This window comes from Pseudomonas sp. PvP009, assembly GCF_017832995.1.
Lineage (GTDB): Bacteria > Pseudomonadota > Gammaproteobacteria > Pseudomonadales > Pseudomonadaceae > Aquipseudomonas > Aquipseudomonas syringae.
This window is the reverse complement of sequence record NZ_JAFIBG010000001.1, coordinates 4,460,336-4,689,211: the sequence shown is the minus strand read 5'-3', so window position 1 is coordinate 4,689,211 and position 228,876 is coordinate 4,460,336. Positions and strand designations below refer to the sequence as shown.

General features: G+C 58.7%; 211 protein-coding genes, 2 tRNA genes and 1 riboswitch (2 of these 214 only partly in view). Of the genes, 80 read left to right on the top strand and 133 right to left on the bottom strand.

The annotated features are described in order from the left end of the window. Nucleotides 1–392 carry the 5' portion of a DUF2384 domain-containing protein gene (locus JOE29_RS20250; RefSeq protein WP_003345986.1) on the bottom strand. It extends 58 nt beyond the left edge of the window, so only the first 392 of its 450 coding nucleotides appear in the window; the start codon lies at nt 390–392; its stop codon lies beyond the left edge, outside the window. A 265-nt stretch (nt 393–657) separates the two neighbouring features. Between JOE29_RS20250 and JOE29_RS20245 the strand changes: the two genes are divergently transcribed. From JOE29_RS20245 to JOE29_RS20235, 3 genes are all read left to right on the top strand, one after another. Next, nucleotides 658–1,662: a response regulator gene (locus JOE29_RS20245; RefSeq protein WP_004419200.1), complete on the top strand. Its 1,005-nt coding sequence runs from the start codon at nt 658–660 to the stop codon at nt 1,660–1,662. 3 nt (nt 1,663–1,665) lie between these two features. Next, nucleotides 1,666–2,148, top strand: coding sequence for a PAS domain-containing protein (locus tag JOE29_RS20240; protein ID WP_003345989.1), 483 nt, complete (start codon nt 1,666–1,668; stop codon nt 2,146–2,148). 96 nt (nt 2,149–2,244) lie between these two features. Then, on the top strand, nt 2,245–3,501 hold the full coding sequence (locus JOE29_RS20235) for a 3-phosphoshikimate 1-carboxyvinyltransferase (RefSeq protein WP_058445621.1): 1,257 nt from the start codon (nt 2,245–2,247) through the stop codon (nt 3,499–3,501). 22 nt (nt 3,502–3,523) lie between these two features. Here the strand turns inward: JOE29_RS20235 and JOE29_RS20230 are convergent, their stop codons facing one another. From JOE29_RS20230 to JOE29_RS20220, 3 genes are all read right to left on the bottom strand, one after another. Then, nucleotides 3,524–4,186 carry a ChrR family anti-sigma-E factor gene (locus tag JOE29_RS20230; protein WP_003408532.1) on the bottom strand — a complete coding sequence of 221 codons (663 nt, stop codon included), beginning with the start codon at nt 4,184–4,186 and terminating at the stop codon, nt 3,524–3,526. Further along, nucleotides 4,186–4,698: a sigma-70 family RNA polymerase sigma factor gene (locus JOE29_RS20225; protein ID WP_003345995.1), complete on the bottom strand. Its 513-nt coding sequence runs from the start codon at nt 4,696–4,698 to the stop codon at nt 4,186–4,188. Before JOE29_RS20225 ends, JOE29_RS20230 begins: the two co-directional genes overlap by 1 nt. A 235-nt stretch (nt 4,699–4,933) precedes the next feature. Beyond that, nucleotides 4,934–5,122 carry a hypothetical protein gene (locus JOE29_RS20220; protein ID WP_024663313.1) on the bottom strand — a complete coding sequence of 63 codons (189 nt, stop codon included), beginning with the start codon at nt 5,120–5,122 and terminating at the stop codon, nt 4,934–4,936. Between JOE29_RS20220 and JOE29_RS20215 the strand changes: the two genes are divergently transcribed. Beyond that, entirely contained in the window at nt 5,121–5,696 is a 576-nt protein-coding gene (locus JOE29_RS20215; protein WP_024663312.1) for a hypothetical protein, read from the top strand. The two genes, JOE29_RS20220 and JOE29_RS20215, sit on opposite strands and share 2 nt — an antisense overlap. A gap of 186 nt (nt 5,697–5,882) precedes the next feature. Here the strand turns inward: JOE29_RS20215 and vapC are convergent, their stop codons facing one another. From vapC to JOE29_RS25610, 11 genes are all read right to left on the bottom strand, one after another. Further along, entirely contained in the window at nt 5,883–6,287 is a 405-nt protein-coding gene (gene vapC / locus JOE29_RS20210) for a tRNA(fMet)-specific endonuclease VapC (RefSeq protein WP_003345997.1), read from the bottom strand. Next, a complete protein-coding gene (vapB, locus tag JOE29_RS20205) occupies nt 6,287–6,517 on the bottom strand; it encodes a type II toxin-antitoxin system VapB family antitoxin (protein ID WP_003345999.1) in 231 nt (76 codons plus the stop codon). The genes vapC and vapB overlap by 1 nt, the downstream gene beginning before the upstream one ends. Nucleotides 6,518–6,633: 116 nt before the next feature. Further along, nucleotides 6,634–7,515, bottom strand: coding sequence for an aldose 1-epimerase (locus JOE29_RS20200; protein WP_044311980.1), 882 nt, complete (start codon nt 7,513–7,515; stop codon nt 6,634–6,636). Then, nucleotides 7,490–8,461: an EamA family transporter gene (locus tag JOE29_RS20195; RefSeq protein WP_210079803.1), complete on the bottom strand. Its 972-nt coding sequence runs from the start codon at nt 8,459–8,461 to the stop codon at nt 7,490–7,492. Before JOE29_RS20195 ends, JOE29_RS20200 begins: the two co-directional genes overlap by 26 nt. Before the next feature lie 84 nt (nt 8,462–8,545). Beyond that, nucleotides 8,546–9,826 carry a TRAP transporter large permease gene (locus JOE29_RS20190; protein WP_003408543.1) on the bottom strand — a complete coding sequence of 427 codons (1,281 nt, stop codon included), beginning with the start codon at nt 9,824–9,826 and terminating at the stop codon, nt 8,546–8,548. Further along, a complete protein-coding gene (locus tag JOE29_RS20185; RefSeq protein ID WP_210079802.1) occupies nt 9,827–10,354 on the bottom strand; it encodes a TRAP transporter small permease in 528 nt (175 codons plus the stop codon). 63 nt (nt 10,355–10,417) lie between these two features. Continuing rightward, nucleotides 10,418–11,443, bottom strand: a complete 1,026-nt coding sequence (locus tag JOE29_RS20180; protein WP_010424887.1) for a TRAP transporter substrate-binding protein — start codon at nt 11,441–11,443, stop codon at nt 10,418–10,420. A gap of 57 nt (nt 11,444–11,500) precedes the next feature. Then, nucleotides 11,501–12,385: an SMP-30/gluconolactonase/LRE family protein gene (locus tag JOE29_RS20175; RefSeq protein ID WP_210079801.1), complete on the bottom strand. Its 885-nt coding sequence runs from the start codon at nt 12,383–12,385 to the stop codon at nt 11,501–11,503. Nucleotides 12,386–12,427: 42 nt separating this feature from the next. After that, nucleotides 12,428–13,255 (bottom strand): NAD(P)-dependent oxidoreductase, encoded by an 828-nt coding sequence (locus JOE29_RS20170; protein ID WP_003346007.1) that lies wholly within the window; start codon nt 13,253–13,255, stop codon nt 12,428–12,430. A gap of 179 nt (nt 13,256–13,434) precedes the next feature. Then, on the bottom strand, nt 13,435–14,703 hold the full coding sequence (locus tag JOE29_RS20165) for an OprD family porin (protein ID WP_004419176.1): 1,269 nt from the start codon (nt 14,701–14,703) through the stop codon (nt 13,435–13,437). Nucleotides 14,704–14,845: 142 nt separating this feature from the next. Then, a complete protein-coding gene (locus tag JOE29_RS25610) occupies nt 14,846–14,974 on the bottom strand; it encodes a hypothetical protein (protein WP_003346012.1) in 129 nt (42 codons plus the stop codon). A gap of 226 nt (nt 14,975–15,200) precedes the next feature. Between JOE29_RS25610 and JOE29_RS20160 the strand changes: the two genes are divergently transcribed. Then, entirely contained in the window at nt 15,201–15,965 is a 765-nt protein-coding gene (locus JOE29_RS20160) for an SDR family oxidoreductase (protein WP_004402570.1), read from the top strand. 63 nt (nt 15,966–16,028) lie between these two features. On the opposite strand, the gene JOE29_RS20155 is transcribed toward JOE29_RS20160, so the two are convergent. Then, on the bottom strand, nt 16,029–17,951 hold the full coding sequence (locus JOE29_RS20155) for a methyl-accepting chemotaxis protein (protein WP_103362999.1): 1,923 nt from the start codon (nt 17,949–17,951) through the stop codon (nt 16,029–16,031). Between the two features lie 379 nt (nt 17,952–18,330). On the opposite strand from JOE29_RS20155, the gene JOE29_RS20150 reads away from it, so the two are divergent. Further along, entirely contained in the window at nt 18,331–20,211 is a 1,881-nt protein-coding gene (locus JOE29_RS20150) for a methyl-accepting chemotaxis protein (protein ID WP_024664293.1), read from the top strand. Nucleotides 20,212–20,375: 164 nt separating this feature from the next. Here JOE29_RS20150 and JOE29_RS20145 read toward each other — a convergent pair whose 3' ends face one another. After that, nucleotides 20,376–20,639, bottom strand: coding sequence for a hypothetical protein (locus JOE29_RS20145; RefSeq protein ID WP_210079800.1), 264 nt, complete (start codon nt 20,637–20,639; stop codon nt 20,376–20,378). 131 nt (nt 20,640–20,770) lie between these two features. Beyond that, complete coding sequence (lldD, locus tag JOE29_RS20140) at nt 20,771–21,913, bottom strand: FMN-dependent L-lactate dehydrogenase LldD (RefSeq protein ID WP_210079799.1); 1,143 nt, start codon at nt 21,911–21,913, stop codon at nt 20,771–20,773. A gap of 130 nt (nt 21,914–22,043) precedes the next feature. On the opposite strand from lldD, the gene JOE29_RS20135 reads away from it, so the two are divergent. Then, nucleotides 22,044–22,940, top strand: a complete 897-nt coding sequence (locus JOE29_RS20135; protein WP_210079798.1) for a LysR family transcriptional regulator — start codon at nt 22,044–22,046, stop codon at nt 22,938–22,940. Nucleotides 22,941–23,093: 153 nt separating this feature from the next. Here the strand turns inward: JOE29_RS20135 and JOE29_RS20130 are convergent. Both JOE29_RS20130 and JOE29_RS20125 read right to left on the bottom strand, forming a co-directional pair. Next, nucleotides 23,094–23,170, bottom strand: a tRNA-Met gene (locus tag JOE29_RS20130). Between the two features lie 117 nt (nt 23,171–23,287). After that, nucleotides 23,288–24,409, bottom strand: a complete 1,122-nt coding sequence (locus JOE29_RS20125) for a J domain-containing protein (protein WP_210079797.1) — start codon at nt 24,407–24,409, stop codon at nt 23,288–23,290. Between the two features lie 338 nt (nt 24,410–24,747). Between JOE29_RS20125 and JOE29_RS20120 the strand changes: the two genes are divergently transcribed. Further along, nucleotides 24,748–26,805 (top strand): methyl-accepting chemotaxis protein, encoded by a 2,058-nt coding sequence (locus JOE29_RS20120; protein ID WP_210079796.1) that lies wholly within the window; start codon nt 24,748–24,750, stop codon nt 26,803–26,805. A 65-nt stretch (nt 26,806–26,870) separates the two neighbouring features. Here the strand turns inward: JOE29_RS20120 and JOE29_RS20115 are convergent, their stop codons facing one another. The 3 genes from JOE29_RS20115 to gmd all read right to left on the bottom strand — a co-directional run bounded on the left by JOE29_RS20115 (nt 26,871) and on the right by gmd (nt 30,026). After that, the gene (locus JOE29_RS20115) at nt 26,871–27,983 is read right to left on the bottom strand and encodes a glycosyltransferase family 4 protein (RefSeq protein ID WP_210079795.1); all 1,113 of its coding nucleotides are present in this window, start codon (nt 27,981–27,983) and stop codon (nt 26,871–26,873) included. 115 nt (nt 27,984–28,098) lie between these two features. Next, nucleotides 28,099–28,995, bottom strand: coding sequence for a GDP-mannose 4,6-dehydratase (locus JOE29_RS20110; protein WP_004389949.1), 897 nt, complete (start codon nt 28,993–28,995; stop codon nt 28,099–28,101). Next, nucleotides 28,995–30,026: a GDP-mannose 4,6-dehydratase gene (gmd, locus tag JOE29_RS20105; RefSeq protein ID WP_003414986.1), complete on the bottom strand. Its 1,032-nt coding sequence runs from the start codon at nt 30,024–30,026 to the stop codon at nt 28,995–28,997. Before gmd ends, JOE29_RS20110 begins: the two co-directional genes overlap by 1 nt. Nucleotides 30,027–30,537: 511 nt before the next feature. Here gmd and JOE29_RS20100 point away from each other — a divergent pair. The 7 genes from JOE29_RS20100 to JOE29_RS20070 all read left to right on the top strand — a co-directional run bounded on the left by JOE29_RS20100 (nt 30,538) and on the right by JOE29_RS20070 (nt 39,963). Further along, on the top strand, nt 30,538–31,332 hold the full coding sequence (locus tag JOE29_RS20100; protein WP_004419153.1) for an ABC transporter permease: 795 nt from the start codon (nt 30,538–30,540) through the stop codon (nt 31,330–31,332). Continuing rightward, nucleotides 31,329–32,546: an ABC transporter ATP-binding protein gene (locus JOE29_RS20095; RefSeq protein ID WP_116896061.1), complete on the top strand. Its 1,218-nt coding sequence runs from the start codon at nt 31,329–31,331 to the stop codon at nt 32,544–32,546. The genes JOE29_RS20100 and JOE29_RS20095 overlap by 4 nt, the downstream gene beginning before the upstream one ends. After that, nucleotides 32,543–34,387, top strand: coding sequence for a class I SAM-dependent methyltransferase (locus tag JOE29_RS20090; RefSeq protein ID WP_210079794.1), 1,845 nt, complete (start codon nt 32,543–32,545; stop codon nt 34,385–34,387). The genes JOE29_RS20095 and JOE29_RS20090 overlap by 4 nt, the downstream gene beginning before the upstream one ends. Next, nucleotides 34,387–36,882 carry a glycosyltransferase family 1 protein gene (locus JOE29_RS20085; RefSeq protein ID WP_116896060.1) on the top strand — a complete coding sequence of 832 codons (2,496 nt, stop codon included), beginning with the start codon at nt 34,387–34,389 and terminating at the stop codon, nt 36,880–36,882. Before JOE29_RS20090 ends, JOE29_RS20085 begins: the two co-directional genes overlap by 1 nt. 271 nt (nt 36,883–37,153) lie before the next feature. After that, a complete protein-coding gene (locus JOE29_RS20080) occupies nt 37,154–37,642 on the top strand; it encodes a GtrA family protein (protein ID WP_004419148.1) in 489 nt (162 codons plus the stop codon). A 9-nt stretch (nt 37,643–37,651) separates the two neighbouring features. After that, nucleotides 37,652–38,506 (top strand): polyprenol monophosphomannose synthase, encoded by an 855-nt coding sequence (locus JOE29_RS20075; protein WP_004419147.1) that lies wholly within the window; start codon nt 37,652–37,654, stop codon nt 38,504–38,506. Continuing rightward, entirely contained in the window at nt 38,503–39,963 is a 1,461-nt protein-coding gene (locus JOE29_RS20070; protein ID WP_044311971.1) for a hypothetical protein, read from the top strand. Before JOE29_RS20075 ends, JOE29_RS20070 begins: the two co-directional genes overlap by 4 nt. 109 nt (nt 39,964–40,072) lie before the next feature. Here the strand turns inward: JOE29_RS20070 and rfbA are convergent, their stop codons facing one another. From rfbA to JOE29_RS20015, 11 genes are all read right to left on the bottom strand, one after another. Further along, nucleotides 40,073–40,954, bottom strand: a complete 882-nt coding sequence (gene rfbA, locus JOE29_RS20065) for a glucose-1-phosphate thymidylyltransferase RfbA (protein WP_044311970.1) — start codon at nt 40,952–40,954, stop codon at nt 40,073–40,075. Nucleotides 40,955–40,962: 8 nt separating this feature from the next. Next, the gene (gene rfbD / locus JOE29_RS20060; RefSeq protein WP_032658953.1) at nt 40,963–41,868 is read right to left on the bottom strand and encodes a dTDP-4-dehydrorhamnose reductase; all 906 of its coding nucleotides are present in this window, start codon (nt 41,866–41,868) and stop codon (nt 40,963–40,965) included. Then, on the bottom strand, nt 41,865–42,965 hold the full coding sequence (gene rfbB / locus JOE29_RS20055) for a dTDP-glucose 4,6-dehydratase (RefSeq protein ID WP_032658950.1): 1,101 nt from the start codon (nt 42,963–42,965) through the stop codon (nt 41,865–41,867). The genes rfbD and rfbB overlap by 4 nt, the downstream gene beginning before the upstream one ends. A gap of 94 nt (nt 42,966–43,059) precedes the next feature. After that, nucleotides 43,060–44,436 (bottom strand): glycosyltransferase family 2 protein, encoded by a 1,377-nt coding sequence (locus JOE29_RS20050; protein ID WP_010424851.1) that lies wholly within the window; start codon nt 44,434–44,436, stop codon nt 43,060–43,062. A gap of 68 nt (nt 44,437–44,504) precedes the next feature. Then, nucleotides 44,505–46,829, bottom strand: a complete 2,325-nt coding sequence (locus tag JOE29_RS20045; protein WP_137983888.1) for a rhamnan synthesis F family protein — start codon at nt 46,827–46,829, stop codon at nt 44,505–44,507. A gap of 43 nt (nt 46,830–46,872) precedes the next feature. Beyond that, nucleotides 46,873–47,919, bottom strand: coding sequence for a hypothetical protein (locus tag JOE29_RS20040; RefSeq protein WP_016567243.1), 1,047 nt, complete (start codon nt 47,917–47,919; stop codon nt 46,873–46,875). Between the two features lie 103 nt (nt 47,920–48,022). Beyond that, nucleotides 48,023–49,189 (bottom strand): nucleotide sugar dehydrogenase, encoded by a 1,167-nt coding sequence (locus tag JOE29_RS20035; RefSeq protein ID WP_065088345.1) that lies wholly within the window; start codon nt 49,187–49,189, stop codon nt 48,023–48,025. Next, on the bottom strand, nt 49,189–51,639 hold the full coding sequence (locus tag JOE29_RS20030; RefSeq protein ID WP_210079793.1) for a glycosyltransferase family 2 protein: 2,451 nt from the start codon (nt 51,637–51,639) through the stop codon (nt 49,189–49,191). Before JOE29_RS20030 ends, JOE29_RS20035 begins: the two co-directional genes overlap by 1 nt. Then, the gene (locus tag JOE29_RS20025) at nt 51,636–54,083 is read right to left on the bottom strand and encodes a glycosyltransferase family 2 protein (RefSeq protein ID WP_210079792.1); all 2,448 of its coding nucleotides are present in this window, start codon (nt 54,081–54,083) and stop codon (nt 51,636–51,638) included. Before JOE29_RS20025 ends, JOE29_RS20030 begins: the two co-directional genes overlap by 4 nt. 146 nt (nt 54,084–54,229) lie before the next feature. Then, nucleotides 54,230–55,684, bottom strand: a complete 1,455-nt coding sequence (locus JOE29_RS20020; RefSeq protein ID WP_116896056.1) for a DUF4214 domain-containing protein — start codon at nt 55,682–55,684, stop codon at nt 54,230–54,232. A 17-nt stretch (nt 55,685–55,701) separates the two neighbouring features. Then, nucleotides 55,702–56,520, bottom strand: coding sequence for a hypothetical protein (locus JOE29_RS20015; RefSeq protein ID WP_010424838.1), 819 nt, complete (start codon nt 56,518–56,520; stop codon nt 55,702–55,704). Between the two features lie 784 nt (nt 56,521–57,304). On the opposite strand from JOE29_RS20015, the gene JOE29_RS20010 reads away from it, so the two are divergent. Genes JOE29_RS20010 through JOE29_RS20000 form a run of 3 tightly spaced genes read left to right on the top strand, consistent with a single transcriptional unit; the run spans nt 57,305 to nt 61,807 of the window. Continuing rightward, nucleotides 57,305–59,068: a type I secretion system permease/ATPase gene (locus JOE29_RS20010; protein ID WP_116896055.1), complete on the top strand. Its 1,764-nt coding sequence runs from the start codon at nt 57,305–57,307 to the stop codon at nt 59,066–59,068. Nucleotides 59,069–59,081: 13 nt separating this feature from the next. Beyond that, nucleotides 59,082–60,404, top strand: coding sequence for an HlyD family type I secretion periplasmic adaptor subunit (locus JOE29_RS20005; RefSeq protein ID WP_010424836.1), 1,323 nt, complete (start codon nt 59,082–59,084; stop codon nt 60,402–60,404). Continuing rightward, nucleotides 60,401–61,807: a TolC family outer membrane protein gene (locus JOE29_RS20000; protein ID WP_004402649.1), complete on the top strand. Its 1,407-nt coding sequence runs from the start codon at nt 60,401–60,403 to the stop codon at nt 61,805–61,807. Before JOE29_RS20005 ends, JOE29_RS20000 begins: the two co-directional genes overlap by 4 nt. Before the next feature lie 43 nt (nt 61,808–61,850). Here the strand turns inward: JOE29_RS20000 and JOE29_RS19995 are convergent, their stop codons facing one another. Further along, on the bottom strand, nt 61,851–62,999 hold the full coding sequence (locus JOE29_RS19995; RefSeq protein ID WP_210079791.1) for a glycosyltransferase family 1 protein: 1,149 nt from the start codon (nt 62,997–62,999) through the stop codon (nt 61,851–61,853). Between the two features lie 276 nt (nt 63,000–63,275). On the opposite strand from JOE29_RS19995, the gene JOE29_RS19990 reads away from it, so the two are divergent. Beyond that, on the top strand, nt 63,276–64,694 hold the full coding sequence (locus tag JOE29_RS19990) for a mannose-1-phosphate guanylyltransferase/mannose-6-phosphate isomerase (RefSeq protein ID WP_004419137.1): 1,419 nt from the start codon (nt 63,276–63,278) through the stop codon (nt 64,692–64,694). Nucleotides 64,695–64,947: 253 nt separating this feature from the next. Here the strand turns inward: JOE29_RS19990 and ptuB are convergent, their stop codons facing one another. The 10 genes from ptuB to JOE29_RS19940 form a co-directional block, all read right to left on the bottom strand. Further along, nucleotides 64,948–65,592: a retron Ec78 anti-phage system effector HNH endonuclease PtuB gene (ptuB, locus tag JOE29_RS19985; RefSeq protein WP_074907581.1), complete on the bottom strand. Its 645-nt coding sequence runs from the start codon at nt 65,590–65,592 to the stop codon at nt 64,948–64,950. Nucleotide 65,593: 1 nt separating this feature from the next. Beyond that, on the bottom strand, nt 65,594–67,051 hold the full coding sequence (locus JOE29_RS19980; RefSeq protein ID WP_044312040.1) for an AAA family ATPase: 1,458 nt from the start codon (nt 67,049–67,051) through the stop codon (nt 65,594–65,596). A gap of 380 nt (nt 67,052–67,431) precedes the next feature. Continuing rightward, a complete protein-coding gene (gene ychF, locus JOE29_RS19975) occupies nt 67,432–68,532 on the bottom strand; it encodes a redox-regulated ATPase YchF (RefSeq protein ID WP_003421685.1) in 1,101 nt (366 codons plus the stop codon). A 21-nt stretch (nt 68,533–68,553) separates the two neighbouring features. After that, nucleotides 68,554–69,138, bottom strand: coding sequence for an aminoacyl-tRNA hydrolase (gene pth, locus JOE29_RS19970; protein WP_003317127.1), 585 nt, complete (start codon nt 69,136–69,138; stop codon nt 68,554–68,556). 164 nt (nt 69,139–69,302) lie between these two features. Then, nucleotides 69,303–69,917, bottom strand: a complete 615-nt coding sequence (locus tag JOE29_RS19965) for a 50S ribosomal protein L25/general stress protein Ctc (protein WP_003317126.1) — start codon at nt 69,915–69,917, stop codon at nt 69,303–69,305. A 124-nt stretch (nt 69,918–70,041) separates the two neighbouring features. Further along, nucleotides 70,042–70,983 carry a ribose-phosphate pyrophosphokinase gene (locus tag JOE29_RS19960; RefSeq protein WP_003317125.1) on the bottom strand — a complete coding sequence of 314 codons (942 nt, stop codon included), beginning with the start codon at nt 70,981–70,983 and terminating at the stop codon, nt 70,042–70,044. A 45-nt stretch (nt 70,984–71,028) separates the two neighbouring features. Beyond that, a tRNA-Gln gene (locus JOE29_RS19955) sits at nt 71,029–71,103 on the bottom strand. A 37-nt stretch (nt 71,104–71,140) separates the two neighbouring features. Continuing rightward, complete coding sequence (gene ispE, locus JOE29_RS19950; RefSeq protein ID WP_058445657.1) at nt 71,141–71,989, bottom strand: 4-(cytidine 5'-diphospho)-2-C-methyl-D-erythritol kinase; 849 nt, start codon at nt 71,987–71,989, stop codon at nt 71,141–71,143. 2 nt (nt 71,990–71,991) lie between these two features. Next, nucleotides 71,992–72,609: a lipoprotein insertase outer membrane protein LolB gene (gene lolB / locus JOE29_RS19945; protein WP_003345270.1), complete on the bottom strand. Its 618-nt coding sequence runs from the start codon at nt 72,607–72,609 to the stop codon at nt 71,992–71,994. 4 nt (nt 72,610–72,613) lie between these two features. Then, a complete protein-coding gene (locus tag JOE29_RS19940) occupies nt 72,614–74,341 on the bottom strand; it encodes a tetratricopeptide repeat protein (RefSeq protein ID WP_074907579.1) in 1,728 nt (575 codons plus the stop codon). Between the two features lie 226 nt (nt 74,342–74,567). On the opposite strand from JOE29_RS19940, the gene hemA reads away from it, so the two are divergent. The 6 genes from hemA to JOE29_RS19910 all read left to right on the top strand — a co-directional run bounded on the left by hemA (nt 74,568) and on the right by JOE29_RS19910 (nt 79,967). After that, a complete protein-coding gene (hemA, locus tag JOE29_RS19935) occupies nt 74,568–75,845 on the top strand; it encodes a glutamyl-tRNA reductase (protein WP_003317121.1) in 1,278 nt (425 codons plus the stop codon). Next, entirely contained in the window at nt 75,842–76,924 is a 1,083-nt protein-coding gene (gene prfA, locus JOE29_RS19930; protein ID WP_003317120.1) for a peptide chain release factor 1, read from the top strand. The genes hemA and prfA overlap by 4 nt, the downstream gene beginning before the upstream one ends. Further along, the gene (gene prmC, locus JOE29_RS19925) at nt 76,925–77,758 is read left to right on the top strand and encodes a peptide chain release factor N(5)-glutamine methyltransferase (RefSeq protein WP_003415040.1); all 834 of its coding nucleotides are present in this window, start codon (nt 76,925–76,927) and stop codon (nt 77,756–77,758) included. It begins immediately after the preceding gene. After that, nucleotides 77,752–78,522 (top strand): molybdopterin-synthase adenylyltransferase MoeB, encoded by a 771-nt coding sequence (locus JOE29_RS19920; protein ID WP_162885441.1) that lies wholly within the window; start codon nt 77,752–77,754, stop codon nt 78,520–78,522. Before prmC ends, JOE29_RS19920 begins: the two co-directional genes overlap by 7 nt. Next, on the top strand, nt 78,515–79,330 hold the full coding sequence (murI, locus tag JOE29_RS19915; RefSeq protein ID WP_032658911.1) for a glutamate racemase: 816 nt from the start codon (nt 78,515–78,517) through the stop codon (nt 79,328–79,330). Before JOE29_RS19920 ends, murI begins: the two co-directional genes overlap by 8 nt. A 118-nt stretch (nt 79,331–79,448) precedes the next feature. Continuing rightward, the gene (locus JOE29_RS19910) at nt 79,449–79,967 is read left to right on the top strand and encodes an acyloxyacyl hydrolase (protein ID WP_002552154.1); all 519 of its coding nucleotides are present in this window, start codon (nt 79,449–79,451) and stop codon (nt 79,965–79,967) included. 306 nt (nt 79,968–80,273) lie between these two features. Here JOE29_RS19910 and JOE29_RS19905 read toward each other — a convergent pair whose 3' ends face one another. The 12 genes from JOE29_RS19905 to JOE29_RS19850 form a co-directional block, all read right to left on the bottom strand. Further along, nucleotides 80,274–80,633 (bottom strand): YkgJ family cysteine cluster protein, encoded by a 360-nt coding sequence (locus JOE29_RS19905; protein WP_044309893.1) that lies wholly within the window; start codon nt 80,631–80,633, stop codon nt 80,274–80,276. Further along, a complete protein-coding gene (locus tag JOE29_RS19900; protein WP_010424813.1) occupies nt 80,588–81,097 on the bottom strand; it encodes a DUF2878 domain-containing protein in 510 nt (169 codons plus the stop codon). The genes JOE29_RS19905 and JOE29_RS19900 overlap by 46 nt, the downstream gene beginning before the upstream one ends. After that, a complete protein-coding gene (locus tag JOE29_RS19895; RefSeq protein ID WP_032658908.1) occupies nt 81,090–82,358 on the bottom strand; it encodes a cyclopropane-fatty-acyl-phospholipid synthase family protein in 1,269 nt (422 codons plus the stop codon). Before JOE29_RS19895 ends, JOE29_RS19900 begins: the two co-directional genes overlap by 8 nt. Beyond that, nucleotides 82,345–83,145, bottom strand: coding sequence for a DUF1365 domain-containing protein (locus tag JOE29_RS19890; protein WP_210079790.1), 801 nt, complete (start codon nt 83,143–83,145; stop codon nt 82,345–82,347). The genes JOE29_RS19895 and JOE29_RS19890 overlap by 14 nt, the downstream gene beginning before the upstream one ends. After that, entirely contained in the window at nt 83,142–84,389 is a 1,248-nt protein-coding gene (locus JOE29_RS19885; RefSeq protein WP_210079789.1) for an FAD-dependent oxidoreductase, read from the bottom strand. Before JOE29_RS19885 ends, JOE29_RS19890 begins: the two co-directional genes overlap by 4 nt. Next, nucleotides 84,386–85,174: an SDR family NAD(P)-dependent oxidoreductase gene (locus JOE29_RS19880; protein ID WP_016567262.1), complete on the bottom strand. Its 789-nt coding sequence runs from the start codon at nt 85,172–85,174 to the stop codon at nt 84,386–84,388. The genes JOE29_RS19885 and JOE29_RS19880 overlap by 4 nt, the downstream gene beginning before the upstream one ends. After that, nucleotides 85,171–85,593: a nuclear transport factor 2 family protein gene (locus tag JOE29_RS19875; protein ID WP_024959473.1), complete on the bottom strand. Its 423-nt coding sequence runs from the start codon at nt 85,591–85,593 to the stop codon at nt 85,171–85,173. The genes JOE29_RS19880 and JOE29_RS19875 overlap by 4 nt, the downstream gene beginning before the upstream one ends. Beyond that, on the bottom strand, nt 85,586–87,034 hold the full coding sequence (gene phrB, locus JOE29_RS19870; RefSeq protein ID WP_003345245.1) for a deoxyribodipyrimidine photo-lyase: 1,449 nt from the start codon (nt 87,032–87,034) through the stop codon (nt 85,586–85,588). Before phrB ends, JOE29_RS19875 begins: the two co-directional genes overlap by 8 nt. Nucleotides 87,035–87,043: 9 nt before the next feature. Beyond that, nucleotides 87,044–87,946: a MerR family transcriptional regulator gene (locus JOE29_RS19865; RefSeq protein WP_003421700.1), complete on the bottom strand. Its 903-nt coding sequence runs from the start codon at nt 87,944–87,946 to the stop codon at nt 87,044–87,046. A 3-nt stretch (nt 87,947–87,949) separates the two neighbouring features. Next, nucleotides 87,950–88,912: a DUF523 and DUF1722 domain-containing protein gene (locus JOE29_RS19860; RefSeq protein WP_010424802.1), complete on the bottom strand. Its 963-nt coding sequence runs from the start codon at nt 88,910–88,912 to the stop codon at nt 87,950–87,952. A gap of 117 nt (nt 88,913–89,029) precedes the next feature. Beyond that, a complete protein-coding gene (locus tag JOE29_RS19855; protein ID WP_210079788.1) occupies nt 89,030–89,245 on the bottom strand; it encodes a TIGR02450 family Trp-rich protein in 216 nt (71 codons plus the stop codon). Then, nucleotides 89,242–90,228 carry an FAD-dependent oxidoreductase gene (locus JOE29_RS19850; RefSeq protein WP_198701386.1) on the bottom strand — a complete coding sequence of 329 codons (987 nt, stop codon included), beginning with the start codon at nt 90,226–90,228 and terminating at the stop codon, nt 89,242–89,244. Before JOE29_RS19850 ends, JOE29_RS19855 begins: the two co-directional genes overlap by 4 nt. 289 nt (nt 90,229–90,517) lie before the next feature. On the opposite strand from JOE29_RS19850, the gene JOE29_RS19845 reads away from it, so the two are divergent. Both JOE29_RS19845 and hemH read left to right on the top strand, forming a co-directional pair. Then, nucleotides 90,518–91,420: a TIGR01777 family oxidoreductase gene (locus JOE29_RS19845; protein WP_210079787.1), complete on the top strand. Its 903-nt coding sequence runs from the start codon at nt 90,518–90,520 to the stop codon at nt 91,418–91,420. Nucleotides 91,421–91,447: 27 nt separating this feature from the next. After that, nucleotides 91,448–92,470, top strand: a complete 1,023-nt coding sequence (gene hemH, locus JOE29_RS19840; protein ID WP_004402682.1) for a ferrochelatase — start codon at nt 91,448–91,450, stop codon at nt 92,468–92,470. 332 nt (nt 92,471–92,802) lie between these two features. Here hemH and JOE29_RS19835 read toward each other — a convergent pair whose 3' ends face one another. Further along, a complete protein-coding gene (locus JOE29_RS19835) occupies nt 92,803–94,080 on the bottom strand; it encodes a uracil-xanthine permease family protein (RefSeq protein WP_029571743.1) in 1,278 nt (425 codons plus the stop codon). 4 nt (nt 94,081–94,084) lie between these two features. Further along, nucleotides 94,085–94,723, bottom strand: coding sequence for a uracil phosphoribosyltransferase (gene upp / locus JOE29_RS19830; protein WP_003346127.1), 639 nt, complete (start codon nt 94,721–94,723; stop codon nt 94,085–94,087). Nucleotides 94,724–94,930: 207 nt separating this feature from the next. Here upp and JOE29_RS19825 point away from each other — a divergent pair, with 207 nt between their 5' ends. The 3 genes from JOE29_RS19825 to JOE29_RS19815 all read left to right on the top strand — a co-directional run bounded on the left by JOE29_RS19825 (nt 94,931) and on the right by JOE29_RS19815 (nt 96,412). Beyond that, nucleotides 94,931–95,488 carry a hypoxanthine-guanine phosphoribosyltransferase gene (locus JOE29_RS19825; RefSeq protein ID WP_003421702.1) on the top strand — a complete coding sequence of 186 codons (558 nt, stop codon included), beginning with the start codon at nt 94,931–94,933 and terminating at the stop codon, nt 95,486–95,488. A 66-nt stretch (nt 95,489–95,554) separates the two neighbouring features. After that, the gene (locus JOE29_RS19820) at nt 95,555–96,058 is read left to right on the top strand and encodes a hypothetical protein (protein WP_003318213.1); all 504 of its coding nucleotides are present in this window, start codon (nt 95,555–95,557) and stop codon (nt 96,056–96,058) included. Between the two features lie 66 nt (nt 96,059–96,124). Beyond that, the gene (locus tag JOE29_RS19815; RefSeq protein WP_003318212.1) at nt 96,125–96,412 is read left to right on the top strand and encodes a PA4642 family protein; all 288 of its coding nucleotides are present in this window, start codon (nt 96,125–96,127) and stop codon (nt 96,410–96,412) included. Nucleotides 96,413–96,722: 310 nt separating this feature from the next. Here JOE29_RS19815 and JOE29_RS19810 read toward each other — a convergent pair whose 3' ends face one another. Both JOE29_RS19810 and JOE29_RS19805 read right to left on the bottom strand, forming a co-directional pair. Then, nucleotides 96,723–97,556 (bottom strand): amino acid ABC transporter permease, encoded by an 834-nt coding sequence (locus JOE29_RS19810; RefSeq protein WP_003318211.1) that lies wholly within the window; start codon nt 97,554–97,556, stop codon nt 96,723–96,725. Continuing rightward, nucleotides 97,553–98,374, bottom strand: a complete 822-nt coding sequence (locus tag JOE29_RS19805) for an ABC transporter substrate-binding protein (RefSeq protein ID WP_210079786.1) — start codon at nt 98,372–98,374, stop codon at nt 97,553–97,555. The genes JOE29_RS19810 and JOE29_RS19805 overlap by 4 nt, the downstream gene beginning before the upstream one ends. 110 nt (nt 98,375–98,484) lie before the next feature. Between JOE29_RS19805 and JOE29_RS19800 the strand changes: the two genes are divergently transcribed. Then, on the top strand, nt 98,485–99,381 hold the full coding sequence (locus JOE29_RS19800) for a homocysteine S-methyltransferase family protein (protein WP_004402690.1): 897 nt from the start codon (nt 98,485–98,487) through the stop codon (nt 99,379–99,381). An 85-nt stretch (nt 99,382–99,466) separates the two neighbouring features. Here the strand turns inward: JOE29_RS19800 and mqo are convergent, their stop codons facing one another. Both mqo and JOE29_RS19790 read right to left on the bottom strand, forming a co-directional pair. Further along, nucleotides 99,467–100,975 (bottom strand): malate dehydrogenase (quinone), encoded by a 1,509-nt coding sequence (gene mqo / locus JOE29_RS19795; RefSeq protein WP_074952801.1) that lies wholly within the window; start codon nt 100,973–100,975, stop codon nt 99,467–99,469. A gap of 721 nt (nt 100,976–101,696) precedes the next feature. Next, nucleotides 101,697–101,930: a hypothetical protein gene (locus JOE29_RS19790; RefSeq protein WP_210079785.1), complete on the bottom strand. Its 234-nt coding sequence runs from the start codon at nt 101,928–101,930 to the stop codon at nt 101,697–101,699. 228 nt (nt 101,931–102,158) lie between these two features. On the opposite strand from JOE29_RS19790, the gene JOE29_RS19785 reads away from it, so the two are divergent. Then, a complete protein-coding gene (locus JOE29_RS19785) occupies nt 102,159–102,740 on the top strand; it encodes a YajG family lipoprotein (RefSeq protein WP_003346137.1) in 582 nt (193 codons plus the stop codon). A 66-nt stretch (nt 102,741–102,806) separates the two neighbouring features. On the opposite strand, the gene JOE29_RS19780 is transcribed toward JOE29_RS19785, so the two are convergent. Continuing rightward, entirely contained in the window at nt 102,807–103,013 is a 207-nt protein-coding gene (locus tag JOE29_RS19780; protein ID WP_003346138.1) for a hypothetical protein, read from the bottom strand. A 299-nt stretch (nt 103,014–103,312) separates the two neighbouring features. After that, a complete protein-coding gene (locus tag JOE29_RS19775; protein ID WP_024692321.1) occupies nt 103,313–104,479 on the bottom strand; it encodes a 1-acyl-sn-glycerol-3-phosphate acyltransferase in 1,167 nt (388 codons plus the stop codon). 103 nt (nt 104,480–104,582) lie between these two features. Between JOE29_RS19775 and JOE29_RS19770 the strand changes: the two genes are divergently transcribed. The 4 genes from JOE29_RS19770 to JOE29_RS19755 all read left to right on the top strand — a co-directional run bounded on the left by JOE29_RS19770 (nt 104,583) and on the right by JOE29_RS19755 (nt 106,685). Further along, on the top strand, nt 104,583–104,765 hold the full coding sequence (locus tag JOE29_RS19770; protein ID WP_003318204.1) for a CPXCG motif-containing cysteine-rich protein: 183 nt from the start codon (nt 104,583–104,585) through the stop codon (nt 104,763–104,765). Continuing rightward, on the top strand, nt 104,765–105,025 hold the full coding sequence (locus JOE29_RS19765) for a DUF2007 domain-containing protein (protein WP_003346143.1): 261 nt from the start codon (nt 104,765–104,767) through the stop codon (nt 105,023–105,025). Before JOE29_RS19770 ends, JOE29_RS19765 begins: the two co-directional genes overlap by 1 nt. 28 nt (nt 105,026–105,053) lie before the next feature. Beyond that, nucleotides 105,054–105,683, top strand: coding sequence for an SOS response-associated peptidase (locus JOE29_RS19760; protein ID WP_003365552.1), 630 nt, complete (start codon nt 105,054–105,056; stop codon nt 105,681–105,683). 183 nt (nt 105,684–105,866) lie between these two features. Further along, a complete protein-coding gene (locus tag JOE29_RS19755; protein WP_003346150.1) occupies nt 105,867–106,685 on the top strand; it encodes a M48 family metallopeptidase in 819 nt (272 codons plus the stop codon). A 54-nt stretch (nt 106,686–106,739) separates the two neighbouring features. Here JOE29_RS19755 and JOE29_RS19750 read toward each other — a convergent pair whose 3' ends face one another. Continuing rightward, on the bottom strand, nt 106,740–107,324 hold the full coding sequence (locus JOE29_RS19750) for a TMEM165/GDT1 family protein (protein ID WP_003408669.1): 585 nt from the start codon (nt 107,322–107,324) through the stop codon (nt 106,740–106,742). Between the two features lie 22 nt (nt 107,325–107,346). Further along, a riboswitch (yybP-ykoY riboswitch) is annotated at nt 107,347–107,531 on the bottom strand. A 39-nt stretch (nt 107,532–107,570) separates the two neighbouring features. Then, nucleotides 107,571–108,569 (bottom strand): class I SAM-dependent methyltransferase, encoded by a 999-nt coding sequence (locus tag JOE29_RS19745; RefSeq protein WP_210079784.1) that lies wholly within the window; start codon nt 108,567–108,569, stop codon nt 107,571–107,573. 237 nt (nt 108,570–108,806) lie between these two features. Between JOE29_RS19745 and JOE29_RS19740 the strand changes: the two genes are divergently transcribed. The 5 genes from JOE29_RS19740 to JOE29_RS19720 all read left to right on the top strand — a co-directional run bounded on the left by JOE29_RS19740 (nt 108,807) and on the right by JOE29_RS19720 (nt 117,857). Then, nucleotides 108,807–109,439 (top strand): LysE family transporter, encoded by a 633-nt coding sequence (locus tag JOE29_RS19740; protein ID WP_010424771.1) that lies wholly within the window; start codon nt 108,807–108,809, stop codon nt 109,437–109,439. Between the two features lie 157 nt (nt 109,440–109,596). Further along, complete coding sequence (locus tag JOE29_RS19735) at nt 109,597–111,279, top strand: fatty acid--CoA ligase (protein ID WP_024691953.1); 1,683 nt, start codon at nt 109,597–109,599, stop codon at nt 111,277–111,279. Between the two features lie 308 nt (nt 111,280–111,587). Then, nucleotides 111,588–113,525, top strand: coding sequence for a DUF1302 domain-containing protein (locus JOE29_RS19730; protein ID WP_004406890.1), 1,938 nt, complete (start codon nt 111,588–111,590; stop codon nt 113,523–113,525). A gap of 28 nt (nt 113,526–113,553) precedes the next feature. Beyond that, a complete protein-coding gene (locus tag JOE29_RS19725) occupies nt 113,554–114,918 on the top strand; it encodes a DUF1329 domain-containing protein (RefSeq protein WP_004402712.1) in 1,365 nt (454 codons plus the stop codon). A 209-nt stretch (nt 114,919–115,127) separates the two neighbouring features. Next, entirely contained in the window at nt 115,128–117,857 is a 2,730-nt protein-coding gene (locus tag JOE29_RS19720) for a LuxR C-terminal-related transcriptional regulator (RefSeq protein ID WP_058445680.1), read from the top strand. Between the two features lie 24 nt (nt 117,858–117,881). On the opposite strand, the gene JOE29_RS19715 is transcribed toward JOE29_RS19720, so the two are convergent. The 6 genes from JOE29_RS19715 to rutA all read right to left on the bottom strand — a co-directional run bounded on the left by JOE29_RS19715 (nt 117,882) and on the right by rutA (nt 122,896). Further along, nucleotides 117,882–119,069, bottom strand: coding sequence for an HD-GYP domain-containing protein (locus tag JOE29_RS19715; protein ID WP_210079783.1), 1,188 nt, complete (start codon nt 119,067–119,069; stop codon nt 117,882–117,884). A gap of 242 nt (nt 119,070–119,311) precedes the next feature. Further along, nucleotides 119,312–119,848, bottom strand: a complete 537-nt coding sequence (gene rutF, locus JOE29_RS19710; protein WP_003346162.1) for an NADH-dependent FMN reductase RutF — start codon at nt 119,846–119,848, stop codon at nt 119,312–119,314. A gap of 13 nt (nt 119,849–119,861) precedes the next feature. Further along, the gene (gene rutD, locus JOE29_RS19705) at nt 119,862–120,641 is read right to left on the bottom strand and encodes a pyrimidine utilization protein D (RefSeq protein ID WP_044311946.1); all 780 of its coding nucleotides are present in this window, start codon (nt 120,639–120,641) and stop codon (nt 119,862–119,864) included. Nucleotides 120,642–120,682: 41 nt separating this feature from the next. Next, nucleotides 120,683–121,066: a pyrimidine utilization protein C gene (rutC, locus tag JOE29_RS19700; protein ID WP_003317005.1), complete on the bottom strand. Its 384-nt coding sequence runs from the start codon at nt 121,064–121,066 to the stop codon at nt 120,683–120,685. 10 nt (nt 121,067–121,076) lie between these two features. Further along, on the bottom strand, nt 121,077–121,814 hold the full coding sequence (gene rutB / locus JOE29_RS19695) for a pyrimidine utilization protein B (RefSeq protein WP_010424756.1): 738 nt from the start codon (nt 121,812–121,814) through the stop codon (nt 121,077–121,079). Continuing rightward, nucleotides 121,814–122,896, bottom strand: coding sequence for a pyrimidine utilization protein A (gene rutA, locus JOE29_RS19690; protein WP_003421717.1), 1,083 nt, complete (start codon nt 122,894–122,896; stop codon nt 121,814–121,816). The genes rutB and rutA overlap by 1 nt, the downstream gene beginning before the upstream one ends. 293 nt (nt 122,897–123,189) lie before the next feature. Here rutA and rutR point away from each other — a divergent pair, with 293 nt between their 5' ends. From rutR to JOE29_RS19660, 6 genes are all read left to right on the top strand, one after another. Then, nucleotides 123,190–123,918 carry a pyrimidine utilization regulatory protein R gene (rutR, locus tag JOE29_RS19685; protein ID WP_004402729.1) on the top strand — a complete coding sequence of 243 codons (729 nt, stop codon included), beginning with the start codon at nt 123,190–123,192 and terminating at the stop codon, nt 123,916–123,918. 213 nt (nt 123,919–124,131) lie between these two features. Next, nucleotides 124,132–125,223, top strand: a complete 1,092-nt coding sequence (locus tag JOE29_RS19680) for a BMP family ABC transporter substrate-binding protein (RefSeq protein ID WP_057445613.1) — start codon at nt 124,132–124,134, stop codon at nt 125,221–125,223. Beyond that, complete coding sequence (locus tag JOE29_RS19675) at nt 125,220–126,731, top strand: ABC transporter ATP-binding protein (protein ID WP_210079782.1); 1,512 nt, start codon at nt 125,220–125,222, stop codon at nt 126,729–126,731. The genes JOE29_RS19680 and JOE29_RS19675 overlap by 4 nt, the downstream gene beginning before the upstream one ends. Further along, nucleotides 126,724–127,833 (top strand): ABC transporter permease, encoded by a 1,110-nt coding sequence (locus JOE29_RS19670; protein WP_024665525.1) that lies wholly within the window; start codon nt 126,724–126,726, stop codon nt 127,831–127,833. Before JOE29_RS19675 ends, JOE29_RS19670 begins: the two co-directional genes overlap by 8 nt. Next, entirely contained in the window at nt 127,833–128,759 is a 927-nt protein-coding gene (locus JOE29_RS19665) for an ABC transporter permease (protein ID WP_137982941.1), read from the top strand. The genes JOE29_RS19670 and JOE29_RS19665 overlap by 1 nt, the downstream gene beginning before the upstream one ends. Before the next feature lie 113 nt (nt 128,760–128,872). Beyond that, nucleotides 128,873–129,562, top strand: a complete 690-nt coding sequence (locus JOE29_RS19660; protein WP_003319364.1) for an OmpA family protein — start codon at nt 128,873–128,875, stop codon at nt 129,560–129,562. Between the two features lie 108 nt (nt 129,563–129,670). Here JOE29_RS19660 and JOE29_RS19655 read toward each other — a convergent pair whose 3' ends face one another. The 3 genes from JOE29_RS19655 to JOE29_RS19645 all read right to left on the bottom strand — a co-directional run bounded on the left by JOE29_RS19655 (nt 129,671) and on the right by JOE29_RS19645 (nt 133,114). Next, the gene (locus JOE29_RS19655; protein ID WP_017277825.1) at nt 129,671–130,576 is read right to left on the bottom strand and encodes an acyltransferase; all 906 of its coding nucleotides are present in this window, start codon (nt 130,574–130,576) and stop codon (nt 129,671–129,673) included. 63 nt (nt 130,577–130,639) lie between these two features. Continuing rightward, entirely contained in the window at nt 130,640–132,730 is a 2,091-nt protein-coding gene (gene pta / locus JOE29_RS19650) for a phosphate acetyltransferase (RefSeq protein WP_024683339.1), read from the bottom strand. Between the two features lie 78 nt (nt 132,731–132,808). Then, the gene (locus JOE29_RS19645; protein WP_003316996.1) at nt 132,809–133,114 is read right to left on the bottom strand and encodes a DUF3565 domain-containing protein; all 306 of its coding nucleotides are present in this window, start codon (nt 133,112–133,114) and stop codon (nt 132,809–132,811) included. Between the two features lie 14 nt (nt 133,115–133,128). Between JOE29_RS19645 and JOE29_RS19640 the strand changes: the two genes are divergently transcribed. The 3 genes from JOE29_RS19640 (at nt 133,129) to JOE29_RS19630 (ending at nt 135,495) form a co-directional block, all read left to right on the top strand. Beyond that, entirely contained in the window at nt 133,129–133,614 is a 486-nt protein-coding gene (locus tag JOE29_RS19640; RefSeq protein WP_003346185.1) for a peptidylprolyl isomerase, read from the top strand. A 131-nt stretch (nt 133,615–133,745) separates the two neighbouring features. Then, the gene (locus JOE29_RS19635; protein WP_003316994.1) at nt 133,746–134,234 is read left to right on the top strand and encodes a glutathione peroxidase; all 489 of its coding nucleotides are present in this window, start codon (nt 133,746–133,748) and stop codon (nt 134,232–134,234) included. 157 nt (nt 134,235–134,391) lie between these two features. Further along, entirely contained in the window at nt 134,392–135,495 is a 1,104-nt protein-coding gene (locus JOE29_RS19630) for an NADH:flavin oxidoreductase (RefSeq protein ID WP_016567282.1), read from the top strand. Here JOE29_RS19630 and JOE29_RS19625 read toward each other — a convergent pair. Beyond that, entirely contained in the window at nt 135,464–136,684 is a 1,221-nt protein-coding gene (locus JOE29_RS19625) for a glycosyltransferase family 1 protein (protein WP_057406441.1), read from the bottom strand. The two genes, JOE29_RS19630 and JOE29_RS19625, sit on opposite strands and share 32 nt — an antisense overlap. 369 nt (nt 136,685–137,053) lie before the next feature. Between JOE29_RS19625 and JOE29_RS19620 the strand changes: the two genes are divergently transcribed. Next, nucleotides 137,054–137,452 (top strand): flagellar protein FlhE, encoded by a 399-nt coding sequence (locus JOE29_RS19620; protein WP_210079781.1) that lies wholly within the window; start codon nt 137,054–137,056, stop codon nt 137,450–137,452. A 39-nt stretch (nt 137,453–137,491) separates the two neighbouring features. Here JOE29_RS19620 and JOE29_RS19615 read toward each other — a convergent pair whose 3' ends face one another. The 4 genes from JOE29_RS19615 to cysZ all read right to left on the bottom strand — a co-directional run bounded on the left by JOE29_RS19615 (nt 137,492) and on the right by cysZ (nt 139,915). Continuing rightward, on the bottom strand, nt 137,492–137,992 hold the full coding sequence (locus JOE29_RS19615) for a hypothetical protein (RefSeq protein WP_099315213.1): 501 nt from the start codon (nt 137,990–137,992) through the stop codon (nt 137,492–137,494). Further along, the gene (locus JOE29_RS19610; protein WP_044311939.1) at nt 137,989–138,285 is read right to left on the bottom strand and encodes a hypothetical protein; all 297 of its coding nucleotides are present in this window, start codon (nt 138,283–138,285) and stop codon (nt 137,989–137,991) included. Before JOE29_RS19610 ends, JOE29_RS19615 begins: the two co-directional genes overlap by 4 nt. 340 nt (nt 138,286–138,625) lie before the next feature. After that, nucleotides 138,626–138,970, bottom strand: coding sequence for a hypothetical protein (locus JOE29_RS19605; RefSeq protein ID WP_003346191.1), 345 nt, complete (start codon nt 138,968–138,970; stop codon nt 138,626–138,628). Between the two features lie 183 nt (nt 138,971–139,153). After that, a complete protein-coding gene (cysZ, locus tag JOE29_RS19600) occupies nt 139,154–139,915 on the bottom strand; it encodes a sulfate transporter CysZ (protein ID WP_210079780.1) in 762 nt (253 codons plus the stop codon). 375 nt (nt 139,916–140,290) lie between these two features. On the opposite strand from cysZ, the gene trxB reads away from it, so the two are divergent. Next, entirely contained in the window at nt 140,291–141,253 is a 963-nt protein-coding gene (gene trxB / locus JOE29_RS19595) for a thioredoxin-disulfide reductase (RefSeq protein ID WP_003316986.1), read from the top strand. Nucleotides 141,254–141,509: 256 nt separating this feature from the next. On the opposite strand, the gene JOE29_RS19590 is transcribed toward trxB, so the two are convergent. From JOE29_RS19590 to JOE29_RS19560, 7 genes are all read right to left on the bottom strand, one after another. Next, nucleotides 141,510–141,851, bottom strand: coding sequence for a HopJ type III effector protein (locus JOE29_RS19590; RefSeq protein WP_003316985.1), 342 nt, complete (start codon nt 141,849–141,851; stop codon nt 141,510–141,512). After that, nucleotides 141,844–142,143 (bottom strand): DUF1244 domain-containing protein, encoded by a 300-nt coding sequence (locus JOE29_RS19585; protein ID WP_024959501.1) that lies wholly within the window; start codon nt 142,141–142,143, stop codon nt 141,844–141,846. Before JOE29_RS19585 ends, JOE29_RS19590 begins: the two co-directional genes overlap by 8 nt. Nucleotides 142,144–142,186: 43 nt before the next feature. Then, complete coding sequence (folX, locus tag JOE29_RS19580) at nt 142,187–142,558, bottom strand: dihydroneopterin triphosphate 2'-epimerase (RefSeq protein WP_003316983.1); 372 nt, start codon at nt 142,556–142,558, stop codon at nt 142,187–142,189. Continuing rightward, nucleotides 142,558–143,121: a GTP cyclohydrolase I FolE gene (gene folE / locus JOE29_RS19575; RefSeq protein ID WP_210079779.1), complete on the bottom strand. Its 564-nt coding sequence runs from the start codon at nt 143,119–143,121 to the stop codon at nt 142,558–142,560. The genes folX and folE overlap by 1 nt, the downstream gene beginning before the upstream one ends. A 21-nt stretch (nt 143,122–143,142) precedes the next feature. Continuing rightward, a complete protein-coding gene (folM, locus tag JOE29_RS19570) occupies nt 143,143–143,853 on the bottom strand; it encodes a dihydromonapterin reductase (protein ID WP_057406436.1) in 711 nt (236 codons plus the stop codon). Nucleotides 143,854–144,086: 233 nt separating this feature from the next. Then, nucleotides 144,087–144,653 carry an antibiotic biosynthesis monooxygenase gene (locus JOE29_RS19565; protein WP_003346204.1) on the bottom strand — a complete coding sequence of 189 codons (567 nt, stop codon included), beginning with the start codon at nt 144,651–144,653 and terminating at the stop codon, nt 144,087–144,089. 151 nt (nt 144,654–144,804) lie between these two features. Continuing rightward, nucleotides 144,805–145,410: a hypothetical protein gene (locus JOE29_RS19560; RefSeq protein WP_003316979.1), complete on the bottom strand. Its 606-nt coding sequence runs from the start codon at nt 145,408–145,410 to the stop codon at nt 144,805–144,807. A 206-nt stretch (nt 145,411–145,616) separates the two neighbouring features. Between JOE29_RS19560 and JOE29_RS19555 the strand changes: the two genes are divergently transcribed. Together JOE29_RS19555 and JOE29_RS19550 are read left to right on the top strand one after the other, a co-directional pair. Then, the gene (locus JOE29_RS19555; protein WP_004402767.1) at nt 145,617–146,069 is read left to right on the top strand and encodes a flavodoxin; all 453 of its coding nucleotides are present in this window, start codon (nt 145,617–145,619) and stop codon (nt 146,067–146,069) included. A gap of 111 nt (nt 146,070–146,180) precedes the next feature. Next, complete coding sequence (locus JOE29_RS19550) at nt 146,181–147,092, top strand: SDR family oxidoreductase (protein WP_210079778.1); 912 nt, start codon at nt 146,181–146,183, stop codon at nt 147,090–147,092. A gap of 522 nt (nt 147,093–147,614) precedes the next feature. Here JOE29_RS19550 and JOE29_RS19545 read toward each other — a convergent pair. The 7 genes from JOE29_RS19545 to JOE29_RS19515 all read right to left on the bottom strand — a co-directional run bounded on the left by JOE29_RS19545 (nt 147,615) and on the right by JOE29_RS19515 (nt 158,099). Further along, nucleotides 147,615–148,418 carry a transglutaminase family protein gene (locus tag JOE29_RS19545; RefSeq protein ID WP_210079777.1) on the bottom strand — a complete coding sequence of 268 codons (804 nt, stop codon included), beginning with the start codon at nt 148,416–148,418 and terminating at the stop codon, nt 147,615–147,617. Nucleotides 148,419–148,499: 81 nt separating this feature from the next. Further along, nucleotides 148,500–149,372 (bottom strand): hypothetical protein, encoded by an 873-nt coding sequence (locus JOE29_RS19540; protein WP_210079776.1) that lies wholly within the window; start codon nt 149,370–149,372, stop codon nt 148,500–148,502. A gap of 31 nt (nt 149,373–149,403) precedes the next feature. Continuing rightward, nucleotides 149,404–151,368 (bottom strand): bacteriophage N4 adsorption protein A, encoded by a 1,965-nt coding sequence (locus JOE29_RS19535; RefSeq protein WP_103363022.1) that lies wholly within the window; start codon nt 151,366–151,368, stop codon nt 149,404–149,406. Beyond that, nucleotides 151,365–153,485 (bottom strand): glycosyl transferase family protein, encoded by a 2,121-nt coding sequence (locus JOE29_RS19530; protein WP_103363023.1) that lies wholly within the window; start codon nt 153,483–153,485, stop codon nt 151,365–151,367. The genes JOE29_RS19535 and JOE29_RS19530 overlap by 4 nt, the downstream gene beginning before the upstream one ends. 12 nt (nt 153,486–153,497) lie before the next feature. After that, on the bottom strand, nt 153,498–155,714 hold the full coding sequence (locus JOE29_RS19525) for a cellulose biosynthesis cyclic di-GMP-binding regulatory protein BcsB (protein WP_210079775.1): 2,217 nt from the start codon (nt 155,712–155,714) through the stop codon (nt 153,498–153,500). A gap of 166 nt (nt 155,715–155,880) precedes the next feature. After that, a complete protein-coding gene (gene wecB / locus JOE29_RS19520; protein WP_003421747.1) occupies nt 155,881–157,131 on the bottom strand; it encodes a UDP-N-acetylglucosamine 2-epimerase (non-hydrolyzing) in 1,251 nt (416 codons plus the stop codon). A 701-nt stretch (nt 157,132–157,832) separates the two neighbouring features. Next, nucleotides 157,833–158,099 (bottom strand): YebG family protein, encoded by a 267-nt coding sequence (locus JOE29_RS19515; RefSeq protein WP_003341670.1) that lies wholly within the window; start codon nt 158,097–158,099, stop codon nt 157,833–157,835. Between the two features lie 409 nt (nt 158,100–158,508). Between JOE29_RS19515 and JOE29_RS19510 the strand changes: the two genes are divergently transcribed. Next, nucleotides 158,509–158,997, top strand: coding sequence for a phosphate-starvation-inducible PsiE family protein (locus JOE29_RS19510; protein WP_003316964.1), 489 nt, complete (start codon nt 158,509–158,511; stop codon nt 158,995–158,997). Nucleotides 158,998–159,058: 61 nt separating this feature from the next. Here JOE29_RS19510 and JOE29_RS19505 read toward each other — a convergent pair whose 3' ends face one another. From JOE29_RS19505 to JOE29_RS19480, 6 genes are all read right to left on the bottom strand, one after another. Then, nucleotides 159,059–159,391 carry a YXWGXW repeat-containing protein gene (locus tag JOE29_RS19505; protein ID WP_003316963.1) on the bottom strand — a complete coding sequence of 111 codons (333 nt, stop codon included), beginning with the start codon at nt 159,389–159,391 and terminating at the stop codon, nt 159,059–159,061. A gap of 262 nt (nt 159,392–159,653) precedes the next feature. Beyond that, nucleotides 159,654–159,986, bottom strand: a complete 333-nt coding sequence (locus JOE29_RS19500; RefSeq protein ID WP_024650108.1) for a DUF3509 domain-containing protein — start codon at nt 159,984–159,986, stop codon at nt 159,654–159,656. Nucleotides 159,987–160,835: 849 nt separating this feature from the next. After that, on the bottom strand, nt 160,836–161,264 hold the full coding sequence (locus JOE29_RS19495) for an HPF/RaiA family ribosome-associated protein (protein ID WP_002552231.1): 429 nt from the start codon (nt 161,262–161,264) through the stop codon (nt 160,836–160,838). 273 nt (nt 161,265–161,537) lie between these two features. After that, entirely contained in the window at nt 161,538–163,886 is a 2,349-nt protein-coding gene (fecA, locus tag JOE29_RS19490) for a TonB-dependent Fe(3+) dicitrate receptor FecA (RefSeq protein ID WP_046719899.1), read from the bottom strand. A 270-nt stretch (nt 163,887–164,156) separates the two neighbouring features. Next, nucleotides 164,157–165,134, bottom strand: coding sequence for a FecR family protein (locus JOE29_RS19485; RefSeq protein ID WP_004402792.1), 978 nt, complete (start codon nt 165,132–165,134; stop codon nt 164,157–164,159). Next, nucleotides 165,131–165,634: a sigma-70 family RNA polymerase sigma factor gene (locus JOE29_RS19480; RefSeq protein WP_017277814.1), complete on the bottom strand. Its 504-nt coding sequence runs from the start codon at nt 165,632–165,634 to the stop codon at nt 165,131–165,133. Before JOE29_RS19480 ends, JOE29_RS19485 begins: the two co-directional genes overlap by 4 nt. A 200-nt stretch (nt 165,635–165,834) precedes the next feature. Between JOE29_RS19480 and JOE29_RS19475 the strand changes: the two genes are divergently transcribed. The 3 genes from JOE29_RS19475 to JOE29_RS19465 are packed head-to-tail and all read left to right on the top strand — an operon-like array spanning nt 165,835 to nt 168,073. Next, nucleotides 165,835–166,179 (top strand): DUF3649 domain-containing protein, encoded by a 345-nt coding sequence (locus JOE29_RS19475; RefSeq protein WP_003316960.1) that lies wholly within the window; start codon nt 165,835–165,837, stop codon nt 166,177–166,179. 20 nt (nt 166,180–166,199) lie between these two features. Beyond that, the gene (locus JOE29_RS19470) at nt 166,200–167,741 is read left to right on the top strand and encodes a PepSY-associated TM helix domain-containing protein (protein WP_210080026.1); all 1,542 of its coding nucleotides are present in this window, start codon (nt 166,200–166,202) and stop codon (nt 167,739–167,741) included. Then, nucleotides 167,741–168,073 carry a DUF3325 domain-containing protein gene (locus tag JOE29_RS19465; protein WP_017277812.1) on the top strand — a complete coding sequence of 111 codons (333 nt, stop codon included), beginning with the start codon at nt 167,741–167,743 and terminating at the stop codon, nt 168,071–168,073. The genes JOE29_RS19470 and JOE29_RS19465 overlap by 1 nt, the downstream gene beginning before the upstream one ends. On the opposite strand, the gene JOE29_RS19460 is transcribed toward JOE29_RS19465, so the two are convergent. Next, complete coding sequence (locus tag JOE29_RS19460) at nt 168,062–168,937, bottom strand: AraC family transcriptional regulator (protein WP_032658836.1); 876 nt, start codon at nt 168,935–168,937, stop codon at nt 168,062–168,064. The genes JOE29_RS19465 and JOE29_RS19460 overlap by 12 nt on opposite strands. 136 nt (nt 168,938–169,073) lie before the next feature. On the opposite strand from JOE29_RS19460, the gene JOE29_RS19455 reads away from it, so the two are divergent. After that, nucleotides 169,074–169,976 (top strand): DMT family transporter, encoded by a 903-nt coding sequence (locus tag JOE29_RS19455; protein WP_003421755.1) that lies wholly within the window; start codon nt 169,074–169,076, stop codon nt 169,974–169,976. 59 nt (nt 169,977–170,035) lie between these two features. Here the strand turns inward: JOE29_RS19455 and JOE29_RS19450 are convergent, their stop codons facing one another. Together JOE29_RS19450 and JOE29_RS19445 are read right to left on the bottom strand one after the other, a co-directional pair. Continuing rightward, nucleotides 170,036–171,010: a D-glycerate dehydrogenase gene (locus JOE29_RS19450; protein WP_003316953.1), complete on the bottom strand. Its 975-nt coding sequence runs from the start codon at nt 171,008–171,010 to the stop codon at nt 170,036–170,038. Between the two features lie 87 nt (nt 171,011–171,097). After that, entirely contained in the window at nt 171,098–172,045 is a 948-nt protein-coding gene (locus JOE29_RS19445) for a LysR family transcriptional regulator (RefSeq protein WP_002552240.1), read from the bottom strand. A gap of 183 nt (nt 172,046–172,228) precedes the next feature. On the opposite strand from JOE29_RS19445, the gene JOE29_RS19440 reads away from it, so the two are divergent. Genes JOE29_RS19440 through JOE29_RS19425 form a run of 4 tightly spaced genes read left to right on the top strand, consistent with a single transcriptional unit; the run spans nt 172,229 to nt 176,987 of the window. Then, nucleotides 172,229–173,725 (top strand): efflux transporter outer membrane subunit, encoded by a 1,497-nt coding sequence (locus JOE29_RS19440; protein WP_210079774.1) that lies wholly within the window; start codon nt 172,229–172,231, stop codon nt 173,723–173,725. Beyond that, nucleotides 173,722–175,911 (top strand): FUSC family protein, encoded by a 2,190-nt coding sequence (locus tag JOE29_RS19435; RefSeq protein WP_099315222.1) that lies wholly within the window; start codon nt 173,722–173,724, stop codon nt 175,909–175,911. The genes JOE29_RS19440 and JOE29_RS19435 overlap by 4 nt, the downstream gene beginning before the upstream one ends. After that, entirely contained in the window at nt 175,898–176,101 is a 204-nt protein-coding gene (locus tag JOE29_RS19430) for a DUF1656 domain-containing protein (RefSeq protein WP_003316949.1), read from the top strand. The genes JOE29_RS19435 and JOE29_RS19430 overlap by 14 nt, the downstream gene beginning before the upstream one ends. A gap of 25 nt (nt 176,102–176,126) precedes the next feature. Further along, a complete protein-coding gene (locus JOE29_RS19425) occupies nt 176,127–176,987 on the top strand; it encodes an HlyD family secretion protein (protein ID WP_057406426.1) in 861 nt (286 codons plus the stop codon). A gap of 74 nt (nt 176,988–177,061) precedes the next feature. On the opposite strand, the gene JOE29_RS19420 is transcribed toward JOE29_RS19425, so the two are convergent. The 16 genes from JOE29_RS19420 to yaaA all read right to left on the bottom strand — a co-directional run bounded on the left by JOE29_RS19420 (nt 177,062) and on the right by yaaA (nt 197,161). Then, the gene (locus JOE29_RS19420) at nt 177,062–177,880 is read right to left on the bottom strand and encodes an SDR family oxidoreductase (RefSeq protein ID WP_029571643.1); all 819 of its coding nucleotides are present in this window, start codon (nt 177,878–177,880) and stop codon (nt 177,062–177,064) included. Nucleotides 177,881–177,895: 15 nt separating this feature from the next. Beyond that, nucleotides 177,896–178,360, bottom strand: a complete 465-nt coding sequence (locus JOE29_RS19415; RefSeq protein ID WP_003415164.1) for a hypothetical protein — start codon at nt 178,358–178,360, stop codon at nt 177,896–177,898. 127 nt (nt 178,361–178,487) lie between these two features. Then, nucleotides 178,488–178,847, bottom strand: coding sequence for a hypothetical protein (locus tag JOE29_RS19410; RefSeq protein WP_044311918.1), 360 nt, complete (start codon nt 178,845–178,847; stop codon nt 178,488–178,490). Between the two features lie 298 nt (nt 178,848–179,145). Next, nucleotides 179,146–180,597 (bottom strand): mannose-1-phosphate guanylyltransferase/mannose-6-phosphate isomerase, encoded by a 1,452-nt coding sequence (locus tag JOE29_RS19405; protein WP_003341715.1) that lies wholly within the window; start codon nt 180,595–180,597, stop codon nt 179,146–179,148. 118 nt (nt 180,598–180,715) lie between these two features. Further along, a complete protein-coding gene (locus JOE29_RS19400) occupies nt 180,716–181,384 on the bottom strand; it encodes an alginate O-acetyltransferase AlgF (protein ID WP_003316943.1) in 669 nt (222 codons plus the stop codon). A 12-nt stretch (nt 181,385–181,396) separates the two neighbouring features. After that, the gene (locus JOE29_RS19395) at nt 181,397–182,572 is read right to left on the bottom strand and encodes an alginate O-acetyltransferase (RefSeq protein ID WP_210079773.1); all 1,176 of its coding nucleotides are present in this window, start codon (nt 182,570–182,572) and stop codon (nt 181,397–181,399) included. A gap of 10 nt (nt 182,573–182,582) precedes the next feature. Continuing rightward, nucleotides 182,583–184,139: an MBOAT family protein gene (locus tag JOE29_RS19390; protein ID WP_003316941.1), complete on the bottom strand. Its 1,557-nt coding sequence runs from the start codon at nt 184,137–184,139 to the stop codon at nt 182,583–182,585. Between the two features lie 183 nt (nt 184,140–184,322). Continuing rightward, nucleotides 184,323–185,459: a mannuronate-specific alginate lyase gene (locus JOE29_RS19385; protein WP_004402835.1), complete on the bottom strand. Its 1,137-nt coding sequence runs from the start codon at nt 185,457–185,459 to the stop codon at nt 184,323–184,325. 8 nt (nt 185,460–185,467) lie between these two features. Continuing rightward, nucleotides 185,468–186,907: an alginate biosynthesis protein AlgX gene (locus tag JOE29_RS19380; protein WP_003408874.1), complete on the bottom strand. Its 1,440-nt coding sequence runs from the start codon at nt 186,905–186,907 to the stop codon at nt 185,468–185,470. A 14-nt stretch (nt 186,908–186,921) separates the two neighbouring features. Then, nucleotides 186,922–188,532, bottom strand: a complete 1,611-nt coding sequence (algG, locus tag JOE29_RS19375; RefSeq protein ID WP_044311917.1) for a mannuronan 5-epimerase AlgG — start codon at nt 188,530–188,532, stop codon at nt 186,922–186,924. Nucleotides 188,533–188,558: 26 nt separating this feature from the next. After that, nucleotides 188,559–190,043, bottom strand: a complete 1,485-nt coding sequence (locus JOE29_RS19370; RefSeq protein ID WP_003316937.1) for an alginate export family protein — start codon at nt 190,041–190,043, stop codon at nt 188,559–188,561. Further along, nucleotides 190,040–191,452 (bottom strand): alginate biosynthesis TPR repeat lipoprotein AlgK, encoded by a 1,413-nt coding sequence (gene algK / locus JOE29_RS19365; protein WP_004419028.1) that lies wholly within the window; start codon nt 191,450–191,452, stop codon nt 190,040–190,042. Before algK ends, JOE29_RS19370 begins: the two co-directional genes overlap by 4 nt. Before the next feature lie 2 nt (nt 191,453–191,454). Then, entirely contained in the window at nt 191,455–192,627 is a 1,173-nt protein-coding gene (locus tag JOE29_RS19360) for an alginate biosynthesis protein Alg44 (protein ID WP_003316934.1), read from the bottom strand. 40 nt (nt 192,628–192,667) lie between these two features. Continuing rightward, nucleotides 192,668–194,152 carry a mannuronan synthase gene (gene alg8, locus JOE29_RS19355; protein WP_170846032.1) on the bottom strand — a complete coding sequence of 495 codons (1,485 nt, stop codon included), beginning with the start codon at nt 194,150–194,152 and terminating at the stop codon, nt 192,668–192,670. A gap of 97 nt (nt 194,153–194,249) precedes the next feature. Continuing rightward, nucleotides 194,250–195,566 carry a nucleotide sugar dehydrogenase gene (locus JOE29_RS19350; protein ID WP_003316933.1) on the bottom strand — a complete coding sequence of 439 codons (1,317 nt, stop codon included), beginning with the start codon at nt 195,564–195,566 and terminating at the stop codon, nt 194,250–194,252. Nucleotides 195,567–196,381: 815 nt separating this feature from the next. Continuing rightward, a complete protein-coding gene (gene yaaA / locus JOE29_RS19345) occupies nt 196,382–197,161 on the bottom strand; it encodes a peroxide stress protein YaaA (RefSeq protein WP_003408886.1) in 780 nt (259 codons plus the stop codon). Nucleotides 197,162–197,363: 202 nt separating this feature from the next. On the opposite strand from yaaA, the gene JOE29_RS19340 reads away from it, so the two are divergent. The 5 genes from JOE29_RS19340 to moaE all read left to right on the top strand — a co-directional run bounded on the left by JOE29_RS19340 (nt 197,364) and on the right by moaE (nt 201,752). Further along, on the top strand, nt 197,364–198,542 hold the full coding sequence (locus JOE29_RS19340) for a polysaccharide deacetylase family protein (protein WP_044311916.1): 1,179 nt from the start codon (nt 197,364–197,366) through the stop codon (nt 198,540–198,542). A 294-nt stretch (nt 198,543–198,836) separates the two neighbouring features. Beyond that, nucleotides 198,837–200,231, top strand: a complete 1,395-nt coding sequence (locus JOE29_RS19335) for a PhoH family protein (RefSeq protein ID WP_003341739.1) — start codon at nt 198,837–198,839, stop codon at nt 200,229–200,231. Nucleotides 200,232–200,572: 341 nt separating this feature from the next. Then, entirely contained in the window at nt 200,573–201,058 is a 486-nt protein-coding gene (gene moaC, locus JOE29_RS19330) for a cyclic pyranopterin monophosphate synthase MoaC (RefSeq protein WP_003341741.1), read from the top strand. After that, nucleotides 201,055–201,300, top strand: coding sequence for a molybdopterin converting factor subunit 1 (gene moaD, locus JOE29_RS19325; RefSeq protein WP_004402852.1), 246 nt, complete (start codon nt 201,055–201,057; stop codon nt 201,298–201,300). Before moaC ends, moaD begins: the two co-directional genes overlap by 4 nt. 2 nt (nt 201,301–201,302) lie before the next feature. Further along, nucleotides 201,303–201,752, top strand: coding sequence for a molybdopterin synthase catalytic subunit MoaE (moaE, locus tag JOE29_RS19320; RefSeq protein ID WP_003341745.1), 450 nt, complete (start codon nt 201,303–201,305; stop codon nt 201,750–201,752). A gap of 3 nt (nt 201,753–201,755) precedes the next feature. Here moaE and rhlB read toward each other — a convergent pair whose 3' ends face one another. Together rhlB and JOE29_RS19310 are read right to left on the bottom strand one after the other, a co-directional pair. Continuing rightward, the gene (gene rhlB / locus JOE29_RS19315; RefSeq protein WP_161420632.1) at nt 201,756–203,213 is read right to left on the bottom strand and encodes an ATP-dependent RNA helicase RhlB; all 1,458 of its coding nucleotides are present in this window, start codon (nt 203,211–203,213) and stop codon (nt 201,756–201,758) included. A 115-nt stretch (nt 203,214–203,328) separates the two neighbouring features. Then, nucleotides 203,329–203,988 carry an alpha/beta hydrolase gene (locus tag JOE29_RS19310; protein WP_010424562.1) on the bottom strand — a complete coding sequence of 220 codons (660 nt, stop codon included), beginning with the start codon at nt 203,986–203,988 and terminating at the stop codon, nt 203,329–203,331. A 485-nt stretch (nt 203,989–204,473) separates the two neighbouring features. Between JOE29_RS19310 and JOE29_RS19305 the strand changes: the two genes are divergently transcribed. The 5 genes from JOE29_RS19305 (at nt 204,474) to JOE29_RS19285 (ending at nt 210,034) form a co-directional block, all read left to right on the top strand. After that, nucleotides 204,474–205,502 (top strand): amino acid ABC transporter substrate-binding protein, encoded by a 1,029-nt coding sequence (locus tag JOE29_RS19305; protein ID WP_003421775.1) that lies wholly within the window; start codon nt 204,474–204,476, stop codon nt 205,500–205,502. Between the two features lie 70 nt (nt 205,503–205,572). Then, nucleotides 205,573–206,754, top strand: coding sequence for an amino acid ABC transporter permease (locus tag JOE29_RS19300; RefSeq protein WP_074996596.1), 1,182 nt, complete (start codon nt 205,573–205,575; stop codon nt 206,752–206,754). A gap of 10 nt (nt 206,755–206,764) precedes the next feature. Further along, nucleotides 206,765–207,862: an amino acid ABC transporter permease gene (locus JOE29_RS19295; RefSeq protein WP_004402865.1), complete on the top strand. Its 1,098-nt coding sequence runs from the start codon at nt 206,765–206,767 to the stop codon at nt 207,860–207,862. A gap of 10 nt (nt 207,863–207,872) precedes the next feature. After that, complete coding sequence (locus JOE29_RS19290) at nt 207,873–208,637, top strand: amino acid ABC transporter ATP-binding protein (protein WP_003408905.1); 765 nt, start codon at nt 207,873–207,875, stop codon at nt 208,635–208,637. Between the two features lie 167 nt (nt 208,638–208,804). Further along, nucleotides 208,805–210,034 carry a CynX/NimT family MFS transporter gene (locus JOE29_RS19285; protein ID WP_058445775.1) on the top strand — a complete coding sequence of 410 codons (1,230 nt, stop codon included), beginning with the start codon at nt 208,805–208,807 and terminating at the stop codon, nt 210,032–210,034. Nucleotides 210,035–210,076: 42 nt separating this feature from the next. On the opposite strand, the gene JOE29_RS19280 is transcribed toward JOE29_RS19285, so the two are convergent. Further along, nucleotides 210,077–211,015: an aromatic alcohol reductase gene (locus JOE29_RS19280; protein WP_057406422.1), complete on the bottom strand. Its 939-nt coding sequence runs from the start codon at nt 211,013–211,015 to the stop codon at nt 210,077–210,079. Nucleotides 211,016–211,063: 48 nt separating this feature from the next. Between JOE29_RS19280 and JOE29_RS19275 the strand changes: the two genes are divergently transcribed. From JOE29_RS19275 to JOE29_RS19260, 4 genes are all read left to right on the top strand, one after another. Next, entirely contained in the window at nt 211,064–211,507 is a 444-nt protein-coding gene (locus tag JOE29_RS19275) for a helix-turn-helix domain-containing protein (protein WP_003421782.1), read from the top strand. 88 nt (nt 211,508–211,595) lie between these two features. Next, nucleotides 211,596–212,087, top strand: a complete 492-nt coding sequence (locus JOE29_RS19270) for a nuclear transport factor 2 family protein (protein ID WP_057406421.1) — start codon at nt 211,596–211,598, stop codon at nt 212,085–212,087. Next, entirely contained in the window at nt 212,080–212,421 is a 342-nt protein-coding gene (locus JOE29_RS19265; protein WP_210079772.1) for a GIY-YIG nuclease family protein, read from the top strand. The genes JOE29_RS19270 and JOE29_RS19265 overlap by 8 nt, the downstream gene beginning before the upstream one ends. A gap of 64 nt (nt 212,422–212,485) precedes the next feature. Then, entirely contained in the window at nt 212,486–213,418 is a 933-nt protein-coding gene (locus JOE29_RS19260) for a glutathione S-transferase family protein (protein WP_044311913.1), read from the top strand. 61 nt (nt 213,419–213,479) lie between these two features. Here the strand turns inward: JOE29_RS19260 and JOE29_RS19255 are convergent, their stop codons facing one another. Together JOE29_RS19255 and yejK are read right to left on the bottom strand one after the other, a co-directional pair. Continuing rightward, complete coding sequence (locus tag JOE29_RS19255) at nt 213,480–213,830, bottom strand: glutaredoxin family protein (RefSeq protein WP_044311912.1); 351 nt, start codon at nt 213,828–213,830, stop codon at nt 213,480–213,482. 5 nt (nt 213,831–213,835) lie between these two features. Then, on the bottom strand, nt 213,836–214,837 hold the full coding sequence (gene yejK / locus JOE29_RS19250; RefSeq protein ID WP_024662369.1) for a nucleoid-associated protein YejK: 1,002 nt from the start codon (nt 214,835–214,837) through the stop codon (nt 213,836–213,838). A gap of 393 nt (nt 214,838–215,230) precedes the next feature. Between yejK and JOE29_RS19245 the strand changes: the two genes are divergently transcribed. Further along, entirely contained in the window at nt 215,231–215,512 is a 282-nt protein-coding gene (locus tag JOE29_RS19245; protein ID WP_002552279.1) for an HU family DNA-binding protein, read from the top strand. A 186-nt stretch (nt 215,513–215,698) separates the two neighbouring features. Here the strand turns inward: JOE29_RS19245 and rlmF are convergent, their stop codons facing one another. The 5 genes from rlmF to JOE29_RS19220 form a co-directional block, all read right to left on the bottom strand. Continuing rightward, the gene (rlmF, locus tag JOE29_RS19240) at nt 215,699–216,685 is read right to left on the bottom strand and encodes a 23S rRNA (adenine(1618)-N(6))-methyltransferase RlmF (protein ID WP_003421787.1); all 987 of its coding nucleotides are present in this window, start codon (nt 216,683–216,685) and stop codon (nt 215,699–215,701) included. 157 nt (nt 216,686–216,842) lie between these two features. Then, nucleotides 216,843–219,689, bottom strand: coding sequence for a valine--tRNA ligase (locus JOE29_RS19235; RefSeq protein WP_044311911.1), 2,847 nt, complete (start codon nt 219,687–219,689; stop codon nt 216,843–216,845). A 224-nt stretch (nt 219,690–219,913) separates the two neighbouring features. Further along, complete coding sequence (locus JOE29_RS19230) at nt 219,914–220,348, bottom strand: DNA polymerase III subunit chi (RefSeq protein WP_074996593.1); 435 nt, start codon at nt 220,346–220,348, stop codon at nt 219,914–219,916. Between the two features lie 7 nt (nt 220,349–220,355). Then, nucleotides 220,356–220,784: a DNA polymerase III subunit chi gene (locus JOE29_RS19225; RefSeq protein WP_002552284.1), complete on the bottom strand. Its 429-nt coding sequence runs from the start codon at nt 220,782–220,784 to the stop codon at nt 220,356–220,358. A gap of 57 nt (nt 220,785–220,841) precedes the next feature. Beyond that, nucleotides 220,842–222,332, bottom strand: a complete 1,491-nt coding sequence (locus tag JOE29_RS19220) for a leucyl aminopeptidase (RefSeq protein WP_003316900.1) — start codon at nt 222,330–222,332, stop codon at nt 220,842–220,844. A gap of 319 nt (nt 222,333–222,651) precedes the next feature. Between JOE29_RS19220 and lptF the strand changes: the two genes are divergently transcribed. Together lptF and lptG are read left to right on the top strand one after the other, a co-directional pair. Further along, nucleotides 222,652–223,779 (top strand): LPS export ABC transporter permease LptF, encoded by a 1,128-nt coding sequence (gene lptF, locus JOE29_RS19215; protein ID WP_003316899.1) that lies wholly within the window; start codon nt 222,652–222,654, stop codon nt 223,777–223,779. Further along, a complete protein-coding gene (gene lptG / locus JOE29_RS19210; RefSeq protein ID WP_003316898.1) occupies nt 223,766–224,827 on the top strand; it encodes an LPS export ABC transporter permease LptG in 1,062 nt (353 codons plus the stop codon). Before lptF ends, lptG begins: the two co-directional genes overlap by 14 nt. Nucleotides 224,828–224,966: 139 nt before the next feature. Here lptG and JOE29_RS19205 read toward each other — a convergent pair whose 3' ends face one another. The 3 genes from JOE29_RS19205 to gcvP form a co-directional block, all read right to left on the bottom strand. Next, complete coding sequence (locus tag JOE29_RS19205; RefSeq protein ID WP_003316897.1) at nt 224,967–225,179, bottom strand: cold-shock protein; 213 nt, start codon at nt 225,177–225,179, stop codon at nt 224,967–224,969. Between the two features lie 410 nt (nt 225,180–225,589). Continuing rightward, nucleotides 225,590–226,714: a glycine cleavage system aminomethyltransferase GcvT gene (gene gcvT / locus JOE29_RS19200; protein ID WP_103363032.1), complete on the bottom strand. Its 1,125-nt coding sequence runs from the start codon at nt 226,712–226,714 to the stop codon at nt 225,590–225,592. 82 nt (nt 226,715–226,796) lie between these two features. Continuing rightward, nucleotides 226,797–228,876, bottom strand: partial view of an aminomethyl-transferring glycine dehydrogenase gene (gene gcvP, locus JOE29_RS19195; protein WP_103363033.1) — the 3' portion only. 785 nt of this gene lie beyond the right edge of the window; the window shows 2,080 of its 2,865 coding nt (coding positions 786–2,865); the start codon falls outside the window, past its right edge; its stop codon occupies nt 226,797–226,799.

The following is a 228,876-nucleotide window of genomic DNA, read 5'->3' as shown; positions in this document are numbered from 1 at the left end:
GCCGAGGTCGCGAGCATTTCCAGCGGCCTGCGATTGCCCAGCCCATAGACCGGGTTGGCCAGCCACAGACGAGTCGCTTCGGCGTCGTTTTCGAACAGGTCCAGCGTCGCCTTGTACACCGCCGCCAGGCGGAACAGCCGATCGCTTTCCTCGGCATTGAAGCGGCGTACCTTGAGGCGTCGCTGCAAGGTCGCCGGAGCGATGCCCAGATGTTCGGCCAGGGTCGAGCGGTTCAGGTCGGTGTAATGCGCCAGACGTTCGAAGACTTCATAGGGCAAGCCGTCATGCAGCGCCGAGTACAGCCGCGCACCTCGTGCAGGGATTCCCAGGTGTTGCCAGAAATCGTCCTGCCGGGGCACGGCCGGATGGTAGTCGCTTATGGGCAAAGACATGGCACACCTGCCTATCGAGTGATTACTATTAAATCTATCACTTGATAATAGGCACGTTTCCGACGTCGCGACAGTGATTTACAGCAACGGACAGCGAATAAAACTACAGAAACTCCAAAAATCACCGACTTAGGCTATAGGTTTAGTTTGAATGTTACTGATCTCGCGTTATAGGCTCGATGCCAGTCGCTTCCGATGGTGCCGCTAAACGTATACGTGCTGTCCGCCGTGGTCAGCCTGATTTTCCTGCAGTGAGAACCACACGATGTCCACGCTTGCGCTATTGATATGCGATGACTCGAACATGGCGCGAAAGCAGCTGTTGCGCGCGCTACCTGAAGACTGGGATGTCTCGGTCACGCTGGCCACCCAAGGGCAGGAAGGCCTGGAAGCGATTCGTAAAGGTCAGGGCCAGGTGGTCCTGCTCGACCTGACCATGCCGGTGATGGACGGTTACCAGACGCTGACGGCGATTCGTGCCGAAAACCTCGACGCCAAGGTGATTGTGGTGTCGGGCGACGTGCAGGACGAAGCCGTGCGTCGGGTCATGGAGCTGGGCGCGCTGGCGTTTCTGAAAAAACCTGCCGACCCGGACGAACTGAAAAGCACACTGGAGCGCCTTGGCCTGCTGGGCAAGCCTGCGGCGTCACCGGTTGCACTGCCGGCTCTTAACAACAAGGGCGGGGTGATCAGCTTTCAGGATGCCTTCCGCGAAACCGTCAACGTCGCCATGGGCCGTGCAGCAGCGTTGCTGGCCAAGGTACTGGGTGTGTTCGTGCAGTTGCCGGTGCCCAACGTCAACATGCTTGAAGTTGGCGAGCTGCACATGGCGCTGGCCGATGCGCACAGCGATCAGCGCCTGACTGCGGTGTGTCAGGGCTACATCGGTGGCGGTATTGCAGGTGAGGCGTTGCTGATTTTCCACGACTCGGAAATCTCCGGAATCTCGCAGCTGATGGGCGGTGATCACTCCGACAGTTCCGACATGGAGATGCTGCTCGACCTGTCCACGATCCTGATCGGCGCCTGCCTGAGCGGCATTGCCGAACAGATCGACATTGCCTTTTCGCAGGGCCATCCACAGTTGCTGGGTGCGCAGGGCGGCATCGACGAGCTTATCCGCATCAATCAACAGCGCTGGAAAAAGACCCTGGCGGTCGAAATCAGTTACAGCGTGGAAGGCCACAATCTGCATTTCGATCTGCTGATGCTGTTCACCGAAGATTCGGTCGAGCTGCTTACCAAAAAACTCGCCTACATGATGAGCTGACCCATGAGCAACGCTATTGAAATCAACGAGCTTCATTGGTTGCTGGCCGTCACGCAGAACATTGACGTAGGCATCGTGGTGCTGGACCTGAACTACCGCGTGACGGTCTGGAATACCTTCATGGAAAACCGCTCCGGCGTGGTGCCCTACGTGGCAGTCGACAAGACCTTTTTCGAGATTTTTCCGGAGGTCAACGCGAAGTGGTTCAGCAAGAAAATCGACAATGTCGTGACCCTCGGCACGCCGGCGTTCACCATCTGGGAGCAGCGGCCGTATCTGGTGCGTTTCAAGAATTATCAGCCGATTACCGGGCAGGAGGAGTTCATGTATCAGAACACCACACTGTTCCCGCTGCGTTCGACCACCGGGGCGATCAGCCATGTGTGTCTGGTGATCTATGACGTCACCGACGTGGCGGCCAACCGCAATCAGTTGCTGGCGGCCAACGACAAGCTGCAGCAACTGTCGGGCTCAGCGAAAAGCTGACCCGCGCCCGGGCTTGGCGATGAATGAAACCGGCACTGCGGGCTTGATCCCGCTCGTGCTAGGATCGCGATTTTTCCGCTGACGCTCAGGGACATCATGCGACCTCAAGCCACCCTCACTGTTTTGCCTGTCGAGCGCCCGCTGGTCGGGCGTGTCAGCCCGCCGGGCTCCAAGTCGATCACCAACCGCGCATTGTTGCTGGCCGGGCTGGCCAAAGGCACCAGCCGCCTGACCGGCGCGCTGAAGAGTGACGACACGCGCGTGATGTCCGAAGCCTTGCGTCTGATGGGCGTGCAGGTCGACGAGCCGGATGACAGCACCTTCGTGGTCACCAGCAGCGGGCACTGGCAGGCGCCGCAGCAGGCGCTGTTCCTCGGCAATGCCGGGACTGCGACACGCTTTCTGACCGCGGCACTGGCCAACTTCGAAGGCGACTTCGTGGTCGATGGCGACGAATACATGCGCAAGCGCCCGATCGGGCCGCTGGTCGATGCCTTGCAGCGTATGGGCGTGGAGGTCAGCGCACCCAGCGGTTGCCCGCCGGTGGCGATCAAGGGCAAGGGCGGTCTTGAGGCCGGTCGTATCGAAATCGACGGCAACCTGTCCAGCCAGTACGTGTCGGCACTGCTGATGGCCGGCGCCTGTGGCAAGGGGCCTGTGGAAGTTGTATTGACAGGCAGCGAGATCGGCGCGCGTGGCTACCTCGACCTCACGCTGGCGGCCATGCAGGCGTTCGGTGCCGAGGTTCAGGCCATCGGCGACGCCGCCTGGAAAGTCTCGGCTAGCGGTTATCGCGCTACGGATTTCCACATCGAGCCGGATGCCTCGGCGGCCACTTACCTGTGGGCTGCGCAGGCCCTGACCGAGGGCGCTATCGATCTGGGCGTGGCCAGCGACGCGTTCACTCAGCCCGATGCGCTGGCCAGCCAGATCATCGCCAGCTTCCCGAACATGCCGGCCGTGATCGACGGTTCGCAGATGCAGGACGCGATTCCGACGCTGGCCGTACTGGCCGCCTTCAATCGTCAACCGGTGCGCTTTGTCGGCATCGCCAACCTGCGGGTCAAGGAGTGTGACCGCATCTCGGCACTGTCCCACGGCCTGTGCGCCATCGCACCCGGCCTGGCGGTCGAAGAGGGTGACGATCTGATCGTCAACGCCAACCCGGCGCTGGCAGGCACTACGGTCGATGCCTTGATCGACACCCACTCCGACCATCGTATCGCCATGTGCTTTGCGCTGGCGGGCCTGAAGATCGCCGGCATCCGCATTCTCGACCCTGATTGCGTCGGCAAGACCTACCCGGGCTACTGGGATGCGCTGGCCTCATTGGGCGTAACCGTTCAGCGCTGACCGCAGGTGCAGCAGCCGTTTTTCAAATCCCGAAAAACGGCTGCATCATCCGCGCCAGCAGTCCCTGAAAACGCAGCTTCGATTCAGTGGCCAGCACGCAAATGCATTCCCGGTCAGGGTAGGCGATGGGCTGGTGATGGATATGGCTGTCCAGATCGGCCACATCGTTGAGTCCGAACTCTCCCTGTACGTCGTAATACGCACCCTTGAGGACCATGGTCATCTCGCCGCTTTCGTGGCTGTGGACCGGCATGCTCACGCCGGGGGCGATCTTCAGCAGCATCAGGTTGCCCTGTTCGATGCCTTCGGCGCGTACTCGTTGTACGCCGGGGATCAGGGTCTTCCACTTCAACGTACTCAGGTGTCGACCAAAATGCGCCTGCATGCAGACCGGCATCAGGTCCGGGTCCTGATTGGCCGCCGGCATCGAGTGCAGGGCAGGCACAAGCCCCGCTTGCTGCTCGTCAAGCCGCGCCAGCATGGCCGATCTGCCCTTGAGCGGCACCACACTGCTGGTGTGCTGCTGCATCAACACACCGCCAATTGCCTCGGCCTGCCTGAGCCGCGCCCGGCACTCGGCGCAGCGCTCCAGATGCGCGGCAGTGACTAACGAGATGACCTGCGACAGCGCCCCTGCGGCATAACTGACCAGCGTGGCGTCGTCCGGATGATGTTGTGGACCCATCATGATTCCTCTATCCGCGAGCGCAATTTTTGAAACGCCAGGCGCAGGCAGGACTTCACCGTGCCGAGCGGCATACCCAGGCGTTCGGAAATCTCCCGGTGGCTGAGCGCTTCGAAATACGACATTCGCAACACTCGGGCCTGATCGGCGGGCAGGTTCTGGATGGCGATGTTGAGTTGTTGCTCCTGGCGCTGGCTGTAATCGAGTGTTCGATCTACCGGGGCCTCCAGACGCTCGAGTTGTTCCAGTGAGTTCTGCACCTGCACCCAGCCACGGTCCTTGCGCACACTGTCGATGTACAGGTTGCGTGCGATGCGAAACAACCATGTCCCCAGGCTGGCCTTGGCCGGGTCGAACGAATCGGCCTTGTGCCACAGTTTGAGCAGCACCTCCTGCACCAACTCTTCGGCCTGACCTTCTGGCACATTCAGCCCGGTGAGGTAGCGCAACAGGCGCGGAGCGAAGTGATCGTAAATGCGCATGAAGCTGTCGCGGTCCCTCTGGCGGGCCACGGCGGTGACTTCATCGATCCAAAGTCGGGTGATTGTCGATTCGCTGTGAGAGGGGGACAAGTGACAGAAGGTCCTGAGACTGGCAGTTATGCGCATGATCCACCTTCTGATCACCATTGTGTGGGTTTGGTTCGCTATGCAGAGGTGTTACGTAACGGGGTGGGGGGTGGATCATAGGATGTGACGAGCGGCGCATCCGTTCAGGTGCAAGAATCCTTGGACTTGGAAGGTGTGTTTAGCGAGTTGCTCGGTCATCCAGACGAAGACCATCAGTGCGCTGAAATTCTCGCAGGTTGTGGGTGGCAACGATCAGCCCAGGAGAACGGGCCTTACGACCATTAGCTGTCATTTCTGACAGTAGAGTGAAAAATGCTTTTTGCTTAATCTGACTTTTGGAGACCATCAACGTCAGGGAGACAATCATGGATACTCATGTCACGCACGCTTCGTTCTCGCAGGTCCGACTCGCCAGCCTGTTGTTATTGGTCATCGTTTGCACGGGGCTTTTTTTCGCGCCAGAGCGATCACAGGCTGAGGTTGCAAACCTGGCGACTTGTCCGGTAGGAACTCACACCGCAACTTGGTCGCCAGGAGTGACCAATACCGCCAAGACTACCGACGTGGTGACGACAAGCAATTGGGGACCGTGTGTTTTACCTTCATTTCCCCTGGTAGTCAGCGCTTCGTCCATACAAAGTTTTCAGGCCCCTTTATCCTGTCAGTCTTTACTGCTGCAAACGTCCAATGTGGTATGGATCATCACCTGGAGCGATGGGGTGACCAGCACTTACACGTTCAATACGAGTTTCAATACTGTGAACGGTCTGATTACAGCCGTTCTGGGTGTCGGGACAATTACAGATGGCCGTTTCAAGGACGCCACTGCGTTGAGTACATTTGAGCTTGTTAATTTTCAGGCCGCGTTGAATAACAGCTGCGGCACTACGACCGGTGTCACAGGTGTCAGCGGCCTTTCAACGCTGGTCATTACCCCGTAATGACAGACGCCAGGCTCGCACGCATGAGGCCTGCTACAAACTCTTGTCTTGCAGGCCGACCCCCAACCTCATCTACCCCCCATGCCTTAAAAAGGCTCAATCCCGGATGCCTCGACAGGTGATGGGCGTTCACCGGGTGGCTGACGGGCTCAAAACATAAGAGGCGTTGCAGTTATCGTGTTGAGGTCATTGGCTTACCCAGTCTTCTACCCTCAGCCCCTCGACGCGTCGGAATTCACGCTGATTATTAGTGATCACCACCAGGCCTAGAGAGCGGGCGTGTCCTGCAATCATTTGATCGTACGGGCCGATCGGTGTGCCCGATCTAGCCAGTTCGGCTCTGATCATGCCGGTATGAGCCGCAGCGTCGCTGTCGTAAGGGAGCACTTCAAGACGCGCTGTGAAACCCTCTACAACGGCAAGGTTTCTTTCGGGGCTCAAAGACTTTTCTGCGCCGTAGACAAGCTCCATCAACGTGATCGCGCTGATACATAGCTGTCCATGATGGAGGTTGAAGGCTTCACGCACCGAAGTTGGCTTGTTCTTTATAGTGAAAATGCAAATATTGGTGTCAAGCATGTACTTGAGCATCAGAGCGATTCGCGCTGCTGTTCGGCTGGTTGTTCACGCTCTGCCATGAAATCATCACTGACACTTTCACCATCGAACCAGCTGTTCCACATTTCACCGGCGGGGGAAATAATGCGGGTTCTGCCCACGGCTACGACATCGACACGTTTCACGTCGTCTGGCAAGGCGACCGCTTTTGGCAGTCGGACAGCCTGGCTTCGATTGCTTTTGAAGACTGTGGATTGTTCCATGAGTGCTTCATCCTTGGCTGATGTATCAGATGAATAAGAATATGTTTTTTTGGGGATATGTCAACGGGATATCCCGGCCTGTTCTGTAGCTTGAAATGAGTCAACAGGACACTTATTCATGACCCCCGCCTCAGGTCTTTGTAACGAAGACTGAACTCCAGCGTCACTGATTCCCTCTGCCGCAACAGCTTCAACCCCGGCCGTCCTGGCAAATGATGCGCGTTGACCGGGTGGCTGACCGGCTCGAAGCAAAAGAAATCCAGCCCCGGCGGGCAAAACACCAGAAAGTATTCGCTGCCGGTGGCCTGGCAGTGCAATTCGTAGCCCAGATCCGGCTGGCTGATGATGCTCTGGCCATCCCAGCCGGTGAAACCGTTGTCCAGACGTGTGTCGGGCAAAGCGTTGCCGTGACGGAAGTCCCACTCGGCGGGCAGGTCCTGCAAGGCGCGGGGCAAACCGGCTTCGTCGCACAGCCAGACCTGCGCAGCCTTGGCCTGCAAACGAGTGTGGGCGGTGCGCGGCAAGTACGGGTGCAGGCCCAGCCCGTGCCAGACGGCGCGGCTGTCCTGATGAGTGGTGGTCAGTTTGATGCTCAGCGTGCCCTCGCGCAGGGTGTAGCGCAGCTGTGCGCGGTAGGCGAACGGCGTCTGGCTGTCGAGTTGCAGGCAGACCTGCTCTGCGCTCTGTTCGATGACGGTCCATGCCTGCTGCCAGGCGCTGCCATGGATCGGCAGCGGGTCGTTGGCGCTGTTTGGCTCCAGGGCCAGCCAGCCGTCTGGTGTCTCGAAACCGCCGTTGCCGATCCGGTTCGACCACGGCGCCAGCGGGTAGCAGGCCAGCCGACGGGGCGTCCCGGCCGCCAGAGCCTGTTCGTCGCTGGCGCGCAGCAGCGGTTGCCCGCTGGCCAGGACGGTCCAGTTGACGATACTGCCGCCGATGTCGGGGGCCAGTGTCAGGCGGGTCAGGCCATCTTCAAGGGTCAGTACGTTCGTGGACATGCTTCAAAGCCTTTTTGGATGATTGAGAGTCAGGCGACTGGGCGCGCCGCCAGGTCAGCAGCACGATGCCGCTGACGACGATCAGCCCGCCGACCACCTGACCGCTGCTGAGCAATTGATCGAGAATCAGCCAGCCAAACAGCAGGCTCGCTACCGGCTCTATGTTCATCACTGGCGCGTTGCGGGCGATGTCCAGCCGTGCCATGCAGATGAACAGCAGCGAGAAACCCAGACCATACAAAACCACCAGACTGGCCAGTGCGGTCCAGCCGACAGAACTCGTCGGCAGACCCACGCCACCGCGCAGCACGCCGCTGCTGCCGGCGATGGCCGCGACGACGAACACCACGGCCATGGTCAGCATGCTGCGTACGCTGCCGCGCATGCCCGCCAGTTTGTTATCGGTAATCCACAGCGCAAAGGCGAACACCACCGCAGCAGTCGATGCGTAGGCGACACCTTCCAGCCATTGCGGCTCGCTGCTGCCGGAGTTCGACAGGCGCTGCGGCACGTCCAGCGCCAGCGTCAGGCCAAACAGAATCAGGCCCATCAGGCCTGCGGCGCGCCGCGTCGGCCGGGCACCGCCCAGTACCCAGGTCAGTAACGCCAGCAGGATCGGCGAGACATTGACCACCAGCAAGGCCAGAGCCACCGGAATACGCGCCACCGCCGAGTAGATGCAAAAGCTCTGAGTGGCGATCAGCAACCCCAGAAGCAGCTGCCAGCGCCAGGTGCTGGCGGGCAGACTGAGCCTTTCACGCTGCCAGAGCACCAGACTGGCCAGCACCAGCAAGGTCACACCGGAGCGACAGAGAATAGCCAGCAGCAGGCCGGTGTCATGATCGAAGGCAATGCGTGCCGCAATGTGGTTGCCGGCAAACGAACAGGCCAGCAGCGCGAGGATCAGCACGGCGATGTGGCGCGGAAACAGGGTAGGGGCGGACATACGCAAACCAGCCTCCTTGGCTGGATAACAGAGGTGCATGCCGGAGCGCTTTCAAGCGCTCCGGCAGCTTTGCAACGGGAGACGTCAGAGCACGACGCTCGGCAGCCACAACGAGATGGCAGGAATGTAGGTCACCAGCATCAGCACCAGGAACAGCGCGACATAGAACGGCACCAGTGCTTTTACTGTGGCTTCGATGGTGACTTTACCCACCGCGGCACCGACAAACAGCACCGCGCCCACTGGCGGGGTAATCAGCCCGATCCCCAGATTGACCAGCATGATCATGCCAAAGTGCACCGGATCGATACCGACGCCAACGATGACCGGCAACAGAATCGGGGTCAGGATCAGAATCAGCGGCGCCATGTCCATGACCGTGCCGAGCAGCAGCAACATCACGTTGATGCACATCAGGATCACGTAGCGGTTGTCCGACAGGGTCAGGAACGCGGTGGTGATCTTCATCGGGATCTCCATCAGCGTCAGGATGTAACCGAAGCTGGCGGCAAAACCGATCAGGATCATCACGATGGAAATGGTGCGTGCCGCCCGGTGCATCAGTTTGGGCAGGTCGCGCCATTTGTAATCGCGGTAGATGAACATGGTGACGAAGAACGACCAGAGCACGGCAATGGCTGCCGACTCGGTGGCCGTGAAAATCCCCGACAGAATGCCGCCGAGAATGATGACCATGGCCATCATGCCCCAAAGCGCTTCACCGGCAATTTTCAGTGCCTGGCGCAGCGGGATCACTTCACCCTTGGGGTAATTGCGCTTGCGCGCGAAGATCATGCACAGGCCCATCATCACTGCGCTGAGCAGCAGGCCCGGGAGGATGCCGGCCATGAACAGCGACGCGATCGACACCGTGCCGCCTGCCGCCAGCGAATAAAGCACCGAGTTATGGCTGGGCGGCGTCAGCAGCGCCTGCACCGAGCCGCTGACGGTCACTGCCGTCGAGAAGTCCCGCGGGTAGCCGTTGCGTTCCATTTCCGGGATCAGCACCGAGCCCACCGAGGCCGTGTCGGCCACCGAAGAACCCGAAATCGCGCCGAAGAAGGTCGAAGCCACGATATTGACCAGCGACAGGCCGCCACGCACGAAGCCCACTAGCACCGCGGCAAAGGCGACCAGGCGTCGCGACATGCCGCCTTCGGCCATGATCGCTCCGGCCAGCACGAAGAATGGAATCGCCAACAGCGAGAATTTGTTCACGCCACCCGCAATCTGGATCATCAGCGCATCGGCCGGGATGTCGATCCACCAGGCACCGATCAGGGCTGAAAGGCCCAGCGCGTAGGCCACCGGCATGCCGATCAGGATCAACGCGATAAAGCTGCCCAACAGTATAAAAGCGTCCATTTATGCGGCACCTTCGCTTTCTTCAATGACGTCGAAACGCATGACCGCGCGATGACTCTGGTCACCCAGCAATAACCTTTCCAGGACGAAGACCAGGGTTACGAGGCCGCCGAGGGGAATCGGCAGATAAGAGATCCCGACACGCAGAAACGGCAGTTCGCCGACGAATTGATTCCAGGTGGTGGCGCACAGCTTGAAGCCCTTGAAGATCATGAACAGGGCGACGATCGCCATCAGAATCTGCACCACCACACTGGCGAATCTGCGCACCTGCTGAGGCATGCGGTCCACGGCCATCGACACGGCCATGTGCGCACCGGCACGGTAACTGGCCGCTGCGCCGAAGAAGGTAAACACCACCATCAGCAGGATGGCGGTGGGTTCAGGCCAGCTGGAGCCGCTGCCGAGTATGTAGCGGGCAAAGATGCCCCAGGGGATGATCAGGGTCATGATCAACACCGACAGGCCGGCAATGCCGATGCAGACCCGGTAAAGCGTATCGTTGATGCGCAATAGCGTATTTTTCATAAGGCTCACCACTGCGGCGGCGAACGAGTTGGTGCTCGTTCCCGCTGCTTGATCGGGACAGGCTTATTGGGCCGCTTGGGGGGTGCTCGCCGCCAGTGCAGGATTGGTCTGGACCGCTTCGATGCGGCTGATCAGATCCTTGTAAGGCGCGCCGAATTTGTCGCGTACCGGCTGGGTCGCGTCGTAGAAGGCTTTCTTCTGCTCAGGCGTCAGCGTGATGAACTCCACGCCAGCAGCCTTGAGCTTGGTCTCGGCTTCGGCCGACGACTTGTCCCAGAGCACGCGTTCTTCCATCTGCGCTTCACGCGCCAGCTTTTTCACCAGCGCCTGCTGCTCGGGATTGAGCTTTTGCCACGTGGTTTTCGACATCACGATGGGCTCGGGCAGAATCAGGTGTTCGGTCATGGTGAAGAACTTGGCGTTCTGGTAGTGGTTGTGCTGGAAATACGTCGGCGGGTTGTTTTCCGCACCGTCAATGACGCCGGTCTGCAGGGCGCTGAAGATCTCGCCGGTGGCCATGGCGATGCCGTTGCCACCCATGTCGTTGATGGTTTCGATGAACACCGGGTTGCCCTGAACGCGGATTTTCATGCCTTTGAGGTCGGAAATCTGGCGTACCGGCTTCTTGGTGTACAGGTTTCGGGTGCCGCCATCCATCCAGGCCAGGGCGACCATGTTGAATTCGGAGTTGGTGATCTTGTCGAGGATTTCCTGACCGATCTCGCCATCGATGATGGTGCGCATGTGCGCCTGATCACGGAACACGAACGGCAGGTTGAAGACGTTGACGTCCGGCACTACCGGGCCGACGATGCCGAGGCTGACGCGGGTCATCTGCACGGCGCCGCTCTGCACCTGCTCAACGACTTCCTTCTCGGAGCCAAGCACACCGCCCGCGTACATCTTGAAACTGATCTCGCCTTTGGATTGATCTTCGAGTTTTTTGCCCATGTTCTGTTCTGCCACGACCGGCGCATAGCCAGCGGGATGAACCTCGGCGAATTTGATTTTGATGTCAGCGTGGGCCATGCCTGACACACAGAAGGCCAGCGGAAGAGCTGCGATGAGAAGCGTGCGTTTGAAATCCATGGATATCTCCGATTTTGTTATTTTTGGTCGAGCTACGGGATTTTCGGTAGGGCGCTGTCAGCCTTGAAATGTGGGTTCCTCCAGGCCCTGGACGCCAGGTCGCAGGGCGAACACGCCACCGGCCAGTGGCTGATCGCCAATATCGCCACCCGGGCGAATGGACGTCACGAACAGGGTGTCCAGGTTAGGGCCGCCAAAGGCGCACATGGCTGGCTTTTTCACCGGCACGACCAGAGAGTGGTCGAGTTTGCCGGCGGGGGTGAAGCGATGAACCAGGCCTTCGTCGTTGCCACAGATCCAGTAGCAGCCATCGGTGTCGATCGCCGCGCCGTCGGGACGACCCAGGTGTTGGTTCATGTCGACGAACAGGCGGCGATTGCGCGGCGTGCCGCTGTCAGTGTCGTAATCGAACGCCCAGATCTGCTGCACGCTGGGGTGCGAGTCGGACAGGTACATGATCTTGCCGTCGGGGCTGAACGCCAGGCCGTTGGGGACGATGAAGTCCTTGAGCTGTGCGTCCAGTGTCATCTGGCCGGCACTGTAGCGATATAACGCACCCACCCTCGCACCGGCGGCCATGTCCATGAACATGGTGCCCGCCCAGAAACGACCCTGTCGGTCGCAGCGGCCATCGTTGAAGCGCATGCCAGCCTGCGCGTGTTCGACGCTGGCCAGAAGCGTGCTGATCAGGCTGCCGTCTTCGCAGGGCTGCAAATGAAAGATTCCGTTCTCCATCCCCGCCACCCAGCCGCCCCGGCTATCGGCGGCGATACAGGCAAGCATTTGCGGCGCTTTCCAACTGCGTGTGCTGTTCTGCTTGAAATCCCAGCGATGCAACTCGCCCTTTGGAATATCCACCCAGTACAACGCTTGATCACGCACGCTCCAGACCGGGCTTTCGCCGGTGGCGTTCTGTGCATCGACAATCAGTTCGGCATCCATGACGGTTCGTGTCTCCAGAGTGCTGCGAGAGGAAAGCGCTGCTTATTGGTCGCCGAACGGTCCTGACGCCACAAAGGCTCCGCCCTGGTACAGCATTGCCGGGTCATCGGCTGCCGGCAGAGGCTGTGCTTCGACCTTCTCGCGAAAAACTTCCGAGCTGTCTTTCGGGGTGTAGTCCAGTTTGCTGGCCAGGCGGTTGTCCCACCAGACGGTCTTGTTGTCCGAGACGCCGTAGACCACGGTATGGCCCACGTCTGGCGTGTACAGCGAGCGCTCGATCAACTGGGTCAGGTCAGCAAAGCTCAGCCAGGTGCTCATCATTCGGCGGTTTTGCGGTTCGGCAAACGACGAGCCAATGCGGATGCTCACGGTTTCGATGCCGTAGCGATCGAAGTAGAAGCTGGCCATGTCTTCGCCGTAGGACTTGGACAGACCGTAGTAGCTGTCCGGGCGGCGAGGGGAGTGCGCGTCGATGGTCTCGGTCTGCTTATAGAAACCGATCACGTGGTTGGAGCTGGCGAAGATCACGCGTTTCACGCCGTGCCGGCGGGCGGCTTCGTAGATGTGGAACACGCCGCAGATATTGGCGCCGAGGATCTCCTCGAACGGTCGCTCGACCGATACACCGCCGAAATGCACGATCGCGTCGACGCCTTCTACCAACTGGTGTACGGCATCCTTGTCGGCCAGGTCGCAGACCTGAACTTCTTCACGGTCGTCGACAGCGGGCGCCATTTCGGCAATGTCGGAAAGCCGCAGCACGTTGGTGTAAGGGCGCAGTGTTTCGCGCAATACCTTGCCCAGGCCACCTGCCGCGCCGGTCAGCAGGAGGCGATTGAAGGGAGTTTGAGTGGTATGAGCCGATGCCATGAGAGAAGTCCCGATTGTTATTTTTGTCATCTGTTGTCGTATGACTTGCCGGATTATCGGCACCGCATACGCTGATTGTCAACGCGGCCAAGGTCTAAAAACGGGCTGGGCACGCACTTGGCCGGATACATTTGTAACAAGGCAAAACCTGCCGCTGCCGACAGGCTCTGCCACCGGTTTCAGAGCAACGAAATAGGGTAGCTGACGAACACGCGGTTCTCGTCGAATTCGTTGGTGCTGAAATCACGACGCAGGCTGGAGTTGCGCCATTTGACGTTCAGATTCTTCAGCGCACCGCTTTGTACGGTATAGGCCAGTTCAGACTCCCGACCCCACTCCTTGCCGTCAGTGATGTTGCCGGTGTGTACATTGTCGCCGCTGATGTAGCGGTTCATCAGGGTCAGACCGGGTACGCCCAGCGTCGCGAAGTTGTAGTCATGACGCAGCTGCCAGGATTTCTCTTTGGCGTTGTCGTAGCTGGAGTTGTAACTGTCGTTGGCCAGCGTACCGCCACTGGTGCCGTTGACGCGCATCCACGCCGTGTCGCCAGTCAGCTTCTGCAGACCGACATAGAAGGTGCTGCCGCCGTAGCGGGCAGAGAGCAGCGCGTAGGCCGTCTTGTTATCCAGATCGCCGGCCAGTTTGTTGCCGTCTTCCTTGCCGATGAAGTAACCCAGGTTCGCGCCCAGGGTCCAATCGCCGAGCGGCTGGCTGTGCAGCAGGTTGAAGAATTGCTGTTGGTAGATGTCCTGCAGCTCCGAGTACCAGACGCCTACCTGAGTGCGCTTGTCGTTGAAGACGTACTCGCCGCCGCCGAAGTTGAAGCGGTCCGAAGTGAATGCGCCTCGCCCGTTCAGCGACATGTCTTCCATGCTCGCATCGTTGCGCGGGCTGTTGCCGCGGAATTGCCCGCCGTACAGCGTCAGGCCGTCGATTTCCTTGGAGGTGACCTGGCCGCCGCGAAACGTCTGCGGCAACGAACGACCGTCATCGGAGCGCAGGATCGGCAGCACCGGCATCCACTCGCCGACCTTCAGTTCGGTCTTGGAAATCCGCGCCTTGCCCGCCACGCCCAGACGCCCGAAATCATCGGCCGGACGACCGTCGCTGTGGATCGGCAGCAACTGAGTGCCACCCGTACCCTTACCGCCATCGAGCTTGAGCGAATACAGGCCCAGCACGTCAACCCCGAAACCCACCACACCCTGGGTGAAGCCCGACTTGGCGTCGAGAATGAAGCTCTGCGTCCATTCCTCGGCCTTGTTCTGTGGGGCCGCACTGTTCGGGAAAGCCGGGTTGGTGAAGTTGCGGTTGAAGTAGGCATTACGCAGGTTGAGCGTGGCCTTGGTGTCGTCGACGAAACCCTCGGCCATGCCGAGCATCGGGAAAATCAGCGTCATGCCGCCGACGCCCAGCAGGATGCGTGAGCGGGTAGTGTGAGATGTCATTATTGTTGTGCTCCCTTGTTTAGTGAAACCGTCCCCTTTCCTGGCCGCGCGCGAGCGGCGGCCGACACCTTCGAGGATTACGTGATGCCTGTCGCCAGGCATGGCCTCGACCTGCAGGCGGCCGAGTACCGTTCGCTGTGTTTCAGCGAATGTTGTGAATCGAGAAGGGTGTCTGGTCGTGCGAGTTTTCAGTAAACGAGGCGTCACTGATCAAGGCTTCGATGATTGAGCCCTTGCTGATCGAGCGGGCAGGCGCGGCGTGAGTGTTCATGATGGACTGGCCTCGGTGTTGTTTTTATTTTTGGCGTTATAGGTTGTCGTACAACTGCGGGGATTATTTGCAGACCGTCGCCGCGTTGTCAACGCACCCATGGTCGAGGTTTAACGATTCACCGGCCATTTGAAGCGCCACTGATACCAAAATTAAATGCGAGTGAACGCTGCGGGCGGATGTGCAGTCCACCCGGTAATCCCGTTCATTTTTTGGAGACTGCCGAATGAATCGTTTCACCCAGAAAGTCATCGTCGTCACAGGTGCCGGTTCCGGAATCGGCGAAGCGACCGCCAAACGTTTTGCCGAGGAAGGCGCAAGTGTCGTGCTGGTCGGCCGTAATCGCGACAAGCTGGCCAAAGTAGCCGCCCAACTGAAGGGCGAAGGACACTTGATCAGAGCCACGGATGTGGCCGACCCGAGCGACGTGGAAGCGCTGTTCAAGGAAGTGGCGACCCGCTTTGGGCGCCTGGATGTGCTGGTCAACAATGCCGGCATCGTCAAGTCCGGCAAAGTGACCGAGCTGGGCATAGAGGACTGGAAAGAGCTGATGTCGGTGGACCTGGACGGCGTGTTCTATTGCACCCGCACCGCCATGCCGGCACTGATCGCCAGCAAAGGCAACATCATCAATGTCTCGTCGGTGTCCGGTCTGGGCGGCGACTGGGGCATGAGCTTCTATAACGCGGCCAAGGGCGCCATCACCAACTTCACCCGTTCGCTGGCCATGGACCATGGTGCTGACGGCGTGCGCGTGAATGCCGTCTGCCCCTCACTGACCCGAAGCGAGCTGACTGAAGATATGCTGGGTGACAAAGCATTGATGGCCAAATTCATGGAGCGCATCCCATTGGGTCGCCCGGGCGAAGCCGAAGACGTCGGCGACGTGATCGCCTTCCTGGCCAGCGATGACGCGCGCTTCGTGACCGGCGTCAACCTACCGGTAGACGGTGGCCTGTCGGCGTCCAACGGGCAGCCGCCACAGGCCTGATTGTCAGCGGTGCAGAAACAATCAAGCCCGGTAAAGACCGGGCTTGATGTCAACGCAGGGTGATCAGATCCGGAAGTGGCTGACCATCGTCTGCAACTGCCCGCCCAAGCGCGCCAGCTCGACGCTGGACGCGGCGGTTTCTTCGCTGGCCGAAGCGGTCTGCTCGGACACATCGCGCACGTTGACGATGCTGCGGCTGATTTCCTCAGCGACCGCGCTTTGCTCTTCAGCGGCGGCGGCAATCTGCTGGTTCATCGCCTGAATGCTCGACACCGTTTGCGTGATGCTGCCCAGTGACGTGCCAGCCTTACGGCTGAGCGTTACGCTGCTGACGGTCAGTTCACGGCTGTTGAGCATGATGCTGGACACCTGACGCGTACCGCTCTGCAACGCAGCGACCAGTGTTTCGATCTCCACGGTGGATTGCTGCGTACGTTGTGCCAGGCCGCGGACTTCGTCGGCAACCACGGCAAAACCACGTCCGGCTTCACCCGCACGGGCCGCTTCGATAGCAGCGTTGAGCGCCAGCAGGTTGGTCTGTTCGGCCACCGCCTTGATGACGTCCATGACCTTGCCGATCTTGTCGCTTTCCTGCTCCAGCTGAGTCATGGCATCGGCGGAGCGACCCACTTCGTTGGCCAGACGCTCGATCTGGGCGATCGCTTCACCTACCACCTTGTCACCGTCACGCGCTTCGCGGTCAGCGTTGGAGGCGGCCTGCGAGGCCTGTTCGGCGTTGCGCGCCACTTCTGCAACCGTCGCCGACATTTCGTGCATGGCGGTGGCGACCTGATCGGTTTCGACTTTCTGGCTGTTGACGCCAGCGCTGGTCTGTTCGGTAACCGCCGACAGCTCTTCGGCGGCACTGGCGATCTGTACGACGCTGTCGCGAATACCGCCAATCAGCTCGCGCAGGGTGGTGCCCATGCGCTGGATGCCTTGCTGCAGAACGCCGAGCTCATCGCGACGTGTCACGGCCAGGGTCTGGGTCAGGTCACCGGAGGCAATACGGTCGACCACCGCCAGGGTTTCCTGCAGCGGACGGGTAATCTGCCGTGTGATGATCACTGCGGCAATGATGCCCAGAATCATAGCCAGCAATGTGCAGGTGATCTGAGTGGTACGCGCCTGTGCGCTTTCCTGATCGCGGCGATCCAGTTGCAGCTTGTACATGTCCTCGCTGATCTTGACGATATCCTGCCCTTGCGTGGTCATTTCCTTGCGCGCCTGGACAATCGTGCCCGTGGCCGCCTTGAAGTTTTGCAAGGTCGTCCGGTACGCCATCAACGAGGTTTCCAGCTGCCTGAGCTGATCGGCCTGAGTGCCACTGAAGGTCGTCTTGAGCGCGTCCAGATCCTTGATGGCCGAATCCAGTTTCGAAACAGCTGTCTGCTCGGTCTCGGGCGTGGCATTGGTGGTGTAGCCGCGCACTTCATAGCGCGCGACTCTCAAGTCATCTTTGGCATCGGTGACGAGTCGGTACTGCTCGAATCGGTTGGCGTCAGCCGGGTCCATGTTTCTGACTTCAGTCACGAGCTGCTCGAACACCGCGAGGCTTTTGCTCGCGTGGGTGGTCAGTTCATCGCGTGCAGCGGTGCTGGCCTTATAGCCACTGCGCATGTTGTTGAGGGACTTCTGGTAGTCAGCGATCACGATGCCCAACTGATCGAGCATTTTCAGGTTTTCGGGACTTTTGAACGAGGCCCGCAGTTTTTCCTGATACGCCTTGAAGCTGTCCAGCGAGGTCTGCACGGTTTCGGCAACCTTCTCGTCGCCGTCGGCCACCATGTACTGCAGGCGCGTTACGCGCAGTTTGGTCAACTGTGCATTGAGTGAAGTGATGTCACTCATCCAGTTGCTGCGATTGATCAGCCCGCCCATGCTGGTCCAGCCAGTCAGTGCAAGAATGGCTGTAAAAACAAGTACCAGACCGAAGCCAAGAGCCAGTTTCATATTCACGCTGATGTTTGCAAACCAGCTACTCATTAAATTCTCCAACAACTGCCATTAAAACGGTTTTATCCCTGAAAGGCATGGCATACAGGTCAGGGTGAGGTGAGGTACACAGACACTATCGGCAGGGAATGGCCAAGCTGAAATAAAAAATAAAGAAAGTTCCTACACGCTCCGAATATTTTTCCCCGGGCATATCATTTGCGCCGGCACAGCGTTATAAAGCAACGCGTAAGTCATTGAATTAGAAACGCCGCATTCCAGGAGGAGCGGCACACTGTCGGCTGTGTTTGCGAGATTAAAACCCTATCCGTTGCAGGCTCATTGTGGGTGCAGGGCATGACATTTTTTGTGTCGTAACTTGCTTTGACATTCGAGCCTGCTTCCAGCAGTCCTGTTGAGATGCCTTGTCATGAATTTGAAGTTTCGTCATAAGATTCTGCTGGCCGCGGCCGGTGTAGTGGTGCTGGCGTTCGCCTTGTTCACCTTTTACAACGATTACCTGCAACGCAAGACCATCAACCAGAACCTCGAGTCTTCCGTGGGCCAAGCGGGTCAACTGACTGCCAGCAGCGTCCAGAACTGGCTCAGCGGGCGCATTCTGGTGCTGGAAAATCTCACCCAGAACGTAGCTTTTCAGGGCGTCAATTCCGACCTCAGCGGGCTGGTATCGCAGTCTGCGCTGGTATCGACCTTTCAGTTCACCTATGTCGGTGACAGCAAAGGCGCGTTCACCCAACGGCCCAATGTGGACATGCCTGCGGGTTACGACCCTCGCCAGCGGCCGTGGTACAAGTCCACCGTCGACGCAGGCAAGACCATTCTCAGCGCGCCGTATCTGGCTTCCGTGGGTGGCCTGGTGGTAACGATCGCCAGCCCGGTCAAGGCGGCAGGTCAAGTCACGGGTGTCGTCGGCGGCGACCTGAGCCTCGACACGCTGGTCAAGATCATCAACTCGGTCGAGTTCGGCGGCCTGGGTTACGCCTTTCTGGTCAGTGGCGACGGACAGATCATCGTCAGTCCGGACAAGGAACAGGTAATGAAAAACCTCAAGGACGTCTACCCTGGCCAGACCATTAGCCTGGACGCGCGCCTGCGTGAGGTGACCCTTAATGGTCAGCAAAGGCTGCTGTCATTCACCCCCATCACCGGGCTGCCCTCGGCTGACTGGTACATTGGTCTGTCGATCGACAAGGAAAAGGCCTATGCGCCGTTAAGCCAGTTTCGCAGCTCGGCGATGGTTGCCGTGCTGATTGCAGTCGCCGTGATTGCGTTGCTGTTGAGCCTGCTCATTCGTGCGCTGATGCGCCCGCTGACCGACATGGGCCGTGCGATGCAGGACATCGCCCAGGGCGAGGGTGATTTGACCCGGCGCCTGAGTATTCAGGGCAAGGACGAGTTTGCCGCACTGGGCGGTTCGTTCAATCAGTTCGTGGAGCGCGTGCACGCCTCCATCGTCGAAGTGTCCTCCGCGACGCTTCAGGTGCATGACCTGTCGCAACGGGTGGTCAACTCCTCCAACTCGTCCATCGTCGGTTTCGATGAGCAGAGTGCCCGAACCAACAACGTCGCTGCAGCGATCAACGAGCTGGGTGCTGCAACCCAGGAGATTGCCCGCAACGCATCGGACGCCTCGATCCAGGCCAGTGAGGCCCGCAACCAGGCAGAAGACGGTCAGGTAGTGGTCGAGAAAACGATCCACGCCATGAGCGCGCTGTCGGCCAAGATCAGTGATTCCTGCACGCAGATCGAGCAACTCAACGCCAGCACCGAAAACATCGGCCATATTCTGGATGTCATCAAAGGCATCTCGCAACAGACCAACCTGCTGGCCCTTAACGCCGCCATCGAAGCCGCCCGCGCGGGTGAGGCCGGACGCGGTTTTGCGGTAGTTGCCGACGAGGTACGCAACCTCGCGCATCGTACCCAGACCTCTGCCGACGAGATTCACAAGATGATTGGCGGCCTGCAGACCGGCTCTCAGCACGCCGTACTCAACATGAATGAAAGCCAGACGTCGAGCCAGGAAAGTGTCGAAGTTGCCAATCAGGCGGGCAGTCGGCTGCGCGAGGTAACACGGCGCATCGGCGATATCGATGGCATGAATCAATCGGTCGCCGCTGCGACAGAAGAGCAAACTGCTGTTGTGGAAACACTCAATATCGATATCAATCAGATCAACACGCTTAATCAACAAGGCGTGGCCAACCTTAATGAAACGCTCAAGGATTGTGCTGCGCTTTCGCAACAGGCCGGGCGTTTGAAACAACTGGTCGACAGTTTCAAAATCTGACCGTATATCCAGTAACAAAGGTCGGGCCACTGACACTTGGTAGTTGGCCCGGTCTTCAAAAGCGAAAGAGTAACAGCACCAGTGCGTGGATGTTTCAGCAGCCCTGCTGGACCGTCCAGCGCAATCCGCCCATGAAAAAGCCTGCTCGGTGGCAGGCTTTTTGATCAGAGATCCTTTTTAACCTCTTTATCGATGTGCTTGTCAGCCTTGTGACGCTCTTTGTCGTCATGCTTCGCACCTTTGTCGACTTCGTCGGCGTCGTGCTTCACGCCCTTGTCCACTTCCTTGGCGTCATGATCGACACCTTTATCCAGCTCACGGTTATCGTGCCGGACACCCTTTTCCAGTTCACTCTCTGCAAAGGCGACTGGCGCTACAGCACCTATCAGGAAGAGGGCGGCAGTCATTGAGAGTACAAGTTTACGCATGCTTTGCTCCGTCATGAGAAATGCTGGCTCGTCTTGAACCATCATTTTCGAGCATAGACCAGACATTCAAAGTGAAAAATGCAGTTCGTCGAAAGGCCGACTCAAGTCACGATCCAGTCCAGCCGCGGCTGTCAAACAGCTGATTTAACCAGAATGCTTTCGTCGATCTGTTCAATCGAAGTCACCCCGGTTAACGTCATCGCCACATGCATTTCCCTGGCGAAAATATCCAGCATATTCTCGACGCCACGCTGCCCATCGGCGCCCAGCGCATAGGCCATCGAACGTCCGAGCAATACGCCCTTGGCGCCGAGGGCGAGCATGCGCACCACATCAAGACCCGAGCGAATGCCGGAGTCGGCCAGCACCGTCAGGTCACTGCCGACCGCCTGAACAATCGGCGGCAAAGCCTTGGCGGTGGACAGCACGCCATCCAGCTGGCGCCCGCCGTGGTTGGATACCACAATGCCGTCCGCGCCAAAACTCAGCGCATCCCTGGCATCCTGCGGATCGAGAATGCCCTTGATGATCATCGGGCCTTGCCAGAACTCACGAATCCACTCCAGATCCTTCCAGCTGATGGAAGGGTCGAAGTTATTCGCCAGCCAGCCCACATAATCTTCCAGCGTGGTGGCCTTGCCCAGGTATCTGGAGATATTGCCCAGATCATGAGGGCGACCGAGCAGGCCGACATTCAGCGCCCAGTCCGGCTTGGTCATGGCTTGCAGAATGCGTCGAGGCGCGGCATAAGGCCCGGACATGCCCGAGTGCGCATCGCGATAACGCGCGCCGGGTGTTGGCATGTCGACGGTAAAGACCAGCGTCGTGACGCCCGCCGCCCTGGCACGCTCCAGAGCGTTTTTCATAAAGCCACGGTCTTTGAGCACGTAGAGCTGAAACCAGATCGCCTGCTTGCTCTGCGACGCTACCTCTTCAATCGAACACACCGACACCGTCGACAGGCAGAATGGAATCCGCTTGTTCGCCGCGGCCTTGGCTGCCTGCACTTCACCCCGGCGCGCATACATTCCGCTCAGGCCCACGGGGCTGAGGACAATCGGCATGGCCAGGGTTTCGCCAAACAGCCTGGTTTCAAGACTCACGTTATCGACATTTTTCAGGACGCGCTGGCGCAGGCTGATATCGGCCAGGTTCGAACCATTGGCACGCAGCGTGTGCTCTGCATACGCACCGCCGTCAATGTAATCAAACAGAAAACGCGGGAGTTTGCGTTTGGCCGCTGCACGGTAATCGGATGCCGAAGAAATAATCATGACGTTTTCCTGAGCGAATAAATCTACGAACCAAGGCCGCCAGGGGGGAGCGGCAGGTTCAGATTACGGAAAAACCGACTATGATAAAAACAACTAATATAACTTGAATTCAGTCGGAAATCGAATACTTGTGAACCTTCGAACATTACGCACTTTTGTCGAAGTGGTACGTCAGGGTAGCTTCTCCCAGGCCGCTGACGTGGTATCGCTCACCCAGTCCACCGTCAGCAAGGCCGTCAAGACCCTTGAAGACGAATTGGGCACGCCGCTGTTGAGCCGCATTGGCCACCGCAGCGAACTGACCGCCGCCGGCGAAATCGTCTACCGCCGCGCCTTGACCCTGTTGGCCGAGCGCAACGATCTGCTGACCGAGCTCAACGACCTGCGTGGTTTGAAGGACGGCGTGCTGCGCATCGGTCTGCCCCCCGTGGGCAGTGGTGCGCTTTTCGCCGCCATGTTCACTCAATACCGCGCCCGCTATCCGGATATCGATATTCAGCTCACCGAACACGGCGCGAGCAAACTGCATGAGTGCCTGGCTTCGGGAGAAGTAGAGCTGGCAGCACTGCTGAAGATGAACTCGTTCAGTGAAGAGTTTGATTACCAGGATGTGCGTATCGAGCCCGTGGTGGTGGTCATGGCAGCGAACCATCCATTGGCCAAGCGCAAACGAGTCGTCATTGAAGACCTGGCCGAAACGCCGTTTATCCTCTTCGAGGCGGGGTTTGCACTGAACACCATGATTAAACTGGCATGCGACCGCAAGGGCGTTACGCCCAAAGTGACTGCACGCAGTGGTCAGGTCGACTTTATTGTAGATCTGGTCTCGGCAGGGTTGGGTGTCGCATTCTTGCCGAGAATGCTGGCGCTGAAGCACTATCACGACGGGATTCGATTGGTTGCGCTGAACGAGCCGGATACGGATTGGCATATGGTGTTGGCATGGCGCAAGAACGCGCACTTGTCACCTGCGGCCGAGGCCTGGTTGACCCTCGCCAGGGAAACCCGTCTCCCGACGACGTCCTGAATTTGCGCGGATCATCCAGGAGGCGTGATTGAAGCATGCGCATGGGGGGCATAAGAGTGGTGACAAAACAGGAAGGCCAGAAACAAGAAAGCCCGCACGAGGCGGGCTTCTTGTTGATTCACAGTTATCAGAAGAAAACTGTGAATCGGTACTTGGTGGCTACACAGGGACTTGAACCCCGGACCCCAGCATTATGAATGCTATGCTCTAACCAACTGAGCTATGTAGCCAAGTGGCGCGCATTATTCTCGGAGAACGCATATGTGTCAAGCGTTGTTGTGAAAAATAATTGCGTGCGATCAACCGGTTAGGTCGAAGCCCGGGTTGGAGTCAGGTTTTTCGGGCTTTCAGCGCAACAGGGTCTCCAGCATTTCCAGGTCATCGAATTCTTCTACTCTCTCCAGCATCTCGGCCATCTCCCGTTGATCCCTGAGCCAGACTTTAAGGCTTTTCGGGTCGGTCAGTAACTGCAGTTCGTCCTGTTCCTCGTCGAGATGCTCCCGTATGGCGTTGACCTGCCTGGCACATTTTGTGTTGGCAGTCTTGGGTTTGAGGTCCTCGTACGGGTCCATCAGGAATTGTTCCCGGATCAGCATCTTGCGATCATGGATCTCGTCTTCCAGCTCTCTGAGCTGTTCGCTCAGGATCCGGTTGAAATGCTTGAGGCGCTTGTCGGAGATGCTGTCGATGTGGCTCTGATCGATTTGCTCGATCTCCATTTGCATCTGTAGCAGCGCCAGCAGGTTGTCATTTTCATAGGCCTCGTTGACCCGTTGCATGAGCGCCGTTTTTCGCTCGCGCTCATCGGCATCCTGTTCACGGTCCGGGTGCAGCGCGCTGGCCAGCTTGCGGTAAATTTCGCGCAGTGACTGGCTGCCTTCAGCCTCTTCCTGCTCACGACGCAGTTCGCTGGCCGTCGGCTTTTTCGGCTTCTGTGCGCCTTGCGCCTGCTCGGCCTGTTCTCTCAGCTTCTCTTCAACATGCCGAGTCACGTCTTCGAGGGAGTCCAGGTCGACATCGTCGTCCAGTTCCACGCCCAGATCTTCTTCCAGCGATGATTTGAACCGCTGTCTTTGCAGGCGCTCCTCCTCGTCGTAGTCGTTGCCGGTGTATTTGAAGTAGAGATGCTTCAGTTCTTCATCGTGTTCGCCGCCAATGAGCGATGTGGTCAGGTCGCAGATAATATCGAGCAGCGTGGCTCTGTCTTTTTTGGCCAGGCGGAACTGATCGAAAGCTACGTCAAGCAAGCGCAGCTTGTTCATCTCGTTCGCGGCCTGCTCACTGAGCATCGGAACCAGTTCTTCGATCCACAGCTTTTCGCAGGTGGCTGAAATCGAGAGCCACTGCTGCAAAAGCTTGCGCCTGGCTTCGAGCTTTTCCATCAGCGTGTTGAATTTCTTCTGACCGGCGCTCAATTGCGGCCTGGACGGTTGCGCGACGATACGTGGCGAGGCGGGTGGGGCGGTCATGAAGACCTCCTTGATGGCGAGAGCACTGCTGCGTGGTGGTCGATTGTCGTTCTCCAGTCTACTTTTTTAGACCTTTTTGCGGGATGAATAAATGGCTGCCGTAAAGCACTCTTTCGTCTGCCGAGCGGTCCGGTTCTTGCTTGGATGTGCCTGATAGCTCGTTTGAGAAGCTTTTTGACGCCAAAAACAATGAATGGCGACACTTTGCGTACCAATCTGAGGCGACGCGTATCGCCATTGAAACAAGAACATGGCATTTTGCTGTTAGTGTTTTTCCAACAAAAGGCATCGCCTCTGTTTTTGCAGATCTGGCAGGTGTTCACCGGGAGTCGCAGGACATGAACAGTCTTTTGTCACCAGGCATGCGCCTGATGGGACATTTTGGTTTTGCTCGCAAGTTTCAGGTCTTGTTCCTGCTGTTCATGTTGCCGCTGGCGGGCAGCGCATGGGTCATCACCAAGGAGTACAGCAACAAGCTCGATGTCATTTCCGGGGAGCAATCCGGCGTGCGTCAGTTGCTGGCGCTCGACGATCTGAACGTCGAGCTGTCCGCCCAACGCGATCATGCCGCACGCTGGAAAGCCGCCGACATCCTGCGCGAGCCGACTCCGGCTGCAAAGGCTGCCATGGCCAGCGTCGATGCAGGCATCCCTCGCATTGCCAAGGCGCTTGAGGGTGTTCAGGCGGTACTGGTCGAAGAAAAAGCACCTGCCGATACCATGAACCGTTTCAAGGCGCTTCAAGCCGCCGTCACCGGTCTGGACACGGCATCATTGCGCACGGTGGGCTGGTGGCCTGATGGCTACGACCGATTCACTACGGTGCTGAACCTGGTGCAGGCACTGCGCGAGCAGATCGCGATGGACAGCGGTTTGATTCTCGACCCCTGGCTTGAAACCTACATGCTCATGCAGCTCTCCACCCAGCAAGTGCCGGACCTGATCGAGCGTATCGGTCGTCTGTCGAGTGTGGGGCAGACGTCAGTGGCATCGGGTCAGTTCAGCTTGCAGAGCCGTCTGCAAATGCGCGACCTGCGTGGTCGCATCGATGACTCCAAGGACCAGATGCAAAAGGCTGCCGGCCTGCTGCTGTCCAAGCTTCCCGAGCAGTTGCAGCCGTGGGCCGACAAGTACGCTGCAGTAATGCAAGTGCTGGAAGCACAGCTTAAGGTGATTGATGACGGTGTTTTCGGCGGCAGTATCAAGCTCAAGCCGGAAGAGTTCGAGAAGAGCATCGACACCCTGACCGGCAGCACGACGGAGTTGCGCAGGCAGTCGCTTGAGGCGCTCAACGGACGCCTCGATTACTACCATGAGAGCTCCAACACGGAGTTCATCCCGATGGCGTTGGTCTTCTGTGTTCTGGTGATCATGGCGATCTATCTGTTCGCCTGTCTGCAATCCTCGATTCGCAACAGCGCTAGAGGCATCACCACGCTGGCTGAATCCCTGCGTGACGGCAATCTGTGTGTGGAAGTCGCTGTGCAAGGCCGTGACGAGCTGGCTGCCATCAGCCGCGCGCTGAACGTCGCAGTGATGCAACTGCGTACCAGCCTGCTGGGCGTCAATCAGGAAACGGTTCGCGTCGGCGATGCGGTGCTGACGCTAAATGCCCAGTCCAGTGGAACGCTGAGCGAGGTCGAAGACCAGCAACAACAGATCAGTCAGATCGCCGCCGCAGCCACCGAGCTGGCTGCCACTTCTCAGGGCGTGGCCAGAAGCTGTGAGCAGGCATCGGAAAGCGCCAGGCAGACCCGTCAGATTGCTCAGCAAAGCAGCCAGGACAGCCAGCGCACCACTGACAGCATTCAGCAGCTCAATCAGCGGCTGACCGAAACTGCCGCTGCGCTGGGCCGCGTCAGCGAGCAGGGCCAGCAGATCCAGTCGGTGGTGGATGCCATTCGCGGCATCGCCGAACAGACCAACCTGCTGGCCCTCAACGCAGCCATCGAGGCGGCGCGCGCCGGTGAGCAAGGCCGCGGGTTCGCGGTGGTTGCCGATGAAGTGCGCAGCCTGTCCCAGCGCACCCAGGCCTCGACCGCTCAGATCGCCGGCACGGTCGACAGCCTGCGCTCCACCGTGACGCAGGCGGTCAACCTGATGGAAGCGGCCTGTGGACAAGCCGTCAACGATGCGCAGTCGGTGACCGGTCTGGGCGTCCGCCTGGGCGAAATCGCCATAGCAGTGCAAGGTGTGACCGATACGCTGGCGCAGATATCGACCGCCGTGGAAGAACAGGCGACGACCGCCGATGAAGTGAGCAGCAACATCCAGCAGGTCGATCAGGCCGCAGGGCGTTTGCTGGAAGGTGCCCGTGCGGTCAATCAGGCGGCGGATACGCTGAGTCAGGGCAGTCGGGCGCTGAATGACAATACGGCGCGGTTTCGCTTGGGGTGATACGCCAGGTGTGGTCAGTAAAAAGCCCCAGTGATGGGGCTTTTTTATTCGTCGAGAGACGACATTCATTTCAGCAGGTCGTGATAAACCTGCACAGTCGACGCGCACATTCTTTCTGCGGTGAACACCTCGTGGAAACGTGCCAGCGCATTCTCGCCGAAGCGGGCCGCTTGCTCCGGGTCTTCCCACAAGCGGCGCATCGCTTCGCGCAACGCCAGCGGATTTTCCGGTGGTACTGCCAGACCGGTTTCTTCGTCGATATTCACGTAGGTAGTGCCGGTGCCGATCTCGCAGGAGATCATCGGCTTGCCATACATCGAGGCTTCAAGCAGCGAGATGCCGAACGCTTCCGAGCGTAGGTGGGAAGGGAAGACCAGGGCATAACACATCTGCAGCAGACACGCTTTGTCTTCATCGTCCAGTCGACCGAGAAACAGCACGTTGCGCAGTTGCAGTTTCTCAGCCTGCTCCTTCAACTCGGCCTCCTGAGGCCCGCCGCCGAGGATCACCACCGGGTAATCAACGCCCTCCAAGGCACTGAGCAGTGTGTGCAGGCCCTTGTAATAGCGCAGCACGCCGACGAACAGAAAGAACTTGCCCGGCACGCGCTGTTGCCATTCTGAGCGTTTCTGCGCCGGGACCACCGGATAGGCCGACTGATCCAGCCCGTAGGGCACGACTACGGTCCTGTCGGCGAAGGGTTTCAGGGTCTCGCTGGTCTGCAGGTAATTGGGCGAGGCCACCAGAATGCGGTCCATGCGTTTGAGAAACTGGTTCATCAACGGGCTGTACAGCTTCAGCAGTGTGCGCTGCTTGATGATGTCCGAGTGATAACTGAGCACCGTTGGCCGGCCATGGCGGGTGGCGAAATGCACCAGATCCATCAGCGGCCAGGGGAAATGAAAATGAACCAGATCGGCTTCTGCGGCCATCTCTCTGAACTGACTGAAAACGCTGGCAGAAAAGCCCGTGGACGCCAGATTGAAGTTTTCCTTCACGCGCGTGACCTGATGGTCGGCGACCTGCAGGCGAGCGGGTGAGGGGGATGGGCTCAGCGTCAGCACCTGGCTTTCTACATCCAGCGCACGGCAGCCCTGAGCGAGCTGGAAAATGACCTGCTCTATCCCGCCGGTGGTGTCCGGGTAGTAGGTTTTGAAGAAGTGAAGAACCTTGATCATCGTCTGCCTGATTCAGCCATGCGTGCTGAGTCGTTCACCACGGGCTTTAAGGGTGTTTAAAAAGGAAAGGCCTGTCTACCAGGTAGACAGGCCTTATTTTGTAACTGCCCACCAATCAAGCGGAGGGCAACATCCAGCTCAGGGTTTCCCGAAGCGGCGGGGTCTCCCAGTCGTGGACCAACGCGCGCAGGCGAGCGTTGTTGCCGCACAAGGTCTTGACCTCATTGGCCCGGACAAACGCAGGGTTCACCTGAACGTCGATATCCTGGCCCGTGATGTCCCGGCACATGTCGATCACTTCGCGCAGCGAGTGGGTCACGCCAGAGCTGACGTTGATCGTCTGCCCGACCGGGCGGGCTTCCAGCAGACCGCGGTAGGCGCTGACAACAGCGCGCACGTCACTGAAATCACGCCACACATCAAGGTTGCCCAGTTCGATGGTGCTGGCCTTGCGTGCGAAGTGCGAAACGATCTTGGGCAGCAGAAAGTTCTCTGCCTGCCCGACGCCGGTGTAGTTGAACGGCCTGGCGATGACGATGGGCAACCTGGCGTGCCAGAGGCTCGCCATGTATTCCATCGCCAGTTTGCTCACGGCATAGTCGTTGGCCGGTGCGGGCGGAGTCGTTTCATCCAGCATGCCGGATGAAGCATTGCCGTAGACATTGGCGCTGCTCGCCAGCAACACACAGTCAGGCACCTTGCCGCAGGCATCGATCGCCTCAAGCAGGTTGCGGGTGCCGATCAGGTTGACCTGATAGAAAGCATCCGCTGCTCCGTGCCCGACGAACGCCAATGCTGCGAGGTGCACGACGATATCCGGCTGAGTGTCTGCCAGCAGCTTGCGAAGACCTGCCACGTCTGCCAGATCCACCTGGTAGTAGCCGGGACTGTCCGAAGGCTGACTGCCGACGCCGAGGACTTCACAGCCCTGGGCGGCAAGCTCGTTCGCCATGAAACGGCCTGTAAAGCCGTTGATTCCGGTGATCAGTGCGCGCTTGCCAGCAATACTCATCAGAACGAAAAGCCTTTTTCATTACGACGCAGATCCGCTTCGACCATCATGCGGCACAGCTCTTCCAGATTGGTCTTCGGTTCCCAGCCCAGGACTTCCTTGGCTTTTGCAGGGTTACCGATCAGCAGCTCGACTTCGGTTGGGCGGTAGAATTTCGGATTGACCGAAACCAGTACCTTGCCAGTGTCTGCACAAATGCCTTTTTCCGACTCGGCTTCGCCTTCCCACTTGATGGTCACGCCAGTGGCCTTGAATGCCATGCTCACGAAGTCGCGTACGGTTTCGGTGCGGTTGGTGGCCAGGACAAAGGTGTCCGGCTCATCAGCCTGCAGCATGCGCCACATGCCTTCGACGTATTCCTTGGCGAAACCCCAGTCGCGCTTGGCGTCCATGTTGCCCAGTTCGAACGACTCGATCAGGCCCAGTTTGATCTTGGCAACCGAATCGGTGATCTTGCGGGTCACGAACTCACGGCCACGCAGTGGCGACTCGTGGTTGAACAGGATGCCGCTGGTGGCGAAGATGTCGTACGACTCACGGTAGTTGATGGTCATCCAGTGCGCGTAGAGCTTGGCGACGCCGTACGGGCTGCGCGGGTAGAACGGAGTGCTTTCTACTTGCGGGATGGCCTGGACCTTGCCGAACATCTCGGAAGTCGATGCCTGGTAGAAACGGATCTTGGTGTTGACGATGCGGATGGCTTCCAGCAGGTTGACTGCGCCGATGCCGGTGATTTCGGCAGTGGTCAACGGCTGTTCGAACGACACGCCCACGAAGCTTTGTGCCGCGAGGTTGTAGACCTCGGTAGCGCCAGTGGTTTGCAGCAAGCGAATGCTGGCAGACAGGTCAGTCAGGTCATACTCGACGAGATGCAGATTAGGGTTGTTCTGGATCCCGAGCTCTTCTATACGCCAGAAATTGACGGAGCTGGTACGGCGATAGGTGCCGTAAACGGTATAGCCTTTTTCGAGCAGCAGCTCAGCCAGGTAAGCGCCGTCTTGACCAGTAATGCCGGTAATGATTGCTTTCATGCTATGTCTTTTAACTCCATCGAAGAACGGGGCCCCGGATTATTATCGAGGCTTGTACTGTATGTCTGGTGTGCAATGATACAGGTTAGAAAGCCTATATACGACTGTTTCACCCATAGATCCTTAGCTTTCAAGAGTGAGTGATCCGCGATCCCGAGTGTCTGGTGGTGCAATCGCTATGGCCATGAGGCATCATTGGGAGTCTTCAATCTCCGTCATTTTTCAAACGGGCGCTGGCTTGCCAGAAAATAGCTGATTTTTCGATGTTTTCTACCGTCAGACCCGGCTGGGCTTCATGAACAATTCAACTATAAAGCGGGGATTTGTAGACTAGACGGTGACTATTCCAGCGAAGGCGATATAGTGCGCCCCCAGAAACCTTTTCTGCTTTTTACGTATCGCGGCTTCGTATGCCTCTCACACGGCGAGCCTCGACCGAGACCCTGAGTAACGTTGCGCGAAACGGAAACACTCAGGGTAAGCACGACTTCACCCTTTTCAGGAGTCATCAATGTTGGAGCTGTTCAGAAGCCTTTGGGGTTACCGGGGATTCGTCTTTTCATCTATACGCAATGAGTTTTCCGCACGATTCTCCCGCAGCCGCCTGGGTGGCCTGTGGATGATCATCAACCCACTGGCACAGGTTGCGATCTACGCGCTGGTTCTCTCCAACGTTCTGGCTGCCAAACTACCCGGCATCGACAACAAGTATGCGTACGCGGTCTACCTGATGGCCGGTATGCTGGCCTGGAGCTATTTTTCAGAGATCATTGGTCGTTGCCTGACACTGTTCATCGATCAGGGCAATCTTATGAAGAAGATGCGCTTTCCGCGCATTACACTGCCGGTGATTGTCGCGGGTTCATGCCTGCTCAACTACGTACTGTTGTTCGCAGCCATTTTGCTGGTCTTCGCTGCGTTGGGACAATGGCCACACTGGCAAATGTTGTGGCTGATCCCGCTGACTATCGTGATCACTGCGCTGGCCGTAGGGCTGGGGTTGATTCTGGGCGTCCTGAACGTATTCATACGCGACGTTGGTCAGGTCATTCCCATTCTGCTGCAGGTATGGTTCTGGTTTACCCCGATTGTCTACCCGCTCAACATCATCCCTGAACAATTCAAGAGTGTCATGGGCATCAATCCCATGTTCCCGATCGTCAGCGCCTATCACGATGTTCTGGTTTATGCGCGAGCGCCTGATCTGCAAAGTATGGCCGTCATCGCCGTTGTCGCTGCTGGGTTAATGCTGTTGGGTCTCTTCATGTTTCGCCGGGCGGCGCCGGAAATGGTGGATGTACTATGAGCCTGCTAAGTGTCAGTAATCTGGGAAAGGCGTATCGCGTCTATGCCTCTGAGTTTCAGCGTATCGCTCGCTGGTTTGGCATACCCACCAAGCCAAGTGAAGAGCACTGGGTGCTTAAGCACATCAGCTTCTCGATCGAGCCTGGTGAGGCAATAGGGATTGTCGGGCAAAACGGCGCGGGTAAGTCGACGCTGCTCAAGATGATAACCGGGACTTTGCAGCCTACTAAGGGGCATGTTCAGGTCAACGGTCGTATTGCCGCTATTCTCGAGCTGGGGATGGGCTTTACTCCCGACCTGACCGGGCGTCAGAACGTCTATCATGCCGCCGGCTTGATGGGGTTCAGTGCCGCACAGATCAACGGTGTCATTGATGAGGTCGAGGCATTCGCGGAAATTGGCGATTACTTCGACGAGCCAGTGAGGATGTATTCGAGTGGTATGCAGATGCGGGTTGCGTTCGCGGTTGCCACAGCGATCAGGCCTGAAATACTTATCGTTGACGAGGCGTTATCTGTTGGCGATAGCTACTTCCAGCATAAAAGCTTCGAGCGTATACGTCAGTTCCAGGCTCAGGGAACGACATTGCTTATCGTGTCTCACGACCGAGGTTCCATTCAGGCGCTTTGTAGCCGAGCAATATTGCTTGAAAAAGGTACGGTGATAAAAGACGGCAAGCCTGAAGAGGTCATGGATTTTTATAATGCATTGATTGCTGAAAAGGAAAACGCAACGGTTCAGGTCCGAGAGCTTGAGGATGGTTCGATGCAGACTCGCTCAGGCAGCGGAGAGGCCACTATCGGCTCCGTCAGCCTGCACAATGCTGCCGGCGAGCGTATTGAGTATGTGTCTGTCGGCGAGCCAGTGTCTTTGCGCATCAATGCTCAGGTCAATAGTGCAATTCCTGAGCTGGTCGTAGGCTATCTCATCAAAGATCGCCTGGGGCAGCCTGTCTACGGCACCAACACCCATCACATGGACTGCAAGGTCATTGATCTGCAGGGAGGAGAGTCGCTGGATTACTCCTTCAATTTTCCAGCTAACCTGGGGGTGGGCTCGTATTCGGTTGCGGTGGCACTCCACACAACGGACAGTCACTTGTCACGCAATTATGAATGGGTAGATCTGACGGTCGTGTTCAATGTAGTCAATATCTCGCAAAGCGAGTTTGTTGGGTTGGCATGGCTGCCGCCTGTTGTGGAGTGCAGTAGATGACCGTTCCTTTCTATCGTGCTTTTGAAGACCGTTATCGTGGCTCGCGTGAGTTGATCCATGAGCGTCAGCAGGTTTACATTCCTTTCCTGGAACCCTTAAAGCAGATTTATCCGGAATCTCAGGCACTGGACTTGGGGTGTGGCCGTGGTGAGTGGCTGGAAATTCTTATTCAAAACGGCTTTCAGGCGCTTGGTATCGATCTTGATGTGGGTATGCTTGAGGCCTGTACGGCGTTGGGATTGCCGGTCGAAAACATGGATGCGCTGGAAAAGCTGAGAAGCTTGCCAGATGAAAGCATGACAGTTATTTCTGGTTTTCATATCGCCGAGCATATCCCGTTTGGCGATCTTAAAGTGTTGGTTGCCGAGGCGCTGAGAGTACTAAAACCTGCCGGTCTGCTTATTCTGGAAACGCCCAACTCGGAAAATCTTGTGGTGGGCACGCAGACATTTTATCTGGACCCTACCCATACTTGCCCCATACCGCATTTGCTGTTGAGCTTTCTGACTGAATACGCTCGGTTTAGTCGCTCTCAGCTGCTGCGTCTTCAAGAGCCCGTCGCGCTGTCCGAAGGCGGAGCTGTCGATCTATTCAGCGTTCTGCACGGCGTCAGTCCGGATTACGCGATCGTCGCGCAAAAAGCGGCAGCTCCCGAACAGCTGGAGATATTCGACGCCGTTTTCGGTAAAGAGTACGGCATGTCGCTGGAGTCACTTTCGCGTCGCTATGACTCCCAAGTGGCAGGCTGGGTTGAAAAGAGTGACGCTACATGCGCTGAGCTGCGTGAGCAGTTGAATCAGGTTCAGCAACGCGGTCAGGAACTTGAGCAAATTGTGCGTGCGCTTGAAGAGTCAGGTACTGCGACCGAGACTGAACTGCGTGAGCAGTTGAACCAGGTTCAGCAACGCGGCCAGGAACTTGAGCAAATTGCGCGTACGCTGGAAGAATCGGGTGCTGCGACCCACGCTGAACTGCGTGATCAGCTCTCTCATGTTCAGGAGCAAGGCAAGCACCTCGAGAGCAGTGTGCATGCTCTGCAAAATAACGACGAAGTTGAAGCCAGGATACGTGAGGTGACACTGCGTGCCGAACTGGCTGAGTCGCGCGTTCATAGTTTTCAGCTGGGTCAAGAAGCTGCACAGTTGCGTATGAATGAATCGGAAGCGCGCTTGAGTGAAGCGTTTTCTTACCTGAAAGAGCTTCAGGCGCAGGTTACGCAACTGCAGCAGGATACCGGCGTTACTAAAGTGACAGACGCAGTCTCTGCGCAGGAGCGGGTCGATGAGCTCCAGGCCCGTCTCAAGGAATCGTTGGATAATGCGCATCACTGGTGGCTGAAAGCCAACGAGAACCAGGTCGAACAAGCGCAGATGCATGAGATTCAAGCCCGACTGGATCAATCGCTTAACAATGCGCATCATTGGTGGCTTACAGCGACCGCTTATGAGGCGCGTATTGCACAGTTTGAAAATAGTAGGTCATGGCGGATAACTCGGCCGCTTCGTACGTCGGCCAGTTTATCCAGCAAAGCGTCCAGAGTACCTTCGAGTCTCTTCAAGCGAGTGGTACGTTCTGTGTTGGCCCGCTCGATACGCTTTGTTTTGAATAGGCCGCGCCTACGCACGCGTCTTGTCAATAAAGCTCAGGCATATCCCAATTTTTTGAATAGCGTCAGGCAATTTGCCTTGCGTCACGGAATTATTCAGCCCCGGCCTCATGAAGTGACTCCTGTTACGGCTGCAACAGAGGCGACTGACGATGGTTTTCCGACAGCAAGCCCAAGGGTGGCGCGTATTTATTCCGATTTGAAGCTGGCTTTTGAGCGCAAGGAAAACCGTTAATGCGTATTGTCATTGATCTACAGGGCGCTCAGTCCGAAAGTCGTTTTCGCGGTATTGGTCGCTATTCTCTGTCATTGGCTCAGGCCATCGCACGAAATGCCGGGAGCCATGAGATATGGCTAGCCCTGAACAACTGCATGTCGGAAAGCATTCCTGACATAAGGGCTGCCTTTGCTGGTCTTATTCCTGAGAGCCGCATACGTATATTTGACGTGCCGGGTGATGCGAACCCGACTCCTTGGGTGGCGAGAGCATCTGAAGTCATCAGAGAGTCCTTTTTGTCCACGTTGAAACCCGATGCGGTAGTGGTCAGCAGTCTGTTTGAAGGCTATTGGGCCAACGCAGTGACGTCCGTTGGGGCTGTGCCGGCAACGCATCAAACCGCAGTAATCCTCTATGACCTGATTCCGTTCATGAACGAGGATGTCTATCTTCCTACTGCAGAGCTGAAAGACTATTACCACCGTAAAATAGACTGGTTGAAGAAAGCCGATACTTTGCTGGCCATTTCCGATTCCTCGCGTCAGGAAGCGGTGACTCACCTAGGCATTGACCAAGCAAAGATAGCCAATATTTCCGCGGCTATTGGTGAGCAGTTTATTCCCGATGATGTGAATCTGAGCAAGAGTTCGGCGATACTTGAGCGTCTGGGCGTGAAAAGCGAGTTCATTCTTTATGCGCCGGGCGGCTTCGACCCCAGGAAGAATTTCGCTCGCTTGCTTGAAGCCTATAGCACGTTGCCCAGCGCGCTTAAGGCCAGGCACCAGTTGGTAATCGCAAGCAAGCTGCATGCTCAGCAGCGAATGGAGCTGCTCGCCTTCGCAGAGCAATATGGCGTCAAGGCCTCCGAGTTGGTACTGACTGGTTACGTCAATGATGCAGACCTGATTGCCCTCTATTCGTTGACCAAGCTGTTTGTCTTCCCGTCGACCCATGAAGGCTTTGGTCTTCCGGTGCTGGAAGCCATGGCGTGCGGCGCTGCGGTTATCGGTTCTAACTGCAGCAGTGTTCCGGAAGTCATAGGGTTCGACGAAGCGCTGTTCGACCCGTTCTCAGTCGGCTCCATCGCTGCGAAAATGCTAGAGGGTCTAGAAAGCGATGGCTTCCGCTCAAGATTGCTTACCAATGCAGGGGAGCAGTGCAAGAAGTTTTCGTGGGATGAGTCTGCGAAAAAAGCCATAGAAGCTTTGGAGTCGAGGCATTCGTCGGTTGCTGCTGATCAGCCTGACCTGCCTGATCCTGGAGCTGCATTGCTGGAGCGACTGATTTCACTCTCGGACACTGCGCCTACTGACATCGAGCTTTTTCAGGTTGCGAAAAGTATCGCATTCGACTTTGCAGGTGCTGATCACAGGCAGTTGTTGCTTGATGTATCCAGCATCGTTCACAGTGATGCCAAATCAGGTATTCAACGCGTCGTACGCAGTCTGCTCCACGAGTTCTTGAATGACCAACCAGCAGGCCTGACTGTTCGTCCGATCTACTTCGCGGATGGCCAGTATTATTATGCTAATGCCTTTGCCTCCCGCATCTATGATCAGTTTTCCGAAACGACAGATGCAATTATCGACTTCGCCCAAGACGACATCTATCTGTCTCTGGACTTGAACATGCACTTGGCCAGTCAGCTCTATCCGCTGCACAGTCAGATGCGGCAGATGGGCGTACAGGTCAGTTACATCGTGTACGACTTGCTGCTGTTCCACCGCCCTGACTGGTGGGTGGCGCCGAATGCTGAGTTGTTCAACGACTGGCTGCAGAAAATCAGCATGGTAGCTAGCAGTCTGATTTGTATATCGGGTGCAGTTGCGGATGAATTGAAGCAGTGGCTTGCTGACAATGTGGACAAGTGCGCAGGCAACAAGCCAAGTGTAAAAAGCTTCCACCTGGGGGCCGATATCGACAACAGCCTGCCTTCTGCAGGTCTGCCCGATGATGCAGGGGAGCTGTTGGCACGTCTGGCGCAGAAGCCAAGCTTCCTGATGGTCAGTACCGTAGAACCGCGCAAAGGGCATGCGCAAACGCTCTCTGCTTTTGAAAGTCTCTGGGAGCAGGGGCAGGACATTAACCTTGTCATCGTCGGGAAACGGGGCTGGCTTGTCGACGAGCTGGTCGCACGCCTTGAAAACCATCCCGAGAAAGGCAATAGGCTTTTCTGGCTGGAAGGCATCAGTGATGAGTACCTCGAAAAGATTTACTCAGCATCTACCTGCTTGATCGCAGCATCCGAGGGCGAGGGGTTTGGCTTGCCACTGATTGAAGCTGCTCAGTACGGGCTGCCGATGATCGTTCGTGATCTTCCGGTTTTCAGAGAGATCGCACTTGATCATGCATTCTACTTTAGCGGTATGAACGATTCTGATATCAGCGCCGCGATCACGGCGTGGCTTGACCTTCACAAAGACGACAATCATCCGGGCTCCGGTGACATGCCTTGGCTGACTTGGGAGCAAAGTGCTGCGCAACTGAAAAAAGCACTGATGTTCAGCGTTTAGTACCCGTCCTGGAAAATACTGCCATACAGCCGATTTGAACCTGGGCGCCGCATCGCGCCCAGGACTGAGCCGCTTTCGGGGGCCAATGGCTGGTGCTGCAGCCGCAAATATCCCATCAGAGCGGCTATCTGACAGCCTTTAAATACCGCTACACGGTAGGCATGTAACGCCATGTTGCTTGCTTAAAGACGCTAAAAACTCTATCCTCCGCGTCTATTTTTGGGCGATTTCTGCGCGTTAATCAGCGCTTGTCAGCGTCAAAACCTTCAATATGGTAGTGAGCAGCGTGATACCTACATTAATACGAAGAATCGCCAACCTCGTTTACAGACTTACTCGAGGGATATTTCCCTTATCACTCATCTCCTTCCTGATCGTCGGATCACTTGGCGTTCTGGTACACATGAGCATTCTCAAGACACTCATGCTGACCTCGACGGACAGCTTCCGGTATGCCAACGCAGGCGCGATGATCGTTGCTGCCAGTTTCAATTATCTGATGAACAATAAGTCGACTTATCGTGAGACAAGTCTGGCAGGCAAGCGAATCATTGCCGGGTATTTGATCTATCTGACGATCACTTCTCTTGGGCTGGGTTTGAGCTTGCTGATTTCTGGAGAGGTTTACGACCGTATACAGATGCCTATGATTTCCGCGCTGTGTGGCATCGTGGTTGGTTCGCTCTGGAATTATTTCATGTCCTATAACTTCGTTTGGAAAATGCTGTCTCCAAAACCCAAACCAATTGAACAGAATTAAGCAAAAATAATGAAAAAATTGATTTTTTTTGCCACCTATAACGAGGCAGGCAACGTAACGTCCATGATCGAGCGGATCACCGCTGCCGCACCCGATGCGGATATCCTCGTGGTCGATGACAGCAGCAAGGACGGCACCCTCGATATTCTGGCCACGTTGGCCAGGCCGAGCCTGAAAGTGATCGTACGCCCAGGAAAACTGGGTTTGGGCACTGCGCATCTTTTGGCATGGAAGTATGCGATTTTTCATTCATACGACATTCTTGTCACTATGGATGGCGACCACTCCCACGATCCCGCCGACATCCCGAAGCTGATTGGCGCTCTGGATGCCACGACTGACCTTGTCATCGGCTCTCGTTACGCTGAAGGCGGAAAGTGTGATTACACAGGTTATCGTCTGCGTGTCAGTCAGGCGGCGAACAAAGCCGCCAGGCTGTTGCTGGGCATCAAACTGACCGAGTTTACTACCTCTTTTCGCGCGTTTCGCGTCAGCCGGTTGAATGCAATCGACTTCGACACGCTGGTCGTGGGTGGCTACTCATTCTTCCTCGCGGTGATTGTTCAGGCTTATCGACATGGCCTGAAGCTATCCGAGCGTCCAATCCATTTCCATGAGCGCAATGCAGGTGTGTCGAAGATCCCTCCACTGGAGATCTTCCGCGGTATCGCTAATTTGCTCAGGCTGACGGCAATCAGTCATTTCACCAAAGTTTCTCCTGCTGTGAGCAACGTGATAATGAAATGCGAAAAATGCCAATGTGAATTCTCGTTGATCAAAGCCGATCAGCCGGGTGCAACAGGCACCAAGGACGAAGTGTGTCTGAGCTGTGGGAATCGTCAGATCGGTGCGAAAGGCGCATGACGGTCGTATCAACCAGCGATAATCGTAGCCAGCTACTGCTAGGCGTTCTGCTTATTATTCTGTCGGGGATTGTTGCGGGTGCGGTACTCCCGCTAACCCAGGCGCTGGCAGGGTTTCAGGACGGAGACGGGATTCTTACGTCGCTTATTTCGACTCAGAAACTGACCTGGTATTTTTGGGGTCAGGATCGCTTGCTGAATGTCATACCTGCACTGGCCTCTCCATTTTCGGACGTGGACACCAATCTCAGGGTACAGGTTTTTTTTAGAAGCATGTTTGCGTACCTTTCTCCGTTGGGAATCTTGATCTTCTTTAACCGAAGCCCGAGGTTTCTGCTGGTCGCGATTGCAATCACCAATATCATCGTCCTCGCCTGCCTGAGCCAATATGGTAAGTTCAATTTCTACGTCCAGCACAATACATTTGGCACTTCGATGGTCATGCTGGCATTCGCTTATGCGCTGACCTATTCGCAACTGCCTAAGGCGGCCATTATGGTCATCGCCTTATTCGTATGCAGTGTTGCTTACGCTACAAACTACGCGTTACTGACCTACGCCATTCCGGTCATCTTTCTGTTGGGTGTCTTGCGCTGGCCTGACTGGAAACGATACCTTTCGTTCTTTGTTATCAACGGTTTGGCTATTCTGATTGCTCGTTACCACAGCCAGACATTTGGAGTGGCTTCTACAGACTTTGGTATGTTGATTTCGCTTCAGGGAATTATTGAGTCCCTGAATAGCATCTACCAGAATCTGAATTTAGGTGCGTTCCTTATCTTCTTGGCGATGACAGCTATCAGTTATCAGGTGTCGGCCGAAAAGAAATTTCTCGAACTGAGTGCTGTGGTTTGCGTTGGATTAGGAATTATTGTCCTTTTAGCCAACACCGTATGGCTGCAGATGAATCTTTATAACATTCGTTACTTCCTCACCAGCGAGCTTATTATCGCCAGTGTTATGGGGTTTGTTATAACGCGCATGCTGATGCTCGGTCAGTATAAATATGCGTTGATCATCCCAGGTCTTGGTTTGATCTATTGTGTATTTGTTTCTTCGCGTGGCTTCGGTGCAGACTATGACGAGCTGGTTGCTGCACCTTGGCGCTCTAACTCCGAGGCCGTAGCCAAGCGGGCTGTAGAAGAGAAAGCAGAGGTGATTACCGGAGGTTTCTGGGATGTCTGGCCTGCTCTGTTCGAAACCAAGCATCTGCAGCCTGATTTGCCGGTCTACGGCGCTGCGTTTCGTGGCGGAGTCCTCAGAGATGACTTCCTGGCAACGACAAAGGGCAAAGGCGAGTTTACGGCGCTTTGCTTCTTCGACACCACTGAGCTTTGCGTAAACGAGATCGTTGGTAACTTCGGTATCACAGGTGATAACCAACTGGTTGTCAAGAAGGCCGAACCTATCGTTGTAGGTGAGAAAAAACTGCTCAAGATGGTGCTTGAAGTCAACTGACTCCAGATGTAACTCCTGTCAGCAGCGCTAAACAGCGAAAGGGCGCGATACCGTTAAAAACGGTATCGCGCCCTTTATCGATCTGGCATCTCGAACCGCCAGACTCAGGTCAGAAGACCTTTTCCTTCAGCACATTCTTCAAGTACTGGCCGTAGCCATTCTTGATCAACGGCTGCGCAAGCTTTTCAAGCTGTGCGGCATCAATCCAGCCCGCGCGGTAGCAGATCTCTTCCGGGCAGGCGACTTTCAAGCCTTGGCGCCTTTCCAGCGTGGCAATGTACTGGCCGGCCTCTAGCAGGCTGTCATGCGTGCCGGTGTCCAGCCAGGCATAACCACGACCCATAATCTCGACGTGCAGCTGTTTCTGCTTCAGGTACAGCGTGTTGAGATCGGTGATCTCCAGCTCGCCGCGTGGGGAGGGCTTCAACTGGCGGGCCAGATCGACCACTTGGTTGTCGTAGAAATACAAACCAGTGACGGCGTAGTTCGACTTGGCAATCGTGGGCTTCTCTTCAAGCGACAGCACTCGGCCGCTGTCATCGAATTCGGCTACGCCATAACGCTCGGGGTCTTGCACGTGATACGCGAAGACCGAGGCACCCGACTCACGGTTGCTGGCATTGAGCAGCAGCGACTGGAAGTCATGCCCGTAGAAAATGTTGTCGCCCAATACCAGTGCCGATGCATCGTTGCCAATGAAGTCCGCGCCTATGGTGAACGCCTGAGCCAGCCCATCCGGGCTTGGCTGTACGGCGTAGGTCAGGTTCAGGCCCCATTGGCTGCCGTCGCCCAGCAACTGCGAGAAGCGCGGCGTGTCCTGCGGTGTGGAGATGATCAGAATGTCACGGATCCCGGCCAGCAACAGCGTGCACAGCGGGTAGTAGATCATCGGCTTGTCGTACACCGGCAACAACTGTTTGGAGACAGAGAGCGTGGCCGGGTGCAAACGGGTACCCGATCCACCAGCCAGAATGATTCCTTTACGAGCCATGAGAGTCCTTAGCGCTGGATTTCGTCCAGCATGCGTTGTGCGCCTTGTTGCCAAGACGGCATCTTCAATTGAAAAGCAGTTTCGAGTTTACTCAAAGCCAGCCGCGAATTGCGCGGGCGCGGTGCCGGCACTGGATACGCTTCTGTGGGGATGGCGCCGATCTGGTCGGGCGCGACCTTCAATGCCACGCCATTACGTGCGGCGTGTTCCAGAACGAACTGTGCAAAGCCGTGCCATGACGTCTCACCGGCAGCAGCCAGGTGATAGATACCTGCCAACGCTGCCGGGTTTTGATCTGCGCGTACTCGATACAGAATCTGCGCAGTGACGTCGGCGATCAGCTCGGCACCGGTGGGGGCGCCATATTGGTCCGCTACCACGTTCAACGAGTCGCGTTCGGTGGCCAGGCGCAGCATGGTCTTGGCAAAGTTATGGCCGCGCGCCGCATACACCCAACTGGTGCGCAGTATCAATGCCTTGGCACCACTGGCCTGAATCGCCTGCTCGCCCATCAGCTTGCTGCGGCCGTAGACCGACAACGGACTGGTTGGCGCGCTTTCCTGCCATTGTTCTTCACCACTGCCATCAAACACATAGTCAGTGGAGTAGTGAATCAGCCATGCGCCCAGTGCGGCAGCCTCTCTAGCCAAGACGCCCGGAGCTTCGCCGTTGATCAACATCGCCAGGTCCGGCTCGCTCTCTGCCTTGTCCACAGCTGTATAGGCCGCTGCGTTGACGATCACATCAGGCGCCAGCGCACGAACCGTGGCGGCCAGGCGTTCCAGATCGGCCAGATCACCACACAGGCCATCGGCACCCTGACGATCCAGCGCAATCACCTCGCCCAGCGGTGCCAGAGCGCGCTGCAGCTCCCAGCCAACCTGCCCATTCTTGCCCAGCAGCAAAATCTTCATGCGTCGCTGACCTCATACTGTTGCACGATCCAGTCACGGTAACTTCCGTCCATGACACCAGTCACCCATTTCTGATTGGCCAGATACCATTCCACGGTCTTGCGAATGCCGGTCTCAAAGGTTTCCGCAGGCTTCCAGCCCAGTTCGCGTTCTATCTTGCGCGCATCGATCGCGTAGCGGCGGTCATGGCCCGGGCGATCGGTTACATAAGTGATCAGCTCGGCGTAAGCGCTGACCGGCTGACCGGTCTTCTGATTGATGACCTGACGCGCGGCGGCGGGAGCCAGTTCATCGAGCAGGGTACACAGGGTCTGCACGATATCGATATTGGCCTTCTCGTTCCAGCCGCCAATGTTGTAAGTCTCGCCCAGCGCACCGGCTTCCAGAACACGGCGAATACCGGAGCAATGATCTTCGACGTACAACCAGTCGCGGATCTGCTGGCCATCACCGTAGACCGGCAGCGCCTTGCCAGCCAATGCGTTGACGATCATCAGCGGGATCAGCTTTTCCGGAAAGTGGAAAGGCCCATAGTTGTTCGAACAGTTGGTGGTCAGTACCGGCATGCCGTAGGTGTGATGGTAAGAACGCACCAGGTGATCACTGGCAGCCTTGCTGGCTGAATAGGGGCTGTTCGGCTGATACGGCGTGGTCTCGGTAAAAGCCGGATCGTTCGCGCCCAGCGTGCCATAGACCTCGTCTGTAGACACATGCAGGAAACGGAAGGCAGTTTTGTCAGCCGTCTCCAGACCGTTCCAGTACGCACGAGCCGCTTCAAGCAAACGGAACGTACCCATCACGTTGGTCTCGACGAATGCCTCGGGGCCGGTAATCGAACGGTCCACATGCGATTCCGCAGCGAAATGCACCACCGCGCGCGGACGATGCTCGGCGAACAGCCGCTCCAGCAATGCCGCATCACCGATATTGCCGTGAACGAAACGATGCTGCTCGTTGCCTTCCAGCGACTGCAGGTTGGCCAGATTGCCAGCGTAGGTCAGCGCATCGAGGTTCAATACCGGCTCGCCATTACGAGCGCACCACTGCAGAACGAAATTCGAGCCGATGAAGCCGGCTCCGCCTGTGACTAGGATCATTGGGAGTCTCTGGGTTGAGCAGTTCTAATACAGTGAAAACTGAAACCACACGCTTGAATGTGGTTCCAGATCAGATTTCTTATAGACAGGTGGATCACTCTGGATGAACCACAGTGATAGTTTTTCCTGTTTTTAACTCACAGCTAAAATGGCGATTTTTAGCATGGATCTTGAAGGGAAGTTCAGTAAGGTTAAGCGTGCCGAGCTCCGAGCTGTCAAGTGTTATAGATATTTTAAATCCACAGTCAAGGTGGGCGTCAGGATGAACATTCAAGACGTCCGGGCGCTCTACCATTTCTACGGAAACTTTATTGGAGGGATGGGTGATTACCTCGATCTGAATCCTGTCACTTGAAAGAGGATCATGAATCCAACCGCGTACATCCAAAACGTCCGTAAAAAGCTTTATAACATCAATGTGGTAGTAAGGAGATTCAGACTTTAAGCGAGTGTCTTCAAGCTTCTGAAGCTGCACGCCCCGCAGCTGTTGATCGTGGGTCCCTAGCAGTGACGGGTCCTGATCCAGCAAGTCGAGTACCCTGTTGCATTTCTCATATACAAAACGCTGCGCGTCCTTGAGTAGGGCGCGTAAATTGTTGCCGCTTAGGAAGTCCTCGTATTCCTTGTTATAGTCTTGAATATGGGACGCGGGAAAGTGGATTAAAAGCTGATCGTCATTGACGTATGGGGAGTAGCCAAAACGATTGAGTTTGAAGATATTAGTATCGTTTACATGCACTCGACCACGCATCAGAGACGCGACATACTCTGCTTGTGACTTATAGACTAAATGCAGTATGAAGAAGGGCTCGATGTTCTTTTTGGTTTCATTGAAGTACTCATTGGACACCTTCTGCTTGTGTTCCTGCTCTGGGTGCGTTTCAACGAGTTCGTCACCATTTCCCAAAAGAGTGATACCGCCATCCACAATGCTGTTGTGGATGAGGATTTTGGTTTTCTTGTCGGAAAATGCAATCAATGTTTTAACGTGACGGTCTTTTTGTAAAATATTCTCTTCCGACAAGATGGGCGTAAAGATATCTCTTTCGTAGTTCGGGATGTCGATAAGCCACTGGAAAGAAACCGTATCGAAATTTTTCTGGCGGGTGATAAAATCCTTTATCGATATGCTGGGGTCTAGGGAGATCCAGTACTCATCAAGGTCCAGAAAGAAAATGTGAGTAAACTCGCCTGACGCTTTGGTTTCAGCAAAAACTTTTGCATACGTTTCAATTTGAAAATTGACGCTGCGGGTTTTGCATTCTTCCAGCAAGCTGTCAGCATTTCTTACGACTAGCTTGCCAGGATTGTGAGCGCTGATCTCTTCTATGATCTTCAAAGAGTTATCAGTGGTCCCATTTATCCATATCTCTATTTGATCGAAACCAACCTTCAAGTGGTGAAAAATCCACTGTGGGATATAGGCTCCTTCATTTTTCGCAATAGCAGCCAATTTTATTTTGGGTTGCATTATCGTTGTCCTCGGTTCCAATCTTTGAATTCTTTAATTGATATTTTAATGTTTCAAGCATGAGGTCTTCATATAAACGGTAAGCGACCGACGGTGCTGACGAGCCTTCCCCATTTTTGTATTTCGTACTCGTTGAGTGTAGACGAGTTTTCTTTGAGTTTCGGAAAGCCCAAGGCCTGCCATTTGTCAGTCGGGTGCAGAATGTGCATGGTGGTCAAGCCAAAATCGCCAGGTATCTGGCAATCGGCGACTACGTTGTCTCCGATGTGGATATGGGTGGTCACTCCGTGGTGCTGAAGATCATTTTTTACCATGTGCCACATCGTGCCATTGTCCTTGCGCTTCTGCTCTTCGCTAGAGACTAGCAGACGATAGGCGCCTGTCACTCCAGCCTTGCGAAGCATGAGCCCTACTTGATCTCGACTGTAGTAGGTATCAGAGATTACCCATAGCACATGACCGTGACTGCCCAGTTCATTGAACAGGTCAACCATTTCATCTTTGGCGAGAATCATGCTCAGGTCTGTTTCGAATTCGCGACGCATCAGGTCTTGAGCTTCGTCGTCGGTAATTTTTAACGTCATGCCGATATTCGAATAAATATCACTTAAACGAACATCTCCTTGAAAGTTTGAGCGCTTGCGAAGTTCGTACTCCGCTTCGTTACGGAGGTTTACGAACCCCTGTGCGGACGCAATAAGACCTCCTGCCTCAAGCTTCTGGCCAAGTAGAAGTTTGGCATAATCTGCAACCGTATATTGGCGACGTACCAACGTGTCGAAAACGTCGAAACTGATGGTTGAAAAATTTCTCAGCTGATTTCGTACCTCTTCCATACGCTGACAATAACTGTGAGTTGTATAACTCTGGTCAATGGTGAACTGCCCTGAGGTAGGGAAATAGAAGAATTGCTTATAACCATTTTTTTCAGCAAGCAATCCGATAACCCGTTCCAACGCATGAAGCATTGACCCATCATTTGGCAGAGGTTCCTGCGGGAAGAAATCATAGTCATATTCTTTCTCCAGCATGTCTTTGAGCGCTTCAGGGCGAGCCCAGAACATCCCGCCGGCCGGGTAGCTTAAAAAACCGTCACAGGGGGCTATTTGCCACTCATTATGCCAAGCAGCCATAAAGCTTTTATTCATGGTGACATGATTAACCCAAGACGGCATCATCCAAAAAGTCGTAGGGTAATAGAGCCCCAGGTCTTTGTGATCGGCAAAAGCATTTAACAAACGTGTGATAATGTTAGCGTCGCGCAGCAGATACTCGGTCAGGTAATCTGCCCACTGGGTCTGCTCCCTTCCTGAGTACAAAGATTTTTTGGAGTGTAAATGGCAAAAAAGATCATAGGCCATCAAGTCTTTTGAAAACTCAACCAGCAAGGGGCCAAAATTTCTGCCGCGGTTAGGGACGCAACGAACTTTCAGGTTTTTTACACGAGGGTGCTTGCTAAAAACTGCGATTGTTTTTTTCTGGTGTTTTGCGTCAGCCAGGGTAATGAATACATCAACCTGTGTTGGGAAATTTGCCAGCGCATGTGAGAACTTCTCTATGTAATCCTCATAGAATATGTGTAGACAAACCGCTACATTGAGGCGAGCTGCTTCTGGCTTTAGAGTGGCCTGAACGTCCAGAACGCTGTTGGGCTGCCATTTTTTTATATTGGCGTGGTAGGTTCTACCCTCTTGACGACCCGAAATAAGATAGTGATATAAAGGGCTGATCTGCGCATGATAAACGTCGGTGTTCATGCGGTGGTAAGTTTCAGTATCAAAATAGTTTGACGGATTTACAGGGGAGAACCGAGACTTGTCAAGGTAGTCCGCAAAAGCATCCTCGCTGCTATTGAATTGTTTTCCATAGCGTTCGCTGTACCATTGGCTGTCAAACAGACCCAGCTCGATAGCCTGCTCAGAGAGGGTCCTGATATCCGACTCGCTCAAATGTTGAGACTTGATTACTGGCGGCGGCGCTACGACGTTTGAAGCCGGCTCGTGCTGGCCATATTTTTTGGTAAAGTGTTTAAATGGGTTGATACCGGTTTTTTCAATTTCAGGGTGTTGCTCTCTGTAGTGGCTAAGCGAAAAACCTTCTCGAGTGAACCTGTTTTCCTTATACCCATACATGACGAAATGTATAAATGGGTGAGCATTGACCTCTTGAACGTCTTTGTTGTTTTCAAAATAGAAATTGGTCACAAAGCAAGGATGCGGCTCCAAGCCGGTTTTACAGCCTTCCAAGAGATAGTGTTCAATAGGGTTCTTTGTTTTTTTTCCGGCGTTTTTAAGCTGGTAGGTATAATATTTCTTGTCGAAGGATCCACTGTTCTCAATAAGTTGAATGACAGCCTGTAATTTCTTGTTTGCAGTGGTTTGATTTGTGTTCATGTTTACTTCTCGTCAAATGAGTTTTTGGTCGTGGGGCCTGAATTCACAATCCAAATAATTGTGTCGGGTTGATAACCCCATTTCCTGAGAAGTCATCATCAATACTAAAAAGGTGGAATACTGCACTGGGTATGGCACTGGGTGAAAGAGCGAAGCCTGCATAGATCGCTTCTACTTCCTCCACGCTATATTCGATACCGTTACGAAAGGACTCCTCAACGCCATCAATAGCACCTTGCATCACTGTCTCAAGGTCTTGGTAGTAACGCTGAGGGGCCGCTGCACGGCCATAAAAAAAGTCGAGTTGATTGTCTGTACGCAACCTAATATCGACCACCTGTCCATGAGGTGCCGTCATTAAACTTTCCAGTAGAAGAGATCTTTCCAGCATTAAATAGCCCTGTGACCAGTCTACGTTCTCCTTAAAGACGCCCCTCATTCGAGCGGTCTTTTTTGAGATCACAGTATCGCCTGCTGCACTGGCAATGAAGTAAAGCCCTAAGGTATCTCGATCTATCATTTTCGTAATCAGCTTTTGAATAGTCCCCGCATAACCCAGATCAAGCATGATCGCAGTAGGACCATCGTCCAATAGCTGCTCCTGCTTAAAGTAGTGCTTCAGGGCGGTGCGAGTAGGGGACACATACTCCTGAAGTCTGGTTTTATGAGGTGTCAGCCATTGGATAACTTTTGCCTTGTCATCAGGCAGTGTCAGATTGAAATCCAAAAGCATCTGTGGAAGCAAACCGAATGCTTCGTGCAACTGTAATCCAAAGCGATTTTTCAGTAGGTCTAGGACAGACCCTTTGAATTTACTTTGCAATGCCATGTCCCAGGTATCCGGGTCCCCTAGATTGCTTCGAAAGAGCAGCGTTCGGGATACTTTTAAATAGACCGGTTTATGAGGGAGCTGGATTAGCCCTTTTGATTCTAATTGATTGAGCAGTTTGAAGAAAATCCAGCCTTCCCGTGCCAGGCAAACAGGGCGATGGGTCGTTGCGTATTTTTCTAACTGGCGAACGTAATGATTGAGCACAGGTGATAAAAAACTGTATCCGAAATCGTAGAGCGCTTGATAAGAACTTCTCATTGTATCAACCTTGTGTCTTTAAATTTAATGATGTTGTCAGCGCAGGGCATCCGGTCCAAGATGCCGGTCCTCCGCTGCGAACGCACCCATAAAAAGCCATATTCTAATCTTCGCCGTACAAATCGCGGGTGTACACCTTGTCACGCACGTTCATTATTTCTTCGGTGATTCTATTCGCGACGACCAGGTCAGATTTTTCTTTAAACTCTTCAAGGTTCTTCATGACACGTGCTTCAAAAAACACGTCTTCTTTTAGTACGGGTTCGTACAGGATGACTTCAATGCCCTGAGCTTGTAGTCGTTTCATAATGCCCTGAATCGAAGAGGCACGGTAATTGTCGGATCCAGACTTCATAATGAGTCTGTAGATTCCGACGGTAGTCGGGTTTTTCTTTAGTATGGATTCGGCGATAAAGTTCTTGCGTGTCGTATTGGAATCAACGATGGCGCGGATGATATCGTTTGGTACATTGGAGTAGTTTGCCAACAACTGCTTTGTATCTTTAGGTAAGCAATAGCCGCCGTAGCCAAAGGACGGATTGTTGTAGTGGTTGCCTATGCGTGGGTCCAGGCTGACCCCATCGATTATCTGTCGGGCGTCTAGTCCGAGATGCTCTGCGTAAGTATCGAGCTCGTTGAAGTACGCAACACGCATCGCAAGATAAGTGTTTGAAAATAGTTTTATTGCTTCTGCCTCTGTAGAGTCTGTCAATAAAACTTTTATGTTTTCTTTCGATGCGCCTTGGACTAGCAGATCTGCGAATGCCTGCCCGACGGCCGAGGTGTCGCCTACCACAATACGTGAAGGGTGCAAGTTATCATGAAGTGCACGTCCCTCTCGCAAAAACTCAGGAGCGAAAATCAGGTTTTTGCACTTGAATCTTTCACGCATTGTTTTGGTGAAACCCACCGGAACCGTCGAGCGAATAACGATCGTGGCAGCGGGTTGTATTTCCAGAATGTCTTGAATGACAGATTCAACTGATAATGTATTAAAGCAGTTCGTTTCTGAGTCGTAGTCAGTAGGCGTTGCAATGACTACGAACTCGGCACCGTCGTACGCTTCGTATTTAGACGTGGTGGCCAACAGGTTGAGTTTTTTCGTTTTGAGAAAATTCTCTATTTCCGGGTCGATAATGGTGGCCAGTCCCTGGTTGATGCGTTCAACTTTTTCTGGAAGTATATCCAGCGCAACAACCTTGTTGTGCTGAGCCAAAAGTACAGCGTTGGATAAGCCCACGTAACCTGTACCGACAACAGCAATTTTCATCAAAGCTTTTCCTTGAATGCAGGCGTACCATCAGGGTATTCCTGATAATGGCTATGTACTCTCTCCATGTGATTTCGAGGCGTTTCACTCCTTGGCGGCATCGCCAACCCCCCATAAGGCCCGCTCAAATAATCCAGGCTCAGCGCCGGGTGATAGTACGGGTCGCTTTGGCCAGATTGGGACCAGCGTTCGATAAAGCCTTGCTGTTCGCGCTGGCCGCGGGCTCGCTTTTCCGGAGTCTGGTCTTTGCCGCGGCTGGCCGATTCGGCGTGGATGAGTTCGGCGAATGGCGTCCATATGATGCTCAAGCCTTGTTGTCGAATACGCAGGCACAGATCCACGTCATTGAAGGCCACCGGGAAAGCCTGTTCATCCAGGCCTTGCAGCGTATCGAAGACCGATTTGCGCAGCAGCAGGCATGCCGCCGTAACTGCGCTTTGGCGTCTGGTGATCTGATTCATGCCCAGGTAGCCGGGGTCGCGTTGTTCCAGGTGGTTGCCAGTGTGCGCGGCCAGTCCATTGACACCGACCACCACGCCGCCGTGCTGTACCATGCGGTTGGGCCACAGCAGTTTGGCTCCCACTGCGCCGACGTTCGGGCGCAGCAGTTGGCTGACCATTTCCTTTAACCAGTCGGCCGCTATGATTTCGATGTCGTTGTTGACCAGCCCGATCAGTTCACCGGAGGCGTGGGTGGCGGCGTAATTGTTGATGGCCGAGTAATTGAAAGGGTGAGGGTAGGGTAGAACCTTCACACCGCGCCCAGACAACTGTTGCAGATAAACCAGGGTGTGCGGGTCGCTGGACTGGTTATCGACAACGATTATTTCCAGGTCAGGATAATCAGTCGCGGTCAGCAGGCCTTCGATACAGGTGCGCAGCAACCCGAGTTGGTCGCGGGTTGGAACGATCAGGCTGACGCGGGGCAGGGTGGCCGGCAAGGGCCACTGCGTACGCAACAGCGTCGGGAATTTCGGCAACTGCGTGACGATGGCACCTGATGCAAGGCTCTCGCTCAGCCAGGCAATCGCTTGCAGGCGTTGCGCAGAAGGTTCGGCTTGCTCCGGGCTGGCGGCTGCTAAATGGCTGCGGTGATAAAGCACGTGCGGCAAATGCGCGACGACGGCCTGGCTGGTCTCGGTGGCCAAGGCGATGGCCGCGCTCAACTGGTGCCAATCAAGAGTTCGCTGGCCATCAGTGGCGGGTATCAGCGCCAGTGCCTTGTCGATGATCGCAGCACTGAAGATGGCCCCGGGGGTGAAGATATCGGCCCCCATAAACAGGTCGATGTCCCATACCGGTTTCAACCACGGCAGGCTGCGCTCGCCTTGCGGACCATCTCGATCACAATCGGCATAACCCCACGCACAGCCATTGTCGAGCAGGGTGCTCAGGTGTTCCAGTGCGTGCATTCCCAGATGATCGCCGGCCATCAGCGGGACCACTGCATCGCAGCCGGCTTCAAGTAACTGCTTGAGTGCGGGCAGCAGGTGAGCGGCGTCTGCTTTGGCCAACTGATCAGGCGCTGTTCGCTGGGAGTTCAGGCTCGCGAGGCTGATGGCTTCGAGCGTGCTGTCGCCGTCACTGATCAACAGCAAACCGATCCTGCAGTGCTGCAGTTGATCGTCTTTTGGCGCAGCAGGACGGAAGCGTTCAAACCACTCGGCGTAATGATGAAAGCCTGCGCTTTTCGGCAGGCGCATTGCCTGGTCCGCTGCAATCCGGGTCAGCAATGTCAGATTTTGCTCGGTGGGCGTGCGCTCATGCTGCTTGAGCAGACCTTCCAGCCCGTCGTGCCAGCAGCACAGGGTTATCGGGCTGCCGGATAGCGTATGGCCGAGGTCATTTTCGATGTCCAGCGTATGTGGCTTACCATCGGCCAGTTCCCAGGGCAGATCAAAACTGAAGCCGTGATCGCTGGTGGCGCGATAGACCAGCGCCTGGTGATGAACATTGCACGTAGCTTGGCCCAGTACCCGACTGCCTTCACGCACGGTGATTTGCACATGCCGCTGCGGTGCATCCGGGTCCCAAGACCAGCCGCCGAGCCGCAGGCCACCGCTGTGCCATACCTGAGACGCGATGGGCGCCGGCTCTGCGCTGGGCGTGGTCGGTAATTGCAGGTCGCCCGCAAGCCAGCAGTCACTGTTGGCCACCCGGGCGCTGATGTGCTTTGCATTATCCAGCCAGCCTTGGCGTAGCTGTACACCAAAGCCATGGAATGGATCATCCGCACCGGCACGGGGATGAAACTGGTCGGCCCGCACCAGTGAAACGCAGGCGCCGTCGACGTAGACCTCGACAACCAGGCGTTCATCCACGTGCAGGGTATCGAGCGCCCAGCCTTGCAGCACATCGCCATACAGGCCGGTGATGGCACCATTGAAGCGGGTATTGCCGGGGGGCTGAGTGGTCGGGTCGGAGTTAACCAGTGGGTGTTCTGAGATCATGTCCGACTCAATGAAGTAAGCAGTGTGTTGATCGGTAATGCTCCGGCTTCCTGGGCGAGCGGCCCTGGCATGGCGTACAGCGGCAGACCCAGTTCGACGGCAAGGTCCGCAGCGCGCCAGGATGCGCCTGGGCTGCGCTCCAGGCTCAATGCGGCGGAGCATCCAGCAAGCAGGACTGAGTCGGCCTGGCTCAAGCCTTGCGCACTGGGCAATGCATGAATTGCGCCAGTGGCGAGCAAGGGTTTGACCCACGGGCCGTCCTCTGCAACGAGCAATACCAGTGATTGGTTTTCGTGTGTGATGCGTCTGCCCAGTTCCAGCCACTGTTTGGCGATGTCAGGGTTTGAAAGGCGGTCGGCAATCAGCAGGGTGGTTGGCACAGAATCGTTGTTCGGCAGCGCTTGAAGGGCTGACCGGATCAGAATATCGGCCTGGGGCAGAGCGGCGGCGTAACGCTCGCGCAGGGCCTGCCACGGCAACTCGATGCTCTGCGCCTCGCGTGCGAAATGCGGCCAGTCGAAGCGGCTGTCTGGCGTGAGCAACGCGTCATCGCGGCAAACGATTCGGTAAGGTCTATCCAGTTGCTCGGCCAGTGCGCAGAGCGCTTCAGGGCAGTTGGCGAGGTTCTGATAGATCAGTTCGTCCAATGGCAGGCTGCGCAGGTCTTGCAGCAGTTGCTCGGTGTCGGCAGGCAGTTCGTAGTCAAGGCTGAACGCCAGCGGCAGCACGTTGGCCTGCAACGTTGCCTGGGCATGCTGGCCCCTGTTCCGCCAGGTAAGGCTTAAAGGTGTTTGCGATGCTGTGCTGTTGGCAATATGCAACTGCCGTAATGCTGGTGTCGACAACTGCTCGGGTAGTTGCGCAAGGCGCGCGCGTTGCAGAGCCTGACGCGCGGGCCTGATGGGGTCGCGCAGGCAGAAGTTTTCATAGCGCGATGACGCGTCCGGGTAGCGACGCTTGAGGATGGCGTTATTGTGCGCCACCCGCAGCGCCTTTTCGGCGCCGAATGAAATGCCACCCTGGTGCGCAACGAACACATTGGGCGCGCCCACATGACGCCAACCCAGGCCGCGTGCCCTCAGGCACCAGTCAGTTTCCTCACCATAGCCACGCAGCAGTTCGACTTCGTCCAGATAACCCACACTGTCCAGAGCGCTGCGTTTGATGTACAGGCAAAAGCCGCAGCCGGTTTCGAGCTCCATGGCCGGGCTGCCAGTCATTCGCGCCAGATCGTCCAGGCGGGCCTGTTCTGCTGCGCTGGGCATCGGATGGCTGAAGCGGCTTTCAGGAAAGCTCATCAACTCGCCGTTATTGGTGAACGGGGTGACTGAGGCGATGGTCTCGTCGGCATAGGCAGTCGTGCGCAGCCGGTCCAGCCAGTCACCCTGCACACGGGTGTCGGCATTCAACCAGACCACGTCCTGCCTGGGGCTTAACGCCATCGCGCGGTTCATGCTGCGGATGAAGCCCAGGTTGATGGGGTTCTGCACCAGAGTAATTTTGCCCTTGCCCGCGAGAACCTTGAGGGCTTTGCGCAGCGCGGGGACCGGCGTTGCGTCTTCGATCACCACCAGGCGATGAGGTGTGCGATTGCGTTTGCGCGCTTCCAGCGCACTGTTGATGCACTCAAGGGTTTCTTCCAGCCCGTCGTAAACAGGGATGAGTACATCCACCGGCTGCTTGTCACCAACCTTCAACGCCGCAGGTGGAGCAACGAAAACCGGCATCGCTGACAGTGGGCTGCCCAGCAGCGCGGTGCCGTTATCGAAGCGCACATGCACGGCAGGGGTGGCGTTGGGTACCTTGATGCGAATACCGCCGTGAGTCGCAGGCAATCCTGCCGCTGTCAGTAACGGGTGCGGGGCGCTGGCAACCATGCTGATCAAGTGACCGTTGGCTTCCAGTTGCAACGACACAGGCGTCTGCACGTTGTGCACGTCGATGGCCCAGCCGTGGATCTCCTGCACATCAGGCAGGTAACGGACCACGCCCAGCGTGCCTGGCAATCCGGTCTGCGCAGCCAGCAGTTTGAGTACCAGAGCGAGTTCGTTGGCAGCGGTAATATCAGGAAGGTGCGCGAGAATGATGCGGCGCAAGTCTTCAGGTGTTTCCGACAGGCTGCGTGCCTGCCAAAGCATCATGCGTAGCGAAGCGTCGGCAGGCAGCTTTTGCCAGACATTGCTCATGTAACGGTTGGCCAGTAACGGCTGACCCTGGGCAATGATGCTGCGCCCGAGGAGGGCGTGAATGTCCGCACGTAAAGGAAACGCGTGCGCGGCGTTGAGCAAATAAATAAAGGCAAGCTTTGGGTCTTGCGGCAGGGCCTCGATACCTTTCCAGATAAGTGCTTCCGGACGGTATTCAGGGGTCTGCAGCGCACACTCGAGTGCCACGGTGGCAAGGTCGTGCTCATCGGCCTGGCGGTGGCGATGAAACATATCCATGAGCGTTTCTCGCCCACGGTCGAGGTGTCTGGACATAAGCTGGCGTGTTCACTTTAAAAATAAAAGAGGGGCGACCCGAAAGTCGCCCCTTTTTGCATACGATCCGGCCTTGCGGCCGGGCGTATTTGTTACAACGACGGGGCTAGTTACACCGCGCCGTGCAGCACGATAACGTTGTCGTTATGTGCTACTGCTTCTGGAGAACCTACGATGCCGATAGCAACATCAGCGTGGGTACCGCCACCGGCCAGTAGCCCGGACCAGGCAGCCTTGCCACCTGCGTCAGCGGCGCGGCCAATTGCATTCTGGTACAGACCATCGATGAAATCGCTATCTGCCTTGGCTGCTGCTTCTTGTGAGCCAACGATGCCTTGAGCTACTTCTGCACGGCTAGCGCCATTGAACAGTTGCGATACCCAGCTATCCAGACCGCCTTGGTCAGCTGCACGACCCAGCGCGGAGGTGTAAAGATCGCGGACAAAGTCACCATTCGACTGGTCGAGAGCTTGCGCCTCGGTGGAAACGGCGAGGCCTGCTGCAACGTCAGCCAGAGTGCCGCCGTTAGCTACCACTGCTTGCCAGTTGGCAAGGCCACCAGCGTCTGCCGCACGGCCCAGCAGTTCGGTGTACAAGCTACTGATAGGAGCCGCCGAGGAGGTAGTGGCGAACTCGGAGGAGTTCAGGAAGCTATTGGCGATGTCGGTCAACGATGCACCGGAATTTGCCAGGCCAGCGAACGCCTGAGCGCCACCCAGATCTGCGTCACGACCCAGAATGCCTTCGAACATGCGCAGAGCTGTAGCTTCTGTATCGTTCTGTGCCAGAACAACAGTTTCAACAGCGCTGGTAGTAGTGTTGACGAAGGTCAGGAACTCAGCGCCAGTGATCGAGGCAGTTTGCGCACCGGTCAGGTTGACGTTGAAGTTGTTGCCAGCGGTGAAGGTGTAGTCAGCAACCGAACCGTCCAGCTGAACAACGTCGTAGCCTGCGCCCGCATTGACGACGTCTGCGTGGTTAACACCACTCAGAACGATGGTGTCGTTGCCGGTACCGGTGATGATGTTGTTGTTGCCAGCACCAGCGATAACAGTGTTGTTACCGTTGCCAGTGATGATGGTGTCGTTGCCTGCACCAGCGTCAATGAAGTTGTTCTGATCGCCATTAACGATGATCACGTCATCGCCCGAGCCAGTGGTCAGCAAGAACTGAGTGGTGGCGGAAGCATCAGCCGAAACAGCAACGCGAGCCAGCGACGAAACGTCGGCAGCAGCATCAGTAGCGATGGTCGGAGTGATGTTAACGTTCAGGTTAGCCAGGCTGTCCAGAATGATTGCCTTGGCAGCAGCTACTTCAGCAGTAACATTCAGAGTAACCAAGTCACCACGTGCGCCAGCGATGGTGCCAGTGATCACGTCGGTAGTAGCGGTTTGACCAGCAGGTACTTCCAGGCTGTTCACGCCATCCCAGCTAGCCAGGTTTACAGTAGAAGCGCTGTCCAGAGCCAGCAGAGTGCTGATTGCGGCAGTGGTGCTATCGGTCAGGTTGGTAGCGGTCAAGAACGAGCTGAACTCGGTTGCTGTTACCGGGGCATCATATTGCATGGGAAATTCCTGTTACTTCAAGCCATCTGGCCTGTGCTGCTAATTTTCTGCGTCAATGCAGAGTTTTCCCACGGAGACTTATAGCGGGCAGCGTTCATCTTCGTAGCGGGTGCGATGCAAATGTGTAACGCCACCAGGGGCTCTGTGCCGGTGGGGCCGTACATCATCTGGTTGGCGACAATGACCTGCGGCGCAGCGCCGCGAAAGACAAGGTGGCCAGACAATTCGTAAAAATGCCGATCGGGTCCTACCAGGCTGAAACCTGCTGAAACCAAAGGTAAAGACTTGCCACGGGTACCGGTGAAGGCTCCCGTAGCGACATTAGGGCTAGGGCCGGAGCCTGCGACAGTGGAGGTGTAAACCAGGTCCACGCCTGCCGGCTTGTCGTCCCACAGGATGGAAAATCCTTCAAGGCGCCGGGTGCCGTCAGGTTCACCGGTCCAGCCTTCCGTAGACATCACATCACCTTCGCCTTGCAGATGCGCGACCAGCTTCAGCGCGACGGGCGTGAGAGTCGACGAGATTGCCGCGCTCGGTTCGGCAGTCGCAGCGATCGTGAAATTGCGCATGATGGCGGTGGAGGTGTCGATTCGGTCGATGCGCAAGTCGATAGGGTCGATGACTGCGTCGAACATATGGTATTCGGTGATCAGAACCGTAGTGATGCCGCCCTTGACGCGAGCAACGATAGTATCGCCCAACCGGGTCAGCATGTTCTTGCTGACACCTTCGGCTGGAAAGAAATCAATAGAACCTTTACCCAGTGGGGCTTGCTGCAGTGCGATGCACACAGGCTTGTCCGCGGGTGGCTGCGAGGCATAACGGAATATGTACATTCCTGGCTCGAGCAGCGTCACGCGAGAGCTGATCTTTAATCCATCGAGTTCTGGAGACTGCACCCAACAAGCTTCCTTCTTATCCTGAGCGGCTACACCGTCAATCCCGTTAGAGGTCTGACAATAAGCTGCTGGGGTACTGCTACATAGGGTTAATGGCCGTGTGCTAGCCAGACTGCGAGAGTAGTCCTTTGGTAGGAAAAGTCAATTTGAATCCGATGATTTTTCGTCGGCTAATGTGGGAAATTTCTGACACTCATATTTCGCTCAAGAACGGTGCTGCTGGGCCGGTAGGTGGCCGAAAGCCATAGGTTTTTTAGGTCTCTGCTTATGCTCTTTAGTAGTGATTCTAGATGTTTCCAAGATGACGTAAGCCCGTTCGTCGCTGAACGCTGGGTTTGAGGTCAATAGTTGTAATCGTCCTACAATCCGCTGCAGGAGAAACGTTTAAGCTTTTAGGGTTGAGCGTCTTGCTATGCTGACGTTCCGCCCATAAAAACTATATTTGGGTCTTATCCATAGCCCGTTACTGCACTCATACGTATATGACAGTTTTTGCATTGCACGCTTTTATTTGCGCTGTAAGATTGAAAAAACGAAATTTCAACGTTTGTGCAAGTATCTGGCGCCGCGTGGGTGATGCGGACGAACCTTGACGTCCAGGAAACCTTCACTTGTATCTGGCTGCCTTTTGCGTATTTTGATCGCGCCTTAATGCTGCGTTGCTTTAAAAGCAGGTGCTACACTGCCGCGCGTTCACCGATCTCTCATCAGTACGGATTCTATGAGTCGTTCACACGAAAATAATTTGCAGGTAGCCCTCAAGGCTTGCAGAGGCAGCTTTATCTCAGTCGGTTTCTTCAGTCTGTTCGTAAATGCCTTGATGTTGGTCCCCACTTTTTACATGATCCAGGTTTCCGGGAGGGTGGTGCCCAGTAGCAGCGCCCCCACTCTGATCATGCTAACGCTGATCATGACTATTTTGATGGTGACGCTGGGCTCTCTGGAGTGGGTACGCTCCAGAATAATGGTCCGCGTCAGCAATCGACTGGATGTTCTCCTCAGTCGCGACGTATACCGTGCAAGCTTCAAAAGGGCTTTGAGCAGTGGTGGTATGGACGCTTCGGCTCAGTCGCTCAATGACCTGACGTCGCTTCGCCAGTTCCTTACTGGCAATGGCCTTTTCGCTTTTTTTGATGCGCCATGGCTGCCCATCTATACCGCCGTTATGTTCATGTTTCATCCCTGGTTTGGGTGGATGACCGTAGGCTCTGCGCTAGTGCTTGTAGTGCTGGCTTACCTGAACCAGCGCTACACTGGTAAAGCACTGGTAGAAGCTAACCAGCAAAACGTCACGGCGAACCTGCAAACTACCAAGAACCTGCGCAATGCCGAAGTCATTGAGTCGATGGGCATGCTCGACACGTTGATGGCCCGCTGGGGAAAGCGCCAGCGCAGAGTGTTGGTCCTTCAGTCTGATGCCAGCGACAAAGGTGGCGTAATAAGCTCGATATCCAGGACGTTCAGAAACTGGTCGCAGTCGATTATGCTGGCACTAGGTGCTTACCTAGTGATTACTCACCAGATCAATCCCGGTTTGATGATGGCTGGTTCGCTGCTGTTGGGGCGAGCCTTGGCTCCGGTCGATCAGATTATCGGCAGTTGGAAAGGTTTTGTTGCTGCCCGCGTGCAGTACAACCGTTTGAACGAAACGCTTGAAAAGCTGCATAACGAGCCGGATCGCATGGCTTTGCCTGATCCGGAAGGGCATATTCAGGTCGAAAATCTGGTAGTCACTCCCCCTGGCGGCAAAAATCCGATTATTCGCAATATCAGCTTCGTAACGCCAGCTGGCACCATCGTGGGTATTGTCGGGCCGAGCGCGGCAGGCAAATCGACACTGGTAAGAGCCCTGTTGGGCATCTGGCCCGCACAGCACGGTACGGTGCGCCTGGACGGAGCCGACATCAGTGCCTGGGACAAACAGAAGCTTGGCCCGCACCTGGGTTATCTACCGCAGGACATCGAACTGTTCGAGGGCAGCATCAGCGATAATATTGCCCGGTTTACCAAGGTCGATCCCGAGAAAGTCGTTCTGGCGGCGCGTACTGCTGGTGTGCATGAAATGATCCTGCAACTGCCCGACGGCTACGACACCGTGATCGGCAGTGAAGGCGTCAACCTTTCCGGTGGGCAGCGGCAACGCATCGGTCTGGCCAGGGCTATCTACGGCAGCCCGCGGTTGATTGTGCTGGATGAACCCAACTCCAATCTCGATGAAGTCGGCGAGCGCGCTCTGAGCGTGGCGCTGCAACTGATCAAGGAGTCAGGTGCCACGGTATTCATCGTCTCTCACCGTCCCAATATTCTGTCGCGGCTTGACCGGGTAATGGTCATGAATGCCGGCACCATTACTTTGTACGGCGCGCGTGATCAGGTCATTGCCGAGCTGGCACAGCAACAGGCCAAGGCTCAGCAAGCCCAGCAGCGGGTGGCTCCGGCAGCCACCGGTGTGGCACCGGCGCAACCCGCGCAACCTGGCGCGTGAAAGGAATTCATGAATGAGCATTAAGACAATATCCACGCTCGATACGCACACGGATGACATGCCCACCTCCGATCGCGGGATTCGCCGGATCGGTGTGGCGATCGTACTGGTCACCTTCGGCCTGTTCGGTACTTGGGCGGCGCTGGCCCCGCTGGGTAACGCGGTTTACGGCTCAGGTGTCGTGATGGTGCAGAGTTATCGCAAGACGGTTCAGCATCTTGAAGGCGGGATCGTCAAGGAACTGCTCGTCCGTGATGGGGACACCGTGCATAAGGGTGATCCGCTGATCGTATTGGACGACTCGCAATTGCGCTCTCAATACGAGTCGACCCGTAATCAGCTGATTTCCACCCAGGCCAGGGAAGCGCGACTGCGCGCCGAGCGCGACGAACTGCCCTCGATTCCGCCACTGACCATCAGTGGTACGGACAGCGTGCGCGCCAAAGAAGCCATAGCAGGCGAGCAACAGGTATTCAGCACCCGGAAAAATTCCCGCCTGACCGAGATATCGGTACAACGCGAACGCATCGGGCAATTGAAGCAGCAGATAAGTGGTCTGCGAGACATGATCCGCACCAAGATCAGCCTTGAAAAATCCTACAGCAGTGAGATCACCGAGCTGAAGGATCTGCTGTCCCAGGGCTTTGTCGACAAGCAGCGCTTGCTTGAGCAGGAGCGCAAGCTAGACATGCTCAAGTCCGAAGTGGCCGATCACGAGTCCACTATTACCAAGACTCAGTTGCAGATCAGCGAGACCGAACTGCAGATCATTCAGTTGAACAAGAACTTCAGCTCTGACGTGGCGAAAGAGTTGAGCGATGTGCAGGCCAAGGTATTCGATTTGCAGGAGACTGCTACCGCGCTGCAGGACCGTCTGTCTCGCGTGGTCATTCGGGCTCCTGAGGACGGTATGGTTCTGGACATGAAAGTTCATACGGTGGGCGGAGTAGTCAGCGCCGGTACGCCATTGCTGGATATCGTGCCGGAATCTTCCGAGCTGGTCGTTGAGGCTCATGTGGCTATCAACGACATTGACCGGATTTCCATCGGCAAGCTGACAGACGTTCACTTCAGCGCCTTCAACAGTGCTACCACTCCTGTCATCGAGGGGGAGGTGACGCGTATCTCCGCTGACCGTTTGAAAGACGATGCCGGTGAGCCGTATTACCTGGTTCGGGTAAAGCTTACCGAGAAAGGCATGAAGCGTCTTGGCGACCGCAAGTTGCAGCCGGGCATGCCCGCTGAAGTGCTGATCAATGCTGGAGAACGGACCATGCTCCAATACCTGTTGAAGCCGGCGTCCAATGTGTTTATCAAATCGATGATCGAGGAATGATCGTGCTGCGCTTCGTTCCTGTGTTCCTTTCTCTCGGGCTGGCCAGCGTTCAGGTCCATGCAGACCCTACGCAGCCCGCTGCACCCCAGGTCACCAGCGCTTCGGCATACGCCGTGGATCTGATGAAGCTGTATCGCGAGGCGCGTCTGGAAGATCCGCGCATGCTGTCCGCCTATCTGCGTGCCCAGTCTGCAGTCGACAGCGAGCGCGATGCGTTCGGCGGGCTGTTGCCGCAGGTCACTGCAAACGGCAGTTACAACCGGATCCTGCGCAAGGACGACACGCAGCGCGAGATCTATAACAACTCCAGTTATTCGCTCAATCTGACCCAGTACCTGTACAACAAGCAGGCCTGGGAAACCTACCAGAAGGCCAAGAGCACGACGGAGCAGAAAGGCCATCAGGCTGAAGATGCCCAGGCTGAAGCCACGGTGGACCTGGCCAAACGGTATTTCCAGGCGCTGTCTGCCGACGATGAACTCGAGCTGATCATGGCCGAGCGCCGGGCGACGCAAAAGAGCCTGGATCGGGTCAGTGCGATGTACGAAAAAAAGATGGCCGTGGTCACTGATCTGCTGGACTTGAAGGCGCGTGTCGATTTGCTGGCCGCACAAGAGGTTGATGCCCGCAACCAGATCAGGCTCAGCCGTGCTGCGCTCTCTGAAATTGTCGGCCGGCCGATCACTGAGCCGCTGAGCCGCATCAGAAACGACATTGCGCTGCAGGTGCCGTCCAAATCGATGGACACCTGGGTGGCGCAGGCCATCGACAGCAACCCGTTGCTCAAGGCGCGGGAAAGCAGCCTCGACGTCGCCAACGCGGCGGTACGTGAAGGCAAGGGCGGGCATTATCCGACCCTGACCTTTACTTTGGGTGCCCAGCAAAGTGACGTGGGCTATGACAACACCCTGTCACCGCGCAGCGACAGCTATGTGGCGACGATCGGTGTGCGCGTGCCGATTTACAGCGGCGGCTCGACCTCTGCGCGGGTGCGTGGACTGTACAACGAGCAGCTGGCTACCGAGCAGGATGTGGAAAGCGTGCGCCGTCAGGTGGTCAAGGAAACCACCAACGCCTACCTGACGGCGTTTTCCAGTGTCGAGAAGATCCGCGCCAACAAGAATGCGCTGGCATCGTCAGAGCAATCGAGCATTGCGGCGCAAAAAGCCTTTTCTTATGGTGTCGTTAACGCGGTCGATGTGCTGACCAGCGTGCAGAACGAGTTCAAGGCGCGGCGTGACCTGCTCAAGGCGCAGTACGACTTCATCACCAACCTGTTCATCCTCAATCGATGGGCAGGCCGCCCGCCACAGGAGAGTGTCGACAGCGTCAATGTCTGGCTGGGCGGTACCAATCCGGCAGTCGAGAAGGCTGCGGACTCGGCCTTGAAAAAGACGCCCTGATCGCACCCGCGGCGCGCTGCAGGGCTTGTGCCTGGTGGCTCTTCTAGCGACGAGCCGCCAGCACCTTGCGGTAGATATCCAGCGTGTTCTGCGCACAGGCATCCCAACTGAAATGACGCGCACGCCCCAGCCCTGACTGAACCTTGCGCTCACGTTCTTCAGGCTGTTCCAGGACGGCGAGCATTGCAGTGCTGATGCTTTCTGCACTGTGCGGGTCGACAGCCCATGCTGCATCGCCGGTCACTTCCGGCAGTGAAGAATTGTTGGATGCAATTAGCGGACATTGTGCCGCGAACGCCTCGATGGCCGGCAGGCCGAACCCTTCATACAGCGAAGCAAACACCAGCGCTCCGGCACTTTGCAGCAGTGCCAGTACTTCATTCTGTGGCAAATAACTCAGCCAGCGACCTTCGCCACGTTGCTGCAACGCCTCAAGCTGCGGTAACAGTTCTTCGTTGCTCCAACCGTCACGCCCGACAATCACCAACGGATGCTCTTTACGTACCTGTGCGGGCAGTTGCTGGAAGGCTTCAAGCACGCGCTGCAGGTTCTTGCGAGGCTGCAGTGTGCCGACTACCAGAAAAAAGCCGGGTTTGAGGCCATACATGCCCAGCACACTGTTGCGCTCGGCGGCGCCGATGCGCTGGAAATACACAGGGTCCACGCCCAGGGGCGTGACGCTAATGCGCTCTGGTGCGATGCCCAGGTGGCTAATCATGTCCTGCTTGCTGTATTCGGAGATGGTGATGATGTGATCGGCACGTTTAATGCTGGTTGTGAACAGCCAGCTTTTCAGGCGCTTGAGGTCTTGCTTGATCCATTCCGGGTGTAATACCGGAATCATGTCCATGATCGTGGCGACGACAGGCACGCCTTTGATCCGCGGTATGTGATGATCCGTGGCATGGAACAGCTGAACGTCTTTGGCGATGCTTGCTGAGTTACCCAATGGCAGTTTGAGTACGCTGCTGAGCACCGCATGAATGCGGTAGTCGCTGGACAACTGTTGTGGCTGACCACAGGCCAGCACTGGCAGTTGCTTGCCGAAAGCGTAAGGTTTGACGTGGATATCTTCAGCCTGACTCAGCTTGTCCAGGTTGTGCCAGAGCGCCCGGGAATATATGCCGATGCCGTCCAGATGGCCGGCACGTTCACCTTTCGCCCAGACAGTACAACTCAAGCCTATATCCATGTTCTGTCGTTCTCGATGTCGATCAATTACATCACTTCTCAATGGTGTACCAGGGCAGCGGATTACGCTTGCGTGCGGCGGATATGCGGAATCGGCTGCGGAATCGGGCGCGCAGACTAACATGGGGCGACCCGGCTCGCACGGGGTGGTGAGCAGTTGCGGCGGCGGAGTTACTGAATGGTAGGCATATTGTTGTGGCCTTCATGTTGCTTAGCAGCCAGAGCACCCGGATAATGGGCCTTTGCCACGCCCTAGTGGCCCAAGAATGGAGCATCTATGTTCACCCCTGTAATTCTGGCTGGCGGTAGTGGTTCGCGGTTATGGCCTTTGTCGCGGCAGAGTTTCCCGAAGCAGTTTCTTGCCCTTGATGGCCAGGATCAGGGAACCATGTTTCAACGCACACTGGCTCGCCTGAAAGGTCTTGAACACGCGCCTGCGGTTGTTGTGAGCAACGAAAATCACCGCTTCATCGTCGCCGAGCAGCTACGTGTTGCGAAGATGGGCAGTCGTCGTGTCATCCTCGAGCCGCTCGCCCGCAACACCGCGCCGGCCATCGCTCTGGCTGCGCTCGAAGCAACGGCTGATGGCACTGACCCGATCCTGCTGGTACTGGCTGCCGATCACCATATCCACGACGAAGAAGCTTTCCGACAAGCGGTAGCGGTTGCTCAGGTGCATGCCGAGGCGGGTCGTCTGGTGACTTTCGGTATTACACCGACTCACGCTGAAACCGGTTTTGGCTACATCCACTGTGGTGAATCCATTGCTCAGGGTGGCTTCGCGATCGAGGCGTTCAAGGAGAAGCCTTCGCCGGAAATGGCTGCCGAATACCTGTCCTCGGGTGCTTACCTGTGGAACAGCGGTATGTTCATGTTCCGTGCCTCGGTGTTCCTGGCTGAGCTGAAAAAGCATCGCTCCGACATCTTGTCTGCATGCCGCGTAGCCTTGGCTGACTCCGATGCCGACAGCTACTTCCTGCACGTCTCGTCCGAGAAGTTTGCCTTGTGCGCTGATGAGTCAGTGGACTACGCGGTCATGGAGCACACCGATCTCGGTCTGGTCGTACCTTTGGACGCAGGCTGGAACGATCTGGGCAGTTGGGCAGCGATCTGGGACGTGGGCCCGCACGACGAGAACGCCAACCGCCTTGAAGGCGACGTGATGGCCATCGACACGCGCAACTGCCTGGTGCAGTCGCACCATCGACTGGTAGCCACTGTCGGCGTCGAGGACTTGATCGTCATCGAAACCAAGGACGCCGTCCTGGTTGCCAACAAGCACAACAGCCAGCAGGTCAAGGACGTGGTCAAGCGTCTGCAGGCAGAAGAGCGTCCCGAGTTCGTCACTCATCCACTGGTCAACCGCCCGTGGGGCCACTACGACACGATCGATCTCGGCGAGCGTTATCAGGTCAAGCGCATCAGCGTACTACCAGGCGAGTGCCTGTCGCTGCAGATGCACTACCACCGCGCCGAGCACTGGATCGTTGTATCCGGTACCGCCAAGGTTATCTGCGACGATCAGGAACTGATCCTTTCCGAGAATCAGTCCACTTACATCCCGCTGGGCGTCAAGCACTCGCTGGCCAACCCTGGCAAGGTGCCGTTGGAGCTGATCGAAGTGCAGTCCGGCTCGTACTTGGGCGAAGACGACATCGTGCGCTTTGAAGACCGTTACGGTCGTCTGAAGAAGTAATCCGGCATCCGCTGCATGCTGGTCCGAACGCGCCGCAAACCTGTTTGCGGGGCGTTTTTCGTTTCCGTGTGCCAGCACCGCGTGGGTATGGATACTCCAAAGCCCCGATTGCGGGGCTTTGTGATGTAGCGGGTGAGGTAGTACCCGACCCTCCTGATGATGCTGATTGCAGTAACTGATGGAAAGACCACCCATCAACTACCTTTGCAAAGGCTTAGGCGTTGTAACCGCATCCAGTGTGAAGGCTTCCCCGTTACTCACTCTGTCGAGTAAGGACATGTCTGATTGCAGTCGCGTACGGCAACTGCGCGGCGTTGCTCACTTCTTGTTGCAACTCCTGTATCCATTCCTCGTCTTCAGGAAACGCTTCGGCGATTTCAACAAAATATTCCAAGGTCTGGAGATAGCCGCTAAGTTCCGCACGCCGAATTTCGTTCAGCGCGCCTCCCAGCCCGAGAATACGGATTGTTTCGCATGCGCGAAGATGATCGCCTGCGCTCAAGCCTGCCCGTGGTTCCACCGTTCCGCCGGGCGTGAACACCAGAAAAGCATCCGGGTCTTCTATGTCTGGTTTAATCAGTACTTCCGGTGGGTAGATTCCGCATCGGTCCTTGGCCTTTCCACAGGTGCTGACGCGCTCGCAAGATCCGAACAGATTGTTCCAGTCATAAGTACCTTGCGGATACCGATCCCGTTGGCGAAAGTGCTCGATATGACGGTTTTGTGGGGCAATCGGTCCTTCACAGTAAGCACATCGTGGACCTTGCATGAGCTCTAAAGATGCCCAGATACCGTCGCGTTCCTCTTGTGTCGGGCATGTACGAGTCCACTTATCTTTGCCGTGTCGGTAACGCCTTAGCCCAGAAGGAGGTTCATCCTGTCGACATAGACGACGCATCTCAATACTCCCGGTTGCCGAGATCGCGTGGAAGACGTTGCTTAATGGCCTGCAAGCGTATTTGTCGCTCACATTCGCGAATAATTGGGTGGTCAGCACCGAAATGAGATTCTAGCTTTGTTCTCAACTCGACTCCTTCGGGTTGCTCGTGGAGGTTCTGTTGAATCAGTGCCTGATAGTCGGAAACCCATGATGCTTCAGGCACGTTAGGAACTGGGTCCACACCCATGATACGAGCGAGCAGGTCGGAGCTGGCAACGCCCCGAGTCTGCCACTGCGGCTCGCTGACGCTGGTAATTCGACTAGAGGTCTCCGGATCGATTTCGGTGCGCAAGATTCGAACGCTGTTCGAGGATACTGTGCTCAACACCTGAGGACTGTGGGTGGTAACGATAAGCTGCATGGCCGGAAATGCTTCGGTCAGATTGAGCAGCACCACTTGTTGCCATTCCGGATGCAGATGCATGTCGACTTCGTCTATCAGCAACACGCCGGGAGTTTCTTGAGCTGCCTGCGCGCCGAGATGCCCGTTGAGCTTGGTCGCACGGAACGCGATATCGGCAACCATACCAATCATATTGCGAATGCCGTCGCTAAGCCACTCGACGGGCAACTCCCCAAACTGCTCATGGCGGGCGACCAATGTGTCACGAGTGAAAGAGTATTGAATGCCGCTCCAGCCTGCTGGCTGGATACAAGCATTCACTGCGCGACTAACTGACTGGATGTAGTCGTCGAATTCAGTTTTGGCAATGCTGACCCCGGCTTCAAGCGCTTTGAGTTGGGCTTCTTTGGCATTCAGGCTCCAGTAGCGAAACCACTGCACAAACGATTTATAGCTAGAGGCTGGATCCAGGCAGTCGGTATAGCCCACGGTTCTGGAAGTGCGTTGAATGTTCTTTGCGTCTGTCAGTTTCTTCTGCTGCCACAGCCGCCCTGTGCCGTAGTACGCAATGAGTGGCAGAACGACCTCGGTGTCCGGTGTACGCGCCGCTTCCTGCATGCGCTTGCCATAGTTCACCAACTCCTTGGCGTCTTTGATCGAGGTTTTAGTCTTGGTCGTGCTTGATAAATGACGACGCCAAATGGTGGGCAACAGATCATCGGACAACTGATCCGGCAAGCTGCCAGGAATGACCCCTGTCGCCTCGATCCGAGCACCTTGAGGTGCGTATTCCATTTCGTTTGTAGTGGTTCGCCTAGCACGAAATTGGCGGATATCGCTAGGTTCCAGATGTTTGCCCACCGCCTCGTCGAACGCCCCTACGTAGGGGCCGAAGGCAACAGCGATGGCGTCTAGGATGGACGTCTTGCCTGTTCCGTTGGCAGCAACCAGAACGGTCAAGCGCGGATGAAAGTCTATATCAATTGTTTCGAAGCTGCGGAAATCACGTAGCCGCAACCGCGAAAGCCGAAGCGAATTTATTCCGGCACTCGCCATATTGTCCTGCGTGCCCATGAGATCTCCAGACCGGCGCCTAAAGCCATAGTCTACCTGTTGACCAAGCCCCCAGCGTAGCCACATGCAGGAAATCCTGAATAGATTTCCTGATTCGCTAAAGTGCCAGTTTTATCCCCCAAGCTGCCAATGCGAAGTGAAAGCGCAGCCGAGTAGCTCTGAAGCCAAAGACCTACTAACTCATAAGGGAACGCATAGCCTATCGACGAGTGTGGGGGCGAAAAAGCTTTTCACATACACCGGTGTGGCCGATTTTTCTGCATGCTGGCACAAACGCATGCAACTCATAGAAACGCAAAAGCCCCACAAAGCGGGGCTTTCTGCGCAAGTTTCTAGCGGCTACACGCGCTTACGCAATCACCTGCAATGTTATTTACAACTTACACGTTAAACCGGAAATGCATCACATCACCGTCTTTAACGATGTATTCCTTGCCTTCCAGACGCCACTTGCCGGCTTCCTTGGCACCTGACTCCCCCTTGAACTGGATGAAGTCGTCATACGCCACCACTTCGGCGCGGATGAAGCCTTTTTCGAAGTCGGTGTGGATCACGCCTGCGGCTTGTGGTGCGGTGGCGCCGACGCGGACGGTCCAGGCGCGGACTTCTTCGACGCCTGCGGTGAAGTAGGTCTGCAGGTGGAGCATTTCGTAGCCAGCGCGAATCACGCGGTTCAGGCCGGGTTCTTCGAGGCCCAGGGCTTCGAGGAACATGTCCTTCTCTTCGCCGTCATCGAGCTCGGCGATTTCGGCTTCGATCTTGTTGCAGACCGGCACCAGCATTGCGCCTTCTTCTTCGGCGATGGCGCGGACCACGTCCAGCAGCGGGTTGTTCTCGAAACCGTCTTCGGCGACGTTGGCGATGTACATGACCGGCTTGGTGGTCAGCAGGTGGAAGCCACGGATGGTGGCTTTCTCGTCGTTGCTCATGCTCTTCATCAGGCTGCGTGCAGGCTTGCCTTCGCTGAAGTGTGCAATCAACTGTTCCAGCAGGCCTTTCTGGACCACTGCTTCCTTGTCGCCGCCCTTGGCGTTACGGGTGACCTTTTGCAGTTGCTTCTCGCAGCTGTCGAGGTCGGCGAAGATCAGTTCCAGATCGATGATCTCGATGTCGCGCTTGGGGTCGACGCTGTTGGAAACGTGAATCACGTTCTCGTCTTCAAAGCAGCGCACCACGTGAGCGATGGCATCGGTCTCGCGGATGTTGGCGAGAAACTTGTTGCCCAAGCCTTCGCCCTTCGAAGCGCCTGCCACGAGGCCGGCGATGTCGACGAACTCCATGGTGGTCGGCAGGATGCGTTTCGGGTTGACGATGGCTGCCAGGGCCGCCAGGCGCGGATCGGGCATCGGCACGATACCGCTGTTCGGTTCGATGGTGCAGAAGGGGAAGTTCTCGGCCGCGATACCAGATTTGGTCAGGGCGTTGAACAGGGTGGACTTGCCGACGTTAGGCAGGCCGACGATGCCGCAATTGAATCCCATGGTGTTTCCCCTCGAGTGATGTCAGGCCTTCTGGCTGTGCAGGTTTTTCATCGCCCGGTTCCATTCACCGGCGAAGATATCCGGCAGCACGCCGAGGGCAAAGTCGATACTGGCGTCCAGTTTTTCCTGTTCGGCGCGTGGCGCTCGACCCAGGACAAAGCCGGATACCTTGCTGGCATCGCCCGGGTGGCCAATGCCAAGCCGCAAGCGATGGAATGTGTTCTGGTTGCCGAGCTGCGCAATGATGTCGCGCAGACCGTTATGACCGCCATGGCCGCCGCCCACTTTGAGTTTGGCAACGCCCGGAGGCAGGTCAAGTTCGTCATGCGCCACCAGAATCGACTCGACCGGGATGCGATAAAAGCCGGCGAGTGCCGCGACAGCCTGGCCGCTGCGGTTCATGTACGTGGTGGGAATCAGCAGACGAACATCCTGACCCTGGTGCGTGAAGCGCCCGGTCAGGCCAAAGAATTTGCGCTCGGGAACGAGGTTGACTCGTTGCGCCGCAGCAATACGCTCAACAAAAAAAGCCCCTGCGTTATGCCGGGTCTGTTCGTATTCGGCGCCTGGATTTCCCAGGCCCACGATCAGTTGTATGGCGGTCACGACAGGGGCTCTTCCTTTGGAGTTGAGGGTTGAACCGCTGGCGACAGCGGCAATGTGGACGAAAACTGCTCATTTACCATGATGTAAACTCAGCGATCTCGCCCGCTTTGCCTGCTATCGCTCGCGATGTCTCCTGAGCAACTCCGACGTTACCAAGTAATGAATTACTCGGCAGCGCCTTCTTCCGCTTCACCTTCTTCTTCGTCTTTGACGATACGCGGTGCGTGGACGTTGGCGATTGCCAGGTCAGTACCGTGTGCCAAAGCGACGAACTCAACGCCTTTAGGGGCTTTCAGTTCGGACAGGTGAACGTTGTCACCTACTTCCAGCGCGCCCAGATCAACTTCGATGAACTCAGGCAGGTCTTTCGGCAGGCAGGTCACTTCCAGTTCAGTGGTAGTGTGCGAGATCTCGCCGCCTTTCTTGACCGGAGCTTCTTCGTTCAGGAAGTGGATCGGCACGATTGCGGTCAGTTTCTGGCCGGCAATAACGCGCACGAAGTCAGCGTGCATCACGTGGCCTTTGGCCGGGTGACGTTGCAGCGCCTTGATGATGACGTTTTGCTTCTTGCCACCAACGTTCAGCTCGATGATATGGCTGTAGGCCGCATCGTTTTCCAGCAGTTTGGCAACTTCTTTGGCCAGCATGCTGATGGACTCGGGGGCTTTGTCGCCACCGTAGACGACAGCTGGAACCAGGCTAGCGAGACGACGCAGGCGGCGGCTCGCACCTTTCCCCAGGTCGGAACGCTGTTCTGCATTCAGGGTAAATTCGTTCATGTTGTATCTCCAAATTAACCACATCCACCGTTGCGTTTGCGACCAGCGCTCGGATGGTATGGGCAAAAAAGCCCCGCCCTGACCGGATGTCAGGGCGGGGCGCTTTTCGTCTGCGTGATGTCAGTTAACGGAACATCGCGCTGATCGATTCTTCGTTGCTGATGCGGCGAACCGCTTCGGCGACTACAGGGGCAATATCCAGTTGACGGATACGGCCACAGGCTTGAGCAGCGGCGGACAGCGGGATGGTGTTGGTCACCACCAGTTCGTCCAGCACGGAATTTTCAATGTTTTCGATCGCCCGACCCGACAGCACAGGGTGTGTGCAGTAGGCGAAGACCTTGGCAGCACCATGCTCTTTCAGGGCCTTGGCCGCGTGGCACAGCGTGCCGGCGGTATCGACCATGTCATCGACCAGAATGCAGGTACGCCCTTCGACATCACCAATGATATGCATCACTTCGGAGTGATTGGCTTTCTCACGGCGTTTGTCGATGATACCGAGATCGACACCCAGGGATTTGGCGACAGCACGTGCACGCACGACACCGCCGATATCCGGGGAAACGATCATCAGGTTTTCAAAGCGCTGATCTTCGATGTCATCCACCAGAACGGGGGAGCCGTAGATGTTATCTACCGGAATGTCGAAGAAGCCCTGAATCTGGTCAGCATGAAGATCAACCGTGAGCACACGGTCGATTCCCACTACGGTCAGCATGTCAGCGACAACTTTTGCGCTGATGGCAACACGTGCGGAGCGCGGACGGCGATCCTGGCGGGCATAACCAAAGTAGGGAATCACAGCAGTGATTCGGGACGCTGAGGAGCGACGGAAGGCATCAGCCATCACGACGAGTTCCATCAGGTTGTCGTTCGTGGGTGCGCAGGTCGGCTGAATGATAAAGACGTCTTTACCGCGGACGTTTTCATTAATCTCAGTGCTGATTTCGCCGTCGGAGAATTTTCCAACAGAAACATCACCCAGTGGGATATGCAGCTGACGTACTACACGCCGAGCGAGATCGGGGTTGGCATTCCCCGTAAAGACCATCATCTTGGACACGCGCAGTACCTAGAGGCTGAGGGTAACCTGGATGAGTATAGAAAATGGCAGGGGCGGCTGGATTCGAACCAACGCATGGCAGGATCAAAACCTGCTGCCTTACCGCTTGGCGACGCCCCTGTATTGAATCAATCGAGTGCCTGGCACTCAATTCCTGCTACAGAATTTGCAGCTTGCGATGCAACATCGAGATGTTGCTTCCTTTCGCTACGAACCCCGTAAGGGTCTCTGTAAGAAGGGCCGAGACTTTATCAGCTTCAGCTTTGTTTGGGAAGGCCCCAAACACACAACTTCCAGTTCCGGTTAATTTTGCTTCGGTAAATTTACCTAACAAATTCAAAGCGTTACGTACTTCTGGGTAACGCCTCTCTACAACCGCCTTACAGTCATTTCGACTGTTTCCCTTGGGAACGGGGCGCACTTTAATGGGCGGCGTGTCGCGTGTCAACAACGGATCTGAAAAAATTTCTGCTGTACTTACAGATACTTGCGGGACGAGCACCAAATACCAGAATTCTTCCGGGTCAACCGGGGTGAGAATTTCGCCGACGCCCTCAGCAAAAGCGGCATGTCCACGCACGAAAACCGGTACATCGGCGCCCAGCGTCAGCCCCAGTTGCGCCAGACGATCCTCATCCCAGCCGAGCTGCCATAAATGATTCAGGGCAAGCAGGGTGGTCGCTGCGTCCGAGCTGCCGCCGCCGATACCGCCACCCATGGGCAGGCGTTTTTCCAGCCAGATGTCCATGCCCAGTTTGCAGCAGGACTGTTTTTGCAGCGCTCGGGCAGCTTTGACGATCAGGTTGCTGTCATGCGGAACGCCGGGAACGTCGGTCTGCAGGCAAATCTCGCCATCTTCGCGAACGCTAAAACCCAGTTCGTCGCCGTAATCGAGAAACTGAAACAGGGTCTGCAGTTCGTGATAACCGTCAGGACGACGTCCCAGAATGTGCAGCATGAGGTTGAGTTTTGCCGGGGCAGGCAAAACCAGTTGTGGCGTGCTCATGGTCATTGCCCCAGTTTGCGAGGCTGCCAGTCCTTGATGACCAGCGTGACATCAAGGTCCTGTCCGTGCAGCTTGACGCGCTCCGGCAGCCAATAGCCATTCTGTTCGACGTAGCTGAGGTATTCCACCTGCCAGCCATCCTGTTCAAGGCTGGCCAGCCGGCTGTCGCCATCGAGTGTCAGGTTGCTTTTGCTATCCGGTGCGGGCAGACCGCGTACCCACCATACAAGGTGAGACACGGGCAGTTTCCAGCCCAGTTGATCCTGCAGCAGTGATTCTGGCGAGGTGGCTTCGTAACGGCCCTGATTGGCGACTTCGAGCACCACGGCGCCGGGCCTGCCGGTCAGGCGCGCTGCGCCACGACCGAGCGGGCCGGACAGGCGGATATCGTAGTAATCCTGGCGCTGCAGCCAGAACAGGGTGCCGCTGCCGGAGTCTTTCGGCGCGCGGATACCGACCTTACCGTTGATCTGCCAGCCATCGAGGCTGCTCAGTTGTTGTTTGTGCTCGCGCCATTGCGCGGGGTCACCCTTGCCCTGAACGGCTTCGCGGGAGGTGAGGCCGGCGCAGCCGGTGAGCAGGGCGATGAGGCTGAATACTAATACGTGGCGCAAAAACATAGCGTCAAAGGGTCTCTGATCCGGTCAAGCGTCGCAGTGTGCTGCGCAGGACGGTGCTGTCGGGTTGTTGTTCCAGGGCCTTGGCCCAGACTTTTTTGGCTTCGCGCTGCTCGCCCTTGGCCCAGAGTACTTCGCCCAGGTGGGCGGCGACTTCGTGGTCGGGGAAGCGCTCGAGTGCCTGACGCAGGTAGCGCTCGGCATCGTCCAGATTGCCCAGGCGGTAGTTCACCCAGCCAAGACTGTCGAGCACTGCCGGATCGTCAGGGCTGATCTTGTGGGCTTTTTCGATCAGTTCGCGGGCTTCGGTATAACGCGTGGTGCGATCGGAAAGGGTGTAGCCCAGCGCATTCAGCGCCATGGCATTTTCCGGTTCGCGCTTGATGATGGTTCGCAGGTCTTTTTCCATCTGCGCCAGATCATTGCGTTTTTCAGCCAGCATGGCCCGGGTGTACAGCAGGTTGGCGTCGTCCGGGTATTGCTTGAGCGCTTGATTCAATACCTGCCAGCCACGATCCAGTTGATCATTGCTGGTCAGTGTTTCGGCTTCGATCAGGTACAACTGCACAGCATAATCGGGCTCTTCGGCGCGGGCTTCTGACAGCCGTTTGGCGGCTTCGGCACCGTTACCGTTGCTGACCAGAATATCGGCCTGGCGCAATTGCGCCGCGAGGAAGTCCGGGCCGGGGCCTACCTGAGCGTATTCGTTGAGCGCGCTTTGCGGGTCATCGCGCTCTTCGTGGATGCGGCCCAGATTCAAATGCGCCGAATCGACATGCGCGCCGCGGGCGATCAGTTCTTCCAGATAACCTGCTGCTTCGTCCCAGGCCTTGGCTTCAAGGCACACCAGCGCCAGCGAGAAGCGCAGCTCGTCATCATCCGGATACTGCTGCAAGAGCGCAGAAAACTGCACTTTGGCGTCTTCCATACGGTTCTGCTCGACGAGCATGCGCGCATAGGTCAGGCGCAGACGCTTGTCGTCGGGATATTTCTTGATGCTTTTTTCCAGCAGGGGCACCGCTTCCTTGCCTCGGTTCATGCTTTGCAGCAGACGGGCGTGGAGCAGGATCGGCGCGATTTCACCTTCTTTCGGCGGGTTGTCTTCGAGCAGTTTCAACGACTGTTCGGAATCGCCGTTCTGCTGCAGCAACAGCGCCTTGCCGAAAATCAGCTGGCCATTGTTCGGGTATTTGCCCAGCAGTCGGTCAAAGCTCTTGAGCAGACCATTGCGGGTGTCCGGATCTGTTTCGGCCGCCGACAGGGCCAGGAAATCGAAGTGCGTGTCGCCCTGGCCTTGCAGGACTCTCTCCATGTACACAAGGGAGTCATCGTAACGTCCGGCGCGCGCCAGTTGAATGGCGGCGGCTCGTTGCGCTTCAAGATTGCCCGGTGCGTTCCTCGCCCAGATCAGCGCGGTATCCAGCGCCGACTGATCGGCACCCATGTACTCGGCAATCTGATAAGCGCGCTCCGAGACTCCCGGATCCTGAGTCTTGATCGCCTGGGTCACGTAGTTGTCCAGGGCGATGTCGAAGCGGTTGCGCTGGCCAGCCAGCTCCGCACTCAACAGGCTGACCAGGGTGTCCTGAGTGAACGAGCCATAGACCTGCGGCTTGGCTTCAGGCGCAGGCGGGGCGTCCTTTTGAGCGGGCACAGGCTGTGACGAGGCGGGGGTCATGGACTGACAGCCGCCTAGAAAGGCAAGAGCAAGGAACAACGCGGAGGATCTATTCATATATAAGAAGGGCGGCTTACCTGCGGTGGGAGCATCATGACACAAGGCTGTTGGCAAAACCCACAGCCGTCGGAAAAACTGATGCAATGCGTGTGTTTGCAGTGTCGCGGACCCAAAAGCACGGTCTGCGACGAGCGATTGTAGTGGGACAATAATATGTGGTGGTTGTTCTGAGCTTATCGAAGTAGGACAATTACCGGCTTCACGTCACCACCTGCGACCCTGAATGGCCTTCCTTGCACTCGGTATCAACCATAAGACCGCCTCGGTCGACGTTCGCGAGCGTGTGGCATTTACCCCGGAACAGCTGGTCGAGGCATTGCAGCAGCTCTGCCAACTGACGGAAAGCCGCGAGGCTGCGATCCTTTCTACCTGCAACCGCAGCGAGTTGTACATCGAACACGAGCACCTCGGCGCGGACAGTATTCTTGCCTGGCTCGCCAATTATCATCACCTCAGCCTTGAAGAGCTGCGCGCCAGTGCTTACGTGCACGAAGATGACGCTGCCGTGCGGCACATGATGCGTGTCGCCTCGGGGCTCGATTCGCTGGTGCTCGGCGAGCCGCAGATTCTCGGCCAGATGAAGTCCGCCTACGCCGTTGCCCGCGAAGCCGGCACGGTCGGGCCATTGCTCGGTCGACTGTTCCAGGCGACGTTCAGCGCCGCCAAACAGGTGCGTACCGACACCGCCATCGGCGAAAACCCGGTCTCTGTGGCCTTTGCCGCAGTCAGCCTGGCGAAACAGATTTTCAGTGACTTGCAACGCAGCCAGGCCTTGTTGATCGGTGCAGGCGAGACCATTACGCTGGTCGCCCGGCATCTGCACGATCTGGGCGTCAAGCGTATCGTGGTCGCCAACCGTACGCTGGAACGCGCCAGCATGCTTGCCGCCGAGTTCGGTGCGCACGCGGTGCTGCTGTCGGACATCCCGGCGGAACTGGTCAACAGCGATATCGTGATCAGCTCGACGGCCAGCCAGTTGCCGATTCTGGGCAAGGGCGCCGTGGAAAGTGCACTGAAGCTGCGCAAGCACAAACCGATTTTCATGGTCGATATCGCCGTACCGCGGGATATCGAGCCTGAAGTCGGCGAGCTGGACGATGTTTACCTGTACAGCGTCGATGACCTGCATGAAGTGGTGGCAGAGAATCTCAAGAGCCGTCAGGGCGCGGCGCTGGCCGCCGAGCAACTGGTCAGCGTGGGTGCCGAGGACTTCATGTCGCGCCTGCGCGAACTGGCTGCAGTCGACGTGCTGCGTGCCTATCGTCAGCAAAGCGAACGGCTGCGTGACGAAGAGCTGAGCAAGGCGCAACGTATGCTGGCCAACGGCAGCAATGCCGAGGACGTACTGATCCAGCTGGCGCGTGGCCTGACCAACAAATTGCTGCATGCACCCAGCGTGCAGCTCAAGAAGCTGTCTGCCGAAGGCCGCGTCGATGCGCTGGCCATGGCCCAGGAACTATTTGCCCTCGGTGAGGGCTCGACGGATAAAACCCCGCAATGAAAGCTTCACTGCTCAATAAGCTGGATGTGCTCAGCGACCGTTTCGAGGAACTGACCGCGCTGCTTGGCGACGCGGAAGTCATCAGCGATCAGACACGCTTTCGCGCCTATTCCCGTGAATACGCCGAAGTGGAGCCGGTCGTTACGCTCTATGCGCAGTTGCTCAGGGTGCAGGGTGATCTGGAGGGCGCACAGGCGCTGCTCAAGGACAGTGATCCGGACATGCGCGAAATGGCCGTCGAGGAAGTTCGCGAAACCAAGCAGCAACTGGTCGAGCTGGAAGCGCAATTGCAGCGCATGCTGCTGCCCAAGGACCCGAATGACGGTCGTAACGTGTTTCTGGAAATCCGCGCGGGCACCGGCGGTGACGAAGCGGCGATCTTCTCCGGCGACCTGTTCCGCATGTATTCGCGGTACGCCGAGCGGCGTGGCTGGCGGGTCGAGATTCTTTCCGAAAACGAAGGCGAGCATGGCGGCTACAAGGAAGTCATTGCGCGCGTCGAGGGTGACAGCGTCTACGGCAAGCTGAAATTCGAGTCCGGCGCGCACCGTGTGCAGCGTGTCCCGGAGACCGAATCCCAGGGCCGCATCCATACCTCTGCCTGTACGGTGGCGGTGTTGCCGGAGCCTGACGAGCAGCAGGCGATCGAGATCAACCCTGCCGACCTGCGTGTCGACACCTATCGCTCTTCGGGCGCTGGTGGTCAGCACGTCAACAAAACCGACTCGGCGATCCGCATCACCCACTTGCCGTCGGGTATTGTCGTCGAGTGTCAGGAAGAGCGTTCGCAGCACAAGAACAGAGCCCGGGCAATGTCCTGGCTATCTGCCAAACTGAATGATCAGCAGACCAGCGCGGCGGCCAATGCCATTGCCAGCGAGCGTAAGCTGCTGGTCGGCTCGGGTGACCGTTCCGAGCGCATACGTACGTATAACTTCCCTCAGGGGCGAGTGACGGATCACCGCGTGAACCTGACTTTGTATTCGCTGGATGAAGTTCTGGCGGGCGGAGTCGATGCAGTGATAGAGCCGCTACTCGCTGAATATCAGGCTGATCAACTTGCGGCACTGGGTGAGTAAATGACCATCATCGCAAGTGTACTCAGAAGCGCCGAGCTTCCCGATTCACCCACTGCACGGCTTGATGCCGAGTTGCTGCTGGCGGCAGCGCTGGGCAAACCGCGCAGTTTCCTGCACACCTGGCCCGAGCGCATCGTCAGCACCGAAGCCGCAGTGGCATTCGCCGGCTACATGGAACGCCGCCGCAAGGGCGAACCGGTCGCTTACATCCTCGGCCAGCAGGGCTTCTGGAAACTTGACCTGGAAGTCGCTCCGCACACGTTGATCCCGCGCCCCGAGACCGAAATGCTGGTCGAGGCGGCACTGGAACTGGTGCCTGCCTTCGCGCCGGCTCAGGTGCTGGACCTCGGCACCGGCACCGGCGCGATTGCGCTGGCGTTGGCCAACGAACGCCAGCAATGGAAGGTCACTGCGGTTGACCGTGTACCAGAGGCCGTCGCGCTGGCCGAACGTAACCGGCAGCGCTTGCAACTGAACAACGCCGAAGTCTTCGAAAGCCACTGGTTCGGTGGCCTGCAAGGTCGACAGTTCGACCTGATCATCAGCAACCCGCCGTACATCTCTGATGCCGATCCGCATCTGTCGGCTGGCGACGTGCGTTTTGAACCGAGCAGTGCGCTGGTGGCCGGTTCCGACGGGCTGGATGACTTGCGCACGATCATCGAACAGGCGCCTGCACACCTCAACGCGGATGGCTGGCTGCTGCTGGAACACGGCTACGATCAGGGGCCAGCGGTGCGTGAGCTGCTGATTCGCCAGGGCTTCGAGCGTATCCAGACGCGCCGTGATCTGGGCGAGCATGAGCGCATCACGTTCGGATGCAAGCCGTGCTGAGTGACCAGGAGCTGCTGCGCTACAGTCGCCAGATTCTGCTGCAACACGTTGATATCGACGGCCAGCTGCGACTCAAGCAAAGTCGTGCGCTGATCGTGGGCGTCGGCGGGCTTGGCTCGCCGGTGGCTCTGTATCTGGCCGCCGCAGGGGTCGGCGAACTGCATCTGGCGGATTTCGATCACGTCGACCTGACCAACCTGCAACGCCAGATCATCCACGACACTCAGAGCATCGGACAGGCCAAGGTAGACTCGGCCATCGCCCGGCTCACCGCGATCAATCCCGAGATCACCCTTGTCGCTCATCGCGCAGCGCTGGATACCGATTCACTGGACGCGGCGGTACAGGCCGTCGATCTGGTGCTGGATTGCTCGGATAATTTCGCCACTCGCGAAGCAGTCAATGCCGCCTGTGTCGCTGCCGGCAAGCCATTGGTCAGCGGAGCAGCCATCCGGCTCGAAGGGCAGTTGTCGGTGTTCGACCCGCGTCGTGCGGACAGCCCTTGTTACCATTGTCTGTACGGGCATGGCAGCGAAGCCGAACTGACCTGCAGCGAGGCCGGTGTCATCGGGCCGCTGGTCGGTCTGGTTGGCAGCCTGCAGGCGCTGGAGGCGTTGAAACTGCTGGCCGGCTTTGGCGAGCCCATGGTCGGTCGCCTGTTATTGATCGACGCCTTGAGCACGCGTTTCCGTGAACTGAAGGTCAAGCGTGACCCGGCGTGCAGCGTCTGCGGTGCGGCCAGCGTGCAGGGCGAGCATGCGTGACGTGCATATGAGCCATGGCAGCGATGCGCCAGTCGGAATCTTCGATTCCGGGGTCGGTGGTCTGTCGGTGCTCAATGAAATCCGTCAGCTATTGCCCAGCGAGTCGCTGTTGTATCTGGCGGACTGCGGGCACATTCCCTACGGCGAAAAAACTCCCGAATTCATCATTGAGCGTTGCCTGACGATTGCCGGGTTTTTCCGCGAGCAGGGTGCCAAGGCGCTGGTCGTCGCCTGCAACACGGCCACGGCAGCAGGTGTGTCACATATACGTCAGCGCTACCCGGACTGGCCGATTGTCGGCATGGAGCCAGCGGTCAAACCGGCTGCCGAGGCAACCCGCAGCGGCGTTGTCGGTGTGCTGGCGACCACCGGAACGCTACAGAGCGCCCGCTTTGCGGCCTTGCTGGACCGTTTTGCCAACGATGTACGGGTCGTGACCCAGCCGTGCCCCGGGCTGGTCGAGCTGATCGAAACCGGCGACCTGGTCAGTCCGCAAATCCGTCAGTTGCTGCAGCACTATGTCGAGCCATTACTGGCAGCACGCTGTGACACGATCATTCTGGGCTGCACGCACTATCCGTTCCTCAAGCCATTGCTGCGCGAAATGCTCCCGGAGTCGGTCACCCTGATCGATACCGGAGCCGCAGTGGCGCGGCAGCTGCAGCGTCTTTTGGCGCGGTCCGGCCTGCTTGCCAGTGGTGTCTCCCGAGACACTGTGTATTGGTCTAGTGACATACCGGACAATTTCAGAAAAATCCTACCTTTTTTGTCGCAAAACGTCGGCGATGTGAGAAGCTTCCGTTTGTAAAAAAAACGTGAAAAAAGGCGCTTTTGGGGTGAACTTACGTCGCCTCCGCGGCTTCTATAAAAGCGGCTGATGAATTCCAACACTTTTCGTACAATTTAATATATTTAGGACGTTTCTCATGAAGAGACTCTTTTGCCTGGCCGTGATTGCGGCCGCTTTGGCAGGGCAAGCTTCAATCGCGCAGGCTGATGGTGTTGAGTTTTCGGTCGGTCAGACCGGCGAGTCCACCATGACTTATCGTCTGGGCGTGCAGTTTGATTGGGATAAAACCTGGCTGCAAAGCGACATCGGTCGTTTGACCGGCTACTGGGATGGCGCTTACACCTACTGGGATGGCAAGGACTACAAGGATAACCACAGCCTGTCGTTCTCCCCGGTTCTGGTCTACGAATTCGGCAACGGCAACGTCAAGCCATACGTAGAAGCCGGTATCGGCGTCTCGGTGTTCTCCAACACCCAGGTTGAAGACCGCAAGTTCGGTTCTGCCTTCAACTTCGAAGACCGTATCGGTTTTGGTCTGCGCTTCGCGGGCGGGCATGAAGTCGGTATCCGTGCGACCCACTACTCCAACGCCGGCATCAAAGAGCCGAACGATGGTATAGAAAGCTACGCACTGCACTACAAGATGCCGTTCTGATAAAACAGCTGCCTCTCATGCCAGCGCCCCGCGTTGGCATGCATTTCGTGACGCTCCGCTCCGGACCATCCCCCCCCCCCCCGCAGAAGAGCCCGGGTGACGGCGCTTTCAGGCTTCTGCCCGCAGGGCGTAGGAGCGAACTTGTTCGCGAAAGGGTCGGTATATTCACCGAAAATACTTCGTCTGAACTGACGCCTTCGCGAACAAGCGAAGCGTCGCCCGGTCCGCTCCTACGGCCTTCGGCCAGAATCAAGAACAGATTTGTGTATAACGCTTAGCACAGCGCGTGGGGACGATAGTGATGAATCAAAGATAAGCCGTCGCAATCCCTTTGCGTTCATTCAGGCAATCTTCCGCACCCGCTTCGAATTCACGACAGATCAACGGGCGTTTCTCGTAGATCGTACACATCATCGTGTTGCGATCCAGCGCAGCGCACCAGCCGTCATCCAGACGCAACATGACTTCGCCACCCCACTCATCGGTATCTATGTAACGCTCAGGCACGCCCGTGTCGGTGATCAGCATCACTTCCAGCTGGCAACAGCAGGCTGCGCAGGTCGAACACGTGACTGCCGGTTCTTCGCCGTGGATCTCTGCGAGCGGAATGAGTGTAGCGTTCAGAGCGGTTCTCCCGAGTGTCTGGCGGCGCGGGCTGCCAGCCATTGCAGCAGGGGAAATACACCCGCCCAGACCAGCCCCAGCACCAGCATGCCTGGCCACACTCCGAGGGGAAGATGGACCTGTGCCAGTTGCGAGCCGGCATAGTACGACATCGGGCCGCCAATAGCGCCCAGCACGACTGCGCGCCATAGCGGCTTCGCTGTCCAGGCCAGGCAATGATTGAGCGTGGTGCCCAGCACCGCCCACAACAGTGCCAGCCACAGCGGCAAGAGATAGCCGCCCGTGCCGAAATCAAAAACGCCGAGTGTCATCAAGGCACTGTCCAGCACGATACCGATCAAGGTCACGGTCAGAATCAGCCGGCCTTCGGCTGCCCATGAGCTGATCCACAGAAAATGCAACGCCAGGACGCCGACAGCGATCAGCAGCCAGAAACTGTTGCCGCCCAGTACGCAGGCGAACCAGCCGATCTGAAACAACAGCGCATTGGCGATAGATTTAAGCATTGAAGCGCCCAAGCAAGGGTTCGCGCAGCGCTTCGGGTTTGGCGAGCAGCAGCTGCGCGGTGCCAATGGTCCGCTCCAGGAAGCCGCCTTCGCAGTAACACAGGTAAAACTCCCACAGGCGCAGGAAATGCTCGTCGTAACCCAGTTCGGCGAGTTTGCCGTGGGCGTCTTTGAAGTTGTCGTGCCACAGGCGCAGGGTGCGCGCGTAGTGCAAGCCGAAATCTTCCATGTGCAGCAGGTTCATGTCGGTATCGCTGCCGACGATGTCGAGCATCTTCGCCACCGAGGGCAGCGCGCCACCGGGAAAAATGTAACGCTGGATGAAGTCCACATTGCTTTTGGCCTGTGCGTAACGCTGCTCGCGGATGGTGATCGCCTGCAGCAGCATCATGCCGTTGCTTTTCAGCAGGTTCGCGCATTGCTTGAAGTACGTGGGCAGAAAGCGATGGCCGACCGCTTCAATCATCTCGATGGACACCAGCTTGTCGTACTCACCGGTCAGGTCACGGTAGTCGGTCAGCATCAGCGTCACCCGATCCTGCAGGCCCAGTTCGATCAACCGTCGCTCGGTGTAGGCGAACTGTTCCTTGGACAGGGTTGTGGTGGTCACCCGGCAGCCGTAGTGCTGCGCCGCGTAAATAGCCATGCTGCCCCAGCCGGTGCCGATTTCCAGCAGGTGATCGGTGGGTTTCAGGGCGAGTTTCTGGCAGATGCGCTCGAGTTTGTTCAACTGCGCCTGTTCCAGCGTGTCGTCTTCGCTGAGGAACTGTGCGGCTGAGTACATCATCGTCGGGTCGAGAAACTGCTCGAACAACGTGTTGCCCAGGTCGTAGTGGGCCGCGATGTTTTTCTGCGAGCCTTCGCGTGTATTGCGGTTGAGCCAGTGCAACGCGTGAATCAGCGGTCGGGTCAGGCGCGCCATTCCGCCCTCCATCGCATCCAGCACATCCAGATTGCTGACAAACACCCGGACCACCGCCGTCAGGTCTGGTGTCGTCCAGTAGCCGTGAATGAAGGCCTCGCCCGCACCGATGGAACCGTTGCTGGCGACCATGCCCCAGGCTGCCGAGTCCAGAATATGGATTTCAGCCTGAATCAGCGCGCCGTTCTTGCCGAACACATGGCGCTCACCCCGTTCGACAATCACCAACTGGCCGTTGCGCAGTCCTGCGAGTTGCCGCAGCACACCTCGGCGCAGGAGGTTGGCAGTCAAACCATTGGTGCCCAGATTGGCAGAAAAACTACTGCTACTGCTTTTCATGGAGTGAGTCCTTGGATTGCGCGGCGGCAGCACGGTACTCGCCGTCAGCGGCCTGATGGGAAAAGATCGGTATGCGTTTGACCAACAGGCGCATGGCCTGCCAATAAATGGCCAGACAGGTTTTCGCGGTCATCCATGGATAAGCGATCAGATAGCGATGCAGCGTCTTGCGGTTCAGATTCTGGCGGGTCAGATTGAGCGTGGCGTCAAACATCTTCAACTCGCCTTGCCAGTCAGCCATGTGCACACCGATCCGTTCGGCGGGCTGGCTGAAGCTCATGCGGTATTCGAGATCACGTGGCAGGAACGGTGAAACATGAAAGGCCTTGGCCACGGCAAAATGCTGATGGCCTTCACCGGTGGCGGGCAGCACGTAGCTGTAGCGCTCGCCCCACGGGGTATTGGTCACTTCACACAGAATGCCGGCCAGTGTGCCGTCAGCCTCGTGGCAGTAGAAAAAACTCACCGGGTTGAACGACAGGCCCCAACTGCGTGCCTGGGTCAGCAGGCAGACGCGACCCGAGGGAGTACGCCCCAATGCTTTGCCGACCCGCTCGCGGACCGCCTCGATGAGCGTCAGCCCTTGCCCGGTCAGCTCTGGCAGATAGTCTCGCTCACGAAACGAGAACGGCGCAAAACGCCCCCGGCCTGCCAGTGGGGAGAGCCCCAACACGCTGTCCTGTTCATCCAGATCCAGATAGAGCAGGCCTATCCGATAGGTGAACTCATGGGCGCGCGGTGCAAACCGCCGGTGGCTGATCCAGCCACTGTAGAGCGCGCTATTCACAGCGTTTCACCAAAAGCCTGGGCGACACGCAGGCCGCTGACCACGCCGTCTTCGTGAAAGCCATTGGCCCAGTAGGCGCCGCAGTACCAGGTGTTATCCACACCATTGATTTCCTCCCAGCGCGCCTGTGCAGCGATCGCACCGAGGCTGTATTGCGGATGGGCGTAGCGGTAGTAGCCGAGGATTTTGGTCGGGTCAATGGCCGCCGTCTGGTTGAGGCTGACGCAGAACGTCGTGTCGCTCTCGATCCCTTGCAGAATGTTCATGTCATAGGTGACGGCGGCCGACTGCTGTTCGCCGCCGCCCAGGCGATAGTTCCAGCTCGCCCAGGCCAGTTTGCGCTTGGGCAGCAGTCGCGTGTCGGTGTGCAGCACCACATCGTTTTCGGCATAGCGCAGCGCGCCGAGAATCGACTGCTCGGCACTCGATGGCTGCGCCAGCAGGGCCAGGGCCTGATCGCTGTGGCAGGCAAACACCACCTTGTCGAAACGTTCGCTGCCCATGGCGCTATGCAGCGTCACACCTTCGCGGTCACGCTCGACACGTGTGACCGGGCACGACAGACGAATGCGCTCGCGGAACGAGGCTGTCAGCGGTTCCACATAACTGCGGGAGCCGCCCTGAATCACGCACCATTGCGGGCGGTGGGTGACCGAGAGCAGACCGTGATTCTTGAAAAAGCGCACGAAGAACTGCAACGGGAAGCCGAGCATGTCGGCCAGCGACATCGACCAGATCGCTGCGCCCATGGGCACGATGTAATGATCAATGAAGCGCTGGCCATAACCGCCGGTCTTCAGGTACTCGCCCAGCGTGGTATCTGCCGCTATGCGCTGGTTTTCCAGATCATCGACCGATTGGCGATTGAAACGCAGGATATCGCGCAGCATGCCCCAGAACCGCGGCGACAGCAGATTGCTGCGCTGGGCGAACAGGCTGTTGAGGTTATTGCCGTTATATTCCACGCCAGTGCGCGGATCATGCACCGAAAAGCTCATTTCCGCAGGCTGGAAGCCGACACCCAGCTGGCCTAGCAGGCGAATGAAATTGGGGTAGGTCCAGTCGTTGAAGACAATGAAACCGGTGTCAATGGCGTAGGCGCGGCCCTCGACCTGCACGTCCACCGTGTGAGTGTGCCCGCCGATCCAGTCCGAAGACTCGAACACGGTCACCTCATGCGCGCGGTTGAGCAGGTAGGCACTGGTCAGGCCAGAAATCCCGCTGCCAATGACTGCGATCTTCATTGCGCGTCCTTATTCGACGATTCGCTGCGCGCCATACGTTTACCGAGGGCGAGTCGGGCGCGTGCCGGAAGCAGGGCCAGTAAGCTCATGCTGAAGATGAACAGCGCCGGAAAGGCGATATCCAGTGGGCGTTTGTTGCGCCCCAGTTTGCTGGCGATGTGCTTGGCTGCCTTTTCGACAGGCCAGCGCATCGGCATGGGGAAATCGTTTTTCTGCGTCAGCGGTGTGTCGACGAACCCAGGGCTGACCACTGTCACGTCGATGTTTTCGCTGGCCAGGTCCAGACGCAGCGCTTCGAGCAGATAACGCAGGCCGGCTTTCGACGCGCCGTAGGCTTCGGCGCGGGGCAGGGCCAGGTAGGTCACCGCACTGGCCACGCCGACCAGGTGCGGCTGATGACCTTTGCGCAGCAGCGGCAACGCGTGCTCGATGCAGTAACTGCTGGCCAGCAGGTTAGTACGCACCACGCGTTCGACCATGGCCGCTTCAAACTGCCGGGCATCGATGTATTCGCAGGTGCCGGCGTTGAAGATGGCGGTATCCAGGGCTCCCCATTGCTGGGCGATGTCGTCGGCAATCGCCTTGACTTGCTCGGGGTCGGTGATGTCACCGGTCACCAGCAGCACCTGCGTGGGATAAACGTTCGCAAGGTTCTGCAATGGCTCAAGCGTGCGGGCGGTCAGCGCGAGCCGATGACCGGCGTTGAGCAGTTCTTTGGCCAGCGCCAGGCCAATGCCGCTGCTTGCCCCGGTCAACCAGATGCGTCGTGCAACAGGAGTGCTCATCCCAACCTCTTCTTCAACCAATGGATGACTCGACCCATGATGGGCAGATGTTCGTAGAGCAATGCACCGGCATCGAAGTAGTCCCGGTGTCGATAAACCTTGTCGCGCCACTTCAGGTGCGAACAGCCTTCTACCTGAATTGTCCGGCCGGCGGCCAGACGCGGATGCGAATAACTCATGGTCCAGACCAGATAGCCCTCGCCGGGGCGCACTTCGTCGAAGGCGTGGAAGTCGAAACGCAGGTCCTGGACGTTGGCGTACAGCTCGCCGAAATAGCGGCGCATGGCGGCAAGGCCATGGATATCGTGCATCGGATCGCTGAACGACACGTCTTCGCTGTACAGCTCGGCAACCTGGTCAAGGTTGTCCTTGTTCAGCGCGGCAAAACCTTCGGCGAAGCGATGCAGGAAATCAGCCATGTTCGACTCCTGCGGCCGGCTGTCGAGCCGGGAGCGCCTTGAACGCTGCCAGGGCGCGGGCGCGGCTCTTGCTCAGGTCGACGATGGGTTTCGGGTAGTCGGCAGCGCCAAACAGGTCACCAATTAATGACGGGTCGTGAATCTGCTTTTTATTCATATCCGCCAGTTCCGGCAGCCAGCGCTTGATGAACACGCCTTCGGGGTCGAAGCGTTCCGACTGCGACAGCGGATTGAAAATACGGAAGTAGGGCGCCGAGTCGGTGCCGGTGGATGAGCTCCACTGCCAGCCACCATTGTTCGACGCCAAGTCGCCGTCGATCAGGTGGCGCATGAAAAAGCGCTCGCCTTCACGCCAGTCGATCAACAGGTTCTTGGTGAGAAACATTGCAACGACCATCCTTAGCCGATTGTGCATCCATCCGGTTTCCAGCAACTGGCGCATCGCTGCGTCAATGATCGGCAGCCCGGTGCGCGCCTCTTGCCAGGCGCGCAGTTCTTCAGGGGCATCACGCCATTTCAACGCCTCGGTTTCCGGGCGAAAGGCGCGATGACGCGATACGCGTGGGTAGCCGACCAGCGTGTGTTTATAGAACTCTCGCCATAATAGCTCGTTGATCCAGGTCACGGTGCCCACGTCGCCAGTCTCGAACTCGCCCTGATTACTGGCCAGGGCCGCGTGCAGGCACTGGCGTGGCGAAATCACCCCGGCCGCCAGATAGGCCGACAGCTGGCTGGTGCCGGGCTTGGCCGGAAAGTCGCGTTCGGTCTTGTAGTAGCTGATCTGCTCGTCGGCGAAGGCGTCCATGCGCCGTCTGGCTTCCGCCTCACCGGCCGGCCACAGGTCACGCAACGCTTTCGATGGCGTGGCAAAGCCCTTGACCTGATCGGGAACCGCATCGCTTTTTATCGACTGTGCCGGCTGCGCTTTCGGGGTGCGCACCGGGTGCGGCATGGCCTCGTGCAGTCGGGTATAGCAGACCTTCTTGAACTGGGTGAATACCTGAAAATAGTTGCCGGTCTTGGTCAGGATGCTGCCGGGCTTGAATAACAGCTGATCGAGGTAGCTGTTGAAGTGCACACCGGCTTTTTCCATCGCCTTTTGCACCGCCTGGTCGCGGCGAGTTTCGTTGATGCCGTACTCCTGATTGAGGTGCAGGCCCTCGACCTTGAACTGTGTGCACAGCTTTGCCAGCACTTCAGGCGCCTGGTCCCAGCTGTCCGCCTCGCGGATCAGCAAGGGAACATTCAACGCGCCCAGCGCCTTCTCGAGCTCGACCAGATTGCGCAGCCAGAAGTCGACCTTGCAGTCGGCATCGTCATGGCTGCGCCACTGCGCAGGACTGAGCAGGTAGACCGCCAGCGTCGGACCGCGCTCCATGGCGGCGGTCAGGGCAGTGTTGTCTTGAGCGCGCAGGTCACTGCGCAGCCAGATCAGTTGCATGAGAAGTCCTTAGATAAGTCCGAGCTTACCCAGCTCGATCTGAGCGCTGAGTACGTCGTGGGCAAGGGTCAGTCCAGATATCTCCTTGGCCTGTACGAGCAACTCGGCATTATGGATCTGCACCGTTGGTCCGCCCAGCACGACAGGGCAGGTGATATTGGCCAGCAATCGGGGCAAATGGGTCACGTTCAGCGACTTGCTGGAATACAGCAATATGCCGCGTGGCTTGAGGTATTCGGCTGCCAGCGCCAGCTCGCCGACCGGCAACGGCCAGTCGAACACCTCGACCGGACAGTCGGCGCTGCTCACCAGCCAGGCCGCGAGCCACAGATGCGGCTCCAGCGGCAGATCGGACTGATTGACCAGCAGCAACGGGCTGCCATTGAGCTGGCGGTTATTGTGATAGATGCGCGCGCCGAACTTGCTGCGCAGCCAGGAGTAGAAAAACGTGCGCTCCAGTTGTGCGCCGAACTTGCCTTGCCAGCGTTGTTCAAGTTCGGCCAGCAGCGGCAGCAGCAGCTGTTCACACAGCGTGCGCGGCGGGTACAGCGACATCGCCTGATTGAACACATCATCGACCCGGCGTTCGGCCAGCTCGCCGATCGCGACCAGCAAGGTCTGACGCAAGGCGTCCCAGTCGTTGGTCGGCGGCAGGGCGTCCTGGCGATTGTCATCGATCAGCCCCTTGACTTGACTGACGGACACGCCACGGTTGAGCCAGGTCAGAATCTTCATGACGCGCTGCACATGCTCGTCCGAATACAGCCGATGACCTTTGGCGGTGCGGTGCGGGACGATCAGTCCGTAACGCCGCTCCCAGGCACGCAGGGTGACGGCGTTGACGCCTGTCTGCCGTGCGACCTCGCGGATCGGCAGCCAGTCGCCCGGCACCTCTGTGTCTGTATCATTCATGAGTCAAATCGCATTGCGCAGGCTGAGGTTTTCCGGGTGGGGCTGCATGTACACCTGCAGTGCCACATACGGGTCCGGATGTTGGCGAAAATGATGCTTGAGCAGCGTCAGCGGCACAATCAGCGGCACGATGCCCTGATGATACTGGGCGATGACCTGCTGGATTTCCTGCTTGTCTTCACTGGTAATGGTTTGTTTCAAATAACCACACAGGTGCTGCAGAACGTTGGTGTGAGTACTGCGCGTGGCGCACTTTTTCAAGGCAGCCATCAGTTGGCTGAAATACAGCGGCGCGATTTCATTCGGGTCGGTGCGGCCCATGCTGCCGAGCATCTTGCCCAGCGCCTTGTATTGCACCGGGTCATTGGCCATCAGTTGGTATTTGTAGCGCGAGTGGAATTCGGTCAGAGCGCGCCGGGTGACGCCTCCTTTCAGCAACTGTTTCCAGGCGGCGTAGGCAAACACGCGGGTGACGAAGTTTTCGCGCAGCACGGCATCGTTGAGCCGCCCGTCTTCCTCGACCGGCAGATCAGGATGACGTTCGCAGAAGGCCTGCGCATAGATTCCGCGACCACCGCCATCGACCGGGGCGCCGTTTTCGCGGTAGACCTTGACGCGCTCCAGGCCGCAGGACGGGGATTTCTGCATGAAGATGTAGCCGCAGATATCACCCAGCTCAGCGGCCATCTGTATGCCGTAATCTGCCAGTGCCTCGGTAACGTCCAGGTCACGATTGACCGTGCCGAGCGCCTTTGGGTTTTCTGCGTCGCCTACCAGCCTGATCGGCTCGCGGGGGATGCCCATGCCGATAGCAACTTCAGGACACGCCTGGACGAAATCGAAATACTTGCTCAGCGCCTGTGTACACAGATGAGATTCCTTGTGTCCGCCATTGAAGCGAACCTCGGCACCCATCAGGCAGGCACTGATGCCGAGTTTGGGTTTTTCGATTACGGACGCCGCCATCAGTCACCTCTACAGAAGACTTGTACAGATAGTTCGTGCTGTACAACTTGTCTTCATCATAGGGGTGTAACTGTACAAGTCAAATTCTTTGTAGAGGGCGGTAAGGGCTGATTCCAGCTACTTCCAGCCCATCCGCCAGGTATCCGCCTGTTGCAGCACTTGCCACGGCAGTCGCTCGCTGCGCTGGGTCAGCACGGCCTGCAGCTCGACTTCCAGAATGGTGCCTTCTTCGTCCTTGAACAGTTCGGTCACCAGAAAGTGTTTTTCCCGATTGAGCGGGGTGGCGGCTGTCCATTTCGACAGCAGCAGCTTGCGCGGGTTGATCTGATTCATTGCACATGCTCCAGCAGTCGGCGCGCGGCTTCCTGGCCACTCAGCCAGGCACCTTCCACACGCCCGGACAGGCACCAGTCGCCGCACACGTAAATGCCCAGATCGGCGTCCGACAGGGCGCCCCATTCGTGAGAGCCGGCAGGTCGTGCATACAGCCAGCGATGGGCGAGGCTGAACACCGGCGCGGGCATGGTGCAGTCGATCAACTCAGCGAATGCGCCGTGCAGCTGCTCGGTGACCTGTTCTCTGGAGGCGTCGATATTCTGCTGGCTCCACTGGCTGGTGGCGTGCAGTACCCAGGTATCGAGCGTGGCGTCGCGCTGAGGTTTGCTGCGGTTACGGGCCAGCCAGTCCAGCGGGCTGTCCTGCACGAAACAACCTTGCATGGGCGTCTGCAGCGGGGTTTCGAAGGCCAGCGCCACAGCCCAGGTCGGGTCCATCTTTACGCCTGCCACGACGCTGGCCAGTTTCGGCGCGGCAGCCAGCAGGGCAGTGGCCTGAGGGGCCGGAGTGGCGATGATCACATGGCTGAAAGGGCCGTGGCTTTCGCCGTCGGCATCCAGCAGGTTCCAGTGTTGTTCGCCGCGAAATACGTCAGTGATGCGGCACGAGAACGACACCGGCAGATCGCCGCGCATTGCCCGCGTAATGGCGCTCATGCCCGGTGTGCCGACCCAGCGTACTTGCTCGTCCGGTGAAGGGCTGAGCCTGCCGTCATGAAAGTTGTAGAGTGAGGGTGTCCACTCGGCGACATGGCCCTGGGTTTGCCACTGCTTGACTGCGGTGGCAAAGCGCCGGTCACGGGCGGTGAAATACTGTGCGCCCATGTCCAGCGAACCTGCGTCGCTGCGCTTGCTGGACATACGACCGCCGCTGCCGCGGCTCTTGTCGAAAAGGTGCACCTGATGCCCGGCGGATGTCAGCGCCTGAGCTGCTGAGAGTCCGGCGATACCGGTACCGATGATTGCGATAGGGACAGTCATAGGGGCCTCGTTACCTTGTCTGTACAGACTACGCCGTAGTTAAAACCTGTACAATCTTCTTGTTTGGTATAACTTGCAGTGGTTTTGGCATTTAGCGATTGAGTCACATTGCCACCGGCAAGGTCGAACCGTTCAGCGACTCGGGCAAAGGCCTCGGAGGCTGCGTTTCATTCTGCTGTGGCCTATGGTTCAGCTAACAGTTTCGTTTTCCGGACCAACGTCACGGACAGCGTTATTGGTAAAAATAAGACTACCCAATTGTCACCTACGCCACGCGAGGTTATCTGCCATGCACATATTGCTGACCGGTGGTACTGGTTTGATAGGACGAGCGCTCTGCCGTTCCTGGTCTGCTCAAGGCCATGAGTTGACGGTATGGAGCCGAAAATCCGCCGACGTCGCCGAGCTGTGCGGCCCCTCGGTACGTGGCATTGCCAGCCTTGATGAGCTGGGTGCGCAGCCGGTGGATGCAATCATCAATCTGGCAGGCGCGCCCATTGCGGATCGTCCCTGGACCCGCAAACGCCGTCTGTTGCTGTGGGAAAGTCGCGTCGGCCTGACCGAACAACTGCTGAAATGGCTGGGCACTCGCGAGCAAAAGCCTGCGCTGATGATTTCCGGTTCCGCAGTCGGCTGGTACGGCGACAGTGGCGAGCGCGAAATCGACGAAACCTCGCTGCCTGCCAAGGAAGACTTTGCCAGTCAGCTGTGCAACGCCTGGGAAGAAACCGCGCAACGCGCCGAGGCGCTGGGTGTGCGGGTGGTGCTGATACGCACAGGGCTGGTGCTGTCCGATCGTGCCGGTTTTCTGCAGCGTCTGTTGCCACCTTTCAAATTCGGCATGGGCGGGCCGATCGGCAATGGCAGGCAGTGGATGCCGTGGGTTCACATCCAGGATCAAATCGCCGCAATTGATTTTCTGTTGAATCTGAATGAAGCAAAGGGTCCTTATAATGTGTGTGCGCCTTCACCGGTGCGCAATCGTCAGTTTGCCAAGTCACTGGCCGGCATTCTGCACAGACCGGCATTCATGCCCATGCCTGCGCTGGCCCTGAAGGTATTGCTGGGTGAGCTGTCGGTATTGCTGCTCGGTGGTCAGCGTGCGCGGCCGGAGCGTTTGCAGGAAGCTGGTTTTACATTCAAGTACACCGAACTCGACATTGCCCTGCAGGATTTGCTGGGTCGCCACTGAACGCTGTTGAAATGAATAGGATGTTGCATGACCGATCACGCTTTGTTGCTGGTCAATCTGGGTTCGCCTGCTTCTACTCAAGTGGCAGACGTGCGCAGCTATCTGAACCAGTTCCTGATGGATCCTTATGTGATCGACCTGCCATGGCCCGTGCGCAGGCTGCTGGTCTCGCTGATTCTGATCAAGCGGCCCGAGCAGTCCGCACACGCCTATGCGTCCATCTGGTGGGATGAAGGTTCGCCCTTGGTGGTGCTGAGCAAGCGTCTGCAGCAGGCGATGAAAAAGGAGTGGTCGCACGGGCCGGTCGAGCTGGCCATGCGTTATGGCGAGCCGTCCATTGAAACGGTGCTGACGCGGCTGGCAGAGCAGGGCTTCAAGAAAGTCACCCTGGCCCCGCTGTACCCGCAGTTTGCCGACAGCACGGTGACCACGGTCATCGAAGAAGCCAAACGGGTGGTGCGCGCCAAATCGTTGAAGATGCAGTTCTCGGTTCTGCAGCCGTTCTACGATCAGCCCGAGTACCTGAGTGCGCTGGTGGAAAGCGTGCGGCCGCATCTGGATCAACCTTACGACCATTTGCTGCTGAGCTTTCACGGTCTGCCTGAGCGGCACCTGCACAAGCTCGACCCGACCGGCAAGCATTGCCTGAAGGACGACTGCTGCATGACCGCACCCGCCGAAGTGCTCGCGACCTGCTATCGCGCGCAGTGCATACAGTCGGCGGCGGCATTCGCCAAGCGTATGGGCATTCCTGACGGTAAGTGGTCGGTGTCGTTCCAGTCACGTCTGGGGCGCGCCAAGTGGATCGAACCCTACACCGAAGCGCATCTGGACGAACTGGCGGCGAAAGGTGTCAGGAAGCTGCTGGTCATGTGCCCGGCGTTCGTGGCTGATTGCATCGAGACGCTGGAAGAGATCGGTGACCGAGGTGCCGAGCAGTTCAAGGAAGCCGGGGGAGAGGAGCTTATCCTGATCCCGTGCCTGAACGATGACCCCAACTGGGCGAAAGAGCTGAACCGACTGTGCGAGCGTGCGCCGTTGATGTTGTGACGAGCAGAAAATCAAAGGCGGACGCAGAGCGTCCAGAAGTGCATGCCCACGCGGAGCACTCATCGTTATACATAAGTTCGCTTTTGATTCTGGCCGAAGGCCGTAGGAGCGAACTTGTTCGCGAAATGGCCGGTATAGTCGCCAAAAATGCAGCGCCTAAAACATCGTCTTCGCGAACAAGCGAAGCGTCGCCCGGTCCGCTCCTACGCCGTGCGGGCAGAGGCCTGAACGCCGCCATTTTCCAGGCTTTTCAGGGCTGTGTATAACGATGAGCACGGAGCATGGGCACGATAGTGGTCCTGCAGACGTCTCTCGTTCCCCACGCTCAAGTCTTACGGCAACTGATCATCCAGTTGCTTGTTCTTCCAGCTGTCATTGCCCGGCAGGATCAGGTTCAGGGCGATGGCAGTCACGGCGCACAGGGCAATGCCTTTCAGGCCGAAATCGTTCGGGCCGTTGCCGGTGCCGATCAATACGCCGCCAATCCCGAATACCAGAGTGACCGAGACGATCACCAGGTTGCGCGCTTCGGCCAGGTCGATCTTGTGGCGGATCAGGGTGTTCATGCCCACCGCGGCAATCGAACCGAACAGCAGGCACAGAATGCCGCCCATTACCGGCACCGGAATGCTCTGCAGCAGCGCCCCGAACTTGCCAATGAACGCTAGCGTGATGGCAAAGAACGATGCCCAGATCATGATCTGCGGGTTGTAGTTCTTGGTCAGCATCACCGCGCCCGTCACTTCGGCGTAGGTGGTATTGGGTGGGCCGCCGAACAGACCGGCAGCAGTGGTGGCGATGCCGTCGCCGAATAGCGTGCGATGCAGGCCCGGCTTTTTCAGGTAATCGCGTCCGGTCACGCTGCCGACTGCAATCACCCCGCCGATGTGCTCGATGGCCGGGGCCAGAGCGACCGGGACAATGAACAGAATCGCCTGCCAGTTGAATTCCGGAGCGGTGAAGTGCGGCAAGGCCAGCCAGGCGGCGTCAGCGATTTTTTTGGTATCGACCACACCAAAGTAGAACGACAGCGCGAAGCCCACCAGCACGCCGGAGATGATCGGCACCAGACGGAAAATGCCTTTGCCGAACACCGCCACGATCAGCGTGGTCAGCAAGGCCGGCATCGAAATCAGCATGGCGGTCTGATAAGGAATCAACTGCGCGCCATCGCCAGACTTGCCCATCGCCATGTTGGCTGCAATCGGAGCCATGGCCAGACCGATCGAGATGATGACCGGCCCGATCACCACGGGAGGCAGCAGGCGGTCGATGAAACCGGTGCCCTTGATCTTCACGGCCAGGCCGAGAAAGGTATACACGAAGCCTGCCGCCATGACGCCGCCCATGGTCGCGGCCAGACCGAACTGGCCCTTGGCGAGGATGATCGGGGTGATGAAGGCAAAGCTCGAGGCCAGAAAGACCGGCACCTGACGCCCGGTGACGATCTGGAACAGCAGCGTGCCCAGGCCTGCGGTGAACAGTGCCACGTTCGGATCGAGCCCGGTGATCAGCGGCATCAGGACCAGCGCGCCAAAGGCCACGAAGAGCATTTGCGCGCCGGATAGAATCGTGCGCCACAGTGGATCGTTGAACTCCTGCTGCGTCATCGGGTTACGCGTCCTTCTGCTTGGTGCCGAAAATCTTGTCACCGGCATCGCCCAGGCCCGGAATGATGTAGCCGTGTTCGTTCAGACGCTCATCGATGGAAGCGGTGTAGATCATCACGTCCGGGTGCGCTTGCTCTACGGCAGCGATGCCTTCGGGCGCAGCGACCAGAACCATGGCGCGGATTTCCTTGCAGCCAGCCTTCTTCAGCAGATCGATGGTGGCGACCATCGAGCTGCCGGTGGCCAGCATCGGGTCGATGATCATCGCCAGGCGCTCGTCGATTTCCGGGACCAGTTTTTCCAGGTAGGTGTGCGCCTGCAGGGTTTCTTCGTTGCGTGCCACGCCGACCGCGCTGACCTTGGCACCTGGAATCAGGCTGAGCACGCCGTCCAGCATGCCGATACCGGCGCGAAGAATCGGCACGACGGTGATTTTCTTGCCCGCGATCTTCTCGACTGACACCGTACCGGCCCAGCCTTGAATGTCGTAACTTTCCAGGGTCAGGTCGGCCGTTGCTTCATAGGTCAGCAGCGCGCCGACTTCCTGAGCCAGCTCACGGAAGTTCTTGGTGCTGATGTCGGCGCGGCGCATAAGGCCGAGCTTGTGGCGGATCAGTGGGTGACGGATCTCACGAATGGGCATGGGGAAAGGCTCCAGCGGGGCAAAAATCGGTCTAGGTTAATCTATTCGGCACTGACTGTCTTAAAGCACATGCAGTATCGTTACGAAGCTTCGACGTTCGCGGCTTTTGCAAGACACTCGCAACGTTAGTCCAGAATCACTTGCTCTGGCTTGAACGGATGCGTACCTTTGCCCGCTTTTCTCAAACTGCCTTACCTGGAGAGCGTCATGTCCGCTGATCTCGAGCATATCCGTCAAGTCATGCGCGAAGCTGACTGCTTGTACACCGAGTCCGAAGTGGATGCGGCCATTGCCCGTGTCGGCGCGCAGATCAATGCCGAACTGGCCGAGCGCAATCCTGTTGTGTTCTGCGTCATGAATGGCGGCCTGATTTTCTCCGGCAAGCTGCTCACCCACCTGAACTTCCCGCTGGAAGCGTCCTACCTGCACGCAACGCGCTATCGCAACGAAACCACCGGCGGCGATCTGTTCTGGAAAGCCAAGCCGGAAGTCTCGTTCATGGACCGTGACGTGCTGATCATCGACGACATCCTCGATGAAGGTCACACCCTGGGCGCCATCATCGACTTCTGCAAACACGCCGGTGCCCGCGCTGTGCACACTGCCGTGCTGATCGACAAGGACCACGACCGCAAGGCTCGCCCGGACCTGAAAGCCGACTACGTCGGCCTGCCGTGCATCGATCGTTATATCTTCGGCTTCGGTATGGATTACAAAGGTTACTGGCGTAATGCTGCCGGTATCTATGCGGTCAAAGGGATGTAAGGCATTCTGACGACCGCTTCTGCGAACAGGGGCGGTCGTCGATTGGCAATTATATGGAAACCCTCAATGAAGCTACTGATTCCCGGCGCTGTGGCGTTGGTGCTGTTGTCTGGTCTGGCAGTTGCCGCACCTGCTGCGCCGGTATCGGCCAGCCCCATGCACGATCAATACCTGCCGCCTGACGATCTGAGCCTGCGCGAAGGTGTGCCCGAGCAGCAACAGTTGATGCGGGTCACTGAGTACACCATCGTTGCCGGTAACCAGCGGCAGTCGAGTCAGCAGCCGATTCCAGTCACCTCGCCCTTGTCGCTGCGCCTCAAGGGCAAGTCGCTGAACAAGGGCGCGTCCATCTCCCAGGTGCTCGTGCACTTCGACGGCGGTGATAGCAAAAGCCTTAAAAAGCCGACCTATGATGAGCCGTCGAGCACGTTGACGCTTTATTACCCGTTGTCCCAGTACCGCGTGCTGGTGGACTTGCTGCGCAACGAGAAGGTCTATTGCCAGTTCCTCAGTTATGCCAACGGGCACATCTGGGCTGATCTGCACACCACCTCTGCACGTGCGCGTTGAGCGCGGCGCTCGCCGGAGGGTAAACTGCCCGCCCGTGAAAGTGTCTGCGACCTGCTGGAGCCTGTAATGCGTAAAGATAAGAAGCAGTTGATTGGCGATGAGATCGGCGATGAGCAGATCAAACTGTTCCTCAACTTCGAGCCGTATGATGCTACCTCGCCGTCGCTGCACAAGCTGATCAAGGCCTACCGTGGGCTGCGCATCAACGATTTCGAACGCTTTCTGGTGTTCTTCAAGGAAGCGGGCCATGACTTTGATGGCAAGGACGAGCATGGCAACGACTTCATCGCCCTGATCAAGGATCAGCGCAATGCTGATGAATACATCGAACTGATCGAGAAAGCCCGTACGTAATTGCCGTTTGACTGTCGTGCCAATGCTCCGCATTGCCAGAGCTGGACGCAGAGCGTCCGGAACTGCATTCCCACGCGGAGCTCTCAGTCGTTATACACACGTCCTAGAGCGCCCGGAATAACGGGCTTCCGAGCTTCTGCCCAGAGGGCGTGGGAGCGAACTTGTTCGCGAAGACGGTGTTTTAGTCGATGCATTTTCGGCGATTATACGACCCCCTTCGCGAACAAGTTCGCTCCCACGGCCTTCGGCCAGAATCAAAAACAGACTTGCGTATAACACTGAGCGCAAAGCGTGAGGACGAAAGCTGCAGTCACTTGCGCGCCTGATACGCCTTGCCGTAATGCCGCTCCAGTCGTGACTGCAACAACTCCAGCCCGATCGACATGATCCAGTACAGCACCGCTGCGGTGGTCAGCATTTCGATGTATCGATAGCTGGAGCGGCCGTAAGACTGGGCCAGAAACATCACTTCCCAGACGCCCATCACTGAAATCAGTGAAGAATCCTTGAGCATGGAGATGAACTGGTTGGTGGTCGGCGGAATGATCGTGCGCATGGCCTGGGGCAGGGTGACGCGCCAGAAGATCTGCGCCGGGCGCAATGCCAGGGCCAGTGCGGCTTCACGTTGTCCTGCAGAGACGCCGATGATGCCTGCACGGAAAATCTCGCTCAGGTACGCCCCGTAGTTGAGCGACAGCGCGATCACTCCCGCCGTGATGGCTCCGGGCACGATGCCGAGTTGTGGCAGACCGAGATAGATCAGCAGGATCTGAATCAACAACGGCGTGCCGCGAAAGAACGAGGCGTAAAAGCTGGCGATGCCGAACGCCACCGCGCTGCTGGAAAGCCGCGCGAGTGCCGTGACAAAGCCGAGTGCGACCGAAACCACGATCGAGCACACCGACACGAATAATGTCAGCGCCGCGCCCTGCAGAAAGCCGTTGGGGGCCAGATGCAGCCCGATCAGGTTCGGCAGCTTGTCGAGGATGATCGACAGCTTCAGGTCGAAGCTCAGGAAGAAGCCGGCGAACAGGACGAACATGACCAGCCAGGTCAGGTAAAGCCGTGTGCGGAAGCCGAAAACTCGCTTGAGCAGGCTCTGTTCGGCCTGCTCGGGTGGGCGCTGGGGCTGAAAGGAAGTCATTTGCTGATGTCAGCACCGATCCACTTTTGCGACAGCTTGCTCAGGGTGCCATCGATCTTCAGTTCGGCAAAGACTTGGCGAACCTTGGCGTCCCATTCCGGATCGTCTTTTTCGATGGCTACGGAGTTGGGTTCTTCATACAGCGGCTCGCCTGCCAGTTTGAAGCGCTTGTCCTGATCCAGGCGCGGTTTTGCGGTCACCAGATTGGTAAGTATCGCGTCCAGCCGCTTGCCGGCACCCAGCCCGAGGTCTTGAAAGGCCACGTTGTCGTTGTCGTACGGAGCGATCTGCACGTCTTCGAACGGGTACTGCAGTGGCTTGTCTTCGGCGCCATCGATAACCAGATTCTTGTTCAGGTAGCTTTCGTAGCTGGAGGCGCTGGTCAGGCCGACCTTCTTGCCGCTCAGGTCCTTGGCCGAATGGATACGATCATCCGAGGCGTTGACCACGATCACCGCAGGCGAGGCGTAGTACTCGACCGGGAAGTTGAACACTTCGGCGCGGGCCTTGCTCGGCGTCATCGAGCAGACGCAGATGTCATAACGGCCGCTCCAGTGGCCCGCGGCGATCACGTCCCAGGACGGTGTTTCGAGGCGCAGTTTGACGCCCAGTTTCTGCGCCACGGCCTTGGCGACGTCGACATCGAAGCCGTCCAGTTCATTCTTGTCATTCAGGAAAGAGAAGGGCGGGTAACTTTCCATGAGGACGTTGACCAGCTCTTTGTTTTTCTGCACGCGATCCAGCGTGGCGCCGGCCAGAACTTGCGTGGAGGCTGCCAGAGTAACCAGGCCGATGCCCAGCAGAGCGCGATAGTTCACAGATATCCCCTGAAAAAGTGTTTGTAGTTTGATGAAAGGGCCGTATTAAATACGTTATACAAGACTGACTCATAATGAGTTTTTTTCATATACATATAAGCAGATCACATATGAAGCAAGGCACAACTGTAATTCTCGATGGCGGCATGGGCCGTGAACTGCAGCGTCGCGGAGCCCCGTTTCGCCAGCCTGAATGGTCGGCGCTGGCATTAAGCGAAGCACCGGAAGCCGTCAGTGCGGTACACGCCGCTTATATCGAAAGTGGTGCTCAGGTCATTACCAGTAACAGCTACGCCGTCGTGCCGTTTCATATTGGCGAAGAGCGTTTTGCCCGCGAAGGTCAGGCATTGGCAGCACTGGCCGGGCAACTGGCGCGCGAGTCGGCCGATGCGTCTGGCGGACGCGCCCGGGTGGCCGGCTCCATTCCGCCGCTGTTCGGTTCCTATCGCCCTGACCTGTATCAGCCGCAACTGGCTGCCGACGTTCTGAAACCACTGGTTGCCGGGCTGTCGCCGTATGTCGACCTGTGGCTGGCCGAAACCCAGAGCTGCATTCTCGAAGCGCAGACCATCCGCGCCGGGCTGCCCAATGACGGTAAACCGTTCTGGCTGTCGTTCACCCTGCAGGATGAGGACACTGACGAGGTCCCGCGTCTGCGCTCAGGCGAGCCGGTCGCCGACGCCGCCAGGGCTGCCGCAGCAATGGGTGTCGCCACGCTGCTGTTCAACTGCAGCCAGCCAGAGGTGATCGGTGGCGCAATCGATGCGGCCCGTGAGGTGTTCACGTCGCTGAACGTCGACATTGCCATCGGCGCGTACGCCAACGCCTTCCCGCCGCAACCCAAGGACGCCACCGCCAACGACGGCCTGGACGAGCTGCGCGAAGACCTTGACCCGCAGGGCTATCAGCAGTGGGCGGCAGATTGGGTCAAGCGCGGCGCCACGCACATCGGTGGCTGCTGCGGGATTGGCCCGGAGCACATTGCCGTACTGTCCAGAAGCCTCTGAACGGCGCCTGAAATAAACGCAATAAAAAGCCCCGTGGCTGTTAAAGGCTCACGGGGTTTTTTGTGACAGCACAGCAGCAGTCGGGTCAGGCGAAACTGTGTTCCTGGCTGCTTTTCTCGACCAGTTCCAGCGCCTCGTCGTTCTGCGCGCTGATGCGCTCGTAGAGCGGCGCATCGGTTTCGAGGATCTTCTCCCGTGCCGGGAAAATCTCTTCGAGCTTGGTCGCCCATTCCGTGCGGGTTTTCTCCGGGAAGCAGCGCTCGAGCAGCTCAAGCATGATCGACACAGTCACCGAAGCGCCGGGCGAAGCGCCGAGCAGGGCGGCCAGCGAGCCATCCTTTGCAGACACCAGCTCGGTGCCGAATTGCAGGACGCCGCCTTTTTTCGCGTCTTTCTTGATGATCTGCACGCGCTGACCGGCGATTTCGAGGCGCCAGTCTTCGGCTTTCGCTTCCGGATAGAAGCGGCGCAGCGATTCCAGGCGTTGCTCCATCGATTGCATCACTTCGCTGACCAGATACTTGGTCAGGTCCATGTTGTCGCGCGCCACCGCCAGCATCGGTTTGATGTTGGCTACGCGGACCGACAGCGGCAGGTCGAGATACGAACCGTGTTTCAGGAACTTGGTGGTGAAACCGGCATAAGGTCCGAACAGCAGGGATTTCTTGCCATCGACCACGCGGGTATCCAGATGCGGGACGGACATTGGCGGCGAGCCGACGGCAGCCTGGCTGTAGACCTTGGCCTGGTGGTGCTTGACTACTTCCGGGTTGTCGCAACGCAGCCACTGGCCGCTGACCGGGAAGCCGCCAAAGCCCTTGCTTTCTTCAATGCCCGACAACTGCAACAGCGGCAACGCTGCGCCACCGGCACCGAGGAACACGAACTTGGCATCTATCTCACGCGTGCCGCCGCCATTCACGTCCTTGACGCTGACGGTCCAGCCAGCACCGTTGCGGGTCAGGTTGGTCACCCGGCTGCGGTACTTGATCTGCGTCCCTGGAGCGCTGGTCAGGTGGCCGAGCAGTTGGTTGGTCAGCGCGCCAAAGTTGACGTCGGTGCCGTTCATCATCCGCGTTGCAGCAATTTTTTCGTCCGCAGGCCGACCAGGCATCATCAATGGCATCCACTCGGCCAGCGTTGCCTTGTCCTCGGTGTATTCCATCGAAGAGAAGGCGTGATGCTTGCTCATGGCTTCAAAACGGGTCTTGAGGAACGAGACGCCTTTTTCGCCCTGCACGAAGCTCAGGTGTGGAACCGGGTTGATGAATGATCGGGCTGAACCAAAGGTGCCCTTGCGTGCCAGGTAGGCCCAGAACTGTTTCGAGACTTCGAACTGGGTGTTGATGTGCACCGCTTTCTTTATGTCGATTGAGCCATCAGCCGCTGGCGGCGTGTAGTTCAGCTCGCACAGACCGGCGTGGCCGGTACCGGCGTTGTTCCACGGGTTGGAACTCTCCGCAGCACCGGAATCCATCAGCTCAACGACTTCCAGCGTGATGCCGGGGTCGAGCTCTTTTAGCAATACCGCCAGAGTGGCACTCATGATGCCCGCTCCGACCAGTACTACATCAACTGCTTCGTTATGCGCCATTAACGCGTCTCCAAAATCTGCAGCACCAAATTGACGGCATACGATCCTGAGGCTGGTTGCCAGGTATTCGTGGGCTGGATCAAATGTCTACCCTCGTTTGCCTGGCCAGGATCGCCTCACCGATTCTTCGCAATTTTTCGCATCCAAAGCGCAGGTCCCGGTCAGGCCCGGTCATGGTTCATCAATACTTCATGAACGCATTTCCAGGCCTGCGAGGCCATTCGACCATCGTCAGGGAGCCCATTGTGCAACGGGCGCCTGTCGATGGCGTCAGGCTCCGGTCATGGAGGCGCAGTCGCGGTCAGTCCTGTTCAAGAGAGCCGGTTCAGACGCTGATGGTGCATGTACAAACGCGTACCTATTCATTTGCTCGCCACACTCTTGTGAAGTAGTGAAACCCGTTTTTCACGTCCTTTTGGGAACGCGAACCAAACCTCGAAATGGCTGCGATGACAGCGCTGGCAGGTCAGGCGCATAAAGAGTGAGGCGCTGGCCGGCGAGAAAGGTTCGATACGATTCGAGCATTCTTCACCTTTCATCGAGCACACTCGTGCGCAAATGACCTGTGTGGGCGGCTCTCTGTGGGCATTACGAAGGCGCTAATACGGCGATTAGCAGTGCTGCGAGGCCCGATCAGGAGACGTCCTTATAATCGGGGGGAGATTATAGCGATGAAATGGCAGGAATTGATCGCTTTAAATGACTTTTATTCGCTCTCCGGTCAGGCGGTGAGCAACTGGCCGCGCGCTGAGCGTTCGCTACGCTGCGTCATGCGTGCGCTGGCGGGCAGTGGCTGATTCAGCCAGCTGAGCCGTTGCTCGGTCACTTCGACCCATTCCACGCCGGTCGGACGTTGTGCGCAGTGTTTGAACGCACGGCAGACGCCCGCCTGATCGATACGCGCGTAGTGGCGATGCTGGGGGCGTGCAGTGAACAGAGACCGGAACAGATTCATGGCGCAGCTCCTGTGACGTGAATGAGCGTCTGTGCGATGGAGGCGAGTCTGCCGTGTGGATGTGACGCCCTGATTACACCGTGCCGGATGAATCTTGCCCTGCGTTGCGGCGTGAACCCCGATGCGTGGCGAATGTCCGAGGCTTAACGGTCAGTGGCCTCTGGTTAGCGGCTGTTACAGGCCGCTATACTGCGGCACATTCAGTGTCTGGCCCATGGAGAAATGAGCATGCTGCGTCGCATTTTGTTCGGTTTGCTTGCTGTAAGCAGTTTGACCCTGGTGGGCTGTGCCCACAGTCCGCAACAACTCAGCCCCACGCCCAAGCTAAACGCGCAGCTGGCGGCGGTAGGGCGTGGTCAGCCTGTGGTGGTGCGTGTCGTCGACGGCCGTCCTGGGCCGACGCTGGGCACGCGCGGTGGCATGTACCCGGAAACCAGCGCAATCAGCGTCACCGGTGCCGACATCGTTCCCAAGCTTCAGGCTCAGGCTGAAGCCGCCGTACGCCTGCTGGGCTTTACGCCGACCCAGGGCGGCAGCGCTCCGCAGTTGACCGTGACCCTGGCAGACCTGAAGTACCAGTCGCCGAAGGAAGGTCTGTACGTGACTGAAGCCACCATCAGCTCGACGTTCCGCGCTGACGTGCGCAATAACGGCCGCACCTACAGTGGTCGTTACGCCGCATCGCTGGACCAGCGTTTCGGTATGGCACCGAATCAGGAAACCAACACCAAGCTGGTGAGCGACGTGTTGAGCGACGCACTGACCCGCGTCTTCCAGGACCCGACCATCGGTTCGACCCTGTCGCAGTAAGCATGCGATAAAAAAAGCCCGGCCCCTGTTGAAGGGGCCGGGCTTTTTGCTGTTCAGGGTTTGGTATCAGGCTGCCTGCTGGTAAAAGTCCAGAAAACTCAAGCCCGTGTCCTGATCCAGATCCGGCAGATCATGATGAACATGCCCGCCCAGTGCGCAGTAGACCAGCCAGTGGCGGTCCTGAACATTGAAGGCCAGGCCATCGATCAACTCCTGCTGCTCATCGCTTGGGGCAATGAGATAAAGGCGATCCTGATTTTTTGCATGCAGCATGACAAGCTCCAAAGAGAGGGAAGTCCGTTTCTCGAGGAGCCACACAATGCAGGTGAAGTATGACGTTGGGGTGACAGCGGCAGAGAATTGTCGTGCAGGATATTTCGGGGGGTCATGACCACGTGTAGCCTGGGCATGACACGTGCTCGCCCGTACACCTATCGCGGTCCTCACGCACCGAGTGGGAATACCTCGGGTGACGCTCTGCGTCACGGCGCGTTGACGCGCTCCAGACTGGACACAGAACGTCCAGAAGTGCGTACCCACGCGTAGCATGGGCACGATAGGCGTTCCAGGTCTTAAAGCGCCAGCCCTGCCTTGACGCGGTACTGGTTGCGCACTGGAGTCGCGTATTGCTGAATCATGTAAGGGCGGTGCTCGATCGGCGTGCCTGCCAGGCGGCTTTCCCACTCTTCCCTGGCGCGCTCGAGTTCATCGGCCGGGAACAGCGCTTCAGCCTTCGGCACTTCAAGCGCCGGATCGGCATCGCTCCACTGCGCGTACGCCAGGTAATGCACCGGGAACAGCCGATAGCCGCCGAGAATCTGCCGATCCATCTCGATGGCCAGTTGCTTAGTGTCCTCGAAATGCTCGGTGATCGGCGGTGCGAAGTTCACATGCACACGGCCTTTATAGCCGGTGATCCCCAGGGCAATGCTCACGTCGTCTTCGCCCGGCGTCTTGGTGTAGGCGCCGGTTGTCGCACGAATGTACAGCTCGCGGGCCTTGGCGCTGTCGCACGGATCATACTCATAGCTGATCGACACCGGGATCAGGTTCAGCGAACGAATCACGTCGCCAAATGGCTCATCCTTGCGGCTCATGTGGAACATCTTGAGGATCGCCGACTCGGTACGGTCGTCACCGTCTTTGGCGCGGCCTTCGGCCTGAGCGATCCAGATCGACTGGCAGTCCTGGGTGATCGAGTGATTGATGTACGCCGACAGCAATTGATAAGCCGCCATTTTCTCGCGCCGCCCGATGATCGAGCGGTGCACGATGAAGCTCTTGTTCAGACGCATCAGGTCGCTGACGAATGGCTTTTGCAGCAGGTTGTCGCCAATCGCGATGCGCGGAGTGGGCAGGCCTGCGTGGTACACGGCGTAGTTGACGAACGCCGGGTCCATGACAATATCGCGATGGTTGGCCAGAAACAGGTAGGCGCAACCGGACTTCAGCTGTTCGACGCCGGTGTAGGTGACCCCGTCCGTGGCGCGTTCGATGGTGTGGTCGACGTAATATTCGACCTTGTCCTGCAGCGTGGCGACCGAGTCGATACCGGCAAACTCGCGGCGCAGCTTGCGTGCCAGGGTTGGCTGCAGCAGCCAGCCGAACGCGCCCGCCAGGCGTGGAAAGCGGAATCGGGTCAGAATGGCGAGAAAGGCTTTGTCGCTCAGCAGACGTGCCAAGACGGCGGGGACTTCTGCATCGTTGTAAGGTCGGATGGCATCAAATTCGCCCATCATGCTCTCTTGTTTGAATCGAATAGGGTAAAAAGAAGACGGATTTGTTAAAACTGCCTTCTGAAGAATGGGTCAATTATACGCATAACTGATCCCGGAGACCGTGATGCAGGAATTACAGAGTTACGACTGCCCTTATTGCGGCGAACCTGTCGAAGCCGTACTGGACCTTTCCGGCGGCGATCAACAGTACATTGAAGACTGTCCGGTCTGTTGCCGCCCGATCGTTTTCGACCTGCAGACCGACGGCGAAGACTGGAATCTGGACGTTCGCAGCGAGAACGAGTGATGCAGAAGATCTACGAGCCCGAGAACCTGATGGAGGCCGAGTTGCTGCTGGCAATGCTTGCCAGCGAAGGTGTCAACGCGCACCTGGCCGGTCGCGATCTGCTCGGGGCGATGGGCGAGCTACCGGGGCTGGGGCTTCTGGCACTCAAGGTCGAAGATGCGCAGGTCGCCCGCGCACGAGCGTTGATCACTGCGTACAATAGCGCCTCGCCCCTGTCTGGCGATGAGCCGGACGACTTCCCCGATGTACTGGTGTGCTGAGCACCTTAAAAGAGTCTGATTAGCCCCCATGTGTGGACGCTACGCCCTGTTTCGCTGGACCCCTGCCTTTGCCGCCTTGCCCGGTTTTCCTGCCGATCAGCAGGCGCAATGGAATATTTCGCCAGCCGACTGGGTGTTGATCATGCGTGCCGCCGAAAACGCTGATGGTATCGAACTGGTGCGCGCGCGCTGGGGCCTGACCCCGGCCTGGCTCACCGACCTGTCGAAAACGCCTGCCCACGCCCGCGCCGAAACCGTGGCCGAGCAGCCGATGTTTCGCGATGCCTTCACCCATCGCCGCTGTCTGCTGCCCGCCAACGGCTTTTACGAATGGCGTGGCACGGTGCGCAAGCGTCCTTTCTGGCTGACGCCGGGGGAGGGCGCCGCGCTGTTTTTCGCCGCGATCTGGGAAGCCTATCCGGTGCAGGGGCATACCTACCTGAGCGTCGCGGTGGTCACCCAGGCGGCTGCGACCCAGCGTCGGCCGTTGATTCTGGATGCCAAGGGTCAGAAAGACTGGCTGGCCGCCGACACGCCGCTGCCGACCCTGCAAGCGTTGCTGGCTGCCCCGCAGACGGCGCTGCGCGAACGGCCTTTGGCCAATCTGGTCAATGATCCGAAGCTGAATGCCCCCGAGTGCCTCACGCCGCTAAGTTAGTAGGGCAAGGCAAAAAACACCGAATCGGACAAATCCGATATCCGCGTTGAAGGACATCTGATACAAACTGGACACACCTGCGGGAACCATCCATCCCTGTCAAAGACCAAGATGCCAGTTTGCCGGTATCTGGCGCAGAGGTCTGCCCCGGGACTGACCGTTTCATACACAAGGAGATACACCATGCGTCCTTCATTTGCCTTCTGTGCCTTGAGCGCTGCGTTGCTGCTCGGCGGGTGTCAGGCAGTCAATACCACGAGTGGCGACTCGGTCGGTGTGGAGCGCAAACAGTACATGTTCAGCATGCTCTCCACGGATGAAGTCAACAAAATGTACGCCCAGTCCTACCAGCAGACCGTTGGCGAGGCGACCAGCAAAGGGGTGCTGGACACCACCAGCGCCAATGCCAAGCGGGTTCATGCAATCGCCGATCGACTGATTGCCCAGGCGCCCAAATTACGGCCTGATTCGGCGCAGTGGCAGTGGGAAGTCAACCTGATCAAGAGCGACGAGCTGAACGCCAACTGTGGTCCTGGTGGCAAGATCATTGTCTACAGTGGCCTGATCGATACCCTCAAACTGACCGACGATGAAATCGCGGCGGTCATGGGCCACGAGATCGCCCATGCCCTGCGCGAGCACGGGCGTGAAGCGATGTCCAAGGCATACGGTGTTTCAATGGCCAAGCAGGGCGCAGGTGCCTTGCTGGGACTGGGACAGGACAGCCTGGCGTTGGCAGATACCGTGGTCAACTACAGCCTGACGCTGCCCAACAGCCGCAGTAACGAGAACGAAGCCGATCTGCTCGGTCTGGAACTGGCCGCACGCGCCGGTTACAACCCGAATGCGGCGATCACCCTGTGGCAGAAGATGACCCAGAACTCCGGTGGTTCGCAGCCTGAGTTCATGAGCACTCACCCGGCCTCGGAAAGTCGCATCGCTTCGTTGCAGGCTGCGATACCGAAAGTCATGCCGCTGTACCAGAAAGCCGCTAAATCCTGAGTGGATGAGTCGCCCGTAGCGTTGCGAGGGTTTTCGCAACGCTACGGGCCAGCATCACACCCAGCCGCTGACTTGCATTGCCTTGTAAACCGCTACCAGCGCCAGCACGAAGAACGCGCAGGCAGCCAGTCGGCGGATCAGGGTCAGCGGCAGCTTCTCTGCGGCGAAATTGCCCGCCAGCACCACCGGCACATTGGCCAGCAGCATGCCCACCGTGGTGCCCAGAATGACCAGCCACAGATAGGAATACTGCGCCGCCAGCATCACCGTGGCGATCTGCGTCTTGTCACCGATTTCAGCGATGAAGAACGTGATCAGCGTGGTCATGAACGGGCCGAACTTGCGTGCCGTGCTGGCCTCGTCATCGTCCATCTTGTCCGGAACCAGTGTCCACAGCGCCGTGGCGGTAAAGCTGGCGGCGAGGATCCAGTGCAGCACTGCGTCTGACAGATAGCTGCTGAACCAGGCACCTACAGCGCCGGCTGCCGCATGGTTGGCGAGGGTTGCGGCAACGATGCCGGCAATGATCGGCCATGGCTTGCGAAAGCGCGCGGCGAGAACGAGCGCGAGCAACTGCGTCTTGTCACCGATTTCGGCGAGCGCGACCACTGCGGTAGGGACTAAGAATGATTCCAGCATCAGGTTTCCTAAGGGGCGGGTCAACACGGCTATGACACGTACGACCTCCCCGCCCCGGGTAAGGTGTTCGTGTCATAGGTCTTGTCAAACCACCGATCCGTCTGAGCGGATTCCGGGTCGCACGTACCATGGTCTGAGGACCAAGTATGTTGATACGTGCCGGACGAGCATGGCGCTCGTGGGAGACTACTCCCCTAGGACGGAGCGGATTCTGCCTCCGCGAAAACGTTTCGGCAAGTGCTTATTTCAGGGGCGTTTGGCGCTGTAGATTTTGAAACCGTTGCCCTGCGCCCTGACTTCGCACTGGCCGACGTGCTCTTCGATCAGCGGCTGATAACGCAGGAAGTTATTCGCCACCAGGCGCAGTTCGCCGCCTGATTTGAGATGTTGGCGTGCTTTTCTCAGCAAGTTTTCCGTTGCCATGTAATCGGTATGAACGCCGACATGGAACGGCGGATTGCTCAGAATGGTGTTCAAACCCATCGGTGCTGCGTCGATGCCGTCACCGGTCAGCACTTGGGCTTGCAGGCCATTGGCGGCCAGGGTCAGGCGTGAACTGGCGGTGGCGAAGGCATCGACATCGAGCATGATGACTTCGTTGTGCGGGTAACGACGCTTGATCGCCGCCCCCAGTACTCCGGCGCCGCAACCGAAGTCGAGCAGGTTGCCGCTGGGCAGCTTGTCGATGTTTTCCAGCAACAGGGCTGAGCCACGGTCGAGGCGGCCATGGCTGAAAACGCCGGGCAGGCTGACGACGGTGAGCGGTCCGTCCTGCAATTCGATCTGGTAGGGCTTGGCGAGGCTTTCCAGGCTGACGGCTTGCGGTGCGTGCTCGACGGTGACCTGCCACAGTTGGCAATGGCGAGCGCTGTCCAGCTTGCGCGCGCGGCCGAAAGGGCTCAGTTGCCTGGCAGCCGCTTCGATGCCGCCGCGTTTCTCGCCGACCAGAAACAGCTCGCGTCCGGCCAGTCGCGAGGCCAGTGCATTGAGCAGGTAGTCGGTCAGGTCACGCGCCTTGGGCTGGAACAGCACAGCGGCTTCGAAGTCAGTCTGTGGCGCTTCGACACCGAAATCCACGCGCCCTTCAAAACGTGCGTCCAGAGCCGCCTGATCACCGGCGTGCCAGCACCATCCACGGGCATCCGGCAGTTTTCCGAGCAGGTCATCGGCGGGCAGCCCGACCAACAACAGCGAGCCCTGAAACAGCTCGGCCTGACGGAGTAACACTTCACTGCGCGGGTCCATGGAATGGCTCCTGAAAAAGCGCGCAGTCTAACAGGATATGGGCCAAGAGGACGCGGAGCGTCCAGAACGGCATGCGACGCGGAGCGCCGCACGATAGTTACGATGATCGTTCCTCACGCTCCAGCGTCGCACCATAGTTAGAGCAAGCTCTGCATCGTATCAATGCCGGCACCTGTTGCGAGGACACCAGACAGCGTAACCTGCCGGGTCAGACGTCAATCCTCCAGGAGGTCCCACATGTACTTGGCAGAATTTCTTACCGTTGCGCTGATTCACCTGCTGGCAGTGGCCAGTCCCGGTCCGGATTTCGCGGTGGTGGTGCGTGAAAGTGTCGCTCATGGGCGCAAGGCAGGGACCTGGGCGGCGTTGGGCGTCGGCTCGGCGATCTTTCTGCATGTGGGCTATTCGCTGCTGGGGATCGGAATTATCGTTTCCCAGTCCATCGTGCTGTTCAACGCGCTGAAATGGGCAGCTGCTGCTTATCTGCTGTACATCGGCATCAAGGCGTTGCGCGCCAAGCCAGCCGCCGCGACGGACGATGCCGCCATCAAGGCTACTCCCTGCGAGCGCACGGCGCGCGGTGCCTACATCAGCGGTTTTGTCACCAATGGCCTGAATCCCAAGGCGACGCTGTTCTTCCTCTCGTTGTTCACCGTGGTGATCAATCCGCACACCCCATTGCTGGTGCAGGGCGGTTACGGCGTGTACCTCGCAGTGGCGACGGCGGCGTGGTTCTGTCTGGTGGCGCGACTGTTCAGCCAGGCCCGGGTGCGCGCAGGATTCGCGCGCATGGGGCACTGGTTCGACCGGGCCATGGGCGGCGTGCTGATCGCGCTGGGCATCAAGCTGGCGCTGACCGAGGTCCACTGAACGCTGAATTCAGGCCTGCATATGCAGCAGTCCGGACGCCCCTTGCAGACAGCGCGGGGCGTCTCGGCAAATCATCCCTTTTACTGATTTCACTGGCAGCCCGAGGCCCTAGAGTGCATATTTTCAGCACGCCTATGGACTTTGAAAAGGGCTTCATATGTTACAGACTCGCGTTCTTGCGCCCGCCGATGGCGCGTATCAGTGCCCTCTGTTGATCAAGCGCCTGCTGTTGTCGGGCGGTCGTTATGAAAAGACGCGCGAAATCATCTACCGTGATTCGGTCCGCTATACCTACGCGACCCTCAACGAACGCATCTGCCGCCTGGCCAACGTGCTGACGGCGGCAGGCGTGAAGGCCGGCGACACGGTGGCGGTGATGGACTGGGACAGCCACCGCTACCTGGAGTGCATGTTTGCCATCCCGATGATTGGCGCGGTCATCCACACCGTCAATGTGCGGCTTTCTCCCGAGCAGATCGCCTACACCATCAACCACGCCGATGACCGTCTGGTGCTGGTGAACAGCGAGTTCACGGCGCTGTATCAGGCCATGTCCGGACACCTGAACACGGTCGAAAAGACCCTGTTGCTGACCGACTTGCCAGACAAGAGCGCCGACCTGCCCAACCTGGTGGGCGAGTACGAGACCCTGCTGGCTGCGGCCAGCCCCGAGTACGTGTTCGAGGATTTCGATGAAAACTCGGTCGCCACCACGTTTTACACCACCGGCACTACCGGCAACCCCAAGGGCGTGTATTTCACCCACCGCCAACTGGTGCTGCACACCATGGGCGTGGCGACCATCATGGGCTGTATCGACAGCACCCGACTGCTGGGCACCGATGACGTTTACATGCCGATCACACCGATGTTTCACGTGCATGCCTGGGGCATTCCCTATGCGGCAACCATGCTCGGTCTGAAACAGGTGTACCCCGGCCGCTACGATCCCGAGTTGCTGGTAGAGCTGTGGCGCAGGGAGAAAGTCACCTTCTCCCATTGCGTGCCGACCATCCTGCAAATGCTCCTGAACGCCAAGTCTGCTCAGGACGTCGATTTCGGCGGCTGGAAGATCATTATTGGCGGCAGCTCCCTGACTCGCAGTCTGTATCAGGCCGCCAAATCCCGTGGCATCCAGCTCACTGCCGCTTACGGCATGTCCGAAACCGGACCGCTCATTTCCGTAGCGCACATCAACGAAGAGTTGAAAGCCGGCAGTGAAGACGAGCGCATCACCTACCGGATCAAGGCCGGCGTGCCGGGGATGCTGGTGGAGGCCGCCATCATCGATCAACAGGGCAACTCTCTTCCGGCCGACGGCGAAACCCAAGGCGAGCTGGTCTTACGTGCGCCCTGGCTGACCGGAAGCTACTTTCGCGAGCCGGAAAAAGGCGCCGAGTTGTGGGCGGGGGGCTGGCTGCACACCGGCGATGTGGCGACGCTGGACGGCATGGGTTTCATCGACATTCGCGACCGCATCAAGGACGTGATCAAGACCGGTGGCGAATGGGTTTCCTCGCTGGAACTCGAAGACTTGTGCAGTCGCCACCCGGCAGTGCGCGAAGTGGCAGTGGTCGGCATCGCCGATCCGCAATGGGGCGAACGTCCGTTTGCCTTGCTGGTGATTCACGATGGCCACCAGCTCGACGCCAAGGGTTTGAAGGAACACCTCAAGCCGTTTGTCGAGCAAGGTCACATCAATAAGTGGGCCATTCCCAGCCAGATCGCGCTTGTTACCGAAATTCCCAAGACCAGCGTCGGCAAGCTGGACAAGAAGCGCATGCGCCGGGACATCGTGGAGTGGCAAAGCAGCAACAGTGCCTTTCTCTCGACCCTCTGACACCTCGGACGTGCCGTATCGGTCGGCGACGGCACGTGTCTGCGCTGCAGGTCCTGCTCTGTGACTTGCCAAATTTGCAAATTACGCCATCCTCCCCGCACATGTTTTTTGGCGGCTTCCCGGAAACGGGCGGTCCAGAGGCGTTGGTCGTGCAAATCACACTTTAGAGGGATCTAGCGTCAGAGCGTGCTGGCTATAGTCTGCACCGGGAATGGCAAGAACGGACCTGGCGCGTGTGTTGATTCGATGACTGATTCGTTTCTGGATTTCCCCACCGCCATAACAATAAAACACAAGGAGTAGCGTCGATGACAAGCACATCCCCCTTCTGGCGTCGGGCCAGGCTGCCTCTGGCTGTCAGCCTTGCCTCTTCGCTCGCCGGCCCGGCTTTTGCCGTGACCTTCAACGTCGGCGAGATCGAAGGCAGTTTCGACTCGTCGCTGTCGGTGGGCGCGAGCTGGTCGACGGCCAATCCCAACAAGAACCTGATCGGCGCCAACAACGGCGGGCGTGGTTTGTCGCAAACGTCCGATGACGGTCACTTGAACTTCAAGCGTGGGGAGACGTTTTCGAAGATATTCAAGGGCATTCATGATCTGGAACTTAAGTACGGCGATACCGGTGTTTTCCTGCGCGGCAAATACTGGTACGACTTCGAACTCAAGGATGAAAACCGCGAGTTCAAGGACATCAGCGACTCGGGCCGCAAGGAGGGCGCCAAGTCGTCCGGGTTCCAGTTGCTCGACGCCTTCGTCTATCACAACTATTCGATTGCCGATCAGCCGGGCGCGGTGCGCTTTGGCAAGCAGGTCATCAGTTGGGGGGAAAGTACCTTCATTCAGGGCGGCATCAACAGCGTCAACCCGGTCGATGTCTCGGCCTTCCGGCGACCCGGGTCGGAAATCAAGGAAGGCCTGATTCCGGTCAACATGTTCTACCTGTCGCAGAGCCTGACCGACAACCTGTCTGCCGAAGGTTTCTACCAGCTGGAATGGGATCAGACGGTCGTCGACAACTGCGGCACCTTCTTCTCGCAACCGGATGTGATTGCCGATGGCTGCAACAACAACCTCGCGGTCTTGCGCAGCCGCAGCGGCCTGAACAGCTCGCTGACGGCGGCCGGTCTGCCAGCCGGGGCGCGCGGTGCGGTGTTCAATTCACTGTCGCAGCAGGGCGTGGTGTTCGGTAACCCGGATGAGGGCGCGGTGGTGCGCCGAGGCCCTGACCGCGATGCGCGTGACAGCGGCCAGTTCGGTTTCGCCTTGCGTTACAACTTCGAACCGCTGGACACCGAGTTCGGCGCGTACATGATGAATTACCACAGCCGTGCACCGATTTTCAGCGGGCGCGGCGGCTCTGCTGCTTCGTTCAGTCCGCAAGGGCTGGTCGGTTCGCTGGTTCGCAATGGCATTCCTGCCAGCACTGCCGCCGCGCTGGCCCCCAGCCTGCTGCCGGTGGTTGTGGCAGGCAACTCCAGTTACTACGTCGAATACCCCGAAGACATTCGTCTGTACGGCCTGAGCTTCTCGACCACTCTGCCCACCGGTACGGCGTGGAGCGGCGAGATCAGTTATCGCCCCAACGCGCCGATTCAGGTCAATACCACCGACATCCTCTATTCGGGTATTTCGCCGCTCAACCCCAACGTGTCGCTACTCAGCGGGCAGCCGAATACGGATCAAGCCGGTTATCGCCGCAAAGAAATCACCCAGATGCAGACCACATTTACCCAGTTCTTCGATCAGGTCATGGGCGCCGAGCGTCTCACGGTGGTCGGTGAAGTGGGCTGGACCCACGTGGGCGGGCTCGAAAGCACCTCCAAAATCCGTTATGGACGCGATCCGGTGTACGGCCCAGGGCCGCTGCCTGGCGGTCAATGCGCAACCTTGAACGCCGGCACGCTGACCGGTGCCGAGCAGAACAACCTGACCCGCTATTGCGAAGACGACGGCTTTACCACCGCCAACTCCTGGGGCTACCGCGCCCGCGCCATCTGGGATTACAACAGCGTGTTCGCCGGGGTCAACCTCAAGCCGAGCGTGGCCTGGTCGCATGACGTCAAAGGCTATTCACCCGGCCCTGGCGGCAACTTCGAAGAGGGGCGCAAGGCCGTCAGCCTGGGGCTCGATGCCGAGTACCAGAACACCTACACCGCGAACCTTTCCTACACCAACTTCTTTGATGGCAAGTACACCACGGTCGACGACCGGGACTTCGTGGCGCTGAGCTTCGGCATGAACTTCTAAGAACATGGTTTTCAGGATGACGACGAACATGAAAATAACAAAAAATCTGTTGCAGGCTGGGGTTCTGGGGATGTCGCTGCTGGCGACCGGTGTGATGGCTGCGGTGTCCGAGTCCGAAGCTGCGAAGCTGGGCACCTCACTGACGCCGATGGGCGCCGAAAAGGCCGGTAATGCGGCCAACACCATTCCGGCCTGGAGCCCGATGCCGAAAAACGCCGGGGCGGTGGACAGCAAGGGTTTCCTTGCCAACCCGTACGCGAGTGAAAAACCGCTGTTCATCATCACCGCGGCCAATGTCGAGCAGTACAAGGACAAGCTGGCGCCGGGCCAATACGCGATGTTCAAGCGTTACCCGGACAGCTACCGGATTCCGGTCTACCCGACCCATCGTGGTGCTACCGTGCCGGATGACGTGTTCGCCGCGATCAAAAAGAATGCCACCACCACCAAGCTGGTCGGTGGCGGCAGTGGTCTGGAAAACTTCGATACGGCCATCCCGTTCCCGATCCCGGCCAGCGGTGTCGAGGTCATCTGGAACCACATCACCCGCTACCGGGGCGGCAGCGTCAAGCGTCTGGTCACCCAGGCCACGCCACAGCCCAACGGCTCCTACAGCCTGGTGTATTTCTCCGATCAGTTCGTGTTTCGCGACAAGATGAGGGATTTCGACCCGAAAAATCCAGGCAACGTGCTGTTCTACTTCAAGCAGGAAGTCACCGCCCCGGCGCGTCTGGCCGGTGGCGTGCTGCTGGTGCATGAAACCCTCGATCAAGTGAAGGAGCCGCGCTCGGCATGGCTTTACAACGCCGGTCAACGCCGCGTCCGTCGTGCGCCGCAGGTGTCCTATGACGGGCCGGGTACTGCGTCCGACGGGCTGCGCACGTCTGACAACCTCGACATGTACAACGGTGCGCCGGATCGCTATGACTGGAAACTGATCGGCAAGCAGGAAATGTACATCGCCTCCAACAGCCACAAGCTGGACGATCCGACGCTCAAGTACGCCGACATCATCAAGGCCGGCCATATCAACCAGGACCTGACCCGCTACGAGCTGCGCCGCGTCTGGCACGTGACCGCCACCCTCAAGGAAGGGCAGCGTCATATCTATGCCAAGCGTGACTTCTTCATTGATGAAGACACCTGGCAGGCCGCGGTCATCGACCATTACGACGGACGTGGTCAGCTGTGGCGCGTGGCCGAGGCGCACTCGGAAAACTACTACGACAAGCAAGTGCCGTGGTACGCGGTAGAAACGCTGTATGACCTGCAATCGGGTCGCTACGTGGCGCTGGGCATGAAGAACGAAGAGAAGAAAGCCTACGAGTTCGGCTTCACGGCCGGCACCAGCGACTTCACCCCCAACGCGCTGCGTCAGGAAGGGGTTCGTTGATACCTGATCGATACACGCTGTAGCTCAGCGTCTGCCTCGTGCTCCTGAAAAGCCCCTTGAACGGGGCTTTTTCGGTTGTGGGAAGTGGCCTTATAAGTCGTAGGAATTTTGTTACAGTCTTTTCGGTGATGGCCTTTCAAAAGTAGCGATTTACCCGCTAGTCTCCGAACACCGCAATGCCGAAACAACGATTCCTACACGAGCCGGCCATGACTGATCTGTCCCGAATTCAAGGGTTTGCAGACGGCGCGATTCCTGCGTTGGAAAGGCGATTTTTCCGTCCACCTCTGCCCGAGGGTTATGTTCCCCGTTCGCGCCTGTGTCAGCGTCTCGATGCAGGGCTTGGCTGCAGGCTGCTGCTGATCTGCGCCCCGGCCGGGTTCGGCAAGAGTTCGCTGGCTGTCGAGTTCTGTCAGGGGTTGCCGGACAACTGGCAAAACGTATGGCTGGGTCTGAGCGCGCGGGACAGCGACCCGGGCCGTTTTCTAGAGCGGTTGCTGGCCAGCCTTCAACAATTCTTCCCGCAACTGGGCGCGCAGGCGATGGGCCTGCTGAAGATGCGCCAGCGCCACCAGCCGTTCGCCTTCGAGGAGTGGCTCGACAGTCTGCTCGACGAACTGGCCATGCACCTGATGTTGAGCAAACCGTTGTTGCTGGTGCTCGATGACTATCATCTGGCCCAGGGGCCGGTACTCGATCGCTGCCTGCAGTTCCTTCTCAACCACCTGCCGGCCGGGCTGGTAGTCATGGTGACCAGCCGACAGCGCCCCGACTGGCATCTGGCACGCTTGCGTCTGACGCGGCAGCTGCTGGAAATCAACGAACAGGACCTTCGCCTCACGCACGCCGAATCCATGGCAGTACTGGGCCAGCACAGCGGCTCGCTCGACAGCGAGGCGTTGCAAAGCCTGATTCAGCGCAGCGAAGGCTGGGTCGCCGGGCTGCGCTTCTGGTTGCTGGCGGCGTCCGAGGCCGGTGATGAAAGCGCCTTGTCCCAGGCGCTGCGCGGCAGTGAGGTGCTGATTCGCGAGTACCTGCTTGAAGAAGTGATCGACTGCCTGCCTGCCGATGTTCAGGCGTTTCTCTACGACACCGCCTGCCTGGAACGCTTTTGCGCCGAGCTGTGCGATGCCGCGCGGGATGGTCATGACAGCGCCGAGATGCTGGGTTATCTGCAGGCGCATCAGGTTTTTCTGGTGCCTCTGGACGAGCAGGGCCACTGGTTTCGCTATCACCATCTGTTTTCCGATCTGTTGCGCGCTCGTCAGGCGGCCGGCGCACCACCGACCCGCCTGCACCTCAATGCCTGCCGCTGGTTCAGCGCTCAGGGCCAGTTGGACGAAGCGGTCGAGCAGGCGTTGCGCGCCGGGCACCTGGATGTGGCAGCCAATCTGGTGCAGAACCTCTCCGAAGAACAGCTGCTGGCCGAACAGAACGTCGGCATGCTGCTGCGCTGGAAGATGGATTTGCCGGATGACTTGCTGACCAGCACACCCCGCTTGATCGTGCTCTACGCCTGGGCGCTGGGGCTGGCCTGCCAGCTGGATGCCGCCGAAGAGCTGGCCAATCAGCTGAGCCGGTTTCTGCCGGCGCCCTCGGCAACCGCTCAGAAATCCATGCTCGCCCAATGGCTGGCGCTCAGCGGCATCATCGCCCGCGGCCGCGGAGACAGTGACAAGACTCAGCGCTATTGCACCGAAGCCCTGCTGAGCCTGCCGGAAAGACGTTATGGGCAGCGGCTGGTGTGCCTGTCGACACTGGCCAACCTCGCGGTCGCCAACGGTGATCTGTGGCGCGCCCGCGTGTTGAATCGTGATGCGCTGGAACTGGCTCAGCGGGTCGCCAATCCGTTGTTCGAGGCGCTGGCGCATTACGACCGCGCCCGAGTCCTGCAGGCGCGGGGCGAAATTCTCCGCGCGCTCGAGGAAGTACGGCAGGGGCAGCAACGCCTCAAAGGCTTGTCCACCGTTCGGCTGTACGCGGTCCGCGCGCGTCTGACGCTGTATGAGGGCTACTTGCTGACCCTGCGTCTGCAGGTGGACGAGGGGCGGGTGTTATTGCTGGCCGGCCTGGCCGAGGCGCGCGCCTGTCGCGACATCAGCGTACTGATCGGTCACTGCGTGATCGCTACCATGGAAGGCTGCGCCGGCCGCTTTGCCGAAGCCTTCGCTGAACTCGCCGAAGCCGAACGGCTGATGCACATCTGGGACGTGCCGCCGATCTATTATCTGGCGATGATTACCCTGGTCAAATGCGAGCTGTGGCTGTTGCAGGGGCGCATGGACCTTGCCGAAGCGTGGCTGCTGCGCCTGACGCAGACCTACAACGGCGGCCTCGGCGCTGCGGCCCCTGAGTGCCATCCACAGCTGCCGCAGCACATCGAGTTGCAGCGTGCCGTACTCGAGCGACTGCAGGGTGACGGCGTTGCCTGCGAGCAGCGCTTGCAGGCGCTCGAACGGCACGCTCAGGAGGTGGGGGCGAAACTGCTTGGACTGATCGCCATGACCCAGCAGATCGGCCTGCTGCTGAGCCAGGCGCGATGCGACGAGGCGCGGGCATTGTTGCTGCGCAGCCTGCCCGCAGCGTCCGGCGGCGCACTGATACCGTTCAAGGCGCTGATTGGCGAGCACCCCCGGTGGCTGCATGAGCAACTTCTGCACCTGCCACCCTGTCGGGTTCAAGCTGCATTGCTGGAAAAGCTCCCGGCCTGTTGCACGCCGTCGCCCGAGCCGGCACATGGCGGCGATTGCCTCAGCGTGCGCGAACTGGGTGTGCTGCAACTGATTGCACAGGGCTGTTCCAATCAGGAGATCAGCGAGCAGTTGTTCATCTCCCTGCACACCGTCAAGACCCACGCCAGCCACATCAACAGCAAGCTGGGGGTCGAGCGTCGCACTCAAGCGGTGGCGAGGGCCAAGACGCTGGGCTTGCTGGCTTGACGACGATGGAGTTTACCGGGCCACTCAGGCCGGAATGCCCGCCCACAGCGTATCGACTTCTTCCAGCCCCCAGTCGGTGTTTTTTTCGATTCTGAGGATTCCGTCCGGGTCGGAAGGGCAGTCCAGGTCGATGACTTGTGCGGCGAACGTCTTGCCGGTGCGCGCCGACATGAAAACCTTCACTTTCGGTTTCAGCAGCGACGCCTCACCTTGTTCGACCACCACGCCGAGGCGCCCGCTTTCCAGGCGTACCAGTGTGCCGATCGGGTAAATACCCACGGTCTTGACGAAGCTTTGAAAGACCACGTCGTCAAAATGTCCCTGCCACGACGCCATCTCGCGAATCGAATGGGCAACGCCCCAGCCCTTTTTGTAGGGGCGGTCAGAGGTGATGGCGTCATACACGTCGCAGACCGCGCCCATGCGCGCGAAGATGCTGATCTGGTCGCCTTTCAGGCCGTGCGGATAGCCCGAGCCGTCGACTTTCTCATGGTGATGCAGGCAGACATCGATCACCGACGCGGCCACGGGCTGCGTGTCCATGAGTATCTTCACGCCCAGCTCGGGGTGGGCCTTAATGATCTCGAATTCGTCGAGGGTCAGGCGGCCCGGTTTGTTGAGCACCGCCGAGGCAATCATCATTTTGCCGACATCGTGCATCAGCCCGGCCACACCGGCCTCACGGACCTGATCGTCAGGCATGCCCATGCGTTTGGCCAGCGCAACCATCAACGCGCAGACCGCCACCGAGTGCATGTAGGTGTACTCGTCGGAGGTCTTCAGGCGGGACAGGCTGATCAGCGCGTGCGGATGGCGCAGGATCGAATTGGAGATTTCCTCCACCAGCAACTGCACATTGCCGACATCCATGGCCCGGCCCATGCGCGCTTCGGTAAACATGGACATGACCGCGTCTCTGGCCCGTCCGCAGATCAGCCTGGCGCGTAGAACTTCCGTTTCGAGACTGGCCGGAGTTGTATCCTCGCTGGCCGATGGCGATGCGGGTGAGGTCTGGGGTGTCACTACACGGCTTTTACCGGTTTCGATCCAGACTTCTTTAGTGCCCGATTGCTGAATACGCTTGAGCACTTCAGCGTCATCGAGCATTACTTCGACCAGGCCTATCCAGAACGGATCATTGGTCCAGCGGCGGCAGATTTTGTGGATGTGCATGCCCAGGGCAAGCTCAGCCACAGGTATTTTTTTCAGCATGCTCAGCCACCTGCGTGCGTAGGCATGCCAGGCAGCGGGTAAGCGCAACGAGCATACGAAGGGCTGCTGGCGGGTATCAGCAGAATGCAGGCGCTATTGATCGACATGACGTCACCCCGTTGACTGCAAGGATTGTTCTAATCTCACAATGCCAGTATACGGGGCTGTCGCAAAAAATCATGTCTATTTGGTGCATTCTGGCGAGTTCATTCTCGACATCCGCCAGTCAACCGGCAAAGCCTTCAGGCCACTGGCGTTTCGCTCGGCAGGTGATGATAGCGACGGCCGAAGTAGACCAATGCATCTGCACCGCTCTGATGCCTGATATCCACCACCTCGCAGAACAGAATGTCATGCGTGCCGACGCTGACCGACTGGCTCACCTTGCAGTCGAGCGCCAGCTTTGCGCTGTCGAGGATCGGCGCGCCGGTCACTCCGGCCTCCCACTGGCCGCAGGCAAAGCGCTCCTGCTGGGAGCTCTTGCCGCCGAACAGGTTGGACAAATCCTGCTGACCATTGCCCAGCGTATTGACGCACAACCTGCCGTTTTCGATGAAGGCGTCATACACCGATGCACTGCGGTTGATACACACCAGCAGCGTCGGCGGTTGATCCGTCACGCTGCACACGGCGGTCGCGGTAAAGCCGGCGCGTCCGCCAGGGCCGTCGGTGGTGATCACGTTGACGGCGGCGGCCAGGCCGGACATCGCATCGCGAAACGCCAGCTGGCTGACAGCAGCGATGGGCAGAATGGCGGGAGCTGCAGAGGAGGTAGGCATGGGATGAGTCCTTTCAGGGTTGTGTGCTGAGAAAAGCGAGCAGGGCGCGTTGGAAGGGCTGTGGATCGGTAATGTTCGAGGCATGGCCGCCATAGTCCAGCACCACCAGCGTTGCGTTCGGCAGCGCATTGGCTAGGCGCCGGGATTGCTGCCAGGGCACCAGCATGTCGTCGCGGTTGGCAATCAGCAGGGTCGGGGTGTGGATGCGCGTGAGATCGGCCTCCACGTCGAAGGTTTCCAGCGCATGGATGCGCCGCAGTAGGTTGTCGGTGTCGGGAAAGTGCGCCAGAGCGTGGGCTTCGTCGTCGGCCAGCCGCGGGCCGTTGGCGGCGATCCAGTCTGCCGGGTAGAGGAACAGCGCCTGGGCCTGCACGTAGGCTTCCGGTCCGCTGTTCAACAGCAGTTTTTTGCGCACTGAAAAGCAGCGCGCGCTGTGCGGGTTCGGACTGCTCCAGGCATTGATCAGTACCAGACTTTGCAGCAGGTCCGGGCGCAGCAGGGCCAGTTCCAGACCCACCAGGCCGCCCAGCGCATGGCCCATGAAATGGCAGCGCTGGATGTCGAGCGAATCAAGCAGGGCCAGCAATTCGACAGCCATGTGCCGGATCGAATAATCCCCTGGCAGCACCGCAGGACTGCGTCCGGTTCCGGCATGGTCGTAGACGAGCACGCGGTAGTCGCGGGTCAGCAGTGCCAGGTCATCTGCCCAGTAGCGGCCAGACCCGCCCAGCCCGGAACTGAGCACCAGGGTCGGTGCATCTGCATGCTGGCAGGCATGAAACTCATGGAACATGGGTTTTCTCCGGGTGGGCGTCAACTGCCCACGGTCGCGATTCAGCCGATGTGGGCGATGCTGGCGATTTCGATCAGCGCCTCGGGTTTGACCAGGCCGCACTGGATGCAGTAACGGGCTGGCTTCTCGCCCGCGAAATACTCGGCATACACTTCGTTGACCTTGGCGTAGTCGGCCCAGTCCCGGATCATGATCATGTTGAACGTGACATCGTCCATCGTTCCGCCTGCGGTCTCGACCACGCTTTTGATGGCTTCCAGCACGTGACGGGTCTGTGCGGTGGCGTCGCCGACGTGTACCACGTTGTTGTCCTTGTCGAACGGCAGTGTGCCCGAGACATAGAGTACGCCGTCGGCCATGGAGCCCGGTACGAACGGCGCGATGGGCTTGCTGGTGCCGGCAGGAATGATCGCTTTCTTGGTCATGCTGGTGTCCTCACGAAGGTTGCCCGACAGGGCTGAAAGTGGTGCAGAAGTCATCGACGCTGGATACCCAGCCAAAGAAGGTTTCGATGTTGAACAGCGCGGCTTGCTGAGCGAATTCGGGGCCTGCCTGATGGGTCGCGTCGGCCAGCACCACGCCGAAATATTCCAGGTGAAAACCGTCGCGCAGGGTCGACTCGACACAGACATTGGTGGCGATGCCGGTGAACACCAGGTTGCGAATGCCGCGACTGCGCAGCACGCTGTCGAAGCTGGAATTGAAGAAGCCGCTGTAGCGGATTTTCGGCACCACGATGTCGCCAGGCTGCGGCGTCAGTTCGTCGACAAGCTGGTAGTCCCATCCACCCTTGGCCAGCAGTTGCCCTTCGAGTTCCGGGCGCTTGCGCATGGTTTTCAGGGCGTTGGACTTGTGCCAGTTCGGTGAGCCGGGGCCACCGGCCTCGACGTAGGCCGGGTCCCAGCCATTCTGGAAAAAGATCACCGGAATGCCCGCCGCACGTGCGGCGGCACAGGCCTTGTTGATATTGGCGATGACCGGCCCGGTGCTGCTCACATCGAACCCGGCGAGGTCCAGATACCCGCCGAGCGACGCATACGCGTTCTGCATGTCAACCACCACCAGCGCGGTTTCGCCGGGTTTCATGCGCAGCGGTTCGGGACGGGCGGGTAGTTCGCGGGCGGGTTGCAGGTCCGGCAGGTCAACGCCTGCGACGGTTGCCGAGGTCGTCATCAGACCACCTCCTTGAGCTGCGCAATGTGCTTGCGGCTGGTCATCAGTGGCTGGATCTTCTCGCCGAAATCTTCGACGCCTTTGACGAAATCATCGAACGTCAGCATCACGCCCTGAGTCCCCGGCACACTGGCAACCTCGTCGAGCATTCTCGCCACTGTGGCCCACGACCCCACCAGCGTGCCCATGTTGATGTTGACTGCTGAGGTCGGGTCGGCCATCTGCCGCAGGTTGGAGCCGGCGCTTTTATCTGCCGAACCTTTTTCGCTCAGCCAGGCGATGGCTTCTTCATCGGCACCGTCCTTGATGTGCTCCCAGCGAGCCCGTGCAGCTTCGTCGGTGTCGTCGGCGATGATCATGAACAGCACGCAGGAAGTGACGTTGCGGCCGGTCTTTTCGTTGGCTTCGAGCAGTTTCTGTGCAGTCGGCGCGAACGCTGTGGGTGTGTTGACGCCTTTGCCGAAGCAGAAGTTGTAGTCGGCATATTGTGCCGAGAACGCCATGCCCGCTTCACTTTGACCGGCGCAGATCAGCTTCATGTCGCCCTGTGGGCGAGGGCTGACGCGGCAGTCCTGCATGCTGAAATGTTCGCCCTTGAAGTCGCTGCTGCCGGTGGCCCACAGGTCACGCAGAACCTGAGCATATTCGGCCAGGTATTCATAGCGGGTGTGGAAGAACTCGTCGCCCGGCCACAGCCCCATCTGCTCGTATTCCGGCTTCTGCCAGCCGGTGACGAGGTTGATCCCGAAGCGGCCATTGGAGATCGAATCGATGGTCGAGGCCATGCGCGCGGCAATGGCGGGCGGGATGGTCAGGGTGGCGACGGTGGCGAACAGCTGGATCCGGGTGGTGACTGCGGCCAGGCCGGCCATCAGCGTGAACGACTCCAGGTTGTGTTCCCAGAACTGCGTCTTGCCGCCAAAGCCACGCAGTTTGATCATCGACAGCGCAAAGTCGAAGCCGTAGCCCTCGGCCTTCTGCACGATCTGTTTGTTCAGCTCGAAGGTCGGCATGTACTGCGGAGCATTGCTGGAAATCAGCCAGCCGTTATTGCCGATGGGGATGAAGATACCAATGTCCATATGAGGCCTCTCTGCGTGGGTCGATGCGTGCCAAAGCGCGACTGGCGGCACTTGAATCGTCTTTCAATCGTCTCTCGATCACCTTCTGCATTAAGCGGGCCAGAAATATTTATCTTTTTTATTCAAGGGGTTGTGGATTTTTAATGTTTGTTTCAGACCATTTGGTCCGAATCAGAGCACTTGGTTTGTGCAGGGCGCACGCAGATGGGGCAGGGCGGACGGCGCAGGCAATCCGTATCGACAAAACAGCTGCGCCCGTTAAGATGCCCGCTCATTTCGGCATCACTGGATGGATGTGCGTGAACAAGAAACCTCCCCTGGCTGACCCGGCGAACAAACGCGTACGCAAGGCCAAGCCAGAGACCGTGGTCAAGACGACCCGCGAACCCAGTGCGACGTCCCTGAAGCGGCGCATGCGCCTGATGGAAGGCAAGCGCACGCTGATTCTCGATGCGGCGCTGGAGATATTCTCTCGCTACGGCGTGCACGGCAGCAGCCTGGATCAGGTCGCGAGCCTGGCGGACGTCTCCAAGACCAACCTGCTGTATTACTTCAGCAGCAAGGACGACCTGTACCTGAATGTGCTGCGTCAGTTGCTTGCGGTATGGCTGAGCCCGCTGTTGCACTTCACCGCCGACAAGGACCCGGTGCAGGCGATCAGCGCCTATATCAAGGCCAAGCTGGAAATGTCCCGCGATCACCCGGCCGAATCGCGGCTGTTCTGCATGGAAGTGATGCAGGGCGCACCGCTGATTCAGGGCGAGTTGCAGCACCCGTTGCGTGACACGGTGCAGGCCAAGGTGGCGGTGATTCAGCACTGGATCGACAGCGGCCAGTTGGCCCCCGTCAACCCGCACCATCTGATTTTCACCCTGTGGGCAACCACTCAGCATTACGCCGACTTCCGCACTCAGGTCGAGGCCGTGACTGGCAAGACCCTGGATGATCCGGCGTTTTTCGAAGAGGTGCTGGCGAGCCTGCGCAGCATGGTTCTGGACGGGATCCTGCCGCGCAAGGCGTGACCGGGCTTCGCCTGACCTGACCCGCGCACCCCGCTCGCGCAGTGCGCGGGCTTCCTGCACAAACCAAGTGCTCCGATTCAGACCATTTGATCTGTTTTATTCGTCTCGATAGCCTCAGGTCGTTGTTCCATAGCGCTTTTCCTGTAATGGCATGGATGCTGCTAATGCCTGCCTGTGCGGTCCTCATCGGCCATTACCCTCAGGAAAACGTCTATGTACAAGAAACTGTTGCCCGGGACATTGTGTGCGGCCGTAGCGTTGGGAGCGGTCAGCCTTGCTCAGGCTGAAGGATTGACCCTCGAAGGGAAGCCGAAAATCGCCATGGTGTATATCAGCCCGCGCAATGACGGCGGCTGGACTCAGGCCTTCGACGAAGCACGCGTGAAGCTGGAAAAGGATCTGGACACAAAAATCCAGTACGTCGAGAGCGTGCCCGAGAACGCCGCGGCTATTACGCCGGTGGTCGACCGACTCATCGCACGCGGTGCCAACATCATCGTAGGCACTGCATTTGGCTACTCCGACACCTTTCTTGCACTGGCCAAGAAATACCCGAAAGTCGCGTTCCTCAACGGCTCCGGCACCACCAATGCACCCAACCTCGAATCGTTTTACGGGCGTACCTACGAAAGCCAGTACCTGTGCGGCATGGCCGCAGGGGCGGCCTCGAAGACCGGCAAGCTGGGGTTTGTCGCCGCCAACCCGTTTGGCCAGGTCAACTGGACCATCAACGCCTATGAACTGGGCGCCCGGCAGATCAATCCGAAGGCCACCGTCAACGTGGTCTATACCGGTGCATGGAACGACCCGGTCAAGGAACGCGCAGCAACCATGGCGCTGATCGACAACGGGGCCGATGTGGTCGGTCAGCACGTCGACAGCCCGACACCGCAGATCGTCGCACAGGAGCGCGGCATTCACGGCACCGGCCACCATCGCGACCTGAGCGAGTTCGCTCCCAAGGCGACGGTCTGCTCGTCGCTGTGGGTCTGGGATCGCTTCCTGGGGCCGGAGCTGAAGAAAATCATTGCCGGCAACTGGACGCCGCCCGCCAACGGCGCGCTGCTGTCGATGCAGCAGGGCGGCACCGATATCAAGCTGACTGCGGATGCGATCATTTCCGATGCGGACCGCAAGAAGATCGAGGCCGAGCGCGCCGAGCTGCTGGCCGGCAGAAAAATTATCTACAGCGGCCCGCTGGCCGATCGTGACGGCAAGGAGCGGGTCGCGGCCGGTCAGCAATTGTCTGACCCGGACCTGTGGAAAATGGACTGGTTCGTCGAAGGCGTGAAGACTCAGCAATGAGTCAGGTCAATGCGCTGCAACTCACCGGCATCAGCAAGTCGTTCGATGGCTTCAAGGCGCTGATCGATGCCGACTTCACCGCCTGTTGGGGGGAAGTGCATGCCCTGCTGGGCGAGAACGGTGCAGGCAAGTCCTCGCTGATGAATATCGCCGCCGGGCTGTACGCACCGGAAACCGGCACTCTGCTGTTGGACGATAACCCGGTTCAGCTTCAGGGGCCCAGGGACGCCAGCCGTTATCGGATCGGCATGGTCCACCAGCACTTCAAGCTGGTGAAGCCATTCACAGTGGCGCAGAACATTCTCCTGGCACTGCCCGAGCAACCCGGCGAAGGCAGCTATCGCAAGCGGCTGCGTGCGCTGGAACAGGAGATCGTCGGCAAGGCCGAGGCGCTGGGGTTTGCGATTGACCCGGCGCGCACCGTCGACAGTCTGTCAGTCGCCGAGCAGCAGCGGGTCGAGATTCTCAAGGTGTTGCTGGCCGGTGCGCGGATTCTGATCCTTGATGAACCGACAGCAGTGCTGACCGATCAGGAGGCCGAGCGTCTGCTGCTGACTGTTCAGGCATTCGCCCGGCAAGGCGCGGCGGTGGTTCTGGTCACGCACAAGATGGCTGACGTCAAGCGCTATGCCGACCGGGTAACCGTGATGCGTGGCGGGCGCACCGTGCAGACCCTGGACCCGCAGAAGGTGAGTGTCGAGCAACTGGTGCAGCTCACGGTAGGCGAATCGGTGCCGGTTGCCGAGCATCAACCGGCGACACCAGGCGAGGTGCGTTTGCAGGTCAAGGACTTGCGCAGCGTCGGCAGCAGTACGCTCAACGGCGTCAACCTGAGCCTGCACGCCGGGCAGATTTTCGGCATCGCAGGCGTGGGCGGCAACGGTCAGGCCGAGTTGGCCAACGCCCTGATGGGGCTGCCGCAAGCCACTGAGGGTGAAATCCACATGGCCGGGTTTGGCGATTTGCGCGGCGCGTCGGCCGACCAGCGTTGGCAGTTGCGCATTGCCTCGATCCCGGCCGACCGCTACGGCGCGGCGCTGGCCGGGTCGCTGTCGGTGGCCGAGAACTTTGCCATCGGCAATATTCACAGCGGGCAATACGGTTCTTTCTGGCGTCTCGGCTACAAGCGTCTGAAACAGGATGCGCAGCGCGCCGTGGCGGACTTCGACGTACAGGGCGTGCGCTCTCTCGATCAGAAAGCTGCGCTGTTGTCGGGAGGCAATGCCCAGAAGCTGGTGATCGCCCGCGAATTCAGCCGCGACCCGCAACTGGTGCTGGTGCACAGCCCGAGTCGGGGCCTGGATGTACGTGCCACACAGGCGGTGCATGCCCGTTTGCGGGCGGCGCGGGACGCGGGGGCTGCGGTGCTGGTGATCAGCGAGGATCTGGACGAAGTATTGGCCCTGGCTGACCGTGTCGGCGTGATGAACGGCGGGCGCATTGTCGCCGAGTTCGCGCACCCCGCCGACCGGCAAGCCATTGGCAAAGCGATGGTGAGCCATGACTGAATCAGCGCAACCAATGAAGTCCGCACGGCAACCTTTGCTGGCGCGGCGCTACACCCTGGAGCTTCGTCAGCAGACCGGCTGGCTGTTGCAGGCGCTGATCATTGCCCTGGCGTTGCTGATCGGACTGACGATCTGCACTGTGATTCTTATTCTTGCCGGCGTGCCTGCCGACGAGCTGCTCAACGAGTTCGTCGTGCAGACAGTGTTCGATGCACAAAACTTCAAGGCAGTGTTGTTTCAGGCATCGCCGATGATTATGGTCGGGCTCGCCGGGTGCATGGCGTTTCGGGCACGTTTCTGGAACCTGGGTCTGGAAGGTCAGATGATCTGGGGGGCGATTGGCGCCACGGCGATCTCGCTGTTTCAGGTGGGCCCGGAGGCGTTGCGTCTGCCGCTGATGATGGCGGCAGCCGTTATCTGCGGATTGTTGTGGAGCCTGGGCCCGGTGCTGCTGAAGCTCAAGTGGCAGGTCAACGAGATCATCTCGACGCTGATGCTCAATTACATCGCTGCCAATTTCCTCCTGCACCTGGTGTACGGCAGTTGGAAAGACCCGCGAGACAACTTTCCCTATTCCCCCGCGTTTCAGAGCTTCGAGCGGCTGCCCGATCTGTTTGCCGGGTATAACGCGGCGATCCCTCTGGCGCTGCTGGTCACCGGTCTGACCCTGTGGTTCGTCGGTGTTTCGCGGGCCGGGTTGTATCTGCGCTTCGTCGACGCCAATCCGAAAGTCGCCGGCGCGGTGGGCGTGCCGGTGCGCAAGATGATCATCGGCACCGTGCTGCTGTCGGGTGCGCTGGCGGGGCTCGCAGGCTTTGTCGTGACCTCGGGACAGGAAGGGCGCCTTACTCAGTCGTTCTATCAAGGCTACGGGTTTTCCGGGATTCTGATCGCCTTTCTGGCCCGCAACAATCCAGTGGCCGCAACCGTGGTCGCGCTGCTGATCGCCATGTTGTTCGTGGCCGGACGCAACCTGCAGGTGTTCTATCAGATTCCGTTTTCGATGGTGCAACTGATCCAGGCGATTCTGGTGATCTGCGTCGCGTCGTCGGACTTTTTCATCCGCCATCGCCTGCGGCGCATTCAGGCAGGAGAACGTTGATGGAGCTTATTTCCCACTGGCTGGGCAGCGCACCGGATTTTGCCGTGCCGTTCGCCCTGGCAGCGCTGGGCCTGATCCTCATCGAGCGCAGCGGTGTACTGGCGCTGGGCGTCGAAGGGCTGATGCTGGTCGGCGCACTGGCGGGCATCGGTATGCAGTTGAGCCTCGGCTCGCCTGGCCTTTCGCTGCTGGCGTCGATGGCGGCGGCAGGTCTGGTGTCGTTGCTGTTTGCGCTGATGGTGCTGGTGCTGCGGATCAATCAGGTGATCGCCGGGCTGGCGCTGGTGTTCTTTTGTCAGGGCTTGACCGGGCTGCTGGGCACTCTGCTGGGCTGGACCAACCGCCCGGTCAGCGGCTTGCAGGCTGTCGAGCTGTGGCCGTTGTCCGAGCTGCCCGTGGTAGGCCGGGTATTTGTGCAGAATCCGCTGGTGTACCTGACCGTGATTATTTTCATCGCGGTGGTCTGGCTGCTCGATCGCACGCGCACCGGGCTGCGCCTACGCGCGGTGGGCGAGAACCCGCAGGCCGCCGATGCCGCAGGTATTTCCGTGCTCGGTTATCGCCTGGCGGCGATTGTCGCCGGTTCCGCGTTGATGGGGCTGGCCGGCGGTTTCATCGCCGTGCTCAGCACCAAGATGTGGATCGCCGACATGACCGGCGGGCGCGGCTGGATTGCCGTTTCGCTGGTGATCTTTGCGCGCTGGTCGCCCTGGCGCGCGTTGGCCGGCGCTTTGCTATTCGGCGGTATCGAGGCGCTGATTCCGCAATTGGCGGCAACCGGCGTGCGCCTGCCCCAGTATTTCGTCTTGATGACACCCTACGCTGTAACCCTGTTGGTCATGGTCTGGGTGGCGAGCGGCAAGCGTCAATCGAGCAGCCAGCCCGGTGCGCTGGGCGAACCTTACATTCGTGAGGAGCGCCGCTGAGCGGTGCGCGCAGAAGCCCGCAATACGGGCGGTTCAGCACGGGTTAAGGAATTTTTGATAGCGTGTATGCTCTAATCCGGTTATTAGCGTTCGTCAAAACCAGGAGCTCCTGAATGTTTACCTCGCGTCGTTTGATCATTGTCGCCACCGCCGTAGCCATGCTTTCCGGCTGTGCAACATCCAATCCCTATGACAATCAAGGCCAGGCGCAAAGCTCCGGTGGTATGAGCAAAACGGCCAAGTACGGCGGACTGGGCGCATTGGCCGGTGCGGTAGCCGGTGCGGCCATCGATCACAATCATCGCGGCAAGGGCGCCCTGATCGGCGCTGCAGTGGCGGGTGCCGCATCGGCGGGCTACGGCTACTATGCAGACAAGCAGGAAGCTGCGTTGCGCGAGAGCATGGCCAATACCGGTGTCGAGGTGCAGCGTCAGGGTGACCAGATCAAACTGATCATGCCGGGTAACATCACGTTCGCGACGGACTCTTCGGCCATTGCCAGCAGCTTCTATTCGCCGCTTAACAATCTGGCGAGCTCGCTCAAGCAGTTCAATCAGAACAACATTGAAATCGTCGGTTACACCGACAGCACCGGCAGCCGCCAGCACAACATGGACCTGTCGCAACAGCGCGCCCAGAGCGTCGCGACTTACCTGACCTCGCAAGGTGTCGATCAAGCGCACCTGTCAGTGCGCGGTGCAGGTCCTGATCAACCGATTGCCAGCAACGCCGACGTCAACGGCCGCGCCCAGAACCGCCGCGTAGAGGTCAACCTCAAGCCGATTCCGGGTCAGCAGTACTGATCGATGCCGCTCCGCTCGCAGACGGGTTGAATGCGGGCAAAGTGGGAGCGAGCTTGCTCGCGAAGGCGATGGTCTCTTCGCGGGCAAGCTCGCTCCCACCAGTCAATATCAATGTCGCGCTGGATACTGCTCATGCAGGCTGTCCAGCAGCCGGTCTTTCTCTTCCCATAGCGTATTGATCCACTGCTGGAATTCCAGACGGTATTCTCCGTCCTGGTCGTAATTCTTGCCGAGAAACTGCTGCGGGATTTTGATCTCTTCGAAGTGCGCAACCACTTCCTTCACATTCCCGCACAGCAGGTCCCAGTAGCCGGGTTGTCCGCCAGGGTAGTGGATGGTCACGTTGATGATCGATTCCAGCTGTTCGCCCATCGCATCGAGCACGAAGGCAATGCCGCCAGCCTTGGGTTTGAGCAGGTGGCGGAACGGTGAGTTCTGTTGCGCGTGTTTGCCGGCGGTGAAGCGCGTGCCTTCGGCGAAGTTGAAAATCCCCACCGGGTTATGGCGAAACTTCGCGCAGGTGCGGCGGGTGGTTTCCAGGTCCTTGCCTTTCTTTTCCGGGTGTTTGGCAAGGTATGCCTTGGAGTAGCGCTTCATGAACGGGAAGCCCAGCGCCCACCACGCGAGACCGATCACCGGAACCCAGATCAACTCCTGCTTGAGGAAGAACTTCAAGGGGCGAATACGTCGGTTGAGCACGTACTGCAAGACCATGATGTCGACCCAACTCTGGTGATTGCTGGTGACCAGGTACGAGTGATTGTAATCCAGCCCTTCCAGACCGCTCAGGTGCCAGCGGGTGTGGCACAGCAGTTTGATCCAGGCATTGTTGTTGCCGATCCAGGTTTCATGGATGTGGCTCATCAACCAGTCGGTGAAACGCTGTGCCGCAGAGAAGGGCAGACAGATCTTGAGGATCGTGACCGCGAACAGCACTGTGCAGCAGACGATGGTGTTCAGCGCCAGCAACAGCGAGGCAATGACGCCGCGTAACGGGGCAGGCAGAAAATCCATGAAGAAGACGGCTCCGCAAGTTATCGGAAGCCGCAGATTGCTCTGCGGCACTCGGGTCAGGCATCAGGACAGCGTGTCGGCCTGTATGGCTGTCAGCGCGATGGTGTAGACAATGTCGTCGACCTGCGCGCCGCGCGGCAGATCGTTCACCGGTTTGCGCAGGCCTTGCAGCATCGGGCCGAGGCTCACACAGTCGGCACTGCGTTGCACCGCTTTGTATGTGGTATTGCCGGTGTTCAGGTCCGGGAACACGAACACGTTGGCGCGTCCTGCGACCGCGCTGTCCGGAGCCAGCTGCCGGGCGACCTGTTCGTTGGCGGCCGCATCATACTGCAGCGGCCCGTCGATCAATAGATCGCGGCGGGTTTCGCGTGCCAGCTGCGTCGCTTCGCGGACCTTCTCGACTTCTTCGCCGCTGGCCGAATTGCCGCTGGAGTAGCTGATCATCGCCACACGCGGCGAGATACCGAAGGCAGTGGCCGAGTCGGCGCTCTGCAAGGCAATCTCGGACAGCTCGCTGGCACTCGGATGCGGGTTCATGATGCAGTCGCCGTACATCAGCACCTGCTCGGGAAAGAGCATGAAGAATACTGAAGACACCAGCGTGCAGCCTGGCGCGGTCTTGATCAGCTGCAGGGCCGGCCGGATGGTGTTGGCGGTGGAATGAATGACGCCGGACACCAGCCCGTCGACCTCGTCCAGCGCCAGCATCACCGTACCGATCACCACCGGGTCTTCGAGCTGTTGCTCGGCCATGGGCGCGTTCAGGCTTTTGCTTTTGCGCAGCTCCACCATCGGCGCAACGTAGCGTTCGCGAATCAGGTCCGGGTCAAGAATTTCCAGCCCCTGCGGCAGCTCGATGCCGTGCGCCTGCGCAACGGCGTGCACGTCCTCGGGCCTGGCCAGCAACACGCAACGCGCGATACCGCGTGCCTGGCAGATCGCGGCAGCCTGAATGGTCAGCGGCTCGTTACCTTCAGGCAGCACGATGCGCTTGTTGGCCGCTTGCGCGCGCTGGATCAACTGATAGCGAAACACCGCGGGCGACAGGCGCAGCTCGCGGGGTGTGCCGCAGCGCTGGTGCAGCCAGTTGGCGTCCAGGTGACTGGCAACGAAATCGGTGATGTTTTCCGCGCGCTCGCGGTCATCGATGGGGATTTCCTTGTTCAACTGATTCAGGCGATTTGCCGTGTCATACGAGCCGCTGCTGACCGACAGCACCGGCAGCCCCGCCTGCAGTGCGCCGCGGCACAGCTCCAGGATGCGTGGGTCGGGCACGGTATCGCTGGTCAGCAGGAGGCCGGCGAGCGGTACGCCGTTTATTGCCGCGAGGCTCACCGCCAGGATGATGTCGTCGCGGTCGCCCGGCGTCACCACCAGCACACCCGGCTTGAGCAGTGGAACCGTGTTGAGCACCGTCCGCGCACAAATGATGATTCTGGTCATGCGGCGCTGATCGTAGTCGCCTGCGTTCAGCACCTGCGCACCGAGCAGCTCGGCCACATCGCGGGTACGCGGCGCGTTGAGTTCGGCGCGATACGGGATACAGCCCAGCAGGCGAAAGTCACCACTGCGCAGCAACGGCGAGTGTTCTTTGAGGCGCGAGGCGAAGACTTCCATGCTCTCTTCGGTGCGCACCTTGTTGAGTATCACCCCCAGCACCTTGGGGTCCTTGGGGCCGCCAAACAGCTGGGCCTGCAATTCGACCCTGCCCGACAGATCGGCGAGCACTTCGTTTTCCGGGGCAGAGACCAGAATGACTTCGGCATCCAGGCTCTTGGCCAAATGCAGATTGACCCGCGCGGCATAGCTCGCGCTGCGGGTCGGGACCATGCCTTCGACGACCAGCACGTCCTTGCCGACAGCTGCCTGCTGATAAAGATTGATGATCTCTTCGAGCAGTTCATCCAGTTGACCATCACCGAGCATGCGCTCGACATGCGCCAGCCCCAAAGGCTTGGGCGGCTTGAGGCCGTGGGTGCGAGCCATCAGCTCGGTCGAACGCTCGGGGCCCAGATCGCCGGGGTGTGGCTGGGCGATCGGTTTGAAAAAGCCTACTTTCAAGCCGGCGCGCTCCAGCGTGCGCACCAGTCCCAGGCTGATGGAGGTCAACCCCACGCCAAAGTCAGTGGGGGCGATAAAAAAAGTCTGCATACTGGCTTCTCGATTGAGCAGTGCAAGGGGTCGCAGCACATAGGGAACCGCCGCCGACCGAAAAAGTCCGGAAACCGTCTAACGCGATTTCTCTGCGGCAAGACTATCGTTATCTGCGGCATTCGCACACCAGCCGCAACAAAAGGCCTGACCTCTCATCTGACTGCGTTGCAGCGGGTCCAGCACCCAGGGGCGTGACTGCCACGGAGGGTCATGACGCAGGTGCTGGGTATGGCCGCACGATAGCAGCGCAAACCAGTGACCGTGCTCGTCCTGTCTCAAATCGATAACGATTGAACCTTTCAAAGCGGGCCGTCCGTCAGAGTTGCGTTCGCTTTCGGGCGATTGCTTGGTTAAACTTGCCCGTTCTTCAATCTTAAGCAAAAGGTCTTGTCCCCATGCCGATCGCCGCCAATAAGGCTGTCTCCATTGACTATACCCTGACCAACGACGCTGGTGAGGTCATCGACAGTTCTACCGGTGCTGCGCCGCTGGTTTACCTGCACGGTGCAGGCAACATCATCCCGGGCCTGGAAAAGGCACTGGAAGGCAAGGAAGTAGGCGACCAGCTGAACGTTGCCGTCGAGCCCGAAGACGCCTACGGTGAGTACTCGGCCGAACTGGTCAGCACCCTGAGCAGCAGCATGTTCGAAGGCGTCGACAAGCTCGAAGTCGGCATGCAGTTTCACGCTTCCGGTCCGGATGGCGGCATGCAGATCGTGACCATCCGTGATCTGGAAGGCGACGATGTTACCGTTGACGGCAACCATCCGCTCGCGGGTCAGCGCCTGAATTTCGACGTGAAGGTTGTGGCCATCCGTGATGCCAGTGAAGAAGAAATGGCTCACGGCCATGTTCACGGTGAAGGCGGTCATCAACACTGATTTGTACTGCTAAGCTCAGGCACTGAAAAGGCGCCCTGGCTGTTCTGCGATGACGACTTTCGTTACGCGTGCGGTCACGGTGCCTTTTTTCGGGTTATAGCCTGGGGCGACTTGTTTCAAAAGGGGTTCTCATGAGTGCTTTTCACGACATCAAATTGAAAGCGCTGGGTGGCCAGGAACTGCCGCTGGCGAATTTCAGGAACAAAGTGGTTCTGGTGGTCAACGTCGCGTCCAAATGCGGGCTCACACCGCAGTACGCAGCACTTGAAAACCTCTATCAGCAGTACAAGGACAAGGGCCTTGAGATACTGGGGCTGCCGTGCAACCAGTTTGCCGGGCAGGAACCGGGTACCGAGCAAGAGATCGCCGAGTTTTGCCAACTCAACTACGGCGTGACGTTTACGCTGGGTGAAAAACTCGACGTCAACGGCCCTAACCGTCACTCGCTTTACCGTTTGCTCGCGGGCGAGGGTGCCGAGTTTCCCGGGGATATCACCTGGAACTTCGAAAAGTTTCTGGTCGGCAAGAACGGTGGTGTAAGCGCACGTTTTTCTCCGCGTACCACTCCGGATGATCCTGCCGTGATCCAGGCCATTGAAAAGGCCCTGGCGCAAAGCTGATCATGTGGCCGGGGTAGCATTTTGCGTTCGCCCGGCTTTCTTGCGCGCTCGTCGCTTCTGAACTCAGATCAGCCAGATCAATAGTACTGGGCCACCGCTAACGCCCGGCGATATTCTGCGCGCCTGATGGCAATCGACCATTTCACAGGAGTTGCGCATGTCGGCAGAAGCCTTGTTCACGCCTTTCCGTCTGGGCAGCCTGGAGCTGTCTTCGCGTGTGGTCATGGCTCCCATGACCCGCTCGTTCTCGCCAGGGCACGTGCCCAACTCGAAGGTCGTCGAATACTACCGGCGGCGCGCTGCTGCAGGTGTCGGGCTGATTATCACCGAAGGTACGACGGTCAATCACAAGGCCTCCAACGGTTATCCGAACGTCCCGCAGTTTTTCGGTGAAGCGCCACTGGCCGGCTGGCGCAAGGTGGTCGAGGCAGTGCATGCGGAGGGCGGCAGGATCGTCCCGCAACTCTGGCACGTCGGCGCTGTTCGCCGTCCTGGCACCGAGCCGGACGGCAGCGTGCCTGCCTATGGGCCGATGGAAAAGGTCAAGGACGCTCAGGTGCTGGTGCATGGCATGAGCAAGCAGGACATCGACGAGATAGTGGCTGCCTTTGCCCAGGCTGCCGTCGATGCCAAGGCGATGGGCATGGACGGTGTCGAAATTCATGGCGCTCACGGTTACCTGATCGATCAGTTCTTCTGGGAGGGCAGCAATCAACGCAGCGACGAGTACGGCGGCAGCCTCGCCAACCGCTCACGTTTTGCGCTCGAACTGATCAAGGCCGTGCGCGCCGCTGTGGGCCCGGATTACCCGATAATTTTCCGTTTCTCACAATGGAAACAGCAGGATTACACCGCGCGCCTCGTGCAAACGCCTGAGGCGCTGGGCGAGTTTCTGCAGCCTCTGGCTGATGCTGGTGTGGATATCTTTCATTGCTCTACCCGGCGTTTCTGGGAGCCTGAGTTCGAAGGCTCCGACCTGAACCTGGCGGGCTGGACGCGCAAGCTGACTGGCAAACCGACCATCACAGTCGGCAGCGTCGGACTGGACGGTGAGTTCCTGCAATTTATGGTCGACACCGACAAGGTCGCTCAACCGGCCAGCCTGGAAAATCTGCTGAAGCGGCTGGGCAACGACGAGTTTGATCTGGTGGCGGTGGGGCGTGCGCTGCTGGTCGATCCGGATTGGGCACTGAAAGTGCGCGAAGGCCGCGAGCAGGACATCCTGCCTTTCAGTCGAGACGCACTGGCGACACTGGCCTGATCTTCTTGCTGGCTACCGGCCTGATCTCTTTGACGCTTGCCGCGTTCTGGCTCGGGCAGGCCTCGCGCAATTGACGCTCGAACTGATCGATGACTGCTGTCCAGCCCTGGCGACTGGCATGTTGCCGGGCATTGAGGCGCACGCGGCGCAGTGTCTCACTGTCCTCCAGCAACCAGCGCGCCGAGTCGATGAACGCCGCCTCGTCCCCCGGCATGGCCAACGCACCGTTGTGGCCGTGGCGGATATGCTGCCCGGCTGCGGCTTCATCGTAGGCGACCACGCCCAGGCCTGAGGCGAGTGCTTCGAGAACTACGTTGCCGAAGGTTTCGGTGAGGCTGGGGAACAGAAACATATCGGCCGAGGCATAGTGCGTCGCCAGCACCTCGCCGCGTTGAGTGCCGCAGAAAATCGCATCCGGGATTTGCTGTTCCAGCTGCGGGCGTTGAGGCCCGTCACCAACCACCACCAGTTTCAGATTACGTTGCGGGTAACTGTCCTTGAGCGCCTCGAAGCAGGCTTTGAGCAGGCTCAGGTTTTTTTCGGGGGCAAGCCGGCCAACATGCAGGACCGCAACATCATCGGCTTGCAGACCCCAGCTCTCGCGCAGAGGCTGCGAGCGCCTGGACGGGCTGAACAATTGACTGTCGACGCCACGCGACAACAGCTCGATCCTCTCAAAGCCACGTCGCTCCAGCTCGACCTTCTGACTGATGCTGGGTACCAGCGTCATGCGTGACCGATTGTGGAACCAGCGCAGGTAGTGCGTCAGCAAGCGGGTGATGAAACCCATGCCGTACTGCTGCGTGTACTGCGGGAAGTTGGTATGGAAGCCACTGATCACCGCAATCCCCAGCCGTCGCGCTGCGCGCAGTGCCGAGAGCCCCAGCGGACCTTCCGTGGCGATGTACAGCACATCCGGCCGACGCCGTTGCCAGCGCCGCAGCAGCTTGTGCATCGAAGACTGACCCCACTGCAACCCCGGGTAACCCGGTATCGGCCAGCCCCGGCAGAGCAGCAGATCCTCTGCAGTGCCCGCGCCGATCTCGTCGTTCTGACGTGGCCGGACCAGCTCGACCCTATGCCCGCGCAACCGCAACCCTTCACACAGCCGTCCCAGGGTATTGGCGACGCCGTTGATCTCGGGAGTAAAGGTTTCAGTGATCAGGGTGACATTAAGAATTTGGCTCATGAGAGCAGTGTCGACTGATTATATTTCGGTTATGTGGCGGTTATGTGATGGATTGGTGATGGGGCGTCGGTAAGGTGAGCAAGTTGGCGTGAGACTGCGCGGAATAGTTAATAGGTAAACGCATAGGCTGTACAATGATTTTAATAAAACTCACGATAAAGTTCATTGGCTTCCTACAGGTGTTCACATCGTTTCCTAAAAGCGCGTAGTTCGTTCTGATACGTGTTGATATTATCTGTTTGCCTAGTAATGTCGGGTTATCGAACTGTGTGGTTCGTTAGCGTTGGTTTGGAATGGCTGGGTTTTTAGTTGTTCCTGTTTATCAATATACTAGGGAAGTAAAATGAAATTTAACGACAATAAATTGAAATGGGCTCGTTCGGAAATTCAGGAATTGCTTTGGCACTGTTAGCCTTTTCGAACCTTGCACTGGCTGGGAACTATCAATCGTCGGTTGCTCTGCCGGTTATTCATTCAAAAGGCTATGTTCACACCGCTGAGCTGCCAGTAAGCAGGCATGCGCCTGTGACAGCGACGATCAAAAGTGTCAGTTGGAACTGGAACGTGGTGGGCTGGCCTCAGGGGCTTGAGGTCTACTTGTGCCAAGGTGTCAGCGTATGCCTGAACGTATCACGTCAGCGAACGGGGTCCACAACGTTTTTCGGTAATCAGTCGGCAAGTCGCAAGTTCTATTACACGATGAAGGTTGGAGATGCGGGAAGGGTGCCAGTCGCTGGACAGCAAGGGCGAATAACTGTCGATTGGTAATCTCACAAGCGCCTCCCCCCGACAGGGAGGGCGCTCAGGCTACCAATTTGCCATGTCACGAAATGCGAGAGGAAGAGCGTCGTTAAAGTTTAGTATCTTTTCAAGTATCCTGGCCGCAGGCGTACCTTTCAAATATTCTTCTTCATAAAGGGCTGTTCGCTCTTTTTGCATACACCCCCCGATGTTCTGAAAGTAAGCGCTCGACTCGGGTGTGACTATCTTGCCCGTGGCGCAGTAACGAATCACGGGGTAATCAGATAGATCGACTCCCTCGCCAGTCAATGAATTGTACGCATAGTGTCTGGCCAGGAAGCTCGCTTCGACCGGGCTGCTTTGAGCCTGTTCCATCAGCTTGTGCCTGAGTTCTCCTCCTCGCAGGATTGTCCTTGCGCAATGAGGTGTTTCTTTTTCGCGGACGGCTTCTTGAAGTACGTTAGCGAAGCTTTCAGGTGTTGATGCCGGGGGGCGTGGTGTTGTTTTGTACCGTACACCTAACGGTGTGACGTTCAGGAATGGCGAAATATTGTCGGTATGGGTCATTTGAAAGTCCCTCGCGCACGTTCCATTGCCGCTGGCATAGGCACGAAGTCTTTATCCTCCACAATGGATCTGCGTTGTTCGATAGTCATGCTATCCATGAAGCGATTTGAGCGGGAGATTACCGAGCTGCCGAGTGTTGCGGGTAATGCGACTGGAGGTTTTTTCTCCGTCTGTGTGATGGCAGCGTTCAACAGGCTTGCAAACTGACCTGAACGGTTTTCCGGTAGTCTTTCGAGGGATGCCGGTCGGTAGGAGGAGAGTTGTTCTGCGGCAGATTCTGTTTTTATTTCCATAGCGATTACTCCTGTTTTTTTTTAATCAGGAGAGCAAGGATAATGCCATATTTAATGTATTGGTTGTTCCTACGCCTTTGCAGTCTTGTATTAGAGGTCGGGAAGATATGTCCTACACAATATTCCTACGTGTAATGTTTTTTCATATCTCGGCAAGCAGTGTCTGGTTGTGGCAAGTCGCTGCCGTTGCACGGAATGGAGTTCTATAGGCTGCTTGTAAGAATGCTGATATATCACTGTAAGAAGTTTCTCTTTAATGCTGAAGTGCCGAACAGATAACTCATTACCTGTTCGGCACGCTCTCAGGCCGAGTCGTCACTCAGCCAGTCAAGCAGGGCACTCAGCCCAGATCACGAACCAGTTGGCCGATCACTTCGCCCACTTTGGCCAGATCCGGTGCTGCCAGACGATGTTCATCGGCGTACGAATACGCCACGGTGAACAGGCCGGCGGTGCGGGTGGAATAGGCAGGGATGTCTTTTTCGAAAACACGGTTAGCGGCTTCGGCAGTCAGCGAAGTGGAGCCGATGACGATGCGCTCTTCGGGGTCGTTCACACCGTTGATGTAAACTTCGTCCGGGTTGATCGACCATTCGGCCAGCTCGCTGACCAGAAAGGCGCGGATCTTTTCCTGAACGGTTGCGTTGTCAGCGGCCAGTGCAGCAGGGTTTACTTGAGTATTCATGATTTAACTTCCTTGTTAAGTTCATGTGTCGCCGGGTTTCATGGAAGCTGGCTTCACATGAACGGATTGATTGAGGCCCTATTTAGCCTCAGGCGGCAGAGTGAGTTGCGGTACATATTTATATGCGTGTGATTTTTTCTTCGGGTGTGCCGAACCGCTTTGCGCGGTCCGGCAGGTTGGCATTCAGCCGCGTGCGTGGGGCACCGGCAACGCATCCGCGCCGCGCTCGCGCACCCAGAACAGCGTTGCAGCGGCCACTGCAGCAGGCATCATCAGCAGATTGACCACCGGGATCAGCAAGGCAACGTAGACGATGCCGCCAAAGCTCAGGCTCTGCCAGCGTTTGCTCTTCAGCCAGCCGAGCATTTCGTTCCAGCCCAGTTTGTGGTTATCGGCGGGGTAGTCGATGTACTGGATCGCCATCATCCACACCCCGAACAATAGCCATAGCGGGGCGGCGATGATGTTGGCGACCGGGATGAACGACAGGATGAACAGGCCGAGCATGCGCGGCAACATATAGCCCAGCTTGCGTGCTTCGCGGGCCAGGGTGCGGGGCACCATGGCGACCAGTTCGGCCCAGCTGAAATCGGGCGATTCGTCTACACCGCGAATCACGGCTTCGACCTTTTCGGACAGAAACCCGTTGAACGGTGCGGCGATGATGTTGGCGACCATGGTGAAGGTGAAAAACACCATCAGCAGCACCAGCGCCACGAACAGTGGCCAGAGGATGTAACTGAGAAAACTCAGCCAGTGAGGCAGGGTCGGCATGAAGGTGTCGACCCACAGCTCGAACTGGTGCACCGCCAGATAGATCAGGCCGCAAAACAACACCACATTGATGCTCAATGGAAGTAGAACGAACAAGCGCAAACCAGGGCTGAGGACCAGTTTCAGGCCCTCTCTCAGGTATTGCGGGCCAGTAAGGGCGGGAGCGGGCATGGGAGTCTCCGAGTGCTTGAAAGGCGTGACCTTACCGGCTTTGTGATGGCCATGAAAGAGCAGAGCGCTGACGGTTTTTGAGCATGCCAGACTTGTGGCGTATCCTTGGCGAAGGAAGACTATCCGATTGGCTCGCCACTCGTGCGCCGCTTCCAGGCGCCTGCGCTATAGAAGTGACCTATAGGGTGGATTGTGAAACGATATTTCCTTAACCTCTGCGGCCCCGATAGGCTGTTCGGCAATCTAAGACCTGTCCTTAAGGTCAGAATTTTCAGGACCTGCCGAACCAAATGACGCTTCCCCAAGCGTTTCGGTGGTCCTTTTTATCCAGCCGTCCCGACCGCGGCGTAAACGGTCGGTCGATAGGAGTGTGTCATGTCAGACGTACGTCATTCCCGAGTGATCATTCTCGGTTCCGGCCCTGCCGGTTACAGCGCTGCGGTTTACGCCGCTCGCGCCAACCTCAAGCCCCTGCTGATCACCGGCATGCAGGCCGGCGGCCAATTGACCACGACTACAGAAGTTGATAACTGGCCAGGCGACCCGCACGGCCTGACCGGTCCTGCGCTGATGGAACGCATGCGTGAGCATGCCGAGCGTTTTGAGACTGAAATTGTCTTTGACCACATCAATTCCGTTGATCTGGCCGGCAAGCCGTTCAGTCTGCAGGGCGATAGCGCAACCTACACCTGCGACGCTCTGATCATTGCCACCGGCGCCAGCGCCCGCTACCTGGGTCTGCCTTCAGAAGAAGCGTTCATGGGCAAGGGTGTTTCTGCCTGCGCCACATGCGACGGTTTCTTTTATCGCAACCGTGAAGTCGCGGTGGTCGGTGGTGGTAACACGGCGGTTGAAGAGGCGCTGTATCTGGCCAACATCGCCAGCAAGGTGACCCTGGTTCACCGTCGTGAAACCTTCCGCGCCGAGAAGATCCTGATCGACAAGCTGCATGCACGTGTCGCCGAAGGCAAGATCGAGCTCAAGCTCAATGCCACGCTGGACGAAGTCCTGGGTGACAACATGGGCGTGACCGGTGCGCGTCTGAAGAACAACGACGGCAGCAGCAGCGAGCTGAAAGTCGACGGTGTGTTCATCGCGATCGGTCACACGCCGAACACTTCGTTGTTCGACGGCCAGCTGGCCTTGAAAGACGGTTACATGGTTGTGCAGGGTGGCCGCGAAGGCAACGCTACGGCGACCAGCGTCGAAGGCGTATTCGCTGCCGGTGACGTGGCTGACCACGTGTATCGCCAGGCCATTACTTCGGCTGGTGCAGGCTGCATGGCGGCGCTGGACGTCGAGCGCTACCTGGACGGTCTGGCTGACGTATCGTTCTGATTTGCTCTCGTGCCCAAGCGCTCAGCGCTATACACAAATCTTATGGGAGCGATCCGCATTGCTCGCGAAGAGGTCAGTACATCCCCCAGAAACAGGGTGTTTGAACCGATGCCTTCGTGAGCAAGCTCACTCCCACAGTGGGCTGTACTCTGCCTCATGCTGTGTTTAACCCCGTTTTCCGGGCTTACCAGGACGTGTGTATAACGTGGAGTGCCCAGGTATGGGCACTAGAACGATGTGATTTCAACTCAGCCGATCAAGCCTTGCGCTTGAGCGGCTCGCCTTCAAACTTGACACCTGCCAGACCCTTCGCGATCAGTGCACGGATATTGCCGTGATCGCTGCCTTCAGGCGTGGCTTGCACCGAGCGGTAATGCTCGCCGAACGCCAGCAGTGCCTCTTCGTCAGTCAGGCCTTCCAGTAATGCCAGGCCCAGGGTCTTGCACGACCCTTCGTTTTGCCCGGCAGCATTGTCGACGTCGCCGTTTCTGAAGGCCTGAGGCTGGTAGTCGTAGCCTTCGGCGATGAAGGCCAGGGTGTCGGCAAACGCATGCTCGCCGCTGCGCAGTCTGGTACGCAGGGAATTCAGATCAGTCATGTTGTTTGGTTTCCTTGACGAACGCCGCCTGTTGTTCGGCGTTCGCTTCTTTCTGGTAGCTGGCTTTCCACTCGCTGTACGGCATGCCATAAACCACTTCACGCGCATCATCGAGGCTGAGGTCGATCTGCTTTTCGTCAGCGGCGGCCTTGTACCACTTGGACAGGCAGTTACGGCAGAAGCCGGACAGGTTCATCAGGTCGATGTTCTGGACATCCTTGCGGCTGTCCAGATGCGCGACCAGTCGGCGGAAGGCTGCAGCTTCGAGTTCGAGGCGTTCTTGCTCGGTCATGACGGGCTCTTTTCAGTAGACGGTTGACGTCATGATAAGAGTTTCAGCGTTGACCGGCGAGCGTGATCGACACCGATTCGGCAAAGCGCAGGGCATGCGGCTTGTCGACTTCCACTTCAGCGTAGGTCACCGCCTCGTGGCTCATCACCAGATCCAGCACTTCCTGGGTCAGTCGTTCCAGCAGGGCAAAGCGATTGCCCTCGACATGCTGGATGATGGCCTTGGTGATGGTGCGATAGTTGAGGGCATGCTCGATGTCGTTATCCCGAACGGCTTCCTGAGCGGCATAGAGAATCGTCAGGTTGATCAGCACGTCCTGTTTGTTGAGGATTTCGTCCTCGTTGATGCCGATGAACGTGCGCAAACGCAGGTCCTTGACCCGGATGCGCGCGGTGCCAGGTTCGAGTCTTGCCATTATTGTCTGCTCCGTCCGATCAATTGCAGAAACTCCATGCGCGTGGTGCTTGAGTCACGGAAGGCGCCCAGCATCACTGACGTGTTCATGGTCGAGTTCTGCTTTTCGACGCCGCGCATCATCATGCACATGTGCTGCGCCTCAATGACCACGGCCACACCGGCGGCTCCGGTGACTTTCTGAATCGCATCGGCAATCTGCTTGGTCAGATTTTCCTGAATCTGCAGACGTCGGGCAAACATGTCGACGATGCGTGCGATCTTCGACAGGCCCAGCACCTTGCCGGTCGGAATGTAAGCCACATGTGCCTTGCCTATGAACGGCAGCAGGTGGTGCTCGCAAAGCGAGTACAACTCGATGTTCTGGACGATGACCATCTCATCGTTTTCGGAGGCGAACAGGGCGCCATTGACGATCTCTTCGACACTCTGGGTGTAGCCGTGACACAGGTACTGCATGGCTTTGGACGCGCGTTTCGGGGTGTCCAGCAGACCTTCGCGGTCTGGATTTTCACCAAGGCCGAGCAGAATGTCTCGATAGTGCTGTGGCAGGGACGAACTCATCAGAATGATCCTCGGGGCGGCTTACTTGACGTGCCGTCCGCCGTTTACGGTCAGTGTTGTGCCGGTGACATAGGTGCTGTCCAGAAGATAGCGCAGGCTCTGGTAAATCACCTCTGCACCAGGCTCTATGCCCAGGGCCGACTTGGCCAGGGCGTTGGCGCGGTAGGCCGCATCGTCCTTGGGTTGAAACATCAACAGCGCCGGTGCTATGCCGTTGACTTTGACAAGCGGGGCGAATCTGGCAGCGAAGGACAGCGTCAGGCTTTCCAGGCCGGCCTTGGTTGCGCAGTAGGCGATGTGCTTGCTGCTGCCCTTGCGGGTCACGTCATCGCTGATATGTACGATGTCAGCGATCTCACTGGCGGTCAGCAACGACTCGCAATGCAGATTGATCAGGTAGGGCGCGAGCATGTGCACGCTGAACATGCGGGTGAAGTTTTCGGCTTCATCGCCCGGTGTTTCTGCCAGCCACTCGGAAGCGTTGTGGACGATGGCTCGCAGGCTCGAGGTATGGGTTTTCAACAGCTCGACAAACGCCATGATCCCGGCCTCACAGGAAAAATCCCCGTGGATGGCCACTGCTCCCGCCTGGCGCAGTTCCGTCACACTTTCGTGCTCGGTGCGATAACTGATGATCACCCGCTGCCCGTGTTCCAGCAGACGCAAGGCGCAATGCAGGCCCACGCGCTGGCTGGCGCCGGTGATCAGGATCGGTGCAGAAGACATTGCCATCGACAGCTCGCGTATCGGTTATCCGTAGTGGACGGGGATTGTACGGTCGATTGTTTCTTCCGGTTTACAGGCAAAGTTATACCAGAGAATTTTTTTGTACAACCCTGGACATCATGAAACTCGCCGACGCAGTGCTCGCAGGCGCTGAGCACAGGGAGGTTTAGGAAACGGGCGGGGCTGGGAAGCGACCAAGACCTGTACCGAGGTGTAAAGGTGTACAGGTCTTTATGCGTTTAGCGAGGTGAAGGTGATTGTGTCGGGCGTGCCGGTGCAGGCGTGCTCTGCAGCCAGGGTGCCAGCAGGCGCGTGGACAGCGGGATGAACAGGTAGACCATTAGTGGGGTGAGCACCGCCGTGCTGATCATGATGCGCGGCAACAGGTCCAGATGGTTGAGCAGGGGGCCGAGTAGAAAATTGAAGATCAGCGACACGGGGAAAAACGCCAGCCAGATTGCGACAGCCTGTTTCCAGCGTGGCGGACGCTGGTCGATTGCGCCGAACCAGCCGTCGATGCCGCTGACCCGATGCTCCGAGGGTTGTGCGAAAAGACCGCTGCCGCGCACCAGCCAGGAGCGTCGAGAGGCGGAATGCTCCCAGGCGTGCATGGTGTGCTCATCGGTAAAGCGGAAAATGATCTGAAATTCGTCATCGCCGGGCGGGGGCGCCAGTACCCCTGAACCCAGATACCCCGGAAAGTCCGTGGCCAACTGTTCGCCTTCGTGCAGCCAGGCCATCATTTCATGGTAGCGACCCTGCGCCACGCGGCGGGCAACCATCAAGGTGACGGGTGAGGTAGACATTGTATATCTCCGGTAGAGGCGTGAAATTCCCGGGTAGGGAGGTCACGTGCCGCGATCCGGGATGGTGGATCGCGACAGCTTCACGTGAACAGCAAGCAAGGATTATTCCTGAAACGCGGAGAGACCGGTAGAGCGTTGCCGGGCAGGCGGGTTACTTGTGCAAGGATGGATGTTTGCGACGATGCTCTTGCAGGATGTACTGGCGCAGGCGTTCGGCATCGTCTTTGCCGTGCTTGCTGAAATGATAGGCGCCGACGTTCTGCCCGATCATTCGCTCCAGCTTGCCGCGCATCGGAATGGGCGCTTGCCCTGGCGGGTTGAACCAGGCGGAAAAGTTTCTCGGCAGCTTGCCTTCCTTGCGGTACTCGAGCAGCGCACCCTTGAACGACAGCTCATGAACCCAGAGCGCCGTGAGTGCGCCCTTTTCGGTTTCCAGAGGGATCGGCTCTTCCAGCACAAGCCGCCATGGGCGGATCTTCGGACCTTCCTCGAAAATACTCGGCGCGCCGAGCTCCAGATGCAGCGCGTGGAATTCGTCCTCGACCAGGTGCAGAGGGAAATTCATCTGCTGATTCTCGAACTGCGCATGGATCGTGACCTGCTCATGAGCGGCCAGCTTTGTCAGCAGATCCTGGATCTGGATGCCGCCATTGACCAGCAGACTGCGCGTACTGTCACGTACGTTCAACTGGGGGTTGCGCTGCATGCTCTGGATAAAATCCAGCTCAGCCTGGGTGAGAAGTGAATCAGGTTGCATGGGCGGAGGCTCGGTCTAACCGGTTATTGAGAACAAAGACCATTGATTCCGCAAAGTGTTCTGGCCATCCGTCATATTTTTTCATTCAAGTGTTTCAACGCTGCTGTGCTTCTTCGGGCAGACCGAAGGCAGAATGGTCCGTAGAAAATTCAGACGGCATTCTAAGGCATAATGTTTCACTTTTTTAAGCTGCTGCAGGAATAACCATGAAAGTCGCCATCGTGTGTGGAACGGTCTACGGATCGGCCGAGGAAGTTGCCAGACACGCCGCTGCACTGTTGCGTGCCGCCGGCCATGAGACCCTCGTCAATCCGCGCCTCATGTTGCCGGAGCTGCTCGCCTTCGAGCCTCAGGCGCTGCTTGCTGTGACGTCGACTACCGGGATGGGCGAGTTGCCCGACAACCTCATGCCTCTTTATGCAGCGCTGCGCGACAGTCTGCCAGGCCAACTGCGTGGATTGCCTGGCGGGGTGATTGCACTGGGCGATGCCAGTTACGGCGACACCTTTTGCGCCGGCGGTGAGCAGATGCGTGAACTGTTCGTTGAGTTGGGCGTTAGCGAAGTACAGGACATGTTGCGTCTGGACGGAAGTGAAAGCGTCACCCCGGAAACCGACGCCGAGCCGTGGCTGGAAGCGTTCATCAAGCACCTGGGCTGAAAACATCGCGCTCCTTTATGGGGAATGATTCAGCACTGCGGGTGTTGATTGTGGCTGTGCAGGGCGTGTACGACACTCATCGCAACGTATTCTTGAGGCATGGAGCCAGCGATGAGCGAGTCAGTGCGTTTTGACGATAAAGTCGTGATTGTGACCGGCGCAGGGGGTGGGCTGGGTCGGGCTCATGCGCTGCTGTTTGCGAAACACGGTGCGCGAGTGGTGGTCAACGACCTGGGTGGCTCGGCGCATGGCGAAGGGGCCAGCGCGTCTGCCGCCGATCGCGTGGTGGCCGAGATTCGCGCGGCAGGCGGCACTGCGATAGCCAACCATGATTCGGTGACCGAGGGCGGCCGCATTGTGCAGCATGCGCTGGACGCATTCGGGCGCATCGATGTGCTGGTCAACAACGCTGGCATTCTGCGTGACAAGACCTTCGCCAAAATGGAGGACGCCGACTGGGACCTGGTCTATCGCGTCCATGTCGAGGGAGCCTACAAAGTCACCCATGCCGCCTGGCCTTATCTGCGCGAGCAGAATGACGGGCGGGTGATCTTCACGTCATCGACGTCCGGTATCTACGGCAACTTCGGGCAAGCCAATTACGCGACGGCCAAGCTGGGGCTGTACGGACTGACCCGCACCCTCGCGCTGGAAGGTCGCAAGCACCGCATCTTCGTCAACGCCATAGCGCCAACGGGCGGCACACGCATGACCGAGGGGCTGATCCCCGCCAATGTTTTCGAGCTGCTCAAACCCGAACTGGTCAGCCCGTTGGTGGTGTACCTGGGCAGTGAACAATGCCAAAGCAGTGGCGAGTTGTTCGAAGTGGGTGGTGGCTGGATCGGCAAGGTCCGTTGGCAGCGCAGTCAGGGAGCCTGTTTCGACCCGCAGACGGGTTTCAGCCCGCAAGACGTTGCGGCGCAGTGGCAGGCGATTGGTGATTTCGCCAACGCAGTGCACCCTGCCGACACTGGCGAGGCGTTGAAGGAAATGATGGCCAATCTGCAGAAATACGTTAAATAAACAGCCTATGGCCGTTGATGCAAGACACGAGTGTTCGTTGAACTTGCGCACCTGTTTAAGCGGGTTGCTTGGTTGTATAAGGGCGTTTCGCCGATTTATGTAAAAACTGTCTTTTGCCTCTGTAGGACGAGTATGGATTTTTGCAGACCTATTCATTAAGCATCTTCCACTCCGATATGAAGTCCGAACACATTCATATCTGGAGTGACACATGGCCAGATTAATAGGGGGCGAGCTTCCTCAGGTAAGCATTGCGGCGCCTCCTGAACGGGTCAAGGTCAAGCAGGCTGCGGCACGCTGCACGGCATAAGCGCGGAAAGCGTTAAAACCTGCGGGCAATAAAAAAGGCCGCTGCACAAATATCTGCACGGCGGCCAAACAAAACGCAGGATCAAGGGAGCTTGCAAATCCACGTCGATTTAACGCGCGCAGATTAACCGCCATCGCGCGTCTGAAAAATCCCCGCGCAGGATATGCAGCATTACCCGGCAGGTAACAATTCGCAGCGAATGAGTAGTGCGCTCAATGAACGCGGTGGTTTACCGGCAAGCGGCTCAGGCGCTCGGCCAGCTTGAGTCTTTGCATTGGGTCTTCACTGAGCAGCAGCGCGCGTTCCAGATCGAAGCGTTCGGCCTGCGGGCATTCGAGAAACTGGTACAGACTGGCGCGGGCCAGGTGATCGCTGCTGGTGGCTTGGCCCAGTTCGACGATGCGGTCGGCATCCTTGAGCGCCGCGAGAACATTATCGTTGATCTGATGCAGGTGCCGCAGGTTGCGTGACAACCGTTGCAGCATGCTGGTCGGGGTGGCGCGTGTCATATGCTCGGCGCGCAGCTTCATGGTCGGGCCGAACTGCCTGATCAACAGCTCGCGGCAGTCGGCGGGATAGAGCCTGCGCCCGCTGCAGGGGTCGAGCAGGTGATCGGCACCCGGCACGCGCAGCAGGAAGTGACCCGGGAAGTTAACGCCTTCCATGGCGATGTCCAGGCGCCGTGCGATCTCCAGCGCGATCATTGCCAGCCCCAGCGGCTGGCCTCGACGCTGCTCCACGATCTTGTGCAAAAGGGCCGAATCGGGTTTGGGAGGGTTCCAGTCATCCTGCTGAAAACCAAGCGCGTTGAGCTGCCGTAACAGCGGTTGCGCGAGTTCAGGCGCAGGCAGGACAGGCAGCGCCGCGCTTATCTGGCGCTGCAACCGATCCATTTCGCTCATTACCTCATGCCACGCGAAGTGCGCGTCATGTTCGGTCGACACCCATAACGCAGCTTCAAACACCGCGGGCGGTGTCTGTTGCAGGCAGGCCAGGCAATGCTGACGTGGCGTCATGGACCACTCCGTGCGGCTCGAAATCCAGTGCGAAGACTCTTTGTAGCCCTGTGCGCGAATTTCGTCCAGCGCCACTTGTTTCTACTTGTTCAGGGCTTCTATCAGGTCGGGTGTCACATAGTGCGGACCGTCGAACAGATACAGCGGATAGCCATCGAAGGCGGCGATCTGCGGTTTCAGTTCCGCCGCCGTTGCCGGGCGGAAGCCGCCGCCTAGCTGCGGGCGAAAGGCTTCGACGATGATTCTCACGCGATTCTTGCCCAGCCGCTGGCGCAGGGCGTCGGCGTAGGTGCGGGCAACCGGAGCGGTGCGCGCATAGACCCCCACGCCATCCTGAAAGAACACGCCGATATCGTCCGGCAGCCAGGTTTTCAGCCAGTCCGCCGTGGCGGCGGGTCCGATATTGCCGCCATCGTAGACGCTGATCCACAACGGTCTGGGCAGTTTCGCCAGCAGAGCGGGTAACTCCTTGGCACGACTCCAGCTGGGATCGACTTCGGCGGGGAAGTACCAGCCGGTGACATTGAGCGGCGTTTTCACCTTGGCCAGTTGTGCCGAAAGCACCGCCAGTTGCTCGATATTGTCCCGTGAACGGGTTTCGCTGAAATACCCGGCCAGCCCGAGGATTACCTCCTGCGCCCACGGCTCCTTGCCGATGCGTGTCCAGTCCGGCAACATGGGCACGCTGGTCATCGGCGTGCCCGGTATGAACGCCTGGTCATCGACCGCCGTCCACTGCACGAGCAATTGCCGTGCGCCGAGCCTGTCCCAGTTGCCGCTTATGCCAACCGTTGCGTTATCCGGTTGCCAGACGATGCCGACCACGCCCGGGCCCTTGGGCTGGATCAGCACATACAGCTCGCTGGTGCCGAGAGCGATTGCCCCCACCAGCAGGGCGGCCAGCGAGGTCTTGACCAATGTTGCCTGTCGCAGCAGTGCGGCCAGAGCCTTCAAACATTACTCCCTGATGGGGGACGGGCGCGGATCACCACGAGAACGTCATGCGTGCGAAAACGCCTTCTGCGCGGTCATCGCCAAACACTTTCTCGCGGTACTGCACGGAGAAGTCGACATACGACTGCGGCGCCTTGTATTTGTCCTCGCGGAACCAGTAACGCACGCCCGTACCGACGCCAAGTCCGCCAGCATTACCCGATGATGTGCTGCTACGGCCGAGACTGTCGACCTCACTGCGCATCTTCGAATCGTAGTCCACTGCGGCGACCACATGGGGAAACACCACCAGCCGCGGGCTGATGCTGTCCAGACGGAAGCTGCGCCCGACCTGCCACTCACTGTTGAAGTAGTTGCGCTTGTCCTGCAGATAGCGCCCGCCTTCAGCGTACAGCTGCGAAGTCCACCAGCTCGGTACATCGACGCGCAGGTCGGTGCCGATGCTCGAGCCGTAGCCCAGGCGCACCAGCCAGTCGCCGTCGGCGTTCGAGTTGCCCAGCGGAAAGGTGCGTTCGAAGGCGCCGATCACGTTGACTGCGCTGAACGGCTTGACCCGGATACCGAGCGCGCCCTGCAAGGCGTCCGCGCCTGTGTCGGAGTCGCCTTCCTTGCTCCACAGCGTGTCGGTGACGCGTCCGTAAAGCTCGACGAAGCGCGCGTTACGGTAACCGAAGGGGCGCCAGAACACTTCGGTGCTGTTCTGCACGCTGTCATTGCTGCCGCCGGGTGCGCCGCTCAGGCCGCTGCTGGTGCTGGCACCCCGATAAGTCGTGGTGTTGGTCAGGCCCCATTCACGGGACAGATCAGACACGGCACGTCGGGTGTCGAACACCTGTTGCGCGGGCATCTGCAGATCGCCGGTCTGCTGATAATCGAGCACGCGCTTGAAGTAGGCGATGGCCTGCGCATCGTTCGACGTGCGCATCGCGCTGTAGGCGGCATCCTGTACTTCGCGGGGCTTGAGACCGGACTGACGGTCAACACGCTTGAAGGTATCCAGCGCACCTTGATCATCGCCCGCCTGGCTGAGGAAATAGGCAATCTGCACTTCATCGCCGGGTTGCAGTTGGCCTGCATCGCGAGCTTGCTGCAGACGTTGCAGCGCCTCACTCGGCTGGCCCATGGCGGCATACAACGATGCCTGTTCACGCAGGGGCAGGTTGCCGACCGCCATTGCCTGGGCGAAGTCCTGACGTGCACCGTCCTGATCGCCCAGGCGTTGACGCATTTGTCCGCGCTGGACGAGCAGGGTGGCGTCGTTGCCATTCAGCGCCAGCGCTTCGGTGGCCGCAGAGCGCGCTTCGGCATACTGCCCTTGGGCAATCAGGGCGCTGACCAGCAGCTTGCGGTAAGCCATCTGTTTCGGAAAACTGCGAACAGCCTCCCGCGCCTCGCTGACTGCGGTGTCGTTATCGCCGCGTGCCAGTGCCTTATAGCCGGTGGCTGCCTTGTCGACCGCTACCTGCTCCTGAATCGCCTGCCGACGACGCGTCAGGACCTCTTGCGGCCCCAGTGCCTGCTCGGCATCGTTGATGGCTGCCTGTGCTTCGTCCAGACGCTGCTGACGTTGCAGCGCCTCGATCAGCATCATGCGGTAATCAAGGTTCTTCGGTGCCTGGGCAATGGCCTTGCGCGCATGACTCGCCGAGCCGTCGTAGTCATGCCTGGCATAGGCGCGTAGCGCCTGATTGCCTTCCAGGTAGCCAGGTTTGGGCCTTGTCTTGTAAGCGCGTTGCGGGTGATCACGGCGGTACTTGTCGCGTTCGGCCAACGTAATGAGGTCACGCAACTGCTGAGCGTCACCGCGCTGACGCAACGCTTCGTTCGCCTTGGCGATGGCCAGGTCGTAATCCTTGCGGTTGTAGGCCATGTAGGCTTCGTTGGCGATGGCATAGGCGGGTCCGGTCAACGGCAGGGGCAGTGTCTCCGCCTGGCTGAGCGGTGCGACAAGACCCAGGCCGCTCACCAGCAGCGACAGGATGAAGGGGCGCTTCATAGTGGCTGCTCCGTTTGATCGTCAGATCGGTAATGGTTGTGCTGACGTGCCACAGCCTGTTCGATGGTTTCTCTGGGCAGCACGCCGATGTCGACCAGGTAGTCGCCGATGCGGCCATGCACATGCGGGCGGTAGCCGAGCATGGCTTTCTGGAACACGTCGCGGTCCAGCAGGCCTTGCTCGATGAGCAGATCGCCCAGCAGCGGTGCTCTGGCTGGAAGCGGCTGACCCTCGACCACCTGAAGCTGACGCAACTGCGCGACGATGTCGCTTTCACGGGCAATCAACTGCACCGGCTCGGCGCCCAGCTGTTCGGTAATCTGCTGCAGACCATCAGGCGGCAGCGGGCTGGCCACTGCAATTTCCTGGCGCCCCAGCGCATTCATTTGCAACGGCACGACACGCCAGCGCAGGCAGAACTCATCGGCCAGCACATCGGTTGTCGCACGTTTGCCGGCGATGTCGAACACCCGCGGCAGGTCGTTCTGAAAAGCGATGGCCTCGGCAAGGGTTTCATCGTCGAGCCAGCCGTGGCTAAGCAAAATCCTGCCCAGGGGCACCTGACGGGTTTGCTGTTCAGCCAGTGCGGTCTGCAGTTTTTCGTCGTTGATGGCTTGCCAGGACAACAGCACGCTGCCCAGACGGCGGGGCGCGACGGCAATCAGGTCGGAAGACGGGAAGTCGTGCATGGTCTTGTCCCAGACCAGCTTGCGGTTGAGCACCTTGCCCACCAGAAACATCCGCCAGGCCCGCGCCGCAGCCATGAAGTTGACGAAGTTGCCGACCACCATGCGCGGTATCGACAGCAAACCGTGCTGCCAGCCGTAAAGCACGGTGGTGAAGTAGCAGCGATGCAGGATCCGCCACAGCAATGCGATGCCGTTGGCCACCAGCAGATATTGAATCAGCCCGGTGGTTTCAAAAGGTGTCGGAAAGCTGGTGTTCCAGACTCCGCTGGAGCGCAGCACAATCAGCGCCAGCAACTGAATGAGGATGGCATAAGCAAGGATGCTGACAAATGACGTGACCACACCCTTGCGGTCCCGAAACAGCAGGTATCGGTTGGCCAGCGAGCCGGTCCAGCCCATTTGCTCCCAGCCTTGCAAGCCGATACCCAGCGTCCAGCGCGCTTTCTGGCGAAAGGCGGTGCGGAAGGTGTCCGGGAAGAATTCGCGCACGCACAGCGGCATTTCCAGCGTCGACTCATAAGGCTTGCGGAACCACGATTTGCGCAGCACCCGAAATTGCACCGGGAAGCGTACGAAGATCGCCTGCATGCCGTACTTCGCCAATCGCGCGCCGACGTCGTAGTCCTCGGTCAGGCTTTCGGTATTGAACGGCTGGTTCTGGTTTTCATCCGCCAGCACCATCAGCGCACGTCGCGAGAAACAAGTGCCGACGCCAGCCGAAGGCACGGTGTCAGTCATGCTTTCGCGTACCACCAGGTCCTTGCCGTGCCATTCGGCGAACTCGTCCATGTAGGTGCCGGCCACCCATTCGTACCAGTTGCGTTCCAGCGACACGACCGGCAACTGGATCATGTCCTTGCGTGGCAGCAGGTAATTGAACAGGCGCAGTTCAAGCGGGTGCAGCACGTCTTCGCTGTCGTGCAGGATGGTCCCGGCGAACTGTACGGAATGAGTCTTCTCGTACAGAAAAATCGCCTGGATCACCCAGTTCAGGCAGTCGGCCTTGCAGGTCGGGCCGGCGTGCGGCACCTCCACGCGGTGCAACTGCTTGTAGCGGCGACGCATACGCTCCACTTCATCGATGGTGCGCTGGTCGTTGATGTAAGTGCCGACGAACACCACGTAGTTCTGATAGTCGAGCGTCGACACCATGTTTTCGATCATCGGCGCGATGACGTCGTATTCCAGCCAGGCCGGGACCATGATCGCCAGCGGCTGCTCGTCGCGGGCAATCAACTGCTCGGCAGTCAGCGGCCGGTAGCGGCGTTCGGCGGTGAACTTGCGGTACAGCCGCCGCGACCAGTACCAGATATCGATGAACAGGTCATCGATACTCGATACCAGGATGATCAGCCCGACAACGATCGTCGCGACTTCCAGCACACTGTAGTAATGGGCCAGCCAGTAAGGCCAATAGAGCGACGTCATTGTGGCGGCCTGTTACGAGCGATTGCGACGGGCGCTACGGCCAGCCAGCAACAGAATGAGAAAAAGTACGATGCCGCCCGGGATCAGCCACAGCAGCGAAGGTTTGCGCCAGGCGTCGATGCCGGTGCTTTCCTCCTCCTCGATCATCTGGCTGCCGGTCGGGTCCTTGGCGTCGAAGGTAGCGATCGGGCCGCTGTCAGCCAGCACTGCGGCGTTGCCACGTTCCAGCAGTACCGGACGTTCGAAAACCGGGGTCTGACCGCCCAGCGTGCGATAGATCATGCCGTGCTGGCCGCCAGCTTCGATCACTTGCAGCGAAGCCAGGTGGTGGAGCGACTTGAGGTCGAGCAGCGTCTGCTCTTTGTGGTTGATCAGCAGGTGTCCGTCGTTGCTGGCCTTGACCGACTCGGCGCCGTCCTTGATGGGCAGTTCGAAGGCCAGGAAAGACTTGGCCGGGGTTACGGCTACGCTGGCGTCATCGCTGACGCTGAGCTGTGCGCGCAATGGCGAGACGCCGGAGGCGCTGGCGATACGGATGACTTGCGGCAGGCTGCTGGCCGGGTGCTCAAGGTAGCCCTTGGGCACCATGATCTGCGTATCGGTGGCGAAGCGTGCCGCCATGCCCGAGAAGTTTTCGTCAGGCGTGACCTTGTCCAGCACGATGTGGCTGGTTGGCAATACCGAGATCGGGAACGCCTGCGGCGTCTCCAGGCACTGGTTGCTGACCGGCTGACGCTGGAAGGACACGCGCAGTACGTTCTGCGCCGCCAGTGCGTACTGCGGAATGCGAGCTTCGATGCGCTCTTTCTTGCCATCGGCCGTCAGTTGCATCGCGCCGATCAGGTAATCGTTGAGGAACAGCGTGGCAACCGGCGGGGTACCCGATGCGCCGGGGGCGGCAGCGATATCGATCATCGCAGTCACCGGTACACGACCGTCATAGGCAACGCTGCCCAGCGGGAACGAGGCGCTCCAGTCGGTTTTTGCCAGCACATCCACCGTGCCGGGCTTGCCGCCCAGGCGGGTCAGTGCGACGCGACCGTCTTCGCTCAGAGGCATGGCGGCCTCTTCGCCGATGGTCAGCTGGCGATTGCGCGCCAGTTTGTTCCACGCCGAACTGAACAGGCCGATAGCTTTGTCGGCCGACTCCGGCTTGATCATCAGCAGTGCGCGATTGCCCAGCAGGGCCAGACTCACGTCATCCCCGGTGCTGTTGGCGAGCGGCTTCTTGATGTGGCGTTCGCGCCATTGGCCCAGTGCGCTGGCCGCCGAAGCATCCAGACCCTGCACCTGCACCTGGAGAGCGTCCATGGCGTCGTCGATTGCCTTGAGCAACTGCGGATCGCTGATCGCCATGTCGGCCTGCAACGCAGGTGTCTGGCCGAGCATCAGCAATGCACCGATTTCCGCCGGGTCGCGCAGGGTGTACTGACCCTTGCCTTCGAGCCCTGCAAACGCCGGAATCTGTTTGAGTTCAGCCGGAATAGTCAGGCCGCTCAGGTCCACGCTGTCCTGCACCGCAGGGAACGGCAGAATGCGTGCCTGCTTGCCGATGCGTTCCAGCGCTACGCCCAGACGCCAGGCGGCATCGTAGCTGGCGTTCGACAATGTGCCGGGTGCGACCAGCAGGCCGGGTTTGCCGGGCAGTGCGTTCCATACCGCGCCGACGTCCTGCAACTGGCTGGCGTCGTAGCTGTATGTCAGGCGCGTGTGCGGATCGATGCGCAACACGTTGCCGATCGCGCGTTCGTCTTCGCAGAGCACTTTCGAGATCACCGACGACCAGGCAATCCCCAGCCGCACCGAGCCGTTTTCGCGCGCTGCCTTGTCGACGCCCAGCGTCGCACTGGCGTTGCCCTGTTCTTCATTGAGGCCCAGCGCACGTACCGGATAACCGTCCAGCGACAGCAGCAGCGTGTTGCGGCCTGCCTCGCCGTTCAGGTAGCTGGCATCGAAATTCAGCGTGGCCTCGGTCAGCGGCACATTGGCTGGCACCGGCAGGTACAGCTCGCGGCGGGCGTCGGTGGCATTGAGGATGATCGGACGATCAATACCCAGCTCCCTCAGCTCGACCACGCGCTCCTGGCGATTGTCGGCAGTGATTCGGTTGATCGCCTGGGTCAGCGGGCTGTCGGCAGCCAGGGCGAATGCAGGCATCAGAGCCAGCAGGCTAATCCCGCAGGCAAGTACGCCAAACGCGCCCATGTTTACGGCAACGGAAGATTTCATCGTGCAGATCTCGGTAAAGGCTCAAGGCCATTGGGTCTTGATACAGGCTGCCGGTCTGCTACAACGTTTTTCGGGCACTCGGTCTGAACCGGGTGCCCGTATTGTTTGCGGACTGCTTCCTGCGGATTTTTTAGGGTGTGTCTGCGCTATCTGCGCGACCGTTGTGCTAGCTGGCCATCGAGCGCAACTCTGCATGTTCGTGCTGCGGCTTGATTCGTGTATCCATGTGCCTGTCCATCGAGTCCTGGCGCTGACGCGGCAGCTCGGCGACAAACTCATCCACCGGGCGACCCATCAGCGCATCGACGATCCGTGAACTGGCTTTGCCGTCGCCATAAGGGTTGGCCGAGCGGGAGGCGTTGTGCCACAGGGCATCATCGTCAAACAGGGCGTTCACGCCACGAATGATGGCGTCCGTTTCGGTGCCCACCAGGCGCACGGTGCCTGCCGCGACCGCTTCCGGGCGCTCGGTGACATCGCGCATGACCAATACCGGTTTGCCCAGCGACGGCGCTTCTTCCTGCACGCCACCGGAGTCGGTGAGGATGACGTGAGCGCGTTGCATCAGGCGCACGAACGACAGGTAGTCCAGCGGTTTGATCAGGTGCACGTTGGGCAGCTCACCCAGGTGCTCGGTCACCGGCCCCAGTACGTTGGGGTTCAGGTGCACCGGGTAGACGATCTGTATGTCGTCGCGTCTGGCAAGCTCGCCCAGAGCCTTGCAGATATTGAGGAAGCCGTCGCCGAAGTTTTCGCGACGATGACCGGTCACCACCAGCACCCTGCGTTCGGGCACCAGGAACGAAAACTGACGATCAAGGGCATGGCGCAGCTGACGGTTGCTGTCGATTCGTTGCGCGGTCAGGTGTAGGGCGTCGATCACGGTATTGCCGGTCACGAACGAAATGCCCTGCAAACGCTCGCCCAGCACGTTGCGGCGCGACTCGGCGGTGGGAGCGAACAGGTGATCGGAAATCAGATCGATGCAACGACGGTTCATCTCTTCAGGCCATGGCTGACGGATGTCACCGGTGCGCAGACCCGCTTCGACGTGGCCGATGGGGATGCGGCGATGAAAGGCCGACATGGCCGCCACCATGGCTGATGTGGTGTCGCCGTGAACCAGCACTTTGTCCGGCTTCAGCTCGTCCAGAATCGGGTCGATCGCCGCGTAAAGCGCAGCAGTCAGCGAGTTCAGTGTCTGATCGGGGCGCATCACATCGAGGCTGTAGTCGGCTTTGAGCTCGAACATGTCCAGCACCTGTTGCAGCATGCTTTGATGCTGCCCGGTAATGCAGATTCTTGAGTCGATACCTGGCTCTGCAGCCAGTGCTCTGACCAGGGGAGCCATTTTGATGGCCTCCGGACGAGTACCGAAAATGGAAAGGACCTTCATTCTGGGGTGCAGACCAGCCATTATTTCCTCCCGCGCACTTAGCGCGTCGCACAGCAGCAAGAACCAGGCTGAGAACAGCTTGGTCAGCTAGCGAGTTGATGAGTTTCTCGGGCGGAAAGATCGGAGTTTGTGGCTCGATGTTCACTTCAGTGTGAATGTAGCAATATGCCTTGTTACCCGGAGTTGTCGGGATTATTAACAGAACAGGATAATAAAGCAAAATTTTTTATTAAGTATTTTTCAAAGTAACAATGAGTATGAACTTTAGAATTTCACCACGGTCAGTAGAGGGTTAAATTTTTTAGGAAGGGCCTTTTGGTCAATGAATTCGGGGCTTTTGAGGGGGGTTGGAACGTTTTTCCAGCTGTTTTGAATGCCTGTTTGCCACGCGTAGTTATGAGTGATGGCAAAAAGTTCCAACAAAAATAGTGGCGCTGAGACGGGCGTCACTACAGCAGAATCCTGACGCCTGTTTAATGACAGGAAGAGAGAAGGGGTTCACAAAAATGACGCTAATATAATGACGGTTGGCAACTTTGATTAGGTGTCGAGTTTGACACGCTGACGAGCGGGCGGGAGGTTAGGAGTTCGCTTAGATGCTGTTCAAGTTGTACGGCATATACAGTATTGAGTTGTAGCAGCAATACGGGCGATTGCCCAGCCATTAAATGAGAATGATTGGCGACCCCCTCGCATGAGGGGAGTCGCAGCTCACAGCGAAATCAGCCTTTCGCCTCGGCCGGTTCCGACAGCTCGCTGAGCGCGGTCGCGTTGTTCTTGAACGCCGCTGCGAACACGGCGCGATTCTTCGCCATGTAAATGCTCGCGTCCTCTGCATGCTTCTCCGAGATCCCCGGCACGTTCTTGATCAGGACGTCGGTGAGAAGCTCGGCCAGCTCGAGCATTTGGTCGTGCGCATCGGCGAGTTTACGGTCCACGAAAGTAGTCTCCAGATCGCGGGTGCTGCGGTAAAGGGTTTCAACAGCCATTTTGGCCTCGTCGTCTTATCCAGTGTTGAAAGGGCTAGACCCGGACGTTCAGCGCTTTGTGCTCTGACCAGCGGGTATGCAAAGCATCGATCGTGCATGACCAGCGCGCCGGTCAGGTGTAGCGGGCACTGCGTGAAGGCCTTTAGTGAGGCCGGCCTGCGACGCAACAGCGAAAGCGATTTCTCGATTACTGTGTTTTTATACAGTAAAAGCCATGTGCCAATCAAGCCCTGCCTGAATAGTGGCGTTTACGCATCTTTTTACGCTGCAAATGTGCCTTGCGACAACCCGCCGCGCTCTCAACCATAGCCTATGGCCCTGTTCCTGCTTTCAAAAGCAGGCCACAAGGGTGTCACGAGTACCCGGCATCATCCGGTCGGCATAAACGAAGGTTCAGAGGTAACGCGTCATGGGAAACAAATGGGCAGTAAAGATAAGACACCGCGTGCATGCGCAGGCCGAGTCACTGGGCAACCTGTGTGTGGAGAGCTTCCACTTTCTGGCGCTGTTCGCAATCGGCGCGATCACTGCCTGGGCGTCGGTGGTTGCATTTCTGGGGATGGTCGAGAAAGGCAACGTCACGGTCGATGACATCCTGCTGCTGTTCATCTATCTCGAGCTGGGGGCGATGACCGGGATTTATTTCAAGACCAACCACATGCCCGTGCGCTTCCTGATCTATGTCGCAATCACGGCACTGACGCGCCTGCTGATTTCCGACGTGTCCCATCACAACCCACCGGACATCGGCATTATCTACCTGTGTGGCGGCATTCTGTTGCTGGCGTTTGCGATTCTGGTGGTGCGCTATGCGTCTTACAAATACCCTTCAGCGAAGATTCCCGACTCGTCCAGCACCGTCAAAGGCGCGGTGACGGAAGAGAAGGGCGAAATCTGATCGAGGCAATGGCGGCATCTGTGCAAGATGCCGCCAGCACGCTGCTTATAGAAGAAGGCAATCAGTTCAGCCAGACCCCGGCACGCCAGTGCCAGCCGTCACCAGCGCTTTCCCAGTGCGGATGCACATAGTGATAGCCGGGTCGTTCTGTTTCCCAGTGGCCATGTACCGGCACGAATCGCTGGCCGTTCCAGTGCCAGTAACCGCGTGCCCATATATAGCCGGGACGAGGGGCCGGTTCCACCTCGACGACGCGTTCCGGTGGCGGTTGCGGCGCGATCACTTCTTCGACGTATTCATGATGGGCATGCGATCGCTCATGGACCACACGCTCTTCAACACAGCCTGACGCTATCGCAAGTGATGCGATCAATACCCCATAACGTAAATACATGTTGCCTCCTCGGAATCACCCGCAGGTGCAGTGGCGCTGAACTCAGTGCCCAGTCGCTCGAATGTTTCTGCGCAAGGATTGTTGTAGCAGGATGTATCTGTACTTTTGCTGAAGAGGAGGGAGGGGGGGATGGTAGCGAAAGGCCGGTTTTACTGGGGGGAAAGCCCGATCAGGCAGGCTGGAGGGTATTGAACGGCATCAATCTGTTTTTGCTCTATGCAGCGCCGACAACGGCACTGCATAGAGCGGAAGGGCCGGTGCATCAGACCCCGGCACTGGCGGTTGCCTGACTCTGCGGCCACAGACCATTGGCCGGGACAGGTGCCTTTTTCAGGGTCGCGCCGTCGGTCAGCGCTGCAAGGATCTTGATCGCGCTGTCGCCACGTTCGATAGCGATGCCGAATTGCACGCTTTCTATCAGCTTGCGCAGGCGTTGTGGGTCATTGCGTTGGGCAGCGCTGATCAAACGCTTGGCAACGACGCCGCATTCGTTGGACAAGGTCAGCATGATGCTGCCGTCCAGCCCTTGAATGCTCAGATTCACCCGATAGTCGGGGTGAAACGTGTCCGTGATCATCTGAAAAGGATTGTCCATATCATTCACCTGCTCAATGGTCTGCATAAGTTGACCGGGTAGTAGTCCTTTTGGTTCTCGACGACTGATCAGCGGTTGCGTTACTCCTGCGCTGGGTGCTGACGGGGTTGCTGTCGTCTTCCGCGTTGATGACAGGGTTTCTTTTCGAGAAGCTTTGACGCATTCACGACGTTCAGTCCGCGCCAGAAAGTGGCCGTCCTGATGGCCTGCCTCGTGGCGCGTACTACAGGGCTTTGCATGGTTCGGGCCATATTGCAGGGGCGATGCGCTAGAAGGCGCCGGGCGGGAGCACTGCGCAGCCGCTTCGTGGTTGGCTTTGCTGCAGGGCGAGCCGTTCAGTTCGGTTGAAAAAAGTGCTCTCCAAAGCGGGCGAAAAACAGCTCCCGTACATGGCCTGCTCCTCTCGCGAAAGCGTTTTGCTCATGACTTTTTCGAGTGATTGTCTGACACTCCGACAACCGAATCTTGACGTCAGAGATTCGTAAAGACGGGGTCGAAACCGTAATCGCCCACTGTCCAGTTTCTGACGTTGAGCGTTGTGCTGCGGAGCGGCTGGATGAGTGTTGAACACCTGTCGGTATGAACGGCAGACCCGCACCCTCATCGAGGGGACGCGGGATGATTTTTGCTCGCCGATGGCTGTCAGGTGCAGCGCTCGGGCTGCGCGGCGCTGGCTGTTAAATTCGATGGACGGCACCCAGCGATCAAAATGGCTGCGAGGCGAGGGAAGGGTCAAGGTGGCCAAAACTGTGCAGCGACCGTTTGTGGTGCGCTTGCCGGCCCGTGGCAAACAAAAAGGGCGAACCGTCGCCGGTTCGCCCTTTTCTTGCAAAACGTGTCAGTGAAGCATCAGGTCAGACGAGCGGCTTCTTTCTCCTGCTCTTTTTCCAGAAATTCTTCTTCGAGCAGCGCGTCCGGGCTGACCGGATCTTCATCCTGTTCGGCAATGATCGGTGCGGCGCCTCGTTTGCCGCGCAGTTTGCCAAACAGATGCTCGAGGGCGTGATCGAGTTTTACAGCAGCGCCATCCACAGCCTGATCTACCGTATCAGCCTTGTGGGAAACAGAAATAGGTTGGTGTCCTTTGGGGCGAGCTTCCATCTGGCACTTGATGTCGTGCGGGCCAGGCTTGTCGCCGTTTTCGTCGCGGATGTGGACTTCCACGCGGGTCAGGTTTTCATCGTAGTGTTCGAGCGTGCTTTCAACGGTGGTACGAACCCACTCCTCCAGTCGGATACTGCTTTCGATGTGATTATCGCTATTGACCTGGATTTGCATAGTTAATCCTTATTAGGGCTTGCTCGTGCGAGGCTGGACTGCATGATTCCTGTCGGAATCGTTTTCGTTTGCGCTCATTCACAGTGTTGGCGGCAATGGCCTGACAATTCAACCCCAATGTGTAAGAAATATTTCGCAGCAAAAAAGGGATGCCTTGCCGCGAGGCTGCGAATCAGCAGCGGACGCAGAGCGTCCAGAACGGCATTCCCATGCGAAGCGTGAGGAACGAGAAGTGTCCGGGCGAACACTTCTCTTGCGCTCTGGCGTCCGAAACTAGAATGCGACCGACGTCTGTACGTACACCGTGCGCGGTTCGCCGACGTATTTGCCGCGGTTGTTGTCGTCGAACGAGCGGGTGTAGTACTGGCGGTTGAAGATGTTCTTCATCCCGACCGCTACGTTGAGGTCAGACAGTTGCGGGCCGAAGTCGTAGTTGGCGCGGGTGCTGAACAGCATGTACCCAGGGATCTTGCCGGTGCTGCCGTCGGCGCTTTCAGCGGAAGTATTGGCGTTGTCGGCAAACTGGTCGCTCTGGAAGGAACTGTCGAAATTGAGCTTCCACGGCCCTTCGGTGTAGCTGACGCCCATGGTGCCCTTGTGCTTTGACGAGAACGGCACGCGGTTTCCCTTGTTCGGGCCGTCTTCGCGGATCGTGGCGTCGACGAAGGCGTAGGTCGCGTAGACATCGTAGCCGGCCAGCACCGGGCTAAGGCCCTCCAGCGCATAGTTGACGCTGGTCTCGATGCCCTGATGGCGCGTCTCGCCGCGTGCGATCACCGTGTCGTTGGTCTGGTTGCTGTCGTACTGGTTGTCGAAATTGATCAGGAACGCGCCGATCTCGGCCCGCAGGTTGCCATTGTCGTAGCGTGTGCCCAGCTCCCAGGTGCGGGCTTTTTCCGGTTTGACTTCATCGCCGGTGACGCGGTTAGGCATCTGGCTGTACTGCACGCTGCCGAACGAGCCTTCGGTGTTGGCGTACAGGTTCCAGGTGTCGGTCAGGTGGTAAAGCACATTCAACGCGGGCAGTGCGGTGCTGTAGTCACCCTGGTATCGGGCGTTGGTCAGGTTGTTGTTCTGTGCGGTGTCGATCATCTCGTAGCGAATGCCCGGCGTGATGGTCCACTTGCCGATATCGATGCGGTCGTCGATGTAGAACGCATGCGCTTCGGTCGCTCCGCGTGTGTCGCGGTCGTTGCGACTGGCGGTGGTCGGCAGTTCGCCGGTTACCGGTTCGCGATAGCGCAGTTCGTGACCGGCCTCGTTGACGTAACGGTAGCCAACGCCGACTTCATGCCAGGTTTCGCCCAGCGCAAAGCCTTGCGAGAAGCGTGTTTCCAGGCCACGCACCCAGTATTCGCGGGGCGACAGGGAAACGAAGCTGCCCTGATCCAGATAGCCGCTGCGCAGGGTCTTGGTGAAGAACGTGTTGGCGGTGAAGACGCGCGCGTCCTGTTCGTAGCGATAGCCGAAGTTGAACATGGTGCGACGGCCCCAGAACTTGTCCTTCAAGCGTGTCGACTGGTACGGATCGGCATCGTAGTCCGCGACGCTGAGGCCGCCGGGCATCTGCGCTTCGCCATCGTAGTACTGCGCCATGGCGTTGAGGCTGTTGGCGTCGTCGATCTGGTATTTACCCTTGAGGATCAGGTCGTCGATTTCGGTGTCGCTGTGCTCGCGCCAGTCGCCGCCGCGCACGCCGGAATACAGAATCGCGCCGCCCAGACCGTTGTCCGCAGTGCCGCCGGCCAGCAGGTTGCCGGTGGTCTTGAAGCCATCGTGGCTGGACGACGGGCTGGTCTCGGTTTGTATGCCGCCCTTGAGGGTAGGTGCATCGGGGATCGCGCGGGTCACGAAGTTGACGATGCCACCCACGTTCTGCGGACCGTAACGGACTGCGCCACCGCCACGCACCACATCAACTGCGTCCATATTGCCCATGCTGATCGGCGCAAACGACAGTTGCGGCTGGCCGTAGGGCGCGAATGGCACCGGGATACCGTCCATCAACACGGTAGAACGCGACGCCAGGCGTGGATTGAGGCCGCGAATGCCGAAATTCAGCGCCATGTCATGGCTGCCGGTGCCGTTGTTGTCCGGCGCATTGACGCCCGGAATGCGATTGAGCACTTCACGCGCCGATGTCGCGCCGACCCGCTCGAACTCCTCACGGCGAATCACGTCACGTGCGCCGGGATGTTCGAAAACGTTGGTTTGCTGCGCAGCGCCCAGCCAGTCACCGACCACCGTGGAAACCCCCAGCTCGATCGGCGCGCCAGCCGTATTTGCCGATTGCAGGGTGAAGCCGTTATTGCCATCGGCCATGGCCTGCAGGCCGGTGCCTTCGAGCAAGGCGTTCAGGCCCTGCTCGGGTGTGTACTGACCTTCCAGGCCACGGCTTTTCAGGCCGCTGGTCATCTGCGAACCATAGGAAATCAGCACGCCGGACTCACGACCGAACTGGTTCAGCGCCGCTTCAAGCTCGCTCGGCGCAATGTGATACACCTTGGGTGCGACCTCGGCGGCCTGCACCATCGACAGGCTGCCGACCGAAAGGCTCGCGCCGAAAATGACATGGCGCAATGTGCGCACCAGCGGTGAAAGTTGAGTAGGGCGGGCTGACATGCGGGAGTCCTTTGACCGGAAGGTTGAGAGAGGCTTTCCCTGTCTGTCACGCGAGGATCGAAAAACAGCTCACGCTTTTTGAAAAATTTTGGCCGGCCAGCGCAAATCCACCTGACATCTAAACACCGCTGTGTGACGCAGAGCGTCACGAACGGCATTCCCACGCGGAGCATGGGAACGATAGTTAGCGTAGTGTCAGCCCTGTATTTCGGGCTCTCCAAGACGCGTATGTCCACATGAGCACTGAAAAGTGGGAACGAGCAATCACGATCAAACCCGCGCCTGCACGTTCACCCAATACCGCGTGAAGCGCTGCACGCGCACCGGTAGGGCGAGTTCGAGCATGTCGAGGATGCGCTCGCTGTCGGCCAGCGGGTAGCTGCCGGAAATCAGCAACCCTGCAACCCTCGCATCGCAATTCAGACGACCGCGGCGGTAGCGGCTCAACTCTGCGAGAAAATCGGCCAGCCTCATGCGCGACGCCACCAGCATCCCGTCCACCCAGGCACCACTGCCTGCGTCCAGCGGACGAACCTTGTCCCAGGCATCACGGCTGAACGTCACCTGTTGGCTGGCCTGCAGCATCAAACCGGGGCCGCTCTTTCCGGCAGGGGATATTTCGAGGGCGCCGGCAAACACGGCCAACTGCGTGCGCCCATTCAGTTGGCGCAGGTTGAAACGACTGGCGCCGGTCGAGGCCCTGACCGTGCCTTCGGCACTTAACAGGTTCAGCGGGCGCGTGTCTGCCGAGGCTGTCATGAGTATTTCGCCCTGCAGCAGTTCGATCAGGCGTTGTTGTGCATCGAAACGCACATCCACCGCGCTGGCAGTATTCAACTGCACCTGACTGCCGTCGCTCAACGCCACTTTGCGCTGTTCGCCCACGCCACTGTCGTAGTCGGCCAGCAAGGGTTGCAGGGCAATCTGCTCGCGCAGGCCCCAGCCCGCTGCCGAGCCTGCGCCGAGCAGCAACAACAGTTTCAACGCATGCCGACGGCTGGCGGACTTCGGCGCATTGAGTGCCGCATGTGCCAGCGGCGAGGACAGCCCACTCAAGCGCTGGTTGACCCGCTGCATGTGCGCCCATGCCCGCTGGTGCTCGGCGTTGCCATTGAGCCACAGCTGCCAGGCGTGCTGACGACGGGCATCCAGCGTGCCTTCCTGCATTTCCAGCAGCCAGCCAACGGCCTGCTGTGCCACGGCAGGCGAGATGTCGGATTTGTTCAGGGACTCGTTGTTCGGATTCATAGGGCGAAATAGCAGCGCAGGGCAGCCTTGTGCAGATGGCGCTTGACCGTCGCGATGGAAATATCCAGTTCGGCAGCGATCCGGCCATGGCTCAAACCGTCGACCTGCGACAACAGAAACGCCCGCTTGACCAGGGGCGGCAGGCCGTCCAGCAGTTGATCGAGTTCGACCAGGGTTTCGAGAATGATCGCCCGCTCTTCTTCCGAAGGCGCCACGCGCTCCGGCAGTTCGGCCAGTGCCTGATGGTAGGCGTGCTCCAGGTCCTGACGCCGGTAGTGGTTGCACAGCACGCGTTTGGCAATCGTCGTCAGAAAGGCACGCGGCTCGACGATTTGCGCTGTATCGCGTGCGCCCAGCACCTTGATGAACGTGTCCTGCGCCAGGTCTGCCGCGCTGTGCGGGCAGCCGAGTCTGCGTCGCAACCAGGTCGTCAGCCAGGCGTTGTGTGCCCTGTACAGGCCTTCGACAGTGTGATTGAGAGCGGAGTGGGCGACGGGTATCACGGGGAACAATCCACGGGGACTCATTGGTGGCGTGGATTCTGGCAGACTCTTTTGCGTATGAGAATATTTATCATTAATATTGCGGTTCATTTGTCCCGTTCAGGATCAATGGCGCATACCGCCGGCTTTTGTTGCGACCGCTTCCCGGTCGCCCATGAACGGCTTCCCAGGTTTCCTGAATCAATGCAGACCCTCTGATGGATGTCACCAGCGCAAGCCGCCCTCTGCCGCAAAAACGCACGGCAAAAGCCAGAGCCAGGGGCGTGACGGCGGCCTATCGCCTTGCCATTGCCTCGCGGGCACTGGCTGCGGTATTTGCCGGTTACCTGCTGGCCTCGTTGGTCAGCACCTGCATCGCTCAATGGCTGCCGATTACCCGCGCCGAAGCGGTGGTGACGGGGATGATGTTCTCGTTTCTCGCCTATCTGGGCGCGGTGCTCTGGTGTTTTGCCTGCCGTACGGCGCTGCAGGCGTGGATCGGGGTGCTGACGCCCTGTGCGTTGCTGGGGGCGGCCTACACCTGTGGTCGGTGGTTGCTGTGAAGGAGGGTTTTCGCCAGTCGATGGCCTGGCTGCACACCTGGGTCGGCTTGCTGTTTGGCTGGCTGCTGTTCGCGATTTTTCTGACCGGCACGCTTTCCTATTTCAAGGACGAGATTACCCACTGGATGCAGCCGGAGATTCCGGTGCGCGCGCTCGATGCAGGCGCCAGCGTGCAACAGGCTCAGCATTACCTGCAAAGCCATGCAGCCGGGGCCACGCGCTGGTTCATCAGTCTGCCCGATCAGCGCACGCCAGGCCTTGTGGTCGGCTGGCTGCCCGAGGGCAAGCAGGGCCAGCGCAATAACTTCGTGCGCAAGCTGCTCGATCCGCAGACCGGCAGCGAGGTGCAGGCGCGTGACACACGCGGTGGTGATTTCTTCTACCGGTTTCACTATCAACTGCAGATGCCTTATCCCTGGGGCCGCTGGCTGGCAACCAGCGCCGCGATGGTGATGCTGGTCGCACTGATTACCGGCATCATCATTCACAAGAAGGTTTTCAAGGAGTTCTTCACCTTCCGTCTGCGCAAGGGCCAGCGTTCCTGGCTGGACGGGCATAACGCGCTGGGCGTGCTGGTGCTGCCGTTCCACCTGATGATCACCTACAGCAGTCTGGTGATCTTCATGTCGATGGTGATGCCCGCGAGCATCCTCAGCCAGTACGACACAGTCCAGGCCTTCTACAGCGAAGCCTATCCGTTTCCGGAAACGGTCAAGCGCGAAGGCATCGCTACGCCGCTGGTAGCGCTTGCGCCGTTGGTCAACGCTGCGAACGCGAAATGGGACAGCGGCCAGGTCGGTCGGGTCATCGTCAACAATCCGGGCGACAGCAGCGCCTCGGTTCTGCTGACGCGTGATGACAAGGGCAGCATCGTGCCGGACCGGGGAGGGGCGCTGACGTTCAGCGGTGCCAGCGGCGAGCTGTTGAACGAAGTGCCTGAGCGGCCGCTGGCGTTGCTGATTTCCAGCGGGATGTACGGCCTGCACGTGGGCCATTTCGCCGCGCCGTTGCTGCGCTGGCTGTACTTCATGTTCGGTGTCGCCGGGACTGCAATGATAGGCACCGGGTTGGTGATGTGGCTGGGCAAACGTCAGCTCAAACACGCAAAGACCGGTGTGCTGCCACTGGAATTGCGGGTGGTTGAAGTGCTGAACATTGCCAGCATGTCCGGGTTGATGCTCGCGGTGGCCAGCTTCTTCTGGACCAATCGCTTGCTGCCTGGCGGATTCGCCGGGCGTGCCGAGTGGGAGGTCAGCGTGTTCTTCACGTTCTGGGCCTTGTCATTCATGCACGCTGCGCTGCGCAAGGGGCGTAATGCATGGCGAGAGCAACTGGGGCTGGGCGCGCTGCTGTTCGCCGGGCTGCCGTTGCTCGATCTGCTGATCTGCGGTCGCTATCTGCTGGATTCGTTAATGTCAGGAAACTGGGTACTGGCGGCCTTTGACCTGACGGCGCTGGTCACCGGGCTGTTTCTGGGCTGGGCGGCGCTGAAGTTTAAGGCTGTACCTGCTGATAAAACCGCCCGCGTCTCGTTGCCGGTTGCTGCGCAGGAGATGCCCTGATGCTGCTGGCGGCCTTGCTCTGCTATGTGGGGTTTACGTGCCTGTGCCTGTCCATGGCCCGGCATTACGGCGAACTGCTCAAGGGCCCGTTGACTGAACAGAGGCGTCGCGCCCTCAAACTGGCCGGCTGGAGCGCGCTGTTGCTGTCGTCGTGGGCGGCGGTTGATGACCATGGCTGGATGATGGGGACGGTGCACTGGTTCGCTGCGCTGATGGGCAGCGCGGTGTTACTGGTTGCTTTGCTGTCGTTCCGGCCGCGTTGGGTGCTGGCGCTGGCGGGGTGTGGCGCGCTGCTCAGCCCGTTGGCAGCAGTGAGTCAGCTATTGGCCTAAGGCCGTTCTGTATTCACCCGGTGTCGCCCCCGTGGCCTGACGAAAACGGTTGCTGAAATGGCTGGCGCTGGCGAACCCGCAAGCCAGCGCGATTTCGCCCAGCGGCTTGCCGGTGCCGCGCAGTAACTGGCGCGCCTGCTCGATACGCCGCGACAACAGATACTGGTGCGGCGGCAAACCGAAGCTTTCGCGAAACATGCGTGCGAAGTGATATTCCGACAGCGCACACAGGCCGGCCAGTTGACCAAGGCTCAACGGGTCGGCGAGATGCATTTCGATGAAGTCCACCAGATGCCGGCGCAGGTGCGGCGCCAGACCGCCTTTCAGGCGCAGCCCTTCGCGCAGGCCTGCCTGATTGAGCAGCGCATGGCTGACCATCTCGTGCGCCAGGCTGCTGGTCAGCAGGCGCTCGCCGGGTTCTGCCCAGTTCAGGCGAATCAGCTGCCGGAAGCGTGCGGCTTGTGCGGGGTCTTCCAGAAAGGTGTTTTCCCGCAGTTGCATCTCGCGTGGCTCGCGATCCAGCAGGGTCACGCAGCCCAACGCAAACTGTTCCGGGCTGAAATACAGATGCGCCAGACGGATCTCGCCGTTCACCACCCAGGCGGACTCATGGCCGGCAGGCAAGATGCACAACTTGCCCGGCGCGCCTTTCTGGTCCGGTCTGCCGCGGCGAAAGGTCCCGGTACCGTCCTCGATATAGCACGACAACGTGTGGTGGGTCGGTGCGTGATACTCCTGCGAGTCATGCCGATTGTTCCACAACGCCGCCACGAGTCCGTCGCCCAGCGGCGCGCTCTGCTCCAGATTGGCATTGGGTGAACTGTTAAGGGCCTGAAAGACCTGGATGGATTCAATGGCGGGCATGACGATTCCTCTAGGATTTGTATCCTACTCGCTGGCGACGTCGCTGCCAGTAGCGCTTGAAGCAAATGCGCAAGATTGTGCAAGCGCTGGCAGACCGGCACGCAGCAGACTGATGGCTCATCAAGGAGCCTGCACCATGAACCTCTCGCTTTATCTGCTGACCGTGCTGATCTGGGGCACCACCTGGATCGCCCTGAAACTCCAACTCGGCGATGTCGCGATTCCAGTCTCAATCGTCTATCGCTTTGCCCTGGCAGCATTGGTGCTGTTTGCATTCCTGTTGCTGAGCAAGCGTCTGCAGCCGGTCAATCGTCGCGGCCAGTTGATTTGCCTGGCGCAGGGCGTGTGCCTGTTCTGCGTCAACTTCATGTGCTTCTACACGGCCAGCCAGTGGATACCCAGCGGCCTGATCGCGGTGGTGTTCTCGACCTCGACGCTGTGGAATGCGCTGAACGCACGGGTGTTCTTCCGCCAGAAGATCGCTAGCAATGTGCTGGCCGGTGGCGCCATGGGTTTGATCGGTCTGGCGTGTATGTTCTGGCCTGAAATGTCCGGGCATGGCGCGAGCCGGCAAACCCTCATCGGCCTGGGACTGGCCTTGCTGGGCACGCTGTGCTTCTCGGCGGGCAACATGCTGTCGAGCCTGCAGCAGAAAGCCGGTCTGCGTCCGCTGACCACCAATGCCTGGGGCATGTTCTACGGGGCGACGATACTAGGCATGTATTGCCTGCTGAGCGGCACGCCGTTCAGCTTCGAATGGAACACGCGCTATGTAGGCTCACTGCTGTTTCTGGTTATCCCCGGCTCGGTGATTGCGTTTACGGCCTATCTGACCCTGGTCGGGCGCATGGGCCCGGAGCGCGCCGCTTATTGCACGGTGCTGTTTCCGGTCGTGGCGCTGAATATCTCCGCCTGGGTGGAGGGCTATCAGTGGACCCTGGCTGCCTTACTGGGGCTGGTACTGGTGATGGTCGGCAACGTGCTGGTGTTCAGGAAGATCAGGCCGGTTGCCGTCGTGGTCGGCGGCAAACTGGCCTGAGTCGGTGTTGATCGTGTCTATCCTGCACAGCGGCCCTGCACTTCGAGAGAGGCGGGGCCTCAGCCTTTCCACACCTGCGGGTTGACCAGATCCTGCGGTCGTTGACCGAGCAGCGCGCTGCGCAGGTTGCCGTAGGCGCGATCAGCCATGGCCTGACGGGTTTCGGTGGTGGCTGAGCCGATGTGCGGCAGGGTTACCGCGTTCTTCAACTGGAACAGCGGCGATTCGCTCAGCGGCTCTTTTTCGTAGACGTCCAGACCGGCGCCGCGAATGGTGCCGTTCTGCAGCGCTTCGATCAGCGCAGGTTCATCGACGATCGGGCCGCGGGCGATGTTGACCAGGATGGCGCCGGGCTTCATCAGGCTCAACTCGCGGCGGCCGATCAAGTGTTGGGTCTTTTCGCTCAGCGGTACGACCAGACAGACGAAATCCGCTTCGGCCAGTAACTGATCCAGGCTGCGAAATTGTGCGCCCAGCTCCTGTTCGAGTTCGGTCTTGCGGCTGTTGCCGCTGTACAGAATCGGCATGTTGAAGCCCAGACGACCACGGCGGGCAATCGCTGCGCCGATGTTGCCCATGCCAACAATACCCAGCGTCTTGCCATGCACATCGGTGCCGAAGTGCGGCGGTTCGATGCTGCGCGTCCACTGTCCGGCCTTGGTATAGGCGTCCAGTTCGGCCACTCGGCGCGCACTGCTCATGATCAGCGAGAAGCCCAGGTCAGCGGTGCTTTCGGTCAGTACATCCGGCGTATTGGTCAGCAGAATGCCGCGCTCGCTCAGGTACTCAACGTCGTAGTTGTCGTAGCCCACCGAGATGCTGGACACCACCTCCAGTTTGGTGGCGTTCTGCAGCTGTTCGCGACCCAGCTTGCGGCCTGCGCCGATCAGCCCGTGGGATTCAGGCAAGGCTTCTGCAAACTGCGCGTTGATATCACCCTGCTTGGGGTTGGGCACGATCACGTTGAAGTCTTGCGCCAGGCGCTCGGCCATTTCAGGAGAAACACGGCTGAAGGCGAGTACGGTTTTTTTCATTGGGCAGTCACTCTTGAGCGGTTGAATGAGTAGCACGCTAACATTCCTCCCCGCTCTTTGGCAGCCGCTTTTTGCAGTTGTACGATGTCAGAACGATGACTTGAGGGCCTGCACATGCAGATCCGCTTCATCGGCAGCGAGAATTTCCGGCAGGGAACCGCGCAGGTATTCAACCCAGGTTCTGATCTTCGCATCCAGATACTGACGTGACGGGTAGATGGCGTACAGGTTCAGCTCTTGCGAGCGGTAATCGGACAGCACGCGCACCAGTGTGCCGTTGCGCAGCCCCTCGATCGCCGAGTAGATCGGCAAGATGCCAATCCCCATGCCGCTGGAAATCGCGGTCTTCATCGCATCCGCAGAGTTGACCAGCAGCGGCGAGCTGTTGATGGTGACCATCTCCTGGCCTTCAGGACCATCGAACAGCCATTTGTCCAGCGGGAACACCGGGCTCACCAGACGCAGACATGCATGATTCAGCAGGTCGGCAGGCTTGTGGGCCATGCCGAACGTTTTCACGTACTCGGGCGACGCGCACACGATGCTGTAAGTAATGCCCAGGCGCTGGGACACAAAGCCCGAGTCGGCCAGTTCGCTGGCGAGCACGATCGACACGTCATAGCCTTCTTCCAGCAAGTCCGGCACGCGGTGGGTCATGGTCAGGTCGAACGCGACGTCCGGGTGGTTGCGCCGGTAACGGGCAATCGCATCAATCACATAATGCTGGCCGACGCCGGGCATCGAATGCACCTTGAGCTGCCCGGCCGGGCGGGCATGAGCGTCGCTGGCTTCGGCCTCGGCTTCTTCTACCGAGGCGAGAATCTGTTCGCAGCGCAACAGATAACGCTTGCCTGCTTCAGTGAGGGCAATGCGCCGGGTGGTGCGATTGAGCAGGCGCGTTTGTAAATGTGCTTCAAGGTTGGACACCGCACGCGAGACGTTGGCGGTGGTGGTATCCAGCACGGCGGCGGCAGCAGTGAAGCTGCCCGCTTGCGCCACGCAGCTGAAGGCACGCATGTTTTGCAGGGTGTCCATGGGTACTTCTCTGAGTAGATGGCAAATTGTGACATGAAGTAACGGATGGATGTATCCAGACCAAAGGATTATCGCCGTTTCAGTAACAAAGATTCACAAATCTCCCCGCTTATCGCCGCGTCGAGTGCCGCCTAGAATCGCCGCCATTCAAGGTGTTTCACCTTCGTTCGGGAACTTGCAGCTGTGCCGCGTCGCATCATCAGAGGGCTCTGGCCCGTAGGTCTTCTGGCTTTTACGCTGGTCCTCAGCGGCTGTATCGGAACACATGGAATCACACCGCAGGGCAGTGTTCTGCACGCTGACAGCCTGGCCACCGATCAGGCGATTCAGAGCGCTGCCCTCGACGCCCATTGGCCCGCAGCGCAATGGTGGCGTGCCTACGGCGACGCGCAACTGGACCGCTGGGTCGACATGGCGACGCTGGGCAGCCCGAGTCTGGCACTTGCCGCTGCTCGTGTGCGCCAGGCAAAGGCGATGGCACAGGTGGCCGAGTCCGCCGAGTCTGTGCAAGTGCAAGGCAACGCCAGCCTGATGCGTCACGACTGGCCCGAGGATCAGTTTTATGGCCCTGGAGCGCTGGCCGATACTCGCACCTGGGACAACAATGCGTCGCTGGGCCTGAGCTACGCACTGGACCTGTGGGGACGTGAACGCAACGCCAGCGAGCAGGCCGTTGATCTGGCGCACGTGAGTGCTGCCGAGCAGCGCCAGGCGCAGCTCGAATTGCAGGAAAACGTGGTCCGCGCCTACATCCGGCTGTCCCTCGACTACGCCCGACTGGATATCGCCGAGGCGGCCCTGGCCCAGCAGCAACAGATACTCGACCTGGCGCAGCGTCGCCTCAAGGGCGGGATCGGCACGCACTTCGACGTCAGTCAGGCGCAAACCCCGCTGCCTGAGGCACATCGGCAGATCGACGCGCTGCAAGAGGCCATCGCGTTGAGTCGCAACCAACTGGCCGCGCTGGCAGGCAAGGGACCGGGGCAGGGCGCGGGCGTGCAGCGGCCTGCGCTGTCGTTGCACACCGCACTGACATTGCCCTCGGCACTGCCCGCCGAACTGCTCGGTCAGCGACCTGACGTGGTGGCTGCGCGCTGGCAGGTGGCGGCGCAGGCACGTGGTATCGACGTTGCACATGCGGGCTTTTATCCCAATGTCGATCTGGTCGGCAGCCTGAGCTACATGGCCACGGGCGGTGGCATGCTCGAGTTTCTGACCGGCAGCAAGCTGGGTTACAAGGTCGGGCCGGCCATCAGCCTGCCGATTTTCGACGCTGGACGCTTGCGTGCGGAGATGGGGCGGGCGTCTGCTGCTTATGATCAGGCCGTGGCGCATTACAACCAGACGCTGGTCATGGCGTTGAAAAATGTCTCCGACCAGTTGATTCGGCGCGCCTCGATGGACAAGCAGCAGGCACTCGCCGCCGAGTCGGTGGCGTCGGCGCAAAAGACCTACGACATTGCCCTGATCGCCTGGCAGCGCGGCCTGACCGATTACCTGAACGTGCTCAATGCGCGCACGCAGTTGTTTCGCCAGCAGCAGGTTCAGCAACAGGTCGAGGCCGCGCGACTGGAAGCCTACGCCGGACTGGTGGTAGCGCTGGGCGGTTACGCTGACGGGAACAACAATGGCAATGGTCATTTCGCACACACCGTCGCCGAGTCTGAGGGCGGGCAATGATCGCCTCGCTACAGCGCATCACCGACCTGCCGTGGCGTCGCGAATTGCACAGCTGGGCGCGCAGTGACGGGGTGACCTGGGTTTACATCTTCAAGGTGCTGCTCGCCGCATTTCTCACCTACTGGCTGGCGCTGCGCCTGGAACTGCCGCAGCCGCACACGGCGATGATCACCGTGTTCATCGTCATGCAGCCACAGAGCGGGCAGGTGTTCGCCAAGAGTTTTTATCGCCTGCTGGGGACGCTGGCCGGGTCGGCGATGATGGTGCTGCTGATGGCCCTGTTTGCGCAGAGTCCGCTGCCGTTTCTCGGCAGTCTCGCGCTCTGGGTCGGCCTGTGTTCGGCCGGCGCGGCGCGCTATCGCAACTTTCGCGCGTATGGCTTTGTGCTGGCCGGGTATACGGCAGCCATGGTCGGGCTGCCTGCGCTGGCGCATCCGGAAGGTTCGTTCATGTCGGCGGTGTGGCGGGTACTGGAAATTACCCTGGGCATCCTGTGTTCCACGGCCATCAGCGCAGCGGTGCTGCCGCAGAGTTCCAGCGCTGCGATGCGCAACGCGCTGTATCTGCGCTTCGGCGGGTTCGCGCGCTTCGTGGTCAACGGCCTGCGCGGCGATATTTCACGCGCCGAATTTGAAACCGGCAACGTACGCTTTGTGGCCGAGGCCATCGGTCTTGAAGGACTGCGCAGCGTCACGGTATTCGAAGACCCGCACATGCGTCGCCGCAACGGTCGACTCAACCGTTTGAACAGCGAATTCATGGCGGTCACCACGCGCTTCAATGCCCTGCACCAATTGCTCGAACGTCTGCGCCTCGAACAGGCCGATCAGGTGTTGAAGCATATCGATCCCGGCCTTGAAAACCTTGCGCAACTGCTCGACGGGTTCGCCGACCGCGCCTTGACCAACGATGACGCGGCGCTGCTGGTCACGCGCCTGGAGTCGTGCAGGGCTTACTTTCCCGAGCGGGTCAGAAGCCTGCGCACCGAGCTGGAGCGCACCCTGCCCAGCGACGCCGAACGATTGGACTTTCACACCTCGTTCGAGCTGCTGTACCGCCTGCTCAGCGAGTTGCTCGACTACGCACGAACCCATGCATCGCTGGCCGACCACAGCCATGAGCGTGAACAGTGGAAGGGCTCGTTCGTACCGCGTACCCACTGGATGACCGCGCTGGCAGCCGGCGCCCGGGCGACCTGCGTAGTCGGCCTGATGAGTCTGTATTGGGTGCTGACGGCGTGGCCCAGCGGCGCGAGCATGATCCTGGCCTCGGCGGCCACCGTTGCGCTGTCGTCGACCACCCACAACCCGAGGCGGATGTCGCTGCAAATGGCCGGCGGTACATTGCTCGGCGCGCTGTCGGGCTTTATCGAAACGTTTTTTCTGTTCCCGCACATCGACGGTTTTCCGCTGCTGTGCCTGCTGTTGGCCCCGGTGTTTGTGCTCGGCGCGTATCTGGGCTCACGTCCGCAGTGGACGGGTTACGGCCTGGGGCTGCTGATCTTTTTCAGCCTGGGCTCGGTGCCGGACAACCTCACGGTTTACAACCCTTACACCTTCATCAACGATTACATCGCGATGGTCGTGGGCATGCTGATCTGCGCCGCTGCCGGGGCAATCATCCTGCCGCCCAATAGCCGCTGGATGTGGCAACGCCTGGAGCAGGCCTTGCGCAATCAAGTGGTGTTTGCGATCAGCGCGCCGCTCAAGCGTCTGGGCTCGAGCTTCGAAAGCCAGACCCGCGACCTGATGCATCAGGCATATGGCCTGGCGACTGGCAAACCGCTGGTTCAGCGCGAGTTGTTGCGCTGGATGTTCGTGGTGCTGGAAATCGGCCACGCCATTATCGAGCTGCGCCATGAGCAGGCGCTGCTGCCGATTCACCCTGCCTACGCCGAGTACCAGCCCTGGCGCATCGCGCTGCGAGTCATGGGGCGCGCCTTGGTGCGGCTGTTCATTCAGCCTGATGCGGTCAATCTGCAGCGCTGCCTGTCGGCAGTCGATCAGGCCATCAAGCGGGTGCAGGAGGCTGATGAACCCTTCGCCTCGCACTTCGATACGTCGGTGCTGCGCCGGGTAAAAAGCTACCTGCACTTTATCCGCACCTCGCTGCTGGACCCGCAATCGCCGCTGGCCGCTTACAGCGTTGCGCGAACCGTTTCAGGAGTCGTCCATGCCGCCGCGTGAAATAGCCTTCCACGGCCTGTACATGCCGACCCTCACGCTGATCTTTCTGCTGGCCGTGGTTCTGGCATGGGCGCTGGATCGACTGCTGGCCGGTTTTGACCTGTATCGATATTTCTGGCACCCGGCCTTGCTGCGTCTGAGCCTGTTTATCTGCATCTTCGGCGCGTTGGCGCTGCCCCTTTATCGTTGACGCCTGAGTCGGGAAAAATCTCTGGATGAAAAAGTTCTTCAGTCTGTTTGCCACGTTGCTGGTGCTGGCAATCGCGCTCTGGATCGGTCGCACGCTGTGGGTCGACTACATGGATAGCCCATGGACCCGCGATGGCCGGGTACGTGCCGATATCATCAACGTGGCCGCCGATGTGTCCGGCACCGTGGTCGAGGTACCGGTGCATGACAACCAGTGGGTAAAACGTGGCGATCTGCTGATGCAGATCGACCCGGAGCATTACCGGATCGCCGTGAAGCAGGCGCAGGCATTGCTGGCTTCACGCAAGGCGACCTGGGAGATGCGCAAACTGAATGCCAGGCGGCGTGCCGACATGGATGAACTGGTCATCTCGGCGGAAAATCGTGACGACGCGAGTAACGTAGCCACCTCGGCCCTGGCCGATTACCAGTTGGCCCAGGCGCAACTGGAGGCGGCCGAGCTTAACCTGGCACGCACGCGGGTACTGGCGGCGGTGGACGGTTACGTCACCAACCTCAATGTTCATCGCGGCGACTATGCGCGCATCGGTGAGGCGAAGATGGCCGTGGTCGACATGAACTCGTTCTGGGTCTACGGCTTCTTCGAGGAAACCAAGTTGCCGCACCTGAAAGTGGGTGATCCTGCGGACCTGCAACTGATGAGCGGCGAGGTGCTCAAGGGGCATGTCGAAAGCATCGCACGCGGCATCTACGACCGTGACAACCCGCAAAGCCGCGAATTGATCGCCGACGTGAACCCGACCTTCAACTGGGTGCGTCTGGCCCAGCGCGTGCCGGTGCGTATTCATCTGGATCAGGTACCGCAGGATGTGTTGCTGGCGGCGGGGATGACCTGCACTGTGATCGTCAGGCCGGTAGACGGCTGATCAACGCGGAGGACGCAGAGCGTCCAGAACGGCATGCCAACGCGGAGCATTGGCACGATAGTGACAAGGCTCGGCTACAGATCAGCGTTCAGCCCAAAGCGTTTTCTCAGGGCCATATCCAGTAGCCCTTTGGGTAGCAACCACGCCATCAGCGGCAGTAGGCGTGAGCCGTTGCCCAGGCGCAGCAGGCGTGGCGGACGGGTGTGTTGCACGGCCTTGAGCAAGTCGCGAGCGAATTCGGTGACGGGGGTAGGGTTGTCCAGAGAGGCCCTGGCGCGTGCACGAATGCCTTCGCGAATCGGCCACCAGGGCGATTGTTCGCTGATCAGTTGCTCGGCTTCGTGGCTGGCATTCTTCGCGAAGCTCGACGCAATCGCGCCGGGCTGAACCTCCATCACCTGGACGCCGAACGGCGCCAGTTCCAGACGCAGCGCATCACTGAGCGCATGCACCGCCGCCTTCGACGCACAGTAAGCCCCCGCAAACGGCGTGACCAGCACACCGGATACGCTGCCGATGTTCACCACCAGCCCCTTGTTGCGGCGCAGTGCCGGAAACAGCGCCCGGGTCACCCCGATGACGGAAAATACATTGGTTTCGAACTGGCGCTGCAAGGCCTGCACACCGCCGTCGAGCAGGGGACCCATCGCGCCATAGCCAGCGTTGTTGATCAACACATCCAGGCCGCTGTGCTCCAGACCGGCGGCCAGTTGCTCCAGTGCCATGCTGTCGTTGACGTCCAGTTGTACGGCGATGAAACCCGCTGCACTGAGTGCCGCGACATCGTCGGCCTTGCGCGCAGTGGCCCAGACCTCGTAGCCAGTGGCCTTGAACGCGTCGGCCAGAGCACGGCCGATTCCGCTGGAACAGCCTGTAATCAAAGCGATGGGCATGTGGAATCCTTGTGGTCAGTCCGAGAAACTGCCTTGTAGATGTTCTGCGCGAAATTCCAGGGTTTGCGGGCGGTAACCGTTGCGCAGTGCCGGCACCGGCACGCAATCCTGCCATGTGCCTTTGGCCTGAAGTTCACCGGGGCCGCGATAGCGTGCGGACGCGTAGGTGTTGTCGGTCAGATTCACTGAATCACCGGGCGCATACGCCGCGATTCGCCAACGCAGTTCCTGCAGGGTCACCTGATTGGTGTTGGTGATGCTGACCTGCAACGGACGATCTGCCGGGCAGCCTTGCGGGTTGTAACTCAGGCGGATATCCAGATGCTCAAGCTGGCGCGTTTCCCGACTGTCCTGCCAGATGACGATAGCCGCCACCGCCCCGAGCGCGACCGCCGCAGCCAGCGAGACAGGCAAGGCCTTCGCCGGATAACGGAGCAGAAGGATCAGCCAGGTGAGGATTAACAGGATGCCGATCAACATGCGGGTCTCCAGCGAGGGCAATGCTGGACATCCTACAGAAACCGAAGAGGGATTGACCAATGACCGGCCTGAGACAGGTCAAATAAACTTCGATGGTCACTGAAGTCTTTCTGACGCCAGACTGATATTACTGAACCAGGCTGTAAATGGCAGATTCCGGGGTATCGGACCACGTGTCCATGCCCGTCACCTGCACCGAGCCGGTAATCCTGGCTTCTTGTTTCGGTTGAAAGCTCATGGATGGGTCCGTGCCTTTATTCTCAAGCGTTATGATGGTCGGATCACCTGAGGTTATGGGCGATGAGCCTATTAACAGCGGACGGTTGCTATTGTCTGCGTTGACCAGGTTGAGTATGACGAACGTGCAGCGTGGGTCTTTGAATGCGGGTAATTCCAGAACGATGCCTTTACTCAACGAGATTTCGTTTTTTGCTGACGCTCCTTTTACAACCGGGATCGGGAGGGTTGGTGCAGATGGCGTAGCCATATCTGATAACTCCTGTTTGAAGGCGTAGGTTGGGCGTAAAGAGAAAGCCGATTACGTTCAAACACCCTAAAGATGCCGGGCAAAGGTATCTACTGACAGATATGACAGTGACCCTTGGCGGTGCATTTTCAGAAGGCCGTTACTTGAGGATTGCAACGCAGAGAGCAGCACGCCTTCCATGAATGGATAAGCATGAATGGATAGGGCGGAGCCATAAAAAAGCCCCCGGCAATAATGTGCGCATGACACTGCGCAAAGAATTACCGAGGGCTGTTTCACTTGCAGCTAAAAGCGTCTGTTAGCGAGCGATAGTCTGTGTTTTCACACCCGCTTCAAGCGCGTTCGAGCGACCGTAGATATCTTCGAAACGCTCGATGTCGTCTTCGCCCAGGTAGCTGCCCGATTGCACTTCGATGATTTCCAACGGGATCTTGCCCGGGTTGCGCAAGCGATGGACCGAGGCGATCGGGATGTAAGTGGACTGGTTTTCGGTAAGCAGGAACACGTTCTCGTCACAGGTGACCTGCGCAGTACCGGATACCACGATCCAGTGTTCGGCGCGGTGGTGGTGCATCTGCAGCGACAGGCAGGCGCCCGGCTTGACGGAGATACGCTTGACCTGGAAACGACCGCCCATGTCCACCGAATCGTAGGAGCCCCACGGACGGTACACTTCGAGGTGGTTCTGGGTCTCGGTGCGGCCCTGTTCGTTCAGGGTAGCGACCATCTGCTTGACGCCCTGGACCTTGTCCTTGTGGGCAATCATCATCGCGTCCTTGGTTTCGACGACCACGATGTTGTCCAGACCGATCACCGATACCAGTTTGCCGTTGCCGTGGATCATGCAGTTGCGGCTGTCCTGGATAACGACGTCGCCCTTGGTGACGTTGCCGTTGGCGTCCTTGGCGTTGACTTCCCACAGCGACGACCAGCAGCCGACATCGCTCCAGCCGGCCGACAGCGGTACGACGCAGGCGCGCTGGGTTTTTTCCATGACTGCGTAGTCGATGGAATTGTCCGGGCAGCAGGCGAAGGTCGAGGAGTCGATTTCAAGGGCGTCGCCGTCCTGTACGCTGCGCTCGAGGGTCAGCAGGCAGGTGTCGTAGATGTCCGGATCGTGCTTTTTCAGCTCTTCCAGGAAGCGGCTGGCGCGGAACAGGAACATGCCGCTGTTCCAGTAGTAACCACCGGCTTCGACGAACTCCTTGGCGCGTTTTTCGTCCGGTTTTTCGACGAACTGCGACACGCGGCTGACGCCTTCCGGCAGCAGGGCATCGGCGGTGGACTTGATGTAGCCGTAGCCGGTTTCCGGCTTGTTGGCCGGTACACCGAACAGCACCATTTCGCCGCGTTCTGCGGCGACGGTTGCCAGAGCCAGTGCGCGTTGCAGGGCTTTCTGGTCTTCGATGACGTGGTCGGCTGGCAGCACCAGCATCAGGCCGTCATTGCCTTCGTTGACCAGCTTCATGGCGGTCAGTGCAACGGCGGGTGCCGTGTTGCGGCCGAACGGTTCCATGAGGATCGCCTGGGTTTCCAGGTTCAGTGCAGCGAGTTGCTCGTTGACGATGAAACGGTGGTCCTTGTTGCAGACCACGATAGGCTCCTGCATGCCTTCGAACACCAGACGCTCCAGGGTTTGCTGGAACAGGGTGTGCTTGCCGGTCAACGCCAGGAACTGTTTAGGGAATTGTTTACGCGAAAGCGGCCAGAGTCGTGAACCACTACCGCCTGACAAGATAACTGGAATCATTTTGTTTCTCCAAAAGCATTCAATTAGGGCCGTACGAGGTGTCTGTCGTTTCTGTCTTGTTCTTATTCCGCGCTGGCCGGTTCAGTGCTGACGCCCTGAACCGACCGGCATAATCCGTTTAGCGGGTAGCGACCGGTGGCTTGACCCACACTGGCGAGAGGCTGCTGCCACTGCCGGTGATGTAGAGCACAGCGGCTTCGCCACGCTCCAGTGCCACAGGTTTCACATCGGTGACTTTCTTGTCGCCGTCGTACAGCGCCAGGCTGACCTTGACCGGGTTGATTTCACGCTCGCCGGTGCCTTTGGCCGCTACAGCCTTGACCACGTCGGTCTTGCCATCAGCGGTTTTCAGGGTCAGGGACTTGTCGCTCAGGTTTTGCACACGAACCAGGGATTTCTGCTTGTTCTTGAACGGTGGCTCTTCGACCAGCTGTGGTTTGCCGCTGGCGTTGTTGACGATGGTGTAGTAGTGATCACCCGCCAGTTTCACTGGCAGGCTCTGGCTGCCCAACTTGGCGGTGTAGTCGCCCTGCGGCATGAAGCTGAACGCAGTGCTGCCCAGTGGCGCCACTTCGTTGAGGTTGGTGTTGCCGACGGTGGCGCTGATTTCGGCGTTGCTGGCGTTGTAGACACGCACGAAGGTCGAGCCTTTTGGTGCTGTCGGGCCGTACAGGGCGGAGTCACCGGCGAAAGCTTGCAGGGACATCAGGCCCAGACCTGCGGCCATTGCGCAGGTTTTGAACAGGCGTTTTGCGGCCGAACGGTTGGCAGTAGTGTTAAAAGTCATGAGTCAGTCCTCTCAGTTTTGCGCCCGGTTGGGCGACTCGGATTGTTTGGCGTTGAGCGCCACGTTTTCTTGGGTATCACGCGATTTCTTCAGCTCGGCGATCCACTTAGGATCGAACTCGCCAAGGTCGTTGTGTGCCGGCAGGTAGCGCTCCGGGAATTCCCAGATCACCACTTGCGGCGGGGTGTTCTTGAAGGCATCGGTCTGCAGGTACTTGAGCATCGGCAGGATCGGGCCATGGCCGTCTTCGGCGTAGTTGACGACATCGCTGCGCAGCGCTTCTTTCAAGGCGCCGACGAAGTTCCAGTTAGGGTTGGCGCTGTAGCTGGTGCCCACCAGACCCACCGGGATGTCGCTGTCTGCGAACAGCGCGTCACCGCCTGCCGCTTCGCCTGCTACTGGATCGGTGCTGCGTTTCTGCAACTCGTCCGGCTTGGGCAGCATGTTGCTGAACAGCGGATCCAGCGGCAGGAATGTAGTCAGGTCACCCTTGTAGGTTTCGGTTCCCTTGGCTTGTGTGACGAACTGCTCAGGTTCGCCTTCCAGTGGCGTTTTCTGGGCAATCGCGGCGCTCAGTTGCTGCGCGGCGACTTCGGCACCCATTGGCGTCCAGTGAGTGTCGGTGCGCAGGAAAACCTGGCCCTGTTGCTTGGCAGCTTGCAGCGGCGCCAGCAGGTCCGGGGCAAAGATCCCGGCCTTGGCGACCTGAGCGTGGAACTGCTGATACAGGTCGGTGTGCAGGCTGGCAGGCTTGCTGTCACCGATGTGCTCCGGGTACAGACGGGTCTTCGCCGGAACGATCGCCAGGACCAGTTTGGTGCCCTGTTTTTCCAGTGCGTCACGCACACCCTGAATGATCGCCAGGTTGTCGGCTTCGTTCTGCTCGCCGTTGGCAACCGCGTCGAACTCTTCGTCGGTATACAACCACTGGTCCTTGCCGAGTACGACGCCCGGACGACCTTCGTTGAACAGTTTGAAATCCAGCGCCGCCCAGAGGTTGGTGCCCAGACGCTTGATGGGGAACTCATCGTCATAATGAGTTTCCGCCGCCTTGGTCCATTTGCCGTTGAGCACAGTGGTCTCGGCCGACGTCGAGAAGGTGCTGAAACTGCGCAGCGACCAGATCCCGAGGGCCAGCAGAATGCCCAGAAAGATAGCGATGTAGAGGATTCGTAATGAACGCGTCATGTCAGTCTCCTCAGAACTGGAAGTAAAGGAACGGCGAGAAGCTTTGCGCCGAAAGTTTGAGAATCGAAGCCACGAACAGCAGCAGGATCAGTGCGCGCATGGCGTAACGTGGCCAGTCGGCTTCCCAATAGGCCGGTTGCACCTGAGCTTCGCTGCCCACGGTGTAGCCAGGCATATGCAGGCTGCCAGGCGCGTCGCCAGGAACCGCTTTGATGGTGCCCGGTTGCGCGGTTGCAGGACCGTCAGCCTTGGTGCTCTTGCCGGTGTCTTTTTCGCGGTTCTGGTAGAAGTCGCGCAGACCGAAGAACGCCAGTGTCAGATAAGCCACCACCAGCGTTGCGACTTGCAGACCGGTCAGGCTGGCGCGGTTGAGCTCGGACAATTGCCATTCGCCGAAGCTGAACATGGCGCCGTACATACGACCGGCGACATGCAGGTTTTCAGCGCGGAAGATGACCCAGCCGATGATCACGAGCAGGAAGGTCAGTGCCCAGCGGATCGGGTTGAAACTGTAGGGTTTGGTATTGATACCGACCGCTTTTTCGATCGCCAGCCACATGCCGTGCCAGGCACCCCAGATGATGTAGGTGACGTTGGCTCCGTGCCACAGACCGCCAAGCAGCATGGTCAGGAACAGGTTGCGGTAGGTCGCGACTTTGCCGCCTCGGTTGCCGCCCAACGTGATGTACAGGTAGTCACGCAGCCAGGTGGACAGGCTGATGTGCCAGCGACGCCAGAACTCGGTGATCGACTGGCTGATATAGGGCTGTTTGAAGTTTTCCATGAAGCGGAAACCCATCATCAGACCCAGACCGATGGCCATGTCGCTGTAACCGGAGAAGTCGAAGTACAGCTGCGCGGTGTAGGCCAGCGCACCCAGCCAGGCATCGCCGGTGGTCGGGTTCTGCAGAGCGAAGCAGTGGTCGGCGACCACGGCCAGGGTGTCGGCGATGAACACTTTCTTGATGAAGCCCTGCATGAAGCGCGTGGCACCTTCAGAGAACTTGTCCAGCGTGTGGGTACGGTTGTTGAACTGGTCGGCCAGATCACGGAAACGCAGCACGGGGCCGGCGATCAAGTGCGGGAAGATCGCGACGAATGCAGCGAAGTCGATCAGGTTGCGCGTGGCCGGGGTATCGCCGCGGTAAACGTCGATGATGTAGCTGATGGACTCGAAGACATAGAACGAGATACCGATCGGCAACAGCACGTGAGTCAGGATGAACGGTTCCAGACCCATCGAGGTCATGGCTGCGTTGATGCTGTCCACGCCGAAGTTGGCGTATTTGAAGTAGCCCAGAATACACAGGTCCACGATCACGCCAAGCAGCAGCCATTTCTGTGCCGGCTTGGTCCGCACACCTGCTGCGCCTACCTTGAGACCGATCCAGTAGTTCCAGACGGTCACGCCGACGAACAGCGCCAGGAAGTCCACTCGCCACCAGGCGTAGAAGACATAGCTGGCAATCAGCAGCAGCAGATTACGATAGCGTTGCCCGCTCAGATAGTACAAGCCGAGGAAGATCGGCATGAACAGGAACAGGAACACGTTGGATGAGAAAACCATCCTTATCTCTCCGTTTGTCCAACATTCAAGGGCTCACAGCCCCCCCAAACCCCCCGCAAAAAAGGAGGGGCAAATCACTTCACAGCTTGTTCGCGAAGCTGGCCAGGCGAGATCCGGTTTTATGGATGCATCGCCTGGACATATGTCTTCGCGGACAAGTCCGCTCCTACAACCAACGGCGTATCACTCGCTGACGTTGTCTCCCTTGTCGCCTTTTTCGTGCGACGGGTCGAAGACCTTGGTCAGGTCACCGCCCAGGCGGAACGTCTTGAACGGCTGCTTTTCGTGTTTCTCTTCCAGCACATCCGGGCTGCAGGTGTAGAGCGAGCAGTACGGTTCGAGCCAGGCGAATTTCGGATCTTTCTTCAGGTCCGTCATGTCCTGTTTCTCGCCGTTGTGGTCAGCGAATATCGAAGGGTCTTTGACGCCGGCCAGAACCCGGTCACCCAGACGCTTCAGGGCACCATTGTTTTCCGGACGCAGGTCCACGCCGTTGGCCTGGGCGAAGCTGGCAATCATCGCGAGCGGTGGCAATGCGTAGTTGTGATACGACAGTGCACGCTGACGACGCTTCATCTCGTTGGGCAGGAAACCGTCCTTGTCCACTTGATTGGCAGCGACCTTGTATTCCTTCACGGCCCAGTCGAACAGGTCCTGACGATTGGTGGCGACAGCGGTTGCCATCACTGACCAGGCAGCCCAGTACGAGTGGTTGTTGATTTTTTCCAGCGGCAGATTGCTCCAGTCGCTGACCACCTGATCGGCCAGCTTGCTGAACCAGGTCTCGATGATCTTTGCGTCCTGCTGACGGTTAGCCAGCGGGTGCGACTCGGAGAACTTCAGGCGCAGGTAGGCGGAGGACATACTGCCCAGTGCCCATTTGCGCATGGATTTGCCGGTGTGGTTGAACTCGCGCGACTCCAGCGCATCGGCCTTGGCCCAGGTGGTCATCATGTTCAGCGCGCAATCGAGCTGTTCCGGACGACCGTCGCGCATGTACTGCATCACGACTTTGCTGACGCCACGCTCAAGGGTGGTGATGTCCTTGGTCGCATCGCGGAACGCTTCTTCGGATACCGCGTTGAGCGTTGCGCGCGCCTTGTCCGAACCCTCGTACTTGCTGCGGAACACCAGCTTGTCGGTGTAGGGCTTTGGAATGGCTTCACAGCTGAAGTTGTGATCGCCAGTCTTCATTTTTTCGATCGGGGCGTCATAGCCCTTGGGTGGAACCAGTGCGGCGGACGCACCCGTGGCCCAGGCCATCGATGACAGGATTGCCATCGACAGCAGGGTAGGGCGTATCAGTTTAGGAGTCTGCATAAGTCACCTCATAGTCCGGCTTGAGCGGTGTGTGTCGCAGCGCTCGGGAACACGTTGCGTTTGCATACTTTGGCTTCGACTTTTTGTGGTGCCGTGCCTGCTTCCGGTCCCTGGATTTCCAGTGCCAGCAGTTGCTGGTTGGCCCAATCCTCATCCTCGCGCAATTCAAAGGCGAAGCGTCCATCGGTGTCTGACGTTTCAGGTTTCTCGATTTTCAGATCCTCGTGGCGACCGTTCATGTACCAGAGTCTGGCCTGAAGGACTTTCACCGAGGTGTCGTCAAACTTGATGTCGATCTGATTGCTGCCGTTGCGGATGTCCTTGATGCCATTCTTGCCGTTGACCAACACTTCGTTGGTGCCCGGCTTGAGGGTGGTGCTGGCGCTCATGACGGCAGGCTTGCCTTCACAGCCGTTGTCCAGCAGCGACATCATCTGGCGATAGATGGTCTCCTGATCCAGGCGATACAGCGGCGAGAATTCCCAGATGAGAATCTTCGGCGGACGCTTCTGGAAGTCTTCACTGCCCAGGTACTGCAGCATCGAACCTTCCAGGCCACCACCAGGGAACGCTACGTTCAACACGTCGGCACCCATGTACTCCTGCAGGAAGCCAGCGAAGTTGTAGTTCTTGCCGCTGTGGCTGGTACCGACCAGGGTGATTTCCGGGTTACCGGAATCGCCGAACAGGTCGCCGTCGCCCGCCTCACCCTTGGGCTCGGTGGTGAACTGGTCCATGTACTGGATCGCGTAGCTGGTGCCGCACAATTGACCCGCCATATTGTGCAAAGTGCCCGTCTTGCCCATGCGTCCGGAAATATGGCTTTCGAACTCACGCTTGGGGATATCGCTGTAGCCCGGAACTTTCTTCACGGTTTCGGCAACGATTTTCGCCGTACGCTGCGCGCCATACGGCGTCCAGTGCTGGTCACCGCGGAAGTAGAAGTCGTGCGCCTGCTGCTCGTTGGTCAACGGCGACAAGTCAGGGACCCAATAGCCCATCTTGCTGAAGCGGCCGAGCATGGCCTGATAGTTTTTCAGCGCCTTGTCGTAGTCGAACTTGTCACGTTCGGCGGGGAACAGCTTGTTGCGATCCACCAGACCACGGGTCGGCTGATACACCACGACCAGCTCGACGCCTTTGCTCTTGAACGCATCGTGCAGTTCTTTCATGCGGCGATAGCCGGCAGGCGTGGTGTCGAACTCGGTGCGCAGGTCTTCCTGAGTCCGGAACAGCCAGTCGCCCTGGGCCTGGACCAGCGTGGTGAAGTTCTGCTGATAGCGCGTGGTGTAGTTTTTCGCGTCATGCGCGGCCGGGCACAGTGAGCAGCAGGGCTCGGCCTTGAACGTCGGTGCTTGCGAGTCGTCTGCCCGAGCGACACCCGCGGCGGCCATCAAGGCGGCGGTGAGGCTGGACAGGCTCAACAGCTTGATCAGATGTGCGTGCATAACAATACCCTTCCTCATTCCCGCAGCTCGGTCTGGCTTTCGACGGGGTCGATCAATACGGCTTTCTTCTGGCGTACCAGCAGGTCGAGGATTTCGTCCTGGCGCTCACCGAGGACGCCGTTGAGGCTGATACCGACTTCTTTGGTAGGCATCAGCATCGAGACGCGATACAGCTCGACACTCAGTGGCGAGTCGATGGACAGCGGGCCGGAGCCATTGCTGGACAGTTCGCCGCCGACCATGATCAGCGAGACCTGAGCGTCGAACGGATCGAGCTCGATGTCGCGGTCGGTGTCGCTCAGGTCCTTGATGTGGCCGTAGACGCCCATCAGGCCGTTGCCCATGGCGACGTTCTCGTACAGCTTGATGTTCACACTGTTACGTACGCGGATACCGTGGCGGCGGTTGGCGATCACGCGATTGCCCCACAGCAGGTTGTTGCCGCTTTCGTACAGGGTGATGCCGTCGGTGTGGTTCTGGTAAATCTCGTTGTAGGCGACGATGTTGCCGACGCTGTTACGGTCCAGAACCACGCCGGACAATTTGTTGTTGTGGCTCTTGTTGCGGAAGATGAAGCTGTTGTCCACTTCCCGGGAAATGATGATCCCGTGCTTCTTTTTGGTCCCGTAAACGTCGTTTTCGGCGATGATCAGACCGTGCGAGCGGTCGTGCGGGTCGATGCCGTAAATGATGTTGTCGCGGTAGGTGTTGCCCTTGACCACGAAGTCGCGGGTTTCATAGCAGTAGAAGCCGTACCACATGTCCGAGAACTCTGAATCGATGATCCAGCCCGTCGGTTCGGGACGCTTGAGCACCTTCGCGGTGTTGGGCGTGTACTGGGAAATACTGATGCCGTAGGACTTGCTCTGGTCGTAACCCAGGCTCGCCATTTTGGTATTGGCGATCCAGGTTTCCGAGCCACCCCAAGTCAGCAGGAAAGGGCGAAACTCGTCAGGCTTGCGATAGGTCGCCAGGCTGTTGCGGGTTTCACTCCAGCCATTGACCTGAGTGTGAGTGATCAGCATCTTGCCTTCACTGACGATGAACGAGCCCTTTTCCTGAGACAGACGCAATTCCTTGGTCTTGCTGTCGATCTCGAAGGTCCCGGTTTCCTTGATCAGGATCGGCAAGCGCGCCACGTAGACACCTGGCGAGACCTCGTTGAGGAACTGCTTGGGCACCTTCTTGGCCAGGTCCTGCAGGTTCACGTAGCCGTCGGAAATCATGATCGCTTGCGGGATACCGCGCTGACGGTTCACCCATTCGGCCATCTTGTTGTCACCGCCGATGAATTCCTTCAGGCCGGTTTCTTCCATCATCCGCGAAACAGTGACCTTGCCCGGCTTGTTGCGCACGATCTTTTTCAGGGCGGCTTCGGCGGTGTAGCCCTTGAGGTCGGGCAACACCGGCTTGGCCATTTCCAGCGGCGCGGTCGGCGGGCTGGTGATGGTGTAGGTCTTGGCCTGATGCAATTCCTTGACCAGCGCCTTCTGTGTGTCGGGTACGACAGGCGCGTTGGCCAGCGCCACACCGCTGGCCATCAGCAGGGCGCTGGTCAGCAGTGCGCTTTCGAGCAGGGCGTGCGGCCAGTGCCGGCTACGCCCGTTGCTTGTATGACTGTTCATCTCTGGCACTCCTTTGGCGGTTCGCATCAGAAGCGCCAGATGACGTCGACAACAGCGCGGTGCATGTAGCTGTCCACGTTGCTCTGATACGCGTCGCCTGGCTTGAAGACACCTGCGCGCAGACGCACCAGTGCCGAAGGTTCATCGAACGACTGGCTCAGCGAGGCGGGCAGCAGGCCTTGCTTGAAGTACTTGGTCACGACCAGGTCCATTTCCTGACCCAGGTCCTTGCTGCCGTCTTCCAGTGGCAGCGAGCTGAAGGTACCGTCCTGATTGTCGTTCACCGCATTGATGCCCGAGCCGCCGATACCGGTGTTGCCGTCCACGCGACGGAACTTGTGGTAGATCAGCGACGCGTCGTATTCCTCGTTCATCTGCCAGGAGGCGAACAGCGAGCCGGTTTCCACGTTGGCCATTTCGCCCTGGAAGGCTTCACCGAAGCGATGGATGCGCGAACGCGTGCCGGTCCAGTTGGAGCGGTTACTTTCCAGACCGTTCTGGACGTAGTCTTTGCTGGCGCGCGAGTAGGCGGCGCCGACTTGCCATTGCGGGTCCAGACGCAGACGCAGGCCCAGGTCGGTGGCCCAGCCGTTCATGTCACGGCTGTTCTTTTCGCCGGCGATGAACTGGTCGTTGGCGGCGGAGGTCACGCCGATTTCGTCGCGCGTTCCGTTCAGCCAGGTCAGGCTGCCCCAGTAGTTGAGCTGATTGGTGTTGCTGCGATAGTTGTAGGCATCGCTGTCAGCCTGCAGGCCGACCCAAGTCAGATCGCCATTGGAAGTCTTGTCCAGATCATCCAGCACCTGGCCCTGGGACTTGAGCTTACCGTCGTCAGCACTGTGGTGAGCGCGGATGCCGGCCCAGTTGCCCGGTGTCCACTGATAGCTGACCGAGCCGAACAGGTGCTTGCGATCTTCGTCGTCAGGTGCCAGTTCGGTCAGGTCGGTGCGGTACTCGCTGAAACGCTGGGCAGCACCCAGTTCAGCGCGCAACAGTGTGGTATCGAATGACCAGTTGATGGCCTCGATGTTGGTGTCGTGCCATTGACCGTCGTCGTTGCGCAGACGCTGACGACCGATTTTCAGGATCTCGCCAGGGTAGGGCGTGAAACCGCTATAGCCGATCCAGAATTCACGCAGTGCCGCGTAGGTCTTGTCGGTTTCGCGCTCGCTGGCGGTGCCGCGCGAGGTCTGCGTGCCGCTGCCGTCGCTGTTGCTCTGCTCCAGCGGGTCGGTCTGAATGATGTCGGTGGCGGTGACCACCTGGCCCATCGCGTAACCGCTCCAGTCGCCGCGTTCGCCATAGACCCAGGGACGCAGGTCCAGGCCCACACCGTTGACGTCGCCGCCCGAACGGGTGCCCAGATCGCGATCATCCTCGGCCTGCGCCGTGGCTTTGATTTCGATACCGAAATTTTGCGGTTGTTCGGTCAGCGCTGCCAGCGTCGGGCAGGCCCACAACAGGGTGAAGCCAAGGCCCATGCCGGCGGCCATCAGGGGATTCAACTTCATAATGCTTCCTCACCGTCTTTTTCTTCTTGCAGGGCCTGCAATGCCATCGCGTTCTGAGTGGCGTTAGCGCCCCGGACTTTTTGCTCGCGTGCCAACAGGTCTTTGGCGGTGGCGAGCTTTTCAGGCGGCAGTTGTGTGTTGAGGGCCTCGGCAAGCTCGGTCGCTTGCGGGGTCTGACTGGCCAGCGCCAGTTGCGCGAACACCCAGGCGTTGACCGGGTCGGGCATAGTGCCCTTGCCCTGCGAGAACAGTTGCGCAAGGGCGAAGTCGGCGCTGTTCTGGCCACCACGGGCTGCAGTCAGCAGCTCGTCCACGGCTTTTTGCGAGTAGACCTGGCCCAGGTAGCCGCGGCGGTAGATCTGACCCAGGTAGTAATGGGCAGAGATTTCCGTTGCGGTGGCTTTCTTCAGGTGCTCCTCGGCCTTGACGGCATCGGGCGTGACCCATTTGCCTTCGTAGTACAGGCGGCCAAGCAGCAGTTCGGCGCGAGGCTGGTCCGCCGCGCGGCCGTTGTTCAGGTATTCCATCATCTTGTTGACGTCGCCCAGTTCGGGGAAGTCGTAAAGCAGTTTGGCCAGCGTGACCCACGAGACCGGGTAGCCCGGCGCAACGCTTTCCAGCAATTGCTGAGCGGTCTTTTCGTCCGGCGTACCGATGGTGGAGTCACCCAGTACGCGCGCGACGCTGTCCACTCGTTGTGCATTGACGCGGCCAGCGGCGTATTCGCTCTTGAGCTTTTCGATCAAGGCCGTGCGTTGCTCGGCCTGGCCGCGTGTCTGGTAGACAGTGGCCAGTTCGACGTAGCAGATATCGGTGGCCGACAGCGCCTGTTTGCAGATGCTCTCGACTTCATCGAGGTGTTGAGCATAAGTGCCTTGGGTGCGATACAGCAGCACTTGAGCCAGACCTGCTTCCGGATAACCGGCGGCGCGCCACTCACTGATCTTCTGCTGCGCATTCACTTCAGGGAAGGTGTGCGGGTATTGCAGATAAAGCATCGCCAGCGGGATCAGCGTGCCGGATTCGCCATTGGCGAAGGCCTTTTTCAGCAGGCCTTCGGCTTCGCGGTGTTCGGCTTCGGTAGCGTCGGGCTTGGCAGCCAGCAGACGGCCCAGGCGCGACTGCGCCCGGGGGGAGGTCTGCGCGGCAGCGCGGTAGGTCGCTTCGGCCTGCTTGAGCTGAGCCGGGTCGCGAGTCGCGACCTGAATATCAGCCAGGCCGACTTGTGCGTCGCTATAGCCCAGGTCCGCCAGCTGCCGATAGTTCTGCTCCGCCAATGCCGTGTCGCCGTTTTTCAGGGCTTCATTGGCAAGGCGTTGATCAGGCAGGCCGGCACAGCCGCTCAGGCCGAGCGCGACGGCGAGGCTCAATAGCGTGGGGGTCGACAGGCGTCGTAGTGGGCTGTTCATGGTTACAGACCCGCAGCCATGGCTTTATCGATCAGCCAGTTCACGGACGGGCCGCGATCGCTGACCACTTCGACAGGGCGACCGGCAAGCGAGCTGCTCAGGCTTTCGTCAGGCTTGATCTGCACGCGGATGTCGGTGGACAGGTCGGCGTCGCTCAGGTTGGTGCTGCTGACGATCTGACCGGTACGCAGTTTGTCTTCGCCAGCGATCTGGAAGCTGACACGTGTGCCTGGCTTGACGTCGTTGAACTGGCGATAAGTGAAGCGTGCTTCAACGGTAGCCGGCGCGTTGCGTGGCACCAGTTGGAAGATCACCTGACCTTTGGACGCGAACTGACCGTCGGCAACCAGCTGGCGAGCCACGACGCAATCGCACGGGCTGGTCATGGTGCCGCTCATCTGCTTGCCGTACAGCTCTTCGATCTTGGCTGGCTGCAGGTCTTCACCGGTCAGGCTGCCCTTGAGCATTTCCAGCATGCTGGTGTTGAAGGAGGCCAGTGGTGCGCCTTTGGCGGCTTCGCCGTTCTGGGCGACCAGGCTTTGCACGGTACCCTCACGTGGCATGGTCACGTCCATGCTTGGAATGGTGACCAGACCAGCCGATGCATGGCTGACGAAGTACAGGCCGTAGATCGTCTTGAAGATAAAACCGAAAGCGGCCAGACCGACAATGAACACGCCCAGGCTGAAGGTCACAGCGCGCAGGCGACCCATGGCGCTCATGCCGCTGTCCTTGCCCTTGACCTTGCGTGCCTTGGTGAAGTTGTCGCGCTGCAGCGTGGCCAGCACTTCGCCCAGGGTCACGACTTCGCCGGACAGGTGCGAGGTGATCAGGTGGCGCAGGGTCGCGATGTCCTGCGGTTCCAGGTTCTGGAACTGGCAACCGATGCGGTTGCTGGCGTTGTCGATCGAGCGCACTTGCAGGTCGACGTCCATGGCCAGGCCAAGGTTGTCGATGATGAATTGCAGGCGTCCCTTGACGATCTGACCTTCGCTGAATTTCTGCCCGGACGGAGCAACGAAGCTCAGGCCGCCGGCCGACAGGTCTTCGACACGTACCAGTGGCGCGTTAGGCTGATCATTCAGCAGGCGCAGCTTGGCAGGGATCTTGATCCGCGCGTGTTGGCGCTGGGCTTCGGATTCATGTACGACGTTCGCATTCACGGCTGTATTCATGGCTATTTTTCCTACTTAAGCAATTAATCCGTTGGCCCGGTCAAACCATCGTCAACAGCACAGCGACGAAGATGGTGCCAGCCGAGAAAGTCATGGTTCGGGACGACCACGTGTTGAACCAGCCCTGAAAGCTGGCCATGTCGCGGCTTAGTTTGGTGTCCTGGCGAGTCCAGGACTGGCGGTCCAGGCGGAAGAAGACATAGATCTTCATCAGCGCGCCGACGATCTGGTTGTAATAGAGAATGATCGGGTAGGCAGGCCCGATCCTGTGTCCCGACAGGGACAGCAGCAGGGTGAGGATCAGACGGGTCATGCCGATCCACAGCAGATACATCAACAGGAACGCGCCGCCATACTTGAAGCTGGCGATCAGTGCGACGGTCAGACCGAGAATGGAGGTCCACATCGACACACGCTGGTCGAACAGCACGATGCTGGTGAAGATCCCCAGGCGACGTACGCCTAGACCCAGTGCACGCGAGTTCTGACGCAGGTTGTTGCCGTACCAGCGATACATCAGCTTGCGGCTGGCTTTCAGGAAGCTCTTCTCGGGCGGGTGTTCCACGGTATTGATCGCTGCGTCCGGCACGTAGAACGTGTCGTAACCCAGGCGCATCAGGCTGAACCAGCTGGACTTGTCGTCGCCGGTCAGGAAGCGGAAGGTGCCCAGACGCCAGTGATTGAGCGAGTCGCTTTCCACGTCGGCAATGAACTCGGGGTCGGTTACCACGGTCGCGCGGAACACCGACATGCGACCGGTCATGGTCAACACGCGTTTGGACAGGGCCATCGAGCACATGTTGATGTGACGCTGAGCGAAACGCAGCTTGTGCCACTCGCTCATGATGTAGCCGCCACGCACTTCACAGAACTCGTTGGTGGTCAGGCCGCCGACATTGTCGAACAGCTGGAACCACGGCACGGTCTTGGCGACCACACCTTCGTTGAGCACCGTGTCGCCGTCGATCACCGCAACCACCGCGCGGCTGTCTGGCAAGTGACGCGAGATGGCGCGGAAGCCATAGGCCAGACCATCGCGCTTGCCGGTGCCCGGAATGCGCACGAAGTCCAGCTTGACGCGCTCTGGCGGATTGAACTTGGCCCACATGCTCTTGACCAGCAGCTCATCGGACATTTCCACCAGCGAGCAGACGATCGTCGTCGGCAGGCCGCAGTCGATGGCTTCGCGGATAACCGAGTTGTACACCTGTGCGGTGGTCAGCGCGTCGATACGGAAGCTGGTGACCATCAGAAACACATGGGACGGGTCTGCTGCACTGCCCAGCTTGCGAACCTTGCGGCGCAAGTGCGGGTAAACGATGTACAGGAAAATCATCCCGCGTACGAAGTGCGTGATCCCCATTGAGTAGCGCCAGATACCAACGGCGCCAATCAGGAATATAAAGTTCTTCGACTGCGAGTCGAAGATACTGGTAGGCAATGCCGCGGCAAGGCCCATGAGTAAACTTAAATAGAACAGCCAACCTGCGGCCTGTAACAGGCCGTGCTTGAGCCTCTGCATAATCGTATCCCTAAGTCAGTTGCGAGCCTCAAGCCCCAGGCTGCAAGCACATTGCTTGAGCCTGTGGCCTGGAGCCTGGCGCTTGTGGCTTGCGGCTGATTTACCAGCAGATACCTTCGGCACGACCGTCTTCGCTGGTGGCGTTGGCCATGAAGCCCACCAGATCGATGACGCGCTTGCCTTCAGGGGTCTTGTTGGCGAGGGCGCGGAAACGCTCGTCGCGGTTGCCGAGGATGATGACGTCGGAGTCATTGATGACCTGGTCGAAGTCCGAGTTCAGCAGCGAGGAAACGTGCGGAATCTTGGATTCGATGTAGTCCTTGTTGGCACCGTGAACGCGTGCATATTCAACGTTGCTGTCGAAGATGCTCAGGTCGAAACCCTTGCCGATCAGCATTTCGGCCAGCTCTACCAGCGGGCTTTCACGCAGATCGTCAGTGCCGGCCTTGAAGCTCAGACCCAGCAGTGCAACCTTGCGGGTGTCGTAGCTGGCAACCATGTCGAAAGCGTTCTGCACTTGCGAGGTGTTACTGCGCATCAGCGAGTTGAGCAGGGGCGCTTCAACGTCCAGGCTGCTGGCGCGGTAAGTCAGGGCGCGAACGTCTTTCGGCAGGCAAGAGCCGCCGAATGCGAAGCCAGGGCGCATGTAGTACTGGGACAGGTTCAGCGCCTTGTCCTGGCAGACCACGTCCATCACTTCACGGCCATCGACGCCGACGGCCTTGGCAATGTTGCCGATTTCGTTGGCGAAAGTAACCTTGGTGGCGTGCCACACGTTGCAGGTGTACTTGATCATCTCGGCGACGGCGATGTCCTTGCGGATGATCGGTGCATCGAGTTCTTCGTACAGCGATTGCAGAACGTCGCCCGACGCTGTGTCGAACTCGCCGATGACGGTCATTGGCGGCAGGTCGTAGTCCTTGATCGCAGTACTTTCGCGCAGGAACTCAGGGTTGACGGCGACACCGAAGTCAACACCGGCTTTCTTGCCGGAGCAGTCTTCCAGAATCGGGATAACGACGTTGGCAACAGTGCCCGGCAGAACGGTACTGCGAACCACGATAGTGTGGCGGGTGGCTTTGTCACGCAGGACATAACCAATTTCGCGGCACACCGATTCAATGTAATCCAGTTCCAGATCGCCGTTCTTCTTGCTCGGCGTACCGACGCAGATCATCGACAGATCGGTGGCGCGAATGGCTTCGGCGAAGTCGGTAGTGCCGCGCAGTTTTCCGGTACTGATACCTTTCTGCAACAGCTCTTCCAGACCCGGTTCAACGATAGGTGATTTGCCGTTGTTGATCAGGTCGATCTTGGTGCTGGAAATATCCACACCCACTACTTCGTGACCGCGGGCAGACAGGCAACCGGCACAGACTGCACCGACATAACCCAAACCAAATATGCTGATACGCATCGTATTCTCCTCGATTTTTCACGCCATAGATTGGCTGGATATTAATTTTGGCCAGCAGATGTCACGCGCTATCCCTTACGGCTAACAACGCCGTAGAACTAACGCAGGCATATTTAATGAGTGAGTGCCCAAAACAAGTAAGGCGAACTCAAATGACACTATGTGCAAGCGGCAAGTAACCTGTCCTTTTGGTCAGGGCCCTGCTCTCCTTGGATGCAGTAAACCACTCCTTGTTCGACGATTGACGGCGGACCTCGATAAGCCTGCCGCTGGCGCTAGCCAGGGCCGTCCTGTTCGAATCCTGCGCGTCGCACCGGGCTGGCGCTTCGCCTGTCTACAACATCAACTAGTGATGTGAGTTTATTTCTGGTACCTGACGCCAGGGTCATGTGGGCCTGGTTTCCTTGTCGGTAACTTCCCGTTCTTCAAGGCAACCTGTAAGTGATCTCTTACAGGTCAGCCCAGAATTGTTACGGGATGTAGGAGCGCACCAATTCCCATTTAGTTCCTGGCCACTCGTCCTGATTTGCAGATTTTGATGTATCCGGTTTGTCACGGGGACAATATCGAGGTGATGGCTTTTTTCTTAAAGGCCTCGAATTGTAAGGGGTTTGGCGGGGTGGTAATTAAAGTGCCACTACTGCAAAAAGCTGAAACGCCACTACTTAAAAAAATGGATTTTTTTTTTAGAAAAAAACGCACGTGAGTCAACCGTCTGAAAGTTGACGTTTGGCTGGCGTCATGAAGTTGTCATTCGTTGTTGGATCGTAGGACAGGTCGTGTAACAGCGCCCCGTTACACGACGGTTACAGCAGCTAGTCTTCGGCGACGTTGCGCAAAAACACTAACTTGTCGGGGGTCGACTGTTCGCGGTTGTAACGGTAGCCCTGTACATCGAACGCTTGTAATGCCTGGGGATCGTTGATGCGCTCTTCTATAACGAAGCGGCTCATCATGCCGCGGGCCTTTTTCGCATAGAAGCTGATGATCTTGTACTGGCCGTTCTTGAAGTCCTTGAACTCGGTGTCGATGATCCGCGCCTTGAGCGACGAACGTTTGACGGCAGAGAAGTATTCGGTCGATGCAAGGTTGAGCAGCAGGTCGTCGCCCTGATCTGCCAACGCTTCATTGAGCCATTCGCTGATCCGCGTGCCCCAGAAGGCGTAGAGGTCCTTGCCGCGAGCGTTGGCCAGCCGGGTGCCCATTTCCAGGCGGTAGGGTTGCATCAGGTCCAGTGGGCGCAGCAGGCCGTAAAGACCTGACAGCATGCGCAAGTGGCCCTGTGCGTAGTCAAGCTGCGCTTCGCTCAGCGTTTCCGCTTCCAGGCCCGTGTAAACATCACCCTTGAAGGCCAGCAGTGCCTGCTTGGCGTTGTCGAGGGTGAAGTCCGGGTTCCAACTGCCAAAACGTGCCGCGTTCAATCCGGCCAGCTTGTCGGACAGGTGCATCAGTTCGCTGATCTGCGCCGGCGTCAGTTCACGCAACTGGTCGATCAGCTCCTGGGAATGCTCCAGGTACTGCGGCTGAGTGAAGCGGCCGGTCGTAGGCGGTGTCTCGAAATCGAGGGTTTTTGCCGGGGAAATCACCATCAGCATGAAGTCGTCTCCTTTTATCGTCCGGGGATTCTAGGGGCTGATAGCCTGCGACTCCAGCTATGGTGGCGATAGAGGTCGCTTCGCTGGTAATGGTCGTAGCGCCTGCGGCTTTGTATGCGCGCCAACATAAGAAGCCTGGCGCATATCAGCTATAGTGGCGCGCTGGTGATGACGTTAATGGTTGATCGAGAGGGCATCGGGTTTGCGTATCGTTTTAGCAGTGTGTGCAGGTCTGTTCTGGCTTCAGGCGCAGGCGGCAGCGCCGGTCATTGCCACCATTGACCGCAGCGTCTGGCCTGAGCGTCTCGAGACGCCGGGGTTGTTCGACGTCGCGTCGCGTGCGGAGATCCTCGCCTTTGCCCACGAGCTGTACCTGAGCGAAAAGCTCGACGAAGAGGGCCTCAAGGAGCGCCTCGGCCTGCGCTTCGTCAATGTGCCGTCGTTGAATGTGGTTCGTCATCGGCTGTGGCTGCGCTTGCTGGAGAACTACCAGAACGCACAAAAGAGCTGCGAGCAGGACGCCAATTTCTGTGTGCTGGTCGAGGACATGGACCAGTTGCGACAGCGCGCCGAGGAATATCAGGTATCGAACGATTCGTTCTATGCCAACTGGGCCAGACCCGGCGCCGCATTCCACCAGCGTTATTTGAACGAGCTGCTGTTCATGGCGGCCCTGTTTCCGCAGACCAGCAGCGAGATCGAGCGCTACAACTCCGATGAGATGAGCGGCGACGAGATGCCGGATCGCACGTTCATGCTCAACTTCGAAAGTGGCCCGAGCCCTGCCGACGGTGGCACCGACTGGCTGGCCGACTTCATGCGCCAGCAAAAAATGACTGCCACCTTCTTCGTGCTGGGCAAGAGTCTTCAGGAGCGTCTTGACAGCACGTCGGTTGCAAGTGTGCAGGCGCTGTATCGCCAGCAGTGTGTGGGCATTCAGGGTTGGGAGTACCGCTCGCACAGCCAGTGGCTGGACTGGCAGGACTCGGTGCGACGCAGCGCGGCACTGGTTCAGCAGGTGTTGCCGGACAACTTCGTGCCGCTGTTTCGCCCACCTTATGGCCATCGACGTGCCGATAGCGGCGACTTCTTCCGCGCCGAGCATTTGCGCGTGTCGTTGTGGAATATCGACGCTGAAGACGACACCGGGCGGCTTTCTGCGGAGCAGGTGGGCGACCGTGTACTGACCCTCATGCTGCTCTGGCGCAAAGGGACGGTGGTATTTCACGACGTGGCCAACAAGGCGCAGTCGGCGCTGCCATTGCTGCTGGCCAATACCGCGCAAAGCGAGTTGATCTGGGACGATTGCCGAAATATCTCTGAAGCGCCCGAGGAACAAGGGCTGCAGAGCAGTGACGAGGCTGCGCCGGAAGGGGAATGAAGGCAGATTCGGCGTGGGCGGACTTCCGACTTTAAACGTGACGGGTACGTCCGCCAAGCCCTATTCGTCAGGCTGTGAAATAAACTTCAAAAAACTGTCAAAGAGCTTTTTTCTGTCATCCCTTTTGCTGTATTACGAATACAGACCGCCGAAACCTGCAACACAGGTGGCGTCTTCCAAGACCCACCTTGAGCGACATTTCTGCCCTGCCTGAAGGGGAGAATCCGGCGGCCTTTTCGTGGCGCAGTACTGTCGTGGTTCTGCGTCGCCCGGCTTCTACAAAGGTGAGCGAGTATGGATGACCACGGACGCACCCCTTCCACCAACCAGCCAATCCTTTACGTGCTCGATACCAACGTATTGATTCATGATCCAAACGCACTGCTGAACTTCGAAGAACACCACGTCGCCATCCCCATGACGGTTCTGGAGGAACTGGACAAACTCAAGGCCGGTAAACATTCGGTTGCTGCCGAATGCCGCCAGGCCATCCGCCTGATCGACAAGACCCTGGGCGAAGCTTCGCCGGAGGAAGTCGAGAAGGGCGTGCCCATCGATCGTGGAACAGGCGTCTTCAAGGGCTACCTGTCGATTTTGATGAGCAAGCGCGAGGAACCCAACAGCCTGCTGCCCGAGCACCTGAACGACAACATCATCATCAACCAATTGATTGACCTGCATGCGCGCAACAAGGACTTGAGCGTCGTGCTGGTGACCAAAGACATCAACATGCGCCTCAAGGCGCGCGCCTGCGGCATTGCTGCCGAGGATTACAGCACCGACCAGCTGGTCGATGACGTTTCACTGTTGTCGCGTGGCTACCATGACATGACCGGTTCGTTCTGGGACCGCGTCAGCAAGGTCGACACCCGTCAGGAGCGCGGCCGTACCTGGCACCGCGTGCAGCTCACTGAAATGCTGCCGGCGGTTCATATCAACGAGTTCATTGTCGATGAACAGGGTTTCGTCGGCTGGATCAAGGGCGTCAAGAACGACGAACTGCTGATTCTGGACATGCACCAGGAGCCTTTGCTGCATCAGGAGGCCTGGGGGCTGAAACCGCGCGATATCTATCAGGGGCTGGCGCTGTTTGCGTTGCTCGACCCGGATATTCATCTGGTCAACCTGTCGGGTGCCGCAGGCTCGGGTAAAACCATTCTGGCCTTGGCCGCTGCCATCGAGCAGACCATGGTCACCAAGCGCTATAGGCGCATCATCGCTACCCGCAGCGTTCAGGGTCTGGATCAGGAAATCGGTTTCCTGCCCGGTACCGAGGCGGAGAAGATGGAGCCATGGCTCGGTGCGATCACCGATAACCTCGAAGCGTTGCACATGGATGACGAAAACACCCATGGCAGTGTCGACTACATCCTCAGCAAGGTGCCGTTGCAGTTCAAATCCCTCAACTACATTCGAGGTCGCAGCTTCCAGCAAAGCCTGATCCTGATCGATGAATGTCAGAACCTGACCCCGCACCAGATGAAAACCATCATCACCCGTGCCGGCGCCGGTTCCAAAGTGGTCTGCCTGGGCAACCTGGCGCAGATCGACACCCCTTACCTGTCAGCCACCAGTTCCGGGCTGACCTACCTGACGGAGCGCTTCAAGGACTTCCCGAACGGCGTGCACATCACCCTGCAGGGCGTGCCACGCTCGATACTGGCCGAATACGCGGAGAGTCATCTTTAGCTGAAAAGCAGCTGTAAGCTTCAAGTGGGGGACTTCGGTGTACGAGAGCCCTCGCTTGCAGCTTTTGATTGTCGCGCCCATGCGCCAAGCTTATCGTCACACACAAGTTCGCTTCTGGCCGAAAGGCGTAGGAGCGAACTTGTTCGCGAAGGCTATATTGTGGGCGATAAATCATTTGTGCATGTACAGCCCTCTTCGCGAACAAGTTCGCTCCTACGCCCTCCGGGCAGAAGCCAGGATTTTCGTACGCTTTAAAACCTGTGTAAAACGCCGGGCACTTTCAGCTTGTAGCTTGCAGCTTGCAACTGCCACACTTCTTGCTTCTGCCAAGGAGTAACGTTGTGCTCACTCATCTCGATTCCCAGGGTCGCGCCAATATGGTTGATGTCACGGATAAAGCCGTGACGTCCCGTGAGGCGGTGGCCGAAGCCTTCGTGCGCATGCTGCCGACGACGCTGCAAATGATCGTCAGCGGTGGTCACCCCAAGGGTGACGTGTTTGCCGTCGCGCGTATCGCCGGTATTCAGGCGGCGAAGAAAACCAGCGATCTGATCCCGCTTTGCCATCCGTTGATGCTCACCAGCATCAAGGTTCACCTCGCCGCCGAGGGCGATGATGCCGTGCGCATCACCGCGAGCTGCAAGCTGGCCGGGCAGACCGGTGTGGAAATGGAAGCCCTGACGGCCGCCAGCGTTGCTGCGCTGACCATTTACGATATGTGCAAGGCGGTAGACCGCGGCATGGTCATCGAGTCGGTTCGGCTGCTGGAAAAATTGGGCGGCAAGAGCGGCCACTTCATTGCCGATCAGGCACAGGTTTCCTCATGAAGGTTCAGGTTCAGTATTTCGCTCGTTACCGTGAACTCCTGGGCCTCGACAACGAGTCTGTCGAAGGCGAGTTCGCCACGCTGGACGCGTTGCGCCAGATGCTGCTGCAGCGCGGTGAGGCCTGGCAGGTGCTTGCCGAGCAGAACCTGATGTGCGCTCGCAACCAAGAGCTGTGCAAGCCGAGCGAGCCTTTGTCCGATGGTGATGAAGTCGCGTTTTTTCCGCCCGTGACCGGAGGTTGATAATGAGCGTTCGCGTCCAGGCGGCAGCCTTCGACCCAGGCACTGAAGTCAACGCGCTGCATGCTGCCAACCTGGGCATCGGCGCGGTGGTCAGTTTTGTCGGCTATGTTCGGGATTTCAATGAGGGGCGTGAAGTGTCCGGCATGTTTCTGGAGCATTATCCGGGGATGACCGAGAAGGCACTGGCAAAAATCATTGCCGAGGCCGAACAGCGCTGGCCGTTGCTGCGCGTTGATGTGCTGCATCGGGTAGGGGCGCTGGAGCCTGGCGAGCCGATCGTGTTCGTCGGCGTTGCCAGCGCGCACCGTCAGGCAGCGTTCGAAGCCTGTGACTTCGTCATGGATTACCTCAAGACCCGCGCGCCGTTCTGGAAGCGTGAAAACACGTCAGAAGGTACGCACTGGGTCGAAGGTCGTCACAGCGATCACCAAGCGGCTGATCGCTGGAAGTAAGCATCAGGCGTTGCTGCGCACCACGGCCCTGAGCAGATGAGTCGGCGGCGTCTCGCAGCTGATCTTGCGGCCCAGTTTTTCCTCGATGGCGGGCAACTGGTAAGAGTCATCCTCACCGGCAAAACTGATCGATACGCCATCGGCGCCGGCGCGGCCGGTACGGCCGATGCGGTGCACGTAATCGTCCGGCACTTCGGGCAGGGTGAAGTTGATCACGTGGCTGATGCCGTCGATGTGAATACCGCGACCGGCCACATCGGTGGCGACCAGCACGCGGATCTTGCCTTCGCGGAAGCCTTCAAGGGTCTTGATGCGCTTGTGCTGAGGCACATCGCCTGAGAGCTGCGCCGCGTTCACGCCATCGCGCACCAGACGCTCTTCGATGCGTCGGACTTCGTCCTTGCGGTTGGCGAAGACCATCACCCGTTCCCAACCATTGTCGGTCACCAGGTTGTAGAGCAGCTTGTACTTGTCGGCACCGGCGACGGCATAGATATGCTGTTCGACGTTGTCACTGGCAACGTTCAACGATTCGATCTCGACGATCGACGGGTCCGTCGTCCACTGCTTGGCGAGGTTCATCACGTCTTCGGTGAAGGTCGCAGAGAACAGCAGGGTCTGGCGCTCACCCTTGTGCGGCGTCTGACGGATGATCTGACGTACCTGCGGGATGAAGCCCATGTCCAGCATGCGGTCGGCTTCGTCGAGGACCATCACTTCGACCATGTCCAGATGCACTTCGCCGCGCTGGTTGAAGTCCAGCAGGCGGCCTGGCGTGGCGACCAGGATGTCGCAGTGCCGTGCTTCGAGTTGTTTGAGCTGCTTGTCGAAGTCCATGCCACCGACGAACGTCATGACGTTCAGGTTGGTGTACTTGGTCAGGTCGGCGGCGTCCTTGGCGATCTGTACCACCAGCTCGCGGGTCGGAGCGATGATCAGCGCGCGCGGCTCACCCATGTAGCGTTCAGCAGGCGGCGGCGTCTGGGTCAGTTGCTCGATGATCGAGATCAGAAACGCAGCGGTCTTGCCGGTGCCGGTCTGGGCGCGTCCGATCGCATCCTTGCCCTTGAGGGTGAAGCCCAGTACGCCCGCCTGGATCGGTGTGCAGTATGGGAAACCCAGGTCCTGAATCGCGTGCATCAGTTCAGGCGCGAGGTTGAAATCGTGGAAGCGGGTCTTGCCCTCCTGGGGTTCGACGACGAAATCTTCGAGCTTCCAGGCCGGCGCTGACGGTTTTGTCACACGCTCGCGACGCGGGCGCTCGGCCCTCGGCTTATCGGTGCGCGGCGCTCTGGCTTTGGAGGGCTCGCTGGTCGTGTCCAGAGCCTGAGTCTGGACAGCATGATCCGGTGTGTCGCCTGTGGCAGCGGGAGAGGCGGGAATAGAGGTTATCGGAGTAGGCGCAGGCTGCTCAGCCTCGCTCTTACCGAACATCTTTTTAAGTGCTTTGAGCACGGTCATCTCATCAATTGGTTAAGGAATGTACGCCGAGCAGTGTAAAGCAAGAACCGTGCTCGGCGTAGTGCCATCCATGGCGAGCTACAAAAGCGGTCCGTCGCAAGGGGTCAAGAGCGCTTCAGCGAAGCCTTTCAGCCAGCCAGACGCCGATATCGCGAATTTCCTCCGGTAACACTTGATGCTCCATTGGGTATTCCTGCCATTCAACGGTTACACCCTGGGCGGTGAGATGGTCGTAGACGGCGCGGCCCATCGGATAAGGCACGACCGCGTCATGCTTGCCATGCAGGCAGTAGGCCGGGATGCGTTGCTGACTCGCCGATAGAGTCATTTCGCTGCTGAATGTGGGGGCATAAGTGGACAGCGCGAGTACGCCGCCCAACGGGCCCTGCCAGCGTCGGTAGCCGGCGTGCAAGACCACCGCGCCACCTTGGGAGAAGCCGGCCAGGAAGATTCGCGCCGGGTCGATGCCGCTGTCGCGCTGCTGCTCGATCAGGTCCAGCACCTTCTGCGCCGAGGCCTCCATCTGATCATGGTCAATGGCCCGGGCCTCTGAACTCATGGACTTGATGTCATACCAGCTGGGCATTGCATAGCCGCCATTGACGGTCACAGCGCGTGTCGGCGCCTGAGGCAGTACGAAGCGGGTGCTGCGCAACGACTCCTGCAGTGCTTCGGCGACCGGCAGAAAATCATAGCGGTCAGCGCCCAGCCCATGCAGCCAGATAACGCAGGCGTCGGCGGGACTGGAAGGTTCGATGATCAGAGAATCGCTCATGTCTGCTCCATTTGTGTGCGCGGGCTCTTTTTGAGCGCATTAATAAGGTGCGCGGTTAGATTAAAAATGAAAGAAGATGTCGCAAGGTTACAAGTTTTTGTCTTGACCTGTCGCTAATTCGACTTAGCCAGCATGCTGGTACGGGCTTTGCTACAGCAGGACTGGAGCCGAGTCGCTCACCTCGTTCGGTAACACTATAAGGCTATTACTTATAGCGATCGAAAAGCAGCTCGGGAGTCCATGCGTCAGGATTCGCGGCACGATTCAACCTGGACCGCTCAGGTCCGGGAAAATCATGGAGTTTCAGTCCACGGGGCCGATTCTGAATGATGAACACGCATGACGGGATGATCCTGCAGGCAATTCATCATTCAGGCCCAGCGTCGCATGACCCAAAAATAAGCCAGCACGGGTCATTAGCGCCTCACAAAGGTGCGACGCGACTGAGACACCTACACAACAAAGAGCAAACTGGAGGTTTTTGAATGAAGATGTTGAAATCCACCCTGGCTGTCGTCACTGCCTTGGCCGCATTTGGTGTGATCGGGGCTGCAAATGCCGGTACCACCCTTGACGCTATCAAAAAGAAAGGTTTTATCCAGTGCGGCGTCAGCGATGGCCTGCCAGGGTTTTCCGTTCCCGACTCCACCGGCAAGATCACCGGTATCGACGCTGACGTCTGCCGCGCAGTAGCCGCCGCAGTATTTGGCGACGCCACCAAGGTCAAGTTCAGCCAGTTGAACGCCAAGGAGCGCTTCACTGCACTGCAATCGGGCGAGATCGACATCCTTTCGCGTAACACCACCTGGACCAGCTCCCGTGATGCGGGCATGGGCCTGGTGTTCACCGGCGTGACTTACTACGACGGTATCGGCTTCCTGGTAAACAACAAACTCGGCGTCAACAGCGCCAAGGAACTGGACGGTGCAACCATCTGCATCCAGGCCGGTACCACTACCGAGCTGAACGTCTCCGACTACTTCCGCTCGAACGGCCTGAAATACACCCCGATCACCTTCGACACCTCCGACGAAAGCGCCAAGTCGCTGGAAGGCGGCCGTTGCGACGTACTGACTTCCGACCAGTCGCAGCTCTACGCACAGCGCAGCAAGCTGGCCAAGCCGGACGATTACATCGTTCTGCCTGAAGTGATCTCCAAGGAGCCTCTGGGCCCTGTCGTGCGTAAAGGCGACGAAGAGTGGTTCTCGATCGTTCGCTGGACCCTGTTCGCCATGCTCAACGCCGAAGAAGCCAAAATCACTTCCAAGAACGTTGAAGCTGAAGCCAAGTCGACCAAGAACCCTGACGTAGCCCGTATGCTGGGTGCTGACGGTACTTATGGTCAGGACCTCAAGCTGCCGAAAGACTGGGTCGTGCAGATCGTCAAGCAGGTCGGCAACTACGGCGAAGTGTTCGAACGCAACCTGGGCGAAGGCACCCCGCTGAAAATCAAGCGTGGCCAGAACGCTCTTTGGAATGCCGGTGGCATTCAATACGCTCCACCTATTCGCTGATTGACCCGGCGCCCGGCAGGCTTCCCAGCCTGTCGGGCGTTGTTCTGTTGGATTTTTCCTGGGGCATTTCATGGAAAAGCAAATCGTCGCACCCAAGCAAAAGCTCTCTCTGAGCGATCCGAAAGTGCGCGCGTGGTTATTTCAGATCATCACTGTCGTGGCGGTGATCGCGTTGGGCTGGTTTATCTTCGATAACACCCAGACCAACCTGCAACACCGTGGTATCACCTCGGGTTTCGGTTTTCTTGAGAACAGTGCCGGTTTCGGTATCGCTCAGCACCTGATCGACTACAGCGAAGCGGACAGCTATGCCCGTGTGTTCGTTATCGGTCTGCTGAATACTTTGCTGGTGTCGGTTATCGGTATTGTCCTGGCGACCTTGCTGGGCTTTGTCATTGGTGTCGCTCGCCTGTCTCCGAACTGGATGATCAGCAAGCTGGCCACCGTGTATGTCGAAGTCTTCCGCAACATTCCGCCATTGCTGCAGATCCTTTTCTGGTACACCGCCGTATTCCTCACGCTGCCTGGTCCGCGTCAGGCGCATGGCTATCTGGACATGTTCTTCGTCAGCAGCCGCGGGCTCAACATGCCCAGAGCATTGCCTGCCGAAGGCGCCTGGGCATTCCTGGTCAGTCTCGTTGTTGCCGTGATCGTCATCGTCATGATGGTGCGCTGGGCCAACAAGCGCTTCGAAGCCACCGGCCAGCCGTTTCACAAGTTTTGGGTCGGCCTGGCGTTGCTGCTGGTCATCCCTGGCCTGAGCGTGCTGATCTTCGGCAGCCCGGTGCATTGGGAACTGCCACAACTGAAGGGCTTCAACTTCTCGGGCGGCTGGGTGCTGATCCCTGAACTGATCTCCCTGACCCTGGCACTGACTATCTATACGGCGGCGTTCATCGCCGAAATCGTGCGCTCCGGCATCAAGTCGGTCAGCCATGGCCAGACCGAAGCTGCTCGCTCATTGGGCCTGCGCCCTGGGCCGACGCTGCGCAAGGTGATCATCCCGCAGGCGCTGCGCGTGATCATTCCGCCGCTGACCAGTCAGTTCCTGAACCTGGCGAAGAACTCTTCGCTGGCAGCCGCCATCGGCTACCCGGAAATGGTTTCCCTGTTTGCCGGTACGGTGCTCAACCAGACCGGGCAGGCCATTGAAGTCATTGCCATCACCATGAGCGTGTACCTGGCGATCAGTATCAGCATTTCCCTGCTGATGAACTGGTACAACAAGCGCATTGCGCTGATCGAGCGGTGAGGAAAAGCGCATGACAACTCATACTTTCAAACCTGATATGCCACCACCGGGCAAAGTGTTCGGCCCGGTAGCGTGGATGCGGCAGAACCTGTTCTCCAGCTGGATCAATACCCTGCTGACCCTGTTCTCGCTGTACCTGATCTATCTGGTCGTGCCGCCGATCATCAGTTGGTCCCTGCTGGACGCCAACTGGATCGGCACGACCAAGGCAGACTGCACCAAAGCGGGCGCCTGCTGGGTGTTCATCGAGCAGCGCTTCGGTCAGTTCATGTACGGCTACTTCCCCAATGAACTGCGCTGGAGGGTCGACCTGACCGCCATTCTGGCGATCGTCGGTGCTGCGCCGCTGTTCATTTCGAAGTTTCCGCGCAAGGCTGTCTACGGTATTGCCTTCCTGGTGATTTACCCGGTTGTCGCGTTCTACCTGCTGCATGGCGGTGCGTTCGGTCTGACCAACGTACCGACCAGCCAGTGGGGCGGTCTGATGCTGACTCTGGTGATCGCCACCGTGGGTATCGTCGGTGCGTTGCCGCTGGGTATCCTGCTGGCGCTCGGTCGTCGTTCCAATATGCCGGCCGTGCGTGTGGTATGCGTGACGTTCATCGAGTTCTGGCGCGGCGTGCCGCTGATCACCGTACTGTTCATGTCGTCGGTGATGCTGCCGCTGTTCATGCCAGAGGGCATGAACTTCGACAAGCTGCTGCGTGCGCTGATCGGCGTCATCCTGTTCCAGTCCGCTTACATTGCTGAAGTAGTCCGTGGCGGCATGCAGGCTATTCCCAAGGGCCAGTACGAAGCAGCCTCGGCCATGGGCCTGGGTTACTGGCGCAGCATGGGGCTGGTGATCCTGCCGCAGGCGTTGAAGATGGTCATTCCCGGCATCGTCAACACGTTCATTGCCTTGTTCAAAGACACCAGCCTGGTGATCATTATCGGCCTGTTCGACCTGCTCAACAGCGTCAAGCAGGCTACCGCCGACCCGGCATGGCTGGGTATGGCCACTGAAGGCTACGTCTTCGCGGCCCTGGTGTTCTGGATCTTCTGTTTCGGTATGTCCCGCTATTCCATGCATTTGGAACGTAAGCTGGACACAGGCCACAAGCGTTAGGAGTTTTGTGATGAGTGAAGTTATCAATAAGCCTCTGGGCGCTGAAGGCATGATCCGCATGGAGGGCGTACACAAGTGGTACGGCCAGTTCCATGTACTCAAGGACATCAACCTGAATGTGCGCCAGGGTGAACGTATCGTGCTGTGCGGCCCGTCGGGCTCGGGCAAGTCGACTACCATTCGCTGCCTCAACCGTCTGGAAGAGCACCAGCAGGGTCGCATCATTGTCGATGGCACCGAACTGACCTCGGACCTCAAGCAAATCGAGACCATCCGCCGCGAAGTGGGCATGGTGTTTCAGCACTTCAACCTGTTCCCGCACCTGACCATCCTGCAGAACTGCACCTTGGCACCGATGTGGGTGCGCAAGATGCCGAAGAAGAAAGCCGAAGAAATCGCCATGCACTATCTGGAGCGTGTGCGGATTCCGGAGCAGGCCCACAAGTTTCCGGGTCAGCTTTCCGGTGGTCAGCAGCAGCGTGTGGCGATCGCCCGTGCCTTGTGCATGAAGCCGAAAATCATGCTGTTCGATGAACCGACGTCGGCCCTTGATCCGGAAATGGTCAAGGAAGTGCTCGACACCATGGTGGGCCTGGCTGAAGAAGGCATGACCATGTTGTGCGTGACCCACGAAATGGGCTTTGCCCGTACCGTGGCAAACCGGGTGATCTTCATGGACAAGGGCGAAATCGTCGAACAGGCTGCGCCGAACGACTTCTTCGATAACCCGCAGAGCGACCGTACCAAGCTGTTCCTCAGTCAGATCATTCACTGAGTGGGCTTCTGCTGAACAAGGAAACCGGGCCATGTGCCCGGTTTTTTTGTGCCGGCCGTCGCGGTGCGGGTTGTATGCAATTGAGCTGAACCTTGTATTCGCGATGATTCTCCAACAGGATACCGCCCCCCTGAAAAGGGTCGACACACCTGATGACCGAGAAACTGATGACTGCCAAGGCTCAACCCAGCCCCCAACCGAATACCGATCAACCTCATTCCGCTTTGAAGCGCCCCTGGCTGTTGCTGCTGGGCCTGGTGCTGGTCGCCCTCAACCTGCGCCCGGCGCTGTCCAGCATCGCGCCACTGCTTGACACGGTGTCCGACAGCCTGGGCATGTCCGCTGCCGAAGCCGGACTGCTGACCACCTTGCCGGTCCTGTGTCTGGGCCTGTTTGCGCCGCTGGCACCGATCCTTGCCCGCCGGTTTGGCAGTGAACGGGTGGTTATGGTGGTGCTTCTGACACTGGCCGCAGGCCTGGCAGTGCGCAGCCTGTTCGGTCAGGTCGGGCTGTTTGCCGGCAGCCTGCTGGCGGGTGCCAGCATCGGGATCATCGGCGTGTTGCTGCCGGGTATCGTCAAACGTGATTTCCCGCACAAGGCCGGAGCCATGACCGGTGTCTATACCATGGCCTTGTGCCTGGGCGCGGCGATTGCAGCCGGTTCGACGGTGCCGCTGAGTCAGTACGTCGGTGGCAGTTGGCAGATTGGCCTGGGTTTCTGGCTGGTTCCGGCACTGATTGCCGCCGCATTATGGTTTCCGCAGGCGCGTGAAGTGCATGGCACGCATCGCGATGTCTACCGGGTCCGCGGTCTGCTGCGTGACCCGCTGGCCTGGCAGGTCACGCTGTACATGGGCCTGCAGTCGTCGCTGTCGTACATCGTCTTCGGCTGGTTGCCGTCGATCCTCATCGGTCGCGGCCTGACGCCGACCCAGGCCGGTCTGCTGTTGTCCGGCTCGATCATCGCGCAGGTCATCAGCGCGCTGGCGGTGCCTTATCTGGCCACACGCGGCAAGGATCAGCGCCTGGCGATCATGCTGGTCATGTCGCTGACCCTGACCGGTCTGTTCGGCTGCCTGTACGCGCCGCTTGGCGGGCTGTGGGGCTGGGCGATTCTGCTGGGGGTCGGGCAGGGCGGCACGTTCAGTCTGGCGCTGGCCTTGATCGTCCTGCGCTCGCGCGACTCACATGTCGCCGCCAACCTGTCGAGCATGGCGCAAGGCGTTGGCTACACCATCGCCTCGACCGGCCCGTTTGCCGTGGGCGTGGTGCATGACATGACCGGCAGCTGGAGCGCGATCGGCTGGATCTTCGCGGTGCTCGGGCTGGGCGCCATCATCGCGGGCATGGGCGCCGGTCGGGCGCTGCAGGTGCAGGTCAGTAGCGAGAAGGTTTGATTTTCGATGATTGTTGGTCATTCGGACCAGGCTTGAGCTGCTTCAGGTCTGAGTCAGATTGGCCAGTGCCCATTGTTCGGCACGGGTGACGCTCAGCCCTGATTTCGCGTTGTAGGTACTGGCGACGTCCCATGCCACGCCTCGGCCCATGGCAAAGACTGCCCGGTATTTGCGCAGATTGTCATCCGGCATTTCCGTCAGCTCGGCCTGCAACTGCGCAACACTCCATACGTGCCGCTCGATGTCGCGCCCCGTCACACGCTCCACAACATCGGCCAGCCCGGCGTAGGTCAATGTGTCGCCAGCGGTGTACACCACCTGATTCACGATGCGCGGCTCGTGCATCACGATGGCGGCAGTCAGCCTGCCAATGTCCTGTGCGGTGGTGACTGTGACGGCAGTATCGAGGCTGCCCAGCGCATTGATCCGCCCGCCTTGCAGATCGACGACACCGAACGCTGGCTCGAACAGGAAGCTTGTAAACATGCCGGTCGAAACGATCACCCATTCGGTGCGCTGCTGGGCGCGCAGCTTTTCCCGCACATCGAGTTGCTCATCGAACAGATCCTGAGGGCTGCCCCGGCCGATAAGGTCGTAGTCAACGCCGAACTGCCAGGGCAGGTAGCGTTTTATGCCGGCCTTGAGCGCCGCATCCGTCAGTTTGCGTTGAGTGCCCCGGCCAGCGGCAAACCCCACACAACTGATTACCGTGTCGTAGCGCGCCATGACAGCGGCAAGTTCGTCCACGGTGGCATCGGCCAGATCGGCTGTTTCGATGGCAATGTCCAGCGCGCGGACTTCTTCGATTTCCACACGCTTGGCAGGCGTCTGAGTACTCAAGCTGCTCTGGCGTAGCAGCACGGCAATGCTCAAGCCATGTGCCCCGGCTTTCTCGACCAGCCCTCGCAACACAGCGAGCCCAAGCTCTCCTGCACCTATTACCAGAATGCGTTGTTTGACGTTTGCGTTATCGGCTTGCATGGTGACCCCTTTGGACAGCCTTTCAATTCAGGCGGGAGAGATGCTGGCATGCCTGTCGACATACAAAAAGTAGGCACATCGGTGATACCGGGCGGGCTGGACGCGCAGGAAGTGGTCAGACGCTCCGAAGCGGCCTGTGCTGCGCTCAGCGATGATGAGGATGGTCTCAAGCGCGATATTCTCGGCCACGCCGGTAACCGATGGTCACTGGGCGTGGTACATGCTCTTGGCGTCAGCAGCCCTTTGCGCCATGCCGAATTGCGCCGAAAGCTGCACGGTGTCACCCAGCGCATGCTCACTCATACCTTGCGCCAGCTTGAGCAGGACGGGCTGATCACCCGCCACGACTACCATGAGAAGCCGCTCAGGGTGGAATATTCGTTGACCGACCTGGGCATGGGGCTGCTGGTACAAATGATTCCGCTGTGGACTTGGGTGATTGAAAATTCGGAGGCGTTCAGTGCGGCGCGAAATCGTTATCTGGACAGGTAAAAGTGATGGCTGATGCGCCATCAACCCCTCGCCATTTTCCGCAGCGCCGCTTATCGTGCACGGATAATTCGCCAAGGGATGTGCACGCATGAACTACGAAGAACAAAGTCAGGCCAACAGCGCACTGATCACGCGCTTTTACGAGGCATTCGCGCAGCTCGATGCCGAGGCGATGAGTGCCTGCTATACCGATGACGTACTGTTCAGCGACCCTGCCTTTGGTGAGTTGCGCGGCACTCAGGTCGGCGATATGTGGCGCATGCTGACTTCCCGGGCAAAGAATTTCTCGGTGGTCTTCGATCAGGTGCGGGCCGATGACCAGACTGGCAGTGCACACTGGGTGGCGACGTATCTGTTCAGTCAGACCGGGCGCACGGTGGTGAACGATATTCAGGCTCGCTTTGTGTTTCGTGATGGCAAGATCTGCGAGCATCGTGATCAGTTCGATATGTGGCGCTGGTCGCGTCAGGCCCTGGGTTTGAAGGGCCTGTTGCTTGGCTGGACGCCTTTGGTGCGCAATGCCGTGAGGGCTCAGGCGCTCAAGGGGCTGAAAACCTTTTCAGAGAGCCGCCGTGCCTGAGGTCGTCAGCACTTCGAGTGCGTCGACTGCCGAACAGGTGGCCGGCAAACCCTGGTTTGTCTATCTGGTGCGCGCTGCCAACGGCTCGCTGTACTGTGGCATCAGTGATGATCCGCAGCGTCGATTCGCTGCGCACCAGAGTGGCAAGGGCGCGCGCTTTTTCTCTTCGAGTCCGGCGATGGCGCTGGTCTACGTTGAACAATGGCCCAGCAAGGGCGAGGCGTTACGCCACGAGCGGCTGATCAAGAAGCTCAGAAAAAGCGCCAAAGAGGCGTTGGCTGCCAGCTACGCAATGTCATCGATCCATGAGCGTGATGCCGTCCCATCAGTTTGAGGCTGTGTGCGGGCAGGGTGGTGCGGGTTAAGCTGTATTTTTCCCACGTGCACAGAGGCTGAACATGTCCGAGTTGATCCTTCACCACTACCCCACGTCGCTGTTCGCCGAAAAAGCGCGTCTGATGCTGGGTTTCAAAGGCCTTGCGTGGCGTTCGGTGACTATCCCTTCGATCATGCCCAAGCCTGACCTGACTGCATTGACGGGTGGCTACCGCAGGACTCCGGTATTGCAGGCCGGTGCGGATATCTACTGTGACACGGCGCTCATGGCTCGGCGTCTGGAGCAGGAAAAAGCGTCGCCAGCGTTTTACCCAAAGGGGCAGGAATTTACGGTTGCCGGCCTGGCCGCCTGGGCCGATTCGGTGTTGTTCATGCATGCCGTGAGCCTGGTGTTTCAGCCAGAATCAATGGCTGTGCGCTTTGCCAAGGTGCCGCCAGACGCCGCCAAGGCGTTCGTGGCTGACCGTTCGACGCTGTTCAACGGCGGCACTGCGTCGCGCCCGCCCGTGGAACAGGTCAAACACCAATGGCCTACGCTGATGTCGCGCCTGGAGCTGCAACTCTCGCACGGCGGTGACTTCCTGTTCGGCGTACCGTCGATTGCCGATTTCTCGGTCGCGCACACATTGTGGTTTCTCAAGCAGACGCCGGTCACCGCACCCTTTGTTGATGATTATCCGAGTGTCAGGGCCTGGCTCGATCGCGTTCTGGGTTTTGGTCATGGCACGTTCAGCGACCTGAGCTCGGCAGAGGCCATCGAAATCGCCAGAAACGCTACGCCTGCGCCATTGCCCGCTGAAGCTCTCGTCGATCCAAATGGCTTCAAGGTGGGTGAAAAGGTCGCGGTTTCTGCAGTCGACTATGGCGTCGAAGCAGTTGAGGGCGAGCTGGTATTTAGCGGCCGCGAAGAGCTGATCCTGCGTCGCGAGGACGAGCGTGCAGGCGTCGTACACGTACATTTCCCGAGAATGGGTTATCGGATCGAGAAGCGCTGAGGTTCAACGATGCTCTACGTCGCACGGACGACGCAGAGCATTGGCACGATAGTCTGGCGGGCTACTTCAATGCCGCCAGTATCTGATCCGGGTCAAACCCCCGGATCAGCGTGCCGTTGACGTCGATCAGCGGGATGCCTCTGCCGCCCAGCGCTTCATACGCCTTGCGGCCTTCTTCCGACTTCTCGATGTCGAACTCCTGATACGCAATCCCCTTGCTGTCCAGAAAACGCCGGGTCTGCTTGCAATAGCCGCACCAGTCGGTGGCGTACATCACCACTTTTGCCTGGCTGTAGCTCTGTGCGACGTCTGCCGGGGGCGGGTTGATGACGTTCTCGATCCTGCCCCAGTTTTGATAAATCACCACCACCAGCATGATCAGGGCAAACTTCTTCAGGGTGCGCAGCAGCATGTCGGTTACCGTCGCTTCAACTGGTCGGTCAGCTGCGTCGGCAGCCCTTTGATGATCAGGGTGCCGGCGGTTTCGTCGTATTCGATCTTGTCGCCCAGCAGGTGCGCTTCAAAACTGATCGACAGGCCTTCGGCGCGGCCGGTGAAGCGGCGGAACTGGTTGAGGGTGCGCTTATCCGCCGGTATTTCCGGAGACAGGCCGTAATCCTTGTTGCGAATGTGATCATAGAAGGCGCGCGGACGATCTTCGTCGATGAGTTCGGACAGCTCCTCCAGGCCCATCGGTTCGCCCATCTTGCTCTGACTGCTGGCGTAGTCGACCAGGGTCTTGGTCTTCTCGCGGGCCGATTCTTCCGGCAGGTCTTCGCTTTCCACGAAATCACTGAACGCCTTGAGCAGGGTACGGGTTTCGCCGGGCCCATCCACGCCTTCCTGGCAACCGATGAAGTCGCGGAAGTACTCGGAAACCTTCTTGCCGTTCTTGCCCTTGATGAACGAGATGTATTGCTTGGACTGCTTGTTGTTCTGCCATTCGGAAATATTGATCCGGGCGGCGAGGTGCAACTGGCCAAGGTCCAGGTGTCGGGACGGCGTCACGTCCAGCTCGGCATTCACTGCCACGCCTTCGCTGTGGTGCAGCAGGGCGATGGCCAGGTAGTCGGTCATGCCTTGCTGATAATGGGCGAACAGCACGTGGCCACCCACTGACAGATTGGATTCTTCCATGAGCTTTTGCAGATGCTCGACAGCCACCCTCGAGAACGCGGTGAAGTCGCTGCCACCGTCGATATATTCTTTGAGCCAGCCGCTGAAAGGGTGCGCGCCGGACTCGGGATGGAACAGGCCCCATGCCTTGCCCTGTTTGGCGTTGTAGCTTTCGTTGAGGTCGGCCAGCATGTTCTCGATGGCCTGGGACTCAGCGAGTTCGGAGTCGCGTGCATGGAGAACAGCGGGCGTACCGTCGGGTTTCTTCTCGATCAGGTGGACGATGCAGTGACGGATCGGCATGGGCTTCTCGGCTGAAAAAGGTGAAGAGCGTGCAGCTCGTTGCAAGATGCCCAGTGTAACGCACGCATGCGCCTGATGGCCCCGGACGGGCTGGTTTTCGCCAGCAGCGAGTGTTTGCTGGGTGTTTTTTGTGCAATTAGCATTAAAACCTGACCAAAAGGATAGGTAGAGGCGGATATTTGCCCGGCTCTGTGCTAGTTTTGCCCGGTCTTGCGCACTTAGCGCGTCAAGCGTGCAGTTAGCGCACACGTAGGTCGAACCATTACCCGGTTTCAGTATCTACACTTTCGCGATTAATCGTGGCTGCTAGCGGGTGGCCAGGTTCATTGCCTGGCCACGGGCCGACGTTGCGCTCTGCAATCCAAATGAATTTGATAGGGAAGGAACACCACCATGGCTCTTACTAAAGACCAATTGATCGCCGATATCGCTGAAGCTATCGACGCGCCAAAAACCACCGCGCGTAATGCTCTTGAGCAATTGGGCCAAATTGTTGCCGACCAATTGGAAAACGGCGTGGAAATCACTTTGCCAGGTATCGGCAAACTGAAAGTTGCAGAGCGTCCAGCTCGCACTGGCCGCAACCCTTCGACTGGCGCTGCCATCGAAATCGCTGCCAAGAAAGTTATCAAGTTCGTTCCAGCCAAAGTGCTGACCGACTCGATCAACAAGTAAGCAACCGCTTGCTGTGAAAAAGCCGTGCACCGGTTAACCGGGCACGGCTTTTTTGTGGGCGCTTGGTTTGCGGATGCTATCGTTTCTCACGCTCCGCGTGGGAATGCCGTTCGTGACGCTGTGCGGCACATGGCTGAGCCGCACTGCATACTCTGGACCGGACGCCGAGCGTCCGCAGCATGCCAGTCAAAACTGTGCGCGTTGAGCCTTGTCGAGAAACGTCCAGGCCACAAAACGGCTTTGCTTCTGGCCTTGGCCCATTTCCACCACCTTCACTTCAAGCACGCCGGCTTTTTTCAGGGCGCTCTGGATCGGCGGCAGGTTGGAGGCCTTGGACACCAGTGTGCTGAACCATGCCACCTGGCTCGGCAGCAAGGCGCTTTCCTGGATCAGTTGGGTCACGAAGCCGATCTCGCCGCCGTCGCACCACAACTCTTGTGACTGGCCGCCGAAATTGAGCACCGGCAGCTTGCGCTTGGGATCAGCCTTGCCCAACGCGCGCCACTTGCGCTGGCTGCCACGCTGCGCTTCTTCCAGCGAGGCATGGAAGGGCGGGTTGCAGAGGCTGACGTGGAAGCGTTCGCTGCTGTCGAGCAGCCCGAGCAGGATTTGCTTGCGATTGCCCTGCTGGCGCACGCTGATGGCCTTGCTAAGGCCGTTAGCCTTCACAATCGTAGTGGCTGCGGCGATGGCGGTGCTGTCGATGTCCGAACCCACGAACTGCCAGCCATAGTCGCTATGCCCCAGCAACGGGTAGATGCAATTGGCGCCAGTGCCGATGTCCAGCGCCTTGATGGAGGCGCCGCGTGGTATCACGCCTTCGTTATCTTCGGCCAGCAGGTCGGCAAGGAAGTGCAGATAGTCCGCACGCCCCGGAATCGGCGGGCACAGGTAATCGGCCGGAATGTCCCAATGGGCGATGCCATAGAACGCTTTGAGCAGCGCGCGGTTGAACACCCGTACCGCCTGCGGATTGGCGAAGTCGATGCTTTCCTTGCCGTAAGGATTGAGGATCACGAACGCTGCCAGCTCGGGGCTGGATTTGATCAGCTTCGCAAAGTCGTACTGGCCCTGATGCCGATTGCGCGGGTGCAAGGTGGCCTTTTCACGCGGCGCAGCAGGTTTGGCTGGCCGCTGAGGCTTCTTGCGCGGTGGTTTGCGGGTATCGGTCATGGATTCGATTGTCAGCCGTGAGGTTGAGTTGCCTGGCTTATTCGCGAGCAAGCGCAGCGTCGCCTTTGGCGTAGTACGCGTTGCTCGCGAATAAGTCAGTACAGAAGTTCAGATAACAAAAAGCCAGCCCATGATCGGGCTGGCTTTTCTGGCCACCTTACAGGCTGGCGATGCGTGCGTGTTGCTCGGCCAGCTTGCCCAGCGCCTGTTCGGCTTCGGTCAGCTTGGCGCGTTCCTTGGCGATGACTTCAGGCGGTGCCTTGTCGACGAAGGCGGCGTTGGACAGCTTGCCGCCGACGCGTTGCACTTCGCCTTGCAGGCGCTGGATTTCCTTGTCCAGGCGCGCCAGCTCGGCCCCTTTGTCGATCAACCCGGCCATCGGCACCAGCACTTCCATGTCACCGACCAGCGCGGTGGCGGACAGCGGTGCTTCTGCGCCTTCGGTCAGTACGGTCATGGATTCGAGCTTGGCGAGCTTCTTGAGCAGGTAATCGTTTTCGCTCAAACGACGCTGATCTTCGGCGCTGACGTTTTTGAGGAACAGTTGCAGCGGCTTGCCCGGACCGATGTTCATCTCGCCACGTATGTTACGCACGGCGAGCATCAGGCCCTTGAGCCATTCGATGTCGTCTTCGGCGGCCTGATCGATGCGCGCTTCATTGGCCACCGGCCAGGGTTGCAGCATGATGGTTTTGCCTTGCGCACCGGCCAGCGGCGCGAGGCGCTGCCAGATTTCTTCGGTGATGAACGGCATGAACGGGTGCGCAAGACGCAACGCGACTTCCAGAACGCGAACCAGCGTGCGGCGTGTGCCGCGCTGACGCTCGACCGGCGCTGTTTCGTCCCAGAGTACGGGTTTGGACAGCTCCAGATACCAGTCGCAATACTGGTTCCAGATGAACTCGTACAACGCCTGGGCGGCGAGGTCGAAGCGGAACTGGTCCAGCTGGCGGGTCACTTCGGCTTCGGTGCGTTGCAACTGCGAGATGATCCAGCGATCAGCCAGCGACAGTTCGACCGCTTCGCCGTTCTGACCGCAGTCTTCGCCCTTGTCCAGCACGTAGCGCGCTGCGTTCCAGATCTTGTTGCAGAAGTTGCGGTAGCCTTCGACGCGGCCCATGTCGAACTTGATGTCGCGACCGGTGGATGCCAGCGAGCAGAAGGTAAAGCGCAGGGCGTCGGTGCCGTAGCTGGCGATGCCGTCGGCGAACTCCTGGCGGGTCTGCTTCTCGATCTTTTTCGCCAGTTGTGGCTGCATCAGGCCACTGGTGCGTTTCTCTACCAGCGTTTCGAGGTCGATACCGTCGACGATGTCCAGCGGGTCAAGCACGTTGCCCTTGGACTTGGACATCTTCTGGCCCTGGCCATCGCGCACCAGACCATGCACATAGACAGTCTTGAACGGGACTTGCGGCGTGCCGTCCTCATTCTTCACCAGGTGCATGGTGAGCATGATCATCCGCGCGACCCAGAAGAAAATGATGTCGAAGCCGGTGACCAGCACGTCGGTGGAGTGGAAGGTTTCCAGTGCCTTGGTCTTTTCCGGCCAGCCGAGCGTGGAGAAGGTCCACAGGCCCGAGCTGAACCAGGTGTCCAGTACGTCATTGTCCTGCTGCAGCGCGACTTCCGGCCCCAGCTTGTTCTTGGCACGGACTTCGGCTTCGTCGCGGCCGACGTAGACCTTGCCGGACTCGTCGTACCACGCAGGAATGCGGTGGCCCCACCAGAGCTGACGGCTGATGCACCAGTCCTGGATGTCGCGCATCCACGAGAAGTACATGTTTTCGTATTGCTTGGGCACGAACGCGATGCGGCCGTCTTCGACAGCGGCAATTGCAGGCTCGGCCAGCGGCTTGGTGGAGACGTACCACTGATCGGTCAGCCACGGTTCGATGATGGTGCCGGAACGGTCGCCTTTCGGCACCTTCAGTGCGTGATCATCAACGCTGACCAGCAACCCGGCGGCGTCGAACGCGGCAACGATCTGCTTGCGCGCTTCGAAGCGGTCCAGCCCGGCATAGGCTGCAGGCAGGCTGCCGTCGACGCTTTCGTTCAGCGTGCCATCGAGGTTGAACACCTGAGCGGCAGGCAGCACGTTGGCATTTTTGTCGAAGATGTTCAGCAGTGGCAGGTTGTGGCGTTTGCCGACTTCATAGTCGTTGAAATCGTGGGCCGGGGTGATTTTCACGCAGCCGGTGCCGAACTCGGGATCGCAGTAATCATCCGCGATGATCGGGATAAGGCGGCCTACCAGAGGCAACTCGACGAACTTGCCGATCAGCGCCTTGTAGCGCTCGTCCTGCGGGTTCACCGCAACCGCGGCATCACCGAGCATGGTTTCCGGGCGGGTGGTGGCTACGATCAGGTAATCCAGACCTTCAGCGGTCTTTGCGCCGTCAGCCAGTGGATAACGCAGGTTCCACAAATGACCCTTCTCGTCGTGGTTCTCCACTTCGAGATCAGAAATAGCGGTGTGCAGCTTGGTGTCCCAGTTGACCAGACGCTTACCACGGTAGATCAGGCCGTCTTCATGCAGGCGCACGAAAGCTTCCTTGACCGCTTCGGACAGGCCGTCGTCCATGGTGAAGCGCTCGCGGCTCCAGTCGACGGACGAGCCCAGGCGGCGGATCTGACGGCTGATGTTGCCGCCGGACTCGGCTTTCCATTCCCAGATCTTGTCCAGAAACTTCTCGCGGCCCAGTTCATGACGGCTTACGCCTTGCGCTTCGAGACGACGCTCGACCAGCATCTGCGTGGCGATACCCGCGTGGTCGGTGCCCGGTTGCCACAGCGTATTGCGGCCCTGCATGCGACGGAAACGGATCAGTGCATCCATGATCGCGTTATTGAAACCGTGGCCCATGTGCAGGCTGCCGGTGACGTTCGGCGGCGGGATCATGATGGTGTACGAGTCACCCACGCCTTGCGGAGCGAAGTAGTTCTCGGACTCCCAGGTCTGGTACCAGGAAGTTTCGATGGCGTGCGGCTGGTAAGTCTTGTCCATGCGCGGCGGGAACCTGTGGCATTGATTCGGAAACCGGTAAGTATAGACCTGACGACCAGCGACAAGCCACAGGAGTAGCTGTGAGCTTCAAGCTTCAAGCTGGTAGTTCTGTCAGTAGGCGGCGAGTGTTCCGAGGGTCGGCTGGCGGCTCTGATACGCTCGCAGCTAGATACGTGCCGACAAAATATCCAGTTACCCGAGGTGCAGGTCCCGAGTCAGAAACTTCACTTCTGCTGCTGCGCCAATAACCGCTCCAGCCTTGCCTCCAGCCGGCGCTTGATCTCGTTTTCGATATGCGGGGCGAAGTCGTCGATGACGTCCTGCATGATCAATTGCGCGGCTGCACGCAATTCGCTGTCCAGATGCAGCAGCGCATCAGGGTTGGGCAGCGCTTGTGGCTGATCTGCCTGCTGCACCTGCAGGGCGGGCGCTGTATGGGCATCAGGTGTCAGCGTCGGGATGTCGTCTTCGTCGAAGTCCTGTTGATACGCCGCGTCGGGGCGAGCGCCGACGACATCGAACAACAGGGGAATCTGCCCTTCGGGACGAGCGCCGTCGTTCGACTGGGGAGAATGTGCGGGGTCATCGCCGAGCAATTGGCGGATCGACTCAAGGTCGTTCAGCAAATGCGCGGATTCAGCTTTTTTTGAAGTATCCATCGTGTCCTCAAAGGCGCTGCAGTCGGTGATCTTGCGGAGGATAGCCCTGTTCGCGGTAGGAGCGGAAACTCTCGCGTGCGGCAAGACGTATCGCCGGGTCTTCGACAACGACTTCGGCCACGCGGGCGAAGCGTTTGAAGAAGGCCGGAATGCTCAGGTCGAGGTTGACCAGCAGGTCGCTGTGTTCGCCCGAGTCGTCGCCCAGGCCCAGTACCACGGCAGCATCGTGATCGCTTTCGGCGTCGCCATGGGGTAGAAATACTTCGCCTCTGAAACGCCAGAGCCGGGCATCGAGGTCCTCACGCTGCGCAGCATCGCTGCAATGCAGATAGACCTTGTGACCCAGGCGCCAGGCCTTTTCCGTCAGCTTGCAGGCAAAGTCCAGGCGGGCCGCAGGATCGGCGCTGGGCAAAATGTAGAAGTCGACTTGAGTCATGTGGGTTCCAGAACCGGAGGCGTATCGACTGTGCTGCCGATACGCCAGGGTCTCTTTTTATACGCCGGCGCGGTCGAGCAGGTATTGGGTCAGCAGCGGAACAGGACGTCCGGTGGCGCCTTTTTCCTTGCCGCCGCTCAGCCATGCAGTGCCGGCGATGTCCAGGTGAGCCCAGTGGTAGGCCTTGGTGAAGCGCGACAGGAAGCAGGCTGCGGTGATGGTGCCGCCTTTCGGGCCACCGATGTTGGCGATGTCGGCGAACGGGCTGTCGAGCTGCTCCTGGTACTCATCGAACAACGGCAGCTGCCAGGCACGGTCATCGGCCTGTTTGCCCGCGTCGAGCAACTGATTGATCAGCGCGTCGTTGTTGCCCAGCAGGCCGGAGGTATGACCGCCCAGTGCAACGACGCAGGCGCCGGTCAGGGTTGCGATATCGATGACCGCCTGCGGTTTGAAGCGCTCGGCGTAGGTCAGTGCATCGCACAGCACCAGACGGCCTTCGGCGTCGGTGTTGAGGATTTCGACGGTCTGGCCGCTCATGGTCGTGACGATGTCGCCTGGACGTGTCGCGGTGCCGCTCGGCATGTTTTCGGCACAGGCCAGAATGCATACCAGATTGATCGGCAGCTTCAATTCGAGGACTGCACGCAGGGTGCCGAACACGCTGGCTGCGCCGCACATGTCGAACTTCATCTCGTCCATGCCCGAGGCAGGCTTGATGCTGATGCCGCCGGTGTCGAAGGTGATGCCTTTACCGACCAGCACAAAAGGCTGGTCGCCTTTTTTGCCACCCTGGTAGTTCATGACGATGAGGCGCGGCGGCTGGGCGCTGCCCTGTGCTACCGCGAGGAAAGAACCCATGCCCAGGTCGGCCAGTTTCTTCTCGTCGTGGACTTCCACTTTCAGGTTCTTGTGGGCCTTGCCCAGCGCCTTGGCTTCTTCGCCCAGGTAGGTCGGGTGGCAGATGTTCGGCGGCAGATTGCCGAGGTCGCGGGTCAGCGCCATGCCGGTGGCGATTGCCTGAGCGTGAGTCGAAGCGCGTTCGACGTCAGCCGCCTTGATCTTGTCGGTCAGCAGGGTGATTTTCTTCAGGGCGCGAACGTCGGCTTTCTGGGTCTTGAAGCGGTCGAAGACGTATTCGCCGTCGGCCAGGGCTTCGACCAGCAGGCGAGCCATGCCATAGGTGTCGCGGTTTTTCACCGAGAGGTCATCGAGCGCAATCGCTGCATCGGTGCCGCCCAGGCCCTTGAGGCAGGTGAGCGCTGCGCCGACGATTTTTTTCAACTGACGGTCCGACAGCTCGTCTTCCTTGCCAGTGCCGACCAGCAGGACGCGCTCGGCCTTGATGTTGGGCAGGTTGTGCAACAGCAGGCTCTGGCCGACCTTGCCGGCCAGATCGCCGCGCTTGAGGATCAGCGAAACGGCTCCGCCGCTGAGGATATCCACAGTCCTGGCAGCACCGGCCAATACACGGCTTTCACCGACGGTGACCACCAGCGTTGCGGTTTTCAAGGTTTCTGGGCTTACGCTTTTAACAACCAATTCCATGTGGGGTCCCCGAATAGACGATGAGAGTCGCAATATGAATGTCGTACGCGGCATGGCCTGAGTGTTTTCAGGGGCGATGCCTGCGCTAAGCCTTGCAGTTTGACCCCGCTGCACGACTGCTGACAACCCCGCAGAGCTGCCTGTCTGGCGTCTATGTGCGAACTATCCCCGGTGCGCAGTGACAGAAACACACATTCACAGGATAATGCCGCATATTTTTTGAGGCCCACGCCTTTTTTCGGCGTGAAGCTCTGGTTGCCGTGGCTCACAAATTTTCCCTGTTTGGCTGCCTGAGCCTGACAACTCTGGAGTGTCTGGTTTGATTGTCTTCCGTTATCTGTCCCGAGAAGTGCTGCTTACCTTGAGTGCGGTCAGCGCCGTACTGCTGGTCTTCATCATGAGCGGGCGCTTTATCAAGTACCTGGCGCAGGCTGCGTCCGGTGCGCTCGATCCTGGCGTGCTGTTTCTGATCATGGGCTTCCGTCTGCCGGGCTTTCTGCAGGTGATTCTGCCGCTGGGCCTGTTCCTCGGCATCCTCATGGCGTACGGGCGCCTGTACCTGGAAAGCGAGATGACCGTGCTGGCCGCAACCGGCATGAGTCAGCAGCGTCTGCTGGCCATCACCATGGGGCCGGCCACGCTGGTCGGGCTGCTGGTTGCCTGGTTGAGCTTCAGCCTGGCTCCGCAGGGCGCTACGCAGTTTTCGCTGCTGATCAATCAGCAGGACGCCATGACCGAGTTCGACACGCTGGTGCCGGGCCGTTTTCAGGCGCTGCGTGACGGTACGCGTATCACCTATACCAAGGAGCTGTCGGAAGACCGCTCGCAACTGGCCGGTGTGTTCATCTCGGAAAAGCGCATGTCCAGCGACAAGAGCAAGGACAACGGCATCACCGTGCTGGTCGCGGAGAAGGGCCATCAGGAGGTCCGGCCCAATGGCAGTCGCTTCCTGATCCTCGAGAACGGCTATCGCTATGACGGTAATCCGGGGGCGGCCGACTATCGCGTGATCAAGTACGACACCTATGGGGCGATGCTGCCCAAGCCGGAAATCAGCGAAGAAATCACCGACCGTGAAGCCATTCCGACCAGCGAACTGATCGGCAACCCGGCCCCGCGTTCAGTGGCCGAGTTGCAGTGGCGTATTTCGCTGCCGCTGTCGGTGTTCATCGTGACCTTGATGGCCATTCCGCTGTCACGGGTCAATCCGCGCCAGGGTCGTTATCTGAAACTGCTGCCGGCGATCCTGCTTTATATGTCGTACCTGGCCATTCTGATTTCGGTGCGCAGTTCGCTGGAGAAAGGCAAGTTGCCACTCAGCCTGGGGATGTGGTGGGTGCATGCCATCTACCTGTCCATCGGCCTGCTGTTGTTCTATTGGGAGCCTCTGCGTCTGAAGATGGCGAGTCGTCGCAGCGTCACGGAGGTGACTCGTGGTCAAGCTTGATCGATACATTGGCAAAAGCGTCCTGCTGGCGATTCTCGCCGTTCTGGGCATCATTCTGGGGCTGGTCTCGCTGTTCGCATTCATCGACGAGATGGGCGATATCAGCGACACCTACACGCTGGCGGATGCCCTCAGCTACGTCATGCTGACGGCGCCACGTCGCGTCTACGACACTTTGCCGATGGCCGCCCTGATCGGTTGCCTGATCGGTCTGGGCACGCTGGCCAGCAGCAGCGAGCTGACCATCATGCGAGCGGCGGGCGTGTCCATCGGGCGCATCGTCTGGGCGGTCATGAAGCCCATGCTGGTGCTGATGATCGCAGGCGTGCTGGTCGGCGAGTACGTTGCTCCCTATGCCGAGAACCAGGCTCAGGCTGCGCGATCGCTGGCTCAGGGCTCAGGTGATGCGCAGAGCGCCCGCCATGGTCTATGGCACCGCCAGGGCGATGAATTCATCCACATCAACACGGTGCAGCCCAATGGCCTGATGCTCGGTGTGACGCGTTATCGTTTCGACGACCAGCGCCACATGCTGACGTCCAGCTTTGCCAAAGAGGCCCACTTCAAGACCGATTACTGGGAATTGAAGGACGTCGCCACCACGCACTTCAATGACGGCAGCACCGAGGTCGTCAATACGCCGGTAGAGCGCTGGGACGTGGCATTGAGCCCGCAGCTGCTGAGCACGGTGATCATGCCGCCGGAGTCGCTGTCCATCAGCGGCCTCTGGAGTTACGCGCATTACCTGGCTGATCAGGGCTTGAGCAATGGCCGCTACTGGCTGGCGTTCTGGACCAAGGTCCTGCAACCGGCGGTGACCGTCGCGTTGGTGCTGATGGCAATCTCGTTCATCTTCGGCCCGCTGCGCTCGGTTACGCTGGGGCAGCGCGTGTTCACCGGTGTAGTGGTGGGCTTTACTTTCCGCATCATTCAGGACCTGCTCGGCCCATCGAGCCTGCTGTTCGGCTTCCCGCCGTTGCTGGCAGTGCTGCTGCCTGCCGCAGCCTGTGCGCTGGCCGGGATACTTCTGTTACGCCGTGCCGGGTAATGCACCGGCAGGACTGAAAAAGCCGACCCCCGGGTCGGCTTTTTCATGGGCGCTTTCTTAGCCCTGAAAATCCCGCATGCAAAAAAGCCCCTGGCATCGCTGCCAGAGGCTTTCTTGTATTTGCGTAGGTGCGTCGTTATCAGCCTTCGGCTTGAACTTCGTCAGCCTGCATGCCTTTCTGGCCTTGCACCGCAATGAAGGTAACTTTCTGACCTTCTTTCAGGCTCTTGAAGCCGTTACCCTGAATGGCGCGGAAGTGTACGAACAGATCCGGCCCGCTCTCAGGAGTGATAAAACCAAAACCTTTTTCGTCGTTGAACCACTTGACGGTACCGCTCTGACGTTCAGCCATTTTCTTATTTCCTTGACGCTTGACTTGAATTGGTTACAGCCTCTTTCACATGAAAGAGCACTGGGGCTGGTTGCAGGAAGTAAGAAACGTAGAACGGGTTGTAGCAAACCTTGAGCTACTGCCCAGGTCCAGATTCAGCGACCCATGCAAACACAGTTCGGAAACTCTACGCCAAGTCCCGTTACAAATACAACCCCCTTGCCTGGTACCCTGTTTCCGGGGCTTTGGCCTGATAAACGCAGTGTTTGCGCAGCGTGCACGGTGTTCGATCTGTCATAACATTTTGCACTTTATAGGTGCATTTTTGGCATATATGACAGGCTGTTCATGCGGGTGAAACATTGACGAAACACTGCGGGGAACAGTGCTACAGCAACAACGAAGTGTTGCTGTTTTTTTGACGCCGCTATTTAACCGCGGAAGTAACGTTGCGCAACGAAAGGCATTTTTGCGACGAGCATGGGCACTCTCTTGCCGCGCACCAACGCCCACACAGGTGTGTTCAGCGCCGTGTAATCGTTAGGCAGATAACCCATGGCCAGCGGGCCAGCCAGCGAAGGGCCAAAACCGCCGCTGCATACCGTACCAATAACAGTGCCTTGTTCATCGACGATCTCTGTACCTTCACGCACGGGCGTGCGCTCTTGGGGGAGCAGGCCGACTCGCTTCTTGCTAACGCCGTTCTGTTGCTGGGCAAAGATTCGCTCGGCTCCAGGAAAGCCGCCTGCACGCGCACCGTCGGCACGACGCACTTTGGAAATGGCCCATAACAGGCTGGCCTCGATCGGCGAGGTCTGCGTGTCCATATCATGGCCGTACAGGCACAGACCGGCTTCCAGTCGCAGCGAATCACGTGCGCCCAGGCCGATCGGTGCCACTTCCGGCTCTTCCAGCAGGCGGCGCGCCAAGGCCTCAGCCTGTTCGGCAGGTACTGAAATTTCATAGCCGTCTTCGCCGGTATAGCCCGAGCGACTGACGTAGCATTTGACGCCGAGCAGCGTAACGCTGGCGAACTGCATGAAAGTCATTTTGGCGACTTCCGGGGCGAGGCGTGCCAGCACGGTCACAGCGGCCGGCCCTTGCAGCGCGAGCAGGGCGCGTTCTTCAAACAGCGGTTCGATCTTGCAATGCCCGGCCAGGTGCTTGCACAAGTGCGCCAGGTCCTGATCCTTGCAGGCTGCGTTGACCACCAGCATCAACTGGTCGTTGCCGAGATTGGCAACCATCAGGTCATCGAGAATGCCGCCGTTCTCATCGGTGAACATCGCGTAACGCTGCATCCCGACCGGCAGGTCAATGATGTCCACCGGCACCAGGGCTTCCAGGGCCTTGGCGGCGTCTGCACCGGTGAGGCGAATCTGGCCCATGTGCGAGACATCGAACAGACCGGCCTGAGCGCGGGTGTGCAGGTGCTCTTTCATTACTCCAGCCGGGTATTGAACAGGCATGTCGTAACCGGCGAAGGGCACCATCTTCGCGCCGAGTTCGCGGTGCAGGGCGTGCAGGGGAGTGGTCAGAAGTGATTCTGTGGACATGTTCGATTCCTTGTTGAGCGGGCCGTGCCAATGGGCATTACCTGTGCGCGCAGCGCGATCAGGCAATGCCAGGCGGGGGCTGTCACGCTTCCTGATAGTTCTCGATGGACGGGCAGGCGCAGACCAGATTGCGGTCGCCGAAGACGTTGTCGACACGACCGACCGGAGGCCAGTACTTGTTCTCGATCAACGAATCGACCGGGTACACCGCCTGTTCGCGGCTGTAAGGATGGCTCCACTGGCCGACGATTTCGGCAGCGGTGTGCGGCGCGTTTTTCAGCGGGTTGTCATCCTTGTCCAGGGTGCCGTTTTCAACCGCGCGAATTTCCTCGCGGATCTTGATCATGGCATCGCAGAAGCGATCCAGTTCTTCTCTGGACTCACTCTCGGTCGGCTCGATCATCAGCGTCCCGGCGACCGGGAACGACATGGTCGGGGCATGGAAGCCGAAGTCGATCAGGCGCTTGGCCACGTCGTCGACGCTGATGCCGCTGCTGTCCTTGATCGGGCGCAGGTCGAGGATGCACTCGTGGGCGACCAGGCCGTTGCTGCCGGTGTAGAGCACCGGGTAATGCTCCTCCAGACGGCGCGAGATGTAGTTGGCATTGAGAATCGCCAGCTGCGAAGCGCGTTTGAGGCCTTCACCGCCCATCATGCGGATGTACATCCAGGTAATGGGCAGAATGCTGGCGCTGCCGAACGGTGCTGCGCAGACTGCGCCTTCCTTGCGCTCCATGCGGGCATGGCCGGGCATGAACGGGGCGAGATGTGATTTCACGCCGATCGGGCCAACGCCCGGGCCGCCACCGCCGTGGGGGATGCAGAAGGTCTTGTGCAGGTTGAGGTGCGACACGTCGCCGCCGAACTTGCCCGGTGCGCAGAGACCAACCATGGCGTTCATGTTTGCGCCATCGATGTAGACCTGGCCACCGTTGTCATGAACGATGCCGCAGATTTCGCGAATGCCTTCTTCGAACACGCCGTGGGTCGACGGGTAGGTGATCATGATCGCCGCCAGCTGGTCCCGATGCTGAACGGCCTTGGCGCGCAGGTCTTCGATGTCGACGTTGCCGCGTGCATCACACGCGGTCACCACGACGCGCATACCGGCCATATTGGCGGTCGCCGGGTTGGTGCCGTGCGCCGAGGAAGGGATCAGGCAGATGTCGCGATGTTCGTCGCCACGGCTCTGGTGATAGGCGCGGATAGCCAGCAGACCGGCGTATTCACCCTGCGAGCCGGCGTTCGGCTGCAGCGAGATCGCGTCGTAACCGGTGGCGGCACAGAGCATGGCCTCCAGCTCATCGGTCAGTTGCTGGTAACCAGAGCTTTGCTCGGCCGGAGCAAACGGGTGCAGGTTGCCGAATTCGGCCCAGGTCACCGGGATCATTTCGCTGGCCGCGTTGAGCTTCATGGTGCACGAGCCCAGCGGAATCATGGTGCGATCCAGCGCCAGGTCCTTGTCGGCCAGCTTGCGCAGGTAGCGCATCAGCTCGGTTTCCGAGTGATAGCGGTTGAACACCGGGTGACTGAGGATCGGCGTCTGACGCAGCAGCCCGGCCGGCAGGCGCGACTGCACGCTGTCTGCCAGCGCGGCGAAGTCCGGCAGGCTCTGGCCTTCGCCAGCGAAGATCGCCCACAGGGTTTCGACTGCCGACTGCGAGGTGGTCTCGTCCAGGGACAGACCCAGACGCTGGTCATCGATTTCGCGCAGGTTGATGTGCCTGGCGCGTGCGGCGGCATGCAGTGCAGCGGTTCTGCCGCCGGTGTGCAGGGTCAGGCTGTCGAAGAAAAATGCCTGCTCGGCCTTCAGGCCCAGCGTGCTCAGGCCTTCGGCAAGAATCGCGGTCAGGTGGTGAACGCGCTTGGCGATCTGTGTAAGGCCGCGCGGACCATGGTAGACCGCGTACATGCTGGCGATGTTGGCCAGCAGCACCTGTGCAGTGCAGATGTTGCTGGTGGCCTTCTCGCGACGAATATGCTGTTCGCGGGTCTGCATGGCCAGGCGCAGGGCCTGCTTGCCGTGACGGTCCACCGACACGCCGACCAGACGGCCCGGCATGTCACGCTTGAACGCATCGCGGGTCGAGAAGTAGGCCGCATGCGGGCCACCGAAGCCCAGCGGCACACCAAAGCGCTGGGCGCTACCGATTGCCACGTCA

Coding starts and splice junctions, on each gene's coding strand:
- JOE29_RS20245 (WP_004419200.1), top strand. CDS start 658: ATGTCCACGCTTGCGCTATTGATATGCGATGACTCGAACATGGCGCGA.
- JOE29_RS20240 (WP_003345989.1), top strand. CDS start 1,666: ATGAGCAACGCTATTGAAATCAACGAGCTTCATTGGTTGCTGGCCGTC.
- JOE29_RS20235 (WP_058445621.1), top strand. CDS start 2,245: ATGCGACCTCAAGCCACCCTCACTGTTTTGCCTGTCGAGCGCCCGCTG.
- JOE29_RS20230 (WP_003408532.1), bottom strand. CDS start 4,186: ATGGGTCCACAACATCATCCGGACGACGCCACGCTGGTCAGTTATGCC.
- JOE29_RS20215 (WP_024663312.1), top strand. CDS start 5,121: ATGGATACTCATGTCACGCACGCTTCGTTCTCGCAGGTCCGACTCGCC.
- JOE29_RS20220 (WP_024663313.1), bottom strand. CDS start 5,122: ATGATTGTCTCCCTGACGTTGATGGTCTCCAAAAGTCAGATTAAGCAA.
- vapC (WP_003345997.1), bottom strand. CDS start 6,287: ATGCTCAAGTACATGCTTGACACCAATATTTGCATTTTCACTATAAAG.
- vapB (WP_003345999.1), bottom strand. CDS start 6,517: ATGGAACAATCCACAGTCTTCAAAAGCAATCGAAGCCAGGCTGTCCGA.
- JOE29_RS20200 (WP_044311980.1), bottom strand. CDS start 7,515: ATGTCCACGAACGTACTGACCCTTGAAGATGGCCTGACCCGCCTGACA.
- JOE29_RS20195 (WP_210079803.1), bottom strand. CDS start 8,461: ATGTCCGCCCCTACCCTGTTTCCGCGCCACATCGCCGTGCTGATCCTC.
- JOE29_RS20190 (WP_003408543.1), bottom strand. CDS start 9,826: ATGGACGCTTTTATACTGTTGGGCAGCTTTATCGCGTTGATCCTGATC.
- JOE29_RS20185 (WP_210079802.1), bottom strand. CDS start 10,354: ATGAAAAATACGCTATTGCGCATCAACGATACGCTTTACCGGGTCTGC.
- JOE29_RS20180 (WP_010424887.1), bottom strand. CDS start 11,443: ATGGATTTCAAACGCACGCTTCTCATCGCAGCTCTTCCGCTGGCCTTC.
- JOE29_RS20175 (WP_210079801.1), bottom strand. CDS start 12,385: ATGGATGCCGAACTGATTGTCGATGCACAGAACGCCACCGGCGAAAGC.
- JOE29_RS20170 (WP_003346007.1), bottom strand. CDS start 13,255: ATGGCATCGGCTCATACCACTCAAACTCCCTTCAATCGCCTCCTGCTG.
- JOE29_RS20165 (WP_004419176.1), bottom strand. CDS start 14,703: ATGACATCTCACACTACCCGCTCACGCATCCTGCTGGGCGTCGGCGGC.
- JOE29_RS25610 (WP_003346012.1), bottom strand. CDS start 14,974: ATGAACACTCACGCCGCGCCTGCCCGCTCGATCAGCAAGGGCTCAATC.
- JOE29_RS20160 (WP_004402570.1), top strand. CDS start 15,201: ATGAATCGTTTCACCCAGAAAGTCATCGTCGTCACAGGTGCCGGTTCC.
- JOE29_RS20155 (WP_103362999.1), bottom strand. CDS start 17,951: ATGAGTAGCTGGTTTGCAAACATCAGCGTGAATATGAAACTGGCTCTT.
- JOE29_RS20150 (WP_024664293.1), top strand. CDS start 18,331: ATGAATTTGAAGTTTCGTCATAAGATTCTGCTGGCCGCGGCCGGTGTA.
- JOE29_RS20145 (WP_210079800.1), bottom strand. CDS start 20,639: ATGCGTAAACTTGTACTCTCAATGACTGCCGCCCTCTTCCTGATAGGT.
- lldD (WP_210079799.1), bottom strand. CDS start 21,913: ATGATTATTTCTTCGGCATCCGATTACCGTGCAGCGGCCAAACGCAAA.
- JOE29_RS20125 (WP_210079797.1), bottom strand. CDS start 24,409: ATGACCGCCCCACCCGCCTCGCCACGTATCGTCGCGCAACCGTCCAGG.
- JOE29_RS20120 (WP_210079796.1), top strand. CDS start 24,748: ATGAACAGTCTTTTGTCACCAGGCATGCGCCTGATGGGACATTTTGGT.
- JOE29_RS20115 (WP_210079795.1), bottom strand. CDS start 27,983: ATGATCAAGGTTCTTCACTTCTTCAAAACCTACTACCCGGACACCACC.
- JOE29_RS20110 (WP_004389949.1), bottom strand. CDS start 28,995: ATGAGTATTGCTGGCAAGCGCGCACTGATCACCGGAATCAACGGCTTT.
- gmd (WP_003414986.1), bottom strand. CDS start 30,026: ATGAAAGCAATCATTACCGGCATTACTGGTCAAGACGGCGCTTACCTG.
- JOE29_RS20100 (WP_004419153.1), top strand. CDS start 30,538: ATGTTGGAGCTGTTCAGAAGCCTTTGGGGTTACCGGGGATTCGTCTTT.
- JOE29_RS20095 (WP_116896061.1), top strand. CDS start 31,329: ATGAGCCTGCTAAGTGTCAGTAATCTGGGAAAGGCGTATCGCGTCTAT.
- JOE29_RS20090 (WP_210079794.1), top strand. CDS start 32,543: ATGACCGTTCCTTTCTATCGTGCTTTTGAAGACCGTTATCGTGGCTCG.
- JOE29_RS20085 (WP_116896060.1), top strand. CDS start 34,387: ATGCGTATTGTCATTGATCTACAGGGCGCTCAGTCCGAAAGTCGTTTT.
- JOE29_RS20080 (WP_004419148.1), top strand. CDS start 37,154: ATGGTAGTGAGCAGCGTGATACCTACATTAATACGAAGAATCGCCAAC.
- JOE29_RS20075 (WP_004419147.1), top strand. CDS start 37,652: ATGAAAAAATTGATTTTTTTTGCCACCTATAACGAGGCAGGCAACGTA.
- JOE29_RS20070 (WP_044311971.1), top strand. CDS start 38,503: ATGACGGTCGTATCAACCAGCGATAATCGTAGCCAGCTACTGCTAGGC.
- rfbA (WP_044311970.1), bottom strand. CDS start 40,954: ATGGCTCGTAAAGGAATCATTCTGGCTGGTGGATCGGGTACCCGTTTG.
- rfbD (WP_032658953.1), bottom strand. CDS start 41,868: ATGAAGATTTTGCTGCTGGGCAAGAATGGGCAGGTTGGCTGGGAGCTG.
- rfbB (WP_032658950.1), bottom strand. CDS start 42,965: ATGATCCTAGTCACAGGCGGAGCCGGCTTCATCGGCTCGAATTTCGTT.
- JOE29_RS20050 (WP_010424851.1), bottom strand. CDS start 44,436: ATGCAACCCAAAATAAAATTGGCTGCTATTGCGAAAAATGAAGGAGCC.
- JOE29_RS20045 (WP_137983888.1), bottom strand. CDS start 46,829: ATGAACACAAATCAAACCACTGCAAACAAGAAATTACAGGCTGTCATT.
- JOE29_RS20040 (WP_016567243.1), bottom strand. CDS start 47,919: ATGAGAAGTTCTTATCAAGCGCTCTACGATTTCGGATACAGTTTTTTA.
- JOE29_RS20035 (WP_065088345.1), bottom strand. CDS start 49,189: ATGAAAATTGCTGTTGTCGGTACAGGTTACGTGGGCTTATCCAACGCT.
- JOE29_RS20030 (WP_210079793.1), bottom strand. CDS start 51,639: ATGATCTCAGAACACCCACTGGTTAACTCCGACCCGACCACTCAGCCC.
- JOE29_RS20025 (WP_210079792.1), bottom strand. CDS start 54,083: ATGGATATGTTTCATCGCCACCGCCAGGCCGATGAGCACGACCTTGCC.
- JOE29_RS20020 (WP_116896056.1), bottom strand. CDS start 55,684: ATGCAATATGATGCCCCGGTAACAGCAACCGAGTTCAGCTCGTTCTTG.
- JOE29_RS20015 (WP_010424838.1), bottom strand. CDS start 56,520: ATGTACATATTCCGTTATGCCTCGCAGCCACCCGCGGACAAGCCTGTG.
- JOE29_RS20010 (WP_116896055.1), top strand. CDS start 57,305: ATGAGTCGTTCACACGAAAATAATTTGCAGGTAGCCCTCAAGGCTTGC.
- JOE29_RS20005 (WP_010424836.1), top strand. CDS start 59,082: ATGAGCATTAAGACAATATCCACGCTCGATACGCACACGGATGACATG.
- JOE29_RS20000 (WP_004402649.1), top strand. CDS start 60,401: ATGATCGTGCTGCGCTTCGTTCCTGTGTTCCTTTCTCTCGGGCTGGCC.
- JOE29_RS19995 (WP_210079791.1), bottom strand. CDS start 62,999: ATGGATATAGGCTTGAGTTGTACTGTCTGGGCGAAAGGTGAACGTGCC.
- JOE29_RS19990 (WP_004419137.1), top strand. CDS start 63,276: ATGTTCACCCCTGTAATTCTGGCTGGCGGTAGTGGTTCGCGGTTATGG.
- ptuB (WP_074907581.1), bottom strand. CDS start 65,592: ATGCGTCGTCTATGTCGACAGGATGAACCTCCTTCTGGGCTAAGGCGT.
- JOE29_RS19980 (WP_044312040.1), bottom strand. CDS start 67,051: ATGGGCACGCAGGACAATATGGCGAGTGCCGGAATAAATTCGCTTCGG.
- ychF (WP_003421685.1), bottom strand. CDS start 68,532: ATGGGATTCAATTGCGGCATCGTCGGCCTGCCTAACGTCGGCAAGTCC.
- JOE29_RS19965 (WP_003317126.1), bottom strand. CDS start 69,917: ATGAACGAATTTACCCTGAATGCAGAACAGCGTTCCGACCTGGGGAAA.
- ispE (WP_058445657.1), bottom strand. CDS start 71,989: ATGAGCACGCCACAACTGGTTTTGCCTGCCCCGGCAAAACTCAACCTC.
- lolB (WP_003345270.1), bottom strand. CDS start 72,609: ATGTTTTTGCGCCACGTATTAGTATTCAGCCTCATCGCCCTGCTCACC.
- JOE29_RS19940 (WP_074907579.1), bottom strand. CDS start 74,341: ATGAATAGATCCTCCGCGTTGTTCCTTGCTCTTGCCTTTCTAGGCGGC.
- hemA (WP_003317121.1), top strand. CDS start 74,568: ATGGCCTTCCTTGCACTCGGTATCAACCATAAGACCGCCTCGGTCGAC.
- prfA (WP_003317120.1), top strand. CDS start 75,842: ATGAAAGCTTCACTGCTCAATAAGCTGGATGTGCTCAGCGACCGTTTC.
- prmC (WP_003415040.1), top strand. CDS start 76,925: ATGACCATCATCGCAAGTGTACTCAGAAGCGCCGAGCTTCCCGATTCA.
- murI (WP_032658911.1), top strand. CDS start 78,515: ATGCGTGACGTGCATATGAGCCATGGCAGCGATGCGCCAGTCGGAATC.
- JOE29_RS19910 (WP_002552154.1), top strand. CDS start 79,449: ATGAAGAGACTCTTTTGCCTGGCCGTGATTGCGGCCGCTTTGGCAGGG.
- JOE29_RS19905 (WP_044309893.1), bottom strand. CDS start 80,633: ATGGCTGGCAGCCCGCGCCGCCAGACACTCGGGAGAACCGCTCTGAAC.
- JOE29_RS19900 (WP_010424813.1), bottom strand. CDS start 81,097: ATGCTTAAATCTATCGCCAATGCGCTGTTGTTTCAGATCGGCTGGTTC.
- JOE29_RS19895 (WP_032658908.1), bottom strand. CDS start 82,358: ATGAAAAGCAGTAGCAGTAGTTTTTCTGCCAATCTGGGCACCAATGGT.
- JOE29_RS19885 (WP_210079789.1), bottom strand. CDS start 84,389: ATGAAGATCGCAGTCATTGGCAGCGGGATTTCTGGCCTGACCAGTGCC.
- JOE29_RS19880 (WP_016567262.1), bottom strand. CDS start 85,174: ATGAGCACTCCTGTTGCACGACGCATCTGGTTGACCGGGGCAAGCAGC.
- JOE29_RS19875 (WP_024959473.1), bottom strand. CDS start 85,593: ATGGCTGATTTCCTGCATCGCTTCGCCGAAGGTTTTGCCGCGCTGAAC.
- phrB (WP_003345245.1), bottom strand. CDS start 87,034: ATGCAACTGATCTGGCTGCGCAGTGACCTGCGCGCTCAAGACAACACT.
- JOE29_RS19865 (WP_003421700.1), bottom strand. CDS start 87,946: ATGAATGATACAGACACAGAGGTGCCGGGCGACTGGCTGCCGATCCGC.
- JOE29_RS19860 (WP_010424802.1), bottom strand. CDS start 88,912: ATGGCGGCGTCCGTAATCGAAAAACCCAAACTCGGCATCAGTGCCTGC.
- JOE29_RS19855 (WP_210079788.1), bottom strand. CDS start 89,245: ATGAATCAGATCAACCCGCGCAAGCTGCTGCTGTCGAAATGGACAGCC.
- JOE29_RS19850 (WP_198701386.1), bottom strand. CDS start 90,228: ATGACTGTCCCTATCGCAATCATCGGTACCGGTATCGCCGGACTCTCA.
- JOE29_RS19845 (WP_210079787.1), top strand. CDS start 90,518: ATGCACATATTGCTGACCGGTGGTACTGGTTTGATAGGACGAGCGCTC.
- hemH (WP_004402682.1), top strand. CDS start 91,448: ATGACCGATCACGCTTTGTTGCTGGTCAATCTGGGTTCGCCTGCTTCT.
- JOE29_RS19835 (WP_029571743.1), bottom strand. CDS start 94,080: ATGACGCAGCAGGAGTTCAACGATCCACTGTGGCGCACGATTCTATCC.
- upp (WP_003346127.1), bottom strand. CDS start 94,723: ATGCCCATTCGTGAGATCCGTCACCCACTGATCCGCCACAAGCTCGGC.
- JOE29_RS19825 (WP_003421702.1), top strand. CDS start 94,931: ATGTCCGCTGATCTCGAGCATATCCGTCAAGTCATGCGCGAAGCTGAC.
- JOE29_RS19820 (WP_003318213.1), top strand. CDS start 95,555: ATGAAGCTACTGATTCCCGGCGCTGTGGCGTTGGTGCTGTTGTCTGGT.
- JOE29_RS19815 (WP_003318212.1), top strand. CDS start 96,125: ATGCGTAAAGATAAGAAGCAGTTGATTGGCGATGAGATCGGCGATGAG.
- JOE29_RS19810 (WP_003318211.1), bottom strand. CDS start 97,556: ATGACTTCCTTTCAGCCCCAGCGCCCACCCGAGCAGGCCGAACAGAGC.
- JOE29_RS19800 (WP_004402690.1), top strand. CDS start 98,485: ATGAAGCAAGGCACAACTGTAATTCTCGATGGCGGCATGGGCCGTGAA.
- mqo (WP_074952801.1), bottom strand. CDS start 100,975: ATGGCGCATAACGAAGCAGTTGATGTAGTACTGGTCGGAGCGGGCATC.
- JOE29_RS19790 (WP_210079785.1), bottom strand. CDS start 101,930: ATGAATCTGTTCCGGTCTCTGTTCACTGCACGCCCCCAGCATCGCCAC.
- JOE29_RS19785 (WP_003346137.1), top strand. CDS start 102,159: ATGCTGCGTCGCATTTTGTTCGGTTTGCTTGCTGTAAGCAGTTTGACC.
- JOE29_RS19780 (WP_003346138.1), bottom strand. CDS start 103,013: ATGCTGCATGCAAAAAATCAGGATCGCCTTTATCTCATTGCCCCAAGC.
- JOE29_RS19775 (WP_024692321.1), bottom strand. CDS start 104,479: ATGATGGGCGAATTTGATGCCATCCGACCTTACAACGATGCAGAAGTC.
- JOE29_RS19770 (WP_003318204.1), top strand. CDS start 104,583: ATGCAGGAATTACAGAGTTACGACTGCCCTTATTGCGGCGAACCTGTC.
- JOE29_RS19765 (WP_003346143.1), top strand. CDS start 104,765: ATGCAGAAGATCTACGAGCCCGAGAACCTGATGGAGGCCGAGTTGCTG.
- JOE29_RS19760 (WP_003365552.1), top strand. CDS start 105,054: ATGTGTGGACGCTACGCCCTGTTTCGCTGGACCCCTGCCTTTGCCGCC.
- JOE29_RS19755 (WP_003346150.1), top strand. CDS start 105,867: ATGCGTCCTTCATTTGCCTTCTGTGCCTTGAGCGCTGCGTTGCTGCTC.
- JOE29_RS19750 (WP_003408669.1), bottom strand. CDS start 107,324: ATGCTGGAATCATTCTTAGTCCCTACCGCAGTGGTCGCGCTCGCCGAA.
- JOE29_RS19745 (WP_210079784.1), bottom strand. CDS start 108,569: ATGGACCCGCGCAGTGAAGTGTTACTCCGTCAGGCCGAGCTGTTTCAG.
- JOE29_RS19740 (WP_010424771.1), top strand. CDS start 108,807: ATGTACTTGGCAGAATTTCTTACCGTTGCGCTGATTCACCTGCTGGCA.
- JOE29_RS19735 (WP_024691953.1), top strand. CDS start 109,597: ATGTTACAGACTCGCGTTCTTGCGCCCGCCGATGGCGCGTATCAGTGC.
- JOE29_RS19730 (WP_004406890.1), top strand. CDS start 111,588: ATGACAAGCACATCCCCCTTCTGGCGTCGGGCCAGGCTGCCTCTGGCT.
- JOE29_RS19725 (WP_004402712.1), top strand. CDS start 113,554: ATGAAAATAACAAAAAATCTGTTGCAGGCTGGGGTTCTGGGGATGTCG.
- JOE29_RS19720 (WP_058445680.1), top strand. CDS start 115,128: ATGACTGATCTGTCCCGAATTCAAGGGTTTGCAGACGGCGCGATTCCT.
- JOE29_RS19715 (WP_210079783.1), bottom strand. CDS start 119,069: ATGCTGAAAAAAATACCTGTGGCTGAGCTTGCCCTGGGCATGCACATC.
- rutF (WP_003346162.1), bottom strand. CDS start 119,848: ATGCCTACCTCCTCTGCAGCTCCCGCCATTCTGCCCATCGCTGCTGTC.
- rutD (WP_044311946.1), bottom strand. CDS start 120,641: ATGTTCCATGAGTTTCATGCCTGCCAGCATGCAGATGCACCGACCCTG.
- rutC (WP_003317005.1), bottom strand. CDS start 121,066: ATGACCAAGAAAGCGATCATTCCTGCCGGCACCAGCAAGCCCATCGCG.
- rutB (WP_010424756.1), bottom strand. CDS start 121,814: ATGACGACCTCGGCAACCGTCGCAGGCGTTGACCTGCCGGACCTGCAA.
- rutA (WP_003421717.1), bottom strand. CDS start 122,896: ATGGACATTGGTATCTTCATCCCCATCGGCAATAACGGCTGGCTGATT.
- rutR (WP_004402729.1), top strand. CDS start 123,190: ATGTGCGTGAACAAGAAACCTCCCCTGGCTGACCCGGCGAACAAACGC.
- JOE29_RS19680 (WP_057445613.1), top strand. CDS start 124,132: ATGTACAAGAAACTGTTGCCCGGGACATTGTGTGCGGCCGTAGCGTTG.
- JOE29_RS19675 (WP_210079782.1), top strand. CDS start 125,220: ATGAGTCAGGTCAATGCGCTGCAACTCACCGGCATCAGCAAGTCGTTC.
- JOE29_RS19670 (WP_024665525.1), top strand. CDS start 126,724: ATGACTGAATCAGCGCAACCAATGAAGTCCGCACGGCAACCTTTGCTG.
- JOE29_RS19665 (WP_137982941.1), top strand. CDS start 127,833: ATGGAGCTTATTTCCCACTGGCTGGGCAGCGCACCGGATTTTGCCGTG.
- JOE29_RS19660 (WP_003319364.1), top strand. CDS start 128,873: ATGTTTACCTCGCGTCGTTTGATCATTGTCGCCACCGCCGTAGCCATG.
- JOE29_RS19655 (WP_017277825.1), bottom strand. CDS start 130,576: ATGGATTTTCTGCCTGCCCCGTTACGCGGCGTCATTGCCTCGCTGTTG.
- pta (WP_024683339.1), bottom strand. CDS start 132,730: ATGCAGACTTTTTTTATCGCCCCCACTGACTTTGGCGTGGGGTTGACC.
- JOE29_RS19640 (WP_003346185.1), top strand. CDS start 133,129: ATGCCGATCGCCGCCAATAAGGCTGTCTCCATTGACTATACCCTGACC.
- JOE29_RS19635 (WP_003316994.1), top strand. CDS start 133,746: ATGAGTGCTTTTCACGACATCAAATTGAAAGCGCTGGGTGGCCAGGAA.
- JOE29_RS19630 (WP_016567282.1), top strand. CDS start 134,392: ATGTCGGCAGAAGCCTTGTTCACGCCTTTCCGTCTGGGCAGCCTGGAG.
- JOE29_RS19625 (WP_057406441.1), bottom strand. CDS start 136,684: ATGAGCCAAATTCTTAATGTCACCCTGATCACTGAAACCTTTACTCCC.
- JOE29_RS19620 (WP_210079781.1), top strand. CDS start 137,054: ATGGGCTCGTTCGGAAATTCAGGAATTGCTTTGGCACTGTTAGCCTTT.
- JOE29_RS19615 (WP_099315213.1), bottom strand. CDS start 137,992: ATGACCCATACCGACAATATTTCGCCATTCCTGAACGTCACACCGTTA.
- JOE29_RS19610 (WP_044311939.1), bottom strand. CDS start 138,285: ATGGAAATAAAAACAGAATCTGCCGCAGAACAACTCTCCTCCTACCGA.
- JOE29_RS19605 (WP_003346191.1), bottom strand. CDS start 138,970: ATGAATACTCAAGTAAACCCTGCTGCACTGGCCGCTGACAACGCAACC.
- cysZ (WP_210079780.1), bottom strand. CDS start 139,915: ATGCCCGCTCCCGCCCTTACTGGCCCGCAATACCTGAGAGAGGGCCTG.
- trxB (WP_003316986.1), top strand. CDS start 140,291: ATGTCAGACGTACGTCATTCCCGAGTGATCATTCTCGGTTCCGGCCCT.
- JOE29_RS19590 (WP_003316985.1), bottom strand. CDS start 141,851: ATGACTGATCTGAATTCCCTGCGTACCAGACTGCGCAGCGGCGAGCAT.
- JOE29_RS19585 (WP_024959501.1), bottom strand. CDS start 142,143: ATGACCGAGCAAGAACGCCTCGAACTCGAAGCTGCAGCCTTCCGCCGA.
- folX (WP_003316983.1), bottom strand. CDS start 142,558: ATGGCAAGACTCGAACCTGGCACCGCGCGCATCCGGGTCAAGGACCTG.
- folE (WP_210079779.1), bottom strand. CDS start 143,121: ATGAGTTCGTCCCTGCCACAGCACTATCGAGACATTCTGCTCGGCCTT.
- folM (WP_057406436.1), bottom strand. CDS start 143,853: ATGGCAATGTCTTCTGCACCGATCCTGATCACCGGCGCCAGCCAGCGC.
- JOE29_RS19565 (WP_003346204.1), bottom strand. CDS start 144,653: ATGTCTACCTCACCCGTCACCTTGATGGTTGCCCGCCGCGTGGCGCAG.
- JOE29_RS19560 (WP_003316979.1), bottom strand. CDS start 145,410: ATGCAACCTGATTCACTTCTCACCCAGGCTGAGCTGGATTTTATCCAG.
- JOE29_RS19555 (WP_004402767.1), top strand. CDS start 145,617: ATGAAAGTCGCCATCGTGTGTGGAACGGTCTACGGATCGGCCGAGGAA.
- JOE29_RS19550 (WP_210079778.1), top strand. CDS start 146,181: ATGAGCGAGTCAGTGCGTTTTGACGATAAAGTCGTGATTGTGACCGGC.
- JOE29_RS19545 (WP_210079777.1), bottom strand. CDS start 148,418: ATGACGCCACGTCAGCATTGCCTGGCCTGCCTGCAACAGACACCGCCC.
- JOE29_RS19535 (WP_103363022.1), bottom strand. CDS start 151,368: ATGAAGCGCCCCTTCATCCTGTCGCTGCTGGTGAGCGGCCTGGGTCTT.
- JOE29_RS19530 (WP_103363023.1), bottom strand. CDS start 153,485: ATGACGTCGCTCTATTGGCCTTACTGGCTGGCCCATTACTACAGTGTG.
- JOE29_RS19525 (WP_210079775.1), bottom strand. CDS start 155,714: ATGAAATCTTCCGTTGCCGTAAACATGGGCGCGTTTGGCGTACTTGCC.
- wecB (WP_003421747.1), bottom strand. CDS start 157,131: ATGGCTGGTCTGCACCCCAGAATGAAGGTCCTTTCCATTTTCGGTACT.
- JOE29_RS19515 (WP_003341670.1), bottom strand. CDS start 158,099: ATGGCTGTTGAAACCCTTTACCGCAGCACCCGCGATCTGGAGACTACT.
- JOE29_RS19510 (WP_003316964.1), top strand. CDS start 158,509: ATGGGAAACAAATGGGCAGTAAAGATAAGACACCGCGTGCATGCGCAG.
- JOE29_RS19505 (WP_003316963.1), bottom strand. CDS start 159,391: ATGTATTTACGTTATGGGGTATTGATCGCATCACTTGCGATAGCGTCA.
- JOE29_RS19500 (WP_024650108.1), bottom strand. CDS start 159,986: ATGGACAATCCTTTTCAGATGATCACGGACACGTTTCACCCCGACTAT.
- JOE29_RS19495 (WP_002552231.1), bottom strand. CDS start 161,264: ATGCAAATCCAGGTCAATAGCGATAATCACATCGAAAGCAGTATCCGA.
- fecA (WP_046719899.1), bottom strand. CDS start 163,886: ATGTCAGCCCGCCCTACTCAACTTTCACCGCTGGTGCGCACATTGCGC.
- JOE29_RS19485 (WP_004402792.1), bottom strand. CDS start 165,134: ATGAATCCGAACAACGAGTCCCTGAACAAATCCGACATCTCGCCTGCC.
- JOE29_RS19475 (WP_003316960.1), top strand. CDS start 165,835: ATGGATGTCACCAGCGCAAGCCGCCCTCTGCCGCAAAAACGCACGGCA.
- JOE29_RS19470 (WP_210080026.1), top strand. CDS start 166,200: ATGGCCTGGCTGCACACCTGGGTCGGCTTGCTGTTTGGCTGGCTGCTG.
- JOE29_RS19465 (WP_017277812.1), top strand. CDS start 167,741: ATGCTGCTGGCGGCCTTGCTCTGCTATGTGGGGTTTACGTGCCTGTGC.
- JOE29_RS19460 (WP_032658836.1), bottom strand. CDS start 168,937: ATGCCCGCCATTGAATCCATCCAGGTCTTTCAGGCCCTTAACAGTTCA.
- JOE29_RS19455 (WP_003421755.1), top strand. CDS start 169,074: ATGAACCTCTCGCTTTATCTGCTGACCGTGCTGATCTGGGGCACCACC.
- JOE29_RS19450 (WP_003316953.1), bottom strand. CDS start 171,010: ATGAAAAAAACCGTACTCGCCTTCAGCCGTGTTTCTCCTGAAATGGCC.
- JOE29_RS19445 (WP_002552240.1), bottom strand. CDS start 172,045: ATGGACACCCTGCAAAACATGCGTGCCTTCAGCTGCGTGGCGCAAGCG.
- JOE29_RS19435 (WP_099315222.1), top strand. CDS start 173,722: ATGATCGCCTCGCTACAGCGCATCACCGACCTGCCGTGGCGTCGCGAA.
- JOE29_RS19430 (WP_003316949.1), top strand. CDS start 175,898: ATGCCGCCGCGTGAAATAGCCTTCCACGGCCTGTACATGCCGACCCTC.
- JOE29_RS19425 (WP_057406426.1), top strand. CDS start 176,127: ATGAAAAAGTTCTTCAGTCTGTTTGCCACGTTGCTGGTGCTGGCAATC.
- JOE29_RS19420 (WP_029571643.1), bottom strand. CDS start 177,880: ATGCCCATCGCTTTGATTACAGGCTGTTCCAGCGGAATCGGCCGTGCT.
- JOE29_RS19415 (WP_003415164.1), bottom strand. CDS start 178,360: ATGTTGATCGGCATCCTGTTAATCCTCACCTGGCTGATCCTTCTGCTC.
- JOE29_RS19410 (WP_044311918.1), bottom strand. CDS start 178,847: ATGGCTACGCCATCTGCACCAACCCTCCCGATCCCGGTTGTAAAAGGA.
- JOE29_RS19405 (WP_003341715.1), bottom strand. CDS start 180,597: ATGATTCCAGTTATCTTGTCAGGCGGTAGTGGTTCACGACTCTGGCCG.
- JOE29_RS19400 (WP_003316943.1), bottom strand. CDS start 181,384: ATGACTTTTAACACTACTGCCAACCGTTCGGCCGCAAAACGCCTGTTC.
- JOE29_RS19395 (WP_210079773.1), bottom strand. CDS start 182,572: ATGACGCGTTCATTACGAATCCTCTACATCGCTATCTTTCTGGGCATT.
- JOE29_RS19390 (WP_003316941.1), bottom strand. CDS start 184,139: ATGGTTTTCTCATCCAACGTGTTCCTGTTCCTGTTCATGCCGATCTTC.
- JOE29_RS19385 (WP_004402835.1), bottom strand. CDS start 185,459: ATGCAGACTCCTAAACTGATACGCCCTACCCTGCTGTCGATGGCAATC.
- JOE29_RS19380 (WP_003408874.1), bottom strand. CDS start 186,907: ATGCACGCACATCTGATCAAGCTGTTGAGCCTGTCCAGCCTCACCGCC.
- algG (WP_044311917.1), bottom strand. CDS start 188,532: ATGAACAGTCATACAAGCAACGGGCGTAGCCGGCACTGGCCGCACGCC.
- JOE29_RS19370 (WP_003316937.1), bottom strand. CDS start 190,043: ATGAAGTTGAATCCCCTGATGGCCGCCGGCATGGGCCTTGGCTTCACC.
- algK (WP_004419028.1), bottom strand. CDS start 191,452: ATGAACAGCCCACTACGACGCCTGTCGACCCCCACGCTATTGAGCCTC.
- JOE29_RS19360 (WP_003316934.1), bottom strand. CDS start 192,627: ATGAATACAGCCGTGAATGCGAACGTCGTACATGAATCCGAAGCCCAG.
- JOE29_RS19350 (WP_003316933.1), bottom strand. CDS start 195,566: ATGCGTATCAGCATATTTGGTTTGGGTTATGTCGGTGCAGTCTGTGCC.
- yaaA (WP_003408886.1), bottom strand. CDS start 197,161: ATGCTGATGGTGATTTCCCCGGCAAAAACCCTCGATTTCGAGACACCG.
- JOE29_RS19335 (WP_003341739.1), top strand. CDS start 198,837: ATGGATGACCACGGACGCACCCCTTCCACCAACCAGCCAATCCTTTAC.
- moaD (WP_004402852.1), top strand. CDS start 201,055: ATGAAGGTTCAGGTTCAGTATTTCGCTCGTTACCGTGAACTCCTGGGC.
- moaE (WP_003341745.1), top strand. CDS start 201,303: ATGAGCGTTCGCGTCCAGGCGGCAGCCTTCGACCCAGGCACTGAAGTC.
- rhlB (WP_161420632.1), bottom strand. CDS start 203,213: ATGACCGTGCTCAAAGCACTTAAAAAGATGTTCGGTAAGAGCGAGGCT.
- JOE29_RS19310 (WP_010424562.1), bottom strand. CDS start 203,988: ATGAGCGATTCTCTGATCATCGAACCTTCCAGTCCCGCCGACGCCTGC.
- JOE29_RS19305 (WP_003421775.1), top strand. CDS start 204,474: ATGAAGATGTTGAAATCCACCCTGGCTGTCGTCACTGCCTTGGCCGCA.
- JOE29_RS19300 (WP_074996596.1), top strand. CDS start 205,573: ATGGAAAAGCAAATCGTCGCACCCAAGCAAAAGCTCTCTCTGAGCGAT.
- JOE29_RS19295 (WP_004402865.1), top strand. CDS start 206,765: ATGACAACTCATACTTTCAAACCTGATATGCCACCACCGGGCAAAGTG.
- JOE29_RS19290 (WP_003408905.1), top strand. CDS start 207,873: ATGAGTGAAGTTATCAATAAGCCTCTGGGCGCTGAAGGCATGATCCGC.
- JOE29_RS19285 (WP_058445775.1), top strand. CDS start 208,805: ATGACTGCCAAGGCTCAACCCAGCCCCCAACCGAATACCGATCAACCT.
- JOE29_RS19280 (WP_057406422.1), bottom strand. CDS start 211,015: ATGCAAGCCGATAACGCAAACGTCAAACAACGCATTCTGGTAATAGGT.
- JOE29_RS19275 (WP_003421782.1), top strand. CDS start 211,064: ATGCCTGTCGACATACAAAAAGTAGGCACATCGGTGATACCGGGCGGG.
- JOE29_RS19270 (WP_057406421.1), top strand. CDS start 211,596: ATGAACTACGAAGAACAAAGTCAGGCCAACAGCGCACTGATCACGCGC.
- JOE29_RS19260 (WP_044311913.1), top strand. CDS start 212,486: ATGTCCGAGTTGATCCTTCACCACTACCCCACGTCGCTGTTCGCCGAA.
- JOE29_RS19255 (WP_044311912.1), bottom strand. CDS start 213,830: ATGCTGCTGCGCACCCTGAAGAAGTTTGCCCTGATCATGCTGGTGGTG.
- yejK (WP_024662369.1), bottom strand. CDS start 214,837: ATGCCGATCCGTCACTGCATCGTCCACCTGATCGAGAAGAAACCCGAC.
- JOE29_RS19245 (WP_002552279.1), top strand. CDS start 215,231: ATGGCTCTTACTAAAGACCAATTGATCGCCGATATCGCTGAAGCTATC.
- rlmF (WP_003421787.1), bottom strand. CDS start 216,685: ATGACCGATACCCGCAAACCACCGCGCAAGAAGCCTCAGCGGCCAGCC.
- JOE29_RS19235 (WP_044311911.1), bottom strand. CDS start 219,689: ATGGACAAGACTTACCAGCCGCACGCCATCGAAACTTCCTGGTACCAG.
- JOE29_RS19230 (WP_074996593.1), bottom strand. CDS start 220,348: ATGGATACTTCAAAAAAAGCTGAATCCGCGCATTTGCTGAACGACCTT.
- JOE29_RS19225 (WP_002552284.1), bottom strand. CDS start 220,784: ATGACTCAAGTCGACTTCTACATTTTGCCCAGCGCCGATCCTGCGGCC.
- JOE29_RS19220 (WP_003316900.1), bottom strand. CDS start 222,332: ATGGAATTGGTTGTTAAAAGCGTAAGCCCAGAAACCTTGAAAACCGCA.
- JOE29_RS19205 (WP_003316897.1), bottom strand. CDS start 225,179: ATGGCTGAACGTCAGAGCGGTACCGTCAAGTGGTTCAACGACGAAAAA.
- gcvT (WP_103363032.1), bottom strand. CDS start 226,714: ATGTCCACAGAATCACTTCTGACCACTCCCCTGCACGCCCTGCACCGC.